The organism is Ruegeria sp. HKCCA5929 (assembly GCF_013034525.1).
Classification (GTDB): Bacteria; Pseudomonadota; Alphaproteobacteria; order Rhodobacterales; family Rhodobacteraceae; genus Ruegeria.
Map to the genome: position 1 here is coordinate 283,673 of NZ_WQGE01000002.1, position 227,908 is coordinate 511,580.

Below are 227,908 nucleotides of genomic sequence, written 5' to 3' on the forward strand. Positions count from 1 at the left end.
CGCGCGCTATATCATCCCACATCTCGCCCAGCATGGCCGCCGACAACAACAGGGCCGAAGGCACATAATCCGATGACATGATGTCCAGATGCCCAAGTTCGGCCAAATCGCGCGCCGCGACGTTGCCCGAATGCGAGCCACCGCGAATGATGTTGGGTGCCCCCATCATGACCTTGATATCGTGATCGTGACAGGCACGCGCTGCCTCGACTGTGGTCGGAAACTCAGCCAGTCGGATACCGTGACGTGCCGAGATTGTCACCTGATCTTCCGTCGTATCGTCATGGCTCGCCAGAACCGCCCCAAAGCGGCGCGCGGCTTTAACGGTCTCAAGCTCATGCACATCGCCATTACGGTCGCGAAGACCCTTTAGCTGGGCCACATGCTGCAGGAACGTATCATTGTCCATCGCATGTTTGCCCTTCATATATGCCTCAAGTTTGGTCATGTCGCGGAACTGCCGCTGTCCGGGTGTGTGATCCATGATGGACACAAGACCAACCCGATCCTCTGGCCCGAACTCATCCAGCTCTTCGACCAAGGTCTCGGAACACACCTCGGCCCGCAAATGCAGGAAATGGCTGATCTTCAACGCATCCTGTTCGCGCAGATCCCACAATTCCTGCGATAGGCCACGCGCGTATTTTCCATAACGCGCTGCTCCTGACGGGATCGATCCGACCCGCATGGCATCAAACACGGTCGTGATCCCGGTGCTGGCCAATTCCGCGTCATGTGCAAGAATCGCAGCGGCATGAGGCCAATCCACCCGTGGCCTGGGTTGAATGTGACGCTCCAGGTTATCTGTGTGCAATTCAACCAGACCAGGGCTGACATAATCGCCTTCGCAATCGATTGCACCAGACGGAACCGCGTTTCCGGTATCAATCTCGGCGATGGTCTCGCCCACAATCCGGACGCTGCCGGTTACGGTTTCATTCGGCAACACAAGCGTGGCATTGGCAAGGATCAAGTCTTCTGTCATCTGAACTTCACGCAGTTTGAGGTAGTGGAAGGCCACGCAATAGGAGGCCAATGTGACATTCACGCGATACGCGATCTATTTTGCGCCACCCGCTAAGGCGGAGTGGACGAAATTTGCAACCAGCTGGCTGGGTTGGGACATGGAAACCGGATCTTTGGTCGCGCATCCGGTAGTCGGAGACATCGACGTTGCCGCAGTCACGGAAGTGCCACGTAAATACGGGTTGCACGCGACGATGAAACCCCCCTTCCGACTGCGCGAAGTCCAGACCTTCGACGCCTTGCACGCAGCTTGCGGTTCGTTCGCCTCCAACCAACCTCCTGTCACGCTGGATGGCCTCGAGATCGCGCGGCTTGGCCGCTTTCTGGCCCTGCGCCCCATGGGTGAGACGCAAGCGTTGAACACCCTGGCCGCCGCTTGTGTTGAGCAGTTGGACAATTTTCGCGAAGCCGCAACCGAGGCTGAACTGACCCGCCGCCGCGCCGCTGGCCTGACACCGGAACAGGAGGCCAATCTGGTTCAATGGGGTTATCCTTATGTGCTGGACGGTTTTCGCTTTCACATCACGCTCAGCGGCAAGCTGGACAAACCGACCCTTCGGGCCACCCAAGAGGCGCTGCAAGCCCATCTGGCCCCGTTGCTGCCGCAGCCCTTCCAGATCACCGATCTGGCGCTGATGGGCGAGGCTGAGGATGGTCGGTTTCACCTGATCCATCGCTACGCGCTTTCCGGTTGAAGTCGCGCAAGGATCTCGGCGACGGTGTCTTCCAGCGCGCCGGAGTTGTCGACTTCGATAACCCGGTTCAACCCGTCCGGCAAAGGTGCTCTGGCACGACCCAACCGCCGCGCCTGTTCCGTCGCGCTTTCCCGCCCCCTTGCGGACAAGCGCTGCGCCAGAACATCTGCCTCGGCCGTCAGCGAGATCACAATCAGGTCCCCAAACACCTCCTGCGCCTGCACCAACACGGCACGAGACAGGTTGACCAGAACAGCGTCAGCTGTCTGCCGCTGCTGTGTGATCTTGTTCGGCACACCGTAAAACAACCCATGTGCAGGCCAGCTCAGCGCAAAAGCCCCGGCCTGCTCCATCTGTTGAAACGTCGCGACGGAAACCCGGTCGAAATCCTCACCCTCTTCCCCTTCGGGACGGGTAATCACTCGGCGCAAGCGCTGGATACCGGGCGCATGGGCCACCAACGCCCCCATGACGCTGTCTTTGCCGACCCCCGAAGGTCCGACAACGGCTATGACCGGGGCAAGCGTCATGCAGCCAGCCCCGGTGTAAAGTCCGAGACATTGACTTCACGATCACAGACTCGCTCGCGGGCTTCAAGATCGTGGAAAATCCCAACAATCGCCGCACCACGTTGCTTTGCCTCTTCAATCAGAGACAAAACGGTTTCCCGGTTCTGCGCATCCAGGCTCGCCGTCGGCTCATCCAGTAACATCGCCGGATACTCATGCGCAAAGCCACGCGCAATGTTCACCCGCTGCTGCTCTCCGCCAGAGAATGTCGTTGGACTCAGGGTCCACAAACGCTCGGGAATATTCAGCCGTTTCAGCAACCCAGCTGCCTTATCCAGCGCAACTTGTTTGTCCGTGCCTACGGCCAGCAGCGGCTCTGCCACAACCTCCAGCGTCGGCACCCGAGGCACAACCCGCAGGAACTGGCTGACATAACCCATAGTATCGCGACGCAACGACAGGATCTGGCGCGGCTCGGCTTTCGCGACGTCCAGCCCACCAACCAGCACCTGACCAGTAGCGGCCAGATAGTTGCCATAGATCACCCGCATGAGTGTGGACTTACCTGCACCGGACGCCCCCGTCAGGGCGACACATTCCCCCGGCACTACTTTCAACGACGCGCCTTCCATAACCGGGATCACGGCGCTGCCTTGATTATGAAGGGTGAAGCTCTTGCTCACATCGATCAGTTCAATCATCGCTTCATCTTTTCCCAAATACTCAAACCTGCAATACGCTGGACACAAGCAACTGCGTGTAGGCATGCTGCGGGTCGTCCAGCACCTGATCGGTCAGCCCAGTTTCGACCACATGACCGCTTTTCATCACCATCAGCCGATCCGCCAGCAAGCGCACCACGGCCAGATCATGCGTCACGATGATGGCGCTCAGCCCCATTTCACGCACAAGTCCGCGCAGCAAATCCAGCAAGCGCGCCTGCACGGATACGTCCAGACCACCGGTCGGTTCGTCCATGAACACCAGCCGAGGGCCCGTCACCAGATTGCGCGCGATTTGCAGACGCTGCTGCATCCCGCCAGAAAACGCGCTGGGGCGATCATCCACACGGGCTGCTTCAATCTCGACCCGGCCCAGCCAGTCGATAGCCTTGTCCCGAATGTCGCCATAGTGCCGGTCGCCAACGACCATCAGCCGCTCACCAATATTGCCGCCCGCGCTGACAGACATCCGCAGCCCGTCGCGTGCGTGCTGATGCACAAAGGCCCAGTCAGTGCGGCCGAGCATTCGACGTTCCGGCTCGGACATGGTGACTGTGTCTACCGGTCCATCCACTCGGGTATCAAAGATCACTTGCCCGGCGTCCGGTTCCAGGTGCCCGGCCAGACAATTCAGCAAGGTCGACTTACCTGAACCACTTTCACCGACGATCCCCATCACTTCTCCGGGGTAGAGATCGAAGTTCACATCCGTGCATCCAATCCGCGCGCCATAGCGCTTTTCGATGTCCTTAACTTGCAACAGGGGGGTCATGCCGCGTCCTCCTCAGCCAGTCGGCCCGCGTGGCCTGTTTCGCGGCGCGACCGGCAATAATCGGTGTCCGAGCAGACAAACATTCGGTTGCCTGCGTCATCCATGATAACCTCGTCCAGATAGCTGTCCTCGGCCCCACACAGATCGCAGGGATGGTTGGCTTTGGTAGCCTCAAACGGATAATCCTCGAAATCGAGGCTCACGACCTTGGTGTGCGGGGGCACTGCATAGATACGCTGTTCTCGCCCTGCACCAAAAAGCTGGATCGCGTCCATCTCAAGCTTTGGGTTGTCGAATTTCGGGATCGGAGACGGGTCCATCACATACCGGCCGGATACTTTGACCGGATAGGCATAAGCGGTTGAGATCGCCCCGTGCTGACTGATGTCCTCGTACAGTTTCACATGCATTAGCCCGTATTCTTCAAGGCTGTGCATTTTGCGCGTCTCGGTCTCGCGCGGCTCCAAAAAGCGCAGAGGTTCCGGGATCGGCACCTGATAGACGATGATCTGGTCTTCGCTCAGCTTCGCCTCGGGGATGCGGTGGCGAGTCTGGATGACAGTGGCTTTTTCCGTCTGCTCCGTGGTGGCAACTCCGGCGGTGTTCTCAAAGAACTTGCGGATCGACACTGCGTTGGTGGTGTCGTCTGCGCCTTGGTCGATCACCTTGAACGTATCCTCGGGCGTCAGTGTCGCCGCCGAGACCTGAACGCCACCCGTCCCCCAGCCATAGGGCATGGGCATCTCCCGGCTGGCAAAGGGCACCTGATACCCAGGCACAGCCAGACCTTTCAGGATCGCCCGGCGGATCATCCGCTTGGTTTGTTCGTCCAGGTAGGCGAAGTTGTACTCGCTCATAGGAGACCTCTTTCAATCAACGCGCCTTCCAGCGCTTGAGGCGTCGTAAATTGGATGCCATCCATGCCAACGGCGCGCGCGCCGTCGACGTTGTGCCGCCCGTCGTCGATGAATATGCAGTTTTCAGGCGCAAGCCCGGCCCGCTCACACAAGCGATGAAAAATCTCAGGCTGCGGTTTCAACAGCTTTTCCTGACCGGACACGATGGTCACATCGAAGACGTCGCCCAACTCGGGATGCGCGCCAACACCAACCGGCCATGTTTCCGCCGACCAATTTGTAATTGCGTGAACCTGCGTGCCTTGCTCTTTCAATCGATAGAGCAGTTGCCAGGTTCCTTCGATCTTTTGCGGAACGGTCATCGCATAACGCTCAACATACACGCTCAGACGTTGCCGGTCTTCGGCGTCATCCAGTTCTGACGCCAGATCGGCGAAGTTCTCGCCGCCATCCGCCCTCAGATTGCGATCCTGAAAATCGATGCGGGTCAGGAACTCGGCCACGGCTTCGCGGCTGCCCATCTCGTGCAACCATGCCAGATGCGGATCCCATCGGATCAGCACATTTCCGATGTCAAAAACGACGGCCTTCATTCTGCGGCCTCCTTTGGCATAATGCGTTCTTCAGCCTCGCGACGCAGTTTGCGGACCAGCTCCAGCTCAGACTGGAAGTCGACGTAATGCGGCAGTTTGATATGTTCGAGGAAACCTGTGGCCTGAATGTTATCCGCGTGGCTCAGAACAAATTCTTCGTCCTGCGCGGGCGCACCCAGATTGTCTTCGCCCAGTTCTTCCCAACGCAGCGCTCGGTCGACCAGAGCCATCGCGATGGATTTTCGTTCGGACTGACCAAAGACCAGACCATAGCCACGTGTGAATTGTGGTGGTTCTGTCTTGGAGCCCGTGAACTGGTTGACCGTCTCACATTCAGTCAGCTCGACTTCACCAATATCAATGGCAAACCCCAGCTCAGGGATCTCCATTTCCACAGCGACCTTGCCGATCCGAAGCTCTCCGACAAACGCATGGTTGCGGGCGTAGCCGCGCTGGGTGGAATAGGCCATGCCCAGTACAAAGCCCTCGTCCCCACGGGTCAGTGATTGCAAGCGCAGCGGTCGGTTTGACGGAAACTCCATCGGCTCGCGGGTCAGGTCCTCCGGGGTGTCATCGCTGGCAGGTTCATCCTGAATGATGTCCTCTCCCTTCAGGAATTCGGTGATGTGCGGCGTGGGCTCCTGACGTGCCGCGCCTTCGGGTGCCTTAGGGGCTTCACCATCAGCAGCCAGTTTGAAGTCCAGCAAACGGTGGGTGTAGTCGAAAGTCGGCCCCAGAACCTGTCCGCCGGGCGCATCCTTGAACGTGGCCGAGATTCGGCGGTCACACGCCATCTGAGAGGTCTCGACCGGGTTGGAATAGCCAAAGCGCAGCAGAGTCGTACGGTAAGCACGGACCAGAAAGATCGCTTCGATCAGATCACCACGCGCCTGTTTGATCGCCAGTGCAGCAAGGTCGGGGTCGAACAACGACCCTTCAGCCATGACCCGGTTCACGGCAAGGCTCAGTTGTTCGCGGATCTGTGCAAGGCTCAGCTCTGCCACATCCGTTGCGCCCCGGCGTTCTTCGGCAAGCCACGTATGGGCGTTCTCGATGGCTTTTTCGCCCCCTTTGACAGCTACGTACATCGCTTAGCCCTCTGTCCTGATCTGCGTGCTGCGCGGCAGGCCCGCGATCTTGTCATTGCAGGTAAAGAAGAAATCGCACCCTAGCGGATACAGCATCGCATTGCCCTGAAGCGCCGGAATATCCGGCAGAGACAACCGCGCGGTCTCCTTGATCCCAGGGCCGCTCAGAATGGCGCCGCTTTGCTCAAGCTGGTCGCATTCTACAATCAGGGTCGCAGACCGGTCCGGGTATTCCGGCGTGCCACTACGATAGGCGTTCAAAGGACCTAACGCGCCCCACGTACCCACGGCAAAATCCGCCTGATCCGCTGACACAATAGGCGCGCCCGTGTGGAAGGTCAGCCATTTGCGCACCGCATCGGTATCAGCGTCACCAGCCAGATGCACTTTCGTTTCGGGATCGCACAACGTCAGCAACATCGTGCCTGCTGCCACGGACAAAGGCGCAGGGGGTTCACTGCCCGTTAGGGTGCGAATGTCACCCGGGCGTGCCATCACAGTCATGGCAGCGCGGAACGCGTGGGCGGCTTGGACAGGTGCGTTTTGAAAGCCTCCGGAGAACTGCGTTTGCAAGGCCATCAGTCCTCCCCCCGGACCAGCGTAAAAAACTCGACCTTCGTTGCGGCTGCCTTGGCGGCGCGCGCGGTTTTGGTCTTCTGCATTTGCGTCTGCAGCGGGTTGATCAGCTTTGCCTTCAACTCATCCGCAGAAGACGTCTGCATCATGGCATCAATCAACGCTGCGGCTTTGGCCTTGGGCTTGGACCTGCCCTGCACATATCCGTGACCGACCGTACCATCCTGCAGCACGACCGAGCAGCGCGTGACGGTCATTTCACCCAGATTGAACGGCGCTCCGGTCGCTCCGGTGCGACCTCTCACCATGACGCCGCCCACTTCGGGGCTGCGCAGCCACTCAAAGCTTGGGCGGTCCTGAATGCCATCCCATAGCGTCATCAAAGCATCGTCCGGCGCACGGGCCAGCAGACCCATCCATTCCTTCCGCGCCTGCGTCGCGATTTCTGTCTGATTTGTCATCAATGCCTCTTGGCCGGGTTGTCTACATGAACTATACAACTAGACAAATATTACCCTTTAGGCATCCGAGTCGCAATCCGCGATGGTGTGAAGATTTGATGACATGAGCAAAACGCCGATCTGGAAAAGCATCGCCCTGCGCCTGACCTCGGACATCGCCGAAGGGCGCTATCAAACCGGAGATCGCCTGCCGACCGAAGCACAATTGGCTGCCACTCATGGCGTCAATCGCCACACTGTGCGGCGCGCGTTGGCAGACATGTCGGAACAAGGTCTGGTCCACGCCAGACGCGGCGCAGGCGTGTTCGTGGCAGCACGACCAACGGACTATCCAATCGGCAAAAGGGTGCGATACCACAAAAACATCTCGGCCAGCGGTAAGATGCCGGGCAAGAAAATCCTCGCGCTGACCACACGCGCAGCAGATGAAGCCGAAGCAGAAGCCTTGGGTTTGGACAAAGGTGATCCGGTGCATGTCTATGACGGCCTGTCATTGGCGGACGGGCAGCCTGTGGCCGTGTTTCAAAGCGTTTTTCCAGCCGCGCGATTCCCCGACCTGTTGCAGACGCTGACTGAAACGCAATCGGTTACAAAAGCTCTGCAAGCCAGCGGCATAGCGGATTACACACGCATCTCGACCCGTTTGACAGCACGCGGGGCAACGGCAACACAAGCCCTGCAGCTTCAACTGTCCGAGGGGGCCCCGGTTCTGTTCTCGGTTGGCGTGAACGCCGATCCAAATGGCCAGCCGGTTGAATATGGGCGAACCGTTTTCGCGGGTGAGCGGGTCACGCTGACCCTGAACGAAGAATAGACCCCCATAAGGGGTTTTCGGTTCTTGTATCTGCGAGAACAGAGTTACGCGTGCTTTTCCAAAAACGCTTCGGCACTTAGCGTGCGAAAATCGGGCAAAGCCGCGCGAAGCTTGGCGTTTTCCCAATCCCACCACGCAAGTTGTTCCATCCTGTCCGCGACGCCCTCAGGAAACCTGTTGCGCAATACCTGAGCCGTGACACCTGCAACAATCGTGTAAGGCGGTACGTCTTTGGTAACCACCGCACCTGAGGCGACCACGGCACCATTGCCGATCGTGACCTCGGGCTTGATGATCGCGGCATGTCCGATCCAGGTATCATGCCCGATCCGGGCGGTACGACTGGCGCGATGCGCGAACCAATCCGCATCATCTTCGGCATCGTCCCAATAGTCGGCGGAACGATAGTGAAAATGATGCAGCGAGGCCTTGTCCATCGGGTGATCTGTCGCTCCGATACGAGTGAAGCTTGCTATGTTTGCGAACTTTCCAATTTCGGCATTGGCAATATCGCAGGTCCGGTCGCAATAGGAATAGTCGCCCCAAACCGAGTTTGCCACTCGGCTGCCAGCACCAATCTCGACATATGCGCCAAAGCTGCTGTTGGTGATCTGACATTCGGTGTGAACAAACGGGTGATCTGCGCTCAGTCGTGCCATTGCGTGTCCCAACCTCGGCTCAGGGTAAAAAGAATGCTTTGCGCGCAGCGTCACGCGGCTTGCGTTTTTTGCCCGCTTCGCCCTGGATCAACCGTTTGCGCAGCCAGCCCGAGAACCAGTCCATCAACATGACCATCAGGATGATCAGGATGATGTAGTACGCGACCTCTTCCCAATCCTTTTGCGTGATGATTGCCTGCGTCAGCAGAAGGCCAATGCCACCGCCTGTGATTGCACCAATCACCGTCGCGCTGCGGGTGTTGGATTCCAGAAAATACAACAGCTGGCTCAGCAACACTGGTGTGACCTGCGGAATGACCCCAAAACGATATCTCTGCGGCGCATTTGCGCCAGTGGACTGAACGCCTTCGATTTGCTTCTGGTCCACATTCTCCAACGCTTCCGAGAAAATCTTGCCGAACGTCCCGGTGTCGGTCACCAGTATGGCCAGTGCCCCGGTCAACGGACCGGGGCCAAAGGCACGGGCCAGAACGACAGTCCAGATCAAAGCATCCACGCCGCGCACAAAGTCGAACACGCGGCGCGTTGCAAATCGGATGGATTTCATCGGGTTGAAGTTGCGCGTTGCAAGGACGGCCAGTGGCAACGCGACCATGGCCGCGCCCAGCGTGCCCAGAAACGCCATCAGGATCGTCTCGAAGATCGCCCAAGCCACATCCTGATGCCGCCACATCTTGTTGGTCCAGAAGTCATTAAAAATTGCACCCGCCTCACCCGACGCCGCCCGCCCGGCCAGTTCGGGGAAGGACTTGCCGTAATAGGGGCTGTCGAGCGTGAACCAGAACAGCTCCCACCCGGTGAAGTAGCGAAACACTTCCGACCGATTGCGTGTGACGGTCAAACGGCCAGCATCCGTCTTGATTGCCAAGCGGTTCTTCGAAACGTTGATCCAATCCGGCACGTCACCCGCAGGCAACTCTGCCTGTACGCCAGCCGAGCGGCTGGGCGTCGCCCGAACAGTTCCATAACCGGGGATGTCATATTCGACCGTTTCCGGCCCGAACCGCACGACATGACCGTCTTCCAGATCGATCACGGTTGTCTCGCCCAGCGTCACCCAGTCCGGGGCCTGACCTTCAGGATACGCGCCCTTGCGTTCGCCTTCGATCGCGGCCGAGACTTCGCCGGTGCGGTTGTCACGCTCGACATGCGTCTTGTAGCTGTAGCTGTCCGATACCAGTGTCTTACCGTTTTCCCAATTCGCGCGCGCTGCAAGGCCCGGAACGTCAAACGCGAAGAAGACGTAGACCAGATAGACAAGCACCAATGCGGGCAGTCCGAAATTCACCAGCCTTTTACGACTGAACAGGCGATCCGCTTCGGCTTTCAGCTCATCGACGGTCAGATTGGTTGCGAAGGTGCTCATACCGAGGCTCCCTTTTCCGACCCATGAGTCAGACGGTCGCGCAGGACACCAGACAGCTGGTCTACGACGACGATTGTTACGAAAAGCAGAAGGAAAATGGCCGCGGCCTCATCGTACCGCCCCTGCCCCCAGGACATGGCGTTGCGCAGCTCATAGCCCAGACCACCAGCGCCAACAAAACCCAGGATGGCTGAGGCGCGAATATTGATTTCGAACCGCAGCAACGCGTAGCTGACATAATTCGGTCCGACCTGTGGGATCACGCCCAGATACATGCGTTGCGACCAGTTCGCACCCACCGAGTGCAGGCCCTCGACCGGCTTGAGCGAGGCGTTTTCGTTGACCTCGGAAAAACAGCTTGCCCAGTGCACCTGCTGTGTGAATGGCAATCGCAATCATCGCCGGAACCGGACCACCGCCCAAAATGAAAATCAGAACTAGTGCGATCACAATCTCGGGGACCGCGCGGCACACATCTGCAATTCGTCGAAACAAAGGGATCAAGGCGGGCCAAAGTGCCATGCCGCGCGTCGACATCAGGGCCAGAAACGTGCCTGCAATCGCGCCGATCAAGGTCGAAGCGGCGGCGATATTCAGTGTTTCGATCAGTGCGGGGAAAAACTTGGCCAGGTTTTCCGGCAGCGCGCCGATTTTTTCCCACGCCTCGGCCAAAACCTCAGCGGGGTAGTCGAAAATACGCGTCCAGCCATCGCGGAAACTGCCAGCGTTGCGGTCGTCAGCAACACGAAAGCCCGAGGCCATAACGGCAACGAACAGGATCAGGAGGATACCACCATAGACCCGTTTGCGGCGCGTCATCGCCGTATAGTCATCGCGGATCTGGTCGACGGTCGGGGACCCAGCGGTCAGGTCTGTCATGGAATGCTCCTGGGTGGAAAAACGGGGCCCGGATTTTCACCGGACCCCGATCATTGGGTATGCAGGCTTAGTTGGACTTCAGCTTGCGTGCTTCGATGATGACTTCGTAGGCATCATGCGTGATCGGCTCGAACGCTTTCGCCTCACCTGCGGCAACGCCGTAGAAGCAATCACGGTCTTTCTCGTGCAGGCCAGCCATTAGGGCTGTCATCTTCTCTTTGACATCCGCAGGCAGCGCTGTACGCAGAACAACCGGACCTTCCGGGATCGGCTTGGATTTCCAGATTTCAACCATGTCGTTCATGTCGACCAGACCGGCATCAACTGCACGGCGCAGCGCGCCCGAGTTGTATCCGTCTTCCCAGTTGCCAAGACCATCGGCCCAGGTAACACCACCATCAACGTCACCATTGTTGACCGCGACGATAGTCTGCTCGTGACCGCCGGTGAACTTCACTTCACCAAAGTAGTCGCCTGAGTCCATGGTGGCACCGGTGGCCTGCGGGATTTCTATGGACGGGATCAGGTAGCCCGAGGTCGAGTTCGGATCGCCAAAACCAAAGGTCTTGCCTTTCATATCTTCCAACGAGGTGATGCCGCTGTCCTTGCGGGCAAAACCAACCGAGTAATACCCGTAACCGCCGTCGACGTTCACCTTAACCAGAACCGGCTCAACCGCTTCGGGATCGCTCAGATAAGTTTTGGCGTAACCCGACGCGCCCAACCATGCCATGTCGATGGTGCCGCCCAGCAGACCCTGGATCACACCGTTATAATCGGCAGGCGCAAACAGCTTGGTCTCAACACCCAGCGTTTCTTCGGTGTATTCGCGCAGGCATTCGTTGTTGTTCAGGCGATCCTGAGCGTTCTCACCGCCCAGAATGCCTATGCGGAATTCGCTGATGTCCTGTGCCATGGCCGGTGCGGCCAGCGCAGTAGTGGCCGCAAAGGCAGCAATCAGTTTTTTCATCTGTCTCTCTCCAGTTTGATTGCCCCGGCCTTTCATCGGGCCGGGCGATGAAAGGGGGTTGGTGGCTCAGATGGTCGCTTCCGCTTCCATCAGGGCCTTCTGGGTGGCATCCAGAGTTTCGATCTCGGTCGATGTCGCCTCTTCCGAGAAGCTGGCATCGGCACCATAGATTTCGCGGGCGACACCGGTCGTCAGTTGTTCAGGCAGCCCGTCAAAGACGATGCGCCCGTCGCGCATTCCGACCACGCGGTCGCAGTAGCGGCGTGCTGTATCAAGTGTGTGCAGGTTGGCGATGACGGTGCGACCGTCCTCTTCGTGGATACGGCGCAGCGCCTGCATCACCACCTGAGCGTTCATTGGGTCCAGCGAGGCGATGGGCTCGTCCGCCAAAATGATCTTGGGGTCCTGCATCAGGGCGCGTGCGATAGCGACGCGCTGTTGCTGGCCGCCCGACAGGGCCTCCGCGCGCTTCGGTGCGTGCTCGGCAATACCCAGACGATCCAAGATGTCGATAGCGCGATGGATGTCTTCCATCGGAAACAGGTTGAACATGGTCGCCAGGGTCGAATGACGGTTCAGAGTGCCATGCAGAACGTTCGACACAACATCCATACGCGGCACCAGATTGAACTGCTGAAAGATCATGGCGCAGTCAGCTTGCCAGGCGCGCTTTTCGCGGCCCTTCAGTTGGGTCACGTCACGACCTTCGAACAGGATCTGACCATCGCTGGAGTCCGTCAGTCGGTTAATCATCCGTAGCAGGGTCGACTTGCCTGCACCAGACCGCCCGATAATCCCGATCATGCAAGGCTTGTCTACATCCAGCGTCGCAGCGTCCACAGCAACGTTGTCGCCAAAGCGTTTGGTCAGTTTCTTGATATGCAGCACGTGCCACCCCCAAATGATGTTGGCGGTCAGCTACAGATGCCATTCAACGGATATGTGTCAGCGTGGTGAAAGTTTTGTAACGGACCAGCCGTTGCGGGGGCTATCCATCCCCCTGCCCCACAGGTATACGCTTCGGCGACTCTTTTTCTGATACGAGGCCATCATGAGCTTTGACCGCACCATCAAGATTGCTCCATCGATCCTGTCTGCCGATTTCGCCAACTTCGGAGCAGAGATTCAGGCCATCGAGGCACAAGGCGCGGATTGGGTCCACGTGGATGTCATGGATGGTCATTTCGTTCCGAACCTGACCTTTGGCCCACCCGCCGTCAAAGCCTTCCGCCCGCATGTGAAAACCGTGATGGATGTGCACCTGATGATCACCCCTGTTGATCCTTACATCCAGGCGTATGCCGATGCCGGAGCGGACATTTTGACCGCACATGTCGAGGCGGGGCCTCATACACATCGCACCCTGCAAGCGATCCGCGCGGCAGGTATGAAAGCAGGCGTCGCCCTGAACCCCGGAACGCCGGCAGAAGCGGTCGAGCACCTGCTGGATCTTACCGATCTGGTTTGTGTAATGACGGTGAACCCCGGATTCGGAGGTCAGAAATTCATCGATATGACCGGCAAGGTGCGCAAGCTGCGCGAAATGATTGGTGACCGTCCGGTACATATCGAAATCGATGGTGGCGTGGATCCAAAAACTGCCCCGTTGGTCGCAGCTGCAGGTGCCGACGTACTGGTGGCCGGTTCGGCTGTTTTCAAAGGTGGATCGGTGGACCAGCCGGACGTGTACGGTGAGAACATCCGTGCTGTACGCGCAGCAGCACAATCAGCGTTGTCCTAGTTTCGAGACTGACATTACCGGCCAGTAGCTCAGCTCTTTACCGACGGTGAAAGGAGCCCTTCACAAAAAGGGCTCCTTTCCGTCTATCAATCCGCGCCGAACGACCCGATATGCGATACGCCGTTGGCGCCGGACGCTTGGAACGTCCCACCAACTTCTTCGGCGTTCGGGCCATAAAACACTCCGTAAGCTTCGCCATTTGTCCCTGGCCCATAAGTCGTCGCGATAACACCAAACGAAACCTCTTGGGGGTCGCGTTTACGGATTGAAAAGAACGACCTTTTCATTGGAAACGGGTTTTCCCCGTTTGGTTTGATTGAGTACAGCCGAACGGAGTCCGACATCCCGGCCTATAGTTTTACTGAGACCAATTTCGAGCTCGGGCTGGAACGACGCTTCTGACAAAGCGACATCGGTTTGTTCGTTTTTTTACTGGTGCCCGCACCTCTGGTTTCGTCGGGCCGTTCACTCAAGCTCCTTTCCTACAAGCCATGGGTCTTCAACTTTCATGCCCTGATAAACCGCATGCAGAAAAAGATGGGCAATCACAGGGTCGTTTGAAAATGGCGAGAACTGCAAGTTACCCTCTCGGACGCCTTCATCTGCTTCATAGACGACCTCGTCGCCTTTTACAGTTACAAGCACTTCAAGCTCTGCCAGCGTTTCGGGGTCGACCGCTGTGGGGTCATCCGACAGGATCACAAAATCCGCAACTTTTCCAACTTCGATAGAGCCCTTTTCATCTTCTTCGAAATGCTGCCAGGCGGGCCAAATTGTCATGGCTTTCAGGGCAGTCATGACGTCGACCCTCTGATTCGGTCCCAAAATGTCGCCCGACCGTGTGCGACGCGTAACGGTCGCGGCAAGTACACGCATACTGTCAGGAAAGGCGACCGGGGCATCGTGATGTGTGCCGAACATCATGTCACGTTCTCGCAGCCATCCCGTGGGTGAGATGTTGTCAGCGTTGACCGGCCCCACAGTATGATCCCGGTGCCAATCACCCCAATAGAATGTATGCATGGGGAACAGCGATGGAAACACGCCCAGCCGTTTAAAACTGGCGACCTGATCCTCTCTTAGAAATTGGCCGTGAATCAGAACAGGGCGATTGCCCGGGTCACCATATTTGATCTGCGCCTCTTCAAGGGCCGCGATCAACATGTCAGATGCCCCTTCGCCGTTGGAATGCACGAGGATCTGGAAGCCATTCTCATAACACCAGTTCACCGCATCCTGAAGCTGCTCCATCGTTATTGCGGCATAACCGGCATACCCGGCGGCGTAATTTCCAACCGGTTTGTAATAGGGTCGGTCCCGCAACGCCGTGAAACCTTGCGGCGAGCCGTCAATTGTCAGCTTGCAGCCGCCAACCCGGACGCGGTCACCATAACCTGCCGAGGTGTTCTCTCCGATATAGTCCCTCGACTCCAGCACATCTGGAAAAGCGACCACGTCGATGGGCAGACCATCTTCGGCAGCAACTTTCTTGAGGACTTCGACAATCTCACCCGAAGATCGGCCTTCTTGTCCGGTCGTATATCCAAACTTTGCCCAAAGTTCAGTTCCGGCTCTGGCAAAGGCGGCCAAGCCCTCCTCGCCCAGATTTCCAAGTATGGGAACGAGCACCGAAAAGAACGCGTATTCTTCCAAAACACCATTGGGTTCTCCGGCTTCATCGCGCTGAATGACCCCGCCAGGAGGTGCCTCTGAAGCGGCAGTGATGCCTGCCAACTCCAGAGCTTTTGAATTTGCGACACCAAGATGCCCGGATTGATGAATGATGATCACAGGCAAATCCTCGGACACCATGTCCAGATCTTGCCGTGTCGGGTGACGCAGTTCCTTCAATTGCGCATTGTCATAGCCAAAGCCTATGATCATCTTCACCTGCTCAACGGCTTCCGCGTTCTCAGCGGCCCAATCGGACAGTGTTGATTGCAGGGTCGCGATATCAACAACGTCCCCATCCGGCGGAGCGAGGAGGTTGGCGGACAAGGCCTGCAACCCACCCATGACAACATGTCCGTGGCTGTCCACAAAGCCCGGCAGCATCGCGCGTCCGTTCAGGTTGAAGGTTTCCGTTCCATCACCTTGATGTGTGGACAGATCAGATAGTGAACCGACGGCCAGTATGCGTCCGTCTTTGACTGCGACCGCTTCGGCAGTGGGGCCTTTGTCATTCATCGTGACAATTGGACCGCCGAGATAGATACGATCCGCAACTTGTTGGGACGCCGCCGAAGAAGACGAAAACGCGAGTGCCGCGACAAGACAGAGTGAACGAGCCGATACGTGCATCTTATGACCTCTTTCGAATTGCAATGTCTCAATATGAAAGAGGGTAGCATTTTGGCAGGCGTTTCCGAAAAAGAATAAAGGCCGCCCCCTGTGGGACGGCCTTCTTTAGTTCTTTACCGAGTTGCTCCCGGCAGATTTTCCTGAGGAAAATCGCCTGCCGCAACCAAGCGCGACAAGCGCGCCTTACTCGATGATCTTCGACACAACGCCCGCGCCGACGGTGCGGCCACCTTCGCGGATCGCGAAGCGCAGGCCCTGCTCCATCGCGATCGGTGCGATCAGCTCAACGCCGAACGACACGTTGTCGCCGGGCATGACCATCTCGGTGCCTTCGGCCAGGGTCACGGTGCCGGTCACGTCAGTTGTACGGAAGTAGAACTGAGGACGGTAGTTCGCGAAGAACGGGGTGTGACGACCGCCTTCTTCCTTGGTCAGGATGTAGGCTTCGGCTTCGAACTTGGTGTGCGGTGTAACCGAACCCGGCTTACACAGAACCTGGCCACGCTCAACGCCGTCACGGTCAACACCACGCAGCAGCGCGCCGATGTTGTCGCCTGCTTCACCGCGGTCCAGCAGCTTGCGGAACATTTCAACGCCGGTGCAGGTGGTTTTCGAAGTGTCGCGGATGCCGACGATTTCGATCTCGTCGCCAACGTTGATCACGCCACGCTCAACACGGCCGGTCACAACGGTACCACGGCCCGAGATCGAGAACACGTCTTCGATCGGCATCAGGAACGGCTGGTCAACAGCACGCTCAGGGGTGTCGATATACTCATCAACAGCCGCCATCAGTTCCTTGATCTTCTCTTCGCCGATTTCCGGGTTGTTGCCTTCCATCGCGGCCAGAGCCGAACCTGCGATGATCGGAATATCGTCGCCGGGGTACTCATACGAAGACAGCAGCTCGCGGATTTCCATTTCCACCAGTTCCAGCAGCTCTTCGTCGTCAACCTGGTCAACTTTGTTCATGAACACGACCATCTTCGGGATGCCAACCTGGCGGCCCAGCAGGATGTGCTCGCGGGTCTGCGGCATCGGGCCGTCAGCAGCGTTCACAACCAGGATCGCGCCGTCCATCTGAGCGGCACCGGTGATCATGTTCTTGACGTAGTCGGCGTGGCCGGGGCAGTCGACGTGCGCATAGTGGCGGTTGTCGGTCTCGTATTCCACGTGGGCGGTCGAGATGGTGATGCCGCGCGCTTTCTCTTCCGGCGCACCGTCAATCTGGTCATACGCTTTGAAGTCACCGAAATACTTGGTGATTGCTGCGGTCAGCGTCGTTTTACCATGGTCAACGTGGCCAATCGTGCCGATGTTGACGTGCGGTTTTGTACGCTCAAACTTTTCCTTTGCCATGATGGCCTCCTTTTTCGGTAATGAAGGGAGCCCCTGACCGGAGCTCCCTCAAATCTTCGCTTATGCGTATTTCGCCTGGATCTCGTCCGAGATGTTCTGCGGAACCGGATCGTAGTGGTCGAACTGCATGGTGAACTGGGCACGGCCCGACGACATCGAACGCAGAGTGTTGATGTAGCCGAACATGTTCGCCAGCGGAACGAACGCGTCGATCGCGATTGCGTTGCCGCGCGGTTCCTGACCAGACACCTGGCCACGACGCGAGGTCAGGTCGCCGATGATGCCGCCGGTGTATTCTTCCGGGGTGATCACTTCGACCTTCATGATCGGTTCCAGCAGTTTCGCGCCAGCTTTGCGCATGCCTTCACGCATACACATACGGGCCGCGATTTCGAACGCCAGAACGCTGGAGTCAACGTCGTGGAACTTACCGTCCAGCAGGGCAACCTTGAAGTCGATCACGGGGAAGCCAGCCAGCGGGCCGCTGTCCATAACCGACTGAATGCCTTTTTCGACACCCGGGATGTATTCCTTCGGAACGGCGCCACCAACGATGCGGCTTTCGAACGAATAACCTTCGCCCGGCTCGGTCGGAGTGATCTCGAGCTTGACCTCACCGAACTGACCCGAACCACCCGACTGTTTCTTGTGGGTGTAGGTGTGCTCGACCGGCATCGAGATGGTTTCGCGATAGGCCACCTGCGGTGCACCGATGTTCGCTTCAACCTTGAACTCGCGCTTCAGACGGTCAACCAGAATGTCCAGGTGAAGTTCGCCCATGCCTTTCATGATGGTCTGACCCGATTCCAGATCAGTTTCCACACGGAAGGACGGGTCTTCGGCGGCCAGACGGGCCAGACCCTGAGACATCTTTTCCTGGTCGCCTTTGGTTTTGGGCTCAACCGCGATCTCGATCACCGGATCGGGGAAGGTCATGGTTTCCAGAACCACCGGATCCTTCGCATCACACAGGGTGTCACCGGTGGTGGTGTCTTTCAGACCCGCCAGCGCGATGATGTCGCCTGCAAACGCTTCTTCGATCTCTTCCCGGTTGTTCGAGTGCATCATCATCATACGACCGATGCGCTCTTTTTTACCTTTGGTCGAGTTCAGGATCGAGTCACCCTTGTTCATGGTGCCCGAGTAGATCCGGGTAAAGGTCAACGAGCCAACAAAGGGGTCGTTCATGATTTTGAACGCCAGACCCGAGAACGCCATTGCGTCATCGGCACGACGTGCGATGTCACGAACTTCTTCCTCGTCGCCGGGCTTAAAGCCCATGTAATCAACAACGTCCAGCGGGCTGGGCAGATAGTCGATCACAGCGTTGAGCAGCGGCTGAACACCTTTGTTCTTGAACGCAGACCCACCCAGAACCGGAACAAACGCGATGTCCAGGGTACCTTTGCGCAGCAGGGCGCGCAGGGTCGGAACGTCGGGCTCATTGCCTTCCAGGTATTCCATCATCGCGTCGTCGTCCATTTCGACGGCCGCTTCGATCATCTTGCCTCGCCATTCGTCAGCCATGTCTTTCAGGCTGTCGCGGATGGGAGCTTTGATCCAGCTTGCGCCCAGATCTTCGCCCTGCCACAGCCACTCTTCCATGGTGACCAGGTCGATCAGACCTTCCAGCTCGGACTCGGCGCCGATCGGAATACCAACCGGAACAGCGCGTGCGCCGGTGCGGTCTTCGATCATGCGAACGCAGTTGAAGAAGTCCGCGCCGATCTTGTCCATTTTGTTGACGAAAACCATACGCGGAACCTTGTAGCGGTCAGCCTGACGCCACACGGTTTCGGTCTGGGGCTCAACACCGGCGTTTGCGTCCAGAACGCAGACGGCACCGTCGAGAACCGCCAGCGAACGTTCAACTTCGATGGTGAAGTCAACGTGGCCGGGGGTGTCGATGATGTTCAGGCGGTGCTTGGGGGTATCGGCGGTCTGACCGTCTTCGGTGCGTTCCCAGAAGGTGGTGGTCGCAGCCGAGGTGATGGTGATGCCGCGTTCCTGCTCCTGCTCCATCCAGTCCATGGTGGCTGCACCATCGTGCACCTCACCGATGTTGTGGGATTTACCAGTGTAATACAGGATACGCTCTGAGCAGGTGGTCTTACCTGCGTCGATGTGCGCCATGATACCGAAGTTACGGTACAGTTCGAGCGGATATTCGCGTGCCATTTTTGATAAGCCTCTGAATTACCAACGGTAGTGGCTGAAGGCTTTGTTCGCCTCGGCCATCTTGTGGGTGTCTTCGCGCTTCTTCACGGCAGTACCGCGGGACTGTACAGCGTCCAGCAGTTCACCGGCGAGGCGTTCTTCCATGGTGTTTTCGTTGCGGCCACGCGCAGCAGTGATCAGCCAGCGGATGGCCAGTGCTTCGCGGCGCTCAGGGCGCACTTCGACCGGAACCTGATAGGTTGCACCACCAACCCGGCGCGAGCGAACCTCGACCGACGGTTTGATGTTGTCGAGTGCTTCGTGGAACACTTCGACAGGAGCGCGCTTTACCTTGTTCTCAACGCGGTCAAACGCGTTGTAAACGATGCGCTCTGCGACCGACTTCTTGCCATCGATCATCAGGTTGTTCATGAATTTGGTCAGTACCTTGTCGCCAAACTTGGCGTCAGGCAGGACTTCGCGTTTTTCGGCGGCGTGACGACGTGACATATCAGCCTCTCCTTCTTACTTGGGACGCTTCGCGCCGTATTTCGAACGACGTTGCTTACGGTCTTTGACGCCCTGAGTATCCAGAACACCGCGCAGGATGTGGTAACGCACACCGGGAAGGTCTTTTACACGGCCGCCACGGATCAGAACAACCGAGTGTTCCTGCAGGTTGTGGCTTTCACCGGGGATGTACGAGATGACCTCGAACCCGTTGGTCAGGCGCACCTTGGCAACCTTACGCATAGCCGAGTTCGGCTTCTTCGGTGTGGTGGTGTACACGCGGGTGCAGACGCCGCGCTTCTGCGGGCACTGCTCCAGGTGCATGGACTTCGAGCGTTTTACTTTGGGCTGCCGCGGTTTGCGGATCAGCTGTTGAATAGTTGGCATTCCGGTTCTTTCCCCGTTTTGCAACACACATGACATGCACGCGCGTTGCGTGCGGCTAAATTCGCTGCGTTCGTGCGTCCACAAGCGCAAAACCCACGAGCGTTCCCATTCCGAGGTGAACGTCGCGGTTGTTTCTCAGAGGGCGCGAACTGTAAAATTGTCCGGGCCTTGACCAGCTCATTACTGGAATCGGCTACGGGGCGGCCCCCGGCACCGAGATGACGCGCGTAATAGGGGGAGTCGGCCCAAGTGTCAACAGCACTATCCCGACAACCGCGACCTGCTGGGGTTTGGGACTTAACACATCGCCCCAAAAGGCAACCTCATCCCTGTTGCGACCGGTGTACAGCGGGGGCATAGTTGCGCTGAATACCAGCCGATGGACGACAGATGCAAGTGATTGGCCTGTGCCGTTTTTCCTATCCCGCGATTGGCGGCTTTCGGCTGAGCCACAAGACAATCGAGGAGCAAAGGCAGTTTCTCTATGCGCCCGACAGAATGGAGGAGCGCTTTCGCTTATTTGAAACCGTTACCCTGCCCGGTTTTCGCGCCCAAACGGATGAAGGTTTTGAGCTGCTGGTTTTAACAGGAACATGCCTGCCGCCGCCTTTTTCGCAACGGCTGCGAGATCTGACCGCCGGGGTCAAACAGGTCCGTATAATCGAAAAGGAAGCCGCAGATCATAAGCGAGTGATGCGGGAGGTTCTGAACACCGCCCGAACAGACCCGCATAAACCCTGCCTTCAGTTTCGGCATGACGACGATGATGCGATCTCGGTCGACTTCATAGAAAAGCTACGCTCTGCAACTCGCGAAAACGCAGGGCTAATGCAGCAAAGCGAGTCAGTCGCGATAGACTACAACCACGGTTACGTCGCCCGGCGTGACAAAAATGAGTTGCACTTTGCGCAGGTCTATCGGTCGCTGTTGGGGGTCGGCTTGGGTATGTATGTTCGGGGCGGAAGTAAACGGACAATCTTTGACCGTTTGCACAACAGACTGGCACGGTTCATGCCAGTGGTCAGCTACCCGGACGCGCCTATGTGGGTGCGCATGCTGCACAGTTTCAACGACTCAGACCACGCCCGAAAAGACACGCGTGAGCTGTTGCCGCTTACACCAGAACAGGCGGAAGATTTGCGGACACGTTTCGCGATCGACCCTAAAGAGTTCGAAACTACACCTGTGCGAGGTTGAGCAAATGCAGGTCCTCGGTCTTTGCCGTTTTTCTTATCCCGCCATTGGTGGGTTTCAAACCATTCACGCCACTGTCGAAGAACGGCGGCAGTTTCTGTATCAATCTGAACGGCTGGACGAACGATTTCGGTTGTTTGAAACCATCGCCCTGCCCGGACTGAAACAGCAAACCGACCAAGACTTTCATCTTCTGATCGTTGTTGGTGAGTGCTTGCCCAAACCCGCCTTTGATCGCTTGCATGATCTGACCGCCGACCTGAAACAGGTGCAAATCGCCGCCAGACCTCCGGGGCGGCACAGAAAGGTCATGCAAGAGGTTATGAATGCCGCGCGCCAAGATCCCGACTTGTCCTGCCTGCAATTTCGCCATGATGACGATGATGCGGTGGCCGTGGATTTCATCGAACGTCTGCGTGGAACTGTAATTGACAACGCCGGCCTGTTTCAAAACCGAGCCATGGTTGCGATTGATTTCAACTGTGGCTACCTGGCGCGCGCAGATGCTGCGGGCATTCAAGCCAAGCACGTACACCGTCCGTTGATGACAGCCGGACTTGGAATGTTTGTGCAAGGCGGCAACCGCAAATCGATCATGAACTTTAGCCACAACAGGATCAATCGGGCCATGCCTGTGATTACGCGTCCTGATAACCCGATGTGGGTCCGCGGCTTGAATCGGTTCAATGACTCTCCCAGAACCAGAAGCACGGATGTCGAACTCGGCCCCCTTTCGCAGCTTCAGGAGGCCGAGTTTCAATCACGCTTCGCCATTGATCAGAGCCATGTCAGGCGGGTTCACTCTGTGCCTTGACGGGCACGCTCGCGGAACAAGGTGAACAAACCAGCACCGACAATCAACGCAGCACCCAGCATTGTCACCGTGTCGGGCCATTCATCAAATACGACCCAACCCAGCCCCAGCGCCCAAAGCAGGCTGGAATACCGAAACGGCGCAACAAACCCAACATCGCCTTGGCGCATGACCATGACGCTGAACAGGTAGCCCATCAGCACAAAGATAGCAGCGGCGGCGACCAATGATCCCGCTGCGGCCGAAACCGGAACCCACCCTTCAAACACCGAGGCAACCGCCGCAGCGATTGCGATAGAGCCTGAGGTTGCCAATGTCACAACCATCGACGGCACGTCGGCAGACATACGACGGGTGACAAGATCCCGAACCGTTATCGATGCCACGGCGATCAAGGCGTAGACAGAATAGATGCTGAAGCCGTCCGGGCCCGGCCGGACGATCAAGACCATGCCAATGAATCCCACCACAATCGCCAGGGTACGCCGCCAGCCCACCTGCTCCGAGAATACCAAAGCGGCACCCAGCGTTACAGTCAGCGGCAGCGCTTGTAGAATGGCAGTTACGTTAGCAAGCGGCATGTTCTTCAACGCTGTAAGGAAAAAGAACGTGGCCGCCAGTTCAGTCAGGCTGCGTAACGCAACAAGCCATTTGTCGTGCCGCGAAAAATTCAGATGCAGAGCCCCAAGCGAACGGGCCAGCATGTAGACCAGAACAACAGCCAAGGCACCCCTTAAAGCCACCAACTGAAAAAGGGGCAGCTCCTGCAGCGCGATCTTCACCAACGTATCGTTCAAGGTAAACGCGGCCATGCTGCCCATCATCAGCAAGGCACCTTTGGTATTCGGGGTCATGTTGGCTGGGCTCCGGGCTGGCAAACGCCGGTATTGGCCAAACTATAGCCTTGGATGTCAATATCGCTTTTGCCCTTCAGCCGGATGTCAGCCGAAGGGGACAATGGTCCCAAACAGATTCAAACTGGACGGCTCGGTTGTATCTTTGACGAAATCCACCCAATCTTTTCCGTAGGTCTGCTCGAAAAAGGCTGGGTACTTCCAAACAAGGTTGTGAAAGGTAACCGTCGTCAGCAAAGCGCCAACCGTAAGCGCGCCTGCGAATTCTCGCAGTTTGCCTTTCAGAAAGAGCATCACCATGATGCAAGCGCCGCCCGCAAGTCCAAGGCTGACGAAATCCTGCGTATCAACTTGCCGCTGAACCGGAATACCAACGGATTGATATTGAATGTAACGGGTCAGAAACACGGCACAGATTCCCAGCAAAAAGGCCCCCAAAAACGCACCGGGATAGGCCAAACGTTGCCAGATGCTCTCGGTTCTGGGCCGAGGTGCGTTTCTTGCGTCCTCATCCGAGCGCTGTTTGATCCGCGCAACGCGATCTTCGAAAGAGTTGTTTTCTGTGCTCATGAGCCAATTCAAAATAAAATGTAATCTCAGGCCAGAGCTAAACTAGAGATTGTGAAACCTCAAGAACGAGACATCACGATAGAAGTGTGCAGTGGGTCAAGCCGGATCAAAATCGCGTGCTTTCTTGCGACGTTAAAATGAACCGCGCGCCCTATAAACTGAGTTATCCGAAATCGGTATTTGGTTATTTTGAATCCTGACAGGCATGCGTAAGACAAGGCTTACGCTGACCGTTCAACATCACAGTTTTGGCCATAGAGCCGCCGCGCGCAACGTGAGCGTTCAAGGTTAATAAGCGCGCGGTCAAAGATGCCGCGTCTCATCCTTCAACCAAGGACAGCAAGCTTCTCAAAGCTGACATCGCTTTCCGACGTTTCACAGAACTCGAAAGACTGAGACTTCACATCCCTTGGATAGTCGCGAGTTGCGCAGGATAGGGGGTAAAAAGATAGAAAGACGCTCCATGACACCAACCGGTTTCTTTTTGACCAGATGCTGGTAGTGATTGAACTGATACGAGCACTGGCAGAGCCATAAGGCTTGTCTCAAGTACCATGGCATTTTGTAATGCGGTGCAGCGAGTGACTGCTGTTTTAAGGAAATTGCGACTTAATAATTGAATCTAAGACCGATCCCGGCGCCTTGGTCATAGGGTCGATCAGCACCAATCCCGATCAGCACATCTGCATAAAGGGCCACTCCGGGGCTCAGGTTCTTTCCGATCTGGAATTCTGCGGTCGCGGGCCAGGCGTCATTCTCCCAATCATAGGGCGCTTTGATATCCGCTTTGATCCAATACCCCTCACCAAATGGCTGAAGTGCAATTAGGCGCATCGCGGTTTGGTTGACATCGGTAGGTCCATTGTAAGATGCGAAATGCTGGACCAGTGGGATCAGTGTCAGCCCACTTTTTGTGTTTGAAAAAGCGAAGCCTCCGAACGGAGCGATTTGATCAGACCCGGTGCCAATGCCTTCGTCAGGGTCGCCAAAATCAAGTATCCACTCCAAACCAAGCGCGGATTTTACAGCCCATGTGTCATTCAAGGGTTTTTGGGAAGGGAAGTAGATCAGCTTGAAGCTGGTCTTCTCGAACCCACTGAACCTCTGTCCCGTCACATTCGTTGAATTGTAATGCAGTTCGTATTTTAGCTTCAGATCGGGGCGCAGCATGTATGCACCATCGATGAACATGTCCTGACGGTCTGCCCCCCCTTCCAGATCGAAATACTGATAGCGAATGTCCGTGTTGTTAACCGCCGCCAGTGGATTTGACGCGTTTTCTTCGGCTTTGGTGGTAGAAGCCACTACGAGCATCGCCAAGGATAAGACTGCCAGATGAAAGGTGATGCGGGTCATAGTACACCTTGGAAAAACTCATGCGACCAGTTTGACGGCGGTGTCTCGGCACCGCCGTCTCAAGTTCGTCATTGCCAGCTAGAAAAGACTTCTCGGGCCAATTCGCTTTCGGGCCTGAGGTTTTCAATGCCTTCATAGGGGACACCCTTGCCGAGCGGTTTGTGAGGGTGCTCTTCGATGGACTTCTGGTGGCGCTTCAACATGTCCTGGAAAGACGCCCCGGACCACAGCGAGTACCCGACAAGCGGATGTTCTTCTCGTGGATCGCGATAGACATTGAATACAGGGGCGGCCGCGCCGGGCTGACCGGGGGCAGGTAGATGCATCTTGAACTCTTGTTTCACCACCGAACGCAATACTGGCCCTTCGTACACATAGACGTAGTCACGGCGCGAATTGCCTTCTCCCTCAAGCAATAGTGCTGTCTGGTCGATGCCATCAATCACACGGTCGCGTGGAATGTGGTCCGTTGCGCCTGCGATCCGGGCAAATGTCGAAAACAGATCCGAGACATGAACGATGTCACCTGCCGCACTGCCCGCTTCGATTGCGCCGGGCCACCGAATGAACGCGTCAGTTCTCACACCTCCTTCAAGGTGCTGAGTCTTTCCGCCGCGATAGATCAGTTGGTTCAGCCCGGAAGTACCTTCATAATGATACATCAAACCATTGTCAGCCATGATCATGACTACGGTATTTTCTGCTTTACCGGTTTCATCCAGCTTGGCCAAAACCTCGCCAATCCAACCGTCCAGAACCTGCAATTTGTCCGCATGGAAGCCGCCGTTACGAGATACCGCCTGATCAGGATAGGCAAAGTTCAGAGGATAGAGCGGCCAGTATTGCATAAAGAATGGCGCGTCCTGCGAAGCCAGCCGCTCTAGCTGCTCCAAAGCTTGACGCTGATAGCGCAAATTCATTTCCTCGTATTTCGCCTGGGTCCATTCTTCGCCAGGCGCCATGTCGACTTCGCGGGCCTGGCCTCCCGTTTCACCTTCGACGCCAGTTACCAGACCGTAAGGTTTGAACCGCTCGTCCAACTGAAACTGGTTGGACTGACCCGACGGATGGTAACCAAGCATGTTGTTGGCGACCATTGCATCCCGCGTCATCAGGCTAAGCTGAACCTGTTGATGTAATGGAAAGGCCGCCCAGTCGAATCCCTGATTGTGTGGGTAGGCCTGTTCAATATCGCCCTGATGCCACTTTCCAACATGCGCAGTGTTATAGCCTTCTTCCTTCAGTATCTCGGCAATCGTGACTTCTTCGGCCGCAAGACCTTCGCCAACCAGCGCAACTTTGACCTCTTCGACGCCTGCACGCACCGGGTGACGACCAGTCAACATAGCCGTTCGCGTCGGTGTGCAGGATGGCTCAGTATACATTCTCATCAAAGACATGCCTTCTGCGGCAAAGTCGTTGATGTTGGGCGTATCGAAACCGGTGACGTAGTTCATCGTCCGGTTGCCCATTTGACCGAAACTCACATCGTCAATCAAAATGTAGAGGATGTTGGGTGGTTGCCCGCCATTTGCGTCACGGATCTCGGCAAGCCTCGCTTCGATCTCCGTATCCTGAGCGTCCCATTCCTCTCCAAACTGCGCACGGAGATACTCGAACTCTCCGTCGTGTATGATGGGTGCTTCCTGAGCAAAGCTTGCGCCAGCCATCAACACAATGGCCGAGGCTTGTTTCAATATCGATCTCATCGGTATCCCTTCCCCTTTTGAACTACATCTTTCCTGCCCGCCGCAATGACCGGACGATTTCATCCCGAAGACCATCCAAAGTTTCGCGGATGTCGCAGGCAAGCTGGTAAGACTGACTTCCAGGCTCAGTGTTCAAAGCAGGGTACTCTTCACTGAGAAGCTGATAGTCTCGGCAGATTTCATCGAATACCGTGTCCACCCGCCTTAGGGCTGCTATCGTGGCCTTTTGGTTGGGAAACAGATTATCAATAGCGTTACGCTTCATTTAGACAGTACATTCGATGGAGCAGCATGTTACCAAAGCAAACAACGAATTCACTTTTCACAATAGGTATATCGGGGCATAATACGGTGTAATGATGGATGTAACTTGCTGAAAAAATGATATTATCTGAAAGAACATCCCCAGCAACAAATGATCAAGAAAAGCCCGACACCAAAGATGTGCGGGCAGCGCTTCAGAGGCTTGTGAGTTCCTCAACCTTTGAAGGGTCACTGCGTCTACAGGACTTTCTTGTGTATGTGGTTGAGGAAACTCTCAGCGGCAGGGCAGATGAAATTCGCGCAAAAACAATTGCAATGGATGTCTATGGCGGATCAGCGTCCGAGATGGAGCGCCGTGAAAACGTGGTGCGGGTGGACGCTGGCCGCTTGCGACGCAAGCTTGCCGAGTATTACGCCGCAGACGGGCATGGCGAAAAAACGGTGTTTGAACTGCCAAAGGGTGGTTACGTACCTCGGATTTCGAAGAGCTGTTCCGAAACCGCTCAGCCTGAATTTCCAAAGCTGGAAACCAGTGCGCGTGCATGGGCTCGGCCAGTGGTTAGGCTTGTGGGGATTATTACTCTTGGTTGTTTTGCAATTGCCTATTTTGTGAGCTCGACAAAGCAGGATGTTCCGACTGATTTATCCGTAGATGGCCTGAGCCGTGACGAGCGCAGCGCAATCTTTGACGCATCCCCAATGCGTCTGCAGGCTGTCAATCTGGCCAATACTGGTCGGGACCTGATCTTTCCGGCTTTAGAACCTGCGCGTCTTGAAGCGGCTCTGACCATATTCAAGGGGGCAATCGAAAACGACGACAGCTATTTCGGCGGCCACGCAGGCGCTGCCCAGGTCGCAGCGACAATTGCCGTGCTAACCTCCGATGACGACCTGGCTCAGAACATGTTGAACTATGCCGACGCGCAGGCAAAGAGAGCCATGGAGTTAGCTCCGGAAACGGGTTGGAGTCAGGCCGCAATGGCCTGGGTCAAGTTTGCCAAGGGAAACTGGCATGAGGCCATTGAATTTGCACAACGAGCACAGCGTTTGGCACCACACGACGTCCATGTGTTAGAGTTTGTGTCGCTGGTAATGCTATATTCTGGTTCATTTGAACAAGTCGTAGCGATTAGCGAAGACGCACTCTCAAAAATCGAGCTTCAAAGAGGTTATGTGTTTCAGAACGCGATGGGTTCAGCAAAGTTCCACATGAAGGACTACGAAGGCGCCGTGTCAGCCTTTGAAGGAGTGATGGAAAAAGGCGGCCCCGTCGGACCTGTCTCCGTTGCTTACCTTATGGCATCACATTATATGTTGGGGAATAAGGTTCAAGCTCAGTCTCTATCTGAACAACTTTCACGCGAGTGGCCAGACAGTCGCGTGGATGCGCTGTTTGAGAAACTTTTTGCAAATCCGAAATACGGGCAAGAACTCGGTGACGCCATGAGACAAGCCAATTGGAAGCCGCCAAGTTAGGAGTGTGATTTCGAATTGCGACCGCTTGAGTTTCTCTCAACGGCATTGAGACCGAATGCTCAGCAGTTGCACCATGTCCGCTTCATTCGAATTCCTGTCATTCGGACATTGCGCAGAATCGGTCAAAGTGGGCTCAATTCTGTCATTAGATGGCAGATTGAGCACTCGCAGCATTGGGCTGACACTTGACACTTATCCAAGAAAAAAGGCCCCGCGTTTTGCAGGGCCTTTTTCAAATTTATGCTGTCGAGCTTACTCGCGGCTTTCCGGGGTTTCCACCAGAACGTCCAGCTCATCACCAACCATGTCGTCGTCGAAGGTCGGCGCAGCCAGAGCAGCGGCGGCTTCGGCCTCTTCCCGGCGGGCTTCGATGACCACGTTGTCACGCGACTGCGCGATGTGGCGGACGGCCTGAGTTGCACCACCGGTACCGGCGGGGATCAGACGACCAACGATGACGTTCTCTTTCAGGCCAACCAGCTTGTCCTTCTTGCCCTGAACCGAAGCTTCGGTCAGCACGCGGGTGGTTTCTTGGAACGACGCCGCCGAGATGAACGAACGTGTCTGCAGCGAGGCTTTGGTGATCCCCAACAGGATCGGCTCGCCCTGTGCCGGACGACCACCACGCGAGAGGGTCTTCTCGTTGGCTGCGTCGAACTCCTGCTTGTCGACATGCTCGCCTTTCAGCAGGGTGGTGTCGCCTGAATCCAGGATCTCCCACTTCTGCAGCATCTGGCGCACGATGACCTCGATGTGCTTGTCGTTGATCTTCACGCCCTGCAGACGATAGACGTCCTGCACCTCGTCGATCATGTAATCCGCCAGCGCTTCGACACCCATGATGGACAGGATGTCATGCGGAGCCGGGTTACCGTCCATCAGGTATTCACCCTTCTGGATGAAGTCCCCTTCGGCGACCGGGATGTGCTTGCCCTTGGGCACCATGTACTCGATGGTCTCCATGGACTCGTCCGCCGGTTCGATGCTGATGCGACGCTTGTTCTTGTAGTCGCGGCCAAAGCGCACGTAACCATCGGCTTCTGCGATGATCGCGTGATCTTTCGGACGACGTGCTTCGAACAGTTCGGCCACACGCGGTAGACCACCGGTGATGTCCTTGGTCTTGGCACCTTCACGCGGGATACGCGCAACAACGTCACCAGCTTCGATCTTCTGGCCGTCTTCGACCGACAGAATCGCATCTACCGACATCGGATAGTGAACCGGGTTGCCCGCGTCGTTGCGGACCGGCTCGCCATCTTCACCGACCAGAATGATCTCGGGCTTGAGGTCGCTGCCTTTGGGGGCCGCGCGCCAGTCGATCACGATCTTCTGGGTCATGCCAGTTGCTTCGTCGGTCTCGTCGCGGACAGCAAGGCCCGAAACCAGATCAACGTATTTCGCGGTACCGGCTTTCTCGGCGATGATCGGCAGAGTGTAGGGATCCCATTCGAACAGCTTGTCGCCACGGGCTACTTTGGTGCCGTCTTTGACGAACAGCTTGGAGCCGTAGCCCAGCTTGAAGCTGGCACGCTCTTCGCCATGTTCGTCGTTGATTACCAGCTTCATGTTCCGGCCCATGACCAGGCTTTCGCCTGCGGCATTGACCAGGATCTGTGGGTTCTCGAACGCGACAACACCTTCCTGGTTGGCTTCCTGGAACGACTGCTGACCACCTTGCGCAACACCACCGATGTGGAAGGTCCGCATGGTCAGCTGTGTACCGGGTTCACCGATCGACTGGGCGGCAATGATGCCAACAGCTTCACCTGTGTTCACCATGGTACCACGCGCAAGGTCACGACCGTAGCAGGTTGCACAGACGCCTTCTTCGGACTCACAGGTCAGAGGCGAACGGATGCGCATCGACTGAACACCGGCTTCGTCGATGGTGTCGGCCATACGTTCGTCGATCAGCTGACCTGCTGCGACGATCACCTCATCTGTGCCCGGACGCAGAACATCGTCAGCAGCGACACGGCCCAGCACACGTTCGGCCAGCGAGGCGACAACCTCACCGTCGTTCACGGCTGCTTCTGCAGTGATCGCACGCTCGGTGCCACAGTCGATCTCACGAACGATACAGTCTTGCGCCACGTCCACCAGACGACGGGTCAGGTAACCCGAGTTCGCCGTCTTCAGAGCGGTATCCGACAGACCCTTACGGGCACCGTGGGTCGAGTTGAAGTACTCGAGAACGGTCAGACCTTCCTTAAAGTTCGAGATGATCGGCGTTTCGATGATGTCACCGTTCGGCTTGGCCATCAGGCCGCGCATACCGCCCAGCTGTTTCATCTGAGTAACCGAGCCACGCGCACCCGAGTGGGCCATCATGTAGACCGAGTTCGGTTCCTGTTCCGAGCCGTCCTCTGCCCGATCCGACGACGAGATCGTCGACATCATAGCCTCGGTGACGCGGTCGTTACACTTCGACCAGGCATCGACAACTTTGTTGTACTTTTCACCCTGAGTAATCAGGCCGTCCATGTACTGCTGTTCAAAGTCTTTCACCTGACCGCGGGTGTCATCAACGATGCCCCACTTGTCACCCGGAATGACCATGTCGTCCTTACCAAACGAGATGCCAGCCTTGAACGCTTCTTTGAAGCCCATCGACATGATCTGGTCACAGAAGATAACCGACTCTTTCTGACCGCAGTAACGGTAGACGGTGTCGATCACCTGCTGCACTTCTTTCTTCCGCAGCAGACGGTTGACCAGCTCGAACGGCGCTTTGTTGTTCATCGGCAGCAAGGCACCCAGACGCAGACGGCCCGGAGTGGTTTCATAGCGCTTCTGAACTTCGTTGCCTTCGTCGTCGATCTGCGTGATCCGCGCGGTGATTTTCGAGTGCAGATGCACCTCACCCGCGTCCAGCGCGTGCTGAACTTCTTCGATCGAGCCAAAGACCTTGCCTTCGCCCGGCATGCCTTCACGTTCCAGGGTCACATAGTACAGACCCAGGATCATATCCTGCGACGGAACGATGATCGGTGCGCCATTTGCAGGCGACAGAACGTTGTTCGTCGACATCATCAGAACACGGGCTTCCAGCTGCGCCTCAAGGCTCAGCGGGACGTGAACGGCCATTTGGTCCCCGTCAAAGTCGGCGTTAAAGGCCGAACAGACCAGCGGGTGCAGCTGAATGGCTTTACCTTCGATCAGAACCGGCTCGAACGCCTGAATGCCAAGACGGTGCAGCGTCGGCGCACGGTTCAGCATGACAGGGTGTTCGCGGATCACCTCGTCGAGGATATCCCAAACTTCAGGGCGCTCTTTCTCGACCAGTTTCTTCGCCTGTTTCACGGTCGAAGACAGACCCTTGGCTTCAAGGCGTGAGTAGATGAACGGCTTGAACAGCTCCAACGCCATCTTTTTGGGCAGACCACACTGGTGCAGCTTCAGCTCGGGCCCGGTCACAATGACCGAACGGCCCGAGAAGTCGACGCGCTTACCCAAAAGGTTCTGACGGAAGCGACCCTGCTTACCTTTCAGCATGTCCGACAGCGATTTCAGCGGACGCTTGTTGGCGCCAGTGATCACGCGGCCACGACGGCCGTTGTCGAACAGTGCATCCACGGATTCCTGCAGCATCCGCTTTTCGTTGCGGACGATGATGTCAGGCGCGCGCAGTTCGATCAGACGCTTCAGACGGTTGTTCCGGTTGATGACGCGGCGATACAGATCGTTCAGATCCGAAGTCGCAAAACGGCCACCATCCAGCGGAACCAACGGACGCAGTTCCGGCGGAATGACCGGGATCACGGTCATCACCATCCATTCGGGACGGTTACCCGACTCGAGGAAGGATTCAACAACCTTCAGACGCTTGATGATCTTCTTGGGCTTCAGCTCGCCGGTCGCCTCGGCCAGATCAGCGCGCAGCTGCTCGGCTTCGGCTTCCAGATCGATCTGGGCCAGCATCTCACGGATGGCTTCAGCACCGATATTCGCGGTGAACGCGTCCATGCCATAGGCATCCTGCGCATCCATGTACTCTTCTTCGGTCAGCATCTGGCCGTAGGTCAGATCGGTCAGACCGGGTTCGATGACGACATAGTTTTCAAAGTACAGAACGCGTTCCAGATCGCGCAGCGTCATGTCCAGCATCAGACCGATGCGGGACGGCAGCGATTTCAGGAACCAGATATGCGCAACAGGCGCGGCCAGTTCGATGTGGCCCATACGCTCGCGGCGGACTTTCTGCAGGGTGACTTCCACACCGCATTTCTCGCAGACAACGCCGCGATACTTCATCCGCTTATATTTGCCGCACAGACATTCGTAATCTTTGATCGGGCCAAAGATACGCGCGCAGAACAGGCCGTCACGTTCAGGCTTGAACGTCCGGTAGTTGATGGTTTCGGGTTTCTTGATCTCGCCATAGGACCAAGACAGGATCCGCTCGGGCGACGCCAGCGAGACTTTGATCTCGTCAAAGACCTTCGGGGGCGTCAGCGGGTTGAACGGGTTGTTGGTGATATCCTGGTTCATTTGTTACCTCAAATCTTGCGGAAGGGGGGACGGGAGAAAGGGCAGCGCCCTTACTCCTCAACCTCCGCATCCAGGAGTTCCATATTCAGGCCGAGACCACGGACTTCTTTCACCAGAACGTTGAACGATTCCGGTACGCCCGCTTCAAAGTTATCCTCGCCCTTGACGATCGACTCATAGACCTTGGTCCGGCCGGCGACGTCATCCGATTTCACGGTGAGCATCTCCTGCAGGGTGTAGGCGGCGCCGTAAGCTTCCAGAGCCCAGACTTCCATCTCACCAAAGCGCTGACCACCGAACTGCGCCTTACCACCCAGCGGCTGCTGGGTCACCAGGCTGTACGGCCCGGTCGAACGCGCGTGGATCTTGTCGTCCACAAGATGGTGCAGTTTCAGCAGGTACTTGATGCCCACGGTGACCGGACGTGCAAATTGCTCGCCGGTACGACCGTCGAACAGAACCGACTGACCGCTTTCCGAGAAGCCCGCACGCACCAGCGCGTCGTTGACGTCAGCCTCTTTGGCACCGTCAAAGACCGGGGTTGCGATCGGAACACCGCGGGTCACGTTGCCCGCAGCCTCGATCAGGCCATCCTCGTCCAGACCGGTGATGCCTTCTTCGTAGACATTCTCGCCATAGGCCAGCTTCATCGCTTCGCGCACCGGGGTCAGGTCGCCGGACCGGCGATATTCACCCAGAGCCTCATCGATGTTCAGACCCAGACCGCGCGCGGCCCAACCCATATGGGTTTCAAGGATCTGACCGACGTTCATACGCGAAGGCACACCCAGCGGGTTCAGACAGAAATCAACCGGCGTACCATCGGCCAGGAACGGCATGTCTTCCATCGGAACAACCTTGGAGATCACACCCTTGTTCCCGTGACGACCGGCCATCTTGTCGCCCGGCTGCAGCTTACGCTTCACGGCGATGAAGACTTTGACCATCTTCATCACACCCGGCGGCAGGTCGTCGCCACGACGGACTTTCTCGACTTTGTCTTCGAAACGGGCGTCCAGAGCGCGTTTCTGCACTTCGTACTGCTCGTTCAGAGCCTCTACGATTTGTGCGTCCTGCTCACCTTCCAGCGCCAGCTGCCACCACTGACCACGGGTCAGGGTTTCCAGCAGGTCCTCGGTGATCACCGACCCTGCCTTAACGCCTTTCGGGCCTTTGACAGCGGTTTTACCAAGGATCAGGCCTTGCAGACGCGCATAGATGTTGCGGTCAAGGATCGCCAGCTCATCGTCCCGGTCACGGGCCAGACGTTCGACTTCTTCACGCTCGATCTGCAGCGCGCGCTCGTCTTTTTCGACGCCGTGACGGTTGAAAACGCGGACTTCGACGACCGTACCGTAATCGCCCGGCTTCACGCGCAGCGAGGTGTCGCGCACGTCAGATGCTTTTTCACCAAAGATGGCGCGCAGCAGCTTTTCTTCCGGGGTCATCGGGCTTTCGCCCTTCGGAGTGATCTTGCCGACCAGAATATCGCCCGGTTCAACATCCGCGCCGATGTAAACGATGCCCGCCTCGTCGAGGTTGCGCAGCGCTTCTTCACCGACGTTCGGGATGTCGCGGGTGATCTCTTCCGGACCCAGCTTGGTGTCACGGGCGGCGACTTCGAATTCCTCGATATGGACCGAGGTAAAGACGTCATCACGCGCGATACGTTCGCTGATCAGGATCGAGTCTTCGTAGTTGTAACCGTTCCACGGCATGAACGCGACGACCACGTTCTTACCAAGCGCCAGTTCACCCATATCGGTCGACGGACCATCGGCAATAACCTCGCCCTTCTGGACGGTGTCACCCACCTTGATCAGCGGACGCTGGTTGATGCAGGTGTTCTGGTTAGACCGCTGGAACTTGCGCAGACGGTAGATGTCAACGCCAGCGTCGCCCAGTTCCAGATCTTCGGTGGCGCGGATAACGATACGCTGGGCATCGACCTGGTCGATGATACCGGCGCGTTTCGCCTGGATCGCAGCACCCGAGTCGATCGCAACCTTTTCCTCGATCCCGGTACCGACAAGCGGCGCTTCGGCCCGCAGCAGCGGAACCGCCTGACGTTGCATGTTCGAGCCCATCAGAGCGCGGTTGGCGTCGTCATTTTCAAGGAACGGGATCAGCGATGCAGCGACCGAGACCAGCTGTTTCGGCGACACGTCGATCAGGTCCACATTCTCGCGCGGGGCAAGCGTGTAGTCACCGGCCTGACGGGTCGACACCAGATCATTGATGAACTTGCCATCGGCATCCAAGGTCGCGTTCGCCTGCGCCACGGTGTGACGCATTTCCTCGGTCGCGGACATGTAGTGAACCTCATCGGTCACCTCGGCGTCTTTCACGACGCGGTAGGGTGTTTCGATGAAGCCATACTTGTTCACGCGAGCAAAGGTGGCCAGCGAGTTGATCAGACCGATGTTCGGACCTTCCGGCGTTTCAATCGGGCACATCCGACCATAGTGGGTCGGGTGTACGTCGCGAACCTCAAAGCCCGCACGCTCACGTGTCAGACCACCGGGGCCAAGTGCCGAGAGACGGCGTTTGTGGGTGACTTCCGACAGCGGGTTGGTCTGGTCCATGAACTGCGACAGCTGCGACGAGCCGAAGAATTCGCGGACAGCAGCCGCGGCAGGTTTCGCGTTGATCAGGTCCTGCGGCATGACGGTGTCGATCTCTACCGACGACATACGCTCTTTGATCGCGCGCTCCATGCGCAACAGACCGACGCGGTACTGATTTTCCATCAGTTCGCCAACCGAACGCACGCGACGGTTGCCGAGGTGGTCGATATCGTCCACGTCGCCTTTGCCGTCACGCAGTTCCACCAGCGCCTTGATGCAGGCAACGATGTCTTCGCGGCGCAGAGTGCGCAGGGTGTCCGGTGCATCCAGAGCCAGACGCATGTTCATCTTCACGCGGCCAACGGCGGACAGGTCGTAACGTTCGCTGTCGAAGAACAGCGTGTCGAACAGGGCTGACGCAGCTTCGACGGTGGGCGGCTCGCCCGGACGCATAACGCGGTAGATGTCCATCAGCGCGGTTTCGCGGCTCATGTTTTTGTCCTGAGCCATGGTGTTGCGCATGTACGGACCAACATTAACGTTGTCGATGTCCAGAACCGGGATGTCGGTGATGCCCGCATCGATCAGCTCTTTCACGGTGCCGCCAATCAGGTCGCCGTCTTTGTCATATTCCAGGGTCAGCTCATCACCGGCTTCGACATAGATCGCGCCGTTTTCTTCGTTGATGATGTCCTTGGCGACAAATTTGCCAACGATGTGATCGAACGGAACCAGCAGGTCGGTGACGGTGCCTTCGTCGATCAGCTTCTTGACCGCGCGCGGGGTGACTTTCTTGCCGGCCTCAGCAATCACTTCACCGGATTTGGCGTCGACCAGATCATAGGTCGGGCGTGTACCACGCACACGCTCGGGGAAGAATGGCGTGACCCAGCCCTTCTTCTTATCCAGCTTGTAGGACACGGTGTTGTAATACGCGTCCATGATCGCTTCCTGGTCCAGACCCAACGCATAAAGCAGGGTGGTCACAGGCAGTTTGCGGCGACGGTCGATACGGGCGAACACGATGTCCTTGGCGTCGAACTCAAAGTCCAGCCAGCTGCCGCGATACGGGATGATGCGGCAGGCAAACAGCAGCTTGCCCGAGGAATGGGTCTTGCCCTTGTCGTGGTCAAAGAACACACCGGGCGAGCGGTGCATTTGGGATACGATCACACGCTCGGTCCCGTTCACGACAAAAGTGCCATTCGGTGTCATCAAGGGCATATCGCCCATGAAGACATCCTGTTCCTTAATGTCTTTTACCGATTTCGCGCCGGTGTCCTCGTCGACATCAAACACGATCAGTCGCAGAGTGACCTTCAGCGGCGCGCTGTAGGTCATGTCGCGCTGCATACACTCTTCGACGTCATATTTTGGTTTTTCCAGATCGTATTTCACGAACTCCAGAACGGAGGTTTCGTTGAAATCCTTGATCGGGAAAACCGACTGGAACACACCTTTGATGCCTTCGCCGTCTGTCGGCTGCTCTGCATCGCCGGAGCGCAGGAAAAGATCATAAGAAGATTTCTGTACCTCAATAAGGTTCGGCATCTCCAGCACTTCGCGGATTTTGCCGTAGTATTTACGAAGACGTTTCTGGCCAAGGAACGTTTGAGCCATGTCAGATGTCACCTTTCGATGTTCTCAGCGGGCAAAGACACCGTCGGGCCCCGGCATCTTGCACAATCGAGACAACACGTCCGGATCAATTCATGGCCACCGTCCCGAAGGCGGCCTCCCGATCCGAAAACCGTGTCTTAGAAAACGCCCCACATGTTGAGGCCCTTTCTAAGACAGGTTCGGCTGGACCCGGATTTCTCCGGACCCAGCCAAATTTTTCGGCGCATCAGCGATGCACCTGAGACTAAGCTTAGGCCAGCTCGACTTCGGCGCCAGCTGCTTCCAGCTTGGCTTTGACGTCTTCTGCTTCTGCTTTGTCCACGCCTTCTTTGATCTTGCCGCCGGCTTCGACCAGTTCCTTGGCTTCTTTCAGGCCCAGGCCGGTGATGCCGCGAACTTCTTTGATGACGTTGATTTTCGATGCGCCGGCGTTCTTCAGAACGACGTCGAATTCGGTTTTTTCTTCCTCAGCTGCACCGCCGGCGTCGCCGCCTGCTGCAACCATTACGGCACCGCCAGCTGCGGGCTCAATGCCGTATTCGTCTTTGAGGATGGTTTTCAGTTCTTGTGCTTCCAGCAGGGTCAGACCCACGATGCTTTCTGCGAGTGCTTTCAGATCAGCCATTGTATTAGCTCTTTCCGTTTTACAGTGTGTGTTCCAACGTCAGGGCATATGCCCCACGCAGATCATTCAGTGCCAACCGCTTACGCAGCTTCCGCCTTCTCTTCGATGGTGGAAAGGATGCTTGCGATGTTGCTTGCAGGTGCGCCAATCGCGCCGGCGATGTTCGAAGCAGGTGCGCCAATGCAGCCCACGATCGAAGCAATAAGCTCCTCGCGAGACGGCATTTTCGAAACTGTTTCGACGCCTTTGCGGTCCAGAGCGTTCTCACCCATTGCACCGCCGAGGATCTCAAAATTTTTGTTATCCTTGGCGAAGTCCTCGGCCACCTTGGCTGCTGCCACAGGGTCCTCGGAATAGGTCAGAACGGTCATCCCTGTCAGCAGGTCGGCCATGCTTTCACACGGCTTACCCTCAAGGGCGATTTTGGCGAGCCTGTTCTTGGCAACACGCACGGAGCCACCCGCGTCACGAGCACGTGCGCGAAGGTCCTGCATCTCGGCAACTGTCAGACCGGCGTAGTGAGCAACCACTACGACGCCAGAGCTTTCGAAGATTTGGCCGAGTTCCTCGACCACTTTCTCTTTCTGGGCTCTATCCACAGTTCTCTCCAAGTTTGGGGCGATACCTCACCCCGGCTCATATTTGCCGCAGCTTTCGCTCCGGCGTTCAGGTCCGTTATTACGGGATTGGCCAAAATGCGCCCGAGGGTGGGACCCTCAGAATTCTTTGGTCTTACCCGTCTCAGGCAGGGAATTAAGGGACCGAATGGACCCACCCACCGTCTTGGACGAAACGAAAGAAAGCGCACGACGAATCGCACGCTTTATTCCGCAGGTCTACTTAGGGCAGATAGGCGGGGTTTCCAAGGGGTAAATTTGCGTCAATCGCAAGCGTACTTTCACATTCATCGAAGCGGGTAAGTTTCACCTCAACATTGCTTCCGGATTCGGCGATCACGGCCAAAAGTGCCTAGCCCTCCTCAACACCGCTTGGGAACGCAATTCAAACTCGAATGCTAATGATGACCCTCAGAAAATTCCAGGGTCTCAAGCGGAACGAATGGAAAGTGATTTTGACTGATTAAGTTCTCTCGGCGCCGATCAGGTGCGTAAACGCATAGGCACAAAAAGATGTCACTGCGGTAACGTCTTTCAATAACCTTTTGATCATTCCCGGATCAAGAGAGCCAATCTTCGAATGATGAGGCCAAAGTGAGCGCCCAAAACTCCGGTTCAGGAGTATCTGTGGGCTGCAAGGACATCGATGGAACTTCCTGCTCAGCCAAATTGGGAAGACCGCGCCCCATCCAACTGGCCAATGAACCACCTTCATCCGCTGACACGGCAGACGCAAAAACGAACGCGTCGTCGCGTGCGCCAACACCCGCAGACAGCGCATCATCAGCAGATCGGAATGAAACCCCTGTATCCACGATCTGCAAACTACCACTCGCAACCGCTGCGATCGCGTTGACCAAAGCCGGGCTTCCAGGTGTGTTTGCAGTGTCTGTGGTCGCAACCGTGCCCGGCAGTTCACCCTTCATTTGCTCGATAAGGTCAGGGTTCAATCTGCGTGCGCAATATCCACACATTGTATTCTACAAGAATGCCACCTGACAGGCCCACGATCCCGTCTGGCTGAAATAGAATTTCTACGTTCGGTATTCGAGAATTACGGCAGTTTTTGGGCTACCAACTCAAAACCGAACTTTACCCTTGCACCAGTATGGTTTGCATAAAACGCCGAGCGTGTGAAGTTTCTAGATTTGCTGCAAAAAGTTGGCCCTTCTGTGGGGGCATGGATTGGACCCAAAAAGACACAAGAAAAATCCCGGGCAGTTCGCACCACCCGGGATCAATTCTTCTAAGCTGAATGCCGGGGCTTATTCGCCCGAAGCTTCCGCAACATCCAGTGTCACGCCCGGGCCCATGGTCGAGCTCAGCGCGATTTTCTTCATGTAGGTGCCTTTGGCGCCCGATGGCTTGGCCTTGGCAACAGCCGAGACAAAAGCGCGAACGTTTTCAACCAGCTTGGCTTCGTCAAACGACGCTTTGCCAACGCCAGCGTGCACAACGCCGCCTTTTTCCGCCTTGAACTGAACTTCACCGCCTTTGGCTGCTTCCACGGCCGCTTTCACGTCCATGGTCACGGTGCCAACTTTGGGGTTCGGCATCAGGTTACGGGGACCCAGAACTTTACCCAGACGACCGACGATCGGCATCATGTCCGGGGTGGCAATGCAGCGATCGAATTCGATGGTGCCGCCCTGAATGATTTCCATCAGGTCCTCTGCGCCTACGATATCTGCGCCAGCTTCTTTCGCTTCGTCCGCCTTCGGGCCACGAGCAAAAACAGCAACACGCATCGCTTTACCGGTGCCGTTCGGCAGGCCAACAACGCCGCGCACCATCTGGTCTGCGTGACGAGTGTCAACGCCCAGGTTCATCGCGATTTCGATGGTCTCGTCGAATTTCGAGGTTGCGTTGCCTTTGACCAGGGCAACAGCTTCTTCAACCGACAGGTTTTCCTTGCCGGCGACAGCTTCGCGCGCAGCGCGGGTACGTTTACCGAGTTTTGCCATCTTACTTCACCTCGATGCCCATAGAGCGGGCCGAGCCCAGGATGATCTGCATTGCGCCTTCGACGTCGTTGGCGTTCAGATCTTTCATTTTGGCTTCGGCGATTTCGCGAACCTGCTTCGAGGTCACGGTTGCCACGGTCTCACGACCTGGGTTTTCCGCGCCACGGGGGCGGTTACGCTTGCCGACCGGCTTCAGACCAGCTGCTTTTTTCAGGTAGTAAGACGCGGGCGGCGTCTTGATGTCCATGGTGAAGGACTTGTCCTGATAATAGGTGATCACGGTCGGGCAAGGAGCGCCGGGCTCCATGTCTGCTGTCTTGGCGTTGAACGCCTTGCAGAATTCCATGATGTTGATGCCGCGCTGACCCAGCGCCGGACCAACTGGCGGCGACGGGTTCGCCTGACCTGCAGGAACCTGCAGCTTCATTGTACCAGCAAGCTTCTTGGCCATTTGGTTTTCCTTTCAACTTAGGCAGGACGCGTCCCACCCAGATTATGTTGCGTGGTTCGGACCGGGATCGCGATCCCAGCACCCTCCCACGAGAGAATCTCGCCCGAAGACGATAGAGGCGGCATTTATAGCGGAAAGATGACGTTGGCAAGAGGATCCCGCCGTATTCCTGAACCATACCTGCACTAGCCAAACCAAACGTTGCGACAGACTGGAGCGGCTTAGAAGTTACCTAATTTGAATACAAAAGTTGCGTACGAACCGCCGACGGTTATCTTAGGGCAACTTAGTTAAAGAAGGGGCGGTCTGGGATGGCATCATCTCGACGAGGCAAGGGACTACTGATTTGTGCTCTTTTTGCTGTGTTGCCGGGGTGCGGCAGCAAAGCACAAGATCAGGGCACAGTATCCGAGACAGTTGCCCAATCAGAAGCATCCCAAAACGCTTCCTCACGCAACACGGCAGGCATTGATCCCGCTACCTATGCCGGTCGCTTTCAGGTAAAATTGACCAAAGAAGTTCCTCTGCGCGATATTCCCGTTCCCTTCACCGTCTACGGCGGTCTAGAGGAATCCAGCCCAACCCGACTGCGATTGCGCGCGTTCATGGATTTGCGCGGATTGCAGGAAAAGGCGCCCCAGATTTTGACTGGCCCCCTGGAAGAAAGTTGTAAGCGTCAAATCTATCTTGAGGTTCGAGACGTTACTGCCATAGGCGAAACTGTAAAGGTTGAGGGGTCAGCTCGTGCTCAGTTCACACGATGCAAGCGGAATGAAGAAGCGGGCTTTCGGTATTTCGGGGCCACGGTGGATGCGGTCGCTGTCGCCAAGGCAGAAGTGAAGGGTCAATGCCTTACATTCAGCATCGAAAGTGCCGATCTCAGCCCGCGCGGATTTATCGGTGCTGTCACCAACTTTTTCGGCCTGACAAACCGCATCAACGAAGCGGTCCTTGAAAAGGGTGGGGAGTTTTTGGCGGCCAATCCGGTTTGTCCGCCACTGCCCGAAGAATTCTCTGTTCTTGATCCGAATTACGAATCCGGCGGAACCCGCGAAATCGCACCCGGAGGATTGGGCGCCGCTGTTGTCGGATCAGCGGATGTAAGTGCTGAGACAATTGTGAAAGTCCTTGCAGGTCTGAAAGAACTTGGCGTGTTGGAGTTTGCTGAATGAGACTTTGGTTTATCCTCCCCGCCTTTTTGGCATCTTTTCTGGACGCCCGCGTACCCGACGCGCAGCAAGTGGACTTTGTCATCGATGCGACACTGCCCGTTCGCGATACAGAATTGCCATATACACTCGATCTGAACCTCACCGCCACTGCGCCCACTCGGATCGGGGTCGGTGCCCTTCTCGACCTGCGCGAAGTTCAAAAGGTTGTGCCCGAGCGGTTGGCTGACAATGCAATCGTCGACAATTGTGGCCTGCAGGTCCGACTAGATGATTTGAGCTTTAAGGCCGAAGACCAAACAATAGATTTGGATGGGGATGTGACCATCACGATCTTTGAATGCAGCCGTACCGGCGAACGCAACTTTGAACGCGGTGAAGAAAAAAGAGCGATCCTGGCCAGCTTGTCCACCGAAGCGACTGTCGAAGTGCGGGACAACTGCGCCTATTTCAAGCTTATTGATCTTACTCTAACTGCCCCCGAAGAACAGCGAGAGCAACTGCTGGAAGATGACACTTTAGACTCAGTGAAGGAGTTGATGTTGGCAGCTGTGGATCTTGCCCTGAACGACACTCCTTTGTGCCCGGAACTCCCGGCAGAGCTTGCGTCACTCGACCCAGCCTACGACAAAGGCGGCCCGCGCGAGATCGGAGAAGGTGGTGTTGGCGTTTTCCTTGAAGGCTCAGTTGACGTCAGCCCTTCGACAATCCTCGACATTCTGACAGTGCTTCAACAACAAGAACTTATACCGGGTCGACCCTAGCGCAGACCAAACCTCGCCTGTCGAACCTCTCTTTTTTCTGGTTGGAAAACTGGGGTGTCAAAACAACAAACGCCGCGCTGCTCGAAGCACCGCGGCGTCTAATACAAGTGAAGAGCAATTAGCTCTGCTTTGTTACCTGCGTGAAGTCCAGTTCGACCGGTGTCTCGCGACCAAAAATCGAAACCGAGACTTTCAACTTCTGAGCTTCGTCGTCCACGCCTTCGACCATGCCGTCGAAATCCTCGAACGGGCCGTCGTTGACCTTGACCTTTTCGCCCACCTCGAAGGTGATCATCAGTTTCGGCGCTTCTTCGCCTTCCTGAACGCGGTTGAGGATCTGGTTCACTTCGGCATCGCGCATCGGCATCGGGCGGCCTTGCGGGCCAAGGAAACCGGTGACGCGGTTGATCGAATTGATCAGGTGATAGCCCTGATCCGACATTTCCATATGCACCAGAACGTAGCCGGGCATAAAGCGGCGCTCGGTTGTGACCTTCTTGCCGCGGCGCACTTCGATCACCTCTTCGGTGGGCACCAGTACTTCGTCGATATCGTCCTCAAGGCCCTGCTCAACCACCGACGTGCGGATCTGTTCTGCGATCTTCTTTTCGAAATTCGAAAGAACGCTGACCGAGTACCACCGTTTCGCCATGAACCTGTCGTCCTTGTCTGTCTTCGGGGTATCGGATGTGCCGGATACGCCCGTCATTGAAATCTTATCACGTCATCCGGAATAAAAAGCGGCGCGCAGCCCGAATCGCCACACGCCCATTCCGAATAGTCCTGCGTCAACTACTCTGACATTGCCCGCAGTGCAAGGGGCTGCAGCGTTTCGGCGCTTAGCTGAACGCGCCCAGGATCAGCTGAAGACCACCCCGGATGCCTAGATCGACCAACGCAAAGAATACAGCCGTAAGAGCCGCCATGATGAAAACCATAACCGTGGTCAACAGCACCTCGCGCCGGGTCGGCCAGACGACCTTGGACACTTCGGCACGGACTTGCTGAATGAACTGAATCGGGTTGGTGGTGGCCATTTGGCGTGTTCTCTCTGCTAGCGGATGGCCCGGACATAACCGGGCATTGCGGCAATTTCAAGGGCAGTTGGATCAACTCTACCCAATGCGGTCAGGGTTTGGGTTTGTCGTCCCATTCATCGCTGAGGATCCGGCGCGCATCGCCTTCGGGGTCTTCGTACTGGTTTGAACGAACAGTATAGATAAAGGCGACCAGACCAACGCCGCCCAGCAACAAAGAAATCGGTATGAGATAGGCAAGAACTTCCATCTGGTTTACCTCAGCCGCAGAGCGTTGAGCGACACGGTGATCGAAGAGGTCGACATCGCCAAAGCTGCGATCAATGGAGTTGCAAGCCCAATCACCGCCAAAGGAACGGCAATCACGTTGTAAACTGTCGCTATGCGGAAGTTTTCTCGAATGCGTTTTGTCGCTTTGACCGCCGTGTCGCACGCATCCGCGATGGGGCTCAGGTCATTGCCCAACAACACAATGTCCGACGCCACCCGTGCGGCATCCAACGCTGATGCCGGTGAGATCGAAACATGCGCTGCCGCCAAGGCCGCTGTGTCGTTCAGACCGTCGCCCACCATCAGGACATGGTGACCCTGATCGCTGAGATCCTGAATGCGCTGCGCCTTGTCTTGCGGCAAAGCTTCGGCAATCCAGTCGGTGATCCCCAGTTTTTCAGCCAACGCGCGCACGGCCCCTTGCGAGTCGCCGGACATCAGGACCACATGCTTGCCAGCAGCACGCAACGCGTCGACCGCCTCGGCCGCACCCGGGCGCAACGCGTCCGAAAAGCGGAACGCCACAGGTGCGTGATCACCAATCGCCAGCCAGGCACAGGTTTCACTGCCCTGTTCTGCCCCGACCCAAGCGGCCCGGCCCAAACGCACGCGTTGACCACGGTATTCACCTTCGGTGCCGTAACCGGGAACCTCAACGACGGCCCGCACGTTGGCAGGCTTGATCCCGGCCTCACGCGCGGCTTTCGCCAAAGCCACAGACAAAGGATGTGCCGACGCCTCGGCCAGCGCCAGGGCAACTTCGACCTTCGCGCGGGCATGTTCCCCAAGATTGACCAGTTCCGGCGCACCGGATGTCAGAGTGCCCGTTTTGTCGAACACCACCGTGTCTGCCTCGGACAAACGCTCCAACGCGGTTGCATGTTTGATCAACATACCTTTGCGGAACAACCGGCCAGACGCCGCCGTTGTCACCGCTGGAACGGCCAGACCCAGAGCACATGGGCAGGTGATAATCAGAACCGCCGCCGCGATATTCAACGCCGTGCGGATATCGCCGGAATAAATGTACCAGCCCAGAAAGCTGAGCGCTGATAGGATGTGAACGCCCGGCGCATAAAGCTTGGCCGCCTTGTCAGCCAAAGAGGTATAGCGCGACCGGCCGGATTCAGCGATGGCCACCAGATCCGCCATGCGGTGCAGCGACGTATCCTCGCCCACTGCTGTTGCGCGCAACGTCAAAGGACCGGTCAGGTTGACCTCACCCGCACTGACCAACTGGCCGATTTCGGCAAATACAGGCACCGTTTCCCCGGTCAGTAGCGAGCGGTCGAGTTCAGACTGGCCAGACACGATCTCACCATCCACAGGCATCCGACCGCCCGGGCGCACAAGGATCAAATCGCCTACTTTCAGATCAGCAACTGCGATTTCATGTTCTACGCCATTCACCAAACGGATCGCGCGCGGCACCTCAAGCGCGGTCAGTTCTTCGGCGGCGGATCGGGCTGCGGCACGGGTGCGGTAATCCAGATAACGACCGGCCAGCAGGAAGAAGGTCAGGGTCAGGGCCGCATCGAAATAGGCGTGCTCGCCACTCAGCGCGGTTTCCCAAAGCGATGTGACCAGCGCCAACAAGATCGCCAACACAATTGGCACATCCATGTTCAGGCGGCGCACCCGCAAAGCGCTCCACGCATTGGCAAAGAAGGGCTGGGCTGAAAACGCGATGGCAGGCAGAGCAATCGCGGCAGAAATCCAGTGGAACATGTCCCGCGTGGCGTCAGTGGCCCCGGACCAGACCGAAACCGACAACAGCATGACGTTCATGGAGGCAAACCCGGCAACCGCCAGGCGCATCAGCAAGTCGCGCCCTGCCTTGTCCGTCTGAGTGGCCGACAAGGCACCCGGATCAAGCTCGTGCGCTTCAAAACCGGCTTTCTCAAGCACTGGGATCAGATCGACAGCGCGCGTTTCAGGCGCTGCTTTGATCATCGCGCGTTTCAGGGTCAGGTTCACCCGTGCATCTTCGACGCCGGGATGCGCGTTCAATTCCCGCTCAACCGTTGCAATACAGGCCGAGCAGTGAATACCCGGCAATGACAGTGCAATCTGCACATCCTCCGGAATCGGCCGGGCGGGTTCCGCCGGTGCCGCAAGGCAGCCCGGACAGGCTGCAGTGCCGGAAGAAAGCTGCGCGGTCATCGTTTACCCCTTCACATACAGTGGAACGCGCTGCGAAAATTCCGCGCCATCACTGTCCCGCGCCACCAGACGAATGTTCCAATTGCCCTCGCCCAACGTAGCTGGCGTGGCGTAGGCTGTTCCGTCAAAGGTGAAATCCGGCACGAAATCCTCGCGCACATGGGTCGCGCGGCCCACAACAGCCTGCAACTCGCTGACCTGAACAGGTGCGCCGCTTTCGTCAGTGATGTGCAGGATCAGCAACCCGCCCTTGGTTTCAGCCCGTACGGTCCACCCCAGTGCTTGCTGTTCTTTCAGACGTTCGTTGAACTCCTGACTGGCCACGTATGAATTCTTGACCTCAAGCCCCGGAAAGGTTTTGACCGCGCTGTAAGCCAGCACAAGGTTTACGGTGATGATCACGCCAAAAGCGCCGATGAATACCGCCAAAGCGTGCTTTCCGGTGAATTTCCGTTCCGCCATGATCAATTCCCCCGTCCGTTAAACGTGGTGTCCTTATAGGCCCGCTCACCGCTGCTCAGATCTTCAACCCAGATGCGGACCGGCGTTGAATCCGCTCCGGCTGGACCCGAGTCGCGGGACGAGATGATATACACTCGGGTCAATTGTGCCGTATCTGCCGGAACATTCACAGTGTGCAGGTTCGTGCCTTCGATTTCCAGACGCATGGCCGGATCCCCGGTCAGAGACAGAGTGAACAGTCGATCTTCGCCATGCTTGTTACGCAACCGCACGTCATAGGTGTTGCGAATTGTGCCATCGGACAGGGTGACAAATGTCGGGTTTCGAACCGGAGCAACGGTCAGGTCAATATCCGAGCGGATGAACAAAGCGAACAGCAACGCAAAACCAACCAGCGACCACAGTGCCGTGTACAGGATCGTGCGGGCGCGGAATATATGCGTCCACACACTTTTCGGCGGCTGCCCAGACCGCTCTCGCGTTTCATCGCTGAGGGCCATGTAGTCGATCAGCCCACGCGGCTTACCGATCTTGGCCATCATATCATCACAGGCATCAATACACAGGGCGCAGGTGATGCATTCCAGCTGCTGACCGTCACGAATGTCGATCCCAACCGGGCAGACATTCACGCAGGCCATGCAGTCGATGCAATCCCCCAACTCGGAATCCGCTGTCCGCTTGCCTTTTCCCCGTGGTTCGCCGCGCCATTCGCGGTAGCCGACAACCAGCGTGTCCTCGTCCATCATCGCCGCCTGAATGCGTGGCCAAGGGCAGGCGTAGATGCAGATTTGTTCGCGGGCGAAACCGCCGAAGAAGAACGTGGTGCCAGTCAGGATCAGCATCGTCGTATAGGCGACTGGATGCGCGTTGCCTGTGACCAGATCCACCAAAAGCGTCGGGGCGTCTGCAAAATAGAATACCCAGGCCCCACCCGTTGCCAGACCGATCAGGAACCAGACGGTCCATTTCGTGGCCCGCAGCCGGACCTTGCGGAAATCGAGCTTTTCCTGACGGTGCAGACGCAGACGGGCGTTTCGATCCCCTTCGATCCAACGTTCAACCAGAATGAACAAATCGGTCCAAACTGTTTGCGGGCAGGCATAGCCACACCAGACACGCCCCAAGGCCGAGGTGAACAGGAACAGGCCCAGACCGGCCATGATCAGCAGACCGGCGACAAAGTAGAATTCGTGGGGCCAGATTTCGATCCAGAAGAAATAGAACCGACGATTTGCCAAATCCAGCAAAACTGCCTGATCCGGCAGGCTTGGCCCGCGATCCCATCTGATCCAGGGTGTTACATAGTAGATGCCCAGTGTCACGATCAGGATGATCCATTTCAGGTTCCGAAACGGCCCTGAGACACGTCTTGGAAAGATCGGCTCTCTGGCTGCGTAAAGGCTGGGGGCGGGATCGGAATCGCTCACTGGCTGGCTCCACAAATGGGTCTTCTGAAGGCGACTTGTTCCAGATCACGGGCAAGCGAACTTTGACATGGGTCAAAACGCGCATCGAACACACATCTTTTGCAAATCAGCCGACCCTGAGTGTGTCGGAGCAGAGATGTTTTGCCCGCTTTTTCACTTATTTTAGCAGAAAAACCGCGATTGTCGCGAAAGCTGCTGTGTCGCGGGTTAGCCGCAGGTCACATACCGGCCAATTGTCGCAGCCCAAGACTACGCCCGCCTGGACGCGTCAAAGTTGCCCGCATCACTACAGACAACTCAACGAAACTGGCAGAACGTGGTAAAAGTGGGCACCGGCTGTTCAGGAAACGCGCGAACAGATGGAACAGCCGGTGCCACAGCCTTCGGGCAGCGAACTGCCCGAAGGTGTTCCTTATGGTTTACTGACCACCACCCAACTGGTGGACATAGGCCGTCACGGCGCGGATCTGCGCGTCGGTCAGGCGGTTTTCCCACGGAGGCATTACGCCAAAGCGGCTGTATGTGACTGTTTCGGTCAGAGCCTCTTCACTGCCACCGTAAAGCCAGATCGCGTCTGTCAGGTTCGGAGCGCCCTGAAAGACGTCGCCCTGGCCGTTATCGCCGTGGCAGGCAGCACAGTTGTCCTCAAAAACAACCTTGCCCGCTTGCGCCGCCGCATCGTCCGTCTGCGCATTGGTCAGCGACATGACATATTGGACAACCTGGGTGATCTCTTCGCTTTCGAGAATCTCACCAAATGCCGGCATTTCAGAATAGCGCGCATCGTCGCTTTCTTCGTTCCTGATACCATAGGCGACGGTGTACTCGATATCTTCAAGCGAACCGCCCCACAGCCAGGCATCGTCCAACAGGTTGGGGAAGCCGGGCGCGCCTTGAGCACCGGAACCGTGGCACTGTGCGCACCAGGTGCGGAATACGGCCCCGCCAGAGTTCACGGCGTATTGCTGCAACTCGGGGTCCTTCGAGATATCCTCGAGCGGTGTCTCGACCAGCTTGGCATTCCAAGGGGCGTTTGCCTCTTCGAACGAAACCAGCTCCTGCTGAACCAGCTCACGCGAGGACCATCCCAGAACCCCTGCTGTTGCAGATTGAACCAGCGGCCATGCCGGATACATGATCGTATAGATCAGACCCCAGAAAATGGTCGCATAGAAGGTCCACAGCCACCAGCGCGGCATCGGGTTGTCGAATTCCTCGATCCCATCCCAGGAATGGCCGGTTGTGTTTGGATCACCCGGCTGTTTTTCAGGTGTCTTGCTCATTGCCGCGCCTCCTTGGATGTGGCGGGTTTGTCTTGATGCCGGAACGGGATATTTGCGGTGTCGTTGTATTCTTTGCTGGCACCAGGGCGGAACACCCAGATGATGATGCCGATAAAGAAGACGAACAACACAAGCAGCATCCAGCTATCCGCGAACTGCCGTAGGAGTGTATATTCTTCCATCACACCCTCCTTAGCGGCTTGCGTCCGGGGTGAAGGTCGAGAAATCGACCAGCGTGCCCAGCATTTGCAGATAAGCAATCAGCGCGTCGGCTTCGGTCAGATCAGACTGGCCGTCGAAGTTGCGCACGTTGACCTTGTCGCCATAGCGTTCCAGCAACCCGTCATAGTCGCTGTCCGGATCGGCCTGCGCGCGGAAATCGGCCACGGCGTTCTCCAGCATGTCTTCGGTATAGGGCGTGCCGACCAGAGCGTTGGCGGCCATGACGTCACCAATATACTCGCCGTCGATCTTGCGGGTTTCGAGGAAGCCGTATTTAGGCATCACCGATTCCGGCACCACCGACTGTGCATCGCGCAGGTGGCGTACATGCCAGTCGTCCGAGTAGCGGCCACCCACACGCGCCAGATCGGGCCCGGTACGTTTGGAGCCCCACTGGAACGGGTGGTCGTACATTGATTCAGCCGCCAGCGAGTAGTGCCCATAGCGTTCGACCTCATCCCGCATCGGACGGATCATCTGGCTGTGGCAGACATAGCAGCCTTCGCGCAGATAGATCTCACGACCCGCCATTTCGAGTGGGGTGTAAGGGCGCATGCCCTCCACCTTTTCGATGGTGTTCTCAAGGTAGAACAGCGGGGTGATCTGAACGATGCCACCGATGGTTACGACCAGGAAGCTGAAGATCAGCAGGAGGGTCGCGTTGGTCTCGAGGATCTTATGTTTGTCGAGAATTGCCATTGCTCCGGCCCTCCTTATTCAGCCGGGACTGCGACGGTCAGGCTGGCCTCTTTGGCCGGCGCTTTCCGTACAGTCATCCACAGGTTGTAGCACATGATGACCGAGCCAGCGACGAACAGGACACCGCCCAGCGCACGCACCACATACATCGGGAATTTGGCAGCCACGGTGTCGGCGAACGAGTTCACCAGGAAGCCATTGGCATCCACTTCACGCCACATCAGGCCTTCCATGATACCGGTGACCCACATCGACGCGGCGTAGAGCACGATGCCGATGGTGGCGAGCCAGAAGTGCCAGCTGACCATTTGCAGCGAGTACAGACGCTCGCGCTTCCACAGGACAGGCACCAGGAAGTACAGCGCACCAAAGGTGATCATGCCGTTCCAGCCCAGCGCGCCCGAGTGCACGTGACCAATGGTCCAGTCGGTGTAGTGGCTCAGCGAGTTCACCGCGCGGATCGACATCATCGGACCTTCAAAGGTGGACATGCCGTAAAAGCCGACCGAGATCACCATCATCCGGATCACAGGGTCGGTGCGCAGCTTGTCCCATGCACCCGACAGGGTCATCAGGCCGTTGATCATACCACCCCAGGACGGCATCCACAGGATCACCGAGAACACCATGCCCAGCGTCGAAGCCCAGTCAGGCAGCGCAGTATAGTGCAGGTGGTGCGGACCAGCCCAGATGTACAGGAAGATCAGTGCCCAGAAGTGGATGATCGACAGCTTGTACGAGAAGACCGGACGCTCGGCCTGTTTCGGGATGAAATAGTACATCATGCCCAGGAAGCCCGCTGTCAGGAAGAAGCCCACGGCGTTGTGGCCGTACCACCACTGGATCATGGCGTCTTGAACACCCGACCAGACGATGACCGACTTCGAACCCCAGATGCTGACCGGAATGGTCATGTTGTTGACCAGGTGCAGCATGGCAACGGTCACGATGAACGCCAGATAGAACCAGTTCGCCACATAGATGTGGGGTTCTTTCCGTTTGATGATCGTGCCCAGATAGACAGCAAGGTAAGCAACCCAAACAACGGTCAGCCACAGGTCAACATACCATTCAGGTTCGGCATATTCCTTGGACTGTGTACCGCCCAGAATATAGCCAGTCGCGGCCAGCACGATGAACAGCTGATAGCCCCAGAACACGAACCACGCGAGGTTGCCGCCCCACAGACGCGCGGCGCTGGTGCGCTGTACCACGTAGAACGATGTTGCGATCAGCGCGTTACCGCCAAATGCAAAAATCACCGCCGAGGTGTGCAGCGGACGCAAACGTCCAAAGTTCAAATACCCTTGCGCCCATTCGAAGTTGAGCACCGGAAACGCCAGCTGGAACGCAATAAAGGTTCCCGCCAGGAACCCTACAACGCCCCAAAAGGCGGTTGCGATCACGCCGTAGCGGATCACGTCATCCATGTATTCGCCCGAACGATCGACAAGAATATCTGGCTCTTCCGTGTTTCGAAGCGTCCAGATGAACAATCCACCGGCGATAAGCATCACCAGAATCGCATGCACCTGATACGCCAAATCGCGTGCATAATTTGATCCGATGGCGGCAAACACCACGACCAGACCAAGCACGATCAGCTTGATGTAATTCGACATATTGCGTCCCTTTGCCGTGCTTCGCGCGATTTTGATTCTTTTGACACGCGAAACCTATTTGACTGGCTGCCGTTCTGAAGCACGACAGCCGATGTTGCTTTGATCTGTATCAAGACAGTTCCCCGTTTTCTGTGACACGCATTGAGGATGAAAGAGGCCAACCGGTCGCATGAGACCATATGCCCGAACTAAGAGGTCGAAATGGCGTACAAATCCCTTCTCACTGTTATGACCGAAACGCAGACAGCTCAGACCGCACTGGCGCAGATGGTGGCGCTGGCGGATTCGCAGGATGCCCATGCCGAAGCGCTGTGCCTCGGTGTCGATCGCAGCCAGACCGGTTACTATTACGCCGGAGCCAATGCACTGATCGTTCAGGAAACACTCAGCCGGGCCAATGCCGAGGCACAAGAGTTGCTGACATTTGCCCAGGATTATCTGGGCAAATCCGGTGTTCGCTGGTCCGCCGAACACGGTGTGGCGCAGATTGCCGATATAGGGCGTCATGTTGCACATCGGGCGCGGTTTTCAGATTTGGTGATCTTGCCGCATCCTTACGGCAAGGACCGTGGAGCCGAGGCCGAGCCGATTATTGAAGCGGCTATGTTCGAAGGCCATTGCCCGGTTCTGGTGGTACCTGATGACACCCCACCCCTGAAAGCGCCGCGCAATGTGATGATAGCCTGGAACGAAAGCGTCGAGGCGATGTGTGCCATCCGGCGTGCTCTGCCCTTCCTGAAAAAGGCGGAACTGGCCCGCATCGTCGTGATTGATCCGCCGCGCCACGGCCCTGACCGGTCGGATCCGGGTGGGATGCTGTCTCAGATGTTGGCCCGACATGGGGTCAAATGTGAGATCGATGTCCTGAGCAAGACCATGACGCGCGTGTCGGACATTCTGAACCGCCATGCATCAGATACGGAATCGGACATGATCGTGATGGGTGCCTATGGGCATTCGCGCTTCCGCGAGGCCATACTCGGCGGGGCAACACGTAATATGCTGGAACAGTCTTCCGTCCCAGTGTTTCTGGCGCATTGAACTCTGTCTAAAATGAAAAAGCCGCCCGAAACGGCGGCTTTTTCATGCTTTGCGGATAAGGCCGATCACGAACAGCAAAATCACGGCCCCAACGGTCGCAAAGAAGATCGATGAAAAGAACCCTCCGCCCACCGAAAAGCCAAGCGCCGGGAAAATCATGCCCGCCAAAAACGCCCCGACGATTCCGACGATGATGTTGCCCACAAGGCCAAATCCGCGGCCTTCCATGATCTTGCCTGACAGCCACCCGGCGATTGCGCCGATGAAAAGCATTGCCAGGACACTGCCGAAAACCATGCTAAGCTCCTGATTTGTTTCTAGCCGCAATCCAAAGACTGCAGCCACTGTATTGCAGCACAAAAACCGGGATCAGACCAAAAAGCCACCGTCCGAATCGTCACCGGCCTCTTCCATCAGACGGCCCATGTCGGGAATGGTCACGTGGCGCTTGCCTTCCAGCGTGATCACGCCTTCCTTTTTCAAGGCCGAGATCTGGCGGCTGACAGTTTCAAGCGTCAGACCCAGGTAATCCGCCATGGCTTCGCGTGTCAGGGGAAGGTCAAACACAATCGGTCCCGCCAGACCTTTCTGACTGATCGACGCATCCCTGCGTGCGATGATCGACAATAGGCTCGCGATCTTTTCCCGTGCAGTCTTGCGTCCAAGCACCAGCATCCATTCGCGGGCAGCGTCAAGCTCGTCCAGAGTCATCTGCAACAGACGATGCGCAATATGCGGTGTCGTCGCCATCAATTCTTCGAAGGGCTTCTTGCGGAAACAACACATGACAACATCCGTGGTCGCCTGCACATCGTAGGGCGCAGCCTCACGCCCGGGTCGGCCGACAAAGTCACTGGGCAACAGCAAACCCACCATCTGGGTACGCCCGTCTTCCATTGTCTGTGTCAATGACGCGATCCCGGCCACGACCGAGCCTACAAAATTCATCTGATCGCCGGACCAGATGATCGTTTGTCCCGCCTCGAAGCTGCGGTAATACTTAATGCTTTCAAGCTCTTCCAGCTCATCGGCATCGCAACGGGCGCAGACTGCTCGGTGTCGAATCGGGCAGTCTTCGCAATTGGAATGATCAAACTGTGCTTTTACTGTCATGCGCGTTCCTACTTGATCTCCATCAAAGCAACCAAGTTGTCGGTGCCATAAGGGTATCGCCATGATAGTGAAACCACAATTGGCAAAGCTTGGACTTTTTGACGCGAAAGTACCGCGTTACACAAGCTACCCCACCGCCCCCCACTTTAGCAATGATGTGGGAGCAGACATGTTTGGCGACTGGATTTCGGGGATCAAACCCGGCAGTGCCATTTCCCTGTACATCCATGTTCCGTTCTGCCGCAGGCTGTGTTGGTTCTGTGCCTGCCGGACACAAGGAACCCAAACCGACAACCCGGTTATTGCCTATGTGGACGTTCTGAAGGCCGAGTTGGACCTGCTTGCAGCCCGCCTGCCCGAAGGTGTGGTGCTGTCGCGCCTGCATTGGGGTGGCGGCACGCCGACCTTGCTGAACGCGCAGCTGATGCGCGAATTGGCGCAGCATATTCTGGGTATCGTACCCATGGGATCTGATGCCGAATTTTCAGTCGAGATTGATCCCAACGAAATTGATGAAGCCCGTCTGGATGCGTTGGCGGACGCAGGTATGAACCGTGCCTCGATCGGGGTGCAGGATTTCGACGACGAAATTCAGAAAACCATCGGTCGTATTCAAAGCTACGATACCACCCGCGACGCCATCGACATGATCCGTGAACGTGGCATCACCAGTTTGAACGCAGATATCCTTTATGGCCTGCCGCATCAGACAAAGGCCCGGATGACCGAAAGCGTGCAGAAGCTGCTTTCGCTCAGCCCGGATCGCGTGGCGTTGTATGGCTACGCGCATGTGCCCTGGATGGCGAAGCGCCAACAGATGATCCCGTCCGACGCGCTACCCACGCCGGAACAACGGCTCGAGCTGTTCGATACCGCCCGACGCCTGTTCCTGTGGGACAACTACGCCGAAATTGGCATCGACCATTTCGCTACACAGGATGACGGGCTGACCCATGCCTTGCGCGCGGGACGCTTGAAGCGGAACTTCCAGGGATATACCGACGATCAGGCCGACGTTCTGATCGGGGTCGGGGCCAGTTCGATCTCGCGCTTTCCGCAAGGCTATGCGCAGAACGCCTCGGCCACCTCGGCGCACACAAAAGCCGTCCGTAACGGACAGTTTTCAACAGCCCGTGGACATCTGTTCAAAGGCCAGGACATTCTGCGCGCACGTCTGATCGAAGCGCTGATGTGTGATTTCCAGATCAACAGCGCTGAAATCCTGCGCGACCACGACGTCTCGGCCGCCACGCTGAATGATATGTATCACTCCGCCAACGCCGATTTCGACGGGCTTCTGCGGATCACTGATGACGGGCTTTTCATCCCGCCCGAAGCACGCGCGCTAACCCGGATGATCGCCCGCAGTTTTGACGTTTATGACCTGAGCAAAGCCGGGCACAGCTCGGCAATCTGACCTCTTCGCTGCGAGCAATTTCTGGCCCGCAGACCACAAAACGCAACGGGGGCTTGACGCACGCCTGCGGTTTTTCCCACACTCGTGCTGTGGGGTGAAGTTTCGCCCTGCACCCTGAGGCGGGCAAAATACAGACAGTCCTTGCCGACGCAAATGCGGCGGATGCCCCTTTCGTGCAGCCATTCTGCAACCTGAAAGAGGGACAACACTCATGCGCGTCTTCACCGTCCTCGGGCCCAGCCAATCGGGCAAATCTACCCTGGTCGAGGCCATCAGCCGCCTCGACGGGCGCCCCACAACATTCGATGTTTCCGGAACCGTGCATTTGCACGGTTTTTCTTACCTGGACGAGCCCTGGTGCGCGATCGACGTGGATGGCGGTGGCGATGCGCTCGCCTATGTCGGGCCTGCAATGGCCATATCGGACGCCGCCGTGGTGGTCGTGCCACCCGACCCGAATGCCGCTGTTCTGTGCGCGCCTTACCTGCGACTGGTCGAAGAAGCGGGCATCCCCTGTTTCCTGTTCATCAACCGGATGGATAACCCCAATGGCCGCATCCGCGACATCATCGCGGCCCTGCAAACATACTGCACCCATCATATCGCCTTGCGTCAGGTGCCCATCCGCGAAGGAGACACGATCATCGGCGCGGTCGATCTGATCTCGGAACGAGCCTGGAAATATCAGGAAGGCCAACCCTCGGCCCTGATCGAACTGCCGCAATCCGTGGAAGATCGAGAGCAGGAAGCACGAACCGAGTTGCTGGAAACCCTGTCCGATTTCGATGACCATCTGTTGGAACAGCTGATCGAGGACAAACAGCCGCCAAATGACGAAGTGTATGATCTTGCCGCGCAGGTCCTGCAAAACCACCAGTTGATCCCCGCGTGCTTGGGTGCAGCGAGCCATGGCAACGGGCTGACTCGCCTGATGAAAGCACTGCGACACGAAGCGCCTGAATTTGATATCGCCGCAGGACGCGACGAGGCTGCAGACAGCGCACGCGCTATTGCCGGCTTTGCAGATGTCAAAAAGCACATCGGAAAGATTGTCGTTCTGCGCGGCCTCGGAGACGGTGTACAAGCGCACGAGGCGTTGGGCGGTGAAACCGTAGGAAACCTGACAACGCTGGATGCCAAAACCCAAATCGCGACACTGGAGGCCGGGCAGATTGGGCTGGCGGTGAAATCCGACCACCTCAACCCCGGCTATATCTACGACAGCTCTTCTGCGACGGAGCTTCCGGAATGGGCGGCTTCGCATCCTGTCGCGCATCGTCAGATCGTCTCACCCGCACATGAACGGGACGACGTACGCCTGTCCAATGCCCTAAGCCGTCTGGCCGAAATCGACCCCGGTCTGCACTTGCAACAGGATGAGTTGAGCGGTCATTCCATCCTTGGATCGCAAGGTCCACAGCACATGCGTCGCGTGACCGCCAAGCTGGCCGAGGATTTTGGGATCGAGATTGAAGCGGATCAGGTCGAAACCGCCTATCGCGAGACCATCCGCGCGCCCGTCGAACATCGCCACCGTCATCGCAAACAATCCGGTGGGGCTGGGCAGTTTGCAGATGTGGTGATCTCGGTCGCACCCCTGCCACGCGGATCGGGGTTCCAGTTCGAAGAGGTGGTCAAGGGCGGCGCTGTGCCCAAGAACTACATCCCCTCCGTGGAACACGGTGCCAAGGACGCACTGGAACAAGGCCCCGAAGGATTTCCCGTGGTCGACGTCAAAGTGACCCTGAGCGACGGTAAACACCACAACGTGGACAGTTCGGATTATGCGTTCCGCACCGCAGGCAAGAACGCCGTACGCGAAGCGTTGCCGCAGGCCAAGCCAGTGGTTCTGCAACCGATGCTGAACGCCGAGATTCACCTGCCTTCCGATTTTGTTGGCGATCTCGTACCAACGATCAGTTCGCTGCAAGGGCAAGTTCTGGGATTTGAGGGCAACCCAAACGCGTCGGGATGGGAGATCTTCAACGCCCAGATCCCCGCCGTGACCGAGGATGAACTGCATCGCACCCTTGCCAGTGCCACGCGCGGAACCGGGTGGGTCAAGCTGACCTTTGATCACTACGAAGAACTGCGCGGGCCAGTACCGAAAGCGGCGACCAAAGAAAAGGCAAGCGCGTGATGGCCTGAGGAAGGCGGGCTGATTTCAGCCCGCCGCTGCAATCAGCTCGCGGGTATAGTCTGTCTGGGCGTTTTCGAACAAAGCCTCGGCCGCACCCATTTCCACCACATCCCCATTTCGCATGACGATCACGTTGTGCGACATCGCCCGTACGACTTTCAGGTCATGGCTGATGAACAGGTAAGCCAGACCGTATTTCTTCTGCAGATCACGCAGCAGATCAACGATCTGAACCTGCACCGTCATGTCCAGCGCGCTGGTCGGCTCGTCCAGTACCAGCAGTTTGGGCCGCAAAACCATCGCGCGCGCAATGGCGATACGCTGGCGCTGTCCGCCTGAGAACTCGTGCGGATACCGGTCCATCGCCGCTGGATCCAGCCCCACTTCGGTCATCACCTCAGCGACCAGCTCACGCGGGGCGCGGTGAGGGTCAATGTTGTGAATGGCCAGGCCTTCCGCAATGATCTGCTGACAGGTCATGCGCGGGCTGAGGCTGCCGAACGGGTCTTGAAACACGATCTGCATATCCTTGCGCAACCTGCGCAATTCGCGGGTAGACCATCTTCGCACATCCTGATCGCGGAAGGTGATGCCGCCTTCGGACGCAATGAGGCGCATGATCGCCAGCGCCAGCGTGGTCTTGCCCGAGCCGCTTTCGCCGACGATGCCCAAAGTCTCACCCGCACGTACACTCAGCGTGGCGTCATTCACCGCCTTCACATAGCCAACAGTACGCTTCAGAAATCCGCGCTGGATCGGGAACCAGACCTTCAGGTGATCGGTGCGCGCGACCTCTTCCGCGTCTGAGGCAACCGGTTCGGGTTGACCCGAAGGTTCCGCGGCCAAAAGTTTCCGGGTATAGGGATGCTGAGGGTTGTCAAAGATGTCCTGTGTGACACCGGTTTCGACAATCTCACCATCCTTCATCACACAAACACGGTCGGCAATCCGGCGCACGATGCCCAGATCATGGGTGATGAACAGCATCCCCATATTCTCGGATTTCTGCAATTCGGCCAACAACTCGAGTATCTGCGCCTGAATGGTCACGTCCAACGCCGTTGTCGGTTCGTCGGCTATCAGGATGTCTGGTTTGTTGGCCAGCGCCATCGCGATCATCACCCGCTGCCGTTGTCCGCCAGACAACTGGTGCGGATAGCTGTCCAGCCTGTCCTCGGGGTCGCGGATACCAACCTTGGTCAGCAGCTCCAAAATCCGATCCCGCGCAGTATCCCCGGTCACGCCTTGATGCAGCGCCAGCGATTCCGCCATTTGCTTCTGAATCGTGTGCAGCGGGTTCAACGAGGTCATCGGCTCCTGAAAGATGAAGCTGATGTCATTGCCACGAACATCCATAAGATGCTGCTCGGACGCGCCGATCATCTCTTGCCCATCATAGGTCACCGATCCTTCGACCAGTGCACTGTCACCCAGCAGTGAAACGGTCGACAAAGCCGTGACGGATTTGCCTGAGCCGGATTCGCCTACCAATGCAACGGTTTCACCCCGATCTACTGTGAAGGAAACGCCTTTGACTGCGGCACTGACCTGACCGTCCTGCCGGAACGAGACCTTGAGGTTGTTCACATCCAGCAAGCTCATGAGAAGGTCTTTCTTGGATCAAACGCATCCCGCACGCCTTCGAAAATGAAGACCAGCAGCGACAGCATGATGGCAAAGGTGAAAAAGGCAGTGAAAGCCAGCCACGGGGCTTGCAGGTTCTGTTTTGCCTGCAAGGTCAGCTCTCCCAAAGACGGTGCCGACGATGGCAAACCAAAGCCCAGATAATCCAACGAGGCCAGGCCGCCGATGGTTCCTGTGACAATGAACGGCATGAACGTCAGGGTGGCCACCATTGCATTGGGCAGCATATGGCGGAACATGATGGTCATGTTGCCGACGCCCAGCGCACGCGCGGCGCGTACATATTCAAGGTTCCGCGCCCGCAGAAACTCGGCGCGCACCACGCCGACCAATCCGGTCCAACTGAACAAGATCATCAGCGCAACCAACAGCCAGAAACTTCGGCCCAGAACAGCGAACATGATGATGATCACATATAACGAAGGCGTCGCTGACCAGATCTCGATGATCCGCTGAAAGATCAGATCCAGCCAACCGCCGAAGAACCCTTGAATGGCACCAGCGAAAATACCGATCAGGCTGGCGGCACCGGTCACAAGCAGTGTGAACAGGATCGACAAGCGGAACCCATATATCACCCGAGCCAACACGTCGCGTTTAGTGTCATCCGTGCCCAACAGGTTCTGACCGTTGGGCGGTAAGGGCGCGGCCCCCGGTCGGTCTACCGACGTATTGAAGGAGTATGGGATCAACGGCCAAAGCGCCCAGCCGCGCTCGAACCCTTCCGCCTGGAAAGTCCCGGCGTCGATTTGTTCTATGATGCCTTCGGGATCGTCGAAACACTCTTCCAGTCCGCCGCTATCGATCAAGCATTGAACCTCGGGATCGCGATAAATGGCTTCCGTCTGGAAGTCCCCACCAAATTCGGTTTCTGCATAGAAATTGAAGATGGGCGTATAGAAATCACCCCGGTACTTCACGAGGATGGGTTTGTCATTTGCGATGAACTCGGCGCACAGGGACAGGCCAAACAACACCGAAAAGATGATCAACGACCAGAACGCGCGCCTGTTGCGGCAGAAGTTGCTCCAGCGGCGCTGATTCAGAGGAGAGAGTGCCATTTACCCCTCCCGCTTTTCGAAGTCGATGCGCGGATCGACCAACACATACATCAGATCGCTGATGATCCCCACAACCAGCCCCATCAGGCCGAAGATGAACAAGGTGCCAAAAATCACCGGGTAGTCCCGCGCCACGGCAGCCTCGAACCCCAGACGACCCAGACCGTCCAGCGAGAATATGGTCTCGATAATGATCGAACCACCGAAGAACACGCCTATAAACACCGCCGGAAAACCGGCAATCACGATCAGCATCGCGTTTCTAAAGACATGGCCATAAAGAACTTTGCGTTCGCTCAGTCCTTTGGCACGGGCCGTCATGACATATTGCTTTTTGATTTCATCCAGAAACGAGTTCTTGGTCAGAAGCGTCAGCGTCGCAAAGGCCGAGATCGTGAGCGCAATTGTCGGCAGTGCAATGTGCCAGAAGTAATCAACGATCTTGCCGAAGAGGCTGAGGCTCTCCCAGTTGTCCGAGGTCAGACCGCGCAGCGGGAAGATCTGCCAGTAAGACCCACCCGCGAACAGCACCAGCAGGAGGATCGCAAACAGAAAGCCCGGGATCGCATAGGCCACGATGATCGCCCCGCTGGTCCAGGTATCGAACTGTGATCCATCTTTGATCGCTTTGCGAATGCCCAGCGGAATAGAAACCAGATAGGCAATCAGGGTCGACCACAGACCCAATGAGATTGAGACCGGCATCTTTTCAAGCACCAGATCAATCACGCTGATCGAACGGAAATAGCTCTGCCCGAAATCCAAGGTCAGATAGTTGCCCATCATGATCAGGAAACGTTCCAGAGGTGGTTTGTCGAATCCGAATTCTTTTTCAAGTTCGGCAATGAACTCGGGCGACAGGCCGCGTGCGCCGACATATTTGTCGTCGAAAACACCACCAGCGGGTTCAGAACCTGCGCCAGCATCGCCTCCACCCGCAAATCCGGCAAATACGTCCCCCTGACCTTCGATCTGCGCGATGATCTGTTCGACCGGTCCACCCGGCACGAATTGTACCAGCGTGAAGTTGACGATCATGATGCCCAAAAGGGTCGGAATGATCAGCAACAAGCGTCTTAAAATATAGGCGCCCATATTATCGCAGCGCGCCTTTCGCTTTCAATGCAGACTCTTTTTCCGGATTGATCCACCACAAATCCAGATGACCCAGCGAATAGGGCGGCAGGTTTTCGGGGTATTCGTACATATCGTAATAGGCCGTCCAGTAATCAGCGATGAATCCCACGGGGACCACAAAGAACTCATAACGCAAGGCGCGATCAAGCGCCGTCAGTGCCGTGTCCTGATCTGCCTGATTGTCGGTTTCAAAAGACGCTTCAATGATTGCGTCAACTAGGGGGCTGGCCAAACCCGCTGGATTAAAGAGGCTGAATGCAGCTTCTTCCGATCCATACATCTGGCTTAACCCGCCGCCAGTGGACAGGAATGACCCGTAGCGTGTGGAATAGACCATATCGTAGTCCCGCTCACGGCTGCGCAGGGTGTATTGTGCCGGGTCAACCTTTTCAGCCGAAGCGTCCACACCAATAGACTGCAAGTTCTGAACATAGGTTTCGATCATGGTTGCTGTCGATGTCGGCAGGTTTGAAGGATAGGGGATATTCACCTTCAATGTCTGCCCTTCCGCATTGCGCCGCACATTGCCATCACCAACAGGCCAACCGGCCTCGTCCAGTATTTTCGCCGATTTGCGAAGATTTCTCCGATCGTTCAAACGCGCAGGGTTTGACTCGTGGGCCAAGACAGCGGGCTCTGTCAGAAGGTCTTCGGGCACAACGTCACCCAACGCTTGCAAAAACGCCAGCTCATCACCTTCAGGCAGACCTTTTGCCTCAAGCGGGGTGCCTTGAATGAAGGAATTGCGCGGCGCATTCAGCCCGAACAGCAAAGACTCGTTTGCCCATTCGAAATTAAAGGCTAAGGCAAGGGCTTTGCGGACGTTCTTGTCTGCAAATTGCGGTTTTCCCAGATTGAATACAAAACCCGACGGGGTCGGCGGGCTGCCATCCACGATTTCATCGCGAACGACCACGCCTTCGCTCAGCTTCGGGAAATCATACCCCGTCGCCCAAAGCTTGGGGTCGCTTTCGATACGCAGCGTGTACTCACCGGCTTTGAAACCTTCGAACGCCGCGGTCTGATCAGCAAAATACTCGACGCGGATTGTGTCGAAATTGTTCCGACCAACATTGAAGGGCAGATCCTTGCCCCAATAATCATCACGGCGCTTGTAAACGATCCGACGATTGATGTCGTAGCTATCAAGCTTATACGGACCTGATCCAACCGCAACTTCCAGACGCGGTTCATCCAAACGCCTGGACTCATCCGCTTCGAACCATGCTTTGGAAAATACAGGGGTCGCGCCGACTGTTTCGATCAGGCTGCGGCGGGTTACTTCGGGATTAAACGAGAACTTGACCGTATGTTCATCCAGCGCTTCGGCCCCCGTCACCATACGACCCACAGCCTGCGCGTACGACGGCAAGCCCTGTTCGATGAACAGGCGATGGCTATAGACGACATCTTCCGCCGTTACCGGAGTGCCATCCCAAAAGGTTGCTTCGGGCCGCAGGTGAAAGATAACGTAGTTCCGCCCTGCATCATACTCCAGACTTTCTGCCAATACTCCGTAATACTGACCGACACTGTCATCAGCACTATCAAAAAGGCGATCATATTGCAGTGTCGTCAGCGCGCCAGCGCGCCCCTTGCGAGAATAAGGATTGAGAGAATCGAACGTTCCCGAGGCAGCTAAAGATAGCTCACCGCCTTTAGGAGCATCCGGGTTCACGTAGTTCAGATGCGTGTAATCAGCAGGATAGTCCAGATTACCAAAATACGAATACCCATGACTGCTGGTGACACCATCATCCAAAGCCTGCACGACTTGCGGAGCGATCAAAGCCGTGCACAGCCCCAATATGCTAGCCCAGGGCCGTAATTTAAGATCACGCGCAGCGGGCATCAGGGATTTCATGTGGCTCGTCCTCTCGGTCAATGTCTTCACCAATGTCGTAACCGCTAGCTAAAGTGCCAACGCTAACAGTTTCAAGTTTAGAATGCGTGAGCGCTTTGTGAAGTTTCCTTCAGACAAAAAAAGCCGCTGCACAGGGCAGCGGCCTTGGAGATCTTTGATCTGACGGGCAATCAGTTGCCGATTGTCTGCAGGTAAGCAATCACATCTGCGCGATCCTGCGGCTTTTTCAGACCCGCAAAGCTCATCGATGTGCCCGAGATGTAGGCGCTTGGGCGTTCCAGGAAGGCATCCAAAGCTTCAGGCGTCCAGTTGCCGCCATGCGCCTGCATGCTGGCCGAGTAGCCTGTAAAGCCCTTAGCCGACGCAACAGGACGGTCCACAACAGCGTACAGGTACGGGCCAGTACCGTTTGCGCCGTCTTCCAGCTTGTGGCAGGCAGTGCATTTGCGGAACACTCTTGCACCTTTTTCGACGTCAGCGGCGGCCAGCAGGTCTTCAAAGACCACTTCTTCACCATCAGCGCTTTCGCCCGAGCTTTCGGTTTCGATAATGTAGGCGGCCTCAGCGTGGCCATGGCCACCGGAAGAATAGAGGACATCCGCCCCCCATTTGGCCAGAAGCAGCACCAGGAAAGTGCCGAACAGGCCTGCGGCGGCCTTGGTAACTGTCATCGTGTCGAACATTGATCGCGAGTCCATTTCAGCTGTCTGGGCTGCTGTCTAAGGCTTCCCCTTGCGAGAGGCAAGGTATAGACACCGCGACGAAACGACCAAATCGCGAACTTGTTGCATGGAATCGACCAAATGACCAATCGCATCGCATTTCAGGGCGAACCAGGCGCCTATAGCCACGAAGCATGTCGGAACGCACGGCCCGAAATGGAGGCCCTGCCCTGCCGGACTTTCGAAGATGTGATCGAATCGGTTCGTTCAGGTGCGGCGGATCTGGCGATGCTACCGGTCGAAAACACGACCTACGGACGAGTCGCCGATATTCACCGGCTGTTGCCTCATAGTGGCTTGCATATCATCGACGAAGCATTTGTGCGGGTACATATCAACCTGTTGGGCGTCCCCGGCGCAAAACTGGAAGACATTACCGAGGCACATTCCCATCTTGTGCTGCTGCCGCAATGCGCAGGATTTCTGAAACAGCATGACATTCGCGGACGCGTCAGCCCCGACAACGCCCGCGCGGCGCGCGAAGTGGCTGAGGTGGGCGACCTGCACTCTGCGGCGCTGGCCAGTGAGTTGGCTGGTGAGATCTACAACCTGAATGTGCTGGCCCGCCACATCGAGGACAGCGACGACAACACGACCCGTTTCCTTGTGATGTCTCGACAGGCCGACCTGGCGCGTCGCGGAGAACATGGAATGATCACCAGCTTTGTGTTTCAGGTCCGCAACATCCCTGCGGCGCTGTACAAGGCGATGGGCGGCTTTGCCACCAACGGCATCAACATGACCAAGCTGGAAAGCTACATGGTTGACGGGTCGTTCACTGCGACGCAGTTTTATGCAGATATCGTTGGTCATCCGGATGACCGGAACGTTCAGTTGGCCATGGACGAGTTGGAACACTTCACAACCAATGTGGAAATCCTGGGCGTCTATCCGGCAGCGCAGCCCCGCGGCTAGACTACTCTTCCTTAGGTTGGGCGAATTCAGATTGGCGCAGGTTGCTGCGCCTAGCCACGTAGCAAGCGATCATCTCGCTAATGCGTTTGGGTGTTCGACTTGGCAACCTGCCTCTTCTGCTCAATCGCGTTGTGAAACAGCGCACCGGCGTCTTCTAGGCACCGTGCAGATGCCGCTGCTCCAACTCGCGTGCAAACTCACTCAGCCGGGATTGCAATTGTTTGCGGAATCGGGACTGACCCAGTTTCACCGATTGCAACAACAGACGTGCAGGCAGGGTTTTGGCCGCCAGTGACATCTCAAGGCTCAGGCGCGTTCTGCGCGGCGACAGGGCCAGAAAATCAACACTGGTCAGACCGGTCATGCCCTTGCTGGACGCTTCAAATCGCATTTGCGAAGGCCGGTCAAAATCCGTCATCACCACCGACATTTGGCGCAGCTTGCCGCGCAGCTTGAACTCTGTCTGCCACTCAGTCCCGGCAACAAAGACCGCTTCGGACCCCAAGCGCCGTACGTCGATTCCCCGGCGCATGGCCATACGTTCGAACCGTCCGAAATCCGACACCATGTCGAACACTGCGTTAATGGGGGCTTCGATATCCTCACGGGCTGAAAATTGCATGATACCCTTTGATGTTTATGGCCGCGCCAATATTTCGTCAGTCCAAAGTATCCGCAAGCCAGTTCTCAAGCAGAAAATGTGCAATTGCACCCTTGCGGGCGGGCAAAAGGCTTGGATGATCCCCGGCAAATGCCTGCATCATCTCGGATTTGCTGACCCACATCGCCTCTTCAATCTCAACGGGATCAATCACGATGTCACGCGCCAGTGCCTCGCCCGCGCAGCCAAACATCAGCGAAGCCGGGAAAGGCCAGGGCTGACTGGACAGATAGGATACGTCCCCGACCGGAACGCCCGCCTCTTCCATCACCTCGCGGCGCACCGCAGCTTCCAGCGTTTCTCCGGGTTCGACAAACCCCGCCAATAGCGAAAACATACCCTCGGGCCAGCCCGGAGACCGGCCCATCAGCACACTGTCACCATGAGTGATCAGCATGATCACAACCGGGTCGGTGCGCGGGAAATGTTGCCCACCGCATGAAGGGCAACTGCGTTGCCAACCGCCCTGAGACATCTCGCTGGCAGCCCCACAGCGGGCGCAAAACCGATGCGTTTCGTGCCAGCCGATAACGGCTTTGGCCGTGGCCGCCAATTCGGCATCGCGCGGCGACAATCGCGTCATGATCCGGCGCAATTCAGCAAACACATATCCCTCTGGCAAATCCGGGTGCTGCTGCTCGGATTTGTCCACGAACTCTCCCAGACCGGTCAGGTCCAGACCTTCTGCGGTCCAGGCCGAGATATCCACCGCGAACAATGGCGTGTCTTCAGCGGAAAGGCCCAAAAAAACAGGAGCCTCAATGACCCCGCCTGGTCCCGCGCTGACCAGCGAGTGCGTCATTGGAAGCAGAGCAAGCTGATCCAGCCCTTGGCCCGTAACCAGAACTTTACCGCGCCAGATCATCATGCACGCCGCCGCCGGGTGGCTTTGCGCCGCCGTCAACGTTTCGGCATTTCCGCGCATATGGGCCGCCCGATCCAGACCCGAGCCGCCAAAGGTCACCTGCTCTGCGTTTTTCATTGGAATTCCTTTTGGTCCCTGGCACAGGGCTGCCATGTCTCAGACCGTGTTGCAATGGCAATTCAAACACGCGCAACACGCATGTCTGCCGCTGAAAAGCCGCATGGCGGCCCCGGAAAAATCATTAGGTTACGCTTTGTAAGAATTAATCAATAACCCTATTCAAAAGCAGACCATTCAAAGTGAAGCAAAACCCTTCGACGCAGGTGCCCTCCGAAAAAAACCGTGGGCATGTGCGTATTCTGGCAACAACCGACCTGCATATGAACCTGACAGGTTTTGACTATTACACGGATACTCCTGACCCGACGCTAGGATTGACGCGCACCGCCAGCCTGATCCGCAAAGCCCGCCAAGAAGCAGGGGATGCTTTGGTTCTGTTGGTGGACAATGGGGATGCAATTCAGGGCACGCCGTTGGGCGAGTGGGCGGCCCAGAGCGACGTGCCGCATCCGGTCATGCAAGCCTTTGCGGCGCTGGAGTACGACGCCATAGGTCTCGGCAACCATGATTTTGGTTTTGGGCTGCCGGTATTGGACAATATCATCTCGCAAGCCCACTGCCCTGTCCTGTGCAGCAACCTGCATCGATCAGGTGGCCTGCAAGCATGGCAAAGATTTGCGATATTGGACCGCACCGTGCCTTTGGGTGGCAAAGATATGCCCCTTCGCATCGGCTTGATATCCGTTCTTCCGCCTCAAACCACCCGCTGGGAAGAACATCACTTGAACGGAGAAGTCACGGCCGAGGAAATTATATCGACGGCATGCGAACTGTCAAAACGACTACGCGCTGAGGGATGTGACCTTATCGTTGCTTTGGCGCATTCCGGCCTGGGCCAAACAGAGCCGGTGGAAGGGATGGAGAATGCCGTAATCCCCTTGGCCGCCATCGACGGAATCGACGCCATTGTCGCCGGGCATACGCATCTGACCCTTCCGAGTCGCACCGATACCAACGCCCCATACCTCGATCACGCAAATGGGCTGGTGCATGGAACCCCGGTTGTCATGGCCGGGTCGGCTGGATCTTATCTTGGTGTTATTGATCTTGTAGTTTCTCCGCGACCGAATAGCGGATTCAACATTGAAGAATGTCGCGCGGACCTGCGCCCGGTTTGCGCGAGCGGAATCGCGGTCGAAGAAGACCAGGATATGGTGCGTCTGTTCGCCGACGCCCATCGTCAGACACGCAGCGCGGTTGCCAAACCCGTCGCGCGCGTATCAGAATCCATGCACAGTTATTTCAGTTTTTGCGCACCGGATCGCGGCTTGGCTCTGGTTGCTGCGGCGCAGGCTGCCGCTTTGCGCTCTTTCTTGCACGGTTCCGCTTTGGAAGAGTTACCTCTTTTGTCAGCCGTGGCGCCTGGGAAATGCGGTGGGCGCGCTGGCCCGCGGCATTTTACAGATGTCCCGGCGGGGGAAATATGCCTGCGTCACGTTGCAGACCTGTATCCGTTTCCCAATGAACTGCGCGCATTACAGATCAACGGTGCCGACGTGCTGGATTGGCTGGAAATGTCGGCAAGCGTGCTCAACCAGCTGTCACATGATACAGAAGCGGACTTAGTAAACCCCGAACGTGCCGGTTACAATTTTGATGTCATCTTCGGCCTGTCCTATCAAATCGATCCATCGCAACCTGCGCGCTTCGACAGTGATGGTCGGTTGGTCGATCTTGACAACAGACGAATTCGCAATCTGACATTCGGTGGCCAACCTGTTCAACCTGCGCAAAGATTTGTCTTGGCCAGCAACAACTACCGCGCCAGCGGAGGCGGACATTTTCCTGCCGCCTCTGCGGCCCAACGCATCAACCTACCACCGCTCGACATCAAGGAACTGACGCGGGATTACCTGTCTCGTCGCCTTCCGCCCGACCCAATAGCGCGGCACCCCTATCCGTTTACACTGACAGCTCAAACGGGCGTAAATGCCTTGCTTCGAACAGGTCCCGGTGCCCTTGAACACATGGATGAGCTGCGCATGTTCAACGCCCAATTGCTAAGTCCTGATGAAGCCGGGTTCGAGCGGATCCGTCTGACGTTCTGACGGGTTGTCTTTTGCCCTCGCCTTCCCTATATCCAGAGTCGAGAGGTTGGCGCGGGCGAGCGCCTCGCCAACCTGGTCAGGTCCGGAAGGAAGCAGCCACAACGAGCCCCGCTTGGGTCGATGTCCAACCTCTCACTTTCCCCTCACATACCTAATGGGTGATACGCGGTCTCACCCAAAACGTGTTCAGATGTCGACAAAGCGTGGCCAAAGGGCCGCGTTACGACGGGCAAAAGCCCCAATATGCCCAACTTCAGATAACCCAAATTCAGCAGGTTTCAGCAGATGTCGTTTGGCCTTGGGGCCATAGAGATCGGCAAGCCGCCATACCGCCTCGGGTGGGACCATCTGGTCATCTTCAAAAGTAAACAGATCCACCGGTTTTTCAGTTTCTGTCCAACGCGCATCAGGCAACCCGGCTCCGATCTCGGGCATGTAACTCGAAGGAGCGGTGCACCATTTACGCCATTGCCAGTAGACCGATGCCGGCAAATCCGCACCAAAACCGATTGCCTTTCCGGGCAAGTACCCAAGCGCTTTGACCAGCAATGGGGCGTGCCCATACCAGAACACCCCGGCCAATCCACGGTAGGGCCATGGGTGATCGTTCAGGGTCACAAGCCCAGAACACACACAAATCATCCGGTCGATTTTGTCGATATCGGGCTGTACGGGTCCCAGCATGGCACCTACAGAATGACCAATCGTCCATTGTTGTGCACCGGGAAAACGCCTGCGCATTTCCGCCCGCGCCGCCGGCATATCGATCAAGGCCCAATCGGCCATTGTCGCACGTGCATCCTTCATGCGGCCGGTCAAAGAGTGCCCGAAGTCCCGGTAATCATAGGTTAGGCACGCCATGCCGCGCTCAGCGGCCAGCCAACGTGCGAAGTGGCGATAATAGTCGCGTGGCACGCCTGTGGCACTGTTCAGCACAACCACTGTGCCGGGTTCCGACAACGGTCGGTACAAGCGCGCTGAAAGGGTTGATGACCCGGACGGAAAGAGGAACTCTTCGGTTAAAACCGTCTGTTCTGTATCCAACATGATCCCTGACCCTGCGCCGAAGACAAAGTTTCTTACTTCAATAATTGAAACTCTACGCGGGAAGTTTTTACCCATCCAGCATGACCAAACGTCGGGGACAAAGATCCGCTTGACTCGGAACCGGATCAGACGCTAGCGATTGTGTGATGGTTCCTGTCCCCCACAAGGGGTCGGGATGAAAAGGGAACACGGTGCGGTTCCGTCTGGTCATCCGGACGCTAACCAATGCCGCGACTGCCCCCGCAACTGTAAGCGTTGAGCAATGCCGAAACGCCACTGGCCCCGAGGGCTGGGAAGGTCGGCAAAGCCATGACCCGCAAGTCAGGAGACCTGCCATCGAAACTGAAACCGAAACTCGGGCGGGGTGTCCGGGCAGGTCCTGACTGCACTTCGCTGTCCCACCTGACCCGATCCTTCTGTCCACCACGCGCGGAGGGCGCAGGATGATCTGGAAGACAAAGACGCATGAATACAGCGCAACGGTATGTCAGCGGACGGGCAAAACCTGCCCCGCCCTGGCGCGGCTGGCGCGCTCGATCTCCGAGGCCATGACACAAGCTTCGGCTGCCACAGGCGACGACTTCGAGTTTGACGGTAGTAGTGAACTTTCACATTGCACGAAAGGGTGTCAGGCAATTTTCCAGGCACAATCAGACAGTGTTCGCGTGTTTTGTGACACGCAACCCGACGCAGCAATTGAAGACCTGAACCTCTATGCTGATCTGATTTTTGGAAACACGTTCCGCACCCTGCCATCTGGCATCATTGCAAACCCACCATGCGCGATGATCGAGGTTGCAACGCTACGGCCCCGGAAAACCGTACACGCACCCGAACAGCTTTCGGCCTGAGGTCACACCACCTGCGCCGGGGAAACCCGGGCCGCCCAAGCCAGCTGCGCGTCTGTTTCCACAGCACAGGGGCGCAGCGACCGCAGACGCTCCAGCGCCTTGTCAGCCCGTTCGCCGCACTCGACCATCAGACGCAGGACAACCATCCCCGACCTGCCACAGCCGCCCCGACAATGCACCAGCACTCGGCCTCCTCCAGCCAGGGCATGCCGGGCGGCGGCGCTAACTTCTGGCCACGCCTCTTCAACCGCCGCCGTTGGTGCGCCAAAGTCTTCGATCGGCAGATGCACCCACCGGCTGGCGCGGCTTTGAATATCGCTGCCAAAATCCTGCGCCCCGTGCTGAAGCATCTCGACATCCGTTGTCATTGAAATGACAATCCCCGGCTTCCACGCGGCAATCGTATCCAGATCCGTCTCATAGTCCCCGCCATGTCCGGGTATAGACGTCAGGGCCAGCGTTCCTCCTGCGACTTGCAGGGCATAGATAACCAGCTGCGACATGAACGTGTGTCCTCCACCAGGAACTCTTTACAAAAATGAGTCTTAAATTTTGTTGGAACAGCTTAGTGCGAATCCGGTCGGAATCTAAATCAAAAATCATCGCGCCGCGCAGTGGACGCGGAAGGCAGCGGCCACTACGCTGAGCCGAAGCACCGAATCCGACCGAGAAAACATGACCGACACGCCCAGCCCCGCCTATCAGGTTCTCGCCCGCAAATATCGCCCGGAAACCTTTGCCGATCTGGTGGGTCAGGATGCCATGGTACGCACCCTGAAAAACGCATTCGAAGCGGACCGGATTGCGCAGGCTTTCATCATGACCGGCATTCGCGGCACCGGCAAAACCACCACCGCGCGGATCATCGCCAAGGGTATGAACTGCATCGGCCCCGACGGCAATGGCGGCCCGACGACCGAGCCTTGCGGGCAATGCGAACATTGCGTGGCGATCATGGAAGGCCGCCATGTCGATGTGATGGAGATGGACGCCGCCAGCCGGACCGGTGTGAATGACATTCGCGAAATAATCGACAGTGTCCGCTATCGCGCCGCCAGCGCGCGTTACAAGATCTACATCATCGACGAGGTCCACATGCTCTCGACCAGCGCTTTCAACGCGCTGCTCAAGACGCTCGAGGAACCGCCTGAACATGTGAAGTTTATCTTCGCAACAACCGAAATCCGCAAAGTGCCGGTCACGGTTCTGTCCCGCTGTCAGCGCTTTGATCTGCGCCGGATCGAGCCCGAAGATATGATCGGGCTTCTGCAAAAGATCGCAACCGCCGAAGATGCCCAAATCGCCGATGACGCGCTGGCGCTGATCACACGTGCCGCGGAAGGATCGGCACGGGATGCAACCTCGCTGCTGGATCAGGCGATTTCGCACGGGGCGGGTGAAACCACTGCCGAGCAGGTCCGCGCAATGCTGGGCCTTGCGGACCGTGGCCGCGTTCTGGACCTGATGGACATGATCCTGCGGGGCGACGCAGCGGGTGCGCTGACGGAACTCAGCGGGCAATACGCTGAGGGCGCAGACCCTCTGGCCGTCTTACGCGATTTGGCCGAAATCACCCATTGGGTGTCCGTCGTCAAAATTACGCCCGACGCCGCCGAAGACCCAACCGTTTCGCCTGACGAACGGAGCCGTGGCCAGCACATGGCAGAGGCCTTGCCGATGCGCGTTTTGACCCGGATGTGGCAGATGTTGCTGAAAGCGCTCGAAGAAGTCTCGGCCGCGCCCAATGCCATGATGGCCGCTGAGATGGCCGTTATCCGCCTGACCCATGTTGCTGATCTGCCCAGCCCTGAAGAACTGATCAAACGGCTGCAGGACACTCCAACGCCTCCAACTGGTGGGCCGAATGGCGGAGTATCAGCCCCCCAGCAGGGTGCAACACCCGCGCGGGCCAGCGCGGCCCCGGCACCTTCCTACGTTTCGACCCCTCGCGGCCCAAGCGGCGCGCCAGTTGCTGCATTGGCTCAGGATGTGCAGACGGCTCTCGCCCGGTTCCCGACTTTTGATCACGTTGTCGAACTGATCCGCGCCAACCGCGACGTAAAACTGCTGGTCGAAGTGGAAAACGGTGTGCGACTTGTGTCTTTCCAACCCGGTCGGATCGAATTCACCCCAGCCACGAATGCACCAACAGACCTTGCACCACGCCTGGGTTCGGCCCTGCAACGCTGGACCGGCAATAGGTGGGCAGTCTCGATCGTCTCGAACGGGGATGCGCCGACAATTGCTGAAATTCGGGACAAGGCCGAACTGGCTTTGAAAGCCGAAGCCGAACAACACCCGCTGGTTCAGGCTGTACTGGCTCAATTTCCCAAGGCCAGGATCACAAAGATCGAGACACCGGAACAGCGCGCCGCCCAAGTCGAGACCGAGGCGCTGCCCGAAGTCGAGGATGAGTGGGACCCGTTCGAAGAGGATTGAGCCGGTGACGCGCCCATTGAGGTTACCGTGATCACCCGGTTCCAAAATCTAAGTCTCGGCAAAGCCCGTGCGGCAAACCCAATCCTTGCCTTCACATAACGCGCAACCTGCCACTGCGCGACAAAGGGAAGCGCGTTTCCAAAGACCTCGCGGTCAAACGCGGGAACCCTTGTGCCACGCGGCTGCGGCCCGTATTTAGAACCCAAGCAGAGATACAGGAGAATACTATGCTGAAAGGACTCGGCGGGCTTGGCGGTCTGGGTGACATGGCCAAGATGATGAAATCCGCGCAGGACCTGCAAACCAAGATGACCGAAATGCAGGAAGAGCTGAACAACATGATGGTTGTCGGTGAATCCGGGGCTGGTCTGGTCAAGGCGGCTGCAACCGCCAAGGGCGAACTGAAAGGTCTGGATATTGATCCGTCGATCTTCAACGGGGACGACAAGGAAGTGGTCGAAGACCTGATCCTGGCGGCCATCAAGGATGCCCAAACCAAAGCCGCTGAACGCTCGCAGGAGGAAATGGCCAAACTGACCGAAAGCATGGGCTTGCCCGCAGACATCAAGCTGCCGTTCTGAGCTTCATCTTTTTAAAAATACTCCCGCCGGAGGCTCCCTCCGGCGCAAGACAGGACAGGCCATGAGTTCGAACAGCGATATCGACAACCTGATCGACCTGATGGCCAAACTGCCCGGCCTCGGCCCGCGTTCGGCCCGTCGCGCTGTGCTGCACCTGATCCGCAAACGCGCCTTGCTGCTGACACCCTTGTCTGATGCCATGCAACAGGTCGCCGTGACCGCCCGCGAATGCCTGAACTGCGGGAACGTGGGCACCACCGATATCTGTGACATCTGCAACAGCGAAGACCGTGCAACCGGAGAGCTCTGCGTGGTCGAAGACGTGGCCGACCTCTGGGCGATGGAGCGCGCGGGCGTCTTCAAAGGCCGCTATCACGTTCTCGGCGGCACGCTGTCGGCGCTGGACGGGGTTGGCCCGGACGAGTTGCGCATTCCCCGCCTCAAAGACCGAGTGATGGTCGAGGGGATTACCGAGATCATCCTTGCCCTGAATGCCACCGTCGATGGCCAGACCACCGCGCATTACATTGCTGATCAGTTGGAAGGACAGGTTCGCCTGACCTCACTAGCGCAGGGCGTGCCGATTGGCGGAGAATTGGATTATCTGGATGACGGGACGATTACAGCCGCGCTAAAGGCGCGAAAGGAAATATAGCGGGCCGTATTGGACCAGGGCGACAACTGCATTGTCGCCTCAACGGTTATCAAAGCATGTTCGCAGGCTTCAGGTGTAAGCACCAGACGAGTAGGTCAGCTCATACGAGTGGCTGTAGAGTTCGAATACGATACCAAATGGGTCTTCAACATAGACCATGCGGTAAGGCTTTTCTCCGGGGTAATAGTGCCGGATCGGCATGCGCTGTTTTCCACCAGCCTGCACAATCTTTTCGACCAGACCTTCGACATCGGGGTCCTGAATGCAAAAGTGAAACGTTCCATTTCTGCGGAAATCGATGTTGTTTTCGGGCGCGTAATTCCCGTCAAACTCAAAAAGTTCAATTCCAATCCGGTCTGCTGTCGCGAGATGTGCGATACGCAGTTTCTTCCAGTCCGGGCCGAAAACATCCGTGCACATGACCCCAATGTCCGAGCCATCCTCGACCACGTCCGTGGGCGGCATGATGACGTAAAACCCCAAGACCTCGGAATAGAACTTTACGGCTTCGTCCACGTTTGGAACAGACAACCCGATATGTGAAAAAGTCCTTGGAAACTGAGACATCGAATGCTCCTTAAACTGCTGAGTCGTAAAACTATTGGTCAGCGATCGGTTTTCAAGTTACTTCCCAAGCCATCATAGCAGGGTTCACCCTTGCGCATGGATCAAGACCCGGAGTCAAAAAGGTCGCTAAAAAGCAAAAGGGCCTTTGCCTTCCGTACGCGCGTAGTAGAATGCCTCAGACTTGATCCCTTTGATTGGAATACGTTATGACCCGCCTTCTCGCCCTCACCTTCGCCACCTTCACCGCAACTGCCGCCCTGTCGCAGGAACTTGTCGACAAGGGCTTCGTCGAAGGCTGGAACATCATGATGGACCCCGCGCTTGGCAACGGATGCCTGATCCAGACGGTGTATCAGGACCTCTCGGTCGTGCGGCTGGGCTATGACGCGCTGGGTAATCGCGGCTATTTCGCGGTCTACAACAAGGCGTGGGGCGACATTAAACAGGGTGAGAGCTATCCGATCCGCTTTGATCTGGACGGCAAAAGCCATGATGCCACTGCGATTGGGTTCAATGAACGGGACGTACCAGGCGCGACTGTCTTCTTCACCGACCGAAGCTTCGTCGACGCAATCGCTCAGAACAAGACAATGACCGTCTACAATCCAGCCGGTGAGGTTGTCATGGCCATCGACCTCAAAGGCACCGCCAAAGCGCTGGACTACGCCCGCGATTGCCAGAACAAAAAGCTTTAACGAATCGGATCGAACAGAGCGTCCTTTGCGGTGCAGTCGCGGATCACGTCGCGGCCACAAGGCACGGGGTCAAGGTCGCGTGACAGGCACAGGCGGACTTCTTCGATATAGCCTTGCTTGCAGGTGACGGTTATCATATCGCGCTCTAGCATTGGATTGGCCTTGAGAAACGCTTCTTCGACCACTTCGGCGGGTAACTTCACGGATGCGTCCAGCTTGCGGAAGACCTCCGGGCGTTCGACCGCGTCATAGGTGCGCCGGGACAGCGCGAAATAGTCGGCTGCCGACAGCCCGGAACAGGTGCCGTGTTTCTTCCACTGGTGCCAGGCCAAACCCGCACTGCCCTGAATATCTTCCATTTCACGCGTCATGCGTCGGGTCGGCGGTGCTTCGGGCGTTCTGCAATACGAGGGCCAACCCTGATGGAACTGTGGCCACAGGCCATGCAAAATCCAACCGTGGTCATGCCGCGCATCGCACTGGTCGGACCCACGCGCGTCGCCTTCGCGGGCACACCAGTTGGGCGACCAGCTGAGCGACAGAACATAGTAATCGAACTCTCCGGCCTTTTCGCCTTCGGCCAGCGCAACAACCGCGCTGAAGACCCACAATACCAGCCCCGAAATACCTTGGCGCATTCGCCTCTTCCCTTCTTGCCGTGCCGCGACTATATAGGCCCCAAGTTCCCCGACAACGGAAACCTGCCCCAAATCCCCGGGGCCGCCGAATTCCGGCGACGGGACAGATGTATGTATAGGAGACGGGCTGATGGCAAAACCGCTTATGGCCAAGGCAACCGCCGTATGGCTGGTGGACAACACCACGATCAGCTTCAAGCAGATCGCGGATTTCGTAGGAATGCACGAGTTGGAAGTGCAGGGCATCGCTGATGGTGATGTGGCTGCAGGCGTCAAAGGCTTTGACCCGATTGCCAACAACCAATTGACCCAGGACGAAATCGACGCGGCGCAGAACAACCCGCTTCACAAGCTGAAGCTCAAGTTCAATCCTTCGGCCGCTGGCGAAGAAAAACGCCGTGGTCCGCGTTACACCCCGTTGTCCAAGCGTCAGGACCGTCCGAACTCGATCCTGTGGCTGGTCAAGTTCCACCCCGAACTCAGCGATGGCCAGATTGCCAAGCTGGTGGGTACCACGAAACCGACAATCCAGTCGATCCGCGAGCGTACCCACTGGAACATCACCAATATGCAGCCAATCGATCCGGTTGCCCTGGGCCTTTGCAAGCAGTCCGAGCTGGACACAGCCGTTCAGAAGGCAGCCGCCAAGAAAGCGGCCGAAGGCGGTGTAATGAGCGATGATGAGCGTCGCAAACTGGTCTCGACGGAACAGTCTCTGGAAATGGATGCCGCGCCGAAGATTCCGACGGCCATCGAAGGGCTCGAAACCTTCTCGCTGTCCGACGAGCCAGCAGAAGAAAAAGACGAAGAGGCGATCATCGACGCCGACAGCTTCTTCAATCTGCCCAAAGGCGGGGCGGATGACGAAGACGAAGACGATCTTCGCCCGTAACGTAGAATCAGCCCCGGTCGGAACGGCTGGGGCTTTTTTGACGGACTTATCATGCTAAGCATTCTATCAGCGATCTTTGGCCCGCACCGCGCCGTTTCGATCTATGCCTTTGTGAAAACATGGGGTCTTGGATTGGCCGGTGGCGCTGTGATGATTGCCATCGTCACAACCCTCTATCTGCTGGGGGATGAGGGCAAACACGAGCACGAAGCTTTCCTGACCGTTCCAGTGCTGTCGGCAACCGCGGTGAATGGTGATCTCAGGAACGGTGTCATCGCCTCGGTCCGCCTGCCCGATGGTTCGGCAACTTCAATCACGTCGACCGAGTCGCCCATTTCCCAAACCGTAGGTACCACTGCCTGCATCGAGAAACGCGTTTACGTCGAATCTGGTGAGGCGCGGTACCGGTTCAAACTGCCAAGCCTGTGCGAAGGCAGTTGATTGGCTAACACCTAGACGCAAAGCCACCCGATGCTGACACCGGGTGGCTTTATTAGTCACACCATCTGAAAGATGATGCCCGCGATAATTGCTCCGCCGACACCAAGGCCCAAATAGGTCGCAAACACACGGGGTTTGACCAGCGACCAGACGGCGGCCATTGCCGGGATGGAACTGACGGCGCCAGCGACCATGAAAGACATGGCGGCACCCGCAGTCATTCCTTGTTCCATCAAGCCAGCCAAAAGCGGAGGTGCCACGTAAGAGTTCAGGTAGGCGGGCATACCAACCAAAGCGGCGACAACGATAGGCAGCACGCCTTCCCCACCCACCGCGCCAGCGATCAGGTCGGCAGGCACGTAGTTGACCAACAAGGCTTCGAGCACATAGGCCAGAGCCAGCCACTTCAACAGGAACAATCCGTTGTGCACGAATTCCGAGCGGAACCGAACGCGGCGCTCGGGCTCCTGCCAGAATTTCCAGACCGGCTTGTCGTCCAATTTCGGCCCACATCCGCAGCACCCGGCGGGTTTGTACGCGCGCAACGGTTGGGCAAATGCACCCTGGCGCATCAGAAGCCGAACCGCGAAGCCTCCGAACAGGCCAAGTGCGACCGCTGCGACGGCTTTGCCGATGGCAAAAGGCCACCCCAGCGCGCCAGCCGTAATCAAAAGCGTCGGCGGGTCGATCAAGGGTGAGCTAAGCCAGAACGCCATGACCGCAGACAGCGGCGCGCCAAGCGCCAGAAGGCCCGCGATAAAGGGAATGACCTCACAGGAACAGAACGGAGCCAAGCCACCGAACAACGAGGCCAGAAAGATCATTCGGGTCTCGCGCCCCTCAAAGGCGCGCGCCACCATCACTTCTGCACCGGTCGCCTTTAGATACGACAGCAACAACACGGCAAACAGGATGTATTGCCCCGTATGCGCCAATGCTTTTGCGGCGAAAATTACAACCTCACGCAGATTGCCGGGGTCCAGAACGGCCACCGCGACAAGGATCACGACGATCAGCGCCCAAGGCGTCTTGATCAGGTCCAGCACCCCCTTGGCTGTCACGCGCGGGTTTTGTGTTAATTCAGCCATCGTTCGCGGCCTTTCCAACTTCATCGGCGCAGCATTCGCTGAGGATGAACTGCGCCAGGTTTCTCAATTCGTCGTAACAGGCTCGGTTGATCGTGGTTCGACCAATCTTTTCCTGTTCAACCACACCACCGGCCGCAAGAAACCGCAGGTGATGCGCCAAAGTCGACGGAGCAATGCCCGTCCGGTTTTGAATCTCGCCAACCGTCAAACCGGCCTCACCAGCCCGAACCAAGGTCTTGAGGACTTTCAGCCGGGCCTCCGAGCCCATCGCAGAAAATCCGGCAGCAGCAGCTTCCCACATGAGTCGCCTCCATTAAACTAGACTTCTGGTTATTTAGTTTAATAATGTTTCCCAGTCAACCGGGTCGTTGAAATACGCCCAGATTGCGTAAGTCCAGATTGCACGCCCTTTAAGTCCAACCTATAAGCAGGCATGGGGATTTCGGTCGATACATTCTTTCTAGAACTCAACGGTCAGGGCACGCTGCAGGCCCAGATCCAGCAGATGATTGCCGAGGGCATTCTGTCGGGCCGCTTTCACGTTGGAGAGAAACTGCCATCATCGCGAAAACTGGCCGCACATCTGGGCGTCAGCCGGATCACCGTCACGTTGGCCTATACCGAATTGCTGGCGAATGATTACCTGACGGCCAAGGGGCGATCTGGGTACTATGTTTCGCATAACGCGCCCGTTCCACCGAAATACTCGCCTGTCCAGCGCGGCACAGAATCCGTTGACTGGAACAAAGCGTTGGCCCGTCGCTTTCTGGACAGTGACGTTCTGCCAAAACCCAGCGACTGGCGCGAATACCGCTATCCGTTCATCTACGGTCAGGCCGACCGGTCATTGTTTGATCACGCCAACTGGCGCTTGTGCGCCGTGCGCGCGTTGGGACACAAGGACTTCGATTCGCTAACCGGGGATTACGTGGATCAGGATGACCCGCTTCTGGTCGAGTTCATCGCCCGCCACACTCTGCCCAGACGCGGCATTGCAGCCCGCCCCGAAGAGATTCTGATCACTTTGGGCGCGCAGAACGCACTCTGGCTGGCGTCGCGTATTTTGTTGACTCACAATCGATCTGCAGTGATCGAAGACCCCTGCTATTACGCGCTGCGGAGCCTGCTGAACCATTGGGACTGCGCGGTAACGCCCTTGAGCGTCGATCAGAACGGACTGCCACCCGAGACGATCCCAGACGACGCCGACGTTATCTTTACCACCCCCAGCCATCAAAGCCCGACGACGGCGACAATGCCGATCGCGCGCCGAAATCAACTGCTGGATCGAGCACGCGAATTGGATGCAATGGTTGTCGAGGATGACTACGAGTTCGAAATGGCCTTTCGGGGTGCGCCGTCTCCGGCACTCAAGTCTATGGATCGGGATGGACGTGTGATTTACGTCGGCAGTTTTTCCAAGTCGCTTTTCCCCGGTCTGCGGCTTGGATACATGGTTGGCTCTGAGCCCTTTATCCGAGAGGCACGCGCGCTTCGGTCATTGGTTCTGCGCCACCCACCCGGGCACATACAGCGCACGGCCGCGTATTTCCTTTCACTGGGCCATTACGACGCACAAATCCGGCGCATGTCAAAAGCCCTGCAAGAACGGCGCGATGCAATGGATTCCGCCATAGAAGAAAGCGGACTGACCGTGGCCGGGCGCGGCGTGATTGGTGGCTCATCAATGTGGATGTCTGCGCCCGAGCATATCGACACAACCCAACTGGCATTGAGGTTGCAGACCCAGGGCGTTCACATTGAACCCGGTGCCCCGTTTTTCTCTGGTCCGAACAGGCCACAGAATTACTACCGCCTCGGTTACTCCTCCATTTCGACCGACCGCATTGCACCAGGTGTAAAATTGATTGCAGACGCCATTCGAACTACCTGAGTGGCATCTGGACCTAATTTGGGTTTCGTTTTGGCCCTAACGCCAGCCGCACCCATACGCCAAAACCGTATCAAACCCCGGGCTCTTTGCCCGGCTTCACCCACTTGTTTGGAGAGCACTCACATGAAGATGACGACCGAAGAAGCCTTTGTTAAGGTTCTGCAGATGCACGGGATCGAACATGCGTTCGGTATCATTGGCTCGGCGATGATGCCGATCTCGGATCTGTTCCCAAAAGCTGGAATCATGTTCTGGGACTGCGCCCATGAAGGCAGCGCCGGCATGATGGCCGATGGCTATACCCGCGCCACCGGTAAGATGTCGATGATGATCGCGCAGAACGGCCCCGGCATCACCAACTTCGTGACCGCTGTCAAAACCGCCTACTGGAACCACACCCCGCTGCTGCTGGTGACCCCGCAGGCGGCGAACAAAACCATCGGACAGGGTGGGTTCCAGGAAGTCGAGCAGATGAAGCTGTTCGAAGACATGGTTGCCTATCAGGAAGAGGTTCGTGACCCGTCCCGCGTCTGCGAGGTTCTGAACCGCGTGATCATGCAGGCCAAACGCGCCAGCGGTCCAGCTCAGCTGAACATCCCCCGCGATATGTGGACCCAGGTCATCGACGTTGATCTGCCTGCTATTGTCGAATTCGAACGCCCCTCGGGCGGTGAAACCGCTGTGTCGCAGGCGGCTGAATTGCTGTCGAACGCCAAAAACCCAGTCATCCTGAACGGTGCCGGTGTGGTTCTGGCCGAAGGCGGCATCGACGCGTCGAAGGCCCTGGCCGAGCGTCTGGATGCGCCGGTCTGCGTTGGCTACCAGCACAATGACGCCTTCCCCGGCTCGCACCCACTGTTCGCCGGTCCGCTGGGCTACAACGGTTCGAAAGCCGGGATGGAGCTGATCAGCGAGGCCGATGTGGTTCTGTGCCTGGGCACCCGTCTGAACCCGTTCTCGACCCTGCCCGGATACGGCATGGAATACTGGCCTGCCGATGCCAAAATCATCCAGGTCGACATCAACCCCGACCGCATCGGTCTGACCAAGAAAGTCAGCGTCGGCATCGTCGGTGATGCGGCCAAGGTCGCAAACGGGATTCTGGCCCAGCTGTCGGACACCGCGGGTGACGAGGGCCGCGCAGATCGCAAAGCCAAGATCGCGCAAAAGAAATCCGCTTGGGCGCAGCAGCTTTCGAGCATGGATCACGAAGATGACGATCCGGGCACCAGCTGGAACGAACGCGCACGTGCCGCCAAGCCCGATTGGATGAGCCCCCGCATGGCATGGCGCGCAATCCAGTCCGCGCTGCCGAAAGAGGCGATCATCTCGTCCGACATCGGCAACAACTGCGCCATCGGCAACGCCTATCCGTCCTTCGAGGAAGGCCGCAAATATCTGGCCCCCGGCCTGTTCGGCCCCTGCGGCTATGGCCTGCCCGCCATCGTGGGTGCGAAAATCGGCCAGCCGGACGTTCCGGTTGTCGGCTTCGCCGGTGACGGTGCCTTTGGTATCGCCGTGAACGAACTGACTGCAATTGGCCGCGAAGAATGGCCCGCCGTAACTCAGATCGTCTTCCGCAACTACCAGTGGGGCGCGGAAAAGCGCAACTCGACCCTGTGGTTCGATGACAACTTCGTCGGCACCGAGCTGGACACCAAAGTGTCATACGCCGGTATCGCAAATGCCTGCGGCCTGAAGGGTGTTATCGCCCGCACGCAGGACGAATTGACCGCAGCGTTGAACCAGGCGATCGAGGATCAGAAGAACGGCATCACCACCCTGATCGAAGCCATGATCAATCAGGAACTGGGTGAACCCTTCCGCCGCGACGCGATGAAAAAGCCTGTCGCAGTTGCGGGCGTTTCGGCTGACGACATGCGCGAGCAAGCCGTATAAACAAAGGACGAGGCCGGAGCGAATGACCCTGACACCCATTGAGCTGTTGCGGCAGAACGCTCCGGCCATCCGCCCTGTTATTTCTTTATGCGAAGGCAGTGATCCCCGTGTTGTTGCGGGGGCGCTTGCCGCCCACAAGGCCGATCTGGCCGACGTAATCCTGGTCGGCCCGCAAGCCGAAGTCGAAGCCGCCCTGAAAGAACAAGGGGCAGCGCCTTCACCAGGCGTCGGCGTGCATGACCCCATGAATTCAGATCTGACCGAGGACTTTGCCCAGAGGTTCTTCGAACTTCGTCAGCACAAGGGCGTGGATCTGACCAAAGCCCGCGCTGCCGTTGAATCAGCGCCGGTCTACGCCGCCATGCTGGTACGCAGCGGGCGCGCCACCGGCACGGTAGGCGGCGCGGTTCACACAACCGGCGACATCGTCCGCGCGGCTATCCAAGTAATCGGAATGGCCCCAGATGCCGGAATGGTGTCGTCTTTTTTCCTGATGTACCCGCCCGAAAACGCCCAACCCGGTGCGCGGGCGATGCTTTATTCAGACTGCGGTCTGGTCATCAACCCGTCTGCCTCTGAGTTGAGCAAAATCGCCATCGCCTCGGCCGCTTCGGCAAAAACTCTTTTGCAGGTCGAACCCAAGATCGCGATGCTCAGCTTTTCGACCAAAGGCAGCGCCAAACACCCGGACGTGGACAAGGTGATCGAAGCCACAGACACGGTGTGCCAGACAGCACCTGATCTGTCTGTCGACGGAGAGTTGCAGTTTGACGCCGCTTTTGTCCCTTCGGTGGGCGACCGCAAATCCCCCGGTTCATCCGTCGCCGGTCAAGCCAACGTAATGATTTTCCCAAATCTCGATGCGGGCAATATCGGTTACAAGATCACCCAACGGCTGGGTGGCTATACCGCAATTGGCCCCGTGCTTCAGGGGCTGGCCCAGCCAGCCAACGACCTGTCGCGCGGCTGTAGCGTTGAAGATGTAACCCAAATGATCGCCGTGACCGCCCTGCAAGCCAGCAAAACGTAATGCACTCATTCACACCGTTTCTCGGAACCGTGTTCTCAAATCGGGAAGAAACTGACACATTCATCCCGACATAACCGACAGGACCCGCCAATGACCCATCAGCAGCCGATCCTTGATACGTCTCCGAAGGTTTCGGACGAGGTTCGCAAGACCACGTGCTATATGTGCGCCTGCCGTTGCGGCATCAACGTACACATGAAAGATGGCAAGGTTGCCTATATCGAAGGCAACCGCGACCACCCTGTAAACAAAGGTGTCTTGTGCGCCAAGGGCAGTGCTGGGATCATGCAGGTGAATGCCCCTTCACGCCTGCGCAAGCCGCTGCGTCGGGTCGGCCCGCGCGGCTCGGGCGAGTTTCGCGAAATCGAGTGGGATGAAGCGATCAGCACGGCCGTTGGCTGGCTGAACGAACTGCACGAGACCGCCCCGCAAAAACTTGCCTTCTTTACTGGCAGAGACCAAAGTCAAAGCTTCACGTCCTTCTGGGCGCAAAACTTCGGCACCCCGAACTATGCAGCCCATGGCGGATTCTGTTCGGTCAACATGGCTGCGGGCGGCATCTACACCATGGGTGGTGCCTTCTGGGAGTTCGGTCAGCCCGATTGGGATCATACAAAGTTGTTCATGCTGTTTGGTGTGGCCGAGGATCACGACAGCAATCCGATCAAGATGGGTATCGGCAAAATCAAGGCACGCGGCGCGCGTGTGATCGGTGTGAACCCGATCCGATCCGGCTATAACGCCGTCGCCGATGACTGGGTCGGGATCACTCCGGGCACCGATGGTCTGTTCATTCTGTCTCTGATCCACGTGCTGATGAAGGCAGGAAAAATCGATCTCGACTATCTTAGCCGCTACACCAACGCGCCAGTGCTGGTGAATGCTGCGGAGGGGCCTGAAAAGGGCCTGTTCCTGCGCGACGCCGACGGCAAGCCGCTGGTCATCGACCGCGCGACCGGTGAACCCACCGCGTTCGACAAACCCGGCGTCCGCCCAGACTTGGCAGCAACCTATGAAAAAGACGGCGTCACGCATCGACCCGTCTTCCACCTGATGGCCGAGAAATACCTGAGCGACGACCACGCCCCCGAAGCTGTGGCCGAGCGCTGCGGCATCCCGGCCAAACGCATCCGCGCCATCGCGGCGGAAATCGCCCGTGTTGCCTTTGACGAAGCAATCGAGCTGGATCAAGAATGGACCGACTTCCGGGGTGAGACGCATTCCAAAATGATTGGACGCCCGGTCAGCTTCCACGCCATGCGTGGTATCTCGGCCCACGCCAACGGGTTTCAAACGTGTCGCTCACTGCATGTGCTGCAAATCCTGTTGGGCACGGTCGAGGTCCCCGGCGGCTTCCGCTTCAAACCGCCCTATCCCAAACCGGTCGAGGCGCACCCCACCCCCCATGGCGACCGTCGCCCTGGTCGCCCGCTGGAAGGGCCCCACCTGGGCTTCCCACGTGGGCCCGAGGACCTACTGATCGACGATTGCGGCACGGCGCAGCGTATCGACAAAGCCTTTACCTGGGAAAACCCAATGTCCGCCCACGGGCTGATGCATATGGTGATCTCAAACGCCGCCGCAGGTGATCCCTACAAGATCGACACGCTGTTCATGTACATGGCGAACATGTCGTGGAACTCCTCCATGAACACCAAGGGTGTGATGGAGATGCTGACGGCGAAGACCGAAGACGGAAAATACGTCATTCCCAAGATCATTTATTCCGACGCCTACTCCTCGGAAATGGTGGCTTATGCCGACCTGATCCTGCCTGACACCACGTATCTGGAACGTCACGACTGTATCTCGCTGCTTGACCGCCCGATTTGCGAAGCCGACGCCGCCGCCGACGCAATCCGTTGGCCGGTGATTGAGCCTGACCGCGACGTGCGCGGCTTCCAGTCGGTTCTGATCGAACTCGCCAATCGCATGAGCCTGCCGGGCTTCACCAACGAAGACGGGACGCCCAAGTGGAAGGACTACGCCGACTATATCGTGAACCACCAGCGCAAGCCGGGCATCGGCCCGCTTGCCGGGTTCCGCGGTGAAAACGGCGACAAGGAAGGGCGTGGAGAGGTCAATCCCGACCAGCTGAACCGCTATATCGAAAACGGTGGTTTCTACGTCGCCCACATCCCCGAAGGCGCGGATTACTACAAACCCTGGAACGCAGCCTATCAGGACTGGGCCGTCGGGATGGGCCTCTATGACAGCCCGCAGCCATACCTGTTCCAACTTTATTCCGAGCCTATGCGCAAGTTCCAACTGGCCGCAGAAGGGCATGGTGACCGCCAGCCGCCGGATCACCTGCGCCAGCGGATCAAAGACACGATGGACCCGCTGCCGATCTGGTATGAAACCGATCAGCAAGGCAACGAAGGCTTTACCGTCAACGCACTGACCCAGCGCCCGATGGCGATGTACCACAGCTGGGGCACTCAGAACGCCTGGCTGCGCCAGCTGCACGGACGCAACCCGCTCTACGTCCCAACCAAACTGATGCGGGAACATGGGCTGAGCGATGGCGATTGGGCCAAGGTCACCTCTCCGCACGGAGAAATCACCGTGCCCGTCATGGAAATGGCCGCACTGAACGACAACACCGTCTGGACCTGGAACGCCATTGGTAAACGAAAAGGCGCGTGGGCTCTGCAAGAGGACGCGCCAGAAGCCACCAAAGGCTTCCTCCTCAACCACCTGATCCACGAACTGCTGCCGCCCAAAGGCGACGGGATGCGGTGGGCCAACTCTGACCCGGTGACTGGTCAGGCTGCATGGTTCGACCTCAAGGTCAAAATCGAAAAAGCCGCCCCTCCGACAGATACCGAAAGCCAACCCGAATTTGAGCCGATCAAATCGCCCGTTGGCACCGGCCCGAAAGATATCGCATGGAAAGTCGGCAAATGACCCGGATCCGTTCTTCATCAGGCCAAAAATATCTCGGGGGTGAATTGAGCCAAAGGCTCAAGAGGGGGCTGGCCCCCTCCCCCGCCCATAACTGCCGAGGTTCCCTGACATGACCCAGCTCCCCCAATCCACCGAACGTAAAATGGGTCTGGTCATCGACCTGGACACCTGTGTCGGCTGCCACGCCTGCGTAATCTCCTGCAAAGGATGGAACACGGAAAACTACGGCGCGCCTCTGTCGGACCAAGACGCCTACGGTGGCAACCCGTCCGGCACCTTCTTGAACCGCGTACATTCCTATGAGGTACAGCCGGAACAAGGTCACGCTCAACTGATACACTTCCCGAAATCTTGCCTGCATTGCGAAGATGCTCCCTGTGTCACTGTCTGCCCAACCGGCGCCAGCTATAAACGCATCGAAGACGGTATCGTGTTGGTTAATGAAAGCGACTGTATTGGCTGCGGTCTTTGCGCCTGGTCCTGTCCATACGGTGCCCGGGAGCTGGATGCAGCAGAAGGCGTCATGAAAAAATGTACTCTCTGTGTCGACCGTATCTACAACGAAAACCTGCCCGAGGTAGATCGTGTGCCCTCATGCGTGCGCACCTGCCCGGCCGGCGCGCGGCACTTTGGCGATTTGGGCGACCCTGACAGCGATGTCAGCAAACTCGTCGCAGATCGGGGCGGTATGGACCTGATGCCTGAAATGGGCACCAAACCCGTCAATAAATACCTGCCGCCACGCCCCAAGGACACGGTTGAGGACCAGATCGACATTTTGGCCCCCCTGCTGGCACCGGTCGCTGAAGAACCCAAGGGGTTCCTCGGCTGGCTCGACAAGACGTTGGAGAAACTCTGATGCATCCCGCACCGTCCGTTATTATCTTCACCACTTTGTCCGGGTTGGGATTCGGCTTGCTGTTTTTCCTCGGGCTTGGCCAGCCTGCGGTGACAGGCTTTGTGGCATTCGTATTTTACGTCATCGCATATGCGCTGGCAGTGGGTGGTTTGCTGGCCTCAACCTTCCATTTGGGCCACCCCGAACGCGCCTGGAAGGCGTTCAGCCAATGGAAATCGAGCTGGCTCAGCCGAGAAGGGGTCTGTGCCGTGGCGGCCCTGGTGGTCATGGGGCTTTATGCATTCGGCGCAGTTTTTCTGGGCAGCCATTGGACAGTTCTGGGTTGGCTCGGCGCGTTTTTCAGTCTTGCGACCGTGTTTACCACCTCGATGATCTACACCCAGCTCAAGACCATCCCGCGCTGGAACATGGAACTGACGCCAATCCTGTTCCTGTCCTTCAGCTTGGCCGGAGGTGCCCTGTTGTCCGGGGCTGAAACTCTGGCCCCCTGGTTGCTTGCCATTGCCGGGGCAGTACAGCTTGCTTACTGGGCCAAGGGCGACGGCGCATTCGCGCGATCCGGCACTTCGCTGAGCACCGCCACTGGGCTGGGCGTCCGCGGTGATGTGCGCGCCTTCGAGCCGCCGCATACGGGCACCAACTATCTGTTGCGCGAATTCGTCCACGTGGTTGGGCGCAAACACGCGCAGAAACTGCGGATCATTTCCTTTGTTCTGGCGTTTGTGTTGCCTTTGCTGCTGATCCTGATCCCGGTCTCGGGCGTCGTGATCAAGCACCTCTTTGCCTTGCTGGCCGTGGTGTCACATCTGGCGGGCGTAGCAACGTCGCGCTGGTTGTTCTTTGCGCAGGCCGAGCATGTTGTTGGGCTTTACTACGGGAAACGGTGAGAAGGGGGCTCTGCCCCCGCTGCGCGTACCGCGCATCTCCCCCTAGGTATTTTTAGCCAGATGAAGATTGGATCCGGCAAATGAAAAGGGCGGCGCTCGGGATTTGAGGCCGCCCTTTTGTGATCTTCGGTCCGACTTAGATAAGACCGGCATGCGCCATTGCGGCCTCGATTGCAGCCTTGGTGCCGTCCTCAAGCTCGGTGAGAGGTGAGCGCACTTCGGTGCTGCAAAGGCCCAGTTTGCTGAGTGCGTATTTAGCACCGACAAGACCCGGTTCGATAAAGATGGCCTCGTGCAGTGGCATCAGCTTGTCCTGATAGTCCAGCGCCTTTGCATAGTCTCCGGCCAGTGTGGCCTGTTGGAATTCGGCGCACAATTTGGGTGCCACGTTTGCCGTGACCGAGATGCAGCCAACGCCGCCATGGGCGTTGAATCCAAGCGCGGTCGCGTCTTCACCAGACAGTTGGCAGAAATCCGCGCCGCAGGTCGCGCGCTGTTGGCTGACACGGGCCAGATCGCCCGTTGCGTCCTTAACCCCAACGATGCGTGGCAGCTTAGAAAGCTCACCCATAGTGGCCGGTGTCATGTCAACAACGGACCGTCCGGGAATGTTGTAAATGATGATCGGAATATCCGCAGCTTCGTGAAGAGCCTGGAAATGCGCGATCAGGCCGCGTTGGGTTGGCTTGTTGTAGTACGGGGTGACAACCAGCGCTGCATCCGCGCCGACCTTTTTGGCGAATTGCACAAATCGAACGGCTTCGACCGTATTGTTCGATCCGGCACCGGCGATGACCGGAACGCGACCCGCCGCTGTTTTCACGACCTCTTCGATCACCGTTTCATGCTCATCGTGGCTGAGCGTGGGGCTTTCGCCCGTGGTACCAACCGGCACAAGACCCGTCGAGCCTTCAGCAATCTGCCATTCCACAAGGTGTTTGAGCGTCTTCAGGTCCAACTCGCCGTTGGTGAACGGGGTGACGAGGGCTGGCATTGAGCCTTTGAACATGACACGCTCCTTTAAGGTGCATTTTGCGGTTTTTACGCCTCGGTCCCTCACGTTTCCAGCTTTGTGAGTTGATCCCGGCGACGCACGGTTTATCCTCACAGGCTCTATCCTCGGTTGGTTGGGAAATGCAAGGTATGACACGCATTCTGGCACTTTTGATTGCTGTGATTGTGTATTCAGTGACGGCACCGCAGCTTGCGCGGGCGGATGCCGCAGGTGATTTGCGCGCCGGGCTTTATGAAATGCGAAAGGGCGATTGGAATGCCGCGTTGAGGGTTTCAGGCCAACGCGGCTCTGTTTCCCGAGACGTCATCGTCTGGCACTGGCTGCGCGAGGGATTCGGCAGCTCGGGCGATGTGCTGGTGTTTCTCGAACGCCGTCCGGACTGGCCCGGAATGGCATGGTTGCGCCGCAAGAGCGAGCCCGTCTTTACCGGCTCTGACCCGGATAGGGTTTTGAAATTCTACACTGACATGCCTCCTCAGACGGCTGAGGGCGCGCTGAACTATGCAATCGCCTTAAAAGCAAAAGGACGCGTGGGGGACGCTGAAGCGGATATCGTCACGGCGTGGCGGACCATGCCGATGGGTTCGGGGTTGCAAAAGACGTATCTGGAAAACTTTGCAAAGCTGTTGAAACCGCATCACGCGGCGCGGCTGGACCGGATGTTGTGGGATGGTCATCTGGTCAGCGCGGGCCAAATGCTGCCGCTGGTCAGTGCTGACCAACGCAAGCTGGCCGAGGCGCGAATCGCATTGCAAAAGCGTCAGCCGGGTGTGGACGGCAAGGTGGCAGCAGTCCCGAAATCTCTGATGGATGCGCCCGGGCTTGCCTTTGACCGTTTTGTCTGGCGGGACAAGAAGGAATTGGACGACAGCGCCATAGACCTGATGCTGGCGCGTTCAACAGGGCCGGATGCGTTGGGCGAGCCTGACAAATGGGCCGAAGGGCGCCGTCGTTTGGCACGGCTTGAGATGCGGTCCGGACGATCTGCACGCGCATATGACGTGGCCGCAAATCACCACATGACCCCCGAAATGGGCTATGGCTATGCCGATCTGGAGTGGCTGGCGGGGTTTCTGGCCCTGCGCAAGCTGAATGACCCTGCAACCGCCGTAAGGCATTTCCAGAATTTTTCCGACGCGGTTAAATCACCAATTTCGAAAGGGCGTGGTGGTTACTGGCTTGGACGCGCGTATGCAGCGCAGGGTGATGCGGACAAAGCATATGACGCTTATGCGATGGGGGCGGATTACCAGACTTCGTTCTATGGCTTGCTTGCTGCGGAACGGATCGGCAGGCCGTTTGATGCAGAGCTGGCCAATCCACGCCGCGCACCGCATTGGCGGCAGGCAGAGTTCGCTGAGTCCAGTGTTTTGGAAGCAGGCTTGCTGCTGCTGAAGGCCGGAGAGGGCAACCTCTCCGAGCGGTTCCTGACACATCTGGTCGAAAGCCTTGATCCTGTGCAGGCCAATCAACTTGGTGACCTGGTCATCGAGCTGAAACAGCCGCACCTGGCGGTGATGATCGCCAAGCGGGCGGCAACCACGGGCACGGTGTTGCCCGCAGCCTATTACCCGGTGCATCCGGTCGCAGACATGCGCCTACCGATGGCCAAGGAAATGACGCTGGCGATTGCGCGGCGCGAAAGCGAGTTTGATCCTGTCGTTATTAGTGGCGCGGGCGCGCGCGGTCTGATGCAGGTGATGCCTGCGACGGCCAAGCTGGTCGCGGGTGAGTTAGGCATTCTCAGTGGCCACCAGACGGGACGGCTTACCACGGATTGGCAGTACAACGCCAAGCTGGGGGCCAACTATCTTTCGGGTCTGGCAGCTGATTTCAACGGCAACGTGGTGATGATGGCCGCCGGGTATAACGCGGGACCCAGGCGCCCAATCTCGTGGATGGAGCGTTTTGGAGACCCGCGCACCGGCGAAGTTGATATCGTTGACTGGATCGAGACGATACCTTTCAGCGAAACCCGCAACTACGTGATGCGCGTGACCGAAAGCCTGCCTGTCTACCGCGCGCGACTGGGACAGCCCGCGCTTCCGATCCCGTTCTCACAAGAACTGGTCGGATCATCTCTGGCGGCGTTCGCGCCATAAGGTGAACAGCCCTGCGGCCACAACAATCGCTGCGCCTGCTACAACTTCGGGGCGCAGCGTTTCGCCAAAGACTGAAATACCCAGCATCGCGCTCCAGACCAGATGGAAATAGGCGAAGGGTTGCACCGCGCTCGCCTCGGCCATCTCATAGCACTTGATCAGCAACCAGTGACCAGACGCTCCACTGACGCACAGCAGCGCCATCCAGCCCCAGTCAGCAGGCACCATCGGCTCCCAGAACCAAATTCCGACCAGAGTCATTGCGACGGAGCCGGCGACGCCGGTCCAGAAAAAACTGGTGGCTGTGCTGTCCTGCCGGGCGGCATAGCGGGTCAGCAGGGCGTAGACTGCAAACATCAGGGCCGAGATGAGGGGAATGATCGCCCAAGGGTTAAATACGCCCGCACCTGGTTGCAAAATGATCAGAACGCCAATGCATCCCACCCCGATCGCGCTCCACCGCCGCCACCCGACCTGCTCGCCCAATACCGGCCCGCTTAGCGCGGCAACAAGCAATGGATAGCAGATGAAGACAGCCATGCTGTCGATCAAGCCGAGTATGGTGAAGCCAAAGACCGCGACACAGATCTCGGCCGCCAGCAACACACCACGGGTTATTTGCAGACCCAACTGATTTGTCTGCGTGGCTGCCCTCAGCCCACCGGGTGATCGTGCCGCCAGCGCAATGACAAACGCCGCGAAGAACCAATAGCGGACCATCACGACCATGTAGGTGTTGTAGGTCCCGGCCAAATGCCGCGAGATACCGTCCTGCAGGGCAAACACAATCGTGGCACCCACCATCAGGGCGATGCCTGCACCGATATTGTTCTTCTGCGTCATGCTTTGATTGCCCGTGTCATATGTCGCTTGCGGCCATAGCCCGACGTGCGCATCACGTTGAAACCAGCATCCTCCAACCCCCGACGTACAAAACCAGCGGCGGTATAGGTGGCGGCTGTCCCCTCTGCCGCGGTGTGGATTGCAACCTCTTGCATCAGGTCCGCCCCCCACAGTTCCGGGTTCTTGGCGGGCGAAAACCCATCAAGAAACCAGGCATCCGCCTTTCCGGCCCATTTTGGCAAAGTCTCACGCGCATCACCAATGATCACCTCGAACTGAAGAGTTTCGAGCATGCATTCGCGACCCGACCAGTGTGTGAGAAACCGGCTGCTCCACGGTTGCAACTCGGGAAACGCCTTCAGCGCATGATGCATATCTTCCGTGGCCATTGGAAAAGCTTCGAAACTGGTAAACCGCAAAGGTCCGGTTTGGCCGGATTTCTCCCACTCAGACCATACCGTCAGAAGGTTCAAACCGGTGCCAAAACCAAGTTCGGCGATGTGAAAACCGGGCGTGAAGCGCGCAGGTAGATCGTTGCCAGCCAGGAACACGTGGCGCGTCTCTTCCAGCCCGTTCTGCAAAGAATAATAGGGATCGTCGAAACGATCCGAGACCGGTATCTGATCCTCGGTCCACGTCAATTTGGCACGCTGGTCTGCCATCTGGGAATCCTGTAGCTAAGCGGCGCGACACTGAACAAGGAAAAGGGAATTGGCAATGGTCGATGTAACAGTGCGCGGCGCAGGGATTTTCGGCCTGTCCATCGCGTGGGTCTGCGCCCGGCGCGGCGCAAAGGTGCAGGTTGTCGATCCGTTCGGGCCCGGTGCCGGGTCCAGCGGCGGTCTGGTCGGTGCATTGGCCCCGCATGTGCCGGAAAACTGGAACGCCAAGAAAGCCTTTCAGTTCGACAGTCTGATCATGGCTGAACCTTTTTGGCGGCAAATCGAAGAAACCGGCGGCGTTTCCCCCGGTTATGGTCGGTTGGGTCGCCTTCAACCCATCCCGGATGCCCGCAGCCTTGACCTGGCGCGGCAGCGCGAAGGTACGGCAGATAAACTTTGGCAAGGTCAGGCCGAATGGCGCGTGATCACCACCGCACAGGCTGGTTCATGGTGTCCGCCCAGCCCCACCGGGTTTGTCATTCGGGATACTCTGACCGCGCGGATGCACCCTCGACGAGCCTGCGCTGCGCTTGTGGCCGCCCTTGAGGTTATGGGCGTTCACGTTGTCAATAACGCGGAAAACCAAGGACAGGTTGTGCATGCAACTGGCCTTGCCGGGTTACAAGAGCTCAACGATGCCTATGGTAAGACCGTCGGAAACGGCGTCAAAGGGCAAGCTGCCCTGTTGCGCTTTGACGCCGGAGAGGTCCCGCAGCTCTTTGCCGATGCGATACATATCGTACCCCACGCGGACGGAACACTTGCCATCGGTTCAACGTCGGAACGGGAGTATGACGATCCGACCAGTACCGACAGCGCGCTGGACGATGTGATCGATCGCGCCACGCGCGCCCTGCCATTGCTGCACGGGGCCGAGGTAATAGAACGCTGGGCTGGTGTCCGCCCCCGCAGCAAAAGCCGGGCACCAATGTTGGGTGCGCATCCATTGCACAAGGGTCAGTTTATCGCCAACGGAGGTTTCAAAATCGGTTTTGGCATGGCCCCCAAAATCGCCGAGGTTATGGCTGATCTGATGTTGGAAGGCCGCGATGAAATCCCCGAAGATTTCCGGCCCGACGCCTCATTGTAATCGATGCGCTCTACGAGATGGACGCATAGACCCAACACCATCCTTTGAGGCTCGTCAGCCCGAACGTGCCATGCCTAATACGCGGGCCAGTTTCAAAAACCGGCCTCGGCCCGCAGTTTCTGCATCAGTTTATGCAGTGACTTTTCATAGCGTTCAGAGGCCAATTTGCCGTGTTCGTCGAACGCGTTCGAACTGTCTGCCAGATGGATTTCAGGCCCCTGCAGAATGCGCGGCTGAAAGGGAACCATAAACGACCGCAGGATCATCTGCGCACGCTCACCGCCAGCGCGACCTGCCGCCGCCGACATAACGGCAACCGGTTTGTCGGCCCACGGATTGCCCTGTGTGCGGCTCACCCAATCCAGCGCGTTCTTCAAAACGCCCGATGGACCTTTGTTGTATTCCGGCGTCGAGATGATAACCGCATCTGACTGCGCGATTTGGTCCGCCAAAGACTGCACCGCTGCCGGAATGCCCTCACCCTCTTCCAGATCTCCGTCATAAAGGGGCAGGTTCAGGTCTGCTTCGACAAAGTTGGCCGAATCAAACAACCGGGCCGCTTCCCGCAAAAGCTTGCGGTTGGTTGCATCCTGACGCAGGGATCCAGACAAGCCGAGGAGTGTGGGTTGAGACATCTAGGGGAACTCCGTTTCAGTGATTTTCTGAAAACTAGCCCGAGTTTGATCTGTTCCAAACCCCATTTGACGCACAGTCAATGCGCAAACGAGGCCGCCAATGGCGACCCCGTGCAAAATGCTTAATCCGCGTTACGCGTTTCCGCTGGGCACAACAACGATTTCAACCCGTCGGTTCTGTGCCTTGCCTTCCGGTGTCAGGTTCGAGGCGACGGGATTGTTTTCGCCCTGACCAATTGTCGTGATGCGATTAAAGCTGACACCATTGGCCTGTAGGATATCCGCAACTGCGTTGGCGCGACGCTCAGACAGCCCTTGATTGTAACCCGCGTCACCGTCGCTGTCCGTGTGACCGATGATCTGCACGTTCGAGTTGGGGTAATTGACGAGGTTCTGGCCCACTTTCACCAGATCAGATCGCAGCGCCGGGCGCACGGTCGAACTGTCGGTGTCAAAGGTAATGTCGTTGGGAACAGTCACAATCAGCCGGTCACCCGCATTCACGATGGTGATTCCGTCATTTGCCAATTGCTGACGCAGCTCAGCCGCCTGTTTGTCCAACTGGTTGCCGATCAGGCCACCACCGGCTGCGCCAATTGCAGCCCCTGCCAACGCGCCCAGACCCGGATTCGAGTTGTTGGCGATTGCGCCAATGCCCGCCCCGACAAGACCGCCCAAAACGGCACCCTGTTTGGCGTTCTGGTTCGGATCGCTTTGCGCCGACAATGTGCCGGGATCTGTACAGGCCGAAAGAACAAGGACTGAACTCAGCCCCGTGGCCAGAATAAACTTGGAAATCGTCATAATATCACCTTCTGCTCCAACACCCGTTTGTCAGGTGCGTTTGGTTTTCCTCAGTATATCACGGCCAGGGTGTTGGGTCTCAAGAAACAATCCAGTGAGATCGGCAATTAGCCGCCAACTGGGATGCGAATTCTTCAAAAATCGGCCCCGGCACGAAATTTCATCGAAACCCCGCCTTCGGGGTGCTTCAGGCGCAGTTCTTCGGAATGCAGCATCAACCTTGGAAATTCCGCCGCCGGACCTGTTGCATAAAACGGGTCGCCCAGAATTGGATGACCCAACGCCTGCATATGAACCCGCAACTGATGAGACCGTCCGGTTTTGGGAAACAGGCGCACACGCGTTGTTTCGCCCTCATGTTTTACGACGCGCCAATCGGTGAGCGCAGGCTTTCCGGCGTCGTGGCAGACCATTTGTCGGGGCCGGTTGGGCCAGTCCACAATCAAAGGCAGGTCCACTGTGCCGGTCTTTGGCTCCAAGCACCCCCAGACACGAGCGACGTAGGTTTTGCGCGTCTGACGCTGTTCGAACTGCATACTCAGGTTGCGCTGTGCATGGGGCGTTAGGGCAAAAACCATGACACCGGATGTATCCCGGTCCAGCCGATGCACCAGCAATGCCTGAGGAAAAGCCGCCTGTACCCGCGTCAGAAGACAATCCGCCAGATGTTCACCACGCCCCGGCACTGAAAGCAGGCCAGACGGCTTGTTCACCACGATCAACTGCGCGTCTTCGTGCAAGACATCCAGCGGGGTTTGAGGGGGGTCATAGATCTCACTCATGCGGGCCTGCCTATCGCAGCCCGCCCCCTCCCGCAACGTCGTCCTTGCCTGTTGGGCAATGTTCAGAGACCTTCGGCACAGGAGGAAACGACATGCACCCGACCATCGAACGAATGCAAGAGGTTGTCGCCAAAGGCGATGAAGCCTTGATCCACGCGCTTCTGGCCGAGGATGTCCGGTTCCTGCCGCCAACCTACTACAGCACCTGGACCGGGCGCGCGCCGGTGGCCGCCGTTCTGGGACATGTTGGTCAGGTGTTTTCAGACTTCCGCTATCGCCGCATCATGGGCGAGGGAAAAGACTGGGCGTTGGAATTCCAGTGCAAGGTCGGGGATCTTGACGGGATCGGGGTGGATCTGATCACGCTAAACGACGACGGTTTGATTCAAACCTTCGAGGTCGCGATGCGCCCCTATAAGACAGTGGGTGCACTACGAGAGGCGATGATGGCGCGCGTGATGACCGATGCACGGTTTCTCAAGTTCAAAGACGCCCTGAGCTGATCGTGCGCGGTTTGATTGCAGCCGATCAGGTCCTGCGCATTCCCCTGCTGCCGGTTCTGGCAGCGCAGGGGCTTTCAGTCCGGCGCAACGCTCAGATGTTGCCAGAGCCGACGGGCCCGCGGAAAGGCCGATCAGGTCGCGGACCACGCCTGCGCCTGCTCATCTGTGGCGACAGCTCGGCGGCTGGTGTTGGGGCCGGAACCCAAGCGCAGGCTCTGTCTGGGCAGTTGGTTGACCGGCTGGCCAAACACTATTCGGTCGAGTGGCAATTGGAAGCAACCACGGGATACACAACACTGGACACACTCGACCACTTGAAAAGTCTGCAGGGGGAGTTCGACTCAGTTGTCACGGCGTTGGGCGTCAATGATGTGACACGTGCCGTTACATCCCGACAATTTGCGCACCGCCAAACGCAGCTTATCACTGCTCTGTCCAACGATCTGGGAGCACGACGTATTGTCGTAACCGGCGTTCCACAAATGAACAGATTCCCGGCCTTGTCCCATCCTTTGGCCTGGGTCCTCGGCCGTCAGGCGGCCCGGCTGGATCAGGCGCTGCAGCAGGTTGTGTCGGCCTACCCACATGTCAGCCATTTGAAACTCGATCTGCCGGATGACCCGGCGCTTGCTGCCCCAGACGGCTATCATCCCAGTCCACACGCCTACGCCCTTTGGGCAGATGCCGCAGCGGAACTTTTGCGTCAGGCCTGAGCCCGCGCCTGCCGGATCATCGGGATCGAATATACAATCAACGCCGCCCAGATCAGCGGGAAAGCGATCATCCGACCGGTGTCGATCTTTTCGCCAAACACAGTGATTGCTGTCACGAAAATCATGGTTGGTGCAATATATTGCAGGATACCCATCGTGGAGAGTCGCACCAGCTTTGCACCGTTTGCATAAACCAGCAGCGGCACAGCCGTCACGACACCTGCACAGGACAGCAATAGGGTGTCTGACAGTCCCACGCCAAAATGCCCCGTACCCTGCACGCCCAGAAATGTGACGTAGACCAAAGCCGGGATCAAAAGGATCAGCACCTCAAGCAGGAACCCTTGATTGGGCCCGATTGGCAGGGATCGTTTGAAAAACGCATAGAACCCCCAACTCACCATCAGGCCAAGCGCAGCCCATGGCAAACGGCCGGCCTCAAACACCAGAACCAAAACACCCAATGAGGCCAGACCCACGGCAATCAGCTGCATGCGTGTCAGTGGCTCACGCAGCAAAATCGCGCCAAGTGCGATACTGAACAGCGGGTTGATGTAATATCCAAGCGCGGCATCCAAAGCATGACCGGTTGAGATCGCCCAAACATAAATCGCCCAGTTCACAGTAATCAAAGCAGCTGTCAAAGCCGCCATTCCCAGCATCTTCGGATTACCCAGCGCAGCCTTGAGGTCGCGAGTGCGCCCCAAAATGACCAACAACAACCCGGCCACCGGAACAGACCAGATGATGCGATGGGCCACGACTTCGACCGGACCAATATGGTCCAGCGCTTTCAGGTAGAGCGGTAAAAACCCCCACAGGACATAAGCGGTTACCGCCAGCGCCAAACCCTTGGGTGTGTCGGAATTCTGAGAGGGAATAGGCGTGTCTGCCACGGCAAATCTCCGGTTGATGCCGGACACATTTACGGCAGTTCACATCAGCTTGAAAACTCCGAAAACCGTGAAGTCGCACATAACGAATAGTGATGGGTCGATCTCGGATGCCGCGTTGAAACTCATGTTGGCGCAGCGAGGCGCTGCCTCGCGCTCCGAGGTATTTTTAAGCCAGATGAACAAGGGATCCCTCATTCATCTGGCCCTAAATACCTCGGGGGAGTCGCCCGGAACGGGCGGCGGGGGCAGAGCCCCCTCTCGCATGTCAGACTTTCACACGCTCTGATTTCGGGTCGTACATCGGCTTGAGCGAAGCTTCCGCTTTAACCTTCACCCCACAGACATCAATCTCGTAAGAAGATGCCAGAACGTCCGCAGCCTTTTCGCCTTCGCACGGGACATAGCCCAGACCAATGGCACCGCCCAACGTGTGGCCATAGTTGCCTGAACTCAAGTACCCCACATATTCGCCGTCGCGGACAATCGGCTCGTTGTGAAACAGCAACGGTTCCGCGTCAGTCAACTTGAACTGCACCAGCCGGTTTTTAGGACCGCTTTCTTTCCGCGCAATCACTGCTTCCCGTCCGATGAAGTCACTGCCTTTGTCAACCTTGACCGCAAAGCCAAGACCCGCATCGACCACGTGATCTTCGCAGGTGATGTCATGGCCAAAATGGCGAAAGCCTTTTTCGATCCTGCAACTGTCCATCATGTGCATACCGCACAGCTTCAGCCCCATATCCTGTCCGGCCTCATGGAGGGTTTCGAACACATGGCCTGCCATGTCCGCAGAGACATAGATCTCCCATCCAAGCTCGCCCACATAAGTGACACGATGGGCGCGGGCCAGGCCCATTCCGATCTCAATCTCCTGCGCAGTGCCGAAGGGGTTGGCCGCGTTGGTGAAGTCGTTGGGCGATACTTTCTCGAGCAGAGCACGCGAGTTGGGCCCCATGACAGCCAGAACACCTTCACCTGCTGTGACATCGGTGATCACGACGTTGAAGTCGCCCGCGTGGCGCATCATCCAGGTTTGATCTGCCTGTCGTGTTGCGGCAGGAGTCACAACCAGATACGCGGTCTCGCTCAGGCGTGTGACAGTCACATCGGCTTCGATCCCGCCAGCACGATTCAGAAACTGAGTGTAGACAATCTTGCCAGTAGGCACCGAGTAGTCGCCACCACCGATATAGTTCATGAATTTTTCAGCTTCGGGACCTTCGACTTGGATCTTGCCAAAAGAAGACATGTCATACATGCCGACATTCTCGCGCACGGCGCGGTGTTCAGCAGCCGAGTTTTCGAACCAGTTCTGGCGCTTCCAGCTGTACTGGTATTCCCGTTCCTGTCCTACATTGGCGAACCAGTTGGCGCGTTCCCAGCCGGCCAGCTCGCCCATGACGGCCCCCTGTTCCAGAAGGTGGTGGTGGAACGGCGTCCGGCGCACGCCGCGCGCAGTGGCTTTTTGGCGATAGGGGAAGTGGTCTGCATAGAGCAGCCCCAGCGTCTCTTTCGAGCGTTCGAAGAGGTACTTTTTGTTACCCTGAAACGGCTGCATCCGGCTGACGTCTACGTCGCCAAGGTCAAAGGGTTTCTCGCCTGTGTCCATCCATTCCGCCAGCGCCATGCCCGCACCACCGGCGGATTGGATGCCGATCGAATTGAACCCGGCGGCGACCCATACATTATCCATCTCAGGCGCCAGACCCAGATGGTAAGCGTCGTCCGGAGTGAACGATTCCGGGCCGTTGAAGAAAGTGTGAATACCGGCTTCGGCCAGCATCGGCATCCGTTCACATGCGGCTTCGAGGATCGGCTCAAAATGATCGAAGTCTTCAGGGAGTTGATCGAATTCGAACGTGTCCGGGATGCCGTCCATTGCCCAGGGTTTTGCGTTGGGTTCGAACGCACCCAGCAGGATTTTACCTGCATCTTCTTTGTAATACGCGCATTCGTCAGGCACGCGCAGCACTGGCAGTTGGGTCAAACCATCGATATTTTCGGTCACGATATAGAAATGCTCGCACGCATGAAGCGGCACGTTGGTGCCCGCCATGCGGCCAACCTCATGACCCCACATCCCGGCGCAGTTCACCACCATGTCGCATTCGATGTGGCCCGAAGCGCTGCCGTCATCCGCGACCCAATCCACCCCGGTGACAGAACGGCCCTGCTTGACGATGTCTGTGACTTTGACCCGTTCCTTTACCACAGCGCCGCGCTGGCGCGCACCCTTAGCCAGCGCCAGAGCGATATTGGCGGGATCGCCCTGCCCGTCCAGCGGCAGGTAAACGGCCCCTTTGATACCGTCGAGATTGATGTGTGGGTACAGCTCTTGCACCCGCTCATTTGAAATTTCGTCGACCTCTACGCCAAAGGCGCGGGCCATGGCCGCCTGACGGTAGATCTCTTCCTTGCGCTCTTCGGTCAGGGCGACGGTGATAGAACCGCAACGTTTGAACCCGGTGGCAACACCGGTTTCTTCTTCCAAAGAACCGTAAAGCTCCTGGCTGTACTTCGCCAGCTTGGTCATGTTTGCTGTGGCCCGCAACTGCGCGATCAGACCGGCCGCGTGCCAGGTTGTGCCACTGGTCAGCTGTTTACGTTCAAGCAGCACGACATCTTTCCAGCCCTTTTTGGTCAGGTGATAGGCGACCGAGCATCCGATGACGCCGCCGCCAATAATGACCACTCGGGCCTTGCTGGGAAGATCAACCATTGTGACGACTCCGCTAGTGTTTGGTTTGGGGCAGAATGCCACGAAGGATCGACAAGAAATGCATCAAAAGCGTCGCGATGTCAGAGAAAATCATCTTTGTGTGGTCTGACGCCTGTCCCGTCTCATGACAAATGGCGTGACCCCGAAAAAGCTTTTGTAAACAGATGAAAACCCGTTGGGAAACCCGCAAGCCATCCCAATCTCACGCACGCTCATTGTTGTATTCATCAGCAGGTTATTGGCCTTGGCCAAACGCATTTCGCGATAAAACCCATTGGGTGTAGTGCCGAAGAAGGATTTGAACTTACGTTCCAGCGACCGATTCGAAAGGTTCAAGTCCTCGACAATCTGGCGGATGGGCAAGGGTTCCTCGATATTCTCTTGCATCAGCTTAATGCACTGATCCAGCTTGGCGTCGCCGGTGGCTGTGGTTTTTGCCCCGGAAAACGGCTGCATAGATGAGAAATCGCGAATCTGTTCATGCAGCATGATATCGGCGACCGTCATTTTGGCTGGCCCCGAGATGTGCCGCCCGATAACCGACAGTGCAATGTCTGCCGTGGCGCTCATACCGGCACAGGTCACTACGGGTCCGATCTCGGTCGCGATCAAAAGCTTCGCCTCGAACCGGGCACCGCGTTCACGCAGGAAAGAGGCATTTTCCCAATGGGTTGCCAGATCTTCCGTGCCCTGTTCATTTATGTAACGACTGGCCGCTTCAGACAGTAAAAAGACCTGTGCGCCACGGAAAGTATAGTCCGACACAATACGGCCCAACGACAGGTCTGGCTGATCCGGGTCCGTGTTGCCGATGACGAACAAATAGTCAGCCGTAGGTTGCGATGGCACTGTTAAGGTCGAAACAAAAGCGTCGCTGCTGCTTGCAATATCGCCACCGCGCAACGACCGGTAAGTATAGGTGAAAGGCGGCGAGGCACAGACCCGGTTTGCCACCCGTAGAACATCCACAAGCGAGGCGAGTTCAAGCAACACAAACCCCGGCGCGACGAGAATGTCGAAATGCCGGATCGTTTGCTTCAAGCCTTTTTGCGCCGTCTCACCTGTCATCTTCGTGCTCAGACGATGTTGTGTCCGGCTGCCCGCAACCGGGTGGCGAGCGTTTCGATGTGCTCCGGTCCGATTTCACAGCATCCGCCGACAATCGTTGCCCCCTGATCGACCCATCCCATCACGTGATCCGCGTATGCATCGGGCCCAAGATCATGGCGCTCTTCCAGCGCATCAACTGTTGGCGCATCTTCAAGAAACCCGGCCGAGATATGCGTGAACCCATTTGCATAGGCCCCAAATGGCAAGGACATTCTGGACAGGATGTCCAACGCTGCTGGGATCGCTTCGGGGCGCGAGCAATTGATCAACAGCGCATCCGGCGCATACGTTTTGACCAACGGCGCTATGTCCGCCAGGGGCTCATCCGACCTGAGACGGGTGCCGTCGTCATCGTTGACTGAAAGAGACAACCAAACCGGCTTGCCACATCCCGATGTTCCCCGCAGCGCGCCTTCGGCTTCAAGCACCGAGGACACCGTCTCGATGAGAAACAGATCCACCTGATCTGCCATAAGGCCGACTAATTCCGCAAATTTTTCGCCCGCATCGATTGGGTCGGGCTTCAGGTCGGGCCTGTATGTGGCCAACAAAGGCCCCAGAGAACCCGCGACGCGCCCCTTTGTTCCATCGCAAGCGGCTTGTGCTTGTGACAAGGCCGCATCAACAAGGGGCTCCAACTGATCTTCGATGTCTTCGAACCGCAATCGGGACCGGTGAACCGCATAAGTATTCGTTGTCGCTATTGTCGCGCCGCACCTGAAATACTCTTCGTGTACTTCGCGCACCAGCTCTGGGCGATCAATCATGACCTGAGTTGACCAGAGCGCAGTTGGCGTATCCCCGCTGCGTTTGACCAGTTCCTGGCCGATTGAACCATCCAAGAGGGTGATATCTGTCATGTCATTGCTCCTCAGGGGATCAGCACCAGCTTGCCCGGAAAGGTCTTGGATTGAAAATCCGATTGCGCCAGTGCGATGTCCCTTAACGGATAGGTGCGCGAGATCAATGGCCGGATGCGCCCGGCATTCATCAATTCGACAAGGCGGCCAAATACTTCGGGTGTCTGATGCGTACAGCCATGAATGGTTATGTCGCGCAGGTAGATATCCCTAAGATCCGCTTGAACCATCGGGCCGGCGATTGCGCCTGATACGGCGTAATGTCCACCGGGTTTCAGCGACAGGATCAACGATGCCCACGCAGGCCCGCCAACCACATCAATCACCACGTCGAACATGTCTTGTGGCAACGGTTCATCACGCTCGAAGGTTCCTGCGGTACCCTGGGATTTCACGACCTCAGCCTTTGCGGACCCCGTGACGCCCCAGACAGTGGCCCCGCGTAACGCAGCAAGCTGCACAGCGGCCATCCCAACACCACCAGACGCGCCAGTGATCAGGACCTTTTGGCCTGATGTGACACCCGCGCGGGTCAACAAGTTTTCAGCGGTCCCAAAAGCGCAGGGGATGGCTGCAATTTCAACGTCGGACAAAGGGGATGCGCTGACGTCGTACAGATCATCCGCCTCTACCAGACAGTATTGGGCAAACGCCCCGTCGATCTCGGACCCCAATGCAATAAAGCCCTGAGGGTGACCGGGACGCGGACGCGGCAGGTTGATCGGGCAGGTTACGCGTTGGCCTGGACTGAAATGAACTCTATCACCCACTGCCTCGATGATGCCGCACAGATCCCCACCCTGAATGCGTGGGAAACGTAGGGCGCCACCCCACCCGCCGGCTTCGACGTCCTGATCCACAGCATCCGTAGCGCCGGTCACATCCGACGAGTACCAGCCGACCCGCGTATTGATATCAGTGTTGTTCACACCGGCAGCGGCAACCCGAACAAGGACCTGCCCGGGACCGGGCTTTGGCACCGGAATATCTTCGCGCCACTCTAAGACTTCGGGTCCACCGTGACCCGTCAGATAGACACCAGACATGGTTTTTGGGATAGCCATTTCAGACCTCATCATCCGGATGCGGCGGGACGGGACCCATGGGAACGATGTCGTAGCGCGCATTGACCTCGGCCATCTTGGCCTCGTCCGCAAAGTCTGCCTCGGTCATCTTTGCAAGTTCGGCAAGGAACCCATCAAACCCTGACGGTTGAAAGATCATGAGCATCTTGGCTGGCGCATCACCTACGACGCGACAGGCATGCGGTACTCCGGGTGGCACATGCATCGTGGTGCCCTGCCCGCATCGATGCCAGCCGCCGTCGACATAGAAGTCAACTTCACCTTCCAGAAAATAGAAGGTTTCGGCGTGGGTATCATGGCGATGAAGGCCAAGCGCGAAGCTGGCCTTCAAGTTGTCTTCCATAAGCGTGTATGCGCCATCTGTGTCCTGACCTGACACCTTCACGAAGGTATGGTCATTTTCCCAATCATAGTTGGGGCCCTCGCCGGGCCCCAGTTTGGCGTATCGTTTGCTCATGGCGGTCTCCGCAAGAAGTTAAGCGCGCAACCGCTCGTTCTCGGGATCCCAAAGCGGTTGATCCTGCTCTACCACAGCGCGGCACTTTTGGCCGTAGATTTCGACCTCAAGCTCGGTACCCGGGTTCGCAAGCTCAGCCTTGATCATGCCCAGCGCGATGGACTTGCCCACACGGTACCCCCATGCGCCCGACGTCGTCTCACCGACGATCTCATCGCCCTGCCAGATGCAAGACATGTAAGGCGCGTCGCAATCCCCAGCCTCAACAGTCAGGGTGACGAACGACTTCTTCACGCCTTGCTGCTTTTCGCTCAGGATCGCGGCCTTGCCGGGGAAGTCCTGCGGTTTGTCCAGTTTGACGAACCGCTCCAAACCCCCTTCGAGCAGCGAGTAATCGGTCGACAAATCGCCCTTCCATGCGCGGTATCCCTTCTCGATCCGCAGAGAGTTCAGGGCGTACATGCCGAACGGCTTGACCCCTGCACCGAGGATCGCGTCGTAGATCGCAGGCATATCCGCGTTGAGTGCGTGTACTTCCCACCCCAACTCACCAGCAAAAGAAACGCGGATCAGGTGGGCCGATTGGCCAGCAACAGTGGCGGCCTGATGGGTCAGCCAGCCCGAGGACAGATCGGCGTCGGTCAAACCCGACAGGATCTCACGCGATTTCGGGCCGGTGACGATCAGTGTGTCGCGGGTTGTAGTGACGTCCTCAACCGATACGCTGGCGGGCATTGCATTCACCAGAATATCCCGGTCATGCCATTGCGCCGTTGCGGCGGTGATCATGACGAACTCATCTTCACCCAAACGCAGACAGGACATTTCGGTCAGGATACGGCCCCGGTCATCGGAAATATAGACCAGATTGATACGGCCCACTTTAGGCAATCCACCAGCTACTAGGCCACGCAGTGCCTCGGCAGCGCCTTCGCCTTTGACCATGAAACGCGAGAACCCTGGCAGGTCAAGCACGCCGCAATGGTCGCGCACCGCCTCGCATTCTTCTTTGATCCGCTGCTCCCACGGACCGGAACGGCCCCAAGTATGCGTTGCCTCAAGCGTGGTGTCATCACCCGGCTGCGCGAACCAGTTGGCGCGTTCCCAACCGTTGTAAACGCCCATCACGCCGCCAAGCGCTTTGACCTTTTCATGAACTGGTGACAGCTTTTTGTCACGCGCAGCTGGCCATTCGTGGTGCGGGAAATGCATGGCGTATTCGTTGCCGTAGACTTCCATGCCTTTCTGGTTGCAATAGTCCTGATCGGTGTAATCGGTGTAACGACGTGGATCGACGGCCCACATATCCCATTCGGTCGCGCCGTCAACGATCCATTCCGCCAGCACCTTGCCCGCGCCACCGCCCTGCGCGATGCCAAAGGTAAAGCTGTGCGCCTCAAATGCGTTTTTCACACCGGGCATCGGACCGATCAGCGGCAGGCCATCAGGCGCGTAGGGGATCGGACCATTGATTACACGTCCAACGCCCGAGGTTGCCATCAGTGGCACCCGCTCCATGGCGTCGGTGACGATATCCTCGATTCGATCTAGATCGTCATTCCAAAGCTGGAAGCTGAAATCCTCGGGCATCGGATCGTCTTCGGTCATCCAGTGGCCCTTGCAGTTGGGCTCGTAGGGGCCAAGGTTGAAGCCGTTCTTCTCCTGCCGCAGGTAGTAGGAGACATCGACGTCGCGCAGCAGCGGCAGCTTGCCGCCATGCTCTTTCGACCACGCCTCAACCTCGGGGACTTCATCCGTCAGCAGGTATTGATGGCTCATGACCATCGCGGGAACGGTGCGGCCGCCGAATGGCTTGAACATCTCGCCCACGCGCTGCGCATAGTAGCCGGCGGCGTTCACCACATAGTCACAGGCGATGTCGCCCTTTTCCGTATGCACGGTCCAGCTGCCATCGTCATGCTGTGTCACATCGGTGGCCGGGCAGAAACGGATGATCTTCTGACCCAAATCGCGCGCGCCTTTGGCCAACGCCTGCGTCAGCTGCGCCGGGTCGATATCGCCATCGGTCGGATCGTACAACACGCCCTCAAGGTCATGCGTCTCAAGGAACGGATAATGCTCCTTGGCCTGTTCCGGGGTCCACATCTCCATCGGGATGCCCTGATAGCGGCCCATGGACATGGCGCGCTCGAACTCTTGCATCCGCTCTTTGCTATGCGCCAGACGGATCGACCCCGAGACGTGGTAGTTCATCGGATAGTCAACTTCTTCGGCCAAGCGCGAATATAGCTCGGTCGAGTAGCGCTGCATGTTCATGATCGCCCATGAGGTCGAGAAGGTCGGCACGTTGCCCGCCGCGTGCCAAGTCGAGCCAGCCGTCAGCTCGTTCTTTTCCAGCAGAACGCAGTCGGTCCAGCCCTTCTTGGCCAGATGATAAAGGGACGAGCAGCCCACGACGCCGCCACCGATGATGACAACACGGGCTTTGGTTGGAAAGTCACTCATGTGTTTTAATCCTCTGTTACTGTGCCCGCTGGGGCAGATCGTCTGAGATGTCGTAGTAGTCACCTTTGTCAGCGACAAAGATGTGCTTTGAGAGCTTCAGGCCCGTAGGTTCGCTGAGCGCACCCATGGAAATCGAAATCGTGTCTTCGGCATTGTGCTGCCAGAACAGGAAAGATCCACATTCACTGCAAAAGCCACGCCGCGCGGTATCTGATGCACGGAACCAACGCAGCGTGTCGCTTGCGGTAAAGCTCAGGTTGTCCTGATGGGTCGAGGTCGAGGACCAGATATGGCCCGACTGCTTACGGCACTGGCCGCAATGGCATGCCGAGGGCGGCGACAGCTCTCCGTCGATGGTAAACGCGACCGCGCCGCACAGGCAGGAACCCGTGTGCATACAATTACCCCCTTGCTGCGGGCGTGGAGCTGGCCCCCAGCAACACGCCATAGATGATGAAACAGGCCGCCATCACACGGCGAACCCAGATGTTAAACACAGCCCCCAGCGCCGCCTTGCCCATCAGCGCGCCCAGTAGGGTGAAGCCGGTATAGCTGAGCGTGGTGATGATCAGCGCCGTGGGCATGATAACTCCCATCTGCTGCCAGATCGGCACGTCGGGCTGCACGAATTGCGAAAAGGCCGCCAGGTACCCTGCCACGCTTTTGGGATTTATCGTCGCCACCGCCAGCGCGTGAAAATAGACATGCCGCGCAGGGCGTTCTGAGGCCGGTGCAGGTTTTGTAGCGTTCATCCAGCCTCGGATTCCGACCCATATCAGGAAACCTGCACCAATCAGCTTGGCGATGAAAAATCCAGTTGGTGACGCCGCGATCAAGGCCGTGATGCCCAGCGCCGATAAGATCAGGAACGCGCTTGCTTGCGTGAGGATGGCCAGAACACCCAACATTGCCTTTGGGAATGGCAAACTCATCCCGTTTGAGATGCAATTGACCGCGTTCGGGCCCGGAGTGGTTACGAATACCACCCAGAACAGCGCGAATATGGTCCAGGCCTCAAAGCTCATCAGTACACCGGTGGGGCAATGACCCAGATGGCCACCGCAGGCTCATCATAGGGGTTAGACCATTGATAAGGTTCGTGTTTGATCCGAAAGCTGTCACCCGGACCGACAGTGAAAGCCCGCGACCCGATGGTCAGATCCAATCGGCCCGAGATCATGTACCCCACTTCCTGCGTTGGGCGATGGGCTGGGGTCTGCATCTTCGAGTTGGGCTCGAACGTGGAATGTACCATTTCAAAATCATCGGTCAGATCAGGCGAAAGCAGTTCCTCGATCAACCCTTCTTCACCCGACCCCATGGGACGACGTGTGCCCGCACGAACGACATAACCCTTTTCCTCAACCGGAACCGCTGCATGGGCAAACAGCATCGACATCGGCACGCCAAGGCATTCAGCAATCTGACGCAGATCCGAGATCGAAGGATCGGACATGTCCCGTTCAACCTGACTGAGCCAACCGACCGAACGATCAAGGCGGGTCGCGATCTCTGTCAGGGTCAACCCGCGCGCTTTGCGCAAGGCCCTTAAATCAGCACCCAATGTCGCGCTTTGTGGGGCTTGGCTGTTCACACAGTTGCTCCGAATCTCGTGAAATTTTAAATCTGTTTTTCACGATGGGACAAATTGATGAAATTTCCAAGCATTTTTTCATCTGGTCGCCTGCGCCAAGTGCGATGCACGTTACCAGTTTGTGTGCAGAACGCTGTCACGGAACGGTTCGTGGACCTAAGGCACCATCGGCGCGCCGATTTCGCGGACGTAAATCTCTGTGTCCACAGACGAGTCGTCGCGGGAGAGTGTAAAACCCGATTTTTGCAACACGCGGGCAGAGGCCGGGTTGTCGCGTCCAACCCCCGCGACCAAGCGAACGGCTGGGCCCGAAGTACACGCGGCGACAAATCCGTCCAAAAGCTCTGAGGCATAGCCTTTGCCCCATGCCGTTTCTGCAATCAGGTAGCCGAGATGGACCGTCGGCACAGATTTATGGGCAGAATCCAGTGCCAGTATCATCAGGCCGATCAGATGACGGTCATGTTTTTGGCGAACCAACAAAACATCACTTTCTGCGCAACGATCATCGATCCAATGAGATATGCCCCGGTCCTGTACCTGCATGGACGGCGGCAGGGGTCCAAGCACATTTGGGGTCAAAATCGTGATGAGTTCGTCTTCCAGACTTTCACGCAACGAAGGGTCCCGGAGTTCCTCTCTCCAGTGAAAAACCGAAAGGCGTGGTGTGAGGAATTGGTCTGGGCCCATGCCTGCTCCAACATGTTGGGGACGGTGGCATTTTAACGGGTACCGGGCAAAACCGAAACACGGCGCACTATAGTCAGGCGCAAGCCTGCCCTGCTTTGGTTAAACCTGAGCGAAGGTCCTGGACAGAATCCTCGACAGGTACTCTGCGTCATTGGCTGAAAATGCATCCGGTTGATCGCTATCGATGTCAAAAACCGCAATCACTTCACCGGCAGCATTGTGGACGGGCAACACCAGTTCGGACCGGGTTGAAGATGCGCACGCAATATGGCCTGGGAAAGCGTCCACGTCTGGGACGAGCTGCACTTCACCCGTCCGGGCGGCAGCCCCACAAACGCCGCGTTCGAACGGAATGACAAGGCACCCATGCCCGCCTTGGTAAGGGCCGATTTTCAACAGACCGGGTTCCACAACACGGTAGAATCCGGTCCAGTCAAAGCGGTCATCGGAATGATGCACTTCGCACGCAACCGTGGCCATCAAAGCGACCTGATCCGTTTCGCCTTCGGTCAATGCCGCGATGGTTTTGGCCAGAGTTTCATAATCGGTTTTCATCGTGTCTAATCCATTGGGGCCGCGCGGGGGCGCTGCCCCCGCACCCCCGGAGTATTTGGAAAAAGATGAAGGGTCAAACGCGTTCGATCGCAATTGCAGTGCCTTCACCGCCGCCGATGCAGATGGCCGCGACACCGCGTTTGAGGTCTCGCTTTTCCAACGCGTTCAACAATGTCACCATGATGCGCGCACCCGAGGCACCGATAGGATGGCCCAACGCACAAGCCCCGCCATTCACGTTCACTTTGTCGCGCGGCAGACCCATCTCGTGCATGAACGCCATCGGCACAACAGCAAAGGCTTCATTGACCTCCCAAAGATCAACATCCTCCTTGTTCCAACCGATGCTGGACAAGAGTTTCTGTGCGGCCGGAACCGGCGCAGTGGTAAACAGTCCGGGCGCTTGCGCGTGGCTGGCATGACCCAGAATACGGGCGCGCACCGTCAGTCCTTGGGCTTCGGCGGCTTCGGCAGAGACTAAAACAAGCGCAGCAGCACCGTCAGAAATCGACGACGAGTTGGCAGCCGTCACGGTGCCATCCTTACGAAACGCGGGCTTCAAGGTGGGTATCTTTTCAGGGTGGGCGGATTTTGGTTGTTCGTCTGTGTCCTGCACAACCTCACCCTTTCGCGTGCGTACTGTGACAGGCGCAATCTCGTGTTCAAATGCGCCGTTTTCCTGCGCCGCAAGGGCACTGGACAGAGATTGGAGCGCATATTCGTCCTGAGCTTCGCGCGTAAACTGATAGGCTTCTGCACAGTCTTCGGCAAAGGTGCCCATCAGGCGGCCTTTCTCATAGGCGTCCTCGAGCCCGTCGAGGAACATGTGATCGACCACCTGACCATGACCTATACGGGCACCACCACGCATTTTGGGCAGCAGGTACGGGGCATTCGTCATACTCTCCATTCCGCCTGCAACCATTGTATCCGCGTGACCCAACGCAATCTGGTCAAAGGCCATCATCGCCGCTTTCATGCCCGAGCCGCACATCTTGTTCAGCGTGGTTGCCGGGACCTCTTCGCCTAACCCAGCAGCAAAACCAGCCTGACGCGCAGGGGCCTGGCCCTGACCTGCTGGCAACACACATCCCATCAGCACTTCATCAACGGTCTGCGCCCGCGCCTGGCTTAACGCAGCCCGGATCGCTTCTCCGCCAAGGTCAGCCGCGGCAACTCCGTCAAACATGCCCTGAAAGCCCCCCATTGGCGTTCTTGCGGCCCCTGCAATCACAACGTCTTTCATCCGGGTTTTCCTCCTGCTTCACGGCCATTGAATACCGAATGGTAAGAATTGGCGTCTAGCGTATTTCTACGACTCATTTTTTTGATTGGAGGGTGCCGGACTATGGGGCTGACCAGCACATCAAAGGGCGCAACGCAGATCATTACCGTTCATTCCAATCGGATTGATGCCGCGATGGCCATTCAGTTCAAGGAAGACATGCGGTCGGAAACCGAAACCGGCGCAATTCGGGTTGTCCTGGATCTGTCCAGCGTCGACTTCATTGATTCCAGCGGTTTGGGCGCGATTGTCGCGTCGATGAAACAATTGGGCAAAGACAGGCGGCTGGATTTGGCCGGACCGCAGCCCGTGGTCGAGAAAGTCTTTCGCTTGACACGCATGGATACGGTTTTTCGGTTGTTTGCGACACTGGACGACGCGCTGTCCTCGCCAGATGCATAACCAAGGCAGGAGTGGATGGGCGTGGAGCCAATTTGTAACAAGACCTGTCTGGAACTAAGCTTCCCGGCCACAGACACAGAAGCAAGTGCAGGTATCGCGCAGCTTAGTAGTGGTCTGGCAAACCATGGATTGCCACCTCATAAATCGGACGATGTGAAGATTGCATTGGCTGAAGCAATCAACAATGTGGTGGAACACGCATACAAGGGCATTGCACCGGCCAATGTTCAGGTTACGTGTCGGCTGGATCGGGATCGGCTGGACATCCTGATCTCTGACACCGGGCACCCGCTTCCTGGTTTACAAATGCCGGACGGAACACCCGCACCGCTGGGGGAAACAACACAAGATCTGCCGGAAGGGGGGTTTGGCTGGTTCCTGATTCATCAGCTTACCAGTGACATTCGATATGAACACCGGGATGGGTGCAACCGGCTGTCCCTGAGGTTTAACTTCGGTAAAAACGCCTAATCAGGCCCAATTGGTCACAATAACGCCATTTTCGAAACATTGTCGCGCCTCAAACAACCGCCATACAGTGACTCGTAGCTCAGATAGCTTCCCTCGGCGCCAATTATCACAGCCCCCACCCAGTGAAAGGCGCCGAGGAACTTCTCCCCCTGAAATCTCTGGACAATCCCCAATCAGTGAATAGCTTTCCCTTGTTCAAAGGAGAGAGAATTCGCCATGCGGGATTTGCATAAACCGGGCCGGTCAGAAGTGTTTGCAACGCAGGGGATGTGCGCAACCTCTCACCCGCTGGCGGCCAAGGCGGCAATCGATATTCTTGAGCGGGGTGGCAACGCAATGGACGCAGCGATTGCCGGGGCGGTCCTGTTGGGGATCTGCGAGCCTCAGATGACCGGTTTGGGTGGCGATTGTTTTGTTCTTTTCAACCGCCCCGGCGAACATCAAATACGTGCCCTGAACGGCTCGGGCCGATCTCCGGCTGCCGCGCAGGCACAGCCTTTGCGCGATCAGGGCTTGTCATCTGTGCCGCTGAATGGACCGGATGCGGTGACGATTCCCGGTGCAGTAGACGCTTTCTGCCATTTGGCAGAAACGGAAGGGCGCTTGGGGTTGGACGCGATCCTGACCCCCGCAATTCACTATGCGGAAGCAGGCGTTCCGGTTGCACCCCGGGTTGCGTTTGATTGGAAGATCGGAGCGGCTACCCTGCAAGGCCCAGCCCGAGACCACTATCTGATCGACGGGCAAGCCCCCTCAGTCGGGCAGATCTTTCGCGCGCCGGGTCAGGCCGAAGTGTTACGTCGGATCGCGCAAGAAGGGCGCGACGCGTTTTATTCCGGCGAAATTGCCGAGGACATGATCGCTGCACTGTCCATTCGGGGTGGAGTTCACACCGCTGAGGATTTTCAAAACACGAAATACACAGAAACGCAGCCAATGCAGGGCGCCTATCAAGGGGTCGATCTGGTCGAACATCCGCCAAACGGTCAGGGCGCGACCGCAATTCTGTTGCTCAATATTCTGAAACATTTTGACGTGGCCAACATGGACCCCTTTGGCGCTGAGAGGGTGCATATCGAGGCTGAGGCCACCAAGCTGGCCTATGATGCGCGCAACCGGTTTATCGCGGACCCTGACCACATGTCCAAAGCGGAACGTTTCCTTGACCCTGAACTGGCCGCCAAACTGGCCGCGCTTATTGATCCGAAACGTGCCATGCCTGCGGCAGCACCATTGACCGAGGCCATTCACAAGGACACCGTCTACATCACTGTTGTTGATCGCGACCAGATGGCGGTTTCGTTGATCTATTCGATTTTCCATAGTTTTGGATCAGGGATCGCTTCGGAAAAGTACGGCATTTTGCTGCAAAACCGTGGCGCTGGCTTCACGCTGGATACTGGCCATCCAAACGAGTTGGCTGGAAGCCAGCGTCCGATGCACACAATCATTCCAGGGATGCTGGCCGAAAACGACCGCGTAATGATGCCCTTTGGTGTGATGGGCGGAGCGTACCAGCCCACCGGCCACGCGCGATTTGTGTCAAACCTCAGGGATTTCGGTCTTGAGCTACAAGAAAGCATCAACGCTCCACGCGCGTTTTTCGACGGATCGGTTCTGAAACTGGAACGCGGCTATCCCGATAAGGTAGCGAAACAATTGTCAGAAATTGGGCATACTATCGAAGTGCCGGAAACTCCGCTTGGCGGGGCGCAAGCGATCCGAATCCGAAAAGACGGTATTTTGGAGGGTGCCAGCGACCCGCGCAAGGACGGTTGCGCCCTTGGATACTAGAGCCCACTTACGAGGGCTGTCGCGGTTGGGCAACTTTAGTTCAGGTGGAAATGCAATGGGTACGAGCCGTCTTCGAACGGGCCGAACATATTGGGAATATCGGGGTGCTCAACAGGCTCACCGGAATAGTCCGCAACCAGATTTTGTTCTGAAACATAAGCAACATAGAAGGATTGGTCGTTCTCAGCCAACAGGTGATAAAACGGTTGCTCTTTCCGCGGGCGGCTGTCTTCGGGGATGGCCTGATACCATTCCTCGGTGTTCGAAAATTCTGGGTCCACGTCAAAAATCACCCCTCGAAAAGGGTGTTTTTTATGACGAACCACCTGGCCTAAGCCGTATTTTGCACGTGTCTTTAGCATTGTTTCAGCCCCCAAAGCATTTACTACCCGTTTCTGGCCGGAAAAGCCAATCATTGATGTGAAACTCAGGGAAACAGTCTGTGAACCTAATACTAACAGTGTTCGAAATTGTGGCGCCGGTCTTTCTGTTGTCAGGGATTGGTTTTGCCTGGGTAAAGCTGGGATTCGAGTACCGCCTTCAGTTCGTAACCCGGTTTGCGACGACCCTAGCAATGCCCAGCCTGATCTTTGTGGCTCTGATGCAAACTGAAATTCCGGGCGGAGACCTTTCGCGCTTCACGATGGCAACTCTGATTGCAAATCTATTGTTGGCCGGGGTGTTCTGGGTGATCGTTCGGGTGTTGCACCTGAACCAACGGACATATCTGTCACCGTTGATATTCGGGAATACCGGCAATCTTGGCCTGCCTTTGTGTATCTTTGCCTTTGGTCAGGTCGGATTGGGATATGCGGTAATCTTCCTGTCTGTTACTGCCTTATTTTCCTTTACTTACGGGATCTATCTGGTTGCCGGGAAAGGCGCGTGGGGGCAAGTTTTACGCCAGCCGATGGCATGGGCCACCATTTTGGGGGCCATTTTCCTGTGGCAGGGGTGGCAAACGCCCACCTTCCTGACCAACACGCTTGACCTGTTGGGGCAGATGGCAGTCCCATTGATGTTGGTGACAGTGGGTGTGGCAATCGCCCGCCTGACGTCGCGCAGTATCGGGCACGCTATTTGGCTATCGGCGTTGAAGCTGGCCGTTTGTTTCGCTCTAGGATGGGGGATCGGTGTTCTTTTCGATCTCGACACCATCGCCTTTGGCGTTCTGGTGCTGCAGATGTGCACACCCGTTGCGGTGACGTCATACCTGTTGGCGGAACGGTTTGGTGCCGACGCAGATGCCGTTGCCGGAATGGTCATGGTGTCGACCGTCCTTTCCGTTGCGGCACTGCCTGCCATCCTGGCTATCGTTTTGTAACGATTGTGATTTCATAATCGCTCAATCTGCGCTAGAATGAGCAAAAAAGGCATGAGGCACATGAGCAGAATTCTTATCGTACTCTTCGGGGTGCTGCTTTTGGCATCCTGTGGGGGCGGCTCGAAACAGCCGCCCAGCAAATTGAATGACGCGTGCAGCATTGCGCGCGAAAAACCCGACTATATCAGGGCTTTCAAGAACACCGAACGTAAATGGGGTGTTCCCGTGCACGTTCAGATGGCCACGATCTATCAGGAAAGCCGCTATCGCCACGATGCGCGCACCCCGCACAGATACGTTCTGGGCGTCATCCCGATGGGCCGACAAAGCAGTGCTTATGGCTATGGCCAAGCGCTTGACGGCACGTGGGAGCAATACCAACGTGAAACCGGAAAACGCCGCGCCAAGCGGGATCGGATTCGCGACGCGTCTGATTTTATCGGCTGGTACATGAATAAAAGTTACGAACGTAACGGTATTCACCCAGCAGATACGCGCAATCAATATCTCGCTTATCACGAAGGCCATACCGGCTTCGCGCGTGGAAGTTACAACAGCAAGTCCTGGTTGTTGAACGTGGCCAGTGACGTGGATGCGCGCGCGCAATTATACCAGGCGCAGTTGGCCAACTGCCGGTACTGACAAAGCTTGATCGGGTCAGCGATTGCCTGACCCGACCCTTTTTCTGTTCGAGAACAAGTCCTGATCGAGGCGCCCGCCTTCGGTCAGAGCACCCAGAAGAACAGTTGTCTGACCCCCAGCATTGTCGTGAATCACCCATTTACGCAGCTCGACCGGATCGTCTGTGAACATCAGATCAATCCGCCCTGCTTCTGGGTTCTTAGGGTCTTGCGCCGTGACCACAGTGGCGGTGCCGTCAAAACTGTGCCCCACGACCATATTGGCCTGCCCCAAGTTTACGTTCCGCGCCAGTACGATTGACAGGGGCGTCCGCTTCAGCGGGTATTGCTCGGGCGGTTGATTTGATTTCGGATCGAAAATCTGAACACTGCCGGAACGCGCAAGCACCACTGCACTGTTGGGTGGATCATATTCAAACCGCATCTTGCCCGGGCGCTGCATCCACAGCTTACCGGTGCTCAGCGATCCATCGTCGTTCACTTGCGTGAAGGTCGTCTCAACCGTTTTCAATCCGTTCAGGTAATTGGAAATCTGCGAAAGCGGCAACTTATCCGCCGCCCATGCGGCAGGTGCGGCCAGTGTCAAAGCAAGGGCAAAAGCAATCTGTTTCATGCCGTACAAATAGGCCTTCTGCCCTTGTTATTAAATATCTTACTGCTCGGGGACGAGGATTTCCCGCTTACCGACGTGATTTGCCGCAGAAACAACGCCTTCGTCCTCCATCTGTTCAACCAGACGGGCAGCCTTGTTGTAGCCAATGGCAAGTTTCCGCTGGATGTAAGAGGTCGAGCATTTGCGATCCTTGATCACAATCGCCACCGCCTGATCGTACAGGGCATCCTCGCCGTTCGTGTTGCCACCGGTGTTCAGGCCCAGAACGGCATCGATGTTTTCAGCCTTTTCCTCGGCTGGGCCATCGACCACGCCGCTCATGTAGTCGGGCGGGCCGAACTGTTTCAGGTGGTTGACGATTTCCTCGACCTCCTCGTCCGACACAAAGGGACCGTGGCAGCGGGTGATCTTGGCGCCACCCGCCATGTACAGCATATCGCCCTGCCCCAGCAGTTGTTCGGCACCCATCTCGCCCAAGATCGTGCGGCTATCGACTTTCGATGTCACCTGGAAGGAAATCCGCGTCGGGAAGTTCGCCTTGATCGTGCCGGTAATCACGTCGACCGAGGGGCGCTGCGTCGCCATGATCAAGTGAATGCCCGAGGCCCGCGCCATCTGCGCCAGTCGCTGGATGCAGGCTTCGATTTCCTTGCCCGCGACCATCATCAAGTCAGCCATCTCATCGACGATTACGACGATATAGGGCATCGCTTCGGGGGCGAATTCTTCGGTCTCAAAGGTGGGCTCGCCGGTCTCATCATCAAACCCGGTCTGCACTGTGCGGCTGAACATTTCGCCTTTGTCCAACGCGTCCTTCACACGGCCATTGTAGCCCGCGATGTTGCGGACACCCATTTTGGACATCTTGCGATAGCGGTCTTCCATCTCACCCACGACCCACTTCAGGGCCACGACCGCCTTTTTTGGGTCAGTCACAACGGGGGACAGGAGATGCGGGATGCCATCATAAACCGACAATTCCAGCATCTTCGGGTCGATCATGATCAGGCGGCATTCATCCGGCGACAGCTTGTACAGAAGCGACAGGATCATGGTGTTGATCGCCACCGACTTACCCGAGCCGGTCGTACCTGCGATCAGCAGGTGAGGCATCTTGGCTAGGTTGGCCACAACGGATTCACCACCGATGTCCTTGCCCAGCGCCAGCGGCAGTGCGTGGTTGCCGTCGCCAAAGTCACGGCTGGCGAGGATTTCACGCAGCACCACCATCTCACGGTTTTCGTTCGGCAGTTCGATGCCGATGACCGAACGGCCCGGCAAGGTCGAAACCCGTGCCGACAGCGCCGACATGGAACGCGCAATGTCATCGGCCAGACCAATCACGCGGCTGGCTTTCAGGCCCGGAGCTGGTTCCAGTTCGTACATGGTGACTACGGGACCGGGGCGCACGCTGACGATCTCGCCCTTGACGCCGTAGTCATCCAAAACGTTTTCCAGCATCCGCGCGTTTTCTTCCAACGCCTCATCGCTCAGATGATGGCGCTGAATGCTGGCCGGGTTCGACAACAGCCCAAGCGGAGGCAGCTCGAAATCCGAATGCTTGTCCTCAAAAGACAGTGCCGGTTGCGCCTCGGCCTGCGCGCGGCGCGACGGCGGCGGTGTGCGGCGCACGGGCTGTGCGACCACGGGTTTGCGCGGCTCTGCCACTGGGATCTTCATCGCAGGGCGCGACTGCGGCACAGAGTCCTCCATGTCCTCGACAAGCGGCTCATCGTCCAGATCCGCCATAGGCGCGTATTGGTCTTGCTGGATCTCGGGCGCATACTCGACCGCGTCCGTATCATGCCACTCGGGCGCAGCACCCGCTGTCATCGGGGGTTCGGGCGGCAACCCGCTGGCGGTAACCGGTGGCTCGGCCGGCAATTCATCCGGCTGATGCGGGTTCAGGATCAGCGGGTCGGGTCGACGGCCGCGGCCTTTGGTCAAAGGCAGGCTCGGGTCCGGCTCGGGCGTCATCTCACCTGTTGCTACTTTGCGATTGCGCACAGCAGCCGAAATTTTTGAGCGGATGCGATCTTCGCCGGGCATTTCGTCAAAGCCCGCAATCGGTTCAGGATCGACCAGTTCCGGCTCTGGCATCGGTTCCGGGCGGCGGATCAACGACGGCATACGCGCCAGCAGGCCGGTTTTGGGCGCAGGTTCAGGCTCTTCTTCCAGTTCTTCAAAGACGGGATCGCCGAAGGCGATGTCATCATTCAAAACAGGTTCCACCCGCGCGGCGCGGTGTTCTTTCCATTGCGCCTGTCGATCTCGCGCAGCCTGCGCAGTCGCAGAGGCACCACGGCCCAGCAGATTCATCAGCAGGTCGTAGGCCATCACCAAACCCAAAAGGAACGCACGGAAGCCGCGTTTCACGTCGGCTTTAGTAAAGCCGAGAACAAAGATGCCCAGCGCGATCATTCCGACCGCCATGGCAAGAGACATCAGCTTCACCAGAAAATGCGAGGAGATCGGCAAAAGCGTCAGCAACGCGCCCATAACCGTGTCGCCGAACAGACCGCCCAGACCATAGCTGTGCGTCGCGCGCCATTCGGCACCGGGAACAAGGGTCGCAGCGTAAACCGAGACAACGGCAATCCAGATCGGGGCAAAAATCAACCGGGCAATGGCGCGGTCTTCACCGAAATGACCCGCGAAACGCAAACCCCAACCAATCAGCACGAGCGCAACACCCCAGCTGCCCCAGCCCACGATCATGAAAAGGGGCGCAGCGATCGATGCGCCTATCCGCCCCATCCAGTTCTGCACCGGCGCGTCGGTCGAAACCATCCAGTTCGGATCATCGGGGGTGTAGGACCAGATCATCGCGGCCGCAGCCAAACCCAGCAGGATAAGGGCGATGCCGATCAGTTCCTTGCTGCGTCGCTCCAAGGCGGCTTGCGTGGTGCTGTCCAACAATGGATCGCGATTGCGCGCGTTATATGATGCCATTTTGCCCTCGTACCTCACGAATAGATGCAGTCGCGGAGTGTGATCAGACCACGCTGCAACTCTGTTTTTGGGGCTACCAATGCAACCCGGATAAAGCCTTTGCCCGGGTTGTTCCCCGGATCACCTTGTGAAAGATATGCGCCCGGCAGGACCCGAACCCCGGTGTCCTTCCAGACCTTCAATGCGGTGTCTTCGCCGTTGTCGACCGGCAGCCACAAAAAGAACCCGGCCTCTGGCGACATGTATCCCTGCACGCCCGCGAACACCTCATCCGCGATGGCGTATTTTTCCTGATAGAGCGCGCGGTTTTCACGGACGTGTTCTTCATCTGCCCAGACCTTTGCCGCAGCGGCCTGCAAGGGCAACGGCAAAGGCGACCCGGCATAAGTGCGCAATTGCTTGACCTGTTTGATCGTCTCCGGCCCGCCCGCGATCAGCCCCGACCGTAACCCGGCCAGGTTCGAGCGTTTGGAAAGCGAGTTGAACAGCGTGATCCGTTCAGGATCAGCGCCCAGTTCTTGTGCGACGGTCAGAATACCTGTTGGGGCCGTGTCCCGGTAAATCTCGGAATAACATTCGTCGGCGAAGATGCGGAAATCGTATTGCTCGGCCAAACGGATCAATTCAGCCCAGTAATCGCGCGAGGCGACGGCCCCCTGCGGGTTGGCAGGTGAGCAGATATAGGCCACAGCGGTGCGATTCAGCACCTCAGCCGGTAGACCGGCATAATCTGGCAGATGACCGGTTGCGGCGGTTGCAGGCACAAAATAGGGCTGCGCGCCTACCGAAAGCGAAGCGACCATGTAGACCTGATAAAACGGATTCGGGCACAGGATGATCGGTTGCTGGCCGTTCTTTTGTTCCGGGCACAGCGCCATAGCGGCGTTATACAACCCCTCACGGGTCCCGTTCAGCGCCATCACGTTGGCATCCGGGTCCATCTGAACGCCATAGCGGTGATGAATCCAATCCGTGATCGCACCACGCAGGTCTTCCGAACCTTCGTTCGGCGGATAGCCCTGAAACCCAGAGGCGTTTTCCATTATGACATCTGTCACCCATGCCGGAAAATCATGCGTGGGTGCACCAATCGTCATGTGAACGACGTCACCGCCCGGCTGGTGATGATCCAACAGGGCGCGCAGACGCGGGAATGCATAAGCCGGTAGGTTCGAAAACCGCTCGGGGAAATCCATAATACTGCCTCAATATCGGGGTCATTTACGCCCCGTTTTTTTGGCAGATTACAGCCCGGGCCCCTCTTCGTCCAGACAAAGAGGTTCCGAATCAGGGGATTGTGGCATTCAGGCCAGTACCGCTTCTGCTGCTGAACCCAACCGCAAAAGGGCCTCTTCCGAGCCGGGATAACCCAACATCATCAACCCGCAACTGGGGGTTCCGGTGGGTAGGCTCAGCGCTGCAAGACCCATCAGATTGCCAATCCGCGTGTTGCGTAGGGCCAGTAGATTCTCGGTCACGTAGTAGTCGTGGTCGCTCATCAAGCGCTCCAGATTAGGCGGCAGAATCGGGGCCGTAGGGGCCAGAACCGCGTCAAACCCGGCGGTTGCTGCATCCCATGCTGTGCGGCAAGCCTTGAGCTTGGACCAGGCGGCCACGTAGTCGGGGCCAGAGAACCCCATACCAATACGGAACCGTTCAAGGATCTCTGGGTACATCGCTTCGGGGTTTGCCTCGATCACGTCGCGCCACAGCCCATAGGCCTCGGTTGTGTAGATGGTGCTGGTCAGGGTCATGGCCTCGTTCAGTGCGGGCACTTCCAACGGCACGATTTCAGCCCCGGCGTCTGCGAGTTTTGCAAGCGCTTCCTCGTATGCCTTACGCGGCGTGTCGCGCAGATCGTCTTTGGCGATGTTCTGCAAATCGGCAAAGCGTCGGCCTTTCAGCGACGCACCGCGCAGATCGGCTGGCGTTCCACCTTCGAGCAAAGCCAACATTTGCGCAGCGTCCTCAACCGACCGCGCCAGCGGCCCGACCGTGTCAAACCGCAGGCAGAGCGGTACGACACCTTCCAGACTGAGCCGCCCGGAGGTGGTTTTCAGACCGACCAGATCATTCCAAGCAGATGGGATCCGAACCGACCCGCCGGTGTCCGAGCCAATGCCACAAGCGGCCAAACCCCAAGCGACCGAGGTGGCTGCCCCTGAAGACGACCCTCCGGGCACTGAAGACTCATCGTTAATGCAGGGCGGTGTTTCAGTAATCGGGTTGAGGCCAAGGCCAGAGAAAGCCAGCTCGCTCATATGTGTTTTACCCAGACAGACGGTGCCCATCTGAGTCGCATTGCGCAACACCAACGCATCCGCATCCGGCACACGATCCTTTAGCAGCGCTGAACCCGCCTCGGTCACTGTACCCGCCGTATCGAACAGATCTTTCCAACTGATGGGGACGCCGTCCAGCAAGGACCGGCGCAGGCCCAGTTTGGCGCGCTGCTGGGCTGCTTCAGCCTCGGATCGGGCGCGCTCATGGGTGACACGGGCATAGATGCGGACCCGATGCGGATGAGAGTCGATGGCAGACAGGTAGGTTTCCGTCAGCTCAACCGGGTCAATCTGACCCATCCCAATGCCACGGCCCAAATCACACGCGGTCATGGTCAACCAATCCTGCATCTTTCCCCTCCTGATTTTTCGGCTGTGGGCGACGGTAGCGACAGGACTGCACATGGACAATCCCGAAAGGGCGCGCATATTGCAGGGCATGACACAGGCATCTGATATTCTGATCGTGGGCGGCGGGCTGAACGGCCCCGCTTTGGCTCTGGCACTGGCACAAACAGGTCACTCAGTCACGGTGATCGATGCGTTGGCTGAAAAGGTTCGCAAGAACGCCGCCTTTGACGGCCGTGCCTATGCGTTGGCTTTGGCCTCACAACGCTTGCTGGATGCGACAGGAGTGTGGGCGCACGTGGCTGAGCACGCCCAACCAATGCTGGAAATCAAGGTCACAGACGGTCACGCGGGCGCAGGCCCCTCACCCTTTTTTATGCATTTCGACCATGCCGAGATCGAAGAAGGCCCTATGGGGTATATGGTCGAAGACCGCCATCTGCGCCGCGCTTTTCTGGACGCGATGGCCGAGGAGCCACGCATCACCCAGATAAGCGGCAAGACAGTTGTATCCCAACAGAGCGACGCCACTGGGGTGACCTTAACGTTGGACGACGGCACAACCGTGGGCGGCGGCCTGCTGGTTGGGTGCGATGGCCGCCGCAGTGGCACCGCGTCACGGGCGGGCATCAAACGCACCGGTTGGGATTATGGTCAGACCGCGCTGGTCTGTGCCATCGAACATGACCTGCCGCACAATGGCATTGCACATCAGTTCTTCATGCCACCCGGCCCGCTTGCGATTCTGCCGCTGACCGGAAACCGCAGCTCTATCGTCTGGAGCGAGCGTACCGAGACTGCGGCACGGATCAACGCCATGTCTGAAGAAGATTATCTGCAAGTGCTATGCCCGCGTTTCGGCGATTTCCTAGGTGAGATACGCTTGGCAGGCGACCGTTTCACATACCCGCTGAACCTGACCATAGCCAATTCCTTCATCGGCGACCGCATGGCACTGGTTGGGGACGCCGCCCACGGGATGCACCCCATTGCCGGTCAAGGCCTAAATGCCGGCCTGCGCGATGTCGGGGCTTTGGCTGAGGTTGTGACACTCGCCGGGCGGCGCGGTGAGGATATCGGCTCGGTCATGGTGCTAGAGCGTTATCAGGAATGGCGTCGCTTTGACACCGCCTCGCTTGCGATGGCGACGGATGTCTTCAACAAGCTGTTTTCCAACGACAATCCCCTGCTGCGCCTCGGTCGAGATATTGGCATGGGCATTGTCGGGTCATTGCCCGGATTGCGCCGTGGCTTTGTGCGAGAGGCCGCCGGGTTGACCGGAGATCTGCCCAAATTGTTGCAAGGACGAGCAATTTAGTCGAGCTGCCGCGCCTCATCGATCAGCATGACCGGGATCCCGTTGCGAATGGGAAAGGCCAGCCCGGCAGCTTTTGACACAAGCTCTTGTTTTTCCGCGTCATAGTGCAGAGTGGTGTGGGTCTGCGGGCAGATCAACGCTTCGAGCATATGCCGATCAAAAGCGTGGTCAGAGTCGGTCATTGTAGTTTTTCCTCATTCGATCCGCCGCGCATGGCGAATTCAATCAGCGTCACCAGCGTCTCGCGCCGGGTGCGCAGGCAGGGGGCCTCCAAAAGCGCTTGTTTTTCTTCGGGGTCGAAATCCAAAAGCATCGACAATGAATTCACAAGCAACTCATCCTCTGCGTCTTTCATTGACTCCCAATCAGTCGACAATTGCCGGGACAAAAAGAAGCGTTCCAAAAGGGTCAGGAATTTTGTGCGATTGAACCCGTCGTCTTTCTCGGCCTTACCAAGATCGCGATCAAATCCATCCCACGAGACAGCACACCGGCGATAGGGTGTGAACGCGTCCAACTCTGACACAATGCGGAAGCGGGACACTCCGGTCAGCGTGATCAGATAGCGACCGTCTTCTGTTTCGGAAAACTGCGTCACACGCCCTGCACATCCAATGCGGTGCAGCTTTTTCTCGTCACTGACCGAAGGGTTCGGCTGAACCATTGCGATCAGCCGTTCCTTGGTTTTCAGCGCATCGTCCAGCATCTGTAGATAGCGCGGCTCGAAGATATGCAGAGGCAACGGCGACCGAGGCAACAGCAGTGCCCCGGGCAAAGGAAAAACGGATACCGTATCCGGCAGGTCGGCGGGATGCATCATGTACCCAATTCTAGCTCTGATCAGAGATTAGGCAAATATCATCGAGCTGAGTTTGCGGCGCCCGTTCAGAACGATCGGATCATTGGGCTTGAGCGCATCAAAAATGGTAAATAGCTGCGCCTTAGCTGCGCCGTCATTCCACTCACGGTCCCGGCGGAACAGCTCCAGCAGTTGCGACACTGCCTCCTCCACTTCACCGTTTGCGTGCAGGGCCTGGGCCAGATCAAACCGGGCTTGGTGGTTGTCAGGATCAGCCTCAACAGCAGTCGTCAGTTCAGCAACAGGGCCTGCATCCGCAGCCTGTTTGGCCAGTTCCAGCTGTGCGTGTGCAGCCTCCAGCTCGGCAGATGTCGAAATCTCGGCCGGGGCGCCATTCAGGATCGCCTCGGCCTGTTCCAGATCGCCGGTGGCGATATGCGCGCGCACCAAACCGCCATAAGCCGCCGCGTGGTTGGGGTCTTCACCCAAAATGGCCGAAAATGTCTGCGCCGCATCCGCAGCCGCGCCTTCGGTCAGCATTTCCTCGGCGGCTTGCACGGCATCATCCAGCTGACCGCCCGGGCTTTCACCGCCAGCCGCTTCGATTACACGGTCGACAAACGCCCTGATCTCGGACCCTGGCAGCGCGCCCTGAAACCCATCGACCGGTTGGCCCTTGAAAAAGGCATAGACGGTTGGGATCGACTGGATACGCATTTGCGAGGCGATCATCTGCGCCTCATCCACGTTGATCTTGACCATCTTCACCGCGCCTTTTGCGGCAGTTACGGCCTCTTCCAGCATTGGGCCCAAAGTTTTGCACGGACCACACCAAGGTGCCCAGAAATCAACGATAACGGGTGTTTCCTGCGAAGCTTCGACCACGTCGGCCATGAAAGTGGCCTCGCTCCCGTCTTTGATCAGATCGGTGGCTGGGGCGTCTGCGCCGTTCAGAAGGTCCATGGCAATCACTCTCTCGTTCGAACTTGCGCCCTATATGCAATCGCTTGCAGCAGAAACCAAGGGCAGAGTTACTTCTCAGACGTCAAAGGTCGCAAAGACCGGAGCATGATCGCTGGGCTTTTCCCACCCGCGCGCGTCTCGCAGGATGCGGCTGGAATGGCCTGCGTTGGAAATATCCGGCGTGGCCCAGACATGATCCAGTCGCCGCCCTTTATCGGCTGCGTCCCAATCACGGGCGCGATACGACCACCAGCTATAGAGCTGCCCCTCGGGAATATCCTGCCGCGTAATGTCGACCCAACCGCCTGCGTCCTGTGTTTCGGCCAAATGTTCAACTTCGATCGGTGTGTGCGAGACAACCTTGAGCAGTTGTTTATGCGACCAGACATCATCTTCACGCGGGGCAATGTTCAGGTCGCCGACCAGAATGGATTTCTGAGGCTTTTCCGCATGGAACCAGTCACGCATGTCGGTGAGGTAGTCGAGCTTCTGGCCAAACTTCTCATTCACCTCCCGATCCGGCACGTCACCACCTGCCGGGACATAAAAGTTGTGGATGGTAACACCGTTTTCCAACCGTACGGCGATGTGGCGCGCGTGGCCCAAACCGGCGAAATCCTTGTCGCCCACCTCCTCCATCGGTAGGCGCGACAGGATCGCGACGCCGTTATAGCCCTTCTGACCGCGTGCAACCATGTGGGTATAGCCCAGCTCGGCAAAACCTTCTGTCGGGATCTTTTCAACCGGAGACTTGCATTCCTGCAGGCACAACACATCCGGCGCTTCTTCCTGCAGCAATTTCAAAACGATAGGCTCCCGAAGACGGACCGAGTTGATGTTCCAGGTGGCAAGGGTGAAGGGCATGGGGGATTCCTTTGTCGCGGTTGGGCGGAGGTTAGCGTGGTGTGGGACGGGGTGCCATGGGAAAAGGCCCCAAAAGCCAGGTCAATGAATGACCGCTCTGCGGACTTTTCTGCCTTTCAATTGTTCACCTCAAAGGTCTGCTTCATCGAAGTAAACAACACTAGCCCACAAAAGCAGGTTCTTACCAGCCATTGACTATCGAAGGAGCTTTAGAGCTATGGTGGCGACTAGCGCATTTATTCAGGCTGATAAGCGCACTCATGGTTAACCATTTCTAAAATGCTGAACGGCACAATTGTGTGCCGAACAAAAGGCCTAGTGTGCGATGTGACCCTGATTGAACCCCAAGAATATCGAGAAGCCTTTGTGCAATATCTGCGCAAGGGCACGCCAATCCGTTTTGAGACGAAGAACGCCAAGCCTGCCACCCACTACATCTGGCGAACGCGACGCGATGGTAAGGTTCGGTCAGCACATGCCGAACGCGAAGGCCAGATTTTTTCATGGGACAATCCACCAGAAGGCGGACACCCTGGGGAAGACTACGGTTGCCGTTGCACGGCGGAACCATATTTCGCCGAGGTTTCCGAGTTTATGGAAATTGCCTTGCAGGGTGTCTCAGGTAGTGGTGCCGCTTGGAGCAGTAGTGATTTTGTGAACCACTATTACCGTGGCAATGGTCGAGGCGTCACTGTACGCGAGACCGGCCACCTTTCCGCAATCGTCAGTCAATACATGGCTTTGGTGGATAAAAACCTGAAAGACCAAGTTGCGAGGGCAGCTCGCGAGAAGCGCGATGGCAGTTTCTCTGATACGTTTTACAACACCTATGGCATGACAGGTGTCGTTTTCAGTATTGGTGATACAGTGATCGGCGGGGAATTTTCAGTGAACGTCGAAGAACAGCATGGTGTGCTGGCCGTTGGAGGCTCAATTGAGTTCTATTTGAGGGACGAATTTGCTGATCCGGCTGATATAGGTGTTGAAGTCATTGATCCAGGAGAGACGATTTTTGAGAACATACACAGTCCGCTAGATAACTACCTTCGGGGGCGCACCGGCCTTCCACCGCGTGGTCCTCAACGGCTCGGGATTCAAACTGGTGAACCGTATTCAATAACTGACGATTGGTCGGGAACCTTGAGAGGACAAATCTACCTAGACCCTGCGCGAAGTGCCTATGGATAAATTCCGCGTCCTTTTCGTTACCGGAACATGTGTTGCAATTTTTGCAATCGCCTTCTCTTGGGGTGTTCCAACACGCTGCGTTCAGCTTCCGAACGGTATGAATATCGGCAAGCAAGCCCTGATCGACCTGAACAGGCCATATTTCATACCCGATATTGTCCCAAAGTTCAGAAACGGACGTTCGCTACTACCTGGAGACGCATGGCCGTTCTTTACCACAGAAACAACAGTTCACGGGCTTGCGCTAGAAACCGATCCCGAAGATGATTTCTGGTTCGCATGGCGTGAAGACACTGGTTTGGTCCTAAAGAAAGAAAACCTTTCGCTTTATGAAACGCTCGTTTCCGAAGCTGGCGCACCGATGGGCAACAAAGGTATCAATGTCGTAGGTTCTCATGTCGTGATGATGGAACTGCAAAGACGACCGGAATATGCCAATCAAACGTGTCGAACGCGATGGGTAACAATCGGAACGGGTAATCTCTAGGCCGCAACCGCCTCAGCACTGTTTTTCACCATTTTTATATTCCGCACGGTGGTCGCGTGCCATTTGCCGCCCCGCGCGTTCAATTCCGCCGCGATCTGGCGAAGGGATGCAACACGGCCGACCTTCGCGCGTCGCGCAGCATAGTGCATTTTGGGCTCTAAGCAGCCATCTTGCCAACCACCCCACAAAAAAAGCCGGGCCATAAGGCCCGGCAGTCCAACAGGGAGGTGCATGTCATAACCCGGACATGCGCGGGTTGGGAGTAACCTAATTATGAGTACAGGGTATCACTTTGATCCAAGTCAATCCACACCCAGTTAAGACACCAGCCGATATCCACCCGATTCTGTGACCAAAAGGCGCGCATTGGACGGATCGGGCTCGATTTTCTGACGCAGACGGTAGATGTGGGTTTCCAGCGTGTGGGTCGTCACACCGGCGTTATAACCCCAGACCTCGTGCAGCAGCACGTCCCGCGCCACGACGCCGTCGGTCGAGCGGTACAGGAACTTGAGAATGTTCGTTTCCTTCTCGGTCAGGCGGATTTTACGGTCATCTTCGGTGATCAACATCTTCATCGCCGGTTTGAACGTATAGGGTCCAAGCACAAAGACGGCATCTTCTGACTGCTCATGCTGGCGCAGCTGGGCACGGATGCGGGCCAGAAGAACCGGGAATTTGAAAGGTTTGGAGACATAGTCGTTCGCACCTGCATCCAGCCCAAGGATGGTATCGGCGTCGCTGTCATGACCGGTCAGCATCAGGATGGGGCTTTTAACGCCTTGCTTGCGCATCAGGCGGCACAGCTCGCGCCCGTCGGTATCAGGCAGGCCGACATCCAGAATGACCAGGTCATAAATCGCCTCACGCGCACGTTCCATTGCCGAGGTCCCGTCAGAGGCTTCGAAAACATCGAAATCCTCGGTCATTACAAGTTGCTCGCTGAGCGCCTCGCGCAGATCCTCGTCATCGTCCACCAACAGGATTTTCTTGAGCTGAGCCATTTCCCGGTCCTCCAAACGCTTTTCCATCACTTGCGTGTGGAATACGAATTCAACAAGCTTTACTGCAATCGTTTCACGCCTTCGTGTCAGAGTTTGCAGAAATGTTTCACATTTCCTTTCGTAAGAGATAGGAAAAGGGCTGAACGTTGTAGGGTAACCTAGATGAGCCTCACCCCCGATATTTCTGAATTGCTGGCCCGCGCACGGGCTGATCTGCGTATGGGTGTTCCCGTGGCCCTTACAGATGACAGTGGCTACAGCGTACTTGCTGTGTCGGCGGAAACGCTCAGCCCGCAGCGTCTGGCCGATCTGAAGGCATTGGGAACGCCGGTTGTGGCCATAACCGGACGGCGGGCCGAGACGCTAAAGGCACGCGCCTATGACGGAGATCTCGCGCGGGTTTTGGTTCCCGCAGATGCGGATATTACCTGGGTTCAGGCGGTGGCAGATCCTTCGGACGACTTGAACGCGCCGATGAAAGGCCCGTTGATGACCGAGCGGCAGGGCAATGCCAATCTGCACCGTATCGCAATCGCGCTGGCAAAATCCGCGCGAATCCTGCCGGCAGCTGTGGTTGTTTCCATCGAAGACGGGCGTTCCTTTGCTGCCACGCACGGCCTGACATGCATCGATCACACGCGCGCGGCACCACATCTGGCAGATCGCAGCGCATTGCACGAAGTGGTTGCCGCGCGCCTGCCAATGGAAGTGTCAGAGGCCGGTCGCCTGCACATCTTCCGCCCTGAAGACGGTGGCGAAGAACATTATGCCGTCGAAATCGGCCGCCCGGACCGGGACAAACCGGTATTAGCCCGTTTGCACTCGGCCTGTTTTACCGGCGACCTGATGGGCAGTCTGAAATGTGACTGTGGTCCGCAGTTACGCGGAGCATTGGCGCAGATGGGATCTGAAGGCGCTGGTGTTTTGCTGTATCTCAATCAGGAGGGTCGCGGCATCGGATTGGCCAACAAAATGCGGGCCTATTTCCTTCAGGATCAAGGCTTTGACACGGTCGAAGCAAACCACAGGCTTGGCTTTGAGGACGATGAGCGCGATTTCCGGCTTGGTTCGGACATTCTGAAGTCACTGGGGTTTAGTTCAGTACGTCTTTTGACAAATAACCCTGCCAAGATCGCCATGATGGAGCGGACAGGGATCGCTGTAACCGAGCGCGTGCCTTTGAAAGTGGGTGAAACGGCTCATAACCGGGGGTATCTGGCGACAAAAGCCGCGAAATCGGGGCATTTGCTTTGACCCCCAGCGATCTTGTGCTGACCCCGCGTGGCGTTCGGTTTCTGGGCAGGGTTTTCCCTTGCACCATTGGCAAGGGCGGAGTGAGCAAGTTCAAGCGTGAAGGCGATGGTGCCACCCCCACCGGGCATCACCGGATTGTCGGGATGCTCTACCGCGCGGACAGGATTGCACGCCCAACGTACTGGGCGCACCCGATTGGCCCTCAGGATTTATGGTCGGATGACGTATCCGACACCAACTACAACCACATGGTGGCCGCGCCTTACGCCTTCAGCCACGAAAAACTGCAACGAGCCGACCCGCTGTACGATCTGGTTCTTTTGACGGACTGGAACTGGCCTAACGCCGTCCCCGGGAAAGGGTCAGCCATCTTTTTGCATCAGTGGCGCCGACCCGGATACCCGACCGAAGGGTGTGTCGCCTTTCGCCGAGACCACCTGCATTGGATCGCTGATCGCGTTGCCCCCGGAACCCGCCTGATTATTCCTGAGGTTTGACCCGTTCGCCGAAAATGGCCGAACCAACACGCACATGGGTTGCACCCAAGGCAATGGCTTGCTCGAAATCGCCACTCATCCCCATCGACAGCCCCTCCAGACCGTTGCGTGCAGCAATCTTGGCCAGAAGCGCAAAATGTAATGAGGGTTCTTCGTCGACAGGGGGAATACACATCAATCCACGCACAGGAAGATCAAGCGCTTTGCAATCAGCAATGAACTTATCCGCGTCGGCGGGAAGAATACCGGCCTTTTGTTCCTCTTCACCTGTATTGACCTGAATGAACAGATCAGGGCAGGTTCCCATCTCTTGCACCAAGCGGGCCAGTGTTTTGGCCAGTTTTGGTCGATCCACCGAATGAATCGCATCGCATAACTCCATCGCCTGCCGGGCCTTGTTGGTTTGCAACGGGCCGATAAGGTGCAGATCAATTCCTTCGAACTGCTCTTTGAAGGCCGGCCATTTACTGGCGGCCTCTTGCACCCGATTCTCTCCGAAACACCTGTGCCCCTGTGCCAGAACTGCCTGCACGCGTTCATTCGGCTGCACTTTGGACACTGCGATCAGTTTCACTGAACCAGCCGGACGCTCGGATTTGGATTCTGCTTTGGCGATACGTGCTGTGATGTTTTGCAGCGACATGGGATCCTCAATCTGTATTTAGCGCAGAAAAACACCAAGTCGGCACAAAAGAAAAGGGCGAGTCCGAAGACCCGCCCTCAAACCTTACGGTTCAGATCAGCTTAGAAGTTGAACTGAGCACCGAAGTCAGCAACGATGGTCGAGTCTGCGCAGATGTCGCAGTCGTTTACACCGATACCACCGCGCAGCGATGCACCGCCACCCAGGTCGTAGGTCGCACCAATGGCAACCTGCTGCAGGTCGAGATCGGCGTTACCGTCACCGTAGGTGAACAGCAGGGTGGTTGCAGCGCCCAGGTTGTAGGCTGCCGACAGACCCCATGCGGTGCCGTCAGTCAATGCGACCTCGGTTGCGTCGTCTGCAACGAACAGAGTACCCGAGAAGTCACCGAATTCTGCACCCAGGGTCAGAACGGTCAGGCTCGGATCGCTAACACCGGAAATACCAGCGTCGGTTTGACCATAGGCCAGAGCGGCAGTGATGTTGTTGAAGGTGTAGGTCGCGCTGATGTCCCAACGGTCAACGTCGGTTGCAACACCGTTCAGACCAATGGTGCCTTGGTCGTACGACGCGCCGAATGCAAAGTCACCAACCGAGTACTGGAAGAACACAGCGTTCGATCCCGAACCGGTCGACGAGTAGCCCAGGAAGCTGTAGTCAACACCCGAATACTGGCCTGCGAACAGTTCCAGACCTACTTCGTTGCCGTAGTAGTTTGCCAGGTTGTCGAAGGCACCTGCAACGTTGCCCGCGTCAACACGCAGACCGCCGAAGATGACCGAGAAGCGTGCGCCGTTCAGACCGGCCGAGTTTGCTTCACCAGTGCTGCTGTCTTCGTCAGCTTGCAGACGAACACGACCTTCGAAACGAACGCCACCGTCAGTTTCAACGATGCCGTCGATGTTCAGACGGAAACGCGAAACCAGGATTGCGTCGTCGGTGTCAACAACTGCGGAGTTGATGGTGGTAACAACGCCACCCGAAGTGGAGATGTTCGGAACGGTGCCGGAACGATCTTCAACGTAGCCCAGACCAAAACGGCCGTAACCGCTGAATTTAACTTCAGCTGCTGCAACGCCTGCGGTCGCGATCAGCGCCGTAGTTGCGAAGAGAACTTTTTTCATCTTGTTTCCCTCGGTTTCAAAAAGAGTTATCTACTCGACACATGCCTCGGCATATGTCTCAGCACGGACACCGTTTCGCTCTTTTTGCCCCCTTTGCGCAAGCTTGGCATAAACGCTGCGGTGTCATTGGGGGCAAATTGGTGCAAGGATGCCACAGTCCATTTCCCCCCAAGACCAGCCACCTACCGGGATTTCACAAGAATAGGCTTGTTGCAGCGGGGGTCCTTGGCTAGGAGTATCCCTTGAATACTGCACAACAAGTGAAACAGGACCTGTTTACAATGCGCCTGCCGACGATTTTGGGATTTATCATGCTGACCGCCACCATTTCGGCATGTGGGCAGAATCAAAGCGCCACGACGACTTATACGCCCAATCTCGCAGGCGGAAATTCCGACGAGCGTGAGTTGAATGACCCTAACCGCTCGACGATTTGGGACATTTTCGACCGCAGCACAGCCGAGCAGGTAACAAATGTGAACCGCTACCTGTGGGCGGCTTCGCTTGATGTGCTGAACTTCCTGCCTGTTCAAGAGGTCGACCCATTTACCGGAGTGATCGTAACCGGTTACGGCACACCACCGGGTGGAGGACGCTCTTATAGGGCCACGGTTCACATCAGCGACCCGGCCCTTGCGGCACGGTCATTGTCAGTTGCCCTGCAATCCAGCGGAGGCTCTCCGGTCAGCGCGGCGACGACGCGTGCAGTCGAGGATGCGATTCTGTCTCGTGCCCGCCAGCTACGCATCGCGGACAACAAGTTCTAGCAACCCGCCGAAAATCACACTAATACCACGCCGGGTTCCTACCCGGCGTTTTCATTCACGAAGGACCGCACGATGTCGCGCTACTCGGCCAACGAAATCGAAGCAAAATGGCAAGAGGCCTGGGACAAGGCCGGAATCTTCACCGCCAACCACAAGGCGGACAAGCCAAAGTATTATGTGCTTGAGATGTTCCCCTACCCCTCGGGCCGAATCCATATGGGGCATGTGCGCAACTACACCATGGGTGACGTGATTGCGCGTCACAAGCTGGCGACAGGACATAACGTGCTGCACCCGATGGGCTGGGACGCCTTCGGGATGCCTGCGGAAAACGCCGCGATGGCCATTGGTGGCCACCCCAAAGACTGGACTTACGGCAACATCGCCGACATGCGCGGGCAGATGAAGCCTTTGGGCCTGTCCATCGACTGGTCGCGTGAATTTGCCACCTGTGACCCGGAATATTACGGCCAGCAGCAGGCGTTGTTCCTGGATATGCTCGAAGCCGGGCTGGTTTACCGCAAAAACGCCGTGGTGAACTGGGACCCGGTCGATATGACCGTTCTGGCCAATGAACAGGTGGAAAACGGACGCGGTTGGCGTTCGGGCGCGTTGGTCGAGCGTCGCGAACTGACCCAATGGTTCTTCAAGATTTCGGACTATTCAGAAGAATTGCTCGACGCGCTGGATACATTGGACAACTGGCCCGCCAAAGTGCGCCTGATGCAGGAAAACTGGATCGGCAAGTCGCGCGGCCTGCAATTCGGGTTTGAACGCACCGATGGTGGCGACCCAATCACGGTTTACACGACTCGTCCCGATACGCTGCTGGGCGCGTCTTTTGTTGGTATCTCGCCGGATCATCCAATTGCCAAGCAGCTCGAGGCCGAAAACCCAGAAGTTGCTGAATTTGTTGCCGAATGCCGCAAAGGTGGTACCACCGAAGAGGCCATCGAGACGGCAGAAAAGCTGGGCTATGACACCGGTATTCGCGTCAAGCACCCGCTGGACCCAAACTGGGAGCTGCCGGTTTGGATCGCGAACTTCATCCTGATGGACTACGGCACCGGCGCAATCTTTGCCTGCCCGGCGCATGACCAGCGCGATCTTGATTTCTGCCGCAAATACGGTCTGCCGGTGGTCGATACGTTCTTTGCCCTCGAAGATGACACGCCGGTCGACAAAATCGCGTTCGTTCCGCCGAAAACCGAAAAAGTCCGCTGGGTGAACCATTTCGCAGGCCTGACCGAGGCCACCGGCGACGAGGCGATCAACGTGACCGTCGATTTCGCCGAAAAGGCCGGTTGGGGCGAAGACGTCACCAAATACCGCCTGCGTGACTGGGGCCTCAGCCGCCAGCGCTATTGGGGCTGCCCGATTCCTGTTGTGCACTGCGACAGCTGCGGTGTGGTGCCCGAGAAGAAAGAAAACCTGCCAGTCCGCCTGCCCGACGATGTGACATTCGACAAACCGGGCAACCCGTTGGACCGCCACCCGACGTGGCGCGACTGTGCCTGCCCGAAATGTGGGGCTCCGGCCAAGCGCGAAACCGATACGATGGACACCTTTGTCGATTCGTCTTGGTATTTCGCTCGTTTCACTGCGCCGCGCGCCGAAACGCCCACCGATCTGGCCGAAGCTGAATACTGGATGAATGTCGATCAGTATATCGGCGGCATCGAGCACGCGATTCTGCACTTGCTCTATTCCCGATTCTTTGCACGCGCGATGAACATAACCGGTCACCTGCCGAAAAAAGCCATCGAACCGTTCGACGCGCTGTTCACCCAAGGCATGGTGACGCATGAGATCTACCAGACTCGCGACGCTAATGGCCGCCCGGTCTATCACCTGCCCGAGGATGTGAATGACGGCAAACTGGCTGATGGCACTGAGGTCGAGATTATCCCTTCGGCCAAGATGTCTAAATCCAAGAAGAACGTGGTGGACCCGGTCAGCATCATCTCGGCCTTCGGTGCCGACACCGCGCGCTGGTTCGTGCTGTCCGATTCGCCACCTGAGCGGGATGTGGAATGGACCGCATCGGGCGCTGAGGCTGCATTCAAGCACCTCAGCCGTGTGCATCGCATCGCGTCGGAAATCGCCGATTCGGACGTTCCGGCCAATGCCGAGGACGAAGCCCTGCTGCGCGAAATGCACAAGGCGATCCACGACGTGTCGGGTGGCGTCGAATCCTTTGGCTTCAACGCATCGATCGCCAAGCTATATGCCTTCACCAACACGCTGGCCAAGTCCAAAGCTGGCACCGCGGCCAAACGCGAAGCAGCCAAAACGCTTGCGCAACTGATGTCGCCGATGACCCCGCACCTGTCTGAAGAGCTTTGGCAACTGCTGGGTGGCGAAGGTCTGGTGGCCACCGCAACCTGGCCCGTCGCGGATGAGGCGATGCTGATCGACGACACCGTCACCCTGCCGATTCAAATCAATGGCAAGCGTCGTGCGGAAATCAGCGTCTCCAAGGATCTGGCCAAGGACGAGGTTGAAAAAATCGCGCTCAGCACCGAAGCTGTGCAAAAGGCGCTGGATGGTAACGCGCCCAAGAAAGTGATCGTAGTTCCAGGTCGGATCGTGAATGTCGTTGTTTAACCGCAGGACCCTTTTGCTGATGCCGCTGGCCGCCTGTTTCCTTGGCGCGGCCTGTGGCTTCCAACCGGTCTACGCACCCGGGGGAACGGGTTCGCAACTCTACGGCAAAGTTGCTGTGTCCGAGCCGAACAATGTCGACAGCTATCTTCTGGTCCAGAATCTGGAACAGCAACTGGGTCGCAGCGCCGGTGCGGTCAGCGCGTACAAACTGGACGTGCGGGTCACGACCGTGACGCGTGGGGCCGCGATCACCACGACGAATGAAACGCAACGGTACACGATTGACGGGCGGGCCCAGTATACGCTGCGGTCCAACGAAACCGGACAGATCGTAGCCTCGGGCACGGCCTCCGACTTTGTGTCTTACTCCGCCGCAGGTTCAACTGTTTCCACACTGGCTGATGAGCGCGACGCCAAAGACCGCCTGATGGTTATTCTGTCGAGCCAGATCGTGAACCGACTGAATGCAACACCGGATCTGGCCACATGAAGCTGAGCCCGCGCGAGGCTGACGGATATTTCTCCAAGCCGGACGCGGACAAGACCGGATTGCTGATCTATGGCGCAGATGCGATGCGGGTCGCGCTCAAGCGTCAGCAGGTTCTAACAGCTTTGCTTGGCCCCGGTGCCGAAGAGGAAATGCGCCTGACACGCCTGCCCGGCAGCGATCTGCGCGGCGATCCCGCGTTGTTGCTGGATGCCGTCAAGGCCGTTGGGTTCTTTCCCGGTCCCCGCGCGGTATTTGTCGAAGAGGCCACCGAAACCGCAGCACCTTCGATACTGGCCGCGCTTGAGGATTGGGCCCCCGGAGACGCCCAGATCATCGTCACGGCCGGGCAGCTGAAACCCAGTTCGAAAATTCGCAAAGCGTTCGAAGCACATCCCGCGGCTTATGCGGTAGGCATCTATGACGACCCGCCATCCCGCGCCGAGGTGGAACGGATTCTGACCGAATCGGGCCTGAAGAATATACCGCGCGATGTCATGTCTGCCATCAGCGAGCTGGCCGTCAGCCTCAGCCCCGGCGATTTCGCCCAAACCGTTGAGAAACTTTCGCTTTACAAGCGCGGCGACAGTTCAGAGCTGACCATCGAAGACATCGAGGCTTGCGCCCCGCGCTCGACCGAGGCTGCTTTGGACGATGTTTTGAACGTAGTGGCCGAAGGCCGCGCGGGCGAGATCGGCCCATTGATCCGGCGCTTGCAGGCGCAAGGGACAAATGGCGTGACATTGTGCATTGGGGCCACCCGCCATTTTCGCACGCTTTATGCCTGCGCCTCGGATCCAGGCGGCGCGGCACAGGGTATCGGAAAGCTGCGCCCGCCGGTTTATGGCAAGCGGCGGGACCGTATTCTGCGACAGGCGCAGGGATGGGGTGCACCCAAGCTGGAAACTGCTCTGACGGTTCTAACCGACACGGATCTATCGCTTCGGTCTGCAGGTCAAACGGCACCCGCTATGGCCTTGGTGGAACGCGCCATGATCCGCCTTGCGATGCTGGCGCGATCACGTTGAACTACCGGGTCTTTTCCAGCCAATCTGCGGCTGCCAGACCAGCCCAACGCCCCGTAGCTAGGCAGGCTGTCAGCAAATAGCCCCCTGTCGGGGCCTCCCAGTCCAACATCTCTCCGGCGCAGAACACACCCGGCAACGCGGTCAGCATCAGCCCGTCATCCAATGACGCCCTTTTTACGCCCCCTGCCGTCGAGATTGCTTCGTCCATCGGGCGCAGACCAGCGTGCAGGATGGGCAGTTTCTTTAACACTGCAACCTGATCTGGTTGACCTGTGCCGCTGCGTTTCACCATCTCATGAAACAACGCAACCTTCTGAGGCGACAGGTTCAGCGACTTTCTAAGCCATTGGGACAGTGTAACCTTCGACCGTTTCGCGCCATAGCGCGCCTCAAGGGTTTGCTGATCCAGATCGGGCACCAAATCCACAAACAACGGCTGTCCGGCACGCAAGGCTGGGGTGAGCGAATACAACCCGCCGCCCTCCAGCCCCTTTGCAGAAATTGCGGCTTCCCCGCGACTTTCAGAATCGCCTGCTATCCAACGGACCGATTTCAACGCGGCCCCAAAATGCGGCCGCATATGGTCGCTCCAATCCACGGACAGGGCAGAATTCGCAGGCTCGAAAGGAGCCAGAGCCACACCTCTACTTGCAAGAGCCTCTGACCACTGACCGTCCGAGCCAAGGCGTGCCCAGCTTGCCCCACCCAGCGCCAGTACGGTGGCATCTGGTGAAATACTGCGCGGCCCGTCGGGTGTGTTAAATATCAGCGCCTCGCCTTCCCAACCTGTCCAGCGCCAGCGGGTTTTGACCTCAACCTTTGCATCGCTTAACCGGGCCAGCCAGGCCCGCAACAGGGGCGAGGCTTTCATAACCTCGGGAAAAACCCGGCCTGTTGAACCCGTAAACAAGGGCTGACCCAAGTCACGCGCCCAGCTCTGTACTGCCTCGGAATCGAAAGCAGAAATCATCGGATTCAACCAATCCGCGGCCTCGCCGTATGCGCGGATCAAGGTACCGAACGGCTCATCTTTGGTCAGGTTCAGTCCAGATTTTCCAGCCATCAGGAACTTCCGCGCGACTGACGGTTTGGCCTCGGCCACCAGCACGGAATACCCTGCAGCGGCCAGTTGTTCAGCGGCCATCAACCCGGCGGGACCTGCTCCGATCACCACTGCCTGCGCCATTCACACCCTCTTGCCTTCGCCGCTTTCAGGCGCAAGTTTCCAACCATCATGACGAACAGCGATCCGATCTGCCCGCTCTGCGACCGCCCGATCCCCGACGGAGGCGGCAGCCTGCATCATCTGATCCCAAAACTCAAAGGAGGCAAGGGCGGACCAACCGTTCTTTTGCATCAGATCTGCCATAAAGAAGTCCATGCCACCCTGACCGAGGCCGAACTGGCACGCAATTTCAACACAATCGAAGCCCTGCGCGCGCATCCAAGGTTGGAAAAGTTCCTGAACTGGGTTCGCAAACGCCCACCCGGCTTTCGGTCAAAGGTTCCAGGCAAACGGCGCGGACGGTGATCAACCCGGCAGGATCGGATCACCAAAGGCGTCAGTCAGAGGTTCAGGCACGCCTTCGATTTCAATGCCCTGATAATCTGGCACAGGCGCAAACTGAGCCCCCGCAACGTGCTGAAATTCCAGCGTTGTATAGGGCCGTTTCCACAGCCATTCCCGGTTTTCAACCGACCACAGATCAGTGTTCGGAGGCGTTTCCTGCGTGAAAGCATAGAAATGCAGGTCAAAGCCGTAAGGAGCAACCTCTTGCATCGATAGCAACGACATGCCCTGCCCGCGCCAGAATGTATCTTCAGCCGCGATATCCCCGGTCCGCAAAGTGATCTGACCGATCCGCGCCTGCGCGAACGGCGCATTGGGATCAGCAGCGTGCAAAGGCCGGTTGCCTTCGAAATCATGTTGCAGCAGCTCGATGACAAAGCCTTCAGGGTCGGCCAGATGACACATGTAGCCGATATCCAGGAACTGGTTCGGATCGCTTACCGGAACATCCCGCGCGCGCAGATGGGTCGCAGCAAGATCAACATCCGGTACGGTTATGCCGATTTTCCAATAACGCTGGCCCCGGTCATGCGTGTATCCACCGCCGTCGGGCAGCAACAGAAGGTCTGCATCCTCGCCCGCATAACCTACACGAACGATTGCGCCTTCTTCCCTGACGGACATGCCCAAAATGTCTCGATAAAAGGCCGCCAACTGGCGCGGATCATCGACCCGCAGACGCAGGGCAGAGATCCTCATGAACACAACCTTGCGATTCCGGCGGCAATCTTCGGGTCGGCGTTGACGCTATCGGCCACCAGATCGCGTGCGGTTTGCATCAGGTGATCAGGCTCGACAATCCGGTCTACCAATCCAAACGCATAAGCCTCTTGTGCAGTGATCTTTTGACCCGCCATCAGAATCAGCTTTGCGCGCGCCGGTCCAACCAAAGCTGTCAGCCTTTTGGGATCGGAGGGTTGCGGCAGAAATCCCAGTTTCATCACAGGATAGAAGAATTTGGCCGAGGGCACCGCGATACGCAGATCGCAGGCCAGGGCCATCCCGTTGGCCCCACCGGCCAGGGTTCCGTTCAACGCTGCAACGGTCAGGCAGGGCAGCGCGGCAATGGCGCCAGACAGACGCTCCCAGACATCCGACGTGGCCAGACCGGCGCGCGCCTCATCAAGATCGGCACCAGCACTGAACACCTTGCCTGCACCTGTCAGGATCAACGCCTTTGCCTCGGTCGCAGCTTCGGCGATCTCAGCCAGTTCCGCCAGCATCGCCCCGGTCAGAGCGTTGGCTTTGTCCGGGTTGTTGATCTTGGCGATCCAAAGACCATCCTCTTTGGTCAGATCGATCATATCAGCCCAACCCGTTTGCGGATCTCTTCCAACCGCAGCGAGATTTCGGTGCCCAAAAACTCATTCGCTTCATCGGAACACATCCAGAGCAGCGCCCGCGCGGGCCAGTCTGCGGGGATGTGCACATCCCAATCCAGTTGACTGACCGGATTGATGCCGCTGGCCTTGATCGACCGCTGCATATCCGTGGCCACGGTTCCCGGTGACAAGCCCATAGCGCGAATGCCGTTATGGGCCTCTTCCAGATGTAGACATTCCGTCAGCATTTTTGCCCCGGCCTTGGAGGCGCAGTAGTGGCTCCAAGCTTCAACCGGGTTTGATGCCGCCCCGGACGAGATGGTCAGAATGCTTCCTCCGCCAGCGGCCCGCATGATCGGCAGCGCGGCGCGCATTCCGTAAAAGACACCTTTAAGATTGATGTCGATCGCCTTGCTCCAAGCCTCTACATCCGCGTTCGAGAGATGAAAGATCGGATCGATCACACCGGCATTACCAATTAAAACATCCAACCCACCGAAATGATCCACGCACGTGGCCACAGCCTGTTCGACCTGCGCAAATTCGCTGACATCACACGCCAACGCGATGGCCTGATCGCCCAGCGCAGCAGCCAAAGCGTCGATCTGGTCGTGGCTGCGCGCCACCAAGACGACATTTGCCCCGGCCGCGGCAAAAACGCGCCCCGCTTCGGCCCCGATTCCCCGGCTGGCCCCTGTAATGAGTACCGTTTTACCCTGCATCTGCCCCTCCTCGCGCGCTGCAATTGCTGTCGGCTACAGCCGTAGCGCGGAAACGGGGAAAGGGTCCAGCCCTTGCCCCCTTGACGATACCCGCCACAAACCCGACCATGCGCCACAAATTGATCAAGAAGGGTTACCTTATGTCCGTTTTCTTACGCCGCAGTTGCGGTGCAGCTTTGGCCTATGCCTTTGCCACTCAGGGTGCGTTTGCCGACCTGACGGCTGATGATGTCTGGGCCAATTGGCAAGGCTATTTCACCTCGATGGGATACACCGTCACGGGCGACGAAAGCTCGGCGGGTGGCGTAACTACCATTTCGAACATGACACTTTCATTGGCACTGCCCGAAGAAGACGGGCAATTCCAAATGGTCATGCCAGAGATGACGCTGACGGAAAACGGCGATGGAACCGTGACTGTCGGTGTGCCGGAAAGCTTTCCAATGGTCGTCACGGGTCAGGCTGAGGAAGGCGACTTTTCGGCGACTGTGAACTACACTCACAAACAGTTGAACATGGTGGTTTCGGGCTCTCCCGAAGACATGACCTATGACTACGCCGCCGATACGCTGGGTGTAGTATTGGAGTCGATCGAGGTCGAGGGCGAAGCGGTCCCGGATGATGTCTTTAACCTGGCGGTTGAAGCAAGTGACCTGACAGGCAGCTCACGCATGCAAATCGGTGAAAACCGCGATCTCACCCAGACGTTCAACGCAGCCAGCCTGACCTACAACATGAACTTTCAGGATCCTGAAAGTGGCGAAACCGGTTTGATCAATGGTCAGCTGGACCAACTGGCGTTCGAGGGCGAAAACGTGTTTCCGAAAGACATTGACCTTTCGGACCCACAATCTTTCTACGAAGCCGGTTTTGCCTTCGACGGCATCTTTACCTACGCTTCGGGCAGCACCGACCTGAGCGGCACCAGCGAAGGTCAGGCGTTCTCGATGAACAGTACGTCGGAAGGCGGACGCTTTGCCGCCACCATCGACTCTGAGAAACTGGTCTATGATATCGACCAAAACAGCACGAAACTTGCGGTGACGACCGCAGACCTGCCCTTCCCGATTGAGATCTCAATGGCCAAGGCCGGGCTCAACTTTGAGTTCCCGGTTCAGCAATCGGACGAGGTTCAGCCGTTTGGGTTGGGATTCAATCTGACCGATTTCACGATGTCAGACGTGCTTTGGAGCATTTTCGACCCCGCAGGTGCGCTGCCGCGTGATCCGGCAACGATTGCCCTGGATGCAACCGGAACGGCAAAGGTTCTGATGAACATTTTTGATCCGGAAATCGACATCGAGTCAGACGAAGCTCCGGGAGAGCTGCATTCTCTGAAAATCAACGAGCTTCTGGTGTCTTTGGTCGGTGCGAAACTGACAGGTGATGGCGATTTCGCGTTCGACAATTCGAACACCGAAGAATTTGACGGTCTGCCCAGCCCAAGCGGCGTTGCGAACCTTCAGCTTGTCGGCGCCAACCAGTTGATCGACACCCTGATCGGCATGGGCATCATTTCGGACAATGACGCCTTGGGCGCCCGGATGATGATGGGTCTGATGGCAGTTCCGGGCGAACAACCCGACACACTGAACTCGACCATCGAATTTACCGAAGATGGCCAGATTCTGGCAAATGGTCAGCGCCTTAAGTAAAGTTGGGAAAAGGGCTGCATACCTTGCAGCCCTTTCTTACGTTTTCCACCCAAAATCACTGTAACCGGGTGGGTTCTTCAAAATCCTCATCACACAATCCGGTCACGGGTCTTGCGACACGGGCGGTCCAAGGCTAGGTCGTTGGACATAAATCCGGAGGCCACATGACCCGCACACCAGAAGAAATCAGCCAGCAATTGCTTGATGTGGCCCGCAAGGCAGGCGCGGAGGCAGCAGATGCCATCGTGCTTGACGGCTCCTCGGTCGCGGTTGAGGTGCGCAGCGGCGCACTGGAACATGCGGAACGCTCGGAAGGCACAGATCTGGGGCTGCGGGTTTTTCTGGGCAAACGGTCTGCCATCGTATCCAGTTCCGACAGCCGCCCGGAAACCCTGCACGCAATGGCTGAACGCGCTGTGGCCATGGCCAAAGAAGCCCCTGAAGATCCCTTTTCCGGGCTGGCAGAAAGTGACCAATTGGTAATTGATTGGGATGTGCAATCGCTTGAGATGCTGGACCCAACCCCCGCCCCATCCGCCGAAACCCTGATGCAGGATGCTCTGACAGCCGAAGCCGCAGCAATGGCTGTGCCGAGTGTCACTCAGGTCTCAGATGCGGCGGCAAGCTATGGAACCCACCGCGTGCATCTGGCCGCCACAAATGGGTTTACCGGCGGATACGAACGCAGCAGCCGATCTGTGTCTTGCGTTGCGATTTCGGGCGAAGGCACCGGGATGGAACGGGATTACGACGGCGACAGCCGGACGTTTCAGTCCGACCTGCGCAGCGCCGACGAAATCGGGCGCACGGCAGGCGAACGCGCCGTGCAACAGGTTGGCGCACGCAAGCCCGAAACCGGCAGTTTCCCAGTGTTGTTTGATGAACGCATCTCGTCGTCTCTTATCGGCCATCTGCTGGCCGCCAGTAATGGCGCGGCTATTGCGCGGGGTGCGTCCTGGCTGAAGGATTGTCTGGGTCAAGAGGTTTTGCCCGCGCACCTGTCCATCATCGAAGACCCCCATCGCCCGCGGATCTCGGGCTCGCGCCCTTTTGATGCCGAGGGCTTGCCGACACAGCGTCGAGCGATTGTAGAAAACGGTGTCCTCACTGGTTGGACGCTGGACCTGTCCAGCGCCCGAAAACTAGACATGGTGTCGACAGGTAACGCCGCGCGCGGCGTGTCCGGCCCGCCGTCGCCCAGCAACTGGAACCTCAGCCTGACGCAGGGCGAACAAAGCCGCGCTGATCTGTTGCGGGATATGGGCACCGGCTTGTTGGTCACGTCCATGATCGGATCGACGATCAACCCCAACACCGGTGACTATTCCCGTGGGGCCTCTGGGTTCTGGGTGGAAAACGGCGAAATCACGCATCCGGTCAATGAATGCACCATCGCAGGTAATCTGCGCGACATGCTGCGCCGGATTGTTCCGGCCAATGACGCCCGTCCATATCTGTCGCGCGTGGTTCCGTCGTTGCTGATCGAAGGAATGACACTTGCCGGCAACTGACCTGTCCCTGCTGATTGACGCAGCGCTTGAGGCCGGCAAGATCGCCACACGGTATTCCGGGACGCAGGCGCAGCGCTGGGATAAACCCGATGGCGCCGGTCCGGTGACCGAGGCCGATCTGGCCGTGAATGCAATGCTCGAGGAGCAGTTGCGCGCCGCACGGCCGGGATACGGTTGGTTGAGCGAAGAATCTGAGGATACGGCAGAACGGCTGGAGTGCCGCAGTGCCTTTATCATCGATCCGATTGACGGCACCCGCAGCTTTGCCGAAGGCGCACGTACTTGGGCGCATTCCATTGCCGTCGCCGATGAAGGTCGGGTGACGGCTGCTGTGGTTTACCTTCCAATGCGGGATCTGCTCTATGCCGCCGCCCAAGGAAAGGGCGCTACGCTGAATGGTGAGACGATCACCATTTCGGCTATTGCAGACTTGCAGCGCTCGGAAATTCTGGCTGCCAAACCAAATCTCGATACACGGCATTGGCGCGATGGGCATGTGCCCCATTTCGAACGCGCCTATCGACCGTCGCTGGCCTATCGCATGGCTCTGGTCGCGCAGGGACGGTTCGACGCGATGCTGACACTGCGCCCCAGCTGGGAATGGGACATCGCCGCCGGTGATCTGATCATCCGCGAGGCAGGCGGTATCTGTTCCGATCGGGCGGGGCAGCCCTTGGTGTTCAACAATGCCCACCCCAGGCTGAACGGTGTTATCGCTGCGAATGCGACGCTTCACGAAGAGCTGTCAAAACGGCTGGATCCAACCGGACCCGGGATCGGAGCATGAGCAAACCGCGATCTTTGAGCCTTGCGGCCTACCGGGTTCTGTCATGGGGAATGCGCAACAGCGTCGGGCAACATACCGACCTGCCACGTCCCGAAGGCGAGCTTCTCTGGGTCCATGTGGCCACTCCGGGTCGTTTGCGCGCGGTGAACGATTTTTGCCACCGGATGCTGCAAGTTCGATCCGATCTGAACTTCGTCCTGACAACGCCGCCTGACGTAGATTTGGACAGCTGGCCGCAACATGATTTCCCGCTGGTCAACCTGCCTCAGGACCAAAGCGGTGCTGTGCGTGGCTTCCTGGATCACTGGCGTCCGTCTATGGGGCTTTGGGTGGGCGGTGATCTGATGCCGAACATTCTGACCCGAGCCGATGAACACAACATCCCGCTTGTACTGTTCGATGCTCAGTTCAGCGTTACCTTACCCCGAAGCGCACGCTGGTTGCCGGATATCACGCGGGCCACGTTTGACTGTTTTCAACACGTCATGACTGCATCGCCAGAAACAGCGCGCCAGATCCGCCGACTGGGCATTCCATCCGCCAAAGTCCATGAATCGCCCCCCCTGCGCATCAGCCCCAACCCCAGGCCATGGCCCGAAGACGAGCTGATTGAAACCAATCACACCCTTGCCGGGCGACCCGTCTGGCTGGCAGCCTGGGTTCAAGACAAAGAATTTATCTCAGTTCTGACGGCACACCGGCAGGCCCTTCGCATGCTGCACCGGCTTGTCCTTGTGTTGCACGTGGCTGATGAACTAGAGGTCGGGCCGCTGAAACGGCGGCTTGAAACTATGGACCTACGCTGCGTCAATTGGGACGCCGGAGAAGAGATTGAAGATACCACGCAGGTAATACTGACATCGGACCCAGAAAACCTGGGCCTGTGGTGTCGCGTGTCCGCCGTCACTTTTATGGCCAGTTCGCTGGAGCGCGGCGCGGGCGGTCGTGATCCCTCTGAGTCGATTGCATTGGGATCTGCTATAATTTACGGGCCGTTTGTTCATCGCCACGACGCTTTGTATTCTCAGCTGCGGCAGGCTGGTGCTGCCAAACAGGTCAAGACAGCAACCGAACTGGGGGATGCTCTGATCGAACTTCTTGCACCGGATCTTGCGGCAGGCATGGCATTGGCGGGATGGCAGATGATAACCGAAGGCGCACCACAAGCAGATGCCCTGATCGAAATGGTGCAGGATATTCTGGATCAGCGGAGTGCAGAACATGCGGGCGCCTGATTTCTGGAGCACCGCGCCGGATCATCTGGACATCAGGGCGCGTCTGCTTGCACCGTTCGGTCATCTTTATGCCGCTGCCACGGCCCGCAGGGTCGCTTCAAAGGTCGGTGAACAGCCGGGCGTGCCGGTGATCTGTATCGGCAACCTCAATGCCGGTGGGACTGGCAAGACACCTACGGTGATCTGGACCCTCGAACAGCTTAGAAATGCATGGCACGAGCCACATGTCGTCACGCGTGGGCATGGGGGGTCGCTGGAAGGCCCGGTGCTGGTCGATCCTGCCAAACACACCGCCGCCGAGGTCGGAGATGAGCCGCTGTTGCTAGCAATGTTTGGTGAGGTTTGGGTCGCCAAGGACCGGGCTGCTGGTGCTCGGGCGGCTGCGGCTGCGGGCGCGACGGTGATCGTGCTGGACGATGGGTTTCAAAACCCTTCGGTCGCCAAAGATTTTTCCATCATCGTTGTCGATGCCCAACGCGGATTTGGAAACGGGCTTTGCTTGCCCGCCGGTCCTTTGCGCGAACCTGTGAACGTTGGCTTGCAACGCGCCGATCTGGTGCTGTCACTAGGCGATAAGGCCGCGCAGAAGGCGTTTTCTTCGCAATGGAGCACACAAGTGACCGTTCCGCATGTCGCCGGAGTCATTGAACCTTTGCAGACCGGTATGGATTGGACAGGGACGCGCGCACTGGCCTTTGCAGGTATCGGCTATCCCGAAAAATTCTTTCAGACCCTGCGCCGTCTGGGTGTCGAGCTGGTGCGGGCCGAAGCATTGGACGATCACCAGCCCCTGACCCAGGCCTTGATGACCCGGCTGGAAAACGAAGCACGTATGTTAGGGGCTCAGATGATTACGACCGAAAAAGACGCTGTGCGCCTGCCCCGTGCTTTCCGTAGCAAAGTGATCACGCTGCCGGTCCGGCTGCAGATACCAGAAGGCGAAAAGGTGAAGGAAATGCTGCTAACCGTAGCCCCGTCACCTAAGTAGGTTCGGCCGACCCCATTGGGGTCGACCGGAAGAAGATCAGCTGCCAAGCTCGGCTTCGATCAGCTTCTTAAAATCCGCGTAGGATTGATTGTCGACCTTCTTGCCGTTCACAATGAAGGACGGCGTCGACTGAATGCCGTCGCGCTCAGCGTTTTCCTGATACCATGCAGCAAGCGTACGCGCTTTGGTGCCGTCTTGCAGGCACGCTTCAAGCTGATCGCCGTCGATCCCGGCCAAACGACCGATCTTGCGCAGCTCGTCAACGATCTCAGCCGGACCGCCCGCGCGTGTCCACTCGGACTGCTTCTCGTAGATCACGTCGGTGAGGCCAAAAAACTTCTCTGGTCCCGCGCAACGCGCAACCATCGACGCCCACAAACCGTAACGGTCAAAATACACCTCACGATAGGTGAATTTGACCTTTCCTGTATCGATAAAGTCTTTCTTGAGTTGCTTATACGCGCCCTGATGAAAATTCGCACAATGCGGGCAGGTGTAAGAGGCATATTCGATGATCTCGACCGGTGCGTCTTCGGCACCCTGCACCATTTCGATGATGGTCGAGGTATCAATATCCGCCTCCTGCGCCTCGGCAGTGCCCACCAACAGGTTGGACGAATTGGAATTTGACAGCGACAGCCAATAGCCGCCAGCGGCGACGGCGACGGCCGCACAGATTACGGTTGCAATACGGCTCATTCTCAGCCCTTTCTCAGCGTTTCTGTTTGGATAAAACGTTGCATGCAAGACGTTCAAGAGCCGCGCGCAAATCTTCATCATTCACGTCGCGTGACACTTTGTCTGCTTCTGCGGCAACGTCAGGTGCAATCTGGGGTTTTGCCTGCTTCGGCTTGTGGTCGAAACTGGCTTGCCCCTCGGCAAATCCGGTCGGGGCGGTCTGGGTGATGCGGATGCGGCTGATGGCGTTGTATCCGTAAACCGCGTTGACCTTACCGCGCAGTTGTTCCTTCTGCATTTCCAGCATCGGTGCGTGCGGGCCGGTGGTCAGCACGGTCAGGGTCGCGCCGAAACCACCCTTACCATAGCCCACATTGACAGGGCGCGCGATGGCAGCGGTGTCCTGACCCACAATCTCGGCCCAATGGGTCAACAACCGCGACACGGCAAAGCCCCGGCTTTCACCGGCGCGCCGGATCTGATCGTTCAGCAAAGACGCGGTGCGTTTGAACCCGCGGGTCGAGGAACGTCTGCGTTGCATCTGGTTTCCCACTCCTACACCGCTATTGTAATAGGCAGACCATCGGGTGCCAGCGAAACCCGACAAGGAGATGAATAAAACTTGCGTGATTCCCCTGAATTCACCGTCAGCACCCCGCTTTTAGAGTGGTATGACCGCCACGCGCGCGACATGCCATGGCGCGTCAGCCCTGCGGATCGGGCCGCCGGGGTGCGCCCTGACCCCTATCGGGTCTGGCTATCCGAAGTGATGTTGCAGCAAACCACCGTGGCGGCAGTGCGGGACTATTTCCTGCGTTTCACAACCCGCTGGCCAACGGTTCAAGCGCTTGCCGCTGCGCCGGATGAACAGGTGATGGGGGAATGGGCTGGGCTTGGGTATTATGCCCGTGCCCGCAACCTGCTGAAATGCGCCCGTGCTGTGGCGCAAGATCACGATGGCCGGTTTCCTGACACCTATGAGGCGCTACTGAAACTTCCCGGCATTGGCCCGTATACCGCCGCTGCGATCTCGGCCATTGCATTTGATCAGCCCGAAACAGTGCTGGATGGCAATGTCGAACGGGTCATGGCCCGATTTTATGACATTCACGATCCTTTGCCAGGGTCCAAACCTTTGCTGAAAGAAAAGGCCGAGGCTCTGACGCCGCCCACCCGACCCGGGGATTATGCTCAGGCTGTTATGGATTTGGGGGCCACGATCTGCACGCCGAAATCTCCGGCCTGCGGCATATGTCCGTTGCGTGACCCCTGTCAGGCCCGCATCGCAGGAACCCAGGCCGACCTTCCCCGAAAAACGCCGAAAAGGCCCAAACCCACCCGTTATGGCCACGTCTATATTGCGCGTAAGGCAGACGGGGCCATGGTTTTGGAGCGTCGGCCGGATAAGGGCCTTCTGGGCGGAATGCTGGGCTGGCCCGGATCAGAGTGGAACGATGCGCCAGCCGAAAGCGCCCCGTTCCCGGCAGATTGGGCGATCCTGCCGGCTGAAGTTCGCCATACCTTCACGCATTTCCATTTGATACTCAGGGTTTGGGCCGCCGATATCGAAGATGACAACGTCCCCGAGCACCTGACAGTGTTGGACAAGCATAGTTTCAAGCCCAGCGATCTGCCCACGGTGATGCGCAAAGCCTATGATCTGTGGAGACAACAATAAGACCGCTGTGCAATCCATTGGGTCGCGGCTAGGTTATGTTCGAAAAAGTCGGAGCAGAGAAGATGATCGCAACAGGCACACTGTCCCGCTGGCAGTCCGCATCCCCTTTCTGGGTGTCTCTGCTATTGATCCCGCTAATCTGGTTCACCGCAATTGCCGGAGGCTGGTGGGTCCTGTTGATCCCTCTTTCGACTTGGTGGGCGTTTGCGGTTCTGGACCGGATCACCGGCCTGAACGAGCAGAATGCAGATCCGGAGACATCTGATGATGTGTTGCACTGGTACATCCTGCTGACCAAGCTCTGGGTGCCGCTTCAATTCCTGACGCTGTTTGGTTTGATCTGGTATGCAACCCACACCAACCACCTGTCGACGCCCGCAAAAATCGGTCTGTTTTTCGGTATGGGCGTCCTGTCCGGTACAATCGGGATCAACTACAGCCACGAGCTTATGCACCAGAAAAGCCGGGGCGAACGGTGGCTGGGTGACATCCTTTTGGCCATGGTGCTGTATTCTCATTTCCGGTCCGAACATCTGCTGGTCCATCACCGTTACGTGGGCACACCGCGCGATCCGGTGACGGCCCGGTACAACGAAGGGTTCCACCGCTTTTATCCCCGCGTTCTGTGGCAATGCTTTTTGTCAGCCTTCAACGCCGAACGCGACAAGTTGGCCCGTAAAGACCGGCCATGGACGGATCGTTCCAACCCGTTTTGGCGATACTGGGCCCTGCAAGGCGCGATGCTGGCGCTGGCTGCGCTGATCGGAGGGTGGGCTGGTTTGGCCCTGTTCCTGCTGCAAGCCGGTGTCGCAATCTGGCAGCTTGAGCTGGTCAACTACGTCGAACACTACGGCCTAACTCGTAAATACCTGGGCGACGGTCGGTACGAACACGTCTTGCCGCGTCATTCCTGGAATGCGGCGCATAAAGCGTCAAATTGGTTGCTGATCAATCTGCAGCGCCATTCCGACCATCACTACAAACCCAACCGTCGGTTTCCCCTGTTGCAACATCACAGACCAGACTCAGCCCCACAATTGCCGTATGGCTATCCGGTGATGACCGTTGCGGCGATGATCCCTCCGCTTTGGCGGCGGGTGATGAACCCGCGTGTTCGGGAATGGAGACGTCACTACTATCCCGAAATTACGGATTGGCACCCTTATAACAAGGCTATGAACCAGATGCCCAAAGCGTGACCGCAGCGCGCGTCTGCGCGCTGTCTGGCCCAACTGTCAGCACGGCATCTTCGATGCTGTTCTGATGGGCGGGAGGGTTTCAGTTCTTCATCACCCAGATATTCATCGGAGCCTCTACCCCGCGGACAGATTGATCGCGATGTGCAGTGAAACCTTCCATCGCATCTGGCACAGTGGGATTTTCTTCGGCTACCCGTTCCCGCACAGCATCGCTGACAACTATGTTTGCCTGAAACTCGCGCGTCAGCGCTTCCAGCTTGGCCGCCACATTAACCGCATCACCGATCACTGCGAACTCCAGCCGGTTGGCGCCGATGTCCCCCAAAACGACCGAGCCATAGTGCACCCCAATACCAACTTGGATTTCGGATTCTCCCGCACGCCGACGATCCAGATTCCAGCGGTCGATCACCTTCACCATCGCGCGCGCGCAGCCCAGCGCATTGCTTGCATCCAAGGGCGTCGGCACCGGCGTGCCAAAGGTCGCCATCAGCCCGTCACCCAGATACTTGTCCAGGGTTCCGTGGTGCCGGAACACCTCGGTCTCCATTCGGGCGTGGAAGCCCCGCAGCACCTCGATGACCTCATAAGGATCACGGCCAGCGGCGTATTTTGTGAAACCCACGATGTCGATGAACAAGACCGCCACATTCTCTTTACGGACCTGTTTCAGCGGTTCGTCATTCTGGCTGAGTTCATCCACCACGTTGGGTGAGAAATATCGCGACAGATTGGCCCGTTCCCGTTCCAAACCGGCGTTGCTCATCAGCAGCTGGTTCAGTCGCCGCATCGAGATACCCAATGTCACTGCAACCATGACAAAAACGATGACCTGCTGGATACGCTGCGGGGCCATGAAGCTGTTGGGGTCCAACAATTCGGCAACGTCCGGATAGCCCTGCAATGCCGTTGCAACCTTTTCGCTGATCCCCGGAATGGGTGTCGCCACCCACCAGGCAATGATCCAGCCCGCCGTCCACATCATCGCGGTCCAGGAGCCGATGGCAATCACCGTGCGCCAAGAATAGGCCAGAGTCCCAGCAGCGAGAATGATGAAGAAATATTGGAAGTTATCGAACCGATATTGCATCGCCAGCGGCCGGACATCATCGCTGAACGGGTTAGGTACGATCATTCCAAGCGTCATGATCAGCAGATCGACGAAGATCAAAAACAGCTCGGCACGGGATTGCCCAACGCGACCGGCCCGACGGATCAGCCAACCGTTCGCGCAGATCAAAAGCAGGATGAAGTGATACCAAAGCACCTCCCACTGCGGGTTCAGGAAAATCAGAAGAACGCCAGTCAGCGCCATCGCCACCCAACGGGCACGCACGGCCAGTTCCAACCCTTCGCGCTTATGCCGTTCTAACGCGGCCTCGGTATATTTGTTATCCAGATCGTATGTATCAGGCTGTGTAAAAAACAGGCTGCGGCGGGGCTGCGCGGTCGTCTCGGTCATGGCCGTGATCTTTCTTGCAGTGTCAGGGTCATTGTCATGCAATCACTGTTGATGCCAAAACAAAAGACCCCGCCGTAGGATCGGCGGGGCAAGGCTTAGTGCCTAGTGTCAGGCCACAGGCACCGGCGGTGTTCTTGAAATCAGTTCATCTCGGCCCGGATCTGCTGACGCAGAACGTCGATGGGTACGGTTTTTCCATCACGCTTGAAGCACCAGTATGTCCAGCCGTTGCAGGAAGGGGCGTTTTCCAGATGCGCGCCAACCTGATGGATCGAGCCTTTGACGTTTTGACCGACCAGCGTGCCATCGGCGCGCACTTTGGCCTTGTGGCGCTGGTTCATGGAATACAGCTCTTCGCCGGGTCTCAGCATCCCACGTTCGACCAGTTGGCCAAAGGGTACGCGCGGTTCGGCACGTTTGCTGGCGCTGACTTCCAGCGCCTCGCGGTCGAACTTGCGCACCTTGGCGATGCGTTTCTCGGCCACTTTGCGATAGCTTTCCTCGCGCTCGATACCGATGAACTCGCGACCTAGCATTTTGGCGACTGCACCGGTTGTACCTGTGCCAAAGAACGGATCCAAAATCACATCGCCCGGATTGGTCGAGCCAATCAATACGCGGTGCAACAAGGACTCTGGCTTTTGTGTTGGATGCGCTTTGTCGCCGTTTTCATCCTTCAGACGCTCATGCCCGGTGCAGATCGGCAGCACCCAGTCACTGCGCATTTGCACGCCTTCGTTCAGCGCTTTCAAAGCTTCATAGTTGAAGGTGTATTTTGCACCTTCGCGCTTGCTGGCCCAGATCATCGTCTCATGCGCGTTGGTAAAGCGTTTACCCCGGAAATTCGGCATCGGGTTCGACTTGCGCCATACAACGTCGTTCAAAATCCAGTACCCCGCGTCCTGCAGGGCCGAACCCACACGGAAAATGTTGTGATAAGACCCAATAACCCAGATCGCGCCGTTGGGCTTCAGCAGTCGGTGCGCCGCCTTCAGCCATTCGCGGGTGAACTGGTCATAAGCCCCAAAGCTGGAAAACTGATCCCAGTGATCATCAACCGCATCCACCTGAGAGTTATCCGGGCGGTGCAACTGGCCTTTCAACTGCAGATTATAGGGCGGATCCGCAAAAATCAGGTCAACCGACGCCTCGGGGAGACTGTTCATCACATCGATGCAGTCCCCGGATAGAATCGTGTTTAAAGGGAGCGCTTTTGCGCCCTTTTTGGTGGTCGTTGTCATATCACTGCCTCAAGTATCCACGGCGCTTTTGCGCTCATTTGGTTGAGACAAGGATGAGTCAAAGACGATTCGCCGTCAATTTCTTTTTTGAATCAGCGACTTACGATTTACTCTTGATACAAGATATTGTGCACCGGCTTGAACGAACGTCTATGGTGTGGGGTCACGCCAAGATTTTGCAGCGCTTCTTTGTGTTGTTTTGACGGATAACCGGCGTTGGTTTCCCATCCATAACCCGGATGCTGTTGCGCCAAATCCACCATCACCTGATCGCGCCAGTTTTTCGCAAGGATTGAAGCGGCCGCAATCGACACCGAACGAGCATCGCCCTTTACAACAGCCTGCGACGGGATCTTCATACCACGCGGAATCATATTTCCGTCGATCAGCAGAAAATCGGGGGCCGGTGTCAGTGCCTCGACCGCGCGCAGCATCGCCAGATGCGAGGCCCTCAGGATGTTGATCTCATCAATCTCGGCAACCGTGGCCTCTGCGACAGCAAACTCGGCGCTGGCGCGAATCTCTGCCTCCAGTGCAGCCCGACGTTTTGCAGTTAGCTTCTTAGAGTCATTCAACCCCTCGGGAATATCCTTTGCGTTCAGAATCACGGCGGCGGCAACAACCGGTCCGGCCAAAGGGCCGCGCCCGACCTCATCCACTCCGGCGATACGGATATGGCCCCGCTCCAGCAGCGCTTGCTCAAGTTCGAAATCTGGCTTTGTCATGCCATCGGAAAACCGCGTTTCACGCAGCACCGCAAGTAAAAAGAGAGGGCAGCCCACACTGCCCTCTCCAACGCGGCACTTCTTTGGCACCGCTCCTGCTCAACCGATGTTACTGGTAAACGACGCGGTATCCTTTCTGGCGCAGGCACGCAGGTTCGTATGCCCGCTTGACCTTTTTGCCATTCCAGAAACCAACCTTGCACTCTTGGGGCAGGCTATTGGCATGTTTGTAGTGTTTCTTGAGGCACTTCGGACCAAGCAACAAATGGTCCTGTGAATAGCTGTTATACGTACGCAAGCAGCGCTGGGGCAGATCGTACCGGGCTACGCGCGGCGGCAATGGGCGCACCGGCTGGGGCTTGTAAGGTTTCGGAGTATACGTTTGATGGCGTGCCGCCCGGTTCCTATCCTTTTCCTTATTATAATAATGAACTCCGGCCCCGATGATCGCGATAGCCGCCAGACCACCCAGAATGTCCTTGGCATCCGCTGCCCGCGCCTGAGAGGCCGAAACGCCGGTAATGGCAACCGCGGTCGCAATGATCAAAGCGATGAATTTCTTATGCATGAGGCGTGTCCTTCTGATTGTTTGGGCGACCATGTGACAGACCGCGTCCTGATTGCCCTGACACTGGGGGCAGCCGTTCCTGCCAAGCAATAACGGCCCGGTGTTATCGGATATCAGATCCCGCAAACCTCTTAGGTTATTGAATATCGCAGCAACTCATGCGCAGGATGCGGCCTATGAAACAGATCCTCTCTTCTCTGACCTTTGTGGCCCTGATATCGCTTGGCTCTGCCGCGTCTGCGGCGGATTGCTATGCGGATTACAAGGCGAAAAAGGACAACCCTCTGCGTTTGCATTACGGGGTTATTCAAGTCTCGAACTGCGATAAGGGTCAGGCCAAAGCAGAAATCGCCCAGCGCCTGAGCGCGTCAGGCTGGACCCTGCTTGAGGTTCAGTCCGTTTTTGGACCAGAAGGGTTGGATCAGAGGAAGGGCAATGCCGGACAATTCTATCTCCGTTTCTGATGCGCGCCGGTCGGGCGTCCGGCTGGTTGTGCTGGGCATCGCTGCCATCGTTCTTATTCTGATTACGGCCGCCATTTTTCTGTTCTGGACCTTGCCAGATGCAAATGCGTTCAATGCGCGTGTCGAGCGTTTGTTTGTCGAGGCTGACCTGACCTCGCAAACAGAAATCCGGTTACTTGAGATCTTGGCCCAATCGGGCACAGCCTTTGCCGACACCTTGTCCAGCTACCGGATGGTCATCTACGTATTACTGGTTTTCGCGAGTGCGATGATGATCTCGGCACTGGTCTTTCTGGTGATGCTGGTTCTGATGAATCGACGCATGGCACAGATCGAACGCACCGGCATTCAGGTGACATCCCTGCTGATCAGCCGTGAGGAAAACACCGTTTACCTTAACAATATGGATTTCAAACTGACGCCCGCCGCCATGGAAACCCTTTCCGTTCTGGCGGAATCCCGGCTGGATGACGAGGTTCTGTCCGGTGCCCAGATCGAGGGCATGATTTCCGGTCGTGATGCTGCCGATTGCGACGAAGCCGCAGGCGCAACGCGGATCAAACGGCTGCGCGACGCGCTTGGAAATCAAATGGTCAGCGAACTTTTGGTCAAGAATATCGCCAAGAAAGGCTATATGCTGTCCATAGAAAAAGACGTCATTCAGATGGTTTGATCACGTGGCAGCCCACGCTCGCATTCGGTAAAATCCCACTTCAGCCTCTTGGAAAGTGGGATGGGAACGCCCATTCTGTATATACCAAAGGCAAGGGAGGTCGCTTATGAACGTCCACGCCGCACCAAAGATGACCGGTTACGGAATCTCTGTCGAACCTCTGAGCGGCAGGATTGCGATTTACCGAGATGACGTCCTTTTGGCTGAAAGCACAAATGCCAAGGTTATGTATGAAACGCGCTTGCCGCCCACGGTTTACGTGCCGCGTGCGGACGTATGTGTAGATTTGAGCGCAGAAACCGAACTGCAAACCTTCTGCCCGTTCAAGGGCACCGCCACCTATCACGACATCAGCCTGCCAGGTGAAACGCTGGCCAATTCCGTCTGGGCCTACGAAGACACTTTGCCGGAAAGCAAAGCAATACAAGGCTGCATCGGTTTTACAGCTGGCGCGTATACACGGATAGATTTGGGCGACAACCGCCTGCGCGAAGTTGATGATGGCAACATAAGCGGGCCTCTGATTGATTGGCTGATGCGCGGTGCGTCTACAGCCACGACACCAGAGAGCTTTACCGAAGCACTAGCTGAAAAAATGCTGGAGCACGGTATCGCGATCCAGCGTCTGAGTATTTTGGCATGGTCCCTACACCCCCTGATCGTGGGCAAGCATTATATCTGGGAAAAAGGCGAAGGAGAGATTCTGACCCGAGCACCCACCTATGAAATCTATGATCATCCGGCCTTTATCAACAGCCCACTGCGCCATGTTTCGAACGGTCTTGGCGGCGTGCGGCAACGGCTGAACGATGACAACCCGCATAACAGCTTCCCGATCATGGAGGATTTACGGGCCAAAGGCGCAACCGATTATGTGGCCATGCCGCTGCCATTTTCCGATGGGCGGACAAATGTTCTGACGCTGACCTGTGATCATCCGGATGGGTTTACCACGGAAAACCTGGGCCTGGTGTTCGAGTGTTCTGCGGTGATCGCTCGGTTCTACGAAGTTTTCATGCAACGTGAAAACGCGCAGGTTTTGCTGGAAACATATGTCGGCAAACGCACAGGCGCCCGCGTTTTGGGCGGAGAGATCCGGCGCGGCGATGGGGATGAGATCGACGCGGCGATCATGTTCTGCGATCTCCGCAACTCGACAAGCCTTGAAGAGAGACTGGGCCGAGCCGCTTACATCAATGTGTTGAATGCGTTCTTTGAAACGGTGTCGGGCATCGTGCACGACAACGGAGGAGAAGTTCTAAAGTTCATTGGTGACGCTGTTTTGGCCGTCTTTCCAGTTTCGGAAGAGGACGCCACGACCGCTCGGGTGAATGCACAACGTTCGGCAATTCAAATCGTGGAAACGTTGGGTGAACTGCGAAAAGACGGCTCTGATGCACATTGCGACTGTTCAATCGGCGTGGCTTACGGGCGCGTGACTTATGGCAACGTGGGGTCGCGCGAGCGCCTGGATTTCACGGTTATCGGTCAAGCCGCAAATATAGCCGCGCGTTTGGGGGAATTTGGCAAAACAAAAGGGCATCGGATTGTTGTGTCCGAAGACATTGAACCAGCATGCTCCAACGCTTTGCCGCTGGGTGCGGTAGAGTTACACAATGTGTCTCAACCAGTCGTATCTTACGCCTTGCGCACTGCGGCGGATGCTATACTGGACGGCTAAGGCTGATACTTGTGCTTTGGCAATCCATCTGGCGTCCGGTGATCCAGCCCAACATCAGACGCAATCCGACCTCAGGCGGAACGTTCCGTTCACACAGCCCCAAGCAGGATCAACGCAGTCTGTGCCGGTGAAATCGTGTTCTGAAGCTGTGCAATCTGGCTGCGGGCCAGATAGGTGTCGGTCAGTTCCGTGACAGCGTTCTGATCCGAGAACTGCGCCAGATTTTCTGATCCGGTCAATTGAAACAACCTGTCTTTGAATTCGACCAATTGCGCATCAATGTCCAGCTGAGCAAAGGACGGAGGCAACCCAAGCGCCGTCTCCATCATGCTGCGCAAGGGCGGCAACCCCATCAGATCGAACCACTTGGTATCGGCACTTGACGTGCTGTTTGCCAGCTCTGCAAGCTCCCGCTGAGCATAAAGCGCGATACGCATCGTCTCGTCCGAAGCGCCTACGGCGATTTCGAACCGAGCGGACAAATTGGCCTGCGCAATTTCTTCCATATTTGTTCTAAGCGCCGTTTTCCTGACAGCCCCAGGGCCGAACCCGAAAGCGTCTGAAAACTCGCGATACCGCTTGTCTGCAAGGCGATTTGACAAAGCGTCGTCAGCCTGCGTGCCATCTTCAAGGATCTTTTGAACAAAAAACCTGTTATCCAAATCGCCTTCCAGTCCGAACGCACCCAAAGCGACCTGCAACAGTCTGCGATCCGATACCAGGTCTTCTGCAGATTGAACTTTGCCAATGTTTTCCATGAAATATTTCGTCTCTCGATCATTCGCCGCTGACGAGGAAAAGCTTTGAAACTGGCCTTCGTAAGTGCGTTGAAGAAATCGCCAGCCAACGATTCCTCCGGAAGGGACAACAGGCTGAAAGGTCATTGCTGATACGCCATCAGGCGCTCTTCTCTTGGCAGAAGCGAACGGAGGGACTTGAGGCATTTGTAATAGTGCTCGGCCACCAGCGCGTCGGTGGCCTCAGACAGAACGCGGCGGCTGTCTGCATCCGTGAAAACCTGACTCAACTCCTCTACGCGGCGCAGCAGTTGCTGCCGGGCGTGTTCCGGTTCCATGTCACCAGACAAGACCAATTGTGCTGCATAACAAACGCGACGCACCGGCGTGTTGGCTTCGTCCGGATGGATCGCATCCTTTAAACGCAGGACATTGGCCTGCGGCGTCATGATTGAAAACCTGCTGCGGCGATCCCCGTTTTCGATAACCACGCCGTTGATCAGCACTCTTTCTTTCGGGGCAAGTTTCAGGACCAGTCCACTCATTAAGTTGCCCTCATCTGACGCAGGCCGCGCAAGACAGCCGTGTTGATTTCCAACAATGGCTCAACCGCTGCCCCATCTCCCAATACACGACTGCTGTGTTGTTCGGTAAACTCGGCAAGGTAGAATATCCGCGCCCGCAGATCGTTCGGCAACGCGTTTGCGGAATCCGCAACGCCTGTTGCTAGTACCCCCCAAAGCCGCCGATTCTCATGCACCGCCTGCGCAAAGGCCGAGAAATCCGTCGCTTTGCGTGCTGTTGCAGCCTTGAGGCGCCGCGTGATTCTGGAGATTGCTTCATATTCGGTATCGCGAGGCGTCCTCGTTGGCGTGGCGGTTTGCGCATAGCTGTGTTGAGCGAGGGTTTGCGGTGTCACTTGAAATCCTTCCAAAGGGTCGCCGTCAGGCGATCAGGGCCGGGGCACAAAAACCATGCCCCGGCCTGCTTTTTTGATTAGCGGAACAGCGAAAGGATCGACTGCGGTGCCTGGTTGGCGATCGACAGCGACTGAGTTGCCAGCTGCTGCTGTACCTGAAGCGCCTGCAGACGAGCCGAGGCCTCTTCCATATCTGCATCGACAAGCGAGCCGATACCGGACTTGAACGAGTCAGACAGGTTCGAGATGAACTCTTTCTGGGTTTCAATTCGGCCTTGCGCCGAACCAAAAGCGGCCGATGCGTCGATCGACGTGTCAATCAGCGACTCGACAGCAGCCAATGCAGCGGTCGCCCCCGCACCTGTCGACACATCAATACCGGCCAGAGCGCCAAGACCACCAGCACCCGCGTTCACGAACTGAGCAGAGAAAGAAAGGTCAGAACCCGTGCCGTTGGTTACCGACAAGGTTCCGGCTGTACCAGAATCATAGTCGACCGTCAGGCCGGTAATTCCAAGCTCTTCAATCTTTGACTTCAGTCCCACTGCGACAAGGTCACCCGTGGTTGTCGCCGCAGCGTCCTCTGCGGACACAGTGTACGATACAACCTGATCATTGATTGCGACGACAACCTTGTCCCCAGCGGCGAAGGCACCGCTGGATTCATCGGTCACCAACGCGGTCGCAGCGGTCGCACCGTTGTCGATGGTTGCGCCAACACGATCATTGCCGGTCGACGCACCGGTTGACCCATCAAAGACCTGTTTTGTGGCGTAGCCGCCAGTGGACAGGTTCTGCCCGGATACCGAGATGGAAGATGCCGTAACTGCACCGGTATTGTCGCGATCCAACGACGCCAGAATCGAGGCTGAGCCTGCTGATCCATCAACCAGGTTCAGGCCGTTGAACTGGGCGGCGCTGACAACCGATGCGATCTGCTCTTTCAATGCTGTCACATCATCGTTGATTTTACCCCGATCAACATTGTCTTCCTGCGCAGCGACAATCTTGCTTTTCATCTGCGTCAACAGATCTGTGACGGTTTCCGACGCGTTCCGTGCAACGGCGACTGTAGATTCACCCAGCGCCAGGCTGTCCTTGATGGCGTTGAAACCTTTGACATCCGATTCCATCACTTTCGAAATTGCCCAAACCGCCGAGTTGTCCTTGGCTGTTGCGACGTCTTTGCCGGTCGAAATCGCGTTCTGGGTCATCGCCAGGTTCTTGTTCACAGACTTCAGCGTTTGCAGCGCAACCATCGCGCCATTGTTTGTCAGAATGCTGGACATAGCGTTCATCCTTTTCCGTTTGGGCCATTTTGCCCATGTTCACCCCACAAGACCTGCGGGCTTTGGTGTCTTTCTGACCTGTGCGACGCGCCACTTGGCCGTTCGCGCCACCTGCCGTTTCCAGGTGCAGCACCACTTTTGAACCAGACCCCCTAACGGAATGCTAAAACCTCAGAACCCATAATTTCGGATTTGAATCAAACTTCTGCCTATGCCCTCTTTTCCAACTTTACAGTGCTGCGAACTGCAAATTGACTGCGTTGACCGTCGGCGCCATAGGTGCTGAATTCCTGTCGAACACGCCGCAGTTCGGCCATACGGGTGGCAACCGCCCGAATGCCGTCGGCTGCACTGTTCAGCAACGCCTGATTCCTCTCGACCTTGCGCTGGACGTGAATCAACGCGTCACTGTCCTGCACTTGAAGATCGTTGATTGCACCGATCAGTTTCTCCTTTTCCGGCACCATATGGGCCAGGCGATCGAGATCCCCTTGCACAAGGGCCGCGCGCTCAAGATCCAGAACTTCTTCCAGTGATTTGATCAGCGTCATGTCGGCTTCAAATGTCATCGGCTTTCTCCATCAGTGACTTGAGCAGGATTTCAGACAACCCAACGCCCCCGGTCCGGGCCAGTTGTTGCGCCTGGTGCTGAACAAGAAGCGATCCAAACTGGTCTTCGCCGACCCCGCCGCCGAAACTCTGTCGTGTCTGCGCCAGCCCAGCTGATTTGAGCATTTCACTTAAAAAAGCCGCCTCTAACTCTATGGCTGCGTTTTTAAGACGGGTTTGGGCCAAGGGTGTTGGGCCCGCTGAGAGGCTGTTTGAAACCTGCATTGTTTTCTCCGAAATTTGCTTCGAACTTTCTTGATCAAAGGCGAAAGCAGTTAAAATAAACGTAACTTCCTGCGGGCAGAGTCCAGAGCAATCACACGGAGCCGGAGCAAAATGCCCAACCCAGTTATGCTGCCCACAACGACCTCAACAGCCGCTGCCAAACCCGCCTCGACGCGCAATGAGGCTGGCCAGAACGGTGAAGTGACAAGCTTTGAAGACATTCTTGGGCAAGAAACGGGCGGCGATGAGCCGCCTGAACCCGAGCTGCTGGTTACTGCTCCTGAAATGCAAGACTCGGGAACTGAAACAGAATCAGCAGATCAAACAGAGCCCCAAGCTGCCCCGATTGCGGAACCGCAACTTGTTGCGACTCTGGCGGGCAACTCAACAAAACGTGCCGACAGGATGTTCATTCCTGAAGGAGATCAGCCTCCAAGCACTCACCTACAAGCAGGTGTTCCGCGGATTTTTGACAGTGAACTGCCTGAGCAACCGCAAATTTCTACGTCCTCAGGCCAGCCTAACCGCGCCGATCCTGTTGCACCCACAGCAGGTCGACCTGATGCAGGACTGGTTCACACTGCTGTGGCCCAACAGCCGATACCTGTGAAGGTAGCCGAGAATGGCCGACCTATCGAGCAAATGACCAAGGCAACCGGCAAATTAAGCGTGCCGGACATCGGTCCCAACTTTCAAAACACTGACCCTGTACAACCAACAGAAGTCACACCCGCAACGTCCAAACCAGCAATACCAGATCGCGCGCCACCCGTTGCACAGCTTCAACTGATGGCAACGCTTGCCGAAAAAGAACAGAACGCTCTTGTTCAGGAAGCTGAGCCAACAGTTTTCGCCAAGGACGAACCGCTCCAACTCGCTCCGAGAGAAACAACGCCGCAGCTTTCTGCGCCGTCTGCATCAGCTCGCGCCGAGCTCGCCCGTGCTATCGCCGGGCAGTTGGCAGCGACCATTCAGACGCGTCCGGGGACCGGGATAACTGAAATTGCATTGAACCCCGAAGAATTAGGGCGTGTTTCCATTGTTCTGAACGGGCGCGATGACGGGCTGCACATGACCATTGCCTTGGAACGTCCAGAAACCCTGGAGCTGATGCGACGTCACATTTCCGTACTTTCGGAAGAGTTTCAGAAATTGGGATACGGTGCGTTGAGCTTTGATCTGGGTACAGCCTCCGACGCGGATACGGGCGGGGCTAACACCAAAGAGACCGAGTCGGGATCCGTCTTTGAACCGAAAAAAGGCGATTCGGATGTTCAAACCGACTCTCTTCCACAAATTTTAGTCCCAAGCCGGGGCATTGATATGAGGTTTTGACACATGATCACCCCAGTGAATACGGCGCAGGCAGCAAGCTCTCCGCCGTCTGCAAACAACGCACAGACGTCCGCGATTACATCGGATTTCGAAACCTTTTTGCTGATGCTCACAGCGCAAGCCCAGAATCAGGATCCGCTTGAGCCGATGGACTCGACACAATACGCGTCGCAACTGGCCCAGTTCTCTATGGTCGAGCAGCAAGTTCAGACCAATGATCATCTGTCATCGTTGGCAAGCACGCTGGGCAGTGTGAACCTTAGTGACCTTGCAAGCTGGGTCGGTATGGACGTCCGATCAACTTCCGCCTTTCACTTTGACGGACAGCCCAAGACCTTGTTTGCCCAGGCTGATCCACAAGCTGACACAGCCAAGCTGGTGATACGTGACGAAAATGGGACCGTGCTCGACAAAGTAACTGTACCCCCTGCTCAATCCGAATTTGTGTGGGCCGGCGTTACCTCGTCGGGAAATCCAATGAGCGCCGGCAACTACACAGCGGCGCTGGAAAGCTACAAAAATGGAGAGCTGCTGACCCAAACACCAGTCGCAGCATACAACCGCGTCATAGAGGCTCAGGTTGGCGGTAATACAGTGCTTCTAACCCTTAGCGGCGGGGAAGTGATTTCAGCAAGCGACGTAAACGCCGTCCGAACTGGCGCTTGATCTGGAGCGCTGGAGCGTCCAAAGCTTGGCAAATCGACTCGCCAAAAGAAGTGACACGACCCCTGCCTGAAACACCTGCCCCTCCTCGCGATCTGGTTGACCACCTCTGCGCTCAGGGGTTGGTCAGCGCGCGCGCGCGATTTGAAACACTCTATGGCGGGCGCACCAATCGGGTATGGAAGGTTTTGGAAGACAGCGGCGACAAGGTATTGAAGCTGTACAACACGGCCCTTCGCAACCCCTTGTTTCGCAATGATCCAGAGTTAGAGGCGCAATGCCTCAAAACCCTCGGGCCAGAAGGGTTCGTACCAAGATTGCGCGACTCAGGACGGTACAAGGACGCGCATTGGGTCTTCTATGACCATGCGCCCGGAACACCCTGGCAGGAAGGAGCCGACAAGGTTGGTGCGTTGCTGCGCAGGTTACACGACCTCACGTTTTCTTTTTCAGCCCCAGCCGGATGCAACGGCAGTGAGGACCTCAGGACGCATGGGGTTCGTATTCTGCAGGGCTGCTCATCCGAGACGCGGCACAAATTGTTGGAACAGCAACCCATGGAAACGGTGGCGCCTGCGAAAAAGACGTGCCTGATTCATGGCGACCCGGTAGCTGGGAACATCCTGGTTGCAGGAACAAACCTGACACTGATCGACTGGCAATGCCCTGCCCTTGGTGATCCAACCGAGGATTTGGCACTGTTTCTTTCTCCGGCCATGCAACGCCTGTACCGAGGGGCCGCTTTGGCAAAGTTCGAAGAAGAGCAGTTTCTGAACGCCTACGGGGATCCGGAAATTGCGGACCGTTACCGGCGCTTAAAACCTTGGTATGCGTGGCGCATGGCCACCTATTGCCTGTGGCGCGCGGAAAACGGCGCGCCCGATTATGCCGAAGGACTGCAGCTGGAAGCAGCGGCCCTGTGACTTTCGCCTTTATCTAAGATCCGCAAGGCCCATCAGGGCATAGGCTGGCGGCATGAGCGCGCGACGCCAGCGCCCCAGTGGGAATTTTTCAGGCGTTTGGCACATAGCTGCAGGCAAACCGGCACTCTGCCCCAGGGCCAACCTGGCCAGCGCCCGTCCGCTGTAGGTTCCCATGGCAACGCCATTTCCGTGATAAGCAAAGCCGGCAAACATACCCGGTTGCCCCTGTACAGGTCCAACATAGGGCGTCAACGCACGCGACATACACACCAACCCGGACCACATATGCGTGGCCTCGACCTTCGCCCAGGCGGGAAACATCTTTTTGAAATCCTGCTGAACCTTTGCCCGGATTGATGCCTCTGAACGGGCAGAAGAGCGCAACCCACCCCTCATACCAAACAGAAATCGCCCGTCCGGCATCAAGCGGAAATAATGCAGAAGATTACGCGTGTCATAGCACATCTGGGCCGAGGTCCAGCCCTGTTCCAATTGCTCGGTCTGGCTGAGCGGTCGCGTGACCATAACGGTCGATTGTGCTGGCAGGTAACGCCCTGACATCCAATCCGGGATATCTTCGCTGGAATACCCGTTGGTACAAACCAAAACAACTTGCGCATTGACCTGCCCTCCTGGGGTACGCAATGCAAACCCCGAAGCGGTTTTATCGATACCCAAAACCGGGCTGTTCTGAAACAGATGTGCACCTTTGGCTCTGGCTGCGCTGGCAATCCCGAATAGGTATTTTCGGGGGTTCAACCCAAATCCGACGGGCATCGTGTACCCCCCGTAAAATGCCCCCTCCATTCCCAACGCGGGCAAGTCTTTGGCTTCGTGCACTATTCCGGTCTTGTCTGACTTTTGGCGCAACACATCCATCGCGTGTTTTGAATGCGCAAGTTGGGTTTCACCGTTCGAATGCGTGTCGGCATCGATTTGATACCGCGCCAGAAGATCGGCGACCAACTGCACGGCATCTGCTTCGGCTGTTTCATAGGCCTGCGCCTCGGTGCGACCATGCCGGCGTGCCATCGCGGCATGGTTCAGTTTTGAGCCACCCAAACAGCAAAAGCCGCCATTGCGTCCGGACGCACCCCATCCCGGAGGGCCGGCTTCTAATACCGCAACCGAAGTGGTTTCAGCCAAATGCAAGGCCGCAGAAATCCCCGTAAAACCACCGCCGATCACGGCGACATCTACTTGCAGGTCTTCCTGAACCTCTGGCCAATCGGGGCTGGAAACCGTTTCATCCCACCAACACCCGTCGCGTGGTGCGTTGCTGTACGCGTAGTTCGGAAAAATCCGCTTCATTCGGTGCGCGCAGCGGCCAATTCGTCCTGCCGCTGACGAACCATTGCCCGTTTGGTTACAAGCGAGGCCGTGATGACCCCAACCGTCACCACAGCAATCATGATCGTGGACAGCGCGTTGATTTCCGGGCTTACACCAAGACGTACGGCCGAGAAAATCTTGATCGGCAAGGTCGTCGCAGACGGCCCTGATGTGAAAGACGCAATCACCAGATCATCCAGCGACAAGGTGAAGGCAAGCAACCAGCCCGAAATCACTGCCGGTGCGATGATCGGCAAGGTGACAAGGCGGAAAGCTTGCGCGGGTGAGCATCCGAGGTCAAGCGCGGCTTCTTCCAGTGATCGGTCAAATGTGATGAGACGCGAGGATACAACTACCGACACAAAACACATTGAGAAGGTGGTGTGCGCCAGAACGATAGTCAGAATTCCTCGATCCAGACCGATGCCGATAAACAGCAGCAACAACGAAAGGCCGGTGATCACTTCGGGCATCACCAGCGGCGCGTAGATCATGCCAGAAAACAGCGTCCGACCAAAAAACCGTCCGCTGCGGACCAGCACATAGGCAGCAGCCGTTCCCAAAATGGTTGCCAGTGTTGACGAAAAAACCGCTACCCGGACTGTGACCCAGGCGGCATCCAAAAACGCCTCGTTCTGTAGAAGCTCTCCGTACCACTTGGTGGAAAACCCGGCCCAGACCGTGACCAGTTTGCTTTCGTTGAAGCTGAAAACGATCAGGATGATCATCGGGATGTAAAGGAACGCAAATCCCAGCGTCAGCGAAACAGTATTGAACCAGCTTAACCTGTTCATCCGTCACTCTCCGCCTGTTTCTGCTGGTTGCGCTGGAACAGCACGATGGGAACCACCAAGATCAGCAGCAAGATAATCGCCACCGCACTGGCCACTGGCCAATCTCGGTTCGAGAAGAACTCTTCCCACAACACCTTGCCAATCATCAGCGTGCCCGAACCGCCCAGAAGCGAGGGGATCACGAACTCACCGATCACCGGGATCATCACAAGGAAGCAACCTGCAATGATGCCGGGTTTGGACAGTGGAATGGTCACCAGCCAGAAGGCTTGCAAACGCGAACAGCCCAGATCTTCGGCCGCCTCAATCAGCGACCCATCCAAACGTTCCAACGCCGAATAGATCGGCAGAATCATGAAGGGCAGATAGGTGTAAACGATGCCAATATAGACAGCGGTCGAGGTATTCAGGATCGTCAGCGGCGTCGAAATGAGACCCGTCCACAGCAAGATTTGATTCAGATACCCTTCGTTCGAAAGGATACCCATCCACGCGTAAACTCGGATCAGGAATGAGGTCCAGAAGGGCAGGATCACCAGCATCATAAGCGTTGGCCGCCATTCCTGAGGCGCGCGGGCCATGCCATAGGCGATGGGATAGCCGACCAGCAATGTAAAGAAGGTCGAGATCAAAGCGATCTTGACGCTGGACAGGTAGGCTTTCCAATACAAATCATCCTCAGTCAGCCAGACATAGTTCTCAAAATCCAGTTGGCTGAAGAACTCTTTGAGCCCCGCCCAACCGGCGGACAGATCTAACGTCGGAGTATAAGGTGGGATGGCAAGTGCGGTGTCTGACAGCGATATCTTCAGAACGATGAAGAATGGCACCAGAAACAGTGCCAGCAACCAGACATATGGGATCGCGATTAAAACGGCGCGGCGCATCAGTTCGCCAGCAAAACCGCAGCCGTCGCTGTCCACGACAGCCAGACCGGGTCTTCCCAAGTGAACGAACGGCGCGAGATGCGGCGGGTGTTGGCCGTCTGCGCCTTGATGATTGTGCCGTTTGCCAATTCGACGTGATAGGTGGACAGATTGCCCAGATAGGCAATGTCATGAACCTTGCCCTGAACAGCGTTGACCGCGTCGGCTGGCCTCTCGGCTGAGATGGTCACCTTTTCGGGGCGGATTGCCAGATGACAGGACTGACCGTTTGAGAAGCCCGTTGATGATGACGCCGTTATAGGAGCCTGACCTTCGGCCCAATCAATCTGATAAGTATCCTCACCCGATGGGGCTGCGCGGCCTTCGATAATGTTCACATCTCCAATGAAATCAGCGACATAAACCGAGGCCGGGTTCTCGTAGATCCGGTCGGGCGTGGCAACCTGCATCAATTGTCCCTGATCCATCACCGCCACTCGACTGGCGACTGTCATGGCCTCTTCCTGATCGTGGGTGACGATCACAAATGTGGTGCCGGTTTTCTCTTGAATATCCATCAATTCGAACTGCGTATCTTGGCGCAGTTTCTTGTCGAGCGCGCCCAGCGGTTCATCCAACAGCAGAAGTTTTGGAGCCTTCGCCAAAGAGCGCGCCAAAGCAACGCGCTGTCGTTGTCCACCTGAAATCTGATGCGGCTTACGGCGGGCAAACTGCTCCAATCGGGTCAGGCGCAGCATTTCTTCAACCCGTTCTTCAAGGTCGTGTTTCGGCATATTGTCCCGACGCAGACCAAACGCGATGTTTTCCCAGACGCTGAGATGCGGGAAAAGAGCATATGACTGGAACATCATGTTCACAGCGCGCTTGTTGGGTGGAATAGGGTCAATATCCTGACCGCCCAGCAGGATATGACCTTCAGTCGGGGTCTCGAACCCGGCAAGCATCCGCATCATCGTTGTCTTGCCGCATCCCGACGGACCAAGCAGGGCAAAGAATTCACGCTCGAATATATCCAGTGACAGATTGTCGATCGCCGTGAACTCACCGAAGCGCTTGGTCACGTTCTGAAACTGGATCAAGGGTTTCGCCTGTGGGTCATCCCACGGCGCAAAGACGTCAGAATTCAAGGCAGCCCCCGCATAGTCAGTTTGGACATTTTGTGTGCGGGGCCGTCATTCGACCGCCCCGCGCCGTGAAACCGGATCAGGTACCTGACTTGATCTTGGTCCAAAGGCGGGTCACGACACGCTGCGTTTTCGCAGGGTAAGGCGTCGTGATGTACAGGTTTTGCATTGTCGTATCATCCGGATAGATTGCCGGATCACCAATCACGTCTTCCTCAAGGAATTCCTGCGATGCTTTGTTGCCATTGGCGTAGTAGACGTAATTGGACGCGGCAGCCATGTTGTTGGCATCCAGGATGAAATTCAGGAACTTATGCGCGCCTTCTGGATTCGGTGCATCCGCCGGGATCGCCATTTGGTCAAACCACATCAGCGATCCTTCCGCGAACGGATGATATTCGATGTTCACACCGTTTTCAGCTTCGGCTGCGCGGTCTCGTGCCTGCAGGATGTCACCTGACCAACCCACGGCAACGCAAATGTCCCCATTCGCCAGCGCGTTGATGTATTCCGAACTGTGGAATTTTTGGATGTGTGGACGAACGCCCATTAGAACGTCTTCGGCTTTCTTGATCACATCCGGATCGTGGCTGTCCGGGTCTTCACCGATATACTGCAAGGTCATCGGTATCATTTCGGCTGGCGCATCAAGGAAATGAACACCACACGACGCCAGTTTTTCCATGTTCTCTGGCTTCAAAACCAGATCCATGCTGTTCAGTGCCACATCGTCGCCCAAGGCTTCCTTGACCTTGTCGACATTCACACCAATGCCCGTGGTGCCCCACATATAGTTAATCGAATAGGCGTTGTTTGGGTCATACCCAGCAGTTCGCTCTTGAATAACGTCCCAAAGGTTGCCCGCATTCGACAGTTTGGCCGCATCCAGTTCCTGAAACGCCCCCGCCTGAATTTGACGTTGAAGGAACGTGCCAGAAGGCACCACCACGTCATAGCCCGAACCACCAGCCAGCATCTTGGTTTCCAGAACCTCGTTGCTGTCAAACACGTCGTAGATGAGGGTCAGACCAGTTTCTTCCTCGAATTTGCTCAGAAGCTCTTCGTCGATGTAGTCGGACCAGTTGTAGACACGCACCTCTTCAGCGAAAGCCGCCGAAGTCCCCAATGCGATGACCGCTGTCATGGTCAGCGTTTTGATTGTCATATTCTTCTCCCTGCAAGTGTACGGCTATTTTCCCGTTTTTTTGGATTTGATCAAGTTTTGCGTTTTCCCCTGATCCAGCGTATGGTTTCACGAGGTCTGTCACCTGACAAGTCAGGGTTAGTCGAAATAGGATGAACCAATTGGATTTGATCAAAAATAAGGCATCTGCAACTCCAACCGACAGCGGAAAACAACCCGCACATGAGCAGGTTTATCAAACCCTCAGATCTCAGATCCTGTTTGGGGAACTGGTCCCGGGGCAGCCCGTCACAATCCAAGGTTTGACTGATTCGCTGGGTGTTGGAATGACCCCGGTACGCGAAGCGATCCGACGTTTGATCTCGGATGGGGCACTGGTGTTTCAGGGCAACCGCCGCGTCAGCGTTCCGCTTTTGAGCGCCGCCGATATCGAGCAGATGATTTTTGCCAGAATTTCAATAGAATCAGAGCTTTCCAGACGCGCAACTGGCAATTTGCAGGCGGAAGACATTGATCATCTGGAACGCGTTGACAAGCATTTGGATCGTATGATCGCGGATGGCGACGTTGGCGGATATCTGCGTTTGAACCAAACGTTTCATGAGACACTCTATTCCCATGCCAATGCCGCTATCCTCATTGATCTTGCCGAAAGGCTTTGGTTGCGCTTTGGCCCGTCTTTGCGGGTTGTTTGCGGTCGCTTTGGCACACAGAGCCTTCCTGACCGGCACAAAGATATCATCACTGCATTGCGTAACGGCGACGCTGAAATGGCGGCAAAAGCAACGGCTCAGGACATTGAGCAAGGTATGGAGCTAATCTCGGAGTCCCTCAATTCCGCCTAATTCCCTCCGATTCGATTGACAGTGTAAAATTTGATCATATTGTGATCCCCAACTGCTTTTGTGGGAGAATCTCTGATGTCCACCATCACCAACCATATGCCGACCGCCGAGTTGCAGGCGCTGGATGCAGCGCATCACCTCCATCCGTTTTCCGCCAATGGCGCGCTGGGTCAGGAAGGTGCGCGTGTGATTACCCGTGCCAAAGGGGTTTACCTGACCGATAGTGAGGGTGAAGAGATTTTGGACGCCATGGCAGGTTTGTGGTGCGTCAATATCGGGTACGGTCGCGATGAACTGGCAGAAGTTGCCGCGCGCCAGATGCGTGAACTGCCCTATTACAACACGTTTTTCAAAACGACCCACGTGCCGGCCATTGCGCTGGCCGCAAAGATTGCCGAGCTGGCACCGGGCGATCTGAACCACGTCTTCTTTGCTGCGGGCGGGTCCGAGGCCAACGATACAAATATTCGTCTGGTGCGCACCTATTGGGCCGAAAAGGGCCAGCCGGACAAGAACATCATCATCAGTCGCCACAACGCTTATCACGGGTCTTCCGTGGGGTCTGCTTCGCTGGGCGGCATGGCAGGGATGCATGCGCAAGGTGGCATCCCGATCCCGAACATTCACCACATCAACCAGCCCAATTGGTGGGCCGAAGGTGGTGACATGTCGCCCGAAGACTTCGGACTGGCCCGTGCTCGCGAGCTGGAAGAGGCCATTCTGGAACTGGGTGAAGACCGCGTCGCCGCCTTTATTGCCGAACCCGTGCAGGGCGCAGGGGGCGTGATCGTAGCGCCGGATACGTATTGGCCGGAAATCCAGCGTATCTGTGACAAGTACGACATTCTTTTGATCGCGGATGAGGTTATCTGCGGATTTGGCCGTACCGGCAATTGGTTCGGCTCGCAAACCGTTGGGATCAAGCCGCATATCATGACCATCGCCAAGGGACTCAGCTCGGGCTACGCGCCGATCGGCGGGTCCATCGTGAATGATGAGATCGCCCAAGTGATCGGCGGCACCGAGTTCAACCACGGCTACACTTATTCCGGCCACCCTGTCGCCGCTGCTGTGGCGTTGGAGAACCTACGTATCCTCGAAGAAGAGAAAATCGTCGAGCATGTCCGCGACGTAGCCGCCCCTTACCTGAAGGAAAAATGGGAGGCTCTGGCCGATCATCCGCTGGTCGGTGAGGCCAAGATCGTCGGCATGATGGCGTCGATCGCGTTGACCCCAGACAAGGCCAGCCGCGCCAAATTCGCATCCGAACCGGGCACCGTGGGCTATATCTGCCGCGACCGTTGTTTTGCCAATAACCTGATCATGCGTCATGTGGGCGACCGGATGATTATCTCACCGCCCCTGATCCTGACCCCGGCAGACATCGATGAGATGTTTGTGCGGATCCACAAGTCATTGGATGAAGCGCAGGCCGAGATTATTGCACAGGGTTTGATGAAAGCGGCGTCCTAACCGGGTACGGTCGGGAACACGGAAAAGGCGGCTAGAATGGCCGCCTTTTGTTTTTGGACTTGGCCAGATGATACTGTCCGGTTTAGCCCTTGTTAGACATTCCCTTTTCCCGGGACGTTAGGATCCTTTGTGTCGCTGAGCCAAGACCTCGAACCCATTCTGGACGTCGTGAAACGAACCGACCCAAGCTTTGCGACGGTCGATCCAGGAAAGATCGACGCCTATATCGAAACTACGCGAAAACACGCGTCTCAGAATGCGCGAGAGCCGTTCTTGCTGTCGGCAATGCGCCTCTTGGCCCTTTCCGGCAACGGCCACACACGCCTGATCCCGAACGACGCGATCTCAGTCCTGCCGCTGCGATTTGTGAGCTTTGGGAGATCGGTTTTTCTAACCAAAACCTTTACGCCACTTGCGGAACTTGCGCCCAGTAAGCTGCTCGGCGTTAACGGTACACCTGTAGAAAAGATCGAACGCGCGGCAGCCTCTCTTCTGTCGGGAACACCGCAACGAAAACGTGTGATTGGACCTTTGATATTTGCCTGGCCAGCGGCGTTGGCCGAATTGGGTTTCGCACCATTCGACCATGAGACACAGTATCACCTTCAACGCGCAGACGGGCGCAGACACACAGTAAGTGTGGCGAACGGCGATACTGTTCTGGCGTCAGAAATGTATCCAAGGAACGAACACGGCAAAGTCGATCCCCTCAGGAATGACAAAGGGTTCGTGGAAATCCACGACTGTTCTGAAAATGGTCTCGCTTTGAAGCTGCCAAGTTTCTTCGATCCCAGTGAAAGCGCGCTTGCCGAAGCAATCGACAAAGCCGCCACACAGGTTCGGGCCCGCCGCGACAATTTCCTTGTCATCGATGTTCGGGGCAACACCGGGGGCGACTTTTTGGCAACCATGCCTCTGATCGATGCAATCACCGAAAGCACCCAGCGGTGCGGATGTGCGGTGTTGGTGGACAAATTCACCTTTTCTGCAGCAATCGTCTTTGTCGCGATCCTCAGGTATCGGCTTGGGCACAAGCTAACGATCGTCGGTGAAGAAATGGGCGACGGGCTCAGGTTCTTTGCGGAAGGCGGCTTGATCGAATTGCCGAACAGCGGCGCCGTTGTTCGATACTCAACTGCGCTTCACGATTGGGAAACCGGAACGACGGATCAAACGACGCCGCCTGACATCGCCCGTCAGCTCGTGCCTGTCCATAGGCTTGCAATTGATCGGGAATGGTTCTCGACACCGTTCGACACAACGCCTGAGGGCACTGTCTACAAAAGGCTGGTTGAAGAATTGGCTTAACGCAGTTGCGTCTCGCACAACCGGCTCAAGCAAACATGGACAACTCGCTACTCGGTCACCGCAGCCGATCCAAAAGCTTCACAGTCGGATACCCGTCCGGGCGCAACCCCTGTGCCAGCTGATAGGCCCGCACGGCGTTGATCGTATTTGGTCCGGTACGCCCATCAATGCCCTTTGTGTCGAACCCGGCTTCGGTCAGGCGGGTTTGCAGTTCCTTTTTCTCGGAAAAACTCAACACCCGGTCCGCGCGCGGCCAGTTGGATTGAAACGACACGCCTCCGGCAAGCCGGTCAGACAGATGCCCGATACCGATCACATAGGCGTCGGCCCCGTTATACGCTTCGATCACACTGAAATTGTCAAAGATCATCAAGGCAACGCCCTGCCCTCCGGCCGGAAGCAGGATCGCCGCCCGACCGTGGTCTGGAACAGCGTTGCCATCGGTTCCCACAACACCCTGTGCAGCCCATTCGGACGGCATCCGGGTGAAGTCTCGCCGGGCCGAAGCGTAGTCAAAGCCTGCGGGCAATCGCACCTCAACCCCCCAAGGTTGCCCCTTGGTCCAACCGTGCTGCGCCAGATACGACGCCGCCGAGGCCAATGCATCCGTTGGATCGTCTGACCAGATGTCGCGGCGGCCATCTCCGTCAAAGTCGACCGCATGATCAAGATACGAGGTCGGCATGAATTGCGTGTGGCCCATCGCACCCGCCCAGCTGCCTAACATGTTCGCAGCGCTGACATCACCTGCCTGCACGATCTGCAGGGCAGCGATCAACTGGGTTTCGAAGAACTGAGCACGCCGTGCGTCAAAGGCCAGTGTCGCCAGAGACCTGAGCGTGCGGCTACTGCCACGATAGGACCCAAACGAGGTTTCTAACCCCCAAATGGCAGTGACTACTTCTTTCTCGACACCATATTCAGCCTCAATCTGCTTCAGCACCTGCCGGTGCCGTTGCATGGCGGCACGCCCGTTTGACAATCGCGTGTCCGAAACCGCCGAGTCCAAATAGGTCCAGATTGGTTTTGAGAATTCGGCCTGATTTCGATCCCGCGCGATGATGTCTTCGTCAAAGGTTATGTCCGAAAACACCTGAGACAACGTCCGTTGCGATATTCCCTGCTGCCGCGCCCTATCCTGAAACGCGCTCAGCCAGACCTGAAACCGCGCTGCCGCTGCTGCAGACACTTGCAGCGCCTCGATCGATGGTCGCGGAACGGGTCGAAGCGAAACAGCCAAGTCTGCCGAAGCCAGCTGTATCGTTTCGCCAAGAGCATCACTGCCCGACCATTTTCCAGTGTCTGTTGTGTCCGCCTGCACCATGGATGCCCATAATGCGACGGTCATGACGCCGCCTACGCATTTATGCATACCGATTTTTCCTGATTACTGCTCACCCCTAAGGTAGCGCAAAATCGGCAAATCACAAAGCGCTCAGGCACCTGTCTCGCAGTCTTGTGCTTCCCGGTCTGCGCGGATGCGGGCCAGCACATCGCGCAGCATCGGCACCCGGTTTGGCCTAAAGCTTTGATCCGTCACGCACATATCCTGCATCCGGTCCAAGCGAAAAACGCGAAAATCCTGCCTCAGATGGCACCAGCTGAGCAACACATTCGAGCGGTCCATATAGACGATGCTAAGCGGATCTACGCGCCGCCGCGTGGCCTCTCCCTTTGCGTCGGTATAAGAAAACTCTACCGTGCGCTCGTCCCAGGCTGCTTGCCGCAGGGTTGAAGCGTCTATCGTCGGTGCCGGAGGGCGATTAAATCGGGTGGCCGCCAAAATTGCATGACTCAGCCGGTGCGACTGACGCGGTGGCAAGCGGCCCTGCAACTTTCGCAGGGCGGCGCTGGCGGCATCCGCCAAGGCCGGATCACCAATAACCTGAACTTCGCGCAGGCCGAGAACCAGCGCCTCAAGCTCATCATCGGTGAAGCCCAGCGGGGGCAGCGTCGCGTCTTCAATCAGGGTAAACCCAAACCCCGCTTCGCCGTCGATCACGGCCCCAAGACCACGCAGCGCATCGATATCGCGATGGATAGTCCGGGCAGACACATCCAGATCCTGTGCCAGTTGCGCCGAGGTTTTCGGCGACGGACCCGAACGCAGGGCCTGCATCAATTGGAACAGTCGGGCTGTGCGAGACATGATGCACCCTAGCTTAAACCTGATGTCAGTAACTGTCATCAGTGCCGACTAGGTATCAAGCATCCCCACAAACGGAGCCCAGTGATGCTGACCCTTCTTACCTATCCCACTGCCTTCGGCCTGTTCAGTGCCAGCCCGTTCTGCGTCAAAACGGCTTTGATGCTGCAACATTCCGGCCAGAAATGGCAGCGCTCTGACATGCTTGATCCCCGAAAGATGCCGCACCAGAAACTACCCGTTCTGCGCACACCCGATCGGCTGATCCCCGACAGTGACCTGATCCGCGATTGGCTGGAACAAGACCAGGGTGCGGATTTCGATCATGGGCTGACAGATGTTGAAAAAGCGCAATCCCGCGCCTTGGTCAGGATGGCCGAAGAACATCTGTATTTTCATATCGTTCTGGATCGTTGGGGCAATGACGACGTATGGCCGATCCTGCGTGAAACCTTCTTTACCGGGATACCGGCCCTGATCCGCAAGCCGGCGTCCAACGCAATCCGAAAGTCTGTTCTGAAGGGGATTACGTCTCAAGGGATTGGGCGGTTTTCGCTGTCCGAACGGTTGGACAGGGTTGAACGCGATCTTGAGGCGATCTCGGCCTATCTTTGGCAATCCTCCTTCCTGCTGGGGAATAAACCGACGTCTGCGGACATGAGCGTCGGTCCAATGCTCGCTGCAATGCGCGCAACGCCTGCGGATACCCCGCTGACCCGGCGCATCAAACAGGATAATGTGCTGAACAGTTACGTGGACCGGATGGAACAGGCGATACCCGTTTGAAACCTTTTGATAACCCCAAAGTCGCCGCAGCATTCGAGGCCCTGGCACCGCCCGCGCGCGCAGGGGCCTTTGCGCTGCGCGACCTGATCATTGACACGGCAACAACTCTGCCCGCCGCCAACCCGCTGCGAGAGGAGCTGCGCTGGGGCCAACCTGCGTACCTGGCGCCCAAAGGATCAACGATCCGACTGGGGGCACACAAGGCGGCCAATTTTGCACTGTTCGTGCATTGTCAAAGCCGATTGATGGGTGACTTCACTTCAGCCTTCCCGAATGAAGATCACATTGACGGAACCCGCGCCGTTCTGTTCGACGACCCGCATCAGATAGATCCGAACCGCCACGGGTGGCTGATCGCCCGGGCGCTGACCTATCACCTCTGACGGCGCTTGCGTTCCACCTTGCGCTTGATCTTGTCCTTCTTGCGCTTGGTGCTGACAGCCTTTCGGCGGGTCGCCCGCTTGGAATGACCCCGTCCGCGCGGCAGCGCCTGATCGTCGATCGACAAAAGTTCCAGTTCCAGACCACCGGTTACAGGCGTCGCCTCTGTCAACCGTACTGTGACGCGCTGGCCGATGGAGATGATCAGGCCGGTGTCCGACCCCATCAGCGTCCCGGCCTCGCGGTCAAAATGAAAGAACTCACGCCCGAGCGAGCGCACTGGCACCAGTCCGTCTGCGCCGGTTTCGTCCATTTTCACGAAGGCCCCAAAACGGGCGATGCCGCTGATCCGGCCAGAGAACTCATTGCCCACCCGCTCGCTTAAATAGGCTGCCAGATAGCGGTCAGTTGTGTCCCGCTCGGCCATCATCGAGCGGCGCTCGGTGTCCGAGATGTGCGTGGCGGTTTCGTCCAAGCGCATGATTTCATCCTCGGTCAGCCCGTCCTTGCCCCAGCCATGGGCCGAGATCAACGCGCGATGCACGATCAGGTCGGCATAGCGGCGGATAGGCGAGGTGAAATGCGCATAGTTGCGCAGAGCCAACCCGAAATGCCCGAAGTTCTCGGGGTTATAATAAGCCTGCGCCATCGACCGCAGAGTGGTCAGGTTGATGAGTTCCGCGTCCTCTGTCCCCGCAGCTGCGTTCAGCAATGCGTTCAGATGCCGGGTCTGCAATACCTGCCCCTTGGCCAGATTCAAACCCGCCGCCTGTGCTGTTTCCCGCAAGCTTTCCAGCTTCTCAGGCGCGGGTTCCTCGTGCACACGGAACAAAAGCGGGCGGCGCTTGGCAATCAGGGTTTCAGCAGCGGCGACATTGGCGAGGATCATGAATTCCTCGATCAGCTTATGGGCGTCCAGCCGGTCGCGGAACGCCACGCTCGTCACTTCGCCGGTTTCTGACAGGACGATCTTGCGTTCGGGCAGATCCAGTTCCAGCGGCTGCCGCACCGCACGGGCCTTTTTCAGGGCGGCGTACGCGGCATAGAGCGGTTTCAACACCGGCTCCAGCAACGGCCCGGTGCGGTCATTGGGGGTGCCGTCAATGGCCTCTTGTACTTCTGTGTAATTCAGCGAAGCCGCCGACCGCATCAGACCACGCACAAACCTGTGCCCAATCTTGTTCCCATCCGCATCGATCTGCATTCGCACAGCGATACAGGCACGCGGCACCCCTTCGTGCAGGGAACACAAATCGCCCGACAAACGATCCGGCAGCATCGGAACCACACGATCCGGGAAATAGCTGGAGTTACCCCGCTTTCGCGCCTCACGATCCAGGGCCGTTCCGGGCTGCACATAAGCGGCGACATCTGCAATGGCGACCCAGATCACGTGCCCGCCTGCGTTCTTTGGATCGTCGTCCGCGTGGGCATAGCATGCATCGTCATGATCCCGCGCGTCCGATGGGTCGATGGTCAACAGCGGCATGTCCCGAAGGTCTTCGCGACCCTGCAAGCCAACAGGCTTGGCCTTGTCAGCCTCATCGATCACCTTGTCGGGAAAGTCATCCGGGATGCCATGCTGATGGATCGCGATCAGCGACACCGCCTTGGGCGCCGTCGGGTCACCCAAGCGTTCAACAATGCGCGCGCGTGGCAGACCCATGCGGTTTTTGGGTCCCGCCTGTTCCGCTTCGACCAACTCGCCGTCTTTAGCGCCCAAAACCGCGCCCTCGGGCACCAGCCATTCAGAAGAGCTTGCCTTGTCGATCGGCACAATCCGCCCGCCCTCGGCCCCCTTGCGGAAGATACCGACGATCTTGCGCGGGTTGGTCCCGATGCGGCGGATCAGGCGGGCTTCGTAATTGTGATCTTCTTCATGCACCACGGTCAGGCGCGCCAGAATTCGGTCGCCTTCACCCAATGCCGGATCGCTTGCGCGGGTGATCAGAAGAACGATGGGCTCGACACCTTCGCCATGCCATTCCAGGGGACGCGCGAACAGATCACCATCTTCATTCGGGGCCTTCACCTGCAACACGCTGACGGGCGGCAGGCGATCCGGGTCACGATAGCTGCGCTTGCGCTTTTCCAGATGCCCTTCTGCCTCAAGCTCTTTGAGAATGCGCTTGAGATCGATCCGATCCGCGCCCTTGATGCCAAAGGCCTTGGCGATATCGCGTTTCGACGTCAGGGTTGGGTTCGCCGAGATCCAGTCAAGGACCTCCTGCTTGGTGGGGATGCGAGTCATATCTTCGGCCTATCACGCGTTTGCGACCGCGTCATGATCAAAAAACTTCAGGCTTTCAGATCGGCTACTGTATCCACATCGCGCAGGTGATCCAGCAACGAGACCCGCGCGCCGGGAACCGTGGCCAACGTGTCCGACAAAGCGTGTTCGGTCGACCAGCGCACATTGCGAAACAAACCTACCGGCAAAGCCGCATAGCGTTGCGCGCCGACCAGCCAGTACCCCCCATCCGGTGCAGGGCCAAACACCATTTGAGACCGCCCTAGCGCATCAAAAGCACCGGCAATATGTCTGCGCGAAATCCCTGGAATATCGGCACCGATCAGGCAAACCGGACCTTTGGGCATGCCCCGCAGCATGCGCCCCATGCGCTGTCCAAGATCACCACGCCCCTGTCCCGCGCGCGGCAGGTCAGCTGGCCAGATACGGCTGGTCAGACCCTCGGCATCTGGCGCCACGGCGAGGACGATTTGCCAACGCGGATCGCGCAGCCGACGGATCAAAGACCGGGTCTGATGCCGGAACCACCAGGCCGCACCAACCATGCCAATATCACGCCCCAGCCGCGTTTTCACACGACCCGGACGGGGCTCTTTCACCATGATCACCAACGTGCGCTGCATGGCTCAGGCAAAATAGTCCTTCAGGATACGCGTATAGATCGCCTTGAGCTGTTCGATCTGGGCCACTTCAACGCATTCATCCACCTGGTGCATGGTGCGCCCGACCAGCCCAAACTCGACCACCGGACAGTGGTTTTTAACGAAACGCGCATCCGATGTGCCCCCTGTTGTCGACAACTCGGGCGTGACACCGGTTTCCGCTTCGACCGCTTTGGCCACCAGATCAGACAGTGGCCCCGGCGGGGTCAGAAAGCTTTCGCCGGAAATCTTGATTTTTACATCCACCTCAACGCCGTACTCGGTAGCCACCTGATCGGCCTCTGATCGCAGCCAATCGCTTAGGCTTTCACCGGAATGCAGATCGTTGAAACGGATATTCACCGCGCCGCTGCACCGGGCTGGGATCACGTTGGTGGCAGCGTTCCCGGTGTCGATCGTAACAACTGCCAATGTAGAGGCGTCGAAGTGGTCCGTGCCCTGATCCAGCTCGTGACTTGCCAGCCGATCCATCAGCCGCGCAATCGCAGGTAAAGGGTTCCTGGCCCGATGCGGATAGGCCGAATGCCCCTGAACGCCAGTGATCGTGAACCACGCCGTCATCGAGCCGCGACGGCCGATCTTCATCATCTCGCCCATCGCGTTCGGGCATGTGGGCTCACCGACCAGACAGACCGACATGCGCTCATCCGCGCTGCTCATGTAGTCAAGTAAGGCGGTGGTGCCGTCCAGCGCATCACCTTCTTCATCGCCGGTGATGGTCAGGATGATGGCCCCGTCCGGCGGCGTGTCGCGCACGAAATCCACCGCCGCAGCGGCAAAGGCCGCAACGCCTGATTTCATATCGGTAGTGCCGCGCCCGTACATCACACCATCCCGCACCTCGGCCCCGAAAGGCGGCATCGTCCAGGCCGCTTCGTCGCCTGTCGGAACAACATCGGTATGGCCGTTGAACCCAAAGCTGCGCGCATGGCCTTTCTGGCCCCACCGAGCGAACAGGTTACTGATGCCCCCACGGTCGACGCGCGTGCATTCAAAGCCCGCATCCGACAGAACCGACCCAAGCAATTCAAGCGCTCCACCCTCTTCAGGTGTGACCGATGGGCAACGGATCAGGTCAGCTGTCAATTGAACAGGGTCGGTCATGCAGGGGCCTCAGAAGCTACGTCTCTTGCTGGTTCGCGCACAGATTCAACGAATTGGCCGGTTTTCCAACCCCAAATGGCAAAAAAATCGATCACCTGAATGCAAAGGTGTCAAAGCGATACCCCAACCCCATATGACAATTTACCCAGCGACCACCTTGCCGTGCGCCGCACAATCGCGTTACAGGGCCGCGAAACAGGTGAATTGAATATGAAGCGCGCTTTATACGCTCTGATCTGCCTGACTTTCGCCGTCATCGCACAGCAGAGCCTGGCACAGTCCCTTTCTGTCACAACCGTGACCCGCCCTCCGTTTTCCTATGTCGAAGACGGGGCGGAAACGGGTTTCTCGATGGACTTGCTGGCTGCACTGGCTGAGTCCCTAAATTGGGACTACACCGTCAACCGCGTGGATGCCTTTGCAGACATGCTGGGCGCTGTGCAGGATGGGTCTGCTGACCTTGCAATCGCCAATATCTCGATCACAGCGATGCGTGAAACGCAAATGGATTTCAGCCAGCCGATCTTTGAGGCCGGGCTGCAGATCATGGTGCCGTCAGACGCAGTGCGACAGCCTTCCTTGGTACAGGCACTGCTGTCCAAAGAACTCTTCATCGCTATCGGTCTGGCCTTTGCCATTCTCCTTGGCGGCGGCATGTTGATGTGGAGCTTTGAGCGCCGCGCCCAACCCTATTTTGACCGCAAACTGAACGAAGCCTGGTTTCCATCGTTCTGGTGGGCGCTGAACCTGGTTGTGAATGGCGGCTTCGAGGAACGTATGCCCCGTACCCCGTTTGGGCGAATGTTGGGGGTCGTGCTGGTTGTATCGTCCTTGTTCATCGTATCGGTTTTTACCGCACGCATCACCTCGGTCATGACGGTGGACGCGATTACCGGCAGCGTGAACTCGGTCAACGATCTCTATGGCAAAAATGTCGGCACCATTTCCAACTCGACCGCAGCAAGTTTTCTAAACCGGCGTGAGATCGAATTCACCGGCTATCCTGGACTGGAGCAGATGCTGGACGCTTTCAAGGCCGAGGAACTTGACGCCGTCGTGTTTGACGCGCCTGTCCTGTCCTATTTCGCCTCGCATGAGGGGCGGCGGATCGCGTCTATGACAGGTGGCATCTTCCTGCGCGAAAACTATGGCATTGCCTTCCCGACAGGCTCACCGCTGGTCGAGGATGTCAATCAGGCCCTGCTGGCACTGCGCGAAGACGGAACCTATGACGAAATTTATCGCAAATGGTTCGGGATGCGGAACTAGGCTTCTGCCTCGTCTCCAAAAAACGGCGTCATCTGCGCAACGATTACAGCATTTTCGTCCAGCGCGCGCTGCATTAGGGCACGCTCGTCCGGTTCGATATCGTGACCCTGCGCCTCGCGTTCGGCTAGTGTGCCATACCCGGTGACGTCCAACGGTGCCGTGTCGGCCTGCTTCAGTATCGCTACCGTTTCGCGCACGGCCTCGGCCTCGTCTACGCCACTGGCATAGCAGATCAACGCCGCGCCGGTTGCCCCTTCGGGCAACCCGTCACCATCCTTGCGGCCGATCTGGACCAGAAGAGTATAAACTTGCTGACGCGAAGGTTTCTTTTGCTTTTCCATGCGCAGGGCCATAGCTGCGTGCCCGCCGACGGTCAAGAAGCCCGGAATTGCAGACAGGCAATCTGGCGTCCATAGTACCGGGAAACAACCGAACCATGACAATACAGGACCGTTTTATGACTTATCCAGATTTCATCACAGCATTTCCCAGCCTCGATGTCCCGTTCCCGGAAGACGTCGTTCAAACCGCCGTGATACGGTCGGATGCAGGATTGGTCGCGTTTTTCACGTTTCTCAAAGACTTCGAACTGCCTGCACATTCCCACAAAGCCCAATGGGGAACGGTAATTGAAGGCGAAGTTGAACTGACTATTGGTGCAGAGACCAAAACATACCGTCCGGGCGAAAGTTATTCGATCCCATCAGGGGTCGAACACGGCGGTAAGATCAAGGCGGGTACTCGGGTGATCGACGTTTTTGAAGAACCGGATCGTTATCCGGTCAAAGTCTGAATCACAAGAAAAGGGCTGCTGCAAAAGCGACAGCCCTTCATTGATGTTTTGGCGAATTTAGTCGCGCAGCAGCTCGTTGATGCCTGTTTTTGAGCGGGTCTTTTCATCCACCCGCTTCACGATCACGGCGCAGTACAGGCTGATGTTATTCTTCGAAGGCATCGAACCGGCAACGACCACCGAATAGGGCGGTACTTCGCCATAGGTGACTTCACCGGTTTCACGGTCCACGATCTTGGTGGATTTACCGATGAACACGCCCATTCCCAGAACCGAACCTTCGCGGACGATGCAACCTTCGACCACTTCCGAACGTGCGCCGATAAAGCAGTTGTCCTCGATGATGGTCGGGCCAGCTTGCATCGGTTCCAGCACGCCGCCAATGCCGACACCACCGGACAGATGAACGTTCTTGCCGATCTGAGCACAGGATCCGACCGTGGCCCATGTATCAACCATGGTGCCTTCATCGACATAAGCGCCCAGATTCACAAAAGACGGCATCAGAACGGCGCCAGGCGCGATATAAGCAGACTTGCGGACAACGCAGTTCGGAACGGCGCGGAACCCGGCTGCTTGCCATTGGCTTGCGTCCCAACCGGCGAACTTGCTGTCCACCTTGTCCCACCAGCCGCCAGCCTGCGGACCACCGGACTGGATTTCCATATCCTTGATGCGGAAGCCCAACAGAACCGCTTTCTTGGCCCACTGGTTCACATGCCAGTCGCCATTCTCAAGCTTTTCCGCAACGCGCAGCGACCCGCTGTCCAGCGCGTTCAGCGTATCCTCGATCGCTTCACGCTGTTCGCCGGTGGTGGCGGGCGTGATTGTGTCGCGCGCCTCCCAGGCGGCTTCGATGGCGGCTTCCAGTTGCGCGTTGGACATGGGGCGTCTCCCTACAGAATCTGTTCGTGTCGGTTTGGCCTATACGCAAGTGGAACCCATGGCGCAATGCGACGAACACAGGTCATTTTGCGTCTGAAAGGTCTGGAATCAGCTGGCGCGGCGGATATGGCGGGTTAGGATACCTTTTGCAGTGCTTAGGTCCTTGCGCTTGAGGGCCTGAACAAGTGCCGCATGATCCTTGTCCACCTGTTGCACCCATTTTGACCGCCAATGCGCAAACAGATGACGGGCGCTTGCGATGTGCAGATCGTCGATGGCGTGTAAAAGCCGGGGCAAGCCGCACGGCGTCAAAATGGCGCGATGGAAGGCTCGGTTCAAGGCTTCCCATTGCGGCATAGTCTGCGCCTCATCACAGGCGATGCGTGCGTGATCGATCTTGTCCAACGCGACCGGAGACATGTTCTGCACCGATTGCTGCAACGCCAGGGTTTCCAGCGCCACGCGCATTTCGATCACCTCGCGCACCTCAGCCGGGTCCAGCGCAGTGACGCGCATCCCGCGGCGAGGCTCATGCAGGGCCAACCCGTGTGCTTCGAGCCGCAACAAGGCTTCACGTACAGGGACATGGCTGGTGTCAAACTGGCGGGCAATATGGTCCTGCCGCAGCTTTTCCCCGGCCTCAAGCTCTCCGGTGATGATTTGCTGGCTCAGGCTTTGATAGATCGTGTCGGAAATCGTAGCGGACATGGATTATAGATAAAATCCGCCCTACCCGTTCACAAGCCGATAATTCACCCTGCAAACGGGTCCGGTGCAATATTTGCGCCGCACAGCAGAACGGCAACACGCTCATCCGGTTCGGGCTGGTAGACACCCGACGTCAATGCTGCGAGGGCTGCTGCGCCTGCGGGCTCCACCAAAATGCGGTGGTTCCGCCAAAGCGCCTTTTGCGCATCCGCTATCGCGTCGTCCGACACCAGAACCGAGCTCATCCCCTGCGCCAGATCGAAACAGATCTGTCCGATCCGCCGCGCACCCAGAGCATTGGCTGCAATTCCCGAGACCGAGACATCCACCGGCTCACCCGCCTGTAAGGCAGCGTTCAAGGCGCAAGAGGTTTCAGGTTCGACCGCCACAACCTTGCGCGCGCTGTCAAACCACGCCAGGGCACCGGCAATAAGACCGCCGCCACCGACCGCAACCAGAACCGTATCGGCCTGCAATCCCTGAGCATCCCATTCGGCAAAACAAGTCCCTTGCCCTGCCACTGTAGCCGGTGCGTCATAGGCGTGAATTTGCATGGCGCCCGTAGCCGCCTCATGCTCCTGCGCCGCGGTCAGCGCGTTGGCGTATTCGCCAGATACAACACTCAAGTCTGCGCCAGTTTGCCGGATCAAGGCGATTTTCGACGGGCCTGCCAGTTCCGGCACGAATATCTTGGCGGGATAGCCCAGCGTCTGCGCAGCATAAGCGGCCGCCGCACCATGGTTGCCCCCGGACGCGGCCACGACGCCTGCCTGTGGCACCTCCATGCTGAGCAGCGTGTTGAACGCCCCCCGCGCCTTGAAACTGCCCGTGTGCTGCATATGCTCCAGCTTCAGCTCGATCGAATAGCCCGGAATGCGGCTTTCCGTCACCGGGGTCACTTGCGCATATCCGGCGATACGGTCGCGGGCTTTTGAAATTTCACTTTTCCAATTCATTCTTGTCTTTCCGTGACTGGCGCTCTGATCGCGAACCCTATAGCTGTTTGTCAAACACGCAAGCAGGGATCGATCACCTATGAGAGAAGACCGCCACAACCCGTTCCGCGACGCGCAGACCGACCGCTCGACCGCGAGTGAGGTTCCGGATACGCCGCAGACGCGTTCACCTGCCTATCGCCTTGCCTTTGCCGATGACGAATTCCTGTGCCGGGACGAATTGCGCCCGGTGCGTCTGCAACTGGAACTGCTGAAGCCCGAGATGATCATGACCGAGCGCGAGATCACCTCGACCATTGTGATGTTCGGCGGCGCGCGCATTCCGGAACCGTCGCAGAAACACACAGCGCGAACAGAGACTTTGGCCGGGTTGTCACAATATTACGATGAGGCGCGTGAGTTCGCGCGGCTGATGACCGAAAAGTCAAACGAAACCGGATGCCGTGAGAACGTCATCGTCACCGGCGGTGGCCCCGGTGTGATGGAGGCCGGAAACCGAGGCGCGCAGGACGCAGGCGGATGCTCGATCGGCTTGAACATCGTGCTGCCGCATGAACAGGCGCCGAACCTCTATGTGACGCCTGATCTCAGCTTCAACTTCCATTACTTTGCCATTCGCAAGATGCATTTCCTGATGCGCGCCCGCGCCATCACTATTTTCCCCGGCGGTTTTGGCACCATGGATGAACTGTTCGAATCACTGACCCTGATCCAGACCGGGCGGATGGACCGCGTGCCCTTCCTACTGTTTGGCCGCGAATTCTGGGAAAAGGTCATCAATTGGGAAGCACTGGCCGATGCGGGTACCATCTCGGACGAAGACCTCGACCTGTTCCGCTTTGTCGACACTGCGCAAGAGGCGGTCGAGATCATCGAGAACTGGGAACCCGCCCCGCCCCGCGACGAAATCCCGGGGCGCTGAGCTATGGCTTCTAAAACCGGAGAGATGCTGCACCTGCGCGGCAACGCGTTGAACGCCGGTGAGCCGGTAACCCTGCCGCTGACCCAAAGCAGCATGTACCACCTGCCCGGCGTGACAGAAGGTTTGCGGACTTATGGCCGCGTCGACAACCCAACCTGGGAGCATCTGGAACATGTTCTGGCCCATCTGGAGGACGCACCCTGCCTGACATTCCCTTCGGGGATGGCTGCGATCTCGGCAGCGTTGTTCGCGACCCTCAAGGCCGGATCACGCCTGCTGATCCCGTCGGACGGGTACTACGTGACACGCCTGCTGGCGAATCGTTTCCTTTCACGTCTGGACGTGACCGTTGAGGATCGACCCACTGTCGCCTTTACCAACGGCGGTTTTGGTGGGTTCGATGTTGTCTTTGTAGAAAGCCCCTCGAACCCCGGTTTGGATATGATCGATCTGGCAGTGGTTGCCGAACAGGTGCGCGCCGCCGGGGGAGTGACCATTGCCGACAACACGACGATGACCCCGCTGGGTCAACGCCCACTGGAACTGGGCATCGATGTAGTTGTCTCGTCAGATACCAAGGCGATGGGCGGGCATTCCGACATGCTGATGGGCCATGTGGCCTGCCGCAACAACGATATCATGGAACGGGTCGAGGAATGGCGAAAAGTGTCCGGATCAATCCCCGGACCGCATGAGGCGTGGCTGCTGCATCGCGGGCTGGAAACGCTGGATGTACGCTTCGACCGCATGTGTAGCTCGGCACAGGTATTAGCGGAACAATTGGCGGCACACCCCGCAGTGAAACAGGTCCGCTATCCAGGTCTGCCGGGCGATCCATCCCACAAGCTGGCGCAGGCACAGACGGCACGCTTTGGGTTTCTGCTGTCCCTGACACTGGAAAGTGAAGAGAAAGCCGAAGCCTTCATTAACGATTGCCCTCTTCTGCGCCCCGCCACTTCTTTCGGGGGCGTCCACAGTTCAGCCGAACGTCGCGCGCGATGGGGCGACGATGTCGATCCCGCCTTCATCCGCCTGTCCGTCGGATGCGAACCTGTAGAAGAACTGTGGCAAGCCATCGAGGCCAGCTTGAACGCGCTATGATTACTTCTTGGCTTCGCGCAGTTCTTTGAACACGTAGATCGGCAGCACAACGCTGGCGATCAGCGCCCCCAGCCAGACCAACAGCGTTGCTCCCAACAGGTTCGCAACTCCACCTACGGTCAGCCCAGCGGTTATCAGATCAGTCACCAACAGGCCCACAAAGGTCACGATCAAAGCAATCCCGCCCTTCAGCGCAGGCGCTTTCTTTTCACCCAGCTTCAGGATCAGGGGTTCGGCAATCAGCTGCACCACGGTGAAGACGATTACAACGACGATGAAAGAGATCGGCTTGATCGCAAATCCTGACAGTATCAGCGAGGCAAGCAACAACCCAATGGCATTCCCCGCCAGCAAGGCCAAAGCCGATTTAATTCTACGCGACATGTGACGATCTCCGTCAATCAACAATTAGAAACATGCAGATGTTAACAGACCTGCAGGATTTTACGAGGCAATTCAATCGCCTCTTCCTTTTGACCCGTTGAAATCGCATGGTAGAAGACATTCATCAAAATCAGACCTGTCCCCGAGCCATGAGTGTGAGATGAGCGACGATCCCTATTCCGTTCTTGGTGTGGCCAAAGACGCCAGCGCCGCCGATATCAAGAAAGCCTATCGGCGCATTGCCAAGGAATGCCATCCGGACCTGAAGCCCGGCGATGCCGAGGCTGAGGCAAAGTTCAAGGCCGCTGCCGCAGCCTACGATTTGCTGAAAGACCCAGAAACCCGTGCCCGGTTTGACAATGGCGAGATTGACGCATCGGGTCAGGAACGTCCGCAACAACAGTATTACCGTGAATATGCCGAAGCCGCTGGCAACCCCTATCGCGGACGTCAGGCAGACCCGGACGACATGTCCGACATCTTCGCTGAATTCATGCGCGGGCGTGGCGGGTTTGGCGGCCAGCGCGGCCATGAGTTTCACGCGCCGGGGCACAACCTGAACTATTCGCTGCAGATCAGCTTTCTGGATGCCGTATTCGGTGCCAGCCAGAAACTGACCTTGCCAGACGGCGACCGGATCGAAGTCAAAATCCCCGCAGGTATAACCGATGGCCAAACCATCCGCCTGCGGGGCAAAGGGGCACCGGGATATGGTGAAGGCCCTCCAGGCGATGCTCTGGTAACTGTTTCGGTGGCCAGTCATCCGGTGTTTGATCGTCAGGGCGACGACATCCACATCACGCTGCCCATCACCATTGATGAGGCGATTCTGGGCGGCAAAGTCCCCGCCCCTACGATTGATGGCGGCGTGAATGTCAGCGTCCCGGCAGGCACAAGCAGCGGCAAAACCCTGCGGTTGCGAGGCAAGGGTGTCAAAAAACGCGGCTCGTCCGAGCGCGGGGATCAGTTGATCGAATTGACCGTCTCGATGCCCGACACAATCGATGACGACCTGAAACAGTTCATGGAGACCTGGCGCGAGACGCACAGCTACGACCCGCGGAAAGGAATGCCGTCATGACCTTGACCGAGAAGGAACTGATCGAAACCGTCGCCCGACTGACCTCGGACCGACTGACCGAGTATCTGGCGGCAGAGATTGTGATCCCCGAACAATCAGATAAGGGGTTAGTTTATCACAGCATCGACGTCGCCCGTCTGGAACTGGCCTGCGAGTTGCACGAACAGTACGACATGGAGGCAGATGCACTGTCGATGATGATCTCACTGATTGATCAGATGCACGGGCTGCGGGCCGAGTTGCGCGAGGTTCTGAACGCGGTCGAGGCTCAACCCGAACCGGTGCGTCAGCAGCTGGTTGAAGTGATCGGCACAGCGCGGTTCCGTCGCAGATAACGGGGTTTTGGACTCGGCCTATTTGGCGTAGAAGGCCGCCTTGATCCTTTGCCAGGTGGCCAAATGACCCAGTCCCGATCCGAATTGCTGATGCCCGCGGGTAATCTGCGCAAGTTGAAACTCGCCATCCTTTACGGCGCAGACGCGGTGTATCTGGGCACACCCGATATGTCGTTGCGCACGAAATCCGAGTTCTCGCTGGAAGAGGTGATCGAAGGGGTTGAGTTCTGCCATAGCCATGGCCGACGCGCCTATCTGACGCTGAACCTGTTTTCGCATAACAAAGACATCCCGAAACTGGATGAATACATCGACACGGTGCGCAAGGTGCAGCCCGACGGGCTGATCATCGCCGACCCCGGTGTGTTCCAATATGTTCGCGAACGCGCACCCGAACTGCCGCTGCATATCTCGACTCAGGCCAATATCTGTTCCTGGCTGTCGGTGAAGTTCTGGCAGGACCAGGGCGCAGAACTGGTGGTTCTGGCACGCGAAGTCTCGTACCCCGAGCTTGTGGAAATCCGCGAGAAGTGCCCTGACATCAAGCTTGAGGCTTTCGTGCACGGCGCCATGTGCATGACCTATTCCGGTCGTTGCCTGTTGTCCAACTTCATGGCCGAACGCGGGGCGAACCAGGGCAATTGCGCCAATTCCTGCCGCTGGAACTATGGCCTGAAACTGCGCCTGAAGGACGGCACGCATCAGGAACTGCGCATCACCGATGAAAACGCCGACCTGTTTGAATTCCTGCTGGAAGAAGGTTGCCGCCCCGGTGACTTGATGCCCATCGAAGAGGATGACCGGGGGTCATACATCCTGAACTCGCGCGATCTGTGTATCATGCCGAAGCTGGATGAATACCTGAAGATCGGTGTCGACAGCCTCAAGGTCGAAGGGCGCGGCAAGTCGGAGTATTACGCCGCCATCGTCGCGCGGGCGTATCGGATGGCCATCGACGACTACAACGCCGCCCCCGAAGACTGGGACCCGAAGCCCTATATGCGCGAACTGGAAACCGTCGGAAACCGAGGCTACACGCTGGCCTTCCACGAGGGGCGTCTGACCAATTACGCACATGACTACGAACACACCGCTTCGATCGCGCAGTGGGAGTATGCGGGGATCGTCACCGAAGTGACTGAAGACGCCTTTCTGGTCGAGGTGAAGAACAAGCTGGAACCGGGCGACGTATTGGATTTTGTCTCGCCCATCTCACGCGATACGGTTCTGCTGCGGGTCTACGATTTCGAGCGCGCGTCTGATGGCAAGCGGCTGGATGTGGTGCATGGCAGCACGAAAACTATTATCCGACTGCCTTTCACCCTGTTCGATCACGAAGACATCGATGACCTGCGCGCGCGCTTCCCGGTTTACTCGGTCCTGCGCAAGGAACGCGCCTTGACCGATGAACACTGGAGCCGCATTCGTTTCGACAAACTGGTTCAAGGGCTGGAAACCACGGGCCGCGACAACCCAACGGCTTATGCCCGTCGTCGTGACGAACTGGTTGAAAAGATCGGCGAAGATGGCAATGAACGCCGGTTCAAGACCAACCGTATCGGCACCGAAGGCTGCTGTGGCAAGGGGTGCAACGGGTGCCTGATCTTCTGGCAGGATGAGAAATACGCGCTAGCTCGAGAAGTCCTGTCAAAACGCAAACAAGGCGAACAACTCAGCCGCCGCGAGGCGACAGAATTGAAGCTACCGGGCGAACCGGCCTGATCCGGTCATTCGCTCTTGCGATACTCCTCCGGCACGTAAAACGTATAGTCTCGATCCGCCACCAGTTCGTGGCAGACGTGGCAATAAGCGACTTCACCGGCGCGATCACCCAAAGTGTCGCCAAAAACCGAGCCGTCCGGCAGGACCATGATATAACGCCAATCCGCTGTATCCGGGTTCGCCCCGTTTGCCAGTTTCTCCATTATGAACATGGCACCTGGATGTATGCGACCTTGATCCGTAACCGTCATGCTGTCTTTGGCCAGAACCGAACCCATAGGCAGTTCTTCACCCTCCTGCAAAGTCGCATAGTTATGAGCCATGCGGTTGGCATAACTGTTCACAAACCGCTGGCCATGAGTTGCCGAAATATATGGCGCATCGTTGAAAAGCGGCCAGCTTTGGTAGTTCAGGATCAGGTCCAGTTGCGCCGCTGCATAGCCGCGCGCCATTCGACGATTGAGCGACTTGTAATGCCTTAATGCCTCTTCCTTGCTCAGCTCAGCAGGGTTTTCGATTGCGATATGAGCGTTTTCACTGTCAGCAAAGGCCAGGCCAGAGCCTGTGGCCAATACAAGCACAGCGGTTCCGCTTCGGATAATTCTCAAAAAACTTTGGTTCATAATAGTGGCCCACCTGAAAATCAGTTCGCCTGTGCACCGCCTGACGGCGCATCTGTAAGTCTAGCGGCACCGCAATAACTTGCCAGCTTCGGCCCGGTCTGTTCACCGACTTGTGCATCGATTTGAAAAAGCACATGCCAGTGGCGGGCATGGGAAACATAGCAAATTATGCATGTGGTTTCAGCACCTGAAACATTAAGTTTACAGGCACACTTATGGCGTGCGGACCGCAGTTGAAATCACCTGTTACGTGATCTGATCAATCCGGGCCCGAGAAGGAAAACCTTATTGGCTCAACCCTGTTTCGGCCTCGATCTGTTTGCGGGATTTGCGGGCGCGTTCCGTGGCCGATTTCAGTTGCCCACAGGCTGCCATGATATCCTCGCCACGCGTCTTGCGAATGGGCGATGCATAGCCCGCGTGGTAGATAATATTCGCAAAAGCCCGGATACGGTTGTTCGAGCTGCGCTTATACGGCGCGCCGGGCCATTCGTTGAACGGGATCAGGTTGATCTTGGCCGGGATGTTGTGACGCTTGATGTGATCGATAAGGCGGTGTGCATCCTCATCGCTATCGTTCACCCCGTCCAGCATCACGTATTCAAAGGTGATCCGCTCGGAATTCGACGCATTGGGATAGCTGGCCAGCGCCTGTAGCAATTCTTCGATGTTCCAACGCTTGTTAATCGGCACCAGAACGTCGCGGGTTTCATCCGTGGTTGCGTGGAACGAGATCGCCAGCAAACAGCCGATTTCCTCGGCTGTGCGCGCGATCTCGGGCACCACACCAGAGGTCGACAGCGTGATACGGCGGCGCGACAGGGAAATCCCTTCGGGATCCATGGCAATTTTCATCGCGTCGCGGACGTTTTCGAAATTGTAAAGCGGCTCGCCCATGCCCATCAGAACGATGTTAGACAGCAGGCGCGTTTCATCCTTGGGCGCGCCGGGGGTGGGCCATTCGTCAAGATCATCGCGAGCCATCATGACCTGACCGACGATCTCGGCCGCAGTCAGGTTGCGCACTAGTTTCTGCGTGCCCGTGTGGCAGAACGAACAAGTCAGCGTGCACCCGACCTGAGACGAGATACAGAGCGTGCCGCGATCTTCTTCGGGGATATAGACGACCTCAACCTCATGCCCGCCTGCGATACGGCACAGATACTTGCGGGTGCCATCCTCAGAAACCTGACGTGTTACGACTTCGGGAATTTCGATCACGAAATGCTCGGCCAGTTGCGCGCGGTAGGCTTTGGCCAGATTGGTCATCTCGGCAAAGTCACGCACACCCCATTGATAGATCCACTGCCAGATCTGACCTGTGCGCATCTTTGCCTGCTTTTCCGGCGTGCCATGTTCGATCAGAACGGCACGCAACTGGTCGCGGGTCAGCCCGACAAGGTTGATCTTGCCCTCAGGCAGTTTGCGAGGGAGGGTCAGGACATCTTGAGTGATCGGCGCTTTGGGCGACATTTTGGGCTCTCTGAGGCGTATCTCGAAGGATTCTGGCTTGGGATGCGCCTCTATATAGGAACCTGCGCAAAGATCAAAAGGATTCGTCACATCTGGCGGACCTGCACAGAAAAGCCGCAGTAACGGTGTCACTGCGGCCTTCGGCTTGTTTCAATCCGTGCAGATCAAAGCCGGGTCAGACACCTGCCGGCGGAATGTAGCAATCTTCGGCATCCAGAGTCTTAACCGGGTCTTCTGGTCCGCATTGTTCGCCAGTCACCGGATAGGTCTCACCTGTATTGTCGCAAGCGCTCAGCAGCACAGCCGAGATCATCATCAGTGCGGCAAGAGATTTGTTCAGCATCAGCCCAACTCCTTCGTTACTTCTGAACTATATAGTTCAGAAACTAGGAGAGCTCACTTTGATACGGATCAAGTTCTGGCGTGGACGTGGCGTAAAGCGTCGGCTGCGGATTTCTTCAAGACAAAAGCCCTACCAAAAGACAGGGCCTTTCACCTGAAAACAACGGCTTATTTGGTGCAGCGTTGCTTCGCATCGTCAATTGCCGCAGTAAAGCCCAGCAACGAGAACGTGTCTTTCGTCTGCGTCCCGCGTTCCGAGCGCGCCGTTAGAACAGCCTCGTTCCCGCGCTTCATCGCTTCGATCACTTTGGGTTCCTGCCCTTGTGTCGAAGGCCAGGCCCATTCGCCATCGGTTATGAATTCAAATTCGGCGTCGTCGATCTTGACGTTTACGGTCGAACCCGCCGCAAAGGGATACCCACCGGTGAACGACACTGTTCCGTTCACGTCCTCACCGGGGCGGAACACCACGAACAGCAAAATGTCGCTGCGCCGCACGGACACCACGCGACCGCCGCGCGTATTGACGGTTTCATCCGGGGTTGCAACGCTCCAGCATTCTGTTGGGTCTTCTTCGACAAAGACGCTCCAATCCGTCTTCACGGCAACACGGTTGGTGCTGCTTGCCTGCTGAGCGATTGCAGTTGTCGTGACCGTCCCTGCCAAAGACAGGCCCGCAATCACACGAACGAGCATTGATCCCATTTGTCCAGCCTCCTAGCTCGACCCATACCTCAAACCCATCGGACATGGCTGCGAACCCTTCTGGCCCGTCTATTCCGTTGCGCATTCCGATGATTGCCGACATACACACACTAACGCAGATTTCGCCACAGGCGAAAGGGCGATTGGCAGAATTTTGCGCATAATTTCGGAGGTCCAGATGACGCAACCCGTACCAATGACAGAACTGTGGCGTGGGTCTTTGCTGGAAAGCCTGCATCTGGGTCACGCAGTCATTTGTGATGACACGGGTCAGATCGTGCGCAGCTGGGGCGATCCAAAGGCTGTGGTCTATCCACGGTCTTCGGCCAAGATGATCCAAGCGCTTCCTTTGGTGACATCGGGCGCAGCGGCGAAATACGGGTTGAACAGCGAACATCTTGCACTCGCTTGCGCCTCACATAACGGTGCCGCGATCCACACCGATCGGGTAACAGCATGGCTGGATCACCTGGGGCTGACCGAGCATGATCTGCGCTGCGGCCCACAGGAACCGGCGGACACCGCTGCGCGGGACCGGCTGATTCTGGCTGATGATACGCCTTGCCAGATCCACAACAATTGCTCGGGCAAACACTGCGGATTTCTGACACTGGGTCAGCACATGGGCGCAGGACCGGAATATCTGGAAATTGACCATCCGGTGCAACAGGCGTGTCTGTCAGCCGTCGAAGAGACAACCGGTGAAACCAGCCCCGGCTACGGCATCGACGGGTGTTCTGCTCCGAATTTCGCGACCTCACTTGCGGGGTTGGCACGGTCGATGGCGTGGTTTGCCAGCGCGGCGGACCGCTCGGACCGGTCAAGCGATGCAGCGGCACAACTGGTTGCGGCCATGGTCAAGCACCCCGAGCTGGTGGCCGGTGAGACCCGCGCCTGCACCGAACTGATGCGCGCCATGAACGGCCGCGTCGCCATCAAGACCGGGGCCGAGGCCGTCTTTGTCGCCATAATCCCGGAAAAACGCATGGGCGTTGCGCTGAAGATCACCGACGGCACCACCCGCGCCAGCGAATGCGCGATTGCCGCCATTCTAGTCAGCCTTGGTGTGCTGGAGGCCGATCACCCGGCCACCCGCGAATTCATGAACGCCACACAATACAGCCGTCGCGGGCTGGAATGCGGTGTGATCAAACCTGCGCCGGGCTTCCCCGGCTAGGGTTTTTACATCTCGATCTCATGCACCTCGGCCACTTCGACCGAGCCTGAGCCGTTGACGACCATCGGACAACCCTTAGCCATCGCGGTCGCTGCGTCGATGCTGTCGGCCTTGATCACCGTAAAGCCCGAGGCCGGGTTCGCACCGCCATTGTCGACGACCCCGCTGCTGCTGACGGTATAGGACTGGCCCACCGGGTTACCCGGGATCTCCAGCGCCTCACCCATGTCCTGAAACCAGGCACCCCAGGCGGCCATGGTCGCCTCAATCTCGGCGGGGTCGGTGGGGGTGTGACCCCCATGATAGACAAACAAAAATTGGGGCATGTCGCTCCTCCCTGATGAAAACCTATTTGCAAAGTGCTTCGAGTTTACGCAGCGAAGATGTCCAACCCTGATTGTGGTTCGCTGCCGCTTCGGCATCGGCCAGTTCCCGGTGATCCAATGTCAGTCGTGACCCGGTGCTTGTTGCCGCAACCGACAAGGTCACGTGGCTTTCGTTGCCGCGCTGGTCCTGATCATCATGCCAGCCCCATGTGAAGCCCACTGAATTGGGTGGATCGACATGGGTCACATGGCCTGAAACCTTGTATTGCTGTCCCTCGCTGTTTTCCATCACCGAATACCATGGGCCTGTTCGTGAAAAATCCAGATTGTGTTCGGGCACGTGCATCCCTTCGGGACCCCACCACTGCAATAACCTGCTGCCGTCGCTGATCCATGCAAACAAATCTTCAGGGCTGACGGGGAAGTCCCGCTCCAGTTTCAGGTCGGCCATGAATTCTCCCTTTCGATAATGTCACTCAGACGATCGAGGCTGCTTTCCCAGAATTGACGTTTGGATATGGTCCAATCGGCGATCATCCGCAGCCCTTCGGGACGGACAGAATACATCCGCTGTGTGCCCTGGACGCGCTGCTGCACCAAACCAGCTTCACGCAAGACCTTTAAATGGCGCGAGATCGCAGCCCCCGAGACACCTCGCCCTTCGATCAGGTCACCGGCAGGCAGTTCACCCTGTTCCATCAATTGTTCAACAATCGAGAATCGGGTGGCGTCAGACAGTGCTGAAAAGGTGGTCAGAAGCGTGCTCATGACCCCTATTTAACACAAATGTTAAATAAAAGATAGCCTCGGTTATTCGTCGGCAAAGTCAGCGCGGCTGTACCCTTGCAGATAAAGCAGCGCCGTCAGGTCACCGTGATTCACGCGCACGTCGCATTGGGCGGCAACCGAAGGCTTGGCATGAAGGGCAACCCCGGTCCCCGCCCGGCCCAGCATTCCAAGGTCATTTGCCCCGTCGCCCACTGCCATCACGTCATTTTCAGACAGGCCAAGCCGAGTTGATATCTGTTCCAGTGCTTCGATTTTGGCCTGCCGTCCCAAAATCGGACGCGCCACATCGCCCGTCAGTTTCCCGTCTTCAGCCAACAGCGTATTGGCCCGGTTTTCATCAAACCCCAACAACTCTGCCACCCGTGCCGTAAAGGCTGTGAACCCGCCCGATACCAACGCAGCATAGGCACCGTTCGACCGCATCGTGGCCAACAATGCCTTACCACCAGGCATGAGGGTGATCCGTTCGTTCAAAACTTTGCCAATGACGCTTTCATCCAGATCCTTGAGCAAACCGACCCGTTCGATCAGCGCCCCTTCGAAATCCAGCTCTCCGTTCATGGCGCGGGCAGTGATGTCTTTGACCCGTTCGCCGACACCGGCTTCATCCGCCAGTTCATCAATGCATTCCTGCTGGATCATTGTGCTGTCCATGTCGGCCAGTAACATCTTTTTGCGCCGCCCTTCTGCAGATTGCACGATCAGGTCGACACCCATGCCCTGCAAGTCCGCCCAGACGTCCCAGCGATTGTCGGGCATGTCGCTTAGTTCAAACTCTACCGCCTCATCCGGGCTGAGCCAGACAACATCCCCACCACCCCACGCATTGCGCAACGACTCGGGCAGGGCGCGGTCCAGCGAAGGCGCTGCAGGATTGGTCAGCAAAGTTGCGACATACATATTCATTCTCCAATACCTTGCGCGTGTGCGTCGAATTAAGGGGTCAAAAGACTGCGTCCTTTTTCAGTCAGTTCCCAACAGGTCTGCCCCTCAAACACGGCCACACCCACCGGACGCCCATAGCCCGCGCCTGTATCCAAGTTGACGCGATTTCCATAATGCGTCGCCTGATCCACTGGCGTGTGACCATGCACGATCAGCTTGGGATGCGGACCTCGATGGTTGTGAAATTCCTGCCTGATCCAGACCAGATCACTTGCCCGTTGTTCATTGAGCGGCACGCCCGGGCGAATGCCCGCATGAACAAAAGCAAGTTCGGGCGTTTGGTGCATCAACACCAGATCGCGCAGGAAGGTCAGGTGCGATTTCGGCACTGCCCCCTTTGCCATCCGGTGCAAGTCTTCCAGCCGGATTTGACCTGCAAACTCCACCCCGTAACTGCGCAATGTCTCGATTCCGCCCAACCGGTCATGTAGCCAGTGATACCCCACGAGTAGATGCGGATCGTGGCGCGGGATGTCTTCCATGAACCAGGCGAACATACGGTCGTGATTGCCCAGCAGGGTGATCCAGTTCCGACCCGCATCACGCCCGGTGATCAGGTGATCAATCAAGCCCCGACTATCGGGGCCGCGATCCACATAATCCCCTAAAAACACCACCTGAGCATCCGGGCCACCATCATGTTGGATCAGAGAAAGTGCGCGCTCTAGCTCGGCCACCTGCCCGTGCAAATCGCCGATTACATAGACAGGCTGTGTCATTGACATCCTCCGCCGGTAAGGTTCAGCTCGCTTGTGCCTCAGAACACGGTTTCAGAGAACAAAGGACCCGGATCTTTTCAAAACCGGGTCCTGAACTGTTTCTCAAACTCAACAGGCCACGTCAGGCGACATCAAACACCAATGGTTTGATCTGCGTGAACAAGCCCGTTTCCGCCAGCTTGGCGCGTGCCTCGGCCGGAACCGGTTCGTCCACGTAAAGCAGCGCAATGGCTTCACCGCCTGCCTCGGACCGACCAAGGGTAAAGTTCGCGATGTTGACGTTGTTCTCACCCATAGTCTGACCCAGCGCACCAATGATACCCGGCACGTCTTCGTTGGTCGTGTAAAGCATATGAGCGCCGATCTCGGCATCGATATTGATGCCCTTGATCTGGATGAAACGCGGCTTGCCGTCGCTGAACACAGTGCCCCCGATCGAACGCTCGCGCTTATCGGTCACAACGGTGACTTTGATATAGCCCTCAAACGCGCCCGATTTGTCCTGATTGGTGGTCGAGATTTTGATTCCTCGCTCTTTGGCGACAACCGGGGCCGAGACCATGTTCACCTCGGGATTGAACTTTTTCATGATCCCCGCGACCACTGCGCAGTTCAGCGCAGCCAGGTTCATTTCAGCGGCCACACCATCGTAAAGGATGTTGATCGCCTTGACCGGCTCATCCGTCATCTGCCCGATGAAGCTGCCCAAATGCCCGGCCAGCTTGATCCAAGGCCCCATGACCTTGGCCTCTTCCGCAGTGACGCTGGGCATGTTCAGCGCATTCTCAACCGCGCCGGTCAGCAAGTAGTTCGAGATCTGCTCGGCCACCTGCAACGCCACATTCTCCTGTGCTTCAGTCGTGGCTGCACCAAGGTGGGGCGTGCAGACCACGTTGGGCAGATTGAACAGCGCGTTTTCCTTGGCGGGTTCCTCGCTGAACACGTCAAAGGCTGCCCCGGCCACGTGACCGGATTGCAGCGCCTCGGCCAGAGCGTCTTCATCGACCAGACCACCACGGGCACAGTTGATGATGCGCACGCCTTTCTTGGTCTTGGCGAGGTTCTCACGGCTCAGGATGTTGCGGGTCTGGTCGGTCAACGGCACGTGCAGCGTGATGAAGTCCGCGCGCGACAGCAACTCGTCCAGCTCGACTTTTTCCACGCCCATTTGCGCGGCTTTCTCTTCACCCAGATAGGGGTCATAGGCGACGACTTTCATCTTCAGGCCCAATGCGCGCTCGCAGACGATACCACCAATGTTGCCAGCACCAATTACGCCGAGCGTCTTGTTGGTCAGCTCGATCCCCATGAACTTGGATTTTTCCCACTTGCCCGCATGGGTCGAAGTGCTGGCCTCGGGGATCTGCCGCGCCACGGCAAACATCATCGCAATCGCATGTTCTGCGGTCGTGATCATGTTGCCGAACGGCGTGTTCATCACAATCACGCCTTTTTTTGAGGCCGCATCCTTGTCGATATTGTCCGTGCCGATACCAGCGCGGCCAATGACCTTCAGCTTGTCGGCTTTCTCCAGAATGGTCGGTGTGACCTTGGTGGCGGAACGAATGGCAAGACCGTCATACTGACCGATCACCTCGGCCAGCTTGTCTTTGTCCTTGCCCAGATCGGGCATGAAATCCACATCGATGCCGCGATCGCGGAAAATCTGCACGGCGGTTTCGCTGAGCTTGTCAGATACGAGTACTTTAGGGGCCATATCTCTGGTCCTTGAATTGTATGGAAGGTCCGGGCCTGAACCGGCCCGGCAAAAAAGGTCAGGCAGCTTCGGTTTGCGCTGCGATCTCGGCCTCGAAGGCCCAGGCCAACCAAGGCAACATCGCCTCGATATCCGAGGTCTCAACCGTACCGCCGCACCAGATACGCAGACCCGCAGGCGCGTCGCGGTAGGCCCCGATGTCCAGCGCGATATTCTGAACCTCAAGCCGTTTGGCCACAGCCTTGGCGAAGGCGGCTCCGTCCTGAATGCGCGCGTCGGTGAATTTCAGGCACACGGATGTGTTCGACTGCGTCGCCGCGTCTTCGGCCAGATTGGCAATCCAGTCATTTTGTGCACAGAACACATGAACCGCATTGGCATTTGCGTCCGCACGAGCAATCAAACCCTGCAAGCCACCGACCGAGCGCGCCCAGTCCAGCGCAAACAGGTAATCCTCGACCGCCAACATAGAAGGCGTGTTGATCGTGGCACCGGTAAAGATACCGTCGATCAGCTTTCCGCCTTTGGTCAGACGGAAAATCTTGGGCAGCGGCCATGCTGGGGTGTAGCTTTCCAGCCGTTCAACGGCACGAGGGCTCAGGATCAACATCCCATGCGCTGCTTCGCCGCCCAGAACCTTTTGCCAGCTAAAGGTGGTCACATCCAGCTTGTCCCAGGGCAGGTCCATTGCAAAGGCCGCCGAGGTGGCATCGCAGATTGTCAGACCCTGACGGTCATCTGCGATCCAGTCACCGTTAGGCACCCGAACGCCAGAGGTGGTGCCGTTCCACGTAAAGACGACGTCATTGGCGAAATCGACGGATGCAAGATCAACCAGCTGTCCGTAGTCGGCGGTTTTCACTTCGGCATCGATCTTCAGCTGTTTGACTACATCTGTGACCCAACCGGACCCAAAGCTTTCCCAGGCCAGCATCTCGACCTTGCGTTCGCCCAACAGCGACCACAGCGCCATCTCAACAGCGCCGGTGTCCGAGGCAGGAACGATGCCGATCTTGTAATCCGCAGGAATGCCCAGCACCTCACGCGTGCCTTCGATGGCAGCTTTCAGCTTATCCTTGCCAACAGCAGCGCGGTGCGAACGACCCAGCGCGGCATCGGCCAGTTTGGACAGATCAAATGTGGGGGGTTTGGCACATGGGCCCGAGGAAAAACGCGGATTTGCCGGCCGCGTTGCCGGTTGTTCGATAGTCATCTGTATTACCCTTCCAGATACACGCCCCTCGTTGGGGAGGGGTGTCCCACGGACAGAGCTATGGGGACTTTGCACCTGCAGCAAGCAGAAAAGACGCTTGGCCGGGCAAAAACGACATCTGAAGAGGCATCACATCGGAACGCTTGTTTCCGATTGGCGAAAACCCCGCCATTGATTTGGCGGGGTTTTGTTTTGGGTTTACTCGGCTGCGTCGAGATATTCTTCCATTGGGGGGCATGTGCAGACGAGGTTTCTGTCGCCATATGCGTTGTCGACGCGGTTGACGGGGGACCAGTATTTGTCGACGCCCATGGAGCCCGGAGGGAAGCAGGCCTGTTCACGGGTGTAGGGGCGGTCCCAGTCGCCGACCAGATCGCGCACCGTGTGGGGGGCGTTTTTCAGCGGGTTGTTCTCCGCGTCGATCTTGCCGTCGATGATGTCCTGCGCTTCCGCCCGGATGGACAGCATGGCATCGCAGAAACGATCCAGTTCGGCCATGGGTTCCGATTCCGTGGGTTCCACCATCAGGGTGCCCGCCACTGGCCAGCTCATGGTCGGCGCGTGGAAGCCTGAATCGACCAGACGCTTGGCCACATCGTCAACGGTGACATGCGCCGCCTCGTCCAGCGGACGGGTGTCGAGGATGCATTCATGCGCCACACGCCCCGTTTCCGAGGTGTAGAGGATCGGATAGGCATCCTTGAGCCGCGCCGCGATGTAGTTGGCGTTCAGGATCGCCACTTTGGTCGCCTGCGTCAGACCCGCGCCGCCCATCAGCAGCACATAAGCCCAGCTGACCGGCAGGATCGAGGGCGAGCCGAAGGGCGCTGCCGAGACCGGACCCACGGCGGTGCCGTATTCCGGGTGGCCCGGCAGGTGCTCTTCCAGATGCGCCTTGACGCCGATCGGTCCCATGCCGGGGCCGCCACCGCCATGCGGGATGCAGAAGGTCTTGTGCAGGTTCAGGTGGCTGACGTCACCGCCAATATCCCCCGGACGCGACAGACCGACCATGGCGTTCATGTTGGCGCCGTCGATATAGACCTGACCGCCGTGATCATGGGTGATCTGGCAGACCTCCTGCACGGTGGTCTCGAACACGCCATGGGTCGACGGGTAGGTGATCATGCAGGCGGCAAGGTTGTCCGAATGCTTTTCCGCCTTGGCGCGGAAGTCGGCCACATCGATATTGCCGTTCTCATCCGCCAGAACCGGCACAACCTGCCAGCCCACCATCTGGGCCGAAGCCGGGTTGGTGCCATGCGCCGAGGTTGGGATCAGGCAGACGTTCCGCTGACCTTCGCCGCGGGCGAAGTGGTAGTTGCGGATGGTCAGAAGGCCCGCGTACTCGCCCTGCGCGCCCGAGTTGGGCTGCTGGGAGATCGCGTCATAGCCGGTGATCTGGCACAGCTTGTCGTTCAGATCGGCGATCATCTCGTGATAGCCCTGCGCCTGATCTTCGGGGCAGAACGGGTGCAGATTGCCAAACTCGGGCCAGGTGACCGGGATCATCTCGATCGTGGCGTTCAGCTTCATGGTGCACGAGCCCAGCGGGATCATCGCCCGGTCCAGCGCCAGATCGCGGTCGGCCAGACGGCGCATATAACGCGTGATCTCGGCCTCGGCCCGGTTCTTGTGGAAGATCGGGTGGGTCAGGTATTCGCTTTCCCGCAGCGCATAGTCCGGCAGGCGGTACTGCTTGTTCGAGCTGTCATCGGTGCGGTCGATGCCAAAGGCACCCCAGACGGCCTCGATGGTCTCGGGGCGGGTCTGTTCGTCCAGGCTGATGCCGACCTTGGTCTCGCCAACCTTGCGCAGGTTGACACCGCGCGCCACGGCAGCCTCCATGACGGTCTTCTGCAGGTGGCCAACCTCAACCGTGATGGTGTCGAAGAACACCTCCGGCTCAACGGCAAAGCCCGCCTCTTCCAGACCAGCGGCCAGGCGCGAGGTCTTGCGGTGCACCGATTGCGCGATGGCCTTGATGCCGTCGGGGCCATGGTACACGGCATACATCGAGGCAATGACCGCCAGCAGCGCCTGCGCGGTGCAGACGTTCGAGTTCGCCTTCTCACGGCGGATATGCTGCTCGCGGGTTTGCAGCGACAGGCGGTAGGCCTTGTTGCCACGGCTGTCGATGCTGACACCGATGATCCGGCCCGGCATCGAGCGCTTCAGCTTGTCGGTGGTTGCCATATACGCAGCGTGCGGGCCGCCATAGCCCATCGGAACGCCAAAGCGCTGGGTCGAGCCGATGGCGATGTCCGCGCCCATCTCACCCGGGGACTTCAGCAGCGCCAGCGACAGGATGTCGGCGGCAACGATGGCAATGGCTTTATGTTCGTGCAGGGCTGCGATTTCCGATGTGAAGTCGCGCACATGGCCGTGGGTACCCGGGTATTGGAAGATCGCACCAAAGACCGCGCCGGCCTCAAGGCTGTCGGGATCACCCACCTGCACGTCGATGCCCAGAGGCTCGGCGCGCGTCTTAATGACCGCGATGGTCTGCGGGTGGCAGTTCTTGTCGACAAAGAAGGCCGCGTTGTTGGCTTTCGAACGCCCGCCACGCTTGGCCATGGCCATGGCTTCGGCGGCCGCTGTGGCTTCGTCCAGCAAGGATGCGTTGGCCACGTCCAGCCCGGTCAGGTCAGAGACCATGGTCTGGAAGTTCAGCAGCGCCTCAAGACGACCCTGGCTGATCTCGGGCTGGTACGGCGTGTAGGCGGTGTACCAGGCCGGGTTTTCCAGAATGTTGCGTAGGATCGGCGCGGGTGTGGTGGTGCCGTAATAGCCCTGACCGATCAGCGAGGTCAGAACCTTGTTCTTGCTCGCCACCTCTTTCATGTGGAACAGAGCATCACGTTCCGTCATCGCCGGACCCCAGTCCAGCGGCTCTTTCTGCCGGATCGCGGGCGGGACGGTGGCGTCGATCAGTTCGTCCAGCGTCTTGAAGCCGATCACCTTGAGCATGTCGCGCATCTCGGTTGGGCTTGGGCCAATGTGGCGGCGATTGGCGAAGTCATAGGCTTCGTAGTCGGTCAGTTTGAAGGCCATCTTTGCGCTCCTCACGGATAGGTCAGGGCCGGCGGAGACTGCGGGAGCCTCCGGCGGGAGTATTTGGAAAAAGATGAAGCGGGGGAGCCCCAAAGACGGGGCTCCGGGTTTGGGTCAGCCGATGAAGGCTTTGTATCCGGCCTCGTCCATCAGGTCTTCAAGCTGCGACGCGTCCGCAATCTTGACCTTGTAGATCCAGGCTTCGCCCTCGGGGTCGTCGTTCAGCGCGCCGGGGTTGTCGGCCAGCGCTTCGTTCACTTCGACGATCTCACCATCGACCGGGGCGTAAAGTTCCGAGGCGGCTTTGACGGATTCGATCACACCGATCTCGCCGTCTTTCTCGAACTCGTCGCCCACTTCCTGCTGCTCGACAAACACCACCTCACCCAGCTGTTCAGCCGCGTGTTTGGTGATGCCCAGCGTGGCGGTGTCGCCCTCAACGGTCAGCCATTCATGTTCTTCGGAATAATAGGTTGCCATCTTGTCTCTCTCCTGACTTCAACGCTTGTAATTCTGTGTGACGAAGGGCAGCGCCACGATCTCGGCCGGTTGCGCCTTGCCCCGGATGATCAGGTTCACCTTCTCACCGGGCGCGCCATGGCCTTTGCTCACATAACCCATCGCAACCGGGCCACCCACCGTGGGGCCAAAGCTGCCCGAGGTGATCTGACCAATCGTGTTGCCCTCAAGGCATTGCACCTCGACGCCCTGACGCGCCGGTGCCCGGCCTTCGGGCTTGATGCCCACCAGCTTGCGGGCTGCGCCCTCGGCCAGTTCCTTTTGCACGCGATCCGCGCCCGGAAAGCCGCCTTCTTCCTTGCGGCGTTTCTGAATGGCCCAGCCAAGGCTGGCCTCGATCGGCGAGGTGCTCTGGTCGATGTCATTGCCATAAAGGCACAGCCCCGCCTCGAGCCGCAGGCTGTCGCGCGTGCCCAGACCCGCCGGTTCGCAATCTTCATGGGCCAGGAACGCCTTGCTGATCTCGATCGCCTTGTCCTCGGGGATCGAGATCTCGTAGCCATCCTCGCCGGTATAGCCCAGACGCGAGATGCGGCATTCAACGCCGTTGATATCGGCCACGGTGGTTTCCATAAACTTCAGATCACGCGCGGCAGGGCACAGCTCGCCGACTACATCTTCGGCCTTGGGACCTTGCACGGCCACCAGCGCGCGGTCGAAGATCTCGGTCACTTCGACGCCGTCCAGATTGGCCTGCATATGCGGAATGTCCTGATGCCGCAGCGCCGCGTTCACCACCACAAAGTAATGATCGCCCGCATTCGACACGATCAGGTCATCCATGATCCCGCCATCTGCATTGGTAAAGAACCCGTACCGCGCCTTGCCTTCCTTCAGCGTCGCATACGCCTGAGGGCACAAAGCTTCCAGCTTCTCACCCACATTCTCACCGCGCAAAATCACCTGACCCATGTGAGATACATCAAACAACGCCGCCTTCTCACGACACTGCTTATGCTCTCCCATAATCCCCATCGGATACTGGACAGGCATCTCCCAACCCGCAAAATCAACCATCTTACCACCCAACTCAACATGCAAATCGTACAAGGGCGTGCGTCTAATATCGGTCATGGCGGGTACTTTCCGTATCTAGCGTTTAGAGTGCCGCCTCGTCAGTCTGCCCCAAGCTGAAAAGATTGCAACGATTCCAGTCAGCTTGCGCCTTAAACACTGCCTTTGCGACACGTCTGCATACAGGCGTATGCACATTAATGTTCCTATAGGAAACTTTTTTCCCTTAGGCAACACTCCTTATCTGACCGTTTCCGCCTCGACATCTGATGCTGCTTATTTTTCGGGCGCGGTCCTATTCTGTACGAATTTAAGTTATTGATAAATAATCATTTTTACTTCACCTTACATCGTCACCCACCAAGCGCCTGAACGGCGACATCCAACACTTTGAGGCCGGCAAGCAGATCGCGTTCTGCAGTATCTTCAGCGAAATCATGGCTGATGCCGTTGATCGAAGGCACAAACAGCATGGCAACCGGCATCAGGCGGGATACGTTCGTCGCGTCGTGCAATGCGCCCGACGGCATCTTGCGCCATTTCTCCGGCGCCACTTGCTGCGCACCATTTTCCAGCGCCTCCCGCAATGTCTGGTCCATGGCAACAGGCTCGAGCCCCAGCATCGGGCCATAATCCAATGCCATCCCTTGTTCTTCAGCGACTTCCTGAGCTGTTGCGCGAATGATCTCTTCCATCCGAACCAGCCGATCCGCGTCGCCATCGCGCCATTGCATCGAGAACCGAACCCGACCCGGAACGATAGACGAGGCATTGGGATGCACATCGACACGCCCGATGGTCCAGACAGTCTGTGGCGTTACCACATTGCGGAAGCGTTCATTGAGACGGGTGTTGAACAGGGACAGCGCCTGAAACGCATCCCGGCGCAGGTGCATCGGTGTTGTGCCTGCATGGTTCTGCTGACCCTCAAAAGTGATCGACATATCGCGGATGCCGACAATATCGGTGACGACGCCAATCTGCTCGCCTGCCGCGTCCAGGGACGGGCCTTGTTCGATATGCATCTCGATAAAGCCGTTGAACCGGGACGGGTCCACAAAAGCACCAGACAATTCGGACATCGAAGACCGCGCGGCCCCAAAACTGACGCCCGCGCCATCTTTCAAACCATCTGCCTGATCCAACGGCAGGCCGCCGGACCAAACGGCCGAGCCTGTGGTTACACCAAACCGGCCTTCTTCGTCCTGAAAGCTGACAACCGAGATTGGCTGGTCGCTGGAGCGCGCGATTTCCAGCGCGGCGATGACGCCCAGCGCGCCGTCCAGCCAACCGCCCTCGGGCTGGCTGTCGGAATGCGATCCCATCAGCAACGAGGAACCTTCGGCCAACCCGAACAGATTTCCGACCGGGTCGAAATGTGGTGTCAGTCCGGCGTCCACCATACGCTCAGCAAGCCAATTGCGCGCGTCGATGTCCGCTTGTGAATAGGCCGGCCGGATCACGCCCTTGCCGACACCCGACGCCCCAAATTCACGCAGCTTGTGCAAATCCGCCAAGAACCGTTCGTGATTGACTGGCATGACACCCTCCGAATTTTCCGTGGGCAGACCATAGCCACAAATAAAACTGCGGCGAGGATTTTTTCTTTAGCAGGTGAAACCCCTCTGGTCCCGGGGTGGAACCTGCCCTAAGACGTCTGCGCAAGAGGGACCAACATGTCACATATCACATTGGTGCGGCACGGGCAGGCCAATACCGCAGCGCGCGACGAAGTAAGTTACGACAAGCTCAGCGACTTGGGGCATCAGCAAGCCCGTTGGCTGGGCGCACATCTGCGCGACACGCGCAGCCACTATACCCGCGTTTATTGCGGCACTCTGACCCGCCATGCAGAAACCGCCCAAAGCATGGGGCTGACTGACCCGATCCGTGATGCACGATTGAATGAGATCGAGTATTTCACACTGGCGCAATTGCTCGAAGAACAACACGGCATTGCAATCCCAACGGATCGTGAGGGGTTTGTCGAACATCTGCCCAAGACCTTTGCCGCCTGGGCCAATGGCGACATCGAGAACGCACCCGAAACCTTCGAAGCGTTCGAAACGCGTGTTCGGGATGCGCTGAGGGAAATCGGAACCGAAGGCAGACCCGCCATTGTTGTCACCTCGGGCGGGCTGATCTCGATGGTGGTGCGGCAGGCGATGGGGTTGGATATTCCATCGATGGCGCGGGTAGCCCTTGCCATCATGAACACGTCGATGCATCGTCTGCACCCGATTGGCACCCAGCTGAGTCCGGTTCTGTTCAATGCTGTCCCGCATCTTGAGGCACCCGACCGGCAATTCGCGCAGACCCACCTGTAGTCAGATCGGAGATACCCCATGCAGCTTTATTTTGCCCCTCGCACGATCTCGGTCGCTGTTGCGATTGCTCTGGAAGAGGCAGGGTTGGAGTATGAGGCGATCCAACTGGATTTCGCCGGGGGCGAGCAGACCAAACCGGCTTACCGTCAGATCAACCCCAAAGGTCGGGTTCCGGCGCTAGTGGTTGACGGTGGCATCCTGACCGAAACCGGAGCGTTGCTGGAATTTATCGCTGCCCAAGCGCCGTCGGCAGATTTAGTCCCTGCTGATCCAGTCATGGCCGCGCGCATGCGTGAAGTGATGTTCTATCTTGCGTCGACCATGCACGTGAACCACGCGCACAAGGTGCGCGGAGCGCGATGGGCGGACAAGAAGCCCAGCTGGAAAGACATGAAGGACAAGGTCCCACAAACAATGACAGCATCCTGTGAATACATCTGTTCAAACGGCCTGCGTGGGCCGTTTGTTCTGGGTGAGGCATTCTCGCTGGCAGATGCCTATCTTTATGTGGTTTGCAGCTGGCTGGAAGGCGATGGCGTCGATGTCTCGGCCTTTCCCAAAATTCTTGCCTTCCGCGAGGCGATGGAGGCGCGGCCTTCGGTTCAGGCGGTCCGTGCCGCCGGAATGCTCTGACAAAAGGAATTACGATGACACATCTCTGGGTCCGGGCAGAACAGCGCCCGAACGAGGAACGGGTTGGGCTGACCCCCGAAGGGGCCGCAGCGCTGATCGCGGCTGGCATCCGCGTGACGGTCGAGGAAAGCCATGTCCGCGCCATTCCAATCGACGGCTACAAGGACGCAGGCTGCGAGATCGCACCTGAAAACACGTGGCCCGACGCCCCGGCGGACGCGATCATTTTCGGCCTCAAAGAGTTGCCCGAAGATGGCACGCCCCTGCCCCACCGCCACATCATGTTCGGACATGCCTACAAGGGCCAGCATTCCGGCCGCGCTTTGCTGGAACGGTTCAAGGCCGGGGGCGGCACGCTGTATGATCTGGAATATCTGGTGGATGAAGATGGTCGCCGGGTTGCGGCCTTTGGCTATTGGGCCGGGTATGCCGGTGCGGCAGTCACGCTGAAAACCTGGGCTGCGCAGCAACGGGGCGAGCAATGCCCTCCTGTTGGGATTTATGCCGGTAAGGACGCGCTGAATGCCGATTTGCTGGCAGAACTGGACGCCACAGGGGCCGAACGACCAACCGCCATTGTCATCGGCGCCTTGGGCCGCGTTGGCACCGGCGCTGCCGATCTGTGCGAAGCCATGGGTGTTGCCGTTACCAAATGGGACATGGCCGAGACCGCCAGCGGCGGGCCGTTCCCTGAGGTTCTGGACCACGATCTGTTTCTGAATTGCATTTTCGCGCGTCCCGGCACGCCGGTTTTTGTTCCGCGTGAGGCGCTGACCGCCCCACGCAAGCTAACCGCCATTGGCGACGTCGCCTGCGACCCGGACAGCGATTACAACCCGGTGCCGGTCTACGACCGCGCAACTACATGGGACGCGCCTGCCCTTCGCGTGGCGAATGATCCGGTGATGGATGTGATGGCCATCGACAATCTGCCGTCCATGCTGCCGGTCGAAAGCTCAGAAGACTATGCCACGCAACTGCTGCCGTCCTTGTTGACTCTGACCGAACTGGACAGCGGTGTCTGGGGTCGGGCAGAAGCAACCTACAAAACGCATATTGAAGGGATCTGAACGATGACGATTCACTGGTGTGGCACCGGCCTGTCGGCCATTCCCGGCCTGCGCCGCCTGATCGAAGGCGGGCACAAGGTCACCGTCTGGAACCGAACCATCGAAAAGGCCAAGGCTGAGGTCGGAGACCTGACCGACGACATCCGGGCGTTCGACATCGACGCCCTGGGAGAGGTGCTGGGCAAAGGCGATGTGATCGTCTCGATGCTGCCGGGCGACTGGCATGTCCCGCTGGCAGAGCTGGCGATCTCGAAACAGGCCAACTTCGTCTCATCTTCGTACATCGCGCCCGAGATGCGTGCGCTGGACGACAAGGCACGTGAGGCTGGTGTCGCGCTGGTCAACGAGGTTGGATTGGATCCGGGCATCGATCACCTGATGGCACATGCGCTGGTCGACGACTATCGCGCCTCAGACGCGTTCGATCCTGAAAACCACCTGAGCTTTATCTCGTATTGCGGCGGGATCCCGAAAACGCCCAACCCGTTCCGCTACAAGTTCAGCTGGTCACCTCTGGGTGTTCTGAAAGCGCTGCGCTCGCCCTCGAAGTCAATCCGCGACTATGCCCCGCTGGATGTTGCCCGCCCGTGGGACGCCATCAGCAGCTATATCGCTCCGCTGCCCACACCGGAAAGCTTCGAGGTTTACCCGAACCGCGACTCGATCCCGTTCATGGCGCAGTACCATTTCGAGGATCACTGGCCGGTCAAGGAATTCGTCCGCGGCACTCTGCGTCTGAACGGCTGGGCCGAAGCATGGTCGGACGTGTTCACCGAGATCGAAACTCTTTCCGGGCCCGAAGGCGACGCCCGCCTGAAAGAGATGTCGGACCAGTTCTGGGACGAAAACGCCTATGATGAGGGCGAACCAGACCGCGTTGTGCTGTGCGTTGGTCTGAAGGCGGAAAAAGACGGCATTGAGGTCTGGAACAAGACCTATGTCATGGATGCCTGGGGGGATGCACGCGGCACCGCGATGGCGCGCCTCGTGTCGATCCCGGTGTCTCTGGCCGTCGAAGCGGTTCTGAATCGCGCGATCCCGGCGGGCGTTCACGCCGCGCCCAGCGATCCGAAGCTTGTACAGGGTTGGATGGGAGAGATCGACACGCTGGCACAACATTTGCAGATCGTCGATCACTTGGCCTGATTGAAAGGTGAAAGCCATCCCAGTTTTGCTGGAATGGCTTTCATAGTTCTTGGCTAGGCATGACTTGCGTTCCCTTTCGGGCCTTCAGATGTACCGCTCAATCGTGTCTTCGATGTCGCTTCGATTGATGCCAAGCTCGGACAATTGATGATCGGTCAACGCATTGAGATGCTGTGCCGCACGAACAATGTCGGAGCTGATCGATCGGATACGCATAGCACGGTCGAACAGTAGCAATGCACTGGCAGCCGGTGCCGGTTGATTGGTGGGCGGGATAACGTCGAACATACGGATAACCTCACAAACATAGACCTGGGGATGTGTTAATTCAGGGCAAACGCACCATCACTGGCGGTAGGGTTTGTTGTGGTAAACACTCTCATACGCGCATCGATTGATTTGGTCCCGCTGAACACCGATATCGGCAAGTTGTTGATCATCCAGCGCCTCAAGATCACGCACAGTTTTTGCAAGAATTCGGCGACGGAAGTGCTCGACCTTTTTGTCGGCGTACTTCGAAAACAGACCATCAAGAAGGCCGTTCTGGGTGTTTACTGCTTGGGTATGTACCATGTCTTTGTCCTCCTAAACTTGATTTGCGTTGTCTTGGTGAAATCAAACTTGGGGACGCCGCCTTAACGTTACCAAAGCGCATCATTAAGGTTTGTTTAAGACTGGGCCGGAGAAGGCACGCGTCGGATGAGTTATGCCGAAGCGTGTCTGCAATTTACGCCAGCAAAGTGTATCTCAATCATAGATAAAGCCCAGATGGCGGCGAAACCGCCATCCTCGTATTTGGCTTGGAAAACGAACTACATCAGGTCGTTCTCAACATCCTCGGCCGAAATGCCCAAAGCATCCAACCCGTTCTCCAGGTGATCCGACAAGTGTGGGGTTCCAATCAGGTAGTCGGCGCAGGGAGTCGAGGCTTCGGACTTGGCGGTGGCGATGGCTTCGGCCAAATCCTCGGCGAAAAAGCTTTCGCGGCCAATCCACATGATGGCGACCAGTTCGGCCTGCTCGTCTTCGCCCATGCGATCAATGAACGCCCGCAGCTCGCCCTCGGCCCGGTTCAGTTCGCGGCCCATCATGGCCACCTGGGCAACTTTCCTTGCCGAAATTTCCAACATGTCCTCAGCTCCTGTTGTTCGCGGTTGTCAAACCATCACAATCATCGACAGGGGCCTGAGTCTTTGATCTTACGCAAACTGCGGGTCAGTCCCGAACGCGAGACATTGGCTGATCGGGGACAGGCTGGGATCGGAACGGTCGGAAGGTTGCCTTTTTCAGCCACAGTTTGAACGCCTGCCAAACAATCAGCGCAAAGGTCCGCCGGGCCCCAAACGGACGCCGCAGCAAGGACCACAGGATCACCCGATTGGTCAGCGGCTGACGGGGCCCTGTCAAGGTGGCGATCAACCCACCGTCGGGTCGAGTATAGTCGATCCAAACACCAACCCTGTCAGGGCGGAAATCAAACCGAAACGTATAGCTTCCTTCGATCTTCTGGAATGGCGAAACATGCATCAGCTTGTCCGCCACCACCCGATCCGATGGTTCGATGACCGCAAAGTCAGGCTTGTGGCACAGATAGCTGTGACGTGTCCCAAAGGTGTTCGTCACCTCGGCCACCACCGCATAGAGTTGGTCGTTGCCGTCAAAGCAGAACCAAAAGCTGACAGGGTTGAACACATGCCCCAGAACCCGTGGTTGTGTCAGCAACATGATCCGTACCGGTTGCGGCACAGCCATCTCGTCAAGGCGGGTACGCACCCACGCGGCACCTTCGCCCTGACCGGGCGCGCCGCCATGATCGCGCATACGCCAATTGGCGAGGTTTGCGCGGTCACGCGAAAACAACAGGGGCGTTGTCAACTTGGCCTCGGGGTCGAACAGGATGTAATCGACCGAATACCGAAACGCGTTTTCTATCCCGCCCTTGCGCCCGTGATAGGTGTGGCCCGCGATATGATCTATTTCTTTTGCCATCGTGTGTTTTCAGACCTGCCCATAACCGCTTAAAACAGCATCGTTTTCCGCCGTATTTGTATAGTAGTGTTACGGAAAATAGCGCGAGTTGGATCATAATGTCCCGATAAAGTGATCCGGCTTGGGGCGCGGCCCGTAATGTGGTTATGTTTACCGAGATCAATACTGCGACCTTGGACGAACCTGCGGCTGACACAGCCGCCCCTCAACCTTGGCGCGGGAAGAAACGCATCAAGGGTAGACAGGTGAACGGAACGAAAGCCAGTTGCGACACCAGAACCGAGTGGGTGGAACACGTCAAACGCATCCGGGATGCGCAGGACCAGTCGGCCTTTGCCGAGCTGTTCCAACACTTCGCGCCACGCATCAAGGCGTTCCTGATGAAATCAGGGTCTGATGCCACCATGGCCGAAGAATGCGCACAAGAGGTGATGGCGACCTTGTGGCACAAGGCCCATCTGTTCGATCCAACACGGGCCACCGTAGCCACGTGGGTTTTCACGATTGCTCGGAACAAGCGCATCGACGTTCTGCGCAAGCAACGCCGCCCCGAACCCGAGGAACTGGGATGGGGACCCGAGGCCGAGCCTGACCAGGACGACGTGATCGCGCTGCAACAGGAAACCGCGCAGCTGCGCACCGCCATGTTGGCGTTGCCCGAGGCGCAGAGAGAGCTGATCGAAAAGGCGTATTTCGGCGACCTGAGTCACCGCGAAATTGCGTCTCAGACCGGGTTGCCCCTGGGAACGATCAAGTCACGTATTAGGCTGGCGCTGGACCGCTTGCGCCACGCGATGAACTGAGATGAGTAAGATGAGCAAGTCGATTAAACATCACCTGACAGATGACCTGCTGATGGCATATGCCGCAGGAACTCTGCCCGAGGCGTTCGATCTGATGGTCGCAACCCATCTTTCCCTGTGTGACCATTGCCGCGCACGGGCCGAGAGCTTTGACGCCGTTGGCGGGCAGGTTCTGGATGATCAGGCAGGCTCGGTCGCCATGTCTGACGCCTCACTCGCGGCGACCATGGCCTTGATTGCGCAGGGTGCGCCGACCCCCAAGCCCGCGCGACCGGGCTGCGCCGTGCTGCCTACCCCTTTGCAGGACTATGTGGGCGGAACCGTCGCGGACATCCGCTGGAAATCCATTGGAATGGGTGTGAAGCAGGCCATTCTGCCGACCACCAAAGAGGCCACGGCACGGTTGTTGTTCATCCCGGCCGGTGCTGCGGTCCCGGATCACGGTCATCAGGGCATGGAACTGACTATGGTTCTGCAGGGCGCGTTTTCGGACGAGGTGGATCACTTTGCCCGCGGCGACGTTGAAATCGCTGACGAGGATCTGGAACACACACCTGTCGCGGATATCTCGGAAGACTGCATTTGTCTTGCAGTCACAGATGCACCGTTGAAATTCAACAAACTTATGCCGCGTTTGTTTCAGCCCTTCCTGCGCATCTGACTGCTGGTGAGTTCCGGCCAAAGCGAAGCTTGAAAGGAAACAGATATGACAGGAAAACTTCTTTTGTCGGCCCTTCTGCTTTGTTTCGCGCCTGCGGCGTTTGCCCAGATGACTGCAGAGGTGCAATTTCAGTCCGGCAATTATGGCACCATGGTCAACGGGGCTGTCACTGGCGACGAATACTTCGACTATGTGTTGGGTGCAAAAGCCGGTCAGGAGATGTTTGCCGACCTTCAGGTCAGTGACACCAATGGGAACGGCGTGGTCTATTTCAACATCCTGCCCCCGGGCAGTGATGGGGTCGCGATCTACAATGGATCGATTGACGGCAATACCGCCCGGATTAACCTGCCAGAGGACGGAGACTATACAATCCGTGTTTATCTGATGGGCAATGACCGAGATACCGGCAAAACCGTCGGGTACAACCTGGACTTGTCGATCCAGTAAGTCTCAACCTTCGTGACGCGCCAAAGGCACAACGTCTGACGCGGCATCAGGTGCGATTTCTGCGAAATCGAAATTGTCCAGACGCTGCGCCCGTCGGCCAGCTTTTTCCGCGCTGATCTTGATTTCCGAGATATCCTTGGCCGCCTGACCAAAATGACGATCCAGATTGGTCACACGATCACCCAGACGCTCCACATCCTTGTGCAGCAATCCCAATTCTTTGCGGATCGCACCTGCCTGTTCGCGCATCCGGGCATCTTTCAGGATCGCGCGCATCGTGTTCAGCGTCGCCATACAGGTGGTGGGTGAAACGATCCACACGCGCTTGCTGAAACTTTCCTGAACCAGCTCAGGGAACTTGGCGTGAAGCTCGGCATAAACAGCTTCGGACGGCAGAAACATCAGCGCACCATCGGCGGTTTCACCGTCCAGGATGTACTTCTCGGCAATGTCGTTGATATGTTTACGCACTGTGCTGCGGAACATCTGCAACGCCGCTTTCAGCTCAGCGTCATTGGTTGCGCCGATCAGCGCTTCATACGCCTCCAGCGGGAATTTGCTGTCAATCACGATAGGGCCCGGCGGGTTCGGCAGATGGATCAGGCAGTCCGCACGACGCCCATTCGACAGGGTAGCCTGCAACTGGAAACTGTCCCTTGGCAGTGCCTTTGAAACAATGTCCGTCAGCTGGATTTCGCCAAACGCCCCGCGCGTCTGCTTGTTCGACAGGATATCCTGCAGGCTGAGAACGTCACCAGACAGTTTGGTGATATTGTCCTGCGCTTTGTCGATCGCGGCCAGACGCTCCTGCAATTGGGTCAGGGATGTCGCGGTCTGTTTCGATGACCCATGCAGCGATTCTTTCATCCGCTCCTGCATTTCGGCCAGCGCGCGTGCAGACTTCATCGCGTTGTCCGCCAGCCGGTCATTCATCTGCTGCTGAACCGAGGACAGGCGCGCTTCAACCGTTTGGATCACTTGCACCTGCGCATTAGCCTGCGTGTCCGAGACATGCTGAAGACCGCCGCGCAATTGTTCCTGCCCCTGCCCCAGTTGCTGCACATGCTGTCCCAGATGCGCCATCTGCCGCGCCAGAGGTTCTGCCATCCGGGCCGAGCGATTGGCCGCCCGCAGCGACAGGAACAAAAGCAGCAGGATCAGCAGGACAACCCCGCCACCGGTCAGAAGAACCGGGTCATTCAAAGGGATTTGGGTGCCTGCAATCTGGATCATGTCAGTCTTTATGTTCTCGTTTTGTTTCGATCTTCTTAATAGGTTCTGAACGACGGATCAACTGCGCCCGAACAACCGCTCGATATCGCTGAGCTTCAATTCCACGTAAGTCGGCCGCCCATGGTTGCACTGACCGGAATGCGGCGTCGCCTCCATCTCGCGCAGCAGTGCGTTCATCTCTTCGGCGCGCATCCGGCGACCCGAGCGGACAGAGCCGTGGCAGGCCACCCGGCTGAGGATTGCCTCGATCTTTGCCTGCACCATCTGGCTTTCGCCCTGATCAGCCAACTCATCAAGGATATCCAGGATCATCGCGCGGGCATCGACCTCGCCCAAAATGGCAGGAGTTTCACGCACAGCGATGGCCCCGCCACCGAAGGGTTCAATGGTCAGACCAAAGCGCGTCAAGTTATCAGCAACAGCCATCAGACGCGCACAATCGCCTTCAGACAGCTCCACGATTTCCGGGATCAGAAGCGCCTGCGCCGCAACGCCGTTTTCCGCCATCTGCGTTTTCAGCTTTTCATAAACCAGCCGTTCATGTGCAGCGTGCTGATCCACGATCACCATACCGTCGGCGGTTTGCGCGATAATGTAATTCTCGTGCACCTGTCCCCGCGCAGCCCCCAAAGGCAGGTCCTGCGGTTGAGGTTCTTCTGTCTCGGCTATCGGCGCAACAGAGGTAGGCTCGACAATACTGCCGCTGTAATCCTGAGCCAGTTCAGCAAAGCCCGGAGATTGCGCCCAGTAGGCCGCCTGTCGCGCTGCTGGCGAAGGTCGATCCATCTGATACACACGGGCCGGGGCAGATTGCGAAGGTTCGGGCCGCATTGCCCCCAAGGTCGCATTGGCCACGGTCGAGGATGCCCGATGCCCGGCCTCGGCCAGAGCATGACGCAGGCTAGACACAATCAAGCCGCGCGCAACGCCGGGGTCGCGGAACCGCACCTCGGATTTGGCGGGATGAACGTTCACATCTACTAGCGTCGGATCACAATCGATGAATAAAGCCGCCGCCGGATGGCGATCCCTGCTGAGGAAATCGAAATAGGCGGCCCGCAAAGCGCCAGTCAGCATCTTGTCACGCACAGGCCGACCATTGACGAAAAGATACTGCGCCACCGCAGCACCGCGCGAATAGGTCGGCAAGGCAGCATAGCCATAAAGCCGGATGCCTTCGCGCGTGGCGTCGATTTGCAGCGCATTCTCGGCAAACTCGCGCCCGATCACGCGGGCCAGGCGGGCGTGGAGCGCATCGAAGAGATCTCCGTTCTCGCGATCCGCGCGGAAGGTCACACGACCTTCACCGCCACCGGACACATCGCGCAGCGTGAAGGTTACGGATGGCTCGGCCATGGCCAGCCGTTTCACCGTATCGGTGATGGCTTGCGTCTCGGCCCGGTCGGTGCGCATAAACTTCAGCCGGGCGGGCGTGGCAAAGAACAGATCGCGCAGTTCGACGACTGTGCCCGCGCGCAGGGCGGCGGGTTTGACCGCGCCCATCTTGCCGCCCGCAACGTGGATCTGCGCCGCCTCGGCACCCGGTACGCGGCTGGAGATGGTCAGTCGCCCGACCGCACCCAAAGAAGGCAGCGCCTCTCCGCGAAACCCAAAGGTATGGATGTTCAGCAGGTCCGACCCATCAATCTTTGACGTGGCATGGCGGGACAACGCCAGCGGCAGATCATCCGCCGAAATACCACAGCCGTCATCCGTGACGCGGATCAGGGTCTTGCCCCCATCCGCAATATCGATGGCGATCCGCGTGGCCCCTGCGTCGATTGCGTTCTCGACCAGTTCCTTCACGGCAGAGGCCGGACGTTCCACCACCTCACCGGCTGCAATCCTGTTGATTGCAGCGTCATCCAGTTGCCGGATCACCGGGCGATTTTCGCTGATATTGGGGTTTGCTTGCGCCATACCCCTAGACCTAGCACAGCCGCGTACGATTCTGCCACTGGTTTACACAGGTCTTTTGATCAGAGAGGGGGTGTCCGGATGGCCGTGAACGGCTTAGCGCTCAGGTCCACCCGGACGTACCAAGTGAGTGGTGTGATTTAGCTAATGAATGGACGGCGTGTAACATGTGAGCAGGTTAAAAGCTGCTTAAGATTCATCATTTGGGCATCTGGGCAGAGATTGGCCGATGACGTGCGGACAGGTGCGGCGGGAACATGCCCGATCACGCAGAAGTGTGCGCCCCGATACGCGCGCGGCACGGTCCGAACATGGCGGCTGCGGCAAGTATCAGACCAGACATCGTGGCAATCATGCCAGCCGCGCTGACTGCATCCGACCCGCCCAACCACAAGGGGCCGTATCCCGCCAATACATAGCCCGACACTGCCGAGGCCGTGGCGAACACAATGCTCCAGGCAATCTGCGCCTCGAGCCGGTTGGTCAGCATCCGCGCCGCCGCCGGAGGGCAGATGAACATGGCGATCACGATGATCGAGCCCACCGCGTCAAATGCAGCCACCGCCGCGATGGCCGCTGTTATCACCAATGCCATGCTCAGAGCACCCGTGCGAATGCCGATCGTGCGCGCAAATCCTTCATCGAAGGTGGAAATCTTTAGCGGTCGCCAGAACAGCCAGGTGAACACAGACACGCCCACCAGAGTCAGAGCAATCCGAGGCAATTCAGGTGGCAAACCCGCAAGAGCTTCGACATCCAGCAAGGATCCCCAACCGGTTGCGTCTAGCCAGATCAAGCTTTCGAGATTGCCGTAAAGCGCATGCTCCACGTCCAGATGCACGGTCGAGGTGTCAGTTTGCTCGAGCAGCAAAACACCCGCCGCAAACATTGTGGTAAAGACAACACCCATGGCGGCACCGGGCTCGATCTGACCCAGCCGGCGAATGGCTTCGATCAGAACCACAGCCACAATCGCCGCCCCTGCAGCGCCCAGCATCATTGGCCAGGTCGATATCGCCCCGGTCAACAGGAACGCCACCACGATACCCGGCAGCACCACATGGCTGATCGCGTCGCCAATCAGCGCCTGTTTGCGCAGCACCAGAAAGTTGCCGGGCAAGGCGCAGGCAATGGCCGCAAATGTGCCAATCAGCAGCGGCGTCAACGACAGTGGGACAAATTCTTCGCCACTCATACCGGAACCCCCTGCGGCCCGCCGATTTGACGATCGATTTCAGCGATCTGATCATGCGTCAGGACCGTTTCGATATCCCGCAGCCCGTCATAGAGCGCAGCCGTCGCCTCATGCGCCTGATCCGCGCGGACGATTTCCCAGCGTTTTTCATCGCGCAGCGCCTTGGCCGCCCGCGCCTTGCCAGAGTCCGTGGCAACCCCGTCTGGCCGGACCAAACCCGCACGGCGTAGCAGGCGCAGCGTAAGCGGTTCATAAATCTTCTGCCCCTGCGCCAGCGCCAACAGACCCTGACGGATATGCACCCGGCGCTGAAACCGCAGATGCCGCAACACCGCCGCCAGCACCCCGCGCTTTGGGGCACAGAAAAGGGACAGGACGAAAAAGGCAAAGCTGACCAGCACGATGATCGGTCCAGTCGGCAAGTTGGGGGCAGAAGCGGAAATGGCAGCACCGATGTACCCGGCCAGACCTCCGGCAAGCCCCGCAAGCAGGACGACGTGCTCGGAACGCTCGGACCAGAACCGCGCTGTGACTGCCGGAATGATCAGAAGTGCCACGATCAGGATCAAGCCCACAATTTTCAGGCCGACCACAGTGACCGCCATGACCAGCCCCATCATCGCAAGATCGATGCGATGGATTGGCAAGCCACGAGCGGCAGCATATTCCGGGTCAAACGCGACAAGGGTCATCGGGCGACGCAGGATCAGAACCATAAGCAGCGTCGCCGCGCCACCGATGGCGATGATCATGGCATCTGCCCACAGCATTCCAGCGGTCGAGCCTAACAGGAAGCCCTCCAACCCTGCCTGACGCCCGACGCCCATGGTTTGAATGATCGTCAGTAGAACGATCCCAAAGCCAAAAAAGACAGACAGAACTGCACCGATTGCTGCGTCTTCGGCAAGTCGGGTGCGGCGTGTCAGCCAGTTCATGCAAAGAAGCCCAACCCATGCCGAAATTGCAGACCCTGCCAGCAAGCCCAGCAGATTGCGCCCATCCCCGCCCAGCGCGACCAAGACCATAAAGGCCAGACAGACGCCCGGCAGAGTTGCATGACTGATGGCATCGCTGACCAGCGCACGTTTGCGCAGGAACAGGAACGTCCCTGTCACACCGGCCGACACACCCAGCAATGTCGCACCAACTGCGACCAGCGTGGCGTTATAGCCAAGCTGCAGGGTCAGAGCGTCCCAAATCATGTGTTATCCCAGCGCGCGCGATATCTGATCGATCTGCGCTGTCGCCAAACGCCCGCCATAGGCCGCTTGCAACGTTTCCGCAGTGAACGCCTCGGACACCGGCCCTTCTGCCACCTTGCGGGTATTGATCAGGAAAACGTGGTCGAAATAATCTGTCACGGTCGCCAGATCGTGATGCACCACGACTACCGTCTTACCTGCCTCTTTCAGAGATTTCAGCACCGCGATAATGGCCTTCTCGGTGGCGGCATCCACCCCGGCGAACGGTTCATCCAGCAAGTACAGATCCGCACCTTGCGCCAAAGCACGAGCCAGAAACACGCGCTGCTGCTGGCCGCCGGACAACTGGCCGATCTGACGGTCCGCGAAGTCCCGCATCCCAACGCGGTTCAAACAGTCCATCGCACATGCCTTGTGGCGGGCACGTACGCGCCCCAGAAGCCCTAGCTCGCGCGACAGACCCATCAGCACAACGTCGATCACGCGCGTTGGGAAATCCCAATCCACGCTGGCCCGTTGCGGAACATAGGCAATACGCGCGCGCTGCGCCTCCAGCGGCTGTCCAAATACCGTGACCTGACCGGAGAGGGGATTGACGATTCCCAGCGCCGCCTTGAGAAGCGTGGACTTGCCCGCACCGTTTGGGCCAATGATGGCAGTCATGGCACCGGGCTGGACGGTCATATCAACCGAAAACACAGCAGGCTTTTGTCCGTAGGAAACGGTCAGGCCTCGCACCGCAAGCGGGCTGTCGCCCAGCCCGCGATCCTCAAGCGTCACACCGTCATTGCTGACCAGACCCAGCATTATTCAAAACCCCGCAGACAGTTTGCCGTCCATGCCTCGACCGGGGGCGTCGCCGTTCAACGCACCGCCAATGACTGTGATGTTGTGATCCAGCATCCCGATATAGGTACCCTCATAGGTGCCTTCTGCGCCCATCGCATCCGAAAAAAGCTCACCACCGATGGTCACTTTGTGCCCCTTGGCCGCTGCCCCTTCGATCAATGCGCGAATTGAGCGATCCGAGACCGAGCTTTCGACAAAGACAGCCGTGATTTGGCGATCAACAAGCAGGTCAACCAATTCGCTGATCCTGTTCAAACCCGCCTCGGACTGGGTCGAGATGCCCTGAATGCCCAGAACCTCGAACCCGTAGCTTTGACCGAAATAGCCAAATGCGTCGTGGGCGGTAAGCAGTACTCTGCTGTTCTCGGGCACCGAAGACAGGACATCCTCGGCATAAGCCGCCAAACGGTCAATATCGGCCAGATGCGCCTGTGCATTGGCTGCAAACACGCCTGCCGCTTCGGGACGAACGTTGGTCAAGGCATCCTGAACCTCTAGCACAACTTCGCGCCAAAGCACGGGCGACATCCACACATGCGGGTCGTATTTATCTGCGTAATCGTCATGGGCACGCAGTTTGGATTTATCGACCCCTTCGGCTACTGCGACGACAGCGCGTTTGCGTTCGAGATCGTGGAAGAAATCTTCCATCTGTGCTTCCAGATACAAACCGTGCCAAAGGATCAGGTCAGCGCGGGTCATGGCAACGATGTCGCTGCGGGTCTGTCGATAGGCATGAGGGTCAACGCCCGGCCCCATCAGACCTGTGACCTCAACCTGATCACCGCCCACCTGGCGCGCTGCATCCGCGATCATGCCCGTTGTCGCGACCACTTTGAGTGGCGCTTCAGCCCAAGCGGCGATTGGCATCGAAAGGGCCAGCGCCAACGCGGCAAGAAAACTCCGACGAATCATCTTCGACCTCAGTTTTGCGTCCTGTTGAGACTGAATATGAGAACCATTCGCAACTAAGTCAACGCTAATGCGAATTATTCGCAAGAAAGCCCTCTCTTTTTGTCCAAATGGTCAAAAAATTGCCATTCAAATACATCCAACACCTTCCATTCCCCGGTCTGCCGTGCGAATTTGTCGCAAACCTCCCAAAGGACGTGACTATGGATACGCAGAGCTCAGAAAGCCCCGTGCGCACCGCGCATCTGCCGCAAGTAACCGAACCCCGAAATCCGGGAATGGATCTTGATCTTGACTGGGTCCGCGCCGTTCAGGCCAATACCTCGGCCATTGAGCGCCGGGCTGCGACCCTTCCCGGGCGGCGGTCGGTCAAGAAGGACTATCAAGCGGCGTGGCTGCTGAAGGCGGTTACGATGATCGACCTGACCACGCTGTCAGGCGATGATACCGTAGGCCGAGTGCGCCGCCTTTGCGCGAAGGCGCGACAACCAGTTGCGAGTTCCGTCTTGCAGGCGCTGGATATGCCGCAGATTACCACGGGTGCCGTCTGCGTCTATCACGACATGATAGAAACCGCGGTGGATGCCCTGAAAGGCACCGGCATTCCGGTCGCTGCGGTATCCACTGGCTTCCCGGCCGGCCTGTCGCCGTTCCACCTGCGCGTGGCCGAGATTGAGGAAAGCGTGAAAGCCGGTGCCGAAGAGATCGACATCGTCATTTCGCGCCGTCATGTGCTGTCAGGGGACTGGCAGGCGTTGTATGATGAAATGAAAGCCTTCCGCGTGGCCTGCGGCGATGCCCATGTCAAAGCCATTCTGGCGACCGGAGAGCTGGGCAGCCTGCGTAACGTCGCCCGCGCCTCGCTGGTCTGTATGATGGCTGGCGCGGATTTCATCAAGACTTCAACTGGCAAGGAAAGCGTCAACGCCACCCTGCCTGTCTCACTGGTGATGATCCGCGCCATCCGGGATTTCTATGATCGCACCGGGTATCGCGTTGGGTACAAGCCCGCCGGTGGTATTTCAAAAGCCAAGGACGCGCTGGTGTACTTGTCGCTGATCAAGGACGAGTTGGGCGATCGCTGGCTGGAACCAGACCTGTTCCGCTTTGGTGCCTCTTCTCTGCTAGGCGACATCGAGCGGCAGTTGGAACACTATGTGACCGGGGCTTACTCGGCTGGATACAGACATTCGATGGGCTGAGCCTGCTGAAATGTCTGGACAGTGAGTATTTGGGAAAAGATGAAGTTATGACAGTCAAAGAAATCTTCGAGACCATGGACTATGGCCCCGCCCCAGAAAGCGCTGCCGAGGCGCTGGCCTGGCTGGTCGATCAGGGTGACAAGTTCGGACACTATATCGATGGGGCATTCACCAAACCCGGCAAAGGGTTCGAAAGCCGCAACCCGGCGACCGGAGAGGTGCTGGCTAAACTGACGCAGGCGAAACAGGCCGATGTGGACGCCGCGGTGGCCGCTGCCCGCAAAGCGCAGCCGAGATGGGAGAAGCTAGGCGGTGCGGGTCGTGCGCGGTATCTCTATGCCATTGCACGGCTATTGCAGAAACACGCGCGCCTGTTTGCGGTGCTGGAAAGCATGGACAACGGCAAACCGATACGTGAATCGCGGGACATCGACATCCCTCTGGCGCAGCGGCATTTCTACTATCACGCCGGCATGGCGCAGTTGATGGAGGCCGAGTTGCCCGATGCGCAGGCTTTGGGCGTTTGTGGTCAGATCATCCCGTGGAACTTCCCGCTGTTGATGCTGGCATGGAAGATCGCACCTGCGCTGGCGATGGGGAATACGGTGGTTCTGAAACCGGCCGAGTACACCTCGCTGACTGCGTTGTTGTTTGCCGATATCTGCTCGCAAGCCGGGCTGCCGAAGGGTGTCGTCAACATCGTGACCGGCGACGGCGCGGTGGGCGAGATGATCGTGAACGCCGACGTAGACAAGATCGCCTTCACTGGCTCGACCGTCGTTGGACGGCGCATCCGAGAGGCGACGGCAGGTTCGGGCAAGGAACTGACGTTGGAACTGGGCGGAAAGTCCGCGTACATCGTGTTCGATGACGCCGATATCGACAGTGCCATTGAAGGTCTGGTCGATGCGATCTGGTTCAATCAGGGTCAGGTTTGCTGCGCGGGGTCTCGCCTGTTGGTGCAGGAAGGCATCGCGGATCGGTTCCACGAGAAGCTGCGCGCGCGGATGGATGGTTTGCGCATCGGTGATCCGCTGGACAAATGCATCGACGTGGGTGCTGTTGTGGACCCGGTTCAGTTGCAGACCATCAAGGGCATGGTTGAAAGCAACACGGTGGGTCACGTGCATCAGGCCGCCTGTGAACTGCCCGCAAATGGCTGCTACTACCCGCCAACGCTGATCTCGGGGCTCGAGACATCCGACCCGCTGATGCAGGAGGAAATCTTCGGCCCGGTGCTGGTCTCCTCGACCTTCCGCACCCCGGCTGAAGCGGTCGAACTGGCCAACAACACCCGTTACGGGCTGGCCGCGACAGTCTGGACTGAGAATGTGAACCTTGCGCTGGACATCGCGCCCAAGCTGGTTGCAGGCGTGGTTTGGGTGAATGCGACCAACTTGTTCGACGCCGCCGCAGGCTTCGGCGGCGTGCGCGAAAGTGGCTTTGGCCGCGAAGGCGGATGGGAAGGTCTGGCGGCCTATACCAAGCCAAAGGGCAAGGCCAAACCTCTGGCGAAGATTGAGGCGACGATGGGCGAAGGCGCTCCGGTCGACCCGATTGACCGCACCGCCAAGATGTATGTCGGCGGCAAGCAGGCCCGGCCCGATGGTGGGTATTCCAAACCCGTCTGGAGCAAGTCCGGCCTGCTGGGCCATGTGGGTCTGGCCAACCGCAAAGACGTGCGCAACGCGGTCGAGGCTGCAGCGGGTGCCAAAGGCTGGTCCAAGACCACCGGCCATCTGCGGGCACAGATTCTGTATTACATCGGCGAAAACCTCTCGGCCCGTGCGAGTGAATTCGCCGCGCGCATCGACGCCATGACCGGCAAGAAGGATGGCGCGAAAGAGGTCGAAACCTCGATCCAGCGCCTGTTCACCGCGGCGGCCTGGGCCGACAAATACGACGGTCAGGTGCATGGCGTCCCGATCCGGGGTGTGGCCATTGCCATGAAGGAACCCGTGGGCGTCATCGGCGCGCTTTGTGCGGATGAGGCGCCGCTGCTGGGTCTGATCTCGGCGATGGCGCCTGCTATTGCTATGGGCAACCGGGTGGTTCTGGCGGCATCCGAGCCCTACCCGCTGGCGGCAACGGATTTCTACCAGATTCTGGAGACCTCGGACGTCCCCGCGGGCGTGGTCAACATCTTGACAGGCAGCCACGCGGAACTGGCGAAACCTCTAGCCTCGCATCTGAACGTGGACGCGGTCTGGTCCTTCTCGTCCACTGACCTTTCGAAAGAGATCGAGACAGTCTCGGCCAGGAACCTGAAACGGACCTGGGTCAATAACGCGACGGCATTTGACTGGAGCATGGACCATTCACGCCGCTTCCTGCAGGCTGCGACCGAAGTGAAAAACATCTGGGTGCCCTACGGCGAGTAGGGCCCCCGCACATCACGGGAGGCCCTTATGGATTTTTCAGGAAAAACCGTCATCGTCATTGGCGGAACCAGCGGTATCAATCGCGGTATAGCCGAGGCCTTTGCGGCCTCGGGTGCCAAACTGGCCGTCGCCAGCCGTTCACAGGAAAAGGTGGACGACACCGTGGCCGCGCTGAAAGCCGCAGGTGCACAGGACGCCATCGGGGCGGCCTTTGACGTGCGTGATCCGGATGCTGTGGCCGCTGGTCTGAAACAGTTTCACGACGCCTATGGCGATTTCGACGTGCTGGTGTCCGGCGCTGCGGGGAACTTCCCGGCGCTGGCGTCCGAGATGTCAGTCAACGCGTTCAAAACGGTGATCGACATTGACCTGATGGGCACGATCCACGTGATGAAAGGGGCCTACCCTTACCTGAAACGCCCCGGTGCCAGCATCATCAACATCTCGGCTCCGCAATCTTACCTGCCTTATGAGGGTCAAGCTCATGTCTGTGCCGCGAAGGCAGGGGTTGATCAGATCACCCGGACGCTGTCGATGGAATGGGGTGTTGAAGGGATCCGCGTGAACTCGGTCGTGCCGGGGTTCATCGAAGGCACCGAGGGCGCAAAACGTCTGGCCCCTACCCCGGATGCCGGTGAGGCGCTGCGCCGCGATGTACCGTTGGGCCGCTGGGGTCAGCCTCAGGACGTGGCCAATGCCTGCCTGTTCCTCAGCTCGGATCTGGCCAGCTATATCAGCGGCACGGTTCTGGCCGTGGATGGCGCGTTGTATCAACGCGGCTCGGGCAAGTTTGGACAGATGATGGGTGAGATGTTGCGCAGCATGAAAAAGGGGTGAGGCACGCTCACCCCTGTTTTCAGTTTGTGGTTTCAAGACCGACAGGTTTTCCGACGATGGTAAAATGCAGCCCGTCCGGGTCCAGCAATTCGGACGCAACGCGGTTCACGTCTTCCAGCGTTACGGCATTCACCTTGTCGTTGCGGGTTGCGATATAGTCGATTGGCAGGTCTTCCATCTGCATCCCGACCATGATCCCGGCAATCCGCCCGTTGCCATCAAACCGAAGCGGATATGCACCGGTCAGATAAGTCTTGGCATCGTCCAGCTCTTTCTGGGTTACGCCTTCGGTCGCGGCCCTGGCCCATTCGTCACGGATCACCTCAACCGCCTCGGCAATGCGGTCATTGGCTGACGAAACCGACCCCAGATAGACAGATGCCAGATCCTTGGGCACAAGATAGGTTCCGATCCCATATGTCAGACCACGTTTTTCACGCACCTCCTGCATCAGACGGCTTTCAAACCCGCCCCCGCCAAGAATGTGATTCAAGACAAACGCAGCGAAGAAATCCGGGTCATCCCGATCAATCCCGGCATGACCAAACAGGGCCACGGATTGCGGCGTGTCGAACTCGACGACGCTGACGCCACCCGGAATGGTCACATCGGCTTTGTCAGGGATGGGTTTCCCGGTTTCCGGTAAATCGCCGAGTAATTTGTCCAGCAACGTGCCCAGTTCTTCCGCCGTAATGTCGCCCACCGCCCCGACATACAGGCGGTCCCTGGCAAAGACGCTGTCATACGCGGCCACCACGTCATCCCGCGTCAGGGCCGAGACGCTTTCGATCGTGCCCTTCCCTTCAGACCCATAAGGATGGTCGCCATAGGCCATCTGAGCAAAGTTCAGGCCAGCAATCTCATTCGGGTCGGTCTGGTCCGAGCGCAATCCTGAAAGGATTTGCGCGCGCACGCGCTCAATCGCATCCTGATCGAAACGCGGTTCGTGCAACGTGGTGTGCAAAAGGTCGACCACTTCGTCGCGGTTTTCGGTCAGAAATCGCGCCGAAATCGAAACGGTATCATCGCCCGCATCATACGAGAAAGACGCGGCCAGAGCTTCCAGTTCGCGGGCATAGGTTTGGGCGTCCATTTCGCCCGCGCCTTCTTCGATCAGGCCGCTCATCAAATAAACAGCACCGCGCTTGTCCGGATCGTCCAGCGACGTCCCGCCACGGAACCGCAATTCCAACGCGGTGAAGGGGATCGCGTGGTCTTCGACCAGCCAGGCTTTGATCCCGCCGGGCGAAGTCACCTCTTTGATCTCGATCTCGGCCAGGGCCGGCAAAGCAACCACGCAGGCGATCAGCGTTGTAAGAAACCGTTTCATTGCGTCACCTCATCATCACGCATCAGCCAGCCCGTGACAGATGTTTCAGGTTGCAGGACTTCGCGGGCAGCGGCGATGATCTCTTCTCCGGTCACGGCCTGAAGAATGTCGGGCCAAGCCTGCACATCCTCGACCGTCAAACCGCTGGTCAGCGCGCGGCCATACCGGTTGCCGATCCCATCAACATTGTCGCGGGCATAAATCTGGGACGCGCGCAGTTGCATCTTGATGCGGTTCAGATCGTCTTCTTTCACACCTTCAGCGATGAAATCAGCGACCGCCTGATCCATGGCATCTTCGGCCTCTTGCAGCGACACACCTTGCGCCGGAACAACCAGCAAATCAAAGGTCGTGTCATCCAGCGAGACACCGCGGTAGAATGCGCCTGCATAGACGGCCTTTTGCTGATCGAACTGGAGTTTTTCGTTCAGGTAAGACGTGGTGCTGCCACCCAGAAGTTCGGCCAACAGGAACAAGGCCGCCGCCTTCTCCTGTTCACCCGGATCGCGTTCGGGGGCCAGATAACTGCGCTGCACATAGGGCTGCGCTACACGCGGATCTTTGTAAGTCAGCCGCCGTTCGGCCGTTTGAGGCGGTTCTTGCGCCCGCATCCGCTCGGGCAAGTCCGGGTTGGCCGGGATCACACCGTAATACTGTTCAGCAAGTGCGCGGACCTCATCAGGTACGACATCGCCTGTGACCACCAGGATGGCGTTGTTGGGCGCATAATGAGTCTGGTAGAATGACAATGCATCCTCCATGTCCAGCTCTTCCATCTCGTGCTTCCAGCCAATGATCGGCACGCCGTAGCTGTGGTTGAGATATTGCGCGGCGTTCATCTGTTCCCCAAACAACGAGCGTGGGTTGTTCTCGGTCCTTTGGTTACGCTCTTCAAGGATC

Annotated in this window: 226 protein-coding genes, 1 other RNA gene, 1 pseudogene and 1 riboswitch (2 of these 229 cut by a window edge); of the genes and pseudogenes, 82 read left to right on the forward strand and 146 right to left on the reverse strand. The window is 57.6% G+C overall.

Annotated features, from left to right (window positions below):
- Positions 1–985, reverse strand: the 5' portion of a protein-coding gene (locus GOV90_RS06135) for an alpha-D-ribose 1-methylphosphonate 5-triphosphate diphosphatase (protein WP_171094493.1). Its footprint begins 158 nt before the window's first position; the window shows 985 of its 1,143 coding nt (coding positions 1–985); the start codon lies at positions 983–985; the stop codon falls past the left edge of the window.
- Between the two features lie 52 nt (positions 986–1,037).
- On the opposite strand from GOV90_RS06135, the gene GOV90_RS06140 reads away from it, so the two are divergent.
- The gene (locus tag GOV90_RS06140; protein ID WP_171172828.1) at positions 1,038–1,721 is read left to right on the forward strand and encodes a DUF1045 domain-containing protein; all 684 of its coding nucleotides are present in this window, start codon (positions 1,038–1,040) and stop codon (positions 1,719–1,721) included.
- On the opposite strand, the gene phnN is transcribed toward GOV90_RS06140, so the two are convergent.
- The 8 genes from phnN to phnG are packed head-to-tail and all read right to left on the reverse strand — an operon-like array spanning position 1,703 to position 7,299.
- On the reverse strand, positions 1,703–2,251 hold the full coding sequence (gene phnN, locus GOV90_RS06145) for a phosphonate metabolism protein/1,5-bisphosphokinase (PRPP-forming) PhnN (protein WP_171094429.1): 549 nt from the start codon (positions 2,249–2,251) through the stop codon (positions 1,703–1,705). The genes GOV90_RS06140 and phnN overlap by 19 nt on opposite strands.
- Positions 2,248–2,931, reverse strand: coding sequence for a phosphonate C-P lyase system protein PhnL (phnL, locus tag GOV90_RS06150; RefSeq protein WP_171094431.1), 684 nt, complete (start codon positions 2,929–2,931; stop codon positions 2,248–2,250). The genes phnN and phnL overlap by 4 nt, the downstream gene beginning before the upstream one ends.
- A gap of 22 nt (positions 2,932–2,953) precedes the next feature.
- Positions 2,954–3,724: a phosphonate C-P lyase system protein PhnK gene (phnK, locus tag GOV90_RS06155; protein WP_171094433.1), complete on the reverse strand. Its 771-nt coding sequence runs from the start codon at positions 3,722–3,724 to the stop codon at positions 2,954–2,956.
- Positions 3,721–4,581 (reverse strand): alpha-D-ribose 1-methylphosphonate 5-phosphate C-P-lyase PhnJ, encoded by an 861-nt coding sequence (locus tag GOV90_RS06160; protein ID WP_171094435.1) that lies wholly within the window; start codon positions 4,579–4,581, stop codon positions 3,721–3,723. The genes phnK and GOV90_RS06160 overlap by 4 nt, the downstream gene beginning before the upstream one ends.
- The gene (locus GOV90_RS06165) at positions 4,578–5,174 is read right to left on the reverse strand and encodes an HAD family phosphatase (RefSeq protein ID WP_171094436.1); all 597 of its coding nucleotides are present in this window, start codon (positions 5,172–5,174) and stop codon (positions 4,578–4,580) included. The genes GOV90_RS06160 and GOV90_RS06165 overlap by 4 nt, the downstream gene beginning before the upstream one ends.
- Positions 5,171–6,262 carry a carbon-phosphorus lyase complex subunit PhnI gene (locus tag GOV90_RS06170; RefSeq protein ID WP_171094438.1) on the reverse strand — a complete coding sequence of 364 codons (1,092 nt, stop codon included), beginning with the start codon at positions 6,260–6,262 and terminating at the stop codon, positions 5,171–5,173. Before GOV90_RS06170 ends, GOV90_RS06165 begins: the two co-directional genes overlap by 4 nt.
- Positions 6,263–6,265: 3 nt before the next feature.
- A complete protein-coding gene (gene phnH, locus GOV90_RS06175) occupies positions 6,266–6,841 on the reverse strand; it encodes a phosphonate C-P lyase system protein PhnH (RefSeq protein WP_171094440.1) in 576 nt (191 codons plus the stop codon).
- Positions 6,841–7,299: a phosphonate C-P lyase system protein PhnG gene (phnG, locus tag GOV90_RS06180; RefSeq protein ID WP_171094442.1), complete on the reverse strand. Its 459-nt coding sequence runs from the start codon at positions 7,297–7,299 to the stop codon at positions 6,841–6,843. The genes phnH and phnG overlap by 1 nt, the downstream gene beginning before the upstream one ends.
- 103 nt (positions 7,300–7,402) lie before the next feature.
- Between phnG and phnF the strand changes: the two genes are divergently transcribed.
- Positions 7,403–8,113 carry a phosphonate metabolism transcriptional regulator PhnF gene (gene phnF / locus GOV90_RS06185; RefSeq protein ID WP_171094444.1) on the forward strand — a complete coding sequence of 237 codons (711 nt, stop codon included), beginning with the start codon at positions 7,403–7,405 and terminating at the stop codon, positions 8,111–8,113.
- 44 nt (positions 8,114–8,157) lie between these two features.
- On the opposite strand, the gene GOV90_RS06190 is transcribed toward phnF, so the two are convergent.
- From GOV90_RS06190 to phnC, 5 genes and pseudogenes are all read right to left on the reverse strand, one after another.
- The gene (locus GOV90_RS06190) at positions 8,158–8,772 is read right to left on the reverse strand and encodes a chloramphenicol acetyltransferase (protein WP_171094446.1); all 615 of its coding nucleotides are present in this window, start codon (positions 8,770–8,772) and stop codon (positions 8,158–8,160) included.
- A 19-nt stretch (positions 8,773–8,791) separates the two neighbouring features.
- The gene (gene phnE, locus GOV90_RS06195; protein WP_171094448.1) at positions 8,792–10,159 is read right to left on the reverse strand and encodes a phosphonate ABC transporter, permease protein PhnE; all 1,368 of its coding nucleotides are present in this window, start codon (positions 10,157–10,159) and stop codon (positions 8,792–8,794) included.
- Positions 10,156–11,038: pseudogene (phnE, locus tag GOV90_RS06200) on the reverse strand (phosphonate ABC transporter, permease protein PhnE). Before phnE (GOV90_RS06200) ends, phnE (GOV90_RS06195) begins: the two are co-directional and overlap by 4 nt.
- 67 nt (positions 11,039–11,105) lie before the next feature.
- Entirely contained in the window at positions 11,106–12,008 is a 903-nt protein-coding gene (phnD, locus tag GOV90_RS06205) for a phosphonate ABC transporter substrate-binding protein (protein ID WP_171094452.1), read from the reverse strand.
- Positions 12,009–12,074: 66 nt separating this feature from the next.
- Entirely contained in the window at positions 12,075–12,896 is an 822-nt protein-coding gene (gene phnC / locus GOV90_RS06210) for a phosphonate ABC transporter ATP-binding protein (RefSeq protein ID WP_171094453.1), read from the reverse strand.
- 163 nt (positions 12,897–13,059) lie between these two features.
- Between phnC and rpe the strand changes: the two genes are divergently transcribed.
- On the forward strand, positions 13,060–13,749 hold the full coding sequence (gene rpe, locus GOV90_RS06215; RefSeq protein WP_171094455.1) for a ribulose-phosphate 3-epimerase: 690 nt from the start codon (positions 13,060–13,062) through the stop codon (positions 13,747–13,749).
- A gap of 86 nt (positions 13,750–13,835) precedes the next feature.
- Here the strand turns inward: rpe and GOV90_RS06220 are convergent, their stop codons facing one another.
- The 6 genes from GOV90_RS06220 to rpsL all read right to left on the reverse strand — a co-directional run bounded on the left by GOV90_RS06220 (position 13,836) and on the right by rpsL (position 20,463).
- A complete protein-coding gene (locus GOV90_RS06220) occupies positions 13,836–14,036 on the reverse strand; it encodes a transferrin-binding protein-like solute binding protein (protein ID WP_171094457.1) in 201 nt (66 codons plus the stop codon).
- A gap of 178 nt (positions 14,037–14,214) precedes the next feature.
- Complete coding sequence (locus GOV90_RS06225) at positions 14,215–16,050, reverse strand: amidohydrolase (RefSeq protein ID WP_171094459.1); 1,836 nt, start codon at positions 16,048–16,050, stop codon at positions 14,215–14,217.
- A gap of 183 nt (positions 16,051–16,233) precedes the next feature.
- Positions 16,234–17,409: an elongation factor Tu gene (gene tuf, locus GOV90_RS06230; RefSeq protein WP_171136109.1), complete on the reverse strand. Its 1,176-nt coding sequence runs from the start codon at positions 17,407–17,409 to the stop codon at positions 16,234–16,236.
- 60 nt (positions 17,410–17,469) lie between these two features.
- Positions 17,470–19,587 (reverse strand): elongation factor G, encoded by a 2,118-nt coding sequence (gene fusA, locus GOV90_RS06235; protein ID WP_171096025.1) that lies wholly within the window; start codon positions 19,585–19,587, stop codon positions 17,470–17,472.
- A gap of 18 nt (positions 19,588–19,605) precedes the next feature.
- A complete protein-coding gene (gene rpsG, locus GOV90_RS06240) occupies positions 19,606–20,076 on the reverse strand; it encodes a 30S ribosomal protein S7 (RefSeq protein WP_010441203.1) in 471 nt (156 codons plus the stop codon).
- Between the two features lie 15 nt (positions 20,077–20,091).
- Entirely contained in the window at positions 20,092–20,463 is a 372-nt protein-coding gene (rpsL, locus tag GOV90_RS06245) for a 30S ribosomal protein S12 (RefSeq protein WP_005621086.1), read from the reverse strand.
- Positions 20,464–20,853: 390 nt separating this feature from the next.
- Between rpsL and GOV90_RS06250 the strand changes: the two genes are divergently transcribed.
- Together GOV90_RS06250 and GOV90_RS06255 are read left to right on the forward strand one after the other, a co-directional pair.
- A complete protein-coding gene (locus tag GOV90_RS06250; protein ID WP_171096023.1) occupies positions 20,854–21,660 on the forward strand; it encodes a putative rhamnosyl transferase in 807 nt (268 codons plus the stop codon).
- 4 nt (positions 21,661–21,664) lie between these two features.
- Positions 21,665–22,471, forward strand: a complete 807-nt coding sequence (locus GOV90_RS06255; protein ID WP_171096021.1) for a glycosyltransferase — start codon at positions 21,665–21,667, stop codon at positions 22,469–22,471.
- On the opposite strand, the gene GOV90_RS06260 is transcribed toward GOV90_RS06255, so the two are convergent.
- The 5 genes from GOV90_RS06260 to GOV90_RS06280 all read right to left on the reverse strand — a co-directional run bounded on the left by GOV90_RS06260 (position 22,456) and on the right by GOV90_RS06280 (position 27,225).
- Complete coding sequence (locus GOV90_RS06260; protein ID WP_171096019.1) at positions 22,456–23,325, reverse strand: DMT family transporter; 870 nt, start codon at positions 23,323–23,325, stop codon at positions 22,456–22,458. The genes GOV90_RS06255 and GOV90_RS06260 overlap by 16 nt on opposite strands.
- Positions 23,326–23,412: 87 nt before the next feature.
- The gene (locus tag GOV90_RS06265) at positions 23,413–23,895 is read right to left on the reverse strand and encodes a hypothetical protein (RefSeq protein ID WP_171096016.1); all 483 of its coding nucleotides are present in this window, start codon (positions 23,893–23,895) and stop codon (positions 23,413–23,415) included.
- 609 nt (positions 23,896–24,504) lie between these two features.
- Positions 24,505–25,251, reverse strand: a complete 747-nt coding sequence (locus GOV90_RS06270; RefSeq protein ID WP_171096014.1) for a hypothetical protein — start codon at positions 25,249–25,251, stop codon at positions 24,505–24,507.
- A gap of 68 nt (positions 25,252–25,319) precedes the next feature.
- Complete coding sequence (locus tag GOV90_RS06275) at positions 25,320–26,960, reverse strand: sulfatase-like hydrolase/transferase (protein WP_171105869.1); 1,641 nt, start codon at positions 26,958–26,960, stop codon at positions 25,320–25,322.
- 22 nt (positions 26,961–26,982) lie between these two features.
- Positions 26,983–27,225 carry a hypothetical protein gene (locus tag GOV90_RS06280; RefSeq protein ID WP_171096010.1) on the reverse strand — a complete coding sequence of 81 codons (243 nt, stop codon included), beginning with the start codon at positions 27,223–27,225 and terminating at the stop codon, positions 26,983–26,985.
- A 116-nt stretch (positions 27,226–27,341) separates the two neighbouring features.
- On the opposite strand from GOV90_RS06280, the gene GOV90_RS06285 reads away from it, so the two are divergent.
- Positions 27,342–28,700 carry a lipopolysaccharide assembly protein LapB gene (locus GOV90_RS06285; RefSeq protein ID WP_171096008.1) on the forward strand — a complete coding sequence of 453 codons (1,359 nt, stop codon included), beginning with the start codon at positions 27,342–27,344 and terminating at the stop codon, positions 28,698–28,700.
- Between the two features lie 252 nt (positions 28,701–28,952).
- On the opposite strand, the gene rpoC is transcribed toward GOV90_RS06285, so the two are convergent.
- The 7 genes from rpoC to rplK all read right to left on the reverse strand — a co-directional run bounded on the left by rpoC (position 28,953) and on the right by rplK (position 41,038).
- Positions 28,953–33,194, reverse strand: coding sequence for a DNA-directed RNA polymerase subunit beta' (rpoC, locus tag GOV90_RS06290; RefSeq protein ID WP_171096006.1), 4,242 nt, complete (start codon positions 33,192–33,194; stop codon positions 28,953–28,955).
- Between the two features lie 50 nt (positions 33,195–33,244).
- Positions 33,245–37,381, reverse strand: coding sequence for a DNA-directed RNA polymerase subunit beta (gene rpoB / locus GOV90_RS06295; protein WP_171096004.1), 4,137 nt, complete (start codon positions 37,379–37,381; stop codon positions 33,245–33,247).
- 250 nt (positions 37,382–37,631) lie between these two features.
- A complete protein-coding gene (gene rplL, locus GOV90_RS06300; protein ID WP_170446876.1) occupies positions 37,632–38,006 on the reverse strand; it encodes a 50S ribosomal protein L7/L12 in 375 nt (124 codons plus the stop codon).
- An 80-nt stretch (positions 38,007–38,086) separates the two neighbouring features.
- Positions 38,087–38,605, reverse strand: coding sequence for a 50S ribosomal protein L10 (gene rplJ, locus GOV90_RS06305; protein ID WP_170387618.1), 519 nt, complete (start codon positions 38,603–38,605; stop codon positions 38,087–38,089).
- 578 nt (positions 38,606–39,183) lie between these two features.
- Complete coding sequence (locus GOV90_RS06310; RefSeq protein ID WP_171105867.1) at positions 39,184–39,573, reverse strand: hypothetical protein; 390 nt, start codon at positions 39,571–39,573, stop codon at positions 39,184–39,186.
- A gap of 315 nt (positions 39,574–39,888) precedes the next feature.
- Positions 39,889–40,587 (reverse strand): 50S ribosomal protein L1, encoded by a 699-nt coding sequence (gene rplA / locus GOV90_RS06315; protein ID WP_171096000.1) that lies wholly within the window; start codon positions 40,585–40,587, stop codon positions 39,889–39,891.
- A gap of 1 nt (position 40,588) precedes the next feature.
- The gene (rplK, locus tag GOV90_RS06320) at positions 40,589–41,038 is read right to left on the reverse strand and encodes a 50S ribosomal protein L11 (RefSeq protein ID WP_010440985.1); all 450 of its coding nucleotides are present in this window, start codon (positions 41,036–41,038) and stop codon (positions 40,589–40,591) included.
- Between the two features lie 311 nt (positions 41,039–41,349).
- Here rplK and GOV90_RS06325 point away from each other — a divergent pair, with 311 nt between their 5' ends.
- Both GOV90_RS06325 and GOV90_RS06330 read left to right on the forward strand, forming a co-directional pair.
- Positions 41,350–42,210: a hypothetical protein gene (locus GOV90_RS06325; RefSeq protein WP_171095998.1), complete on the forward strand. Its 861-nt coding sequence runs from the start codon at positions 41,350–41,352 to the stop codon at positions 42,208–42,210.
- Positions 42,207–42,971 (forward strand): hypothetical protein, encoded by a 765-nt coding sequence (locus tag GOV90_RS06330; RefSeq protein WP_171095996.1) that lies wholly within the window; start codon positions 42,207–42,209, stop codon positions 42,969–42,971. Before GOV90_RS06325 ends, GOV90_RS06330 begins: the two co-directional genes overlap by 4 nt.
- Positions 42,972–43,089: 118 nt before the next feature.
- Here the strand turns inward: GOV90_RS06330 and nusG are convergent, their stop codons facing one another.
- The 10 genes from nusG to ccoN all read right to left on the reverse strand — a co-directional run bounded on the left by nusG (position 43,090) and on the right by ccoN (position 52,159).
- Entirely contained in the window at positions 43,090–43,623 is a 534-nt protein-coding gene (nusG, locus tag GOV90_RS06335; protein ID WP_171096042.1) for a transcription termination/antitermination protein NusG, read from the reverse strand.
- Positions 43,624–43,810: 187 nt separating this feature from the next.
- Positions 43,811–44,008: a preprotein translocase subunit SecE gene (gene secE / locus GOV90_RS06340; RefSeq protein WP_050605011.1), complete on the reverse strand. Its 198-nt coding sequence runs from the start codon at positions 44,006–44,008 to the stop codon at positions 43,811–43,813.
- 91 nt (positions 44,009–44,099) lie between these two features.
- Positions 44,100–44,258, reverse strand: coding sequence for a cbb3-type cytochrome oxidase assembly protein CcoS (gene ccoS / locus GOV90_RS06345; protein ID WP_074737762.1), 159 nt, complete (start codon positions 44,256–44,258; stop codon positions 44,100–44,102).
- A 5-nt stretch (positions 44,259–44,263) separates the two neighbouring features.
- On the reverse strand, positions 44,264–46,441 hold the full coding sequence (locus GOV90_RS06350) for a heavy metal translocating P-type ATPase (RefSeq protein ID WP_171095994.1): 2,178 nt from the start codon (positions 46,439–46,441) through the stop codon (positions 44,264–44,266).
- A gap of 3 nt (positions 46,442–46,444) precedes the next feature.
- Entirely contained in the window at positions 46,445–46,903 is a 459-nt protein-coding gene (locus GOV90_RS06355) for a FixH family protein (RefSeq protein WP_171095992.1), read from the reverse strand.
- A 2-nt stretch (positions 46,904–46,905) separates the two neighbouring features.
- Positions 46,906–48,333: a cytochrome c oxidase accessory protein CcoG gene (ccoG, locus tag GOV90_RS06360; RefSeq protein ID WP_171095990.1), complete on the reverse strand. Its 1,428-nt coding sequence runs from the start codon at positions 48,331–48,333 to the stop codon at positions 46,906–46,908.
- A 419-nt stretch (positions 48,334–48,752) separates the two neighbouring features.
- Entirely contained in the window at positions 48,753–49,616 is an 864-nt protein-coding gene (ccoP, locus tag GOV90_RS06365; protein WP_171095988.1) for a cytochrome-c oxidase, cbb3-type subunit III, read from the reverse strand.
- Positions 49,613–49,798 carry a cbb3-type cytochrome c oxidase subunit 3 gene (locus tag GOV90_RS06370; protein WP_171095986.1) on the reverse strand — a complete coding sequence of 62 codons (186 nt, stop codon included), beginning with the start codon at positions 49,796–49,798 and terminating at the stop codon, positions 49,613–49,615. Before GOV90_RS06370 ends, ccoP begins: the two co-directional genes overlap by 4 nt.
- Before the next feature lie 10 nt (positions 49,799–49,808).
- On the reverse strand, positions 49,809–50,537 hold the full coding sequence (gene ccoO / locus GOV90_RS06375) for a cytochrome-c oxidase, cbb3-type subunit II (RefSeq protein WP_171095984.1): 729 nt from the start codon (positions 50,535–50,537) through the stop codon (positions 49,809–49,811).
- A 14-nt stretch (positions 50,538–50,551) separates the two neighbouring features.
- Complete coding sequence (gene ccoN / locus GOV90_RS06380) at positions 50,552–52,159, reverse strand: cytochrome-c oxidase, cbb3-type subunit I (RefSeq protein ID WP_171095983.1); 1,608 nt, start codon at positions 52,157–52,159, stop codon at positions 50,552–50,554.
- Between the two features lie 201 nt (positions 52,160–52,360).
- Here ccoN and GOV90_RS06385 point away from each other — a divergent pair, with 201 nt between their 5' ends.
- Positions 52,361–53,200: a universal stress protein gene (locus tag GOV90_RS06385; protein ID WP_171095981.1), complete on the forward strand. Its 840-nt coding sequence runs from the start codon at positions 52,361–52,363 to the stop codon at positions 53,198–53,200.
- Between the two features lie 42 nt (positions 53,201–53,242).
- On the opposite strand, the gene GOV90_RS06390 is transcribed toward GOV90_RS06385, so the two are convergent.
- Both GOV90_RS06390 and fnrL read right to left on the reverse strand, forming a co-directional pair.
- Positions 53,243–53,497 carry a GlsB/YeaQ/YmgE family stress response membrane protein gene (locus GOV90_RS06390; RefSeq protein WP_171095978.1) on the reverse strand — a complete coding sequence of 85 codons (255 nt, stop codon included), beginning with the start codon at positions 53,495–53,497 and terminating at the stop codon, positions 53,243–53,245.
- A gap of 72 nt (positions 53,498–53,569) precedes the next feature.
- The gene (gene fnrL, locus GOV90_RS06395) at positions 53,570–54,313 is read right to left on the reverse strand and encodes a transcriptional regulator FnrL (protein WP_171095976.1); all 744 of its coding nucleotides are present in this window, start codon (positions 54,311–54,313) and stop codon (positions 53,570–53,572) included.
- A gap of 61 nt (positions 54,314–54,374) precedes the next feature.
- Between fnrL and hemN the strand changes: the two genes are divergently transcribed.
- Positions 54,375–55,730: an oxygen-independent coproporphyrinogen III oxidase gene (gene hemN, locus GOV90_RS06400; protein ID WP_171095974.1), complete on the forward strand. Its 1,356-nt coding sequence runs from the start codon at positions 54,375–54,377 to the stop codon at positions 55,728–55,730.
- Positions 55,731–55,941: 211 nt separating this feature from the next.
- Positions 55,942–57,870: an elongation factor G gene (locus GOV90_RS06405; protein WP_171095972.1), complete on the forward strand. Its 1,929-nt coding sequence runs from the start codon at positions 55,942–55,944 to the stop codon at positions 57,868–57,870.
- Between the two features lie 24 nt (positions 57,871–57,894).
- Here GOV90_RS06405 and GOV90_RS06410 read toward each other — a convergent pair whose 3' ends face one another.
- The 5 genes from GOV90_RS06410 to GOV90_RS06430 form a co-directional block, all read right to left on the reverse strand.
- A complete protein-coding gene (locus GOV90_RS06410; RefSeq protein ID WP_171095970.1) occupies positions 57,895–59,472 on the reverse strand; it encodes an ABC transporter ATP-binding protein in 1,578 nt (525 codons plus the stop codon).
- Complete coding sequence (locus tag GOV90_RS06415) at positions 59,469–60,575, reverse strand: ABC transporter permease (protein WP_171095968.1); 1,107 nt, start codon at positions 60,573–60,575, stop codon at positions 59,469–59,471. Before GOV90_RS06415 ends, GOV90_RS06410 begins: the two co-directional genes overlap by 4 nt.
- Positions 60,576–61,670 (reverse strand): microcin C ABC transporter permease YejB, encoded by a 1,095-nt coding sequence (locus tag GOV90_RS06420; protein WP_171095966.1) that lies wholly within the window; start codon positions 61,668–61,670, stop codon positions 60,576–60,578.
- A gap of 1 nt (position 61,671) precedes the next feature.
- Positions 61,672–63,576 carry an extracellular solute-binding protein gene (locus GOV90_RS06425; protein ID WP_171095964.1) on the reverse strand — a complete coding sequence of 635 codons (1,905 nt, stop codon included), beginning with the start codon at positions 63,574–63,576 and terminating at the stop codon, positions 61,672–61,674.
- Between the two features lie 170 nt (positions 63,577–63,746).
- Positions 63,747–64,259 carry a cytochrome c family protein gene (locus GOV90_RS06430; RefSeq protein WP_171096040.1) on the reverse strand — a complete coding sequence of 171 codons (513 nt, stop codon included), beginning with the start codon at positions 64,257–64,259 and terminating at the stop codon, positions 63,747–63,749.
- 120 nt (positions 64,260–64,379) lie between these two features.
- Between GOV90_RS06430 and GOV90_RS06435 the strand changes: the two genes are divergently transcribed.
- Positions 64,380–65,213 carry a prephenate dehydratase gene (locus GOV90_RS06435; protein ID WP_171095962.1) on the forward strand — a complete coding sequence of 278 codons (834 nt, stop codon included), beginning with the start codon at positions 64,380–64,382 and terminating at the stop codon, positions 65,211–65,213.
- Between the two features lie 154 nt (positions 65,214–65,367).
- On the opposite strand, the gene GOV90_RS06440 is transcribed toward GOV90_RS06435, so the two are convergent.
- Both GOV90_RS06440 and nudC read right to left on the reverse strand, forming a co-directional pair.
- Positions 65,368–65,835: an SRPBCC family protein gene (locus GOV90_RS06440; RefSeq protein ID WP_171095961.1), complete on the reverse strand. Its 468-nt coding sequence runs from the start codon at positions 65,833–65,835 to the stop codon at positions 65,368–65,370.
- Positions 65,836–65,872: 37 nt separating this feature from the next.
- The gene (gene nudC / locus GOV90_RS06445) at positions 65,873–66,856 is read right to left on the reverse strand and encodes an NAD(+) diphosphatase (RefSeq protein ID WP_171095959.1); all 984 of its coding nucleotides are present in this window, start codon (positions 66,854–66,856) and stop codon (positions 65,873–65,875) included.
- Between the two features lie 182 nt (positions 66,857–67,038).
- Here nudC and GOV90_RS06450 point away from each other — a divergent pair, with 182 nt between their 5' ends.
- Positions 67,039–68,907: a bifunctional 2',3'-cyclic-nucleotide 2'-phosphodiesterase/3'-nucleotidase gene (locus tag GOV90_RS06450; RefSeq protein ID WP_256367897.1), complete on the forward strand. Its 1,869-nt coding sequence runs from the start codon at positions 67,039–67,041 to the stop codon at positions 68,905–68,907.
- 39 nt (positions 68,908–68,946) lie between these two features.
- Positions 68,947–69,045: signal recognition particle sRNA small type (gene ffs / locus GOV90_RS06455), an RNA gene on the forward strand.
- A 48-nt stretch (positions 69,046–69,093) separates the two neighbouring features.
- Here ffs and GOV90_RS06460 read toward each other — a convergent pair.
- Positions 69,094–69,954, reverse strand: coding sequence for a hypothetical protein (locus tag GOV90_RS06460; protein WP_171095957.1), 861 nt, complete (start codon positions 69,952–69,954; stop codon positions 69,094–69,096).
- 130 nt (positions 69,955–70,084) lie between these two features.
- Positions 70,085–70,307: riboswitch (cobalamin riboswitch) on the forward strand.
- 90 nt (positions 70,308–70,397) lie between these two features.
- On the opposite strand from GOV90_RS06460, the gene GOV90_RS06465 reads away from it, so the two are divergent.
- Positions 70,398–70,805 carry a hypothetical protein gene (locus tag GOV90_RS06465; protein WP_171095955.1) on the forward strand — a complete coding sequence of 136 codons (408 nt, stop codon included), beginning with the start codon at positions 70,398–70,400 and terminating at the stop codon, positions 70,803–70,805.
- Between the two features lie 2 nt (positions 70,806–70,807).
- On the opposite strand, the gene GOV90_RS06470 is transcribed toward GOV90_RS06465, so the two are convergent.
- Positions 70,808–71,308, reverse strand: a complete 501-nt coding sequence (locus GOV90_RS06470; protein ID WP_171095953.1) for a dual specificity protein phosphatase family protein — start codon at positions 71,306–71,308, stop codon at positions 70,808–70,810.
- Between the two features lie 172 nt (positions 71,309–71,480).
- Here GOV90_RS06470 and GOV90_RS06475 point away from each other — a divergent pair, with 172 nt between their 5' ends.
- From GOV90_RS06475 to recR, 3 genes are all read left to right on the forward strand, one after another.
- Positions 71,481–73,244: a DNA polymerase III subunit gamma/tau gene (locus GOV90_RS06475; protein WP_171095951.1), complete on the forward strand. Its 1,764-nt coding sequence runs from the start codon at positions 71,481–71,483 to the stop codon at positions 73,242–73,244.
- Positions 73,245–73,471: 227 nt separating this feature from the next.
- A complete protein-coding gene (locus tag GOV90_RS06480; RefSeq protein ID WP_171095949.1) occupies positions 73,472–73,825 on the forward strand; it encodes a YbaB/EbfC family nucleoid-associated protein in 354 nt (117 codons plus the stop codon).
- 61 nt (positions 73,826–73,886) lie between these two features.
- Positions 73,887–74,480: a recombination mediator RecR gene (recR, locus tag GOV90_RS06485; RefSeq protein WP_171095947.1), complete on the forward strand. Its 594-nt coding sequence runs from the start codon at positions 73,887–73,889 to the stop codon at positions 74,478–74,480.
- A gap of 69 nt (positions 74,481–74,549) precedes the next feature.
- Here the strand turns inward: recR and GOV90_RS06490 are convergent, their stop codons facing one another.
- Positions 74,550–75,047 (reverse strand): lactoylglutathione lyase family protein, encoded by a 498-nt coding sequence (locus tag GOV90_RS06490; protein ID WP_171095945.1) that lies wholly within the window; start codon positions 75,045–75,047, stop codon positions 74,550–74,552.
- A gap of 206 nt (positions 75,048–75,253) precedes the next feature.
- Here GOV90_RS06490 and GOV90_RS06495 point away from each other — a divergent pair, with 206 nt between their 5' ends.
- A complete protein-coding gene (locus GOV90_RS06495; protein ID WP_171095942.1) occupies positions 75,254–75,742 on the forward strand; it encodes a hypothetical protein in 489 nt (162 codons plus the stop codon).
- On the opposite strand, the gene GOV90_RS06500 is transcribed toward GOV90_RS06495, so the two are convergent.
- A complete protein-coding gene (locus tag GOV90_RS06500; protein ID WP_171095940.1) occupies positions 75,739–76,380 on the reverse strand; it encodes a ribonuclease T2 in 642 nt (213 codons plus the stop codon). The two genes, GOV90_RS06495 and GOV90_RS06500, sit on opposite strands and share 4 nt — an antisense overlap.
- A 130-nt stretch (positions 76,381–76,510) precedes the next feature.
- On the opposite strand from GOV90_RS06500, the gene GOV90_RS06505 reads away from it, so the two are divergent.
- Together GOV90_RS06505 and GOV90_RS06510 are read left to right on the forward strand one after the other, a co-directional pair.
- A complete protein-coding gene (locus tag GOV90_RS06505) occupies positions 76,511–77,272 on the forward strand; it encodes a DUF1013 domain-containing protein (protein WP_171095938.1) in 762 nt (253 codons plus the stop codon).
- Between the two features lie 51 nt (positions 77,273–77,323).
- The gene (locus GOV90_RS06510; protein WP_171095935.1) at positions 77,324–77,713 is read left to right on the forward strand and encodes a hypothetical protein; all 390 of its coding nucleotides are present in this window, start codon (positions 77,324–77,326) and stop codon (positions 77,711–77,713) included.
- Between the two features lie 56 nt (positions 77,714–77,769).
- Here GOV90_RS06510 and GOV90_RS06515 read toward each other — a convergent pair whose 3' ends face one another.
- Together GOV90_RS06515 and GOV90_RS06520 are read right to left on the reverse strand one after the other, a co-directional pair.
- A complete protein-coding gene (locus tag GOV90_RS06515) occupies positions 77,770–78,801 on the reverse strand; it encodes a permease (RefSeq protein WP_171095932.1) in 1,032 nt (343 codons plus the stop codon).
- A complete protein-coding gene (locus GOV90_RS06520; RefSeq protein WP_171095930.1) occupies positions 78,794–79,102 on the reverse strand; it encodes a helix-turn-helix transcriptional regulator in 309 nt (102 codons plus the stop codon). Before GOV90_RS06520 ends, GOV90_RS06515 begins: the two co-directional genes overlap by 8 nt.
- 132 nt (positions 79,103–79,234) lie before the next feature.
- Between GOV90_RS06520 and GOV90_RS06525 the strand changes: the two genes are divergently transcribed.
- The 6 genes from GOV90_RS06525 to GOV90_RS06550 all read left to right on the forward strand — a co-directional run bounded on the left by GOV90_RS06525 (position 79,235) and on the right by GOV90_RS06550 (position 88,280).
- Entirely contained in the window at positions 79,235–80,695 is a 1,461-nt protein-coding gene (locus GOV90_RS06525; RefSeq protein ID WP_171095928.1) for a PLP-dependent aminotransferase family protein, read from the forward strand.
- Between the two features lie 123 nt (positions 80,696–80,818).
- Positions 80,819–82,594 (forward strand): sulfoacetaldehyde acetyltransferase, encoded by a 1,776-nt coding sequence (gene xsc, locus GOV90_RS06530; protein ID WP_171095927.1) that lies wholly within the window; start codon positions 80,819–80,821, stop codon positions 82,592–82,594.
- A 22-nt stretch (positions 82,595–82,616) separates the two neighbouring features.
- The gene (gene pta / locus GOV90_RS06535) at positions 82,617–83,624 is read left to right on the forward strand and encodes a phosphate acetyltransferase (protein WP_171095925.1); all 1,008 of its coding nucleotides are present in this window, start codon (positions 82,617–82,619) and stop codon (positions 83,622–83,624) included.
- A 90-nt stretch (positions 83,625–83,714) separates the two neighbouring features.
- Positions 83,715–86,534 (forward strand): molybdopterin oxidoreductase family protein, encoded by a 2,820-nt coding sequence (locus GOV90_RS06540; protein WP_171095923.1) that lies wholly within the window; start codon positions 83,715–83,717, stop codon positions 86,532–86,534.
- Positions 86,535–86,643: 109 nt separating this feature from the next.
- Complete coding sequence (locus GOV90_RS06545; protein WP_171095922.1) at positions 86,644–87,393, forward strand: 4Fe-4S dicluster domain-containing protein; 750 nt, start codon at positions 86,644–86,646, stop codon at positions 87,391–87,393.
- Complete coding sequence (locus tag GOV90_RS06550; protein WP_171095920.1) at positions 87,393–88,280, forward strand: DmsC/YnfH family molybdoenzyme membrane anchor subunit; 888 nt, start codon at positions 87,393–87,395, stop codon at positions 88,278–88,280. The genes GOV90_RS06545 and GOV90_RS06550 overlap by 1 nt, the downstream gene beginning before the upstream one ends.
- Positions 88,281–88,416: 136 nt before the next feature.
- Here the strand turns inward: GOV90_RS06550 and dapA are convergent, their stop codons facing one another.
- Positions 88,417–89,289, reverse strand: coding sequence for a 4-hydroxy-tetrahydrodipicolinate synthase (dapA, locus tag GOV90_RS06555; RefSeq protein ID WP_171095918.1), 873 nt, complete (start codon positions 89,287–89,289; stop codon positions 88,417–88,419).
- A gap of 134 nt (positions 89,290–89,423) precedes the next feature.
- Between dapA and GOV90_RS06560 the strand changes: the two genes are divergently transcribed.
- Positions 89,424–91,397, forward strand: a complete 1,974-nt coding sequence (locus GOV90_RS06560) for a lytic transglycosylase domain-containing protein (protein WP_171095915.1) — start codon at positions 89,424–89,426, stop codon at positions 91,395–91,397.
- Here GOV90_RS06560 and GOV90_RS06565 read toward each other — a convergent pair.
- Together GOV90_RS06565 and mnmD are read right to left on the reverse strand one after the other, a co-directional pair.
- Positions 91,371–92,240 carry a DMT family transporter gene (locus GOV90_RS06565; protein ID WP_171095913.1) on the reverse strand — a complete coding sequence of 290 codons (870 nt, stop codon included), beginning with the start codon at positions 92,238–92,240 and terminating at the stop codon, positions 91,371–91,373. The genes GOV90_RS06560 and GOV90_RS06565 overlap by 27 nt on opposite strands.
- Positions 92,237–92,902 carry a tRNA (5-methylaminomethyl-2-thiouridine)(34)-methyltransferase MnmD gene (gene mnmD / locus GOV90_RS06570; protein WP_171095911.1) on the reverse strand — a complete coding sequence of 222 codons (666 nt, stop codon included), beginning with the start codon at positions 92,900–92,902 and terminating at the stop codon, positions 92,237–92,239. The genes GOV90_RS06565 and mnmD overlap by 4 nt, the downstream gene beginning before the upstream one ends.
- 55 nt (positions 92,903–92,957) lie before the next feature.
- Between mnmD and GOV90_RS06575 the strand changes: the two genes are divergently transcribed.
- Positions 92,958–93,992 (forward strand): FAD-binding oxidoreductase, encoded by a 1,035-nt coding sequence (locus GOV90_RS06575; protein WP_171095909.1) that lies wholly within the window; start codon positions 92,958–92,960, stop codon positions 93,990–93,992.
- A 92-nt stretch (positions 93,993–94,084) separates the two neighbouring features.
- Here GOV90_RS06575 and GOV90_RS06580 read toward each other — a convergent pair whose 3' ends face one another.
- From GOV90_RS06580 to GOV90_RS06590, 3 genes are all read right to left on the reverse strand, one after another.
- Complete coding sequence (locus GOV90_RS06580; protein WP_171095907.1) at positions 94,085–94,627, reverse strand: NADPH-dependent FMN reductase; 543 nt, start codon at positions 94,625–94,627, stop codon at positions 94,085–94,087.
- A 132-nt stretch (positions 94,628–94,759) separates the two neighbouring features.
- Positions 94,760–95,431: an OmpA family protein gene (locus tag GOV90_RS06585; protein ID WP_171095905.1), complete on the reverse strand. Its 672-nt coding sequence runs from the start codon at positions 95,429–95,431 to the stop codon at positions 94,760–94,762.
- A 134-nt stretch (positions 95,432–95,565) separates the two neighbouring features.
- On the reverse strand, positions 95,566–96,213 hold the full coding sequence (locus GOV90_RS06590) for an RluA family pseudouridine synthase (protein WP_171095903.1): 648 nt from the start codon (positions 96,211–96,213) through the stop codon (positions 95,566–95,568).
- Between the two features lie 92 nt (positions 96,214–96,305).
- On the opposite strand from GOV90_RS06590, the gene GOV90_RS06595 reads away from it, so the two are divergent.
- Positions 96,306–96,716, forward strand: a complete 411-nt coding sequence (locus GOV90_RS06595) for a nuclear transport factor 2 family protein (protein WP_171095901.1) — start codon at positions 96,306–96,308, stop codon at positions 96,714–96,716.
- Between the two features lie 2 nt (positions 96,717–96,718).
- The gene (locus tag GOV90_RS06600; RefSeq protein ID WP_256367896.1) at positions 96,719–97,429 is read left to right on the forward strand and encodes an SGNH/GDSL hydrolase family protein; all 711 of its coding nucleotides are present in this window, start codon (positions 96,719–96,721) and stop codon (positions 97,427–97,429) included.
- Here GOV90_RS06600 and rarD read toward each other — a convergent pair.
- From rarD to GOV90_RS06665, 13 genes are all read right to left on the reverse strand, one after another.
- Complete coding sequence (gene rarD / locus GOV90_RS06605) at positions 97,420–98,325, reverse strand: EamA family transporter RarD (protein ID WP_171095899.1); 906 nt, start codon at positions 98,323–98,325, stop codon at positions 97,420–97,422. The genes GOV90_RS06600 and rarD overlap by 10 nt on opposite strands.
- A gap of 265 nt (positions 98,326–98,590) precedes the next feature.
- Positions 98,591–101,044, reverse strand: a complete 2,454-nt coding sequence (locus tag GOV90_RS06610; RefSeq protein WP_171095897.1) for an FAD-dependent oxidoreductase — start codon at positions 101,042–101,044, stop codon at positions 98,591–98,593.
- A 90-nt stretch (positions 101,045–101,134) separates the two neighbouring features.
- A complete protein-coding gene (locus tag GOV90_RS06615; RefSeq protein ID WP_171095895.1) occupies positions 101,135–102,112 on the reverse strand; it encodes a GlxA family transcriptional regulator in 978 nt (325 codons plus the stop codon).
- A gap of 8 nt (positions 102,113–102,120) precedes the next feature.
- Complete coding sequence (locus GOV90_RS06620) at positions 102,121–103,014, reverse strand: homocysteine S-methyltransferase family protein (protein ID WP_171095893.1); 894 nt, start codon at positions 103,012–103,014, stop codon at positions 102,121–102,123.
- Positions 103,015–103,025: 11 nt separating this feature from the next.
- Positions 103,026–104,078, reverse strand: a complete 1,053-nt coding sequence (locus GOV90_RS06625; protein ID WP_171095891.1) for an alcohol dehydrogenase family protein — start codon at positions 104,076–104,078, stop codon at positions 103,026–103,028.
- A gap of 1 nt (position 104,079) precedes the next feature.
- Positions 104,080–104,556, reverse strand: coding sequence for a cupin domain-containing protein (locus GOV90_RS06630; protein ID WP_171095888.1), 477 nt, complete (start codon positions 104,554–104,556; stop codon positions 104,080–104,082).
- 18 nt (positions 104,557–104,574) lie between these two features.
- Positions 104,575–107,022 carry an FAD-dependent oxidoreductase gene (locus GOV90_RS06635; protein ID WP_171095886.1) on the reverse strand — a complete coding sequence of 816 codons (2,448 nt, stop codon included), beginning with the start codon at positions 107,020–107,022 and terminating at the stop codon, positions 104,575–104,577.
- A gap of 16 nt (positions 107,023–107,038) precedes the next feature.
- Positions 107,039–107,419 carry a GFA family protein gene (locus tag GOV90_RS06640; RefSeq protein ID WP_171095884.1) on the reverse strand — a complete coding sequence of 127 codons (381 nt, stop codon included), beginning with the start codon at positions 107,417–107,419 and terminating at the stop codon, positions 107,039–107,041.
- A gap of 4 nt (positions 107,420–107,423) precedes the next feature.
- Complete coding sequence (locus tag GOV90_RS06645) at positions 107,424–108,047, reverse strand: LysE family translocator (protein ID WP_171095882.1); 624 nt, start codon at positions 108,045–108,047, stop codon at positions 107,424–107,426.
- The gene (locus GOV90_RS06650) at positions 108,047–108,616 is read right to left on the reverse strand and encodes an XRE family transcriptional regulator (protein WP_171095880.1); all 570 of its coding nucleotides are present in this window, start codon (positions 108,614–108,616) and stop codon (positions 108,047–108,049) included. Before GOV90_RS06650 ends, GOV90_RS06645 begins: the two co-directional genes overlap by 1 nt.
- Before the next feature lie 156 nt (positions 108,617–108,772).
- A complete protein-coding gene (locus GOV90_RS06655; protein ID WP_171095878.1) occupies positions 108,773–109,306 on the reverse strand; it encodes a GNAT family N-acetyltransferase in 534 nt (177 codons plus the stop codon).
- Positions 109,307–109,405: 99 nt separating this feature from the next.
- Positions 109,406–109,861 (reverse strand): GAF domain-containing protein, encoded by a 456-nt coding sequence (locus GOV90_RS06660; protein ID WP_171095876.1) that lies wholly within the window; start codon positions 109,859–109,861, stop codon positions 109,406–109,408.
- 73 nt (positions 109,862–109,934) lie between these two features.
- Positions 109,935–111,107, reverse strand: coding sequence for an acetyl-CoA C-acyltransferase (locus tag GOV90_RS06665; protein WP_171095874.1), 1,173 nt, complete (start codon positions 111,105–111,107; stop codon positions 109,935–109,937).
- Between the two features lie 102 nt (positions 111,108–111,209).
- Here GOV90_RS06665 and GOV90_RS06670 point away from each other — a divergent pair, with 102 nt between their 5' ends.
- The 3 genes from GOV90_RS06670 to GOV90_RS06680 all read left to right on the forward strand — a co-directional run bounded on the left by GOV90_RS06670 (position 111,210) and on the right by GOV90_RS06680 (position 113,813).
- Complete coding sequence (locus tag GOV90_RS06670) at positions 111,210–111,548, forward strand: STAS domain-containing protein (protein ID WP_171095872.1); 339 nt, start codon at positions 111,210–111,212, stop codon at positions 111,546–111,548.
- A gap of 15 nt (positions 111,549–111,563) precedes the next feature.
- Positions 111,564–112,019, forward strand: a complete 456-nt coding sequence (locus tag GOV90_RS06675; RefSeq protein ID WP_171095870.1) for an ATP-binding protein — start codon at positions 111,564–111,566, stop codon at positions 112,017–112,019.
- A gap of 216 nt (positions 112,020–112,235) precedes the next feature.
- Complete coding sequence (locus GOV90_RS06680) at positions 112,236–113,813, forward strand: gamma-glutamyltransferase family protein (protein ID WP_171095868.1); 1,578 nt, start codon at positions 112,236–112,238, stop codon at positions 113,811–113,813.
- Between the two features lie 35 nt (positions 113,814–113,848).
- Here the strand turns inward: GOV90_RS06680 and hspQ are convergent, their stop codons facing one another.
- On the reverse strand, positions 113,849–114,175 hold the full coding sequence (hspQ, locus tag GOV90_RS06685; protein WP_117872061.1) for a heat shock protein HspQ: 327 nt from the start codon (positions 114,173–114,175) through the stop codon (positions 113,849–113,851).
- An 80-nt stretch (positions 114,176–114,255) separates the two neighbouring features.
- Between hspQ and GOV90_RS06690 the strand changes: the two genes are divergently transcribed.
- Positions 114,256–115,137: an AEC family transporter gene (locus tag GOV90_RS06690; protein ID WP_171095867.1), complete on the forward strand. Its 882-nt coding sequence runs from the start codon at positions 114,256–114,258 to the stop codon at positions 115,135–115,137.
- A 60-nt stretch (positions 115,138–115,197) separates the two neighbouring features.
- Entirely contained in the window at positions 115,198–115,779 is a 582-nt protein-coding gene (locus GOV90_RS06695; protein WP_171095865.1) for a lytic transglycosylase, read from the forward strand.
- A 15-nt stretch (positions 115,780–115,794) separates the two neighbouring features.
- Here GOV90_RS06695 and GOV90_RS06700 read toward each other — a convergent pair whose 3' ends face one another.
- The 4 genes from GOV90_RS06700 to GOV90_RS06715 all read right to left on the reverse strand — a co-directional run bounded on the left by GOV90_RS06700 (position 115,795) and on the right by GOV90_RS06715 (position 121,976).
- On the reverse strand, positions 115,795–116,391 hold the full coding sequence (locus GOV90_RS06700) for an outer membrane lipoprotein carrier protein LolA (protein ID WP_171095863.1): 597 nt from the start codon (positions 116,389–116,391) through the stop codon (positions 115,795–115,797).
- Between the two features lie 39 nt (positions 116,392–116,430).
- Complete coding sequence (locus tag GOV90_RS06705; RefSeq protein ID WP_171095861.1) at positions 116,431–119,343, reverse strand: DNA translocase FtsK; 2,913 nt, start codon at positions 119,341–119,343, stop codon at positions 116,431–116,433.
- Positions 119,344–119,357: 14 nt separating this feature from the next.
- Positions 119,358–120,539, reverse strand: coding sequence for an aminotransferase class I/II-fold pyridoxal phosphate-dependent enzyme (locus tag GOV90_RS06710; protein WP_171095860.1), 1,182 nt, complete (start codon positions 120,537–120,539; stop codon positions 119,358–119,360).
- Between the two features lie 108 nt (positions 120,540–120,647).
- Positions 120,648–121,976, reverse strand: a complete 1,329-nt coding sequence (locus GOV90_RS06715) for an amidase (RefSeq protein WP_171172829.1) — start codon at positions 121,974–121,976, stop codon at positions 120,648–120,650.
- A 52-nt stretch (positions 121,977–122,028) separates the two neighbouring features.
- Between GOV90_RS06715 and GOV90_RS06720 the strand changes: the two genes are divergently transcribed.
- Positions 122,029–123,291: an FAD-dependent monooxygenase gene (locus GOV90_RS06720; RefSeq protein ID WP_253284806.1), complete on the forward strand. Its 1,263-nt coding sequence runs from the start codon at positions 122,029–122,031 to the stop codon at positions 123,289–123,291.
- On the opposite strand, the gene GOV90_RS06725 is transcribed toward GOV90_RS06720, so the two are convergent.
- The 4 genes from GOV90_RS06725 to GOV90_RS06740 all read right to left on the reverse strand — a co-directional run bounded on the left by GOV90_RS06725 (position 123,288) and on the right by GOV90_RS06740 (position 125,917).
- A complete protein-coding gene (locus GOV90_RS06725) occupies positions 123,288–123,473 on the reverse strand; it encodes a Trm112 family protein (RefSeq protein WP_171095854.1) in 186 nt (61 codons plus the stop codon). The genes GOV90_RS06720 and GOV90_RS06725 overlap by 4 nt on opposite strands.
- The gene (locus GOV90_RS06730; RefSeq protein ID WP_171095851.1) at positions 123,470–124,111 is read right to left on the reverse strand and encodes an LON peptidase substrate-binding domain-containing protein; all 642 of its coding nucleotides are present in this window, start codon (positions 124,109–124,111) and stop codon (positions 123,470–123,472) included. Before GOV90_RS06730 ends, GOV90_RS06725 begins: the two co-directional genes overlap by 4 nt.
- Before the next feature lie 27 nt (positions 124,112–124,138).
- Complete coding sequence (gene trxA / locus GOV90_RS06735; RefSeq protein WP_171095849.1) at positions 124,139–125,053, reverse strand: thioredoxin; 915 nt, start codon at positions 125,051–125,053, stop codon at positions 124,139–124,141.
- Between the two features lie 75 nt (positions 125,054–125,128).
- A complete protein-coding gene (locus tag GOV90_RS06740; RefSeq protein ID WP_171095848.1) occupies positions 125,129–125,917 on the reverse strand; it encodes an exodeoxyribonuclease III in 789 nt (262 codons plus the stop codon).
- Between the two features lie 327 nt (positions 125,918–126,244).
- On the opposite strand from GOV90_RS06740, the gene GOV90_RS06745 reads away from it, so the two are divergent.
- Positions 126,245–127,105 (forward strand): phage minor head protein, encoded by an 861-nt coding sequence (locus GOV90_RS06745; RefSeq protein WP_216602367.1) that lies wholly within the window; start codon positions 126,245–126,247, stop codon positions 127,103–127,105.
- Positions 127,098–127,592, forward strand: coding sequence for a hypothetical protein (locus GOV90_RS06750; protein ID WP_171105859.1), 495 nt, complete (start codon positions 127,098–127,100; stop codon positions 127,590–127,592). The genes GOV90_RS06745 and GOV90_RS06750 overlap by 8 nt, the downstream gene beginning before the upstream one ends.
- 317 nt (positions 127,593–127,909) lie before the next feature.
- On the opposite strand, the gene GOV90_RS06755 is transcribed toward GOV90_RS06750, so the two are convergent.
- On the reverse strand, positions 127,910–128,596 hold the full coding sequence (locus GOV90_RS06755) for a response regulator transcription factor (RefSeq protein WP_171096035.1): 687 nt from the start codon (positions 128,594–128,596) through the stop codon (positions 127,910–127,912).
- Positions 128,597–128,758: 162 nt separating this feature from the next.
- On the opposite strand from GOV90_RS06755, the gene ribA reads away from it, so the two are divergent.
- Together ribA and GOV90_RS06765 are read left to right on the forward strand one after the other, a co-directional pair.
- Positions 128,759–129,850, forward strand: a complete 1,092-nt coding sequence (gene ribA / locus GOV90_RS06760) for a GTP cyclohydrolase II (RefSeq protein WP_171095841.1) — start codon at positions 128,759–128,761, stop codon at positions 129,848–129,850.
- On the forward strand, positions 129,847–130,347 hold the full coding sequence (locus GOV90_RS06765; protein ID WP_171095839.1) for a L,D-transpeptidase: 501 nt from the start codon (positions 129,847–129,849) through the stop codon (positions 130,345–130,347). Before ribA ends, GOV90_RS06765 begins: the two co-directional genes overlap by 4 nt.
- Here the strand turns inward: GOV90_RS06765 and GOV90_RS06770 are convergent.
- Both GOV90_RS06770 and GOV90_RS06775 read right to left on the reverse strand, forming a co-directional pair.
- Positions 130,331–130,990, reverse strand: coding sequence for a YggS family pyridoxal phosphate-dependent enzyme (locus GOV90_RS06770; RefSeq protein WP_171095837.1), 660 nt, complete (start codon positions 130,988–130,990; stop codon positions 130,331–130,333). The two genes, GOV90_RS06765 and GOV90_RS06770, sit on opposite strands and share 17 nt — an antisense overlap.
- A gap of 101 nt (positions 130,991–131,091) precedes the next feature.
- The gene (locus GOV90_RS06775; protein ID WP_171095835.1) at positions 131,092–132,114 is read right to left on the reverse strand and encodes a porin; all 1,023 of its coding nucleotides are present in this window, start codon (positions 132,112–132,114) and stop codon (positions 131,092–131,094) included.
- Between the two features lie 281 nt (positions 132,115–132,395).
- Between GOV90_RS06775 and GOV90_RS06780 the strand changes: the two genes are divergently transcribed.
- From GOV90_RS06780 to holA, 4 genes are all read left to right on the forward strand, one after another.
- The gene (locus GOV90_RS06780) at positions 132,396–132,881 is read left to right on the forward strand and encodes a DUF3576 domain-containing protein (RefSeq protein WP_171096032.1); all 486 of its coding nucleotides are present in this window, start codon (positions 132,396–132,398) and stop codon (positions 132,879–132,881) included.
- Positions 132,882–132,953: 72 nt separating this feature from the next.
- A complete protein-coding gene (leuS, locus tag GOV90_RS06785; RefSeq protein ID WP_171095834.1) occupies positions 132,954–135,488 on the forward strand; it encodes a leucine--tRNA ligase in 2,535 nt (844 codons plus the stop codon).
- Entirely contained in the window at positions 135,475–135,978 is a 504-nt protein-coding gene (lptE, locus tag GOV90_RS06790) for an LPS assembly lipoprotein LptE (RefSeq protein ID WP_171095832.1), read from the forward strand. Before leuS ends, lptE begins: the two co-directional genes overlap by 14 nt.
- The gene (gene holA, locus GOV90_RS06795; RefSeq protein WP_171095830.1) at positions 135,975–137,003 is read left to right on the forward strand and encodes a DNA polymerase III subunit delta; all 1,029 of its coding nucleotides are present in this window, start codon (positions 135,975–135,977) and stop codon (positions 137,001–137,003) included. Before lptE ends, holA begins: the two co-directional genes overlap by 4 nt.
- A 1-nt stretch (position 137,004) precedes the next feature.
- Here holA and GOV90_RS06800 read toward each other — a convergent pair whose 3' ends face one another.
- Positions 137,005–138,189 carry a TIGR03862 family flavoprotein gene (locus tag GOV90_RS06800; protein ID WP_171095828.1) on the reverse strand — a complete coding sequence of 395 codons (1,185 nt, stop codon included), beginning with the start codon at positions 138,187–138,189 and terminating at the stop codon, positions 137,005–137,007.
- 48 nt (positions 138,190–138,237) lie between these two features.
- Here GOV90_RS06800 and GOV90_RS06805 point away from each other — a divergent pair, with 48 nt between their 5' ends.
- On the forward strand, positions 138,238–138,534 hold the full coding sequence (locus tag GOV90_RS06805) for an HNH endonuclease (RefSeq protein WP_171095826.1): 297 nt from the start codon (positions 138,238–138,240) through the stop codon (positions 138,532–138,534).
- Here GOV90_RS06805 and GOV90_RS06810 read toward each other — a convergent pair whose 3' ends face one another.
- The 3 genes from GOV90_RS06810 to GOV90_RS06820 are packed head-to-tail and all read right to left on the reverse strand — an operon-like array spanning position 138,535 to position 140,617.
- On the reverse strand, positions 138,535–139,272 hold the full coding sequence (locus GOV90_RS06810; protein ID WP_171095824.1) for a VOC family protein: 738 nt from the start codon (positions 139,270–139,272) through the stop codon (positions 138,535–138,537). It lies immediately after the preceding gene.
- On the reverse strand, positions 139,269–139,877 hold the full coding sequence (locus GOV90_RS06815; RefSeq protein WP_171095822.1) for an enoyl-CoA hydratase/isomerase family protein: 609 nt from the start codon (positions 139,875–139,877) through the stop codon (positions 139,269–139,271). The genes GOV90_RS06810 and GOV90_RS06815 overlap by 4 nt, the downstream gene beginning before the upstream one ends.
- Positions 139,874–140,617, reverse strand: coding sequence for an SDR family oxidoreductase (locus GOV90_RS06820; RefSeq protein WP_171095820.1), 744 nt, complete (start codon positions 140,615–140,617; stop codon positions 139,874–139,876). Before GOV90_RS06820 ends, GOV90_RS06815 begins: the two co-directional genes overlap by 4 nt.
- 140 nt (positions 140,618–140,757) lie before the next feature.
- Here GOV90_RS06820 and GOV90_RS06825 point away from each other — a divergent pair, with 140 nt between their 5' ends.
- The 5 genes from GOV90_RS06825 to lpxK all read left to right on the forward strand — a co-directional run bounded on the left by GOV90_RS06825 (position 140,758) and on the right by lpxK (position 146,793).
- Positions 140,758–142,272, forward strand: coding sequence for a DUF2125 domain-containing protein (locus tag GOV90_RS06825; RefSeq protein WP_171096029.1), 1,515 nt, complete (start codon positions 140,758–140,760; stop codon positions 142,270–142,272).
- 164 nt (positions 142,273–142,436) lie between these two features.
- Positions 142,437–143,783 carry a TldD/PmbA family protein gene (locus GOV90_RS06830; protein WP_171095818.1) on the forward strand — a complete coding sequence of 449 codons (1,347 nt, stop codon included), beginning with the start codon at positions 142,437–142,439 and terminating at the stop codon, positions 143,781–143,783.
- Positions 143,770–144,570, forward strand: a complete 801-nt coding sequence (locus GOV90_RS06835) for a 3'(2'),5'-bisphosphate nucleotidase CysQ (protein ID WP_171095816.1) — start codon at positions 143,770–143,772, stop codon at positions 144,568–144,570. Before GOV90_RS06830 ends, GOV90_RS06835 begins: the two co-directional genes overlap by 14 nt.
- Positions 144,567–145,805, forward strand: coding sequence for a 3-deoxy-D-manno-octulosonic acid transferase (locus GOV90_RS06840; protein ID WP_171095814.1), 1,239 nt, complete (start codon positions 144,567–144,569; stop codon positions 145,803–145,805). The genes GOV90_RS06835 and GOV90_RS06840 overlap by 4 nt, the downstream gene beginning before the upstream one ends.
- Positions 145,792–146,793, forward strand: coding sequence for a tetraacyldisaccharide 4'-kinase (lpxK, locus tag GOV90_RS06845; RefSeq protein WP_171095811.1), 1,002 nt, complete (start codon positions 145,792–145,794; stop codon positions 146,791–146,793). The genes GOV90_RS06840 and lpxK overlap by 14 nt, the downstream gene beginning before the upstream one ends.
- Positions 146,794–146,829: 36 nt before the next feature.
- On the opposite strand, the gene GOV90_RS06850 is transcribed toward lpxK, so the two are convergent.
- Both GOV90_RS06850 and GOV90_RS06855 read right to left on the reverse strand, forming a co-directional pair.
- On the reverse strand, positions 146,830–147,492 hold the full coding sequence (locus GOV90_RS06850; RefSeq protein ID WP_171095810.1) for a DsbA family protein: 663 nt from the start codon (positions 147,490–147,492) through the stop codon (positions 146,830–146,832).
- A 13-nt stretch (positions 147,493–147,505) separates the two neighbouring features.
- The gene (locus tag GOV90_RS06855; RefSeq protein ID WP_171095807.1) at positions 147,506–148,012 is read right to left on the reverse strand and encodes a DUF721 domain-containing protein; all 507 of its coding nucleotides are present in this window, start codon (positions 148,010–148,012) and stop codon (positions 147,506–147,508) included.
- 81 nt (positions 148,013–148,093) lie between these two features.
- On the opposite strand from GOV90_RS06855, the gene mutY reads away from it, so the two are divergent.
- Together mutY and GOV90_RS06865 are read left to right on the forward strand one after the other, a co-directional pair.
- Entirely contained in the window at positions 148,094–149,149 is a 1,056-nt protein-coding gene (gene mutY / locus GOV90_RS06860; protein ID WP_171095805.1) for an A/G-specific adenine glycosylase, read from the forward strand.
- Between the two features lie 62 nt (positions 149,150–149,211).
- Entirely contained in the window at positions 149,212–150,348 is a 1,137-nt protein-coding gene (locus tag GOV90_RS06865; protein ID WP_171095803.1) for an alkane 1-monooxygenase, read from the forward strand.
- A gap of 79 nt (positions 150,349–150,427) precedes the next feature.
- Here GOV90_RS06865 and GOV90_RS06870 read toward each other — a convergent pair whose 3' ends face one another.
- From GOV90_RS06870 to GOV90_RS06885, 4 genes are all read right to left on the reverse strand, one after another.
- On the reverse strand, positions 150,428–151,810 hold the full coding sequence (locus tag GOV90_RS06870) for an adenylate/guanylate cyclase domain-containing protein (protein WP_171095801.1): 1,383 nt from the start codon (positions 151,808–151,810) through the stop codon (positions 150,428–150,430).
- Positions 151,811–151,950: 140 nt separating this feature from the next.
- Positions 151,951–153,051 carry a site-specific DNA-methyltransferase gene (locus tag GOV90_RS06875; RefSeq protein WP_171095800.1) on the reverse strand — a complete coding sequence of 367 codons (1,101 nt, stop codon included), beginning with the start codon at positions 153,049–153,051 and terminating at the stop codon, positions 151,951–151,953.
- A 107-nt stretch (positions 153,052–153,158) separates the two neighbouring features.
- Positions 153,159–153,776 carry a ribonuclease HII gene (locus GOV90_RS06880; RefSeq protein WP_171105873.1) on the reverse strand — a complete coding sequence of 206 codons (618 nt, stop codon included), beginning with the start codon at positions 153,774–153,776 and terminating at the stop codon, positions 153,159–153,161.
- A 109-nt stretch (positions 153,777–153,885) separates the two neighbouring features.
- Positions 153,886–154,344 (reverse strand): hypothetical protein, encoded by a 459-nt coding sequence (locus tag GOV90_RS06885; protein WP_171095796.1) that lies wholly within the window; start codon positions 154,342–154,344, stop codon positions 153,886–153,888.
- Between the two features lie 176 nt (positions 154,345–154,520).
- Here GOV90_RS06885 and GOV90_RS06890 point away from each other — a divergent pair, with 176 nt between their 5' ends.
- From GOV90_RS06890 to GOV90_RS06900, 3 genes are all read left to right on the forward strand, one after another.
- Positions 154,521–154,808: a hypothetical protein gene (locus tag GOV90_RS06890; protein ID WP_171095794.1), complete on the forward strand. Its 288-nt coding sequence runs from the start codon at positions 154,521–154,523 to the stop codon at positions 154,806–154,808.
- Complete coding sequence (locus GOV90_RS06895; protein WP_171095792.1) at positions 154,780–155,481, forward strand: helix-turn-helix domain-containing protein; 702 nt, start codon at positions 154,780–154,782, stop codon at positions 155,479–155,481. Before GOV90_RS06890 ends, GOV90_RS06895 begins: the two co-directional genes overlap by 29 nt.
- Before the next feature lie 106 nt (positions 155,482–155,587).
- A complete protein-coding gene (locus tag GOV90_RS06900) occupies positions 155,588–157,162 on the forward strand; it encodes a DUF427 domain-containing protein (protein WP_171095790.1) in 1,575 nt (524 codons plus the stop codon).
- A gap of 89 nt (positions 157,163–157,251) precedes the next feature.
- On the opposite strand, the gene GOV90_RS06905 is transcribed toward GOV90_RS06900, so the two are convergent.
- The 6 genes from GOV90_RS06905 to GOV90_RS06930 all read right to left on the reverse strand — a co-directional run bounded on the left by GOV90_RS06905 (position 157,252) and on the right by GOV90_RS06930 (position 160,941).
- Positions 157,252–158,046 carry a DUF1217 domain-containing protein gene (locus GOV90_RS06905; RefSeq protein ID WP_171095788.1) on the reverse strand — a complete coding sequence of 265 codons (795 nt, stop codon included), beginning with the start codon at positions 158,044–158,046 and terminating at the stop codon, positions 157,252–157,254.
- Positions 158,043–158,444 carry a flagellar biosynthesis repressor FlbT gene (flbT, locus tag GOV90_RS06910; protein ID WP_171095786.1) on the reverse strand — a complete coding sequence of 134 codons (402 nt, stop codon included), beginning with the start codon at positions 158,442–158,444 and terminating at the stop codon, positions 158,043–158,045. The genes GOV90_RS06905 and flbT overlap by 4 nt, the downstream gene beginning before the upstream one ends.
- On the reverse strand, positions 158,444–158,818 hold the full coding sequence (flaF, locus tag GOV90_RS06915; RefSeq protein WP_171095785.1) for a flagellar biosynthesis regulator FlaF: 375 nt from the start codon (positions 158,816–158,818) through the stop codon (positions 158,444–158,446). The genes flbT and flaF overlap by 1 nt, the downstream gene beginning before the upstream one ends.
- A gap of 77 nt (positions 158,819–158,895) precedes the next feature.
- The gene (locus GOV90_RS06920) at positions 158,896–160,107 is read right to left on the reverse strand and encodes a flagellin (RefSeq protein ID WP_171095782.1); all 1,212 of its coding nucleotides are present in this window, start codon (positions 160,105–160,107) and stop codon (positions 158,896–158,898) included.
- A gap of 209 nt (positions 160,108–160,316) precedes the next feature.
- The gene (locus GOV90_RS06925; protein ID WP_171095781.1) at positions 160,317–160,676 is read right to left on the reverse strand and encodes a flagellar export chaperone FlgN; all 360 of its coding nucleotides are present in this window, start codon (positions 160,674–160,676) and stop codon (positions 160,317–160,319) included.
- A complete protein-coding gene (locus GOV90_RS06930; protein ID WP_171095779.1) occupies positions 160,666–160,941 on the reverse strand; it encodes a rod-binding protein in 276 nt (91 codons plus the stop codon). Before GOV90_RS06930 ends, GOV90_RS06925 begins: the two co-directional genes overlap by 11 nt.
- Positions 160,942–161,142: 201 nt before the next feature.
- On the opposite strand from GOV90_RS06930, the gene GOV90_RS21350 reads away from it, so the two are divergent.
- From GOV90_RS21350 to GOV90_RS06945, 3 genes are read left to right on the forward strand one after another with little or no spacing between them, the layout of a single operon-like run.
- Entirely contained in the window at positions 161,143–162,276 is a 1,134-nt protein-coding gene (locus tag GOV90_RS21350) for a flagellar hook-length control protein FliK (protein ID WP_171172831.1), read from the forward strand.
- A gap of 3 nt (positions 162,277–162,279) precedes the next feature.
- Entirely contained in the window at positions 162,280–162,942 is a 663-nt protein-coding gene (locus GOV90_RS06940) for a flagellar hook capping FlgD N-terminal domain-containing protein (RefSeq protein WP_171095773.1), read from the forward strand.
- Between the two features lie 50 nt (positions 162,943–162,992).
- Positions 162,993–163,862 (forward strand): phosphotransferase family protein, encoded by an 870-nt coding sequence (locus GOV90_RS06945; protein WP_371732519.1) that lies wholly within the window; start codon positions 162,993–162,995, stop codon positions 163,860–163,862.
- Between the two features lie 9 nt (positions 163,863–163,871).
- Here GOV90_RS06945 and GOV90_RS06950 read toward each other — a convergent pair whose 3' ends face one another.
- From GOV90_RS06950 to GOV90_RS06970, 5 genes are all read right to left on the reverse strand, one after another.
- The gene (locus GOV90_RS06950; protein WP_171095771.1) at positions 163,872–165,173 is read right to left on the reverse strand and encodes an FAD-binding oxidoreductase; all 1,302 of its coding nucleotides are present in this window, start codon (positions 165,171–165,173) and stop codon (positions 163,872–163,874) included.
- Positions 165,170–165,988, reverse strand: a complete 819-nt coding sequence (locus GOV90_RS06955) for an ABC transporter permease (protein WP_171095769.1) — start codon at positions 165,986–165,988, stop codon at positions 165,170–165,172. The genes GOV90_RS06950 and GOV90_RS06955 overlap by 4 nt, the downstream gene beginning before the upstream one ends.
- Positions 165,985–166,875 carry an ABC transporter permease subunit gene (locus tag GOV90_RS06960; RefSeq protein ID WP_171095767.1) on the reverse strand — a complete coding sequence of 297 codons (891 nt, stop codon included), beginning with the start codon at positions 166,873–166,875 and terminating at the stop codon, positions 165,985–165,987. The genes GOV90_RS06955 and GOV90_RS06960 overlap by 4 nt, the downstream gene beginning before the upstream one ends.
- Entirely contained in the window at positions 166,875–168,002 is a 1,128-nt protein-coding gene (locus tag GOV90_RS06965) for an ABC transporter ATP-binding protein (RefSeq protein WP_171095765.1), read from the reverse strand. Before GOV90_RS06965 ends, GOV90_RS06960 begins: the two co-directional genes overlap by 1 nt.
- Positions 168,003–168,078: 76 nt before the next feature.
- Positions 168,079–169,164: a polyamine ABC transporter substrate-binding protein gene (locus GOV90_RS06970; RefSeq protein WP_171095764.1), complete on the reverse strand. Its 1,086-nt coding sequence runs from the start codon at positions 169,162–169,164 to the stop codon at positions 168,079–168,081.
- 140 nt (positions 169,165–169,304) lie between these two features.
- Between GOV90_RS06970 and GOV90_RS06975 the strand changes: the two genes are divergently transcribed.
- The 3 genes from GOV90_RS06975 to GOV90_RS06985 all read left to right on the forward strand — a co-directional run bounded on the left by GOV90_RS06975 (position 169,305) and on the right by GOV90_RS06985 (position 172,769).
- The gene (locus GOV90_RS06975) at positions 169,305–169,988 is read left to right on the forward strand and encodes a GntR family transcriptional regulator (RefSeq protein WP_371732518.1); all 684 of its coding nucleotides are present in this window, start codon (positions 169,305–169,307) and stop codon (positions 169,986–169,988) included.
- 75 nt (positions 169,989–170,063) lie between these two features.
- Complete coding sequence (locus GOV90_RS06980) at positions 170,064–171,461, forward strand: aspartate aminotransferase family protein (RefSeq protein WP_171095759.1); 1,398 nt, start codon at positions 170,064–170,066, stop codon at positions 171,459–171,461.
- Positions 171,462–171,590: 129 nt separating this feature from the next.
- A complete protein-coding gene (locus GOV90_RS06985) occupies positions 171,591–172,769 on the forward strand; it encodes a peptidase S41 (RefSeq protein ID WP_171095757.1) in 1,179 nt (392 codons plus the stop codon).
- A gap of 55 nt (positions 172,770–172,824) precedes the next feature.
- Here the strand turns inward: GOV90_RS06985 and GOV90_RS06990 are convergent, their stop codons facing one another.
- Entirely contained in the window at positions 172,825–174,117 is a 1,293-nt protein-coding gene (locus GOV90_RS06990; protein ID WP_254440143.1) for a lytic murein transglycosylase, read from the reverse strand.
- Positions 174,118–174,204: 87 nt separating this feature from the next.
- Entirely contained in the window at positions 174,205–174,918 is a 714-nt protein-coding gene (locus GOV90_RS06995) for a YafY family protein (RefSeq protein WP_171095754.1), read from the reverse strand.
- A gap of 84 nt (positions 174,919–175,002) precedes the next feature.
- Between GOV90_RS06995 and GOV90_RS07000 the strand changes: the two genes are divergently transcribed.
- A complete protein-coding gene (locus GOV90_RS07000) occupies positions 175,003–175,701 on the forward strand; it encodes a glutathione S-transferase family protein (RefSeq protein ID WP_171095752.1) in 699 nt (232 codons plus the stop codon).
- Positions 175,698–176,084, forward strand: a complete 387-nt coding sequence (locus GOV90_RS07005; protein WP_171095750.1) for a DUF1801 domain-containing protein — start codon at positions 175,698–175,700, stop codon at positions 176,082–176,084. The genes GOV90_RS07000 and GOV90_RS07005 overlap by 4 nt, the downstream gene beginning before the upstream one ends.
- Here the strand turns inward: GOV90_RS07005 and rnr are convergent.
- From rnr to dapE, 3 genes are read right to left on the reverse strand one after another with little or no spacing between them, the layout of a single operon-like run.
- Positions 176,075–178,333: a ribonuclease R gene (gene rnr / locus GOV90_RS07010; RefSeq protein ID WP_171095748.1), complete on the reverse strand. Its 2,259-nt coding sequence runs from the start codon at positions 178,331–178,333 to the stop codon at positions 176,075–176,077. The genes GOV90_RS07005 and rnr overlap by 10 nt on opposite strands.
- Positions 178,334–178,380: 47 nt before the next feature.
- A complete protein-coding gene (locus GOV90_RS07015; protein WP_171095746.1) occupies positions 178,381–178,956 on the reverse strand; it encodes a TIGR04282 family arsenosugar biosynthesis glycosyltransferase in 576 nt (191 codons plus the stop codon).
- Between the two features lie 3 nt (positions 178,957–178,959).
- Positions 178,960–180,099 (reverse strand): succinyl-diaminopimelate desuccinylase, encoded by a 1,140-nt coding sequence (gene dapE / locus GOV90_RS07020; protein ID WP_171095744.1) that lies wholly within the window; start codon positions 180,097–180,099, stop codon positions 178,960–178,962.
- Between the two features lie 210 nt (positions 180,100–180,309).
- Between dapE and GOV90_RS07025 the strand changes: the two genes are divergently transcribed.
- The gene (locus GOV90_RS07025; RefSeq protein WP_171095742.1) at positions 180,310–181,368 is read left to right on the forward strand and encodes a transporter substrate-binding domain-containing protein; all 1,059 of its coding nucleotides are present in this window, start codon (positions 180,310–180,312) and stop codon (positions 181,366–181,368) included.
- Here GOV90_RS07025 and GOV90_RS07030 read toward each other — a convergent pair.
- Entirely contained in the window at positions 181,365–181,721 is a 357-nt protein-coding gene (locus GOV90_RS07030; RefSeq protein ID WP_253284805.1) for a hypothetical protein, read from the reverse strand. The genes GOV90_RS07025 and GOV90_RS07030 overlap by 4 nt on opposite strands.
- A gap of 104 nt (positions 181,722–181,825) precedes the next feature.
- On the opposite strand from GOV90_RS07030, the gene GOV90_RS07035 reads away from it, so the two are divergent.
- Complete coding sequence (locus tag GOV90_RS07035) at positions 181,826–182,161, forward strand: cupin domain-containing protein (RefSeq protein ID WP_171095738.1); 336 nt, start codon at positions 181,826–181,828, stop codon at positions 182,159–182,161.
- 57 nt (positions 182,162–182,218) lie between these two features.
- Here the strand turns inward: GOV90_RS07035 and dapD are convergent, their stop codons facing one another.
- The 3 genes from dapD to GOV90_RS07050 all read right to left on the reverse strand — a co-directional run bounded on the left by dapD (position 182,219) and on the right by GOV90_RS07050 (position 184,710).
- Entirely contained in the window at positions 182,219–183,046 is an 828-nt protein-coding gene (gene dapD, locus GOV90_RS07040) for a 2,3,4,5-tetrahydropyridine-2,6-dicarboxylate N-succinyltransferase (RefSeq protein WP_171105853.1), read from the reverse strand.
- 108 nt (positions 183,047–183,154) lie between these two features.
- Positions 183,155–183,754: a GntR family transcriptional regulator gene (locus GOV90_RS07045; protein WP_171095734.1), complete on the reverse strand. Its 600-nt coding sequence runs from the start codon at positions 183,752–183,754 to the stop codon at positions 183,155–183,157.
- Positions 183,755–183,798: 44 nt separating this feature from the next.
- A complete protein-coding gene (locus tag GOV90_RS07050; RefSeq protein WP_171095732.1) occupies positions 183,799–184,710 on the reverse strand; it encodes a threonine/serine dehydratase in 912 nt (303 codons plus the stop codon).
- 79 nt (positions 184,711–184,789) lie between these two features.
- On the opposite strand from GOV90_RS07050, the gene GOV90_RS07055 reads away from it, so the two are divergent.
- Positions 184,790–185,632 carry a TIGR00730 family Rossman fold protein gene (locus tag GOV90_RS07055; RefSeq protein ID WP_171095729.1) on the forward strand — a complete coding sequence of 281 codons (843 nt, stop codon included), beginning with the start codon at positions 184,790–184,792 and terminating at the stop codon, positions 185,630–185,632.
- A 3-nt stretch (positions 185,633–185,635) separates the two neighbouring features.
- On the forward strand, positions 185,636–186,733 hold the full coding sequence (locus GOV90_RS07060; RefSeq protein ID WP_171172833.1) for a cystathionine gamma-lyase: 1,098 nt from the start codon (positions 185,636–185,638) through the stop codon (positions 186,731–186,733).
- Here the strand turns inward: GOV90_RS07060 and GOV90_RS07065 are convergent, their stop codons facing one another.
- Positions 186,734–187,117, reverse strand: coding sequence for a hypothetical protein (locus tag GOV90_RS07065; protein WP_171095725.1), 384 nt, complete (start codon positions 187,115–187,117; stop codon positions 186,734–186,736).
- Between the two features lie 160 nt (positions 187,118–187,277).
- Between GOV90_RS07065 and GOV90_RS07070 the strand changes: the two genes are divergently transcribed.
- From GOV90_RS07070 to GOV90_RS07080, 3 genes are all read left to right on the forward strand, one after another.
- Complete coding sequence (locus tag GOV90_RS07070) at positions 187,278–188,198, forward strand: DnaJ C-terminal domain-containing protein (protein ID WP_171095723.1); 921 nt, start codon at positions 187,278–187,280, stop codon at positions 188,196–188,198.
- Complete coding sequence (locus GOV90_RS07075) at positions 188,195–188,533, forward strand: hypothetical protein (protein WP_171095721.1); 339 nt, start codon at positions 188,195–188,197, stop codon at positions 188,531–188,533. Before GOV90_RS07070 ends, GOV90_RS07075 begins: the two co-directional genes overlap by 4 nt.
- A 63-nt stretch (positions 188,534–188,596) precedes the next feature.
- The gene (locus tag GOV90_RS07080) at positions 188,597–190,255 is read left to right on the forward strand and encodes a U32 family peptidase (protein WP_171095719.1); all 1,659 of its coding nucleotides are present in this window, start codon (positions 188,597–188,599) and stop codon (positions 190,253–190,255) included.
- A gap of 5 nt (positions 190,256–190,260) precedes the next feature.
- Here GOV90_RS07080 and GOV90_RS07085 read toward each other — a convergent pair whose 3' ends face one another.
- The 4 genes from GOV90_RS07085 to GOV90_RS07100 form a co-directional block, all read right to left on the reverse strand.
- Positions 190,261–190,878, reverse strand: a complete 618-nt coding sequence (locus GOV90_RS07085) for a cytochrome P460 family protein (protein ID WP_171095717.1) — start codon at positions 190,876–190,878, stop codon at positions 190,261–190,263.
- Between the two features lie 285 nt (positions 190,879–191,163).
- Positions 191,164–192,351: a 23S rRNA (adenine(2503)-C(2))-methyltransferase RlmN gene (gene rlmN / locus GOV90_RS07090; protein WP_171095715.1), complete on the reverse strand. Its 1,188-nt coding sequence runs from the start codon at positions 192,349–192,351 to the stop codon at positions 191,164–191,166.
- Positions 192,352–192,526: 175 nt separating this feature from the next.
- Entirely contained in the window at positions 192,527–192,694 is a 168-nt protein-coding gene (locus tag GOV90_RS07095) for a hypothetical protein (RefSeq protein ID WP_171095713.1), read from the reverse strand.
- A 167-nt stretch (positions 192,695–192,861) separates the two neighbouring features.
- On the reverse strand, positions 192,862–193,398 hold the full coding sequence (locus GOV90_RS07100) for an invasion associated locus B family protein (RefSeq protein ID WP_171095712.1): 537 nt from the start codon (positions 193,396–193,398) through the stop codon (positions 192,862–192,864).
- A 178-nt stretch (positions 193,399–193,576) separates the two neighbouring features.
- Between GOV90_RS07100 and GOV90_RS07105 the strand changes: the two genes are divergently transcribed.
- Positions 193,577–194,575 carry an asparaginase gene (locus tag GOV90_RS07105; RefSeq protein ID WP_171095710.1) on the forward strand — a complete coding sequence of 333 codons (999 nt, stop codon included), beginning with the start codon at positions 193,577–193,579 and terminating at the stop codon, positions 194,573–194,575.
- Positions 194,576–194,580: 5 nt separating this feature from the next.
- On the opposite strand, the gene GOV90_RS07110 is transcribed toward GOV90_RS07105, so the two are convergent.
- From GOV90_RS07110 to GOV90_RS07160, 11 genes are all read right to left on the reverse strand, one after another.
- The gene (locus GOV90_RS07110; RefSeq protein ID WP_171095708.1) at positions 194,581–194,901 is read right to left on the reverse strand and encodes a YciI family protein; all 321 of its coding nucleotides are present in this window, start codon (positions 194,899–194,901) and stop codon (positions 194,581–194,583) included.
- Between the two features lie 22 nt (positions 194,902–194,923).
- Positions 194,924–195,352: an SRPBCC domain-containing protein gene (locus GOV90_RS07115; RefSeq protein ID WP_171095706.1), complete on the reverse strand. Its 429-nt coding sequence runs from the start codon at positions 195,350–195,352 to the stop codon at positions 194,924–194,926.
- Positions 195,340–195,669 carry a helix-turn-helix transcriptional regulator gene (locus tag GOV90_RS07120; RefSeq protein WP_171095704.1) on the reverse strand — a complete coding sequence of 110 codons (330 nt, stop codon included), beginning with the start codon at positions 195,667–195,669 and terminating at the stop codon, positions 195,340–195,342. The genes GOV90_RS07115 and GOV90_RS07120 overlap by 13 nt, the downstream gene beginning before the upstream one ends.
- A gap of 42 nt (positions 195,670–195,711) precedes the next feature.
- A complete protein-coding gene (gene serB, locus GOV90_RS07125; protein ID WP_171095702.1) occupies positions 195,712–196,590 on the reverse strand; it encodes a phosphoserine phosphatase SerB in 879 nt (292 codons plus the stop codon).
- 35 nt (positions 196,591–196,625) lie between these two features.
- Entirely contained in the window at positions 196,626–197,354 is a 729-nt protein-coding gene (locus GOV90_RS07130; RefSeq protein WP_171095700.1) for a metallophosphoesterase family protein, read from the reverse strand.
- A 121-nt stretch (positions 197,355–197,475) separates the two neighbouring features.
- On the reverse strand, positions 197,476–199,071 hold the full coding sequence (serA, locus tag GOV90_RS07135) for a phosphoglycerate dehydrogenase (RefSeq protein WP_171095699.1): 1,596 nt from the start codon (positions 199,069–199,071) through the stop codon (positions 197,476–197,478).
- Between the two features lie 58 nt (positions 199,072–199,129).
- Positions 199,130–200,284 carry a phosphoserine transaminase gene (locus tag GOV90_RS07140; RefSeq protein WP_171095697.1) on the reverse strand — a complete coding sequence of 385 codons (1,155 nt, stop codon included), beginning with the start codon at positions 200,282–200,284 and terminating at the stop codon, positions 199,130–199,132.
- A 198-nt stretch (positions 200,285–200,482) separates the two neighbouring features.
- Positions 200,483–203,338 carry an aminomethyl-transferring glycine dehydrogenase gene (gene gcvP, locus GOV90_RS07145; RefSeq protein ID WP_171096792.1) on the reverse strand — a complete coding sequence of 952 codons (2,856 nt, stop codon included), beginning with the start codon at positions 203,336–203,338 and terminating at the stop codon, positions 200,483–200,485.
- 114 nt (positions 203,339–203,452) lie between these two features.
- A complete protein-coding gene (gene gcvH, locus GOV90_RS07150) occupies positions 203,453–203,818 on the reverse strand; it encodes a glycine cleavage system protein GcvH (RefSeq protein WP_171096793.1) in 366 nt (121 codons plus the stop codon).
- Between the two features lie 18 nt (positions 203,819–203,836).
- Complete coding sequence (gene gcvT / locus GOV90_RS07155) at positions 203,837–204,931, reverse strand: glycine cleavage system aminomethyltransferase GcvT (protein WP_171172835.1); 1,095 nt, start codon at positions 204,929–204,931, stop codon at positions 203,837–203,839.
- A gap of 293 nt (positions 204,932–205,224) precedes the next feature.
- On the reverse strand, positions 205,225–206,412 hold the full coding sequence (locus GOV90_RS07160; protein WP_171093336.1) for a Zn-dependent hydrolase: 1,188 nt from the start codon (positions 206,410–206,412) through the stop codon (positions 205,225–205,227).
- A gap of 135 nt (positions 206,413–206,547) precedes the next feature.
- On the opposite strand from GOV90_RS07160, the gene GOV90_RS07165 reads away from it, so the two are divergent.
- The 4 genes from GOV90_RS07165 to GOV90_RS07180 are packed head-to-tail and all read left to right on the forward strand — an operon-like array spanning position 206,548 to position 210,047.
- Positions 206,548–207,198 (forward strand): histidine phosphatase family protein, encoded by a 651-nt coding sequence (locus GOV90_RS07165; RefSeq protein ID WP_171093333.1) that lies wholly within the window; start codon positions 206,548–206,550, stop codon positions 207,196–207,198.
- Between the two features lie 18 nt (positions 207,199–207,216).
- A complete protein-coding gene (locus tag GOV90_RS07170; protein WP_171093331.1) occupies positions 207,217–207,831 on the forward strand; it encodes a glutathione S-transferase family protein in 615 nt (204 codons plus the stop codon).
- A 14-nt stretch (positions 207,832–207,845) separates the two neighbouring features.
- Positions 207,846–208,901 carry a saccharopine dehydrogenase gene (locus GOV90_RS07175; protein ID WP_171093329.1) on the forward strand — a complete coding sequence of 352 codons (1,056 nt, stop codon included), beginning with the start codon at positions 207,846–207,848 and terminating at the stop codon, positions 208,899–208,901.
- 3 nt (positions 208,902–208,904) lie between these two features.
- The gene (locus GOV90_RS07180) at positions 208,905–210,047 is read left to right on the forward strand and encodes a saccharopine dehydrogenase family protein (RefSeq protein ID WP_171093327.1); all 1,143 of its coding nucleotides are present in this window, start codon (positions 208,905–208,907) and stop codon (positions 210,045–210,047) included.
- 84 nt (positions 210,048–210,131) lie between these two features.
- Here the strand turns inward: GOV90_RS07180 and GOV90_RS07185 are convergent, their stop codons facing one another.
- The 4 genes from GOV90_RS07185 to GOV90_RS07200 all read right to left on the reverse strand — a co-directional run bounded on the left by GOV90_RS07185 (position 210,132) and on the right by GOV90_RS07200 (position 212,036).
- Positions 210,132–210,335 carry a DUF1127 domain-containing protein gene (locus tag GOV90_RS07185; RefSeq protein WP_171093325.1) on the reverse strand — a complete coding sequence of 68 codons (204 nt, stop codon included), beginning with the start codon at positions 210,333–210,335 and terminating at the stop codon, positions 210,132–210,134.
- Positions 210,336–210,392: 57 nt separating this feature from the next.
- Entirely contained in the window at positions 210,393–210,620 is a 228-nt protein-coding gene (locus tag GOV90_RS07190) for a DUF1127 domain-containing protein (protein ID WP_171093323.1), read from the reverse strand.
- 239 nt (positions 210,621–210,859) lie between these two features.
- Positions 210,860–211,177 carry a DUF3775 domain-containing protein gene (locus tag GOV90_RS07195; protein WP_171093320.1) on the reverse strand — a complete coding sequence of 106 codons (318 nt, stop codon included), beginning with the start codon at positions 211,175–211,177 and terminating at the stop codon, positions 210,860–210,862.
- 85 nt (positions 211,178–211,262) lie between these two features.
- Positions 211,263–212,036 (reverse strand): DUF1365 domain-containing protein, encoded by a 774-nt coding sequence (locus tag GOV90_RS07200; protein ID WP_171093318.1) that lies wholly within the window; start codon positions 212,034–212,036, stop codon positions 211,263–211,265.
- Between the two features lie 146 nt (positions 212,037–212,182).
- On the opposite strand from GOV90_RS07200, the gene GOV90_RS07205 reads away from it, so the two are divergent.
- From GOV90_RS07205 to GOV90_RS07215, 3 genes are read left to right on the forward strand one after another with little or no spacing between them, the layout of a single operon-like run.
- Entirely contained in the window at positions 212,183–212,839 is a 657-nt protein-coding gene (locus tag GOV90_RS07205; protein WP_171093317.1) for a sigma-70 family RNA polymerase sigma factor, read from the forward strand.
- A 10-nt stretch (positions 212,840–212,849) separates the two neighbouring features.
- Positions 212,850–213,500 (forward strand): ChrR family anti-sigma-E factor, encoded by a 651-nt coding sequence (locus GOV90_RS07210; RefSeq protein ID WP_171093316.1) that lies wholly within the window; start codon positions 212,850–212,852, stop codon positions 213,498–213,500.
- Positions 213,501–213,545: 45 nt separating this feature from the next.
- Entirely contained in the window at positions 213,546–213,950 is a 405-nt protein-coding gene (locus GOV90_RS07215) for a hypothetical protein (RefSeq protein ID WP_171093313.1), read from the forward strand.
- A gap of 3 nt (positions 213,951–213,953) precedes the next feature.
- Here the strand turns inward: GOV90_RS07215 and GOV90_RS07220 are convergent, their stop codons facing one another.
- From GOV90_RS07220 to GOV90_RS07245, 6 genes are all read right to left on the reverse strand, one after another.
- Entirely contained in the window at positions 213,954–215,183 is a 1,230-nt protein-coding gene (locus GOV90_RS07220) for a DNA recombination protein RmuC (RefSeq protein WP_171093310.1), read from the reverse strand.
- A 57-nt stretch (positions 215,184–215,240) separates the two neighbouring features.
- A complete protein-coding gene (gene mutL / locus GOV90_RS07225; protein ID WP_171093308.1) occupies positions 215,241–217,103 on the reverse strand; it encodes a DNA mismatch repair endonuclease MutL in 1,863 nt (620 codons plus the stop codon).
- A 262-nt stretch (positions 217,104–217,365) separates the two neighbouring features.
- Positions 217,366–218,295, reverse strand: a complete 930-nt coding sequence (locus GOV90_RS07230) for a metal ABC transporter permease (RefSeq protein WP_171093306.1) — start codon at positions 218,293–218,295, stop codon at positions 217,366–217,368.
- The gene (locus GOV90_RS07235; RefSeq protein WP_171093304.1) at positions 218,292–219,497 is read right to left on the reverse strand and encodes a metal ABC transporter permease; all 1,206 of its coding nucleotides are present in this window, start codon (positions 219,495–219,497) and stop codon (positions 218,292–218,294) included. Before GOV90_RS07235 ends, GOV90_RS07230 begins: the two co-directional genes overlap by 4 nt.
- A 3-nt stretch (positions 219,498–219,500) precedes the next feature.
- Positions 219,501–220,304, reverse strand: a complete 804-nt coding sequence (locus GOV90_RS07240) for a metal ABC transporter ATP-binding protein (protein WP_171093302.1) — start codon at positions 220,302–220,304, stop codon at positions 219,501–219,503.
- A 3-nt stretch (positions 220,305–220,307) separates the two neighbouring features.
- The gene (locus GOV90_RS07245; RefSeq protein ID WP_171093300.1) at positions 220,308–221,261 is read right to left on the reverse strand and encodes a metal ABC transporter solute-binding protein, Zn/Mn family; all 954 of its coding nucleotides are present in this window, start codon (positions 221,259–221,261) and stop codon (positions 220,308–220,310) included.
- 200 nt (positions 221,262–221,461) lie between these two features.
- Between GOV90_RS07245 and deoC the strand changes: the two genes are divergently transcribed.
- From deoC to GOV90_RS07260, 3 genes are read left to right on the forward strand one after another with little or no spacing between them, the layout of a single operon-like run.
- The gene (gene deoC, locus GOV90_RS07250) at positions 221,462–222,460 is read left to right on the forward strand and encodes a deoxyribose-phosphate aldolase (RefSeq protein ID WP_171093298.1); all 999 of its coding nucleotides are present in this window, start codon (positions 221,462–221,464) and stop codon (positions 222,458–222,460) included.
- A gap of 47 nt (positions 222,461–222,507) precedes the next feature.
- Positions 222,508–224,841 carry an aldehyde dehydrogenase family protein gene (locus tag GOV90_RS07255; RefSeq protein ID WP_171093296.1) on the forward strand — a complete coding sequence of 778 codons (2,334 nt, stop codon included), beginning with the start codon at positions 222,508–222,510 and terminating at the stop codon, positions 224,839–224,841.
- 27 nt (positions 224,842–224,868) lie between these two features.
- Positions 224,869–225,678 (forward strand): SDR family oxidoreductase, encoded by an 810-nt coding sequence (locus GOV90_RS07260; RefSeq protein WP_171093294.1) that lies wholly within the window; start codon positions 224,869–224,871, stop codon positions 225,676–225,678.
- Positions 225,679–225,697: 19 nt separating this feature from the next.
- On the opposite strand, the gene GOV90_RS07265 is transcribed toward GOV90_RS07260, so the two are convergent.
- Positions 225,698–227,008: a pitrilysin family protein gene (locus GOV90_RS07265; RefSeq protein ID WP_171093292.1), complete on the reverse strand. Its 1,311-nt coding sequence runs from the start codon at positions 227,006–227,008 to the stop codon at positions 225,698–225,700.
- A protein-coding gene (locus GOV90_RS07270; protein WP_171093290.1) for a pitrilysin family protein crosses the window boundary here: on the reverse strand, positions 227,005–227,908 show its 3' portion. 437 nt of this gene lie beyond the right edge of the window; only the last 904 of its 1,341 coding nucleotides appear in the window; the start codon falls outside the window, past its right edge; its stop codon occupies positions 227,005–227,007. The genes GOV90_RS07265 and GOV90_RS07270 overlap by 4 nt, the downstream gene beginning before the upstream one ends.

Coding starts and splice junctions, on each gene's coding strand:
- fnrL (WP_171095976.1), bottom strand. CDS start 54,313: ATGACAGTAAAAGCACAGTTTGATCATTCCAATTGCGAAGACTGCCCG.
- GOV90_RS07015 (WP_171095746.1), bottom strand. CDS start 178,956: ATGCAGCGCACGTTGGTGATCATGGTGAAAGAGCCCCGTCCGGGTCGT.
- GOV90_RS07075 (WP_171095721.1), top strand. CDS start 188,195: ATGACCTTGACCGAGAAGGAACTGATCGAAACCGTCGCCCGACTGACC.
- GOV90_RS06610 (WP_171095897.1), bottom strand. CDS start 101,044: ATGGTTGATCTTCCCAGCAAGGCCCGAGTGGTCATTATTGGCGGCGGC.
- GOV90_RS06925 (WP_171095781.1), bottom strand. CDS start 160,676: ATGACATTTGAAGCCGACATGACGCTGATCAAATCACTGGAAGAAGTT.
- GOV90_RS06920 (WP_171095782.1), bottom strand. CDS start 160,107: ATGTCCAGCATTCTGACAAACAATGGCGCGATGGTTGCGCTGCAAACG.
- GOV90_RS06655 (WP_171095878.1), bottom strand. CDS start 109,306: ATGGGCCCAGACCAATTCCTCACACCACGCCTTTCGGTTTTTCACTGG.
- GOV90_RS06595 (WP_171095901.1), top strand. CDS start 96,306: ATGCACCCGACCATCGAACGAATGCAAGAGGTTGTCGCCAAAGGCGAT.
- secE (WP_050605011.1), bottom strand. CDS start 44,008: ATGGCCACCACCAACCCGATTCAGTTCATTCAGCAAGTCCGTGCCGAA.
- rpoC (WP_171096006.1), bottom strand. CDS start 33,194: ATGAACCAGGATATCACCAACAACCCGTTCAACCCGCTGACGCCCCCG.
- serB (WP_171095702.1), bottom strand. CDS start 196,590: ATGTATGTCGCAACTTTGCTGACCAATCCTGCAGCGCCTTCGCTGGAC.
- mnmD (WP_171095911.1), bottom strand. CDS start 92,902: ATGGCAGACCAGCGTGCCAAATTGACGTGGACCGAGGATCAGATACCG.
- lptE (WP_171095832.1), top strand. CDS start 135,475: ATGTCGTTGTTTAACCGCAGGACCCTTTTGCTGATGCCGCTGGCCGCC.
- GOV90_RS06680 (WP_171095868.1), top strand. CDS start 112,236: ATGCGGGATTTGCATAAACCGGGCCGGTCAGAAGTGTTTGCAACGCAG.
- GOV90_RS06700 (WP_171095863.1), bottom strand. CDS start 116,391: ATGAAACAGATTGCTTTTGCCCTTGCTTTGACACTGGCCGCACCTGCC.
- GOV90_RS07085 (WP_171095717.1), bottom strand. CDS start 190,878: ATGAACCAAAGTTTTTTGAGAATTATCCGAAGCGGAACCGCTGTGCTT.
- GOV90_RS06480 (WP_171095949.1), top strand. CDS start 73,472: ATGCTGAAAGGACTCGGCGGGCTTGGCGGTCTGGGTGACATGGCCAAG.
- GOV90_RS06435 (WP_171095962.1), top strand. CDS start 64,380: ATGACCAATCGCATCGCATTTCAGGGCGAACCAGGCGCCTATAGCCAC.
- GOV90_RS06950 (WP_171095771.1), bottom strand. CDS start 165,173: ATGAAGCGGATTTTTCCGAACTACGCGTACAGCAACGCACCACGCGAC.
- GOV90_RS06755 (WP_171096035.1), bottom strand. CDS start 128,596: ATGGCTCAGCTCAAGAAAATCCTGTTGGTGGACGATGACGAGGATCTG.
- GOV90_RS07205 (WP_171093317.1), top strand. CDS start 212,183: ATGTTTACCGAGATCAATACTGCGACCTTGGACGAACCTGCGGCTGAC.
- GOV90_RS06645 (WP_171095882.1), bottom strand. CDS start 108,047: ATGAGCTTTGAGGCCTGGACCATATTCGCGCTGTTCTGGGTGGTATTC.
- phnN (WP_171094429.1), bottom strand. CDS start 2,251: ATGACGCTTGCCCCGGTCATAGCCGTTGTCGGACCTTCGGGGGTCGGC.
- GOV90_RS06780 (WP_171096032.1), top strand. CDS start 132,396: ATGCGCCTGCCGACGATTTTGGGATTTATCATGCTGACCGCCACCATT.
- phnL (WP_171094431.1), bottom strand. CDS start 2,931: ATGATTGAACTGATCGATGTGAGCAAGAGCTTCACCCTTCATAATCAA.
- GOV90_RS06165 (WP_171094436.1), bottom strand. CDS start 5,174: ATGAAGGCCGTCGTTTTTGACATCGGAAATGTGCTGATCCGATGGGAT.
- GOV90_RS06695 (WP_171095865.1), top strand. CDS start 115,198: ATGAGCAGAATTCTTATCGTACTCTTCGGGGTGCTGCTTTTGGCATCC.
- GOV90_RS06475 (WP_171095951.1), top strand. CDS start 71,481: ATGACCGACACGCCCAGCCCCGCCTATCAGGTTCTCGCCCGCAAATAT.
- GOV90_RS06830 (WP_171095818.1), top strand. CDS start 142,437: ATGACCCGCACACCAGAAGAAATCAGCCAGCAATTGCTTGATGTGGCC.
- GOV90_RS07070 (WP_171095723.1), top strand. CDS start 187,278: ATGAGCGACGATCCCTATTCCGTTCTTGGTGTGGCCAAAGACGCCAGC.
- tuf (WP_171136109.1), bottom strand. CDS start 17,409: ATGGCAAAGGAAAAGTTTGAGCGTACAAAACCGCACGTCAACATCGGC.
- GOV90_RS07160 (WP_171093336.1), bottom strand. CDS start 206,412: ATGCCAGTCAATCACGAACGGTTCTTGGCGGATTTGCACAAGCTGCGT.
- recR (WP_171095947.1), top strand. CDS start 73,887: ATGAGTTCGAACAGCGATATCGACAACCTGATCGACCTGATGGCCAAA.
- GOV90_RS06670 (WP_171095872.1), top strand. CDS start 111,210: ATGGGGCTGACCAGCACATCAAAGGGCGCAACGCAGATCATTACCGTT.
- GOV90_RS06990 (WP_254440143.1), bottom strand. CDS start 174,117: ATGACCGTCGCATTATGGGCATCCATGGTGCAGGCGGACACAACAGAC.
- GOV90_RS06540 (WP_171095923.1), top strand. CDS start 83,715: ATGACCCATCAGCAGCCGATCCTTGATACGTCTCCGAAGGTTTCGGAC.
- holA (WP_171095830.1), top strand. CDS start 135,975: ATGAAGCTGAGCCCGCGCGAGGCTGACGGATATTTCTCCAAGCCGGAC.
- phnG (WP_171094442.1), bottom strand. CDS start 7,299: ATGACAAATCAGACAGAAATCGCGACGCAGGCGCGGAAGGAATGGATG.
- GOV90_RS07065 (WP_171095725.1), bottom strand. CDS start 187,117: ATGTCGCGTAGAATTAAATCGGCTTTGGCCTTGCTGGCGGGGAATGCC.
- GOV90_RS06995 (WP_171095754.1), bottom strand. CDS start 174,918: ATGTCTCGCACAGCCCGACTGTTCCAATTGATGCAGGCCCTGCGTTCG.
- GOV90_RS07030 (WP_253284805.1), bottom strand. CDS start 181,721: ATGGCCCTGCGCATGGAAAAGCAAAAGAAACCTTCGCGTCAGCAAGTT.
- rnr (WP_171095748.1), bottom strand. CDS start 178,333: ATGACTCGCATCCCCACCAAGCAGGAGGTCCTTGACTGGATCTCGGCG.
- GOV90_RS06825 (WP_171096029.1), top strand. CDS start 140,758: ATGTCCGTTTTCTTACGCCGCAGTTGCGGTGCAGCTTTGGCCTATGCC.
- GOV90_RS06885 (WP_171095796.1), bottom strand. CDS start 154,344: ATGCATAAGAAATTCATCGCTTTGATCATTGCGACCGCGGTTGCCATT.
- GOV90_RS07240 (WP_171093302.1), bottom strand. CDS start 220,304: ATGCTGGGTCTGGTCAGCAATGACGGTGTGACGCTTGAGGATCGCGGG.
- GOV90_RS07120 (WP_171095704.1), bottom strand. CDS start 195,669: ATGAGCACGCTTCTGACCACCTTTTCAGCACTGTCTGACGCCACCCGA.
- flbT (WP_171095786.1), bottom strand. CDS start 158,444: ATGAGTGGACTGGTCCTGAAACTTGCCCCGAAAGAAAGAGTGCTGATC.
- dapA (WP_171095918.1), bottom strand. CDS start 89,289: ATGTTCAAAGGCTCAATGCCAGCCCTCGTCACCCCGTTCACCAACGGC.
- pta (WP_171095925.1), top strand. CDS start 82,617: ATGACCCTGACACCCATTGAGCTGTTGCGGCAGAACGCTCCGGCCATC.
- GOV90_RS07180 (WP_171093327.1), top strand. CDS start 208,905: ATGACGATTCACTGGTGTGGCACCGGCCTGTCGGCCATTCCCGGCCTG.
- rpsL (WP_005621086.1), bottom strand. CDS start 20,463: ATGCCAACTATTCAACAGCTGATCCGCAAACCGCGGCAGCCCAAAGTA.
- phnK (WP_171094433.1), bottom strand. CDS start 3,724: ATGACCCCCCTGTTGCAAGTTAAGGACATCGAAAAGCGCTATGGCGCG.
- ccoP (WP_171095988.1), bottom strand. CDS start 49,616: ATGAGCAAGACACCTGAAAAACAGCCGGGTGATCCAAACACAACCGGC.
- GOV90_RS06545 (WP_171095922.1), top strand. CDS start 86,644: ATGACCCAGCTCCCCCAATCCACCGAACGTAAAATGGGTCTGGTCATC.
- GOV90_RS06260 (WP_171096019.1), bottom strand. CDS start 23,325: ATGACCCCGAATACCAAAGGTGCCTTGCTGATGATGGGCAGCATGGCC.
- GOV90_RS06560 (WP_171095915.1), top strand. CDS start 89,424: ATGACACGCATTCTGGCACTTTTGATTGCTGTGATTGTGTATTCAGTG.
- GOV90_RS07130 (WP_171095700.1), bottom strand. CDS start 197,354: ATGACACAGCCTGTCTATGTAATCGGCGATTTGCACGGGCAGGTGGCC.
- rplL (WP_170446876.1), bottom strand. CDS start 38,006: ATGGCTGATCTGAAAGCACTCGCAGAAAGCATCGTGGGTCTGACCCTG.
- GOV90_RS06800 (WP_171095828.1), bottom strand. CDS start 138,189: ATGGCGCAGGCAGTGGTGATCGGAGCAGGTCCCGCCGGGTTGATGGCC.
- GOV90_RS06615 (WP_171095895.1), bottom strand. CDS start 102,112: ATGACAGGTGAGACGGCGCAAAAAGGCTTGAAGCAAACGATCCGGCAT.
- GOV90_RS06250 (WP_171096023.1), top strand. CDS start 20,854: ATGCAAGTGATTGGCCTGTGCCGTTTTTCCTATCCCGCGATTGGCGGC.
- serA (WP_171095699.1), bottom strand. CDS start 199,071: ATGGCCCCTAAAGTACTCGTATCTGACAAGCTCAGCGAAACCGCCGTG.
- GOV90_RS07100 (WP_171095712.1), bottom strand. CDS start 193,398: ATGGGATCAATGCTCGTTCGTGTGATTGCGGGCCTGTCTTTGGCAGGG.
- xsc (WP_171095927.1), top strand. CDS start 80,819: ATGAAGATGACGACCGAAGAAGCCTTTGTTAAGGTTCTGCAGATGCAC.
- GOV90_RS06425 (WP_171095964.1), bottom strand. CDS start 63,576: ATGAAATCCCTGATGCCCGCTGCGCGTGATCTTAAATTACGGCCCTGG.
- GOV90_RS06875 (WP_171095800.1), bottom strand. CDS start 153,051: ATGACAACGACCACCAAAAAGGGCGCAAAAGCGCTCCCTTTAAACACG.
- GOV90_RS06880 (WP_171105873.1), bottom strand. CDS start 153,776: ATGACAAAGCCAGATTTCGAACTTGAGCAAGCGCTGCTGGAGCGGGGC.
- GOV90_RS07110 (WP_171095708.1), bottom strand. CDS start 194,901: ATGCCCCAATTTTTGTTTGTCTATCATGGGGGTCACACCCCCACCGAC.
- GOV90_RS06865 (WP_171095803.1), top strand. CDS start 149,212: ATGATCGCAACAGGCACACTGTCCCGCTGGCAGTCCGCATCCCCTTTC.
- mutL (WP_171093308.1), bottom strand. CDS start 217,103: ATGGCGCAAGCAAACCCCAATATCAGCGAAAATCGCCCGGTGATCCGG.
- GOV90_RS06870 (WP_171095801.1), bottom strand. CDS start 151,810: ATGACCGAGACGACCGCGCAGCCCCGCCGCAGCCTGTTTTTTACACAG.
- GOV90_RS06710 (WP_171095860.1), bottom strand. CDS start 120,539: ATGGATTTCCCCGAGCGGTTTTCGAACCTACCGGCTTATGCATTCCCG.
- GOV90_RS06325 (WP_171095998.1), top strand. CDS start 41,350: ATGGCATCATCTCGACGAGGCAAGGGACTACTGATTTGTGCTCTTTTT.
- GOV90_RS07245 (WP_171093300.1), bottom strand. CDS start 221,261: ATGATTCGTCGGAGTTTTCTTGCCGCGTTGGCGCTGGCCCTTTCGATG.
- GOV90_RS06980 (WP_171095759.1), top strand. CDS start 170,064: ATGTCCACCATCACCAACCATATGCCGACCGCCGAGTTGCAGGCGCTG.
- rplK (WP_010440985.1), bottom strand. CDS start 41,038: ATGGCCAAGAAGCTTGCTGGTACAATGAAGCTGCAGGTTCCTGCAGGT.
- GOV90_RS06635 (WP_171095886.1), bottom strand. CDS start 107,022: ATGAGTGACTTTCCAACCAAAGCCCGTGTTGTCATCATCGGTGGCGGC.
- GOV90_RS06270 (WP_171096014.1), bottom strand. CDS start 25,251: ATGACCCGCATCACCTTTCATCTGGCAGTCTTATCCTTGGCGATGCTC.
- GOV90_RS06675 (WP_171095870.1), top strand. CDS start 111,564: ATGGGCGTGGAGCCAATTTGTAACAAGACCTGTCTGGAACTAAGCTTC.
- leuS (WP_171095834.1), top strand. CDS start 132,954: ATGTCGCGCTACTCGGCCAACGAAATCGAAGCAAAATGGCAAGAGGCC.
- GOV90_RS07055 (WP_171095729.1), top strand. CDS start 184,790: ATGAGAGAAGACCGCCACAACCCGTTCCGCGACGCGCAGACCGACCGC.
- GOV90_RS06220 (WP_171094457.1), bottom strand. CDS start 14,036: ATGAAAAGGTCGTTCTTTTCAATCCGTAAACGCGACCCCCAAGAGGTT.
- hemN (WP_171095974.1), top strand. CDS start 54,375: ATGATAGTGAAACCACAATTGGCAAAGCTTGGACTTTTTGACGCGAAA.
- rpoB (WP_171096004.1), bottom strand. CDS start 37,381: ATGGCTCAAACGTTCCTTGGCCAGAAACGTCTTCGTAAATACTACGGC.
- dapE (WP_171095744.1), bottom strand. CDS start 180,099: ATGACCGACCCTGTTCAATTGACAGCTGACCTGATCCGTTGCCCATCG.
- GOV90_RS06840 (WP_171095814.1), top strand. CDS start 144,567: ATGAGCAAACCGCGATCTTTGAGCCTTGCGGCCTACCGGGTTCTGTCA.
- GOV90_RS07185 (WP_171093325.1), bottom strand. CDS start 210,335: ATGTTCGACGTTATCCCGCCCACCAATCAACCGGCACCGGCTGCCAGT.
- GOV90_RS06590 (WP_171095903.1), bottom strand. CDS start 96,213: ATGAGTGAGATCTATGACCCCCCTCAAACCCCGCTGGATGTCTTGCAC.
- GOV90_RS06460 (WP_171095957.1), bottom strand. CDS start 69,954: ATGTTGGATACAGAACAGACGGTTTTAACCGAAGAGTTCCTCTTTCCG.
- GOV90_RS06275 (WP_171105869.1), bottom strand. CDS start 26,960: ATGAGATCGATATTGAAACAAGCCTCGGCCATTGTGTTGATGGCTGGC.
- GOV90_RS06280 (WP_171096010.1), bottom strand. CDS start 27,225: ATGAAGCGTAACGCTATTGATAATCTGTTTCCCAACCAAAAGGCCACG.
- GOV90_RS07140 (WP_171095697.1), bottom strand. CDS start 200,284: ATGACTATCGAACAACCGGCAACGCGGCCGGCAAATCCGCGTTTTTCC.
- GOV90_RS06750 (WP_171105859.1), top strand. CDS start 127,098: ATGGATAAATTCCGCGTCCTTTTCGTTACCGGAACATGTGTTGCAATT.
- GOV90_RS06890 (WP_171095794.1), top strand. CDS start 154,521: ATGAAACAGATCCTCTCTTCTCTGACCTTTGTGGCCCTGATATCGCTT.
- GOV90_RS07210 (WP_171093316.1), top strand. CDS start 212,850: ATGAGCAAGTCGATTAAACATCACCTGACAGATGACCTGCTGATGGCA.
- GOV90_RS06640 (WP_171095884.1), bottom strand. CDS start 107,419: ATGCACACGGGTTCCTGCCTGTGCGGCGCGGTCGCGTTTACCATCGAC.
- GOV90_RS07265 (WP_171093292.1), bottom strand. CDS start 227,008: ATGAAACGGTTTCTTACAACGCTGATCGCCTGCGTGGTTGCTTTGCCG.
- trxA (WP_171095849.1), bottom strand. CDS start 125,053: ATGGACCTTCTGAACGGCGCAGACGCCCCAGCCACCGATCTGATCAAA.
- dapD (WP_171105853.1), bottom strand. CDS start 183,046: ATGTCCAACGCGCAACTGGAAGCCGCCATCGAAGCCGCCTGGGAGGCG.
- nudC (WP_171095959.1), bottom strand. CDS start 66,856: ATGAAAAACGCAGAGCAGGTGACCTTTGGCGGCTCGGGTCTGGATCGG.
- GOV90_RS06415 (WP_171095968.1), bottom strand. CDS start 60,575: ATGGCACTCTCTCCTCTGAATCAGCGCCGCTGGAGCAACTTCTGCCGC.
- GOV90_RS06895 (WP_171095792.1), top strand. CDS start 154,780: ATGCCGGACAATTCTATCTCCGTTTCTGATGCGCGCCGGTCGGGCGTC.
- GOV90_RS07220 (WP_171093310.1), bottom strand. CDS start 215,183: ATGATCCAGATTGCAGGCACCCAAATCCCTTTGAATGACCCGGTTCTT.
- rplA (WP_171096000.1), bottom strand. CDS start 40,587: ATGGCAAAACTCGGTAAACGTACCCGCGCTGCGCGCGAAGCTGTCGCC.
- GOV90_RS06410 (WP_171095970.1), bottom strand. CDS start 59,472: ATGAGCTTGCTGGATGTGAACAACCTCAAGGTCTCGTTCCGGCAGGAC.
- GOV90_RS06815 (WP_171095822.1), bottom strand. CDS start 139,877: ATGATCGATCTGACCAAAGAGGATGGTCTTTGGATCGCCAAGATCAAC.
- GOV90_RS06970 (WP_171095764.1), bottom strand. CDS start 169,164: ATGACAATCAAAACGCTGACCATGACAGCGGTCATCGCATTGGGGACT.
- GOV90_RS06575 (WP_171095909.1), top strand. CDS start 92,958: ATGGTCGATGTAACAGTGCGCGGCGCAGGGATTTTCGGCCTGTCCATC.
- gcvH (WP_171096793.1), bottom strand. CDS start 203,818: ATGGCAACCTATTATTCCGAAGAACATGAATGGCTGACCGTTGAGGGC.
- GOV90_RS06190 (WP_171094446.1), bottom strand. CDS start 8,772: ATGGCACGACTGAGCGCAGATCACCCGTTTGTTCACACCGAATGTCAG.
- GOV90_RS07105 (WP_171095710.1), top strand. CDS start 193,577: ATGACGCAACCCGTACCAATGACAGAACTGTGGCGTGGGTCTTTGCTG.
- GOV90_RS07000 (WP_171095752.1), top strand. CDS start 175,003: ATGCTGACCCTTCTTACCTATCCCACTGCCTTCGGCCTGTTCAGTGCC.
- GOV90_RS06515 (WP_171095932.1), bottom strand. CDS start 78,801: ATGGCTGAATTAACACAAAACCCGCGCGTGACAGCCAAGGGGGTGCTG.
- GOV90_RS07035 (WP_171095738.1), top strand. CDS start 181,826: ATGACTTATCCAGATTTCATCACAGCATTTCCCAGCCTCGATGTCCCG.
- GOV90_RS06255 (WP_171096021.1), top strand. CDS start 21,665: ATGCAGGTCCTCGGTCTTTGCCGTTTTTCTTATCCCGCCATTGGTGGG.
- GOV90_RS06810 (WP_171095824.1), bottom strand. CDS start 139,272: ATGAGGATCTCTGCCCTGCGTCTGCGGGTCGATGATCCGCGCCAGTTG.
- GOV90_RS06620 (WP_171095893.1), bottom strand. CDS start 103,014: ATGACAGATATCACCCTCTTGGATGGTTCAATCGGCCAGGAACTGGTC.
- deoC (WP_171093298.1), top strand. CDS start 221,462: ATGGATACGCAGAGCTCAGAAAGCCCCGTGCGCACCGCGCATCTGCCG.
- ccoO (WP_171095984.1), bottom strand. CDS start 50,537: ATGGCAATTCTCGACAAACATAAGATCCTCGAGACCAACGCGACCCTC.
- GOV90_RS06740 (WP_171095848.1), bottom strand. CDS start 125,917: ATGCCCTTCACCCTTGCCACCTGGAACATCAACTCGGTCCGTCTTCGG.
- GOV90_RS06550 (WP_171095920.1), top strand. CDS start 87,393: ATGCATCCCGCACCGTCCGTTATTATCTTCACCACTTTGTCCGGGTTG.
- lpxK (WP_171095811.1), top strand. CDS start 145,792: ATGCGGGCGCCTGATTTCTGGAGCACCGCGCCGGATCATCTGGACATC.
- GOV90_RS07060 (WP_171172833.1), top strand. CDS start 185,636: ATGGCTTCTAAAACCGGAGAGATGCTGCACCTGCGCGGCAACGCGTTG.
- GOV90_RS06585 (WP_171095905.1), bottom strand. CDS start 95,431: ATGACGATTTCCAAGTTTATTCTGGCCACGGGGCTGAGTTCAGTCCTT.
- GOV90_RS07025 (WP_171095742.1), top strand. CDS start 180,310: ATGAAGCGCGCTTTATACGCTCTGATCTGCCTGACTTTCGCCGTCATC.
- GOV90_RS06730 (WP_171095851.1), bottom strand. CDS start 124,111: ATGATGCATCCCGCCGACCTGCCGGATACGGTATCCGTTTTTCCTTTG.
- GOV90_RS06470 (WP_171095953.1), bottom strand. CDS start 71,308: ATGTCGCAGCTGGTTATCTATGCCCTGCAAGTCGCAGGAGGAACGCTG.
- GOV90_RS07200 (WP_171093318.1), bottom strand. CDS start 212,036: ATGGCAAAAGAAATAGATCATATCGCGGGCCACACCTATCACGGGCGC.
- rpsG (WP_010441203.1), bottom strand. CDS start 20,076: ATGTCACGTCGTCACGCCGCCGAAAAACGCGAAGTCCTGCCTGACGCC.
- phnH (WP_171094440.1), bottom strand. CDS start 6,841: ATGGCCTTGCAAACGCAGTTCTCCGGAGGCTTTCAAAACGCACCTGTC.
- phnE (WP_171094448.1), bottom strand. CDS start 10,159: ATGAGCACCTTCGCAACCAATCTGACCGTCGATGAGCTGAAAGCCGAA.
- GOV90_RS06430 (WP_171096040.1), bottom strand. CDS start 64,259: ATGTTCGACACGATGACAGTTACCAAGGCCGCCGCAGGCCTGTTCGGC.
- GOV90_RS07190 (WP_171093323.1), bottom strand. CDS start 210,620: ATGGTACATACCCAAGCAGTAAACACCCAGAACGGCCTTCTTGATGGT.
- GOV90_RS07095 (WP_171095713.1), bottom strand. CDS start 192,694: ATGCTGAACAAATCTCTTGCCGCACTGATGATGATCTCGGCTGTGCTG.
- GOV90_RS06705 (WP_171095861.1), bottom strand. CDS start 119,343: ATGGCATCATATAACGCGCGCAATCGCGATCCATTGTTGGACAGCACC.
- GOV90_RS06820 (WP_171095820.1), bottom strand. CDS start 140,617: ATGCAGGGTAAAACGGTACTCATTACAGGGGCCAGCCGGGGAATCGGG.
- GOV90_RS06285 (WP_171096008.1), top strand. CDS start 27,342: ATGATATTATCTGAAAGAACATCCCCAGCAACAAATGATCAAGAAAAG.
- GOV90_RS07215 (WP_171093313.1), top strand. CDS start 213,546: ATGACAGGAAAACTTCTTTTGTCGGCCCTTCTGCTTTGTTTCGCGCCT.
- GOV90_RS06715 (WP_171172829.1), bottom strand. CDS start 121,976: ATGCAGGATTGGTTGACCATGACCGCGTGTGATTTGGGCCGTGGCATT.
- GOV90_RS06330 (WP_171095996.1), top strand. CDS start 42,207: ATGAGACTTTGGTTTATCCTCCCCGCCTTTTTGGCATCTTTTCTGGAC.
- GOV90_RS06355 (WP_171095992.1), bottom strand. CDS start 46,903: ATGGCGGAACGGAAATTCACCGGAAAGCACGCTTTGGCGGTATTCATC.
- GOV90_RS06420 (WP_171095966.1), bottom strand. CDS start 61,670: ATGGGCGCCTATATTTTAAGACGCTTGTTGCTGATCATTCCGACCCTT.
- ccoS (WP_074737762.1), bottom strand. CDS start 44,258: ATGGAAGTTCTTGCCTATCTCATACCGATTTCTTTGTTGCTGGGCGGC.
- GOV90_RS06390 (WP_171095978.1), bottom strand. CDS start 53,497: ATGGTTTTCGGCAGTGTCCTGGCAATGCTTTTCATCGGCGCAATCGCC.
- GOV90_RS07115 (WP_171095706.1), bottom strand. CDS start 195,352: ATGGCCGACCTGAAACTGGAGCGGGACTTCCCCGTCAGCCCTGAAGAT.
- GOV90_RS06465 (WP_171095955.1), top strand. CDS start 70,398: ATGATCTGGAAGACAAAGACGCATGAATACAGCGCAACGGTATGTCAG.
- GOV90_RS07170 (WP_171093331.1), top strand. CDS start 207,217: ATGCAGCTTTATTTTGCCCCTCGCACGATCTCGGTCGCTGTTGCGATT.
- GOV90_RS07045 (WP_171095734.1), bottom strand. CDS start 183,754: ATGTCCGCTACGATTTCCGACACGATCTATCAAAGCCTGAGCCAGCAA.
- GOV90_RS06660 (WP_171095876.1), bottom strand. CDS start 109,861: ATGAAAACCGATTATGAAACTCTGGCCAAAACCATCGCGGCATTGACC.
- GOV90_RS07235 (WP_171093304.1), bottom strand. CDS start 219,497: ATGATTTGGGACGCTCTGACCCTGCAGCTTGGCTATAACGCCACGCTG.
- GOV90_RS06525 (WP_171095928.1), top strand. CDS start 79,235: ATGGGGATTTCGGTCGATACATTCTTTCTAGAACTCAACGGTCAGGGC.
- GOV90_RS07050 (WP_171095732.1), bottom strand. CDS start 184,710: ATGAATTGGAAAAGTGAAATTTCAAAAGCCCGCGACCGTATCGCCGGA.
- GOV90_RS06490 (WP_171095945.1), bottom strand. CDS start 75,047: ATGTCTCAGTTTCCAAGGACTTTTTCACATATCGGGTTGTCTGTTCCA.
- ccoN (WP_171095983.1), bottom strand. CDS start 52,159: ATGTCGAATTACATCAAGCTGATCGTGCTTGGTCTGGTCGTGGTGTTT.
- GOV90_RS06955 (WP_171095769.1), bottom strand. CDS start 165,988: ATGAACAGGTTAAGCTGGTTCAATACTGTTTCGCTGACGCTGGGATTT.
- GOV90_RS06170 (WP_171094438.1), bottom strand. CDS start 6,262: ATGTACGTAGCTGTCAAAGGGGGCGAAAAAGCCATCGAGAACGCCCAT.
- GOV90_RS07175 (WP_171093329.1), top strand. CDS start 207,846: ATGACACATCTCTGGGTCCGGGCAGAACAGCGCCCGAACGAGGAACGG.
- GOV90_RS06665 (WP_171095874.1), bottom strand. CDS start 111,107: ATGAAAGACGTTGTGATTGCAGGGGCCGCAAGAACGCCAATGGGGGGC.
- fusA (WP_171096025.1), bottom strand. CDS start 19,587: ATGGCACGCGAATATCCGCTCGAACTGTACCGTAACTTCGGTATCATG.
- GOV90_RS06565 (WP_171095913.1), bottom strand. CDS start 92,240: ATGACGCAGAAGAACAATATCGGTGCAGGCATCGCCCTGATGGTGGGT.
- GOV90_RS07260 (WP_171093294.1), top strand. CDS start 224,869: ATGGATTTTTCAGGAAAAACCGTCATCGTCATTGGCGGAACCAGCGGT.
- phnD (WP_171094452.1), bottom strand. CDS start 12,008: ATGAAAAAACTGATTGCTGCCTTTGCGGCCACTACTGCGCTGGCCGCA.
- GOV90_RS07165 (WP_171093333.1), top strand. CDS start 206,548: ATGTCACATATCACATTGGTGCGGCACGGGCAGGCCAATACCGCAGCG.
- GOV90_RS06770 (WP_171095837.1), bottom strand. CDS start 130,990: ATGTCGCTGCAAAACATCACAGCACGTATCGCCAAAGCAGAATCCAAA.
- rlmN (WP_171095715.1), bottom strand. CDS start 192,351: ATGTCGCCCAAAGCGCCGATCACTCAAGATGTCCTGACCCTCCCTCGC.
- GOV90_RS06960 (WP_171095767.1), bottom strand. CDS start 166,875: ATGCGCCGCGCCGTTTTAATCGCGATCCCATATGTCTGGTTGCTGGCA.
- GOV90_RS06940 (WP_171095773.1), top strand. CDS start 162,280: ATGATCACCCCAGTGAATACGGCGCAGGCAGCAAGCTCTCCGCCGTCT.
- GOV90_RS07195 (WP_171093320.1), bottom strand. CDS start 211,177: ATGTTGGAAATTTCGGCAAGGAAAGTTGCCCAGGTGGCCATGATGGGC.
- GOV90_RS07230 (WP_171093306.1), bottom strand. CDS start 218,295: ATGAGTGGCGAAGAATTTGTCCCACTGTCGTTGACGCCGCTGCTGATT.
- GOV90_RS06930 (WP_171095779.1), bottom strand. CDS start 160,941: ATGCAGGTTTCAAACAGCCTCTCAGCGGGCCCAACACCCTTGGCCCAA.
- GOV90_RS06385 (WP_171095981.1), top strand. CDS start 52,361: ATGGCGTACAAATCCCTTCTCACTGTTATGACCGAAACGCAGACAGCT.
- GOV90_RS07080 (WP_171095719.1), top strand. CDS start 188,597: ATGACCCAGTCCCGATCCGAATTGCTGATGCCCGCGGGTAATCTGCGC.
- GOV90_RS06440 (WP_171095961.1), bottom strand. CDS start 65,835: ATGCAATTTTCAGCCCGTGAGGATATCGAAGCCCCCATTAACGCAGTG.
- GOV90_RS06160 (WP_171094435.1), bottom strand. CDS start 4,581: ATGAGCGAGTACAACTTCGCCTACCTGGACGAACAAACCAAGCGGATG.
- GOV90_RS06500 (WP_171095940.1), bottom strand. CDS start 76,380: ATGCGCCAAGGTATTTCGGGGCTGGTATTGTGGGTCTTCAGCGCGGTT.
- GOV90_RS06225 (WP_171094459.1), bottom strand. CDS start 16,050: ATGCACGTATCGGCTCGTTCACTCTGTCTTGTCGCGGCACTCGCGTTT.
- GOV90_RS06850 (WP_171095810.1), bottom strand. CDS start 147,492: ATGAGCCGTATTGCAACCGTAATCTGTGCGGCCGTCGCCGTCGCCGCT.
- GOV90_RS06775 (WP_171095835.1), bottom strand. CDS start 132,114: ATGAAAAAAGTTCTCTTCGCAACTACGGCGCTGATCGCGACCGCAGGC.
- GOV90_RS06265 (WP_171096016.1), bottom strand. CDS start 23,895: ATGAGCACAGAAAACAACTCTTTCGAAGATCGCGTTGCGCGGATCAAA.
- GOV90_RS06520 (WP_171095930.1), bottom strand. CDS start 79,102: ATGTGGGAAGCTGCTGCTGCCGGATTTTCTGCGATGGGCTCGGAGGCC.
- GOV90_RS06405 (WP_171095972.1), top strand. CDS start 55,942: ATGCGCGTCTTCACCGTCCTCGGGCCCAGCCAATCGGGCAAATCTACC.
- GOV90_RS06495 (WP_171095942.1), top strand. CDS start 75,254: ATGACCCGCCTTCTCGCCCTCACCTTCGCCACCTTCACCGCAACTGCC.
- GOV90_RS06855 (WP_171095807.1), bottom strand. CDS start 148,012: ATGCAACGCAGACGTTCCTCGACCCGCGGGTTCAAACGCACCGCGTCT.
- GOV90_RS06625 (WP_171095891.1), bottom strand. CDS start 104,078: ATGGCTATCCCAAAAACCATGTCTGGTGTCTATCTGACGGGTCACGGT.
- GOV90_RS06510 (WP_171095935.1), top strand. CDS start 77,324: ATGCTAAGCATTCTATCAGCGATCTTTGGCCCGCACCGCGCCGTTTCG.
- GOV90_RS06905 (WP_171095788.1), bottom strand. CDS start 158,046: ATGACCTTTCAGCCTGTTGTCCCTTCCGGAGGAATCGTTGGCTGGCGA.
- GOV90_RS06805 (WP_171095826.1), top strand. CDS start 138,238: ATGACGAACAGCGATCCGATCTGCCCGCTCTGCGACCGCCCGATCCCC.
- GOV90_RS06350 (WP_171095994.1), bottom strand. CDS start 46,441: ATGACCGCGCAGCTTTCTTCCGGCACTGCAGCCTGTCCGGGCTGCCTT.
- GOV90_RS06720 (WP_253284806.1), top strand. CDS start 122,029: ATGGACAATCCCGAAAGGGCGCGCATATTGCAGGGCATGACACAGGCA.
- GOV90_RS06370 (WP_171095986.1), bottom strand. CDS start 49,798: ATGGAAGAATATACACTCCTACGGCAGTTCGCGGATAGCTGGATGCTG.
- GOV90_RS06505 (WP_171095938.1), top strand. CDS start 76,511: ATGGCAAAACCGCTTATGGCCAAGGCAACCGCCGTATGGCTGGTGGAC.
- gcvP (WP_171096792.1), bottom strand. CDS start 203,338: ATGGCCTTCAAACTGACCGACTACGAAGCCTATGACTTCGCCAATCGC.
- GOV90_RS07255 (WP_171093296.1), top strand. CDS start 222,508: ATGACAGTCAAAGAAATCTTCGAGACCATGGACTATGGCCCCGCCCCA.
- GOV90_RS06580 (WP_171095907.1), bottom strand. CDS start 94,627: ATGTCTCAACCCACACTCCTCGGCTTGTCTGGATCCCTGCGTCAGGAT.
- hspQ (WP_117872061.1), bottom strand. CDS start 114,175: ATGCTAAAGACACGTGCAAAATACGGCTTAGGCCAGGTGGTTCGTCAT.
- ribA (WP_171095841.1), top strand. CDS start 128,759: ATGAGCCTCACCCCCGATATTTCTGAATTGCTGGCCCGCGCACGGGCT.
- GOV90_RS06725 (WP_171095854.1), bottom strand. CDS start 123,473: ATGACCGACTCTGACCACGCTTTTGATCGGCATATGCTCGAAGCGTTG.
- nusG (WP_171096042.1), bottom strand. CDS start 43,623: ATGGCGAAACGGTGGTACTCGGTCAGCGTTCTTTCGAATTTCGAAAAG.
- phnF (WP_171094444.1), top strand. CDS start 7,403: ATGAGCAAAACGCCGATCTGGAAAAGCATCGCCCTGCGCCTGACCTCG.
- GOV90_RS06900 (WP_171095790.1), top strand. CDS start 155,588: ATGAACGTCCACGCCGCACCAAAGATGACCGGTTACGGAATCTCTGTC.
- GOV90_RS06630 (WP_171095888.1), bottom strand. CDS start 104,556: ATGAGCAAACGATACGCCAAACTGGGGCCCGGCGAGGGCCCCAACTAT.
- rpe (WP_171094455.1), top strand. CDS start 13,060: ATGAGCTTTGACCGCACCATCAAGATTGCTCCATCGATCCTGTCTGCC.
- gcvT (WP_171172835.1), bottom strand. CDS start 204,931: ATGACCGATATTAGACGCACGCCCTTGTACGATTTGCATGTTGAGTTG.